We start from the raw sequence: 230,686 nt of genomic DNA on the forward strand, positions 1-230,686 counted from the left end.
GGTCGACGAGCGCGCAGACCAGATGCAGGCGCTCGTCAATTACGAACCGGAGGCGGTTGAACTCCGCGAGGTTGAAGTACCCGACGTCGGCGAAGCCGGGGCGCTGATTCGCGTCGAGGCGGTGGGAATCTGCGGGAGCGACATCCACCAGTGGCACGGCAGTCACAGCTGGGGGGTCAACTATCCGGTCACACTCGGCCACGAGTTCGGCGGCGTCGTGGAGGAGATAGACGGCGACGGAGAGTTCGAACCCGGCGACCGGGTCGTCTGCGAGACGGCCGCCGTCATCGACGAAAAATCGCCGCTCAGCCGACAAGGAAAGTATAATCTCGACCCCGACCGCCTCGGCTTCGGCTACGGCGATGACGGTGCGATGGCACGCTACGTCGCGGTTCCCGAACGGTGTCTTCATCACGTCCCAGACGGACTATCGTTCGAACGGGCCGCGCTGACCGAACCGTGTAGCGTCGCCTACAACGCTGTCTGCCAGAACGCCGAAATCGATCCCGGCGATAGCGTCCTCGTCCTCGGTCCGGGGACGATCGGTCTGCTCTGCGTCCAGATGGCGTCGCTCTCCGGTGCGAGCAACGTCATCGCCAACGGCCTCCCGGTCGATGAAGACCGTCTCGAGGTCGCCGAAGAACTCGGCGCGACGGACACCGCGATCGACGATCCGTCTGATCTGATAGACAGCATCGGCGACGGTCTCGGCGTCGATACCGTAATCGACGCCTCGGGTCACTCCGCAACGTTCGAAATGGCGATGGATGCGGTTCGTCCCGACGGCCATATTACGAAGGTCGGTTGGGGTCCCCAACCCATGGAGTATAGTATGGATCCGGTGGTTCAGAAGGGAGTCACAGTACAAGGAAGCTTCTCACATACATGGCCGACGTGGGAGAAGGTGCTCACGCTGCTCAGTACGGGCCAGCTCGATGTCGAACCGATCGTCGATCGCGTCGCTCCGTTAGAGGAGTGGCGCGAGTGCTTCGAAGGGATGCATGATCGGAAATATATCAAGTGCGTCCTGACCCCGAACGCATGAGTTGGGCCCCATCACTAATTGGTTCGACGGAGGTGACTGCCTGACATGCCGCTTGCTGCGTTTCCGAAGTGCTACCTCGGTCAATTGATGGATGGAGAGATGAATCTCGAGGAATGGTTCGACGTCGCCGCCGACATCGACGTCGACGGAGTCGAGTTCTACTGGGGCATCACACCGGCGGACGACCTCGGAGAACTGGATCGCCTCAGATCGGCTGCGACCGACCGAGGGCTTTCGATTCCGATGATGTGCTATTCGCCGGACTTCACACACCCCGACCCGGAGGTGCGACGAGAGGAGGTCGAACAGGAGAAACGAGCCATCGAAGCGACCGCTCGACTCGGTGGAGGTTATTGTCGCGTCCTCTCAGGGCAGCGACGACCTGATGTCTCTCGGGAGGAAGGGCTGACGTGGGTGAGCAACTGCATCGACGAACTGCTTCTGCACGCTGCCGACTACGAGGTGACGCTTATCCTCGAAAATCACTACAAGGACGATTACTGGAACCACCCCGAGTTCGCCCAGCAGATGGACGTGTTCCTCGAGTTGCTCGACCGCATCGACGAGAGTCCGTGGTTCGGCGTTAACTACGACCCTTCGAACGCCATCATCGCCGGTGATGACCCGATCGAATTACTCGATGCCGTCAAAGAACGTGTCGTCACAATGCACGCCAGCGACCGATACCTCGAAGGCGGAACGGTCGAGGATCTTCGCGAGATAGAAGCCGAAGGCGGGGAGGGATACGCCGACATCCTCCAACACGGCGTCGTCGGCGAAGGGATGATCGACTACGACGCCGTCTTCTCGCTCCTCGACGAGGCGGAATTCGACGGTTGGATCTCCATCGAAGATGGGTACGACGCCGAGAAAGGGAAAGAGCATCTCGACCGTTCAGCGCGATTCCTCCGTGAGAAGATGGCCGAACACGGTCTGTCGTAGTTCCCGCAGATGGTCGCTCCGCGGCGAAAAGTGCGTGCCGATTCCGACTTCCGGTCGGCCCGTCCAAAGCGCCTCGGTTCGACCACTCCAACTCGGCAACCGCCACGTCCCGCGGTTCGGTCGGCGGCGTTCCACGAGCTCTTCCGACCGCCGTCTTAGTCGTTCGAAGTACCTTCGCTACTCTCCACCAGTTCGAACATGCAGCCCTGCTCGACGTGATGAACCGGCGTACCGGGGAACGTATCGTCGAGGCGTTCGGCGAGCAATTCGATGCTCCGCACCTCACCGGTCGCGTGATTGACGACGACGACCGGCACGCCCGCGTCGACCGCGACGTGCCCGTCCCGCCAGTAGGTGAACCCGTCGTCGGAGCAGACGACCATGTCCGGGTCGTACGCGTCGAACATGTGTCGGAAGGGCGTGATAGCACCTGTGCCGACGACGATTCGAGAGACGGGAGTTTCCCCGTCGCCGAGCAGTTCCACCGCACTCTGACCGACGTCCCGAACCGAACTGGCGATTCCGCGGGCCGCCTCTCGGGCGGTTTGCTCGTCGACTTCGTAAACGCGGTAATAGTCGCCGCTCCCGAACGCCGCGGGCGGCACCGGCATCTCTCCCGCGGTCGCTTCTTCGGCTTCCGCGAAGCCGAGATGGCGTCCCCACGCATCCGGAACGCCGATCTTCGGGTATTGATCCCAGAGGTCGTGGCACCGGAGGATCACGAGGTCGTGTTCCTCGATGAACGCCTGCTTCTCGTCGATCAACTCGACGACGCTCGGCGGATGGTTCTCTCGAATCGGCTCCGCTTCGTGGTCGTAATACGTGCCCTCGTGGGTGACGAAGACGTTGCAGCCGAGTTCGACGGCGCGTTCGAGCGCCCACGCGTAACTCATCCAGCCGACCGCGACGCCCTCGACCTCCGCGTTCGGGTCGCCCGCCTTGAACGTATCAACCGTGTCGTCCCAGTCCACCCATCCCCCGTCGAGCGACCGCAGGTAGTCGCGAATCTCGCTCGCCTTCATGTTCGCCCCCCAAAGGAGAGACGAACGACGCGCAGCGTCCGCGGGTCGATATCGACTACGACGCAGTCGTCGTCCACGTCGAGTGCCGGACCGTCCATCTCTTCGCCTAGCACCCCCACTGCTCGCGCGCCCGTAATTTCGAGCACGCCGGAGGCCACCGTCGCGGTTCGGGCGTCGTCGCTCGCGTTCAGTAGACCGACCTCAACCTGGCCATCGAGGGTGGTCTCGTCGGCGACCGCGTCCGGGTCGAGGAAGGCGTCCGCCCTCCCCGCCGGTCGGACGAAGAGCACCAGCACGGGCGGATCGGGAAGGTCGAACCACCGGCCGGAACGAGGGAACCGCGGCGACGCTCCCCCCTCCGCGAGCGGCTGGGCAAGCACGCCCCAGTGGTCTGCCTCCGCGCCCGCACGGTGGGCACGCGCCTCGTCGAAGCTACCCTCGTGAGGCCGGAGGTGGTACCGCGCCCTGACGACGCCCGGTTGGTGTGCGCGGAAGTTCGTGTTGTAGTAGTTCGTCGCAACCCACCCGAGCACCAGCGCCCGGTCGAGCGCGAACTCCTCTCGATTCTCCCCGAAGTGGAAGTCACCGAACTGGACGAGGGGATTCAGCGGACAACCGACCGTCATCCCTCGCTCATCGTTCGAGAGTTCCGTCCAGCGCTGGACGGTGTAGAAATCGCGGTTACACCCCGAAAGTTGGTCTCGCCCGGGTCGCATCGCCTGCCCGCCGACGTCGACGTGCGCTTCCGGGTCGGAGAGTGAGAGAGGAAATGCGAGGTACGTCGAGGATGGATGCGTGCTCCGACCCTCCACCCACGTCGCCTCGACCACGACGTTGCGACCCTCGTCGGGAACGAACACCCGGAGGTCGACGGCGCTGTCGAGGCCGGATACCGTCAACGACTGTCTGACGTCGTACCCCAGCGGCGTCCGGTAGACGTGGTGGGCGGTGACGCGCTCCGGGCCGTACCGCTCCGCTCGCCAGTCGGGTTGGTAGCCCAATCGAGGGGACTCCCACGATTCCGACTCCCGGTCCTCCACGAGTCCCGGAGCCGCGTTCCAGAGACCGTTTGGATTGGCGTCCCCGGCCTCCGGAGCGCGAAATAGCCGATCACGAGGTGCTTCGTGGTTCTCGTCCGCCAGGCGCTCTCGGACGACGCCGGCCAACGGGTACTCGGCCGTCTCGTCGACCCACTCGCAGCCGAGGTGTTTGTCCCACCATCCGGCGATACCGCCGCGCTCCCGGTCGAATGTGATTCGGAACGCGTCGGTCTCGACGGTTCGCCGTTCGTCGGACGGCCACCCTTCGTTCGACAGTAATTCGCCGACGGGGACGACGGTGTATCCGTTCCCCGGAACTTCCGTTCGGGGAAGCAGGTACGTGTCGTCGTTGAATGCCCGGTCTTGCCAGTGTCGGGCGGAGAGTTCGTCGTCGGGCCGCCCCCGGGCGTTGACGGCGTACTTCGAGACGGGGCCGGAGATCGTCCGATCCCACGGAAGCGGGTTCGCGACGAGAACCCCTGAGTAGTCGGTCATTCGCCCACCTCCTCGGCCACGTGCCGTGTAAGTTCGGCGAGGGCGTCGCGCCGCAGCAGGAGACTCCCGCTTCGCGCGTCGTAGGCCTGCTTCGCTTTGTGAGCCCACTGACTGCGCGTGTCGTCCGACTCGGCATGTTCGACCGAGACGTCCGCGCCCCACGTGTGCTCGTCGTACATCGCCATGCTCCACCATGCTTGTTCGCGTTGTCCCGGGGCACTCCGCCGGACGGGAGACCGTTCGCCTTTGCCACGACCGGCCGCGGTCAGTGCGGACTCCAGGGCGTCCGCGGTACCCAGTCGGCGTCGACTCTCGCGGTTAATCGCCGTCTCGCGCGCGCTGGTGATCGAACCGAAGTTCCAGTAGTCGGTCCAGTCGCCGCGGTGAACTGGGAGCGTCGCGTCGCAGTCGTCGACGGCGTCCCACCACTTGCTCGGTGTCGCTAGTCGCAACGACGGGAGGTCGCCGTCCGCGACAGCGGGGTCGTCGTTCCACTTGGCGACGAACGACGGGAGGGTGTCGAACGGCGGGTTGTTGTCGAAGAACGGATGGGTGGTTTGGATCATGAGGATCGGCAGGTCGTAGTCGATGCGATCCAAGTGGTCGTCGAGTCGCGGCAGCCAGCGGGAGCGAAGGTCGTCTGCATCTCGACCGATACCCATGTTGTAGCCGCCGCCGTATTGGAATCCGTTGTAGGTTCGTAACGTACGACCGCTCGGGCCTTCCCAGCGGAACGCGAGCGGTCGCTCCAACGGGGCACCGCCCCAATGGCGGTTCACGGCCATGGAGAACCCGTCGATGCCCGCGTCCAGCAGGCGGTCGACCAGCGGCCAGTTGTGGCCGTTAACGTCGCCGTTCATCCCGGTGCTGATCTCGAATCCGTACTCCTCGCGCAGGTAACGCAATGGGCGGAGTGATTCGAGAAGTTCCGACTGGTCGTACAGTGGCGTGAGGTTGCCGAACATCCCCGTCACCTCGATTCGGTCGTGCTCCTCCAACGCACGAAATCGCGCGACGTCCTCGTCGGACGCTGCTCGAAGCCAGCGCAATAGCGGTGCCGTCGTCTCGACCGTCCATTGAAACGCTTCGGATTGCGGTCGGTCGATATCCCGCTCCGCCAAATCGATCGCCTTGTCGATAAATCGTCGCTGAAGATCCCAGACGACGGGCTGGTCGTGCGTGTATCCGATATCGGTGTGACTGTGGTGGACGACGTATATCTCGTCGATAGTATTCATCTGAACGGTTCGTGTTATTTAGGGGCAAGGGCTTTATAGATTCTCTCTCATCGCCGTTGAGTCGGGCAGGCACCTCTTCGATTCTCTCCGCCACCGTCGACGTTCCGTCTCTCACCTGCTCCGTTCATCCCCTCTCGGTTGCGGTGCTTGGAAAAGCGAGAAAACACTCCGTCGGAATCTTAATTCCTACCCCGCAAGAGCAATTACTGTGTTCGAACTGAACATAACGCTTGCAATACTCTTTCCGGACAGCGACGTCGAAGAGACCGCCGCTGCACATACTGAGACGGGTGTAGCTGCTGTCGAATACTTCGACTGGCAGACGGAGCTGGCGGATGCCGCGGTCGAGACGTTCTGCGATGGGGGTCTCGACGTCGCCGCGACGGGGTTTCCGATGGCAAACCCAGCACCGACCGACCCCGACCACCGAAATCCTGCCGTCGACGCCCTCGAGCGCTCCGTCGACGGGACGGTGGAAGTTCGAGGTTCGAAAGATCCTGGAAAGTAAGCTAACGTCCGCCGGAGTGGTGACCGGGTCCACCTGTTTTCGGTGTTGAGAGGCGTGCGAAATTGATTCGAGGAGAAGGTTTATACGCTCATCCAGGCTGCGAGTTAATGTCACATGGTATCGTACGACGTTACAGTCATCGGTGCGACGCCTGGCGGCGTAATGGCAGCTGTTCACGCCGCCCGCGCCGGTCGGGAGACGTGTCTCGTGGCGCTCAACGACCACCTCGGCGGTATGATGGCCAGCGGGCTAGGCGTAACCGACACGCTGCTCAGTCCGCGGAAAGCACGGGCTCCGCTATTGGACGAGTTCTTCGAGCGTGTTCGAATTCATTACCGGGAAACCTACGGTGACGCGTCGGAACAGTACCGAAACTGCAATGCGGGACTGTTCTTCGAACCCCACGTCGCCGAAGGGGTCTTCGAGGAGATGGTCGACGTGCCGGAACTCACGGTTCGGCGACAACGGTATCCGGCGAGCGCCGAACGAGAGGGCTCGCGCGTCCGGTGTGTCACCCTCGAATCATTCGCCGACGAGCCGTCCGTGCGGGTCGATGCGTCGGTGTTCATCGATGCGACCTACGAGGGAGATCTCGCCGCCATCGCTGGCGTTCCCTACCGGGTGGGTCGGGAGTCCCGCGAGGAGTACGGTGAACGCTTCGCCGGACGGGTCTTCGTCGACGCCGAAAACGACGCCTCGCTGCGACCGGGAACCACCGGCGAGGGCGATGACGCAGTTCAATCATACAACTACCGGTTGTGCCTATGTAGCGACCCTGATAACCGGCGCTATCCCGAGAAGCCAGACGGTTACGACCGACGGGAGTACCTCTGGATCGTAAAATCGTGGGATGAGATGGCGGCGTATCTCGACGAACAAGGCATCGAGGACGGAATGGCGGCGGGCCTCCGCTCCCGGACGTCGGACGCCCTGGCAGACGCCATGACTCAGTGGATGGAAGACGATGGGCCGCCGGACGTCGGTGACGAGAACCGATGGACGCGGCTGGAAGACGATCCCTACCGTCCCGTCGACCCCATCGAGACCGAACCGCTGCCCTGTCCCGCCCAAACGTCGCTACTAGAGCGTTCGGGGATGGAACTACTGGGGCTGTTTCAGGGCGGCGACTTCGAATGGGGGAAGCTTCCGAACGACAAACACGACCTGAACACCTGCGACCTCGTGGGCGAATCCGACGCCTACCCCGAGGCCGATTGGGACGGTCGCGAGGAAATTGAGAAGCGCCACCGTGACTACGTCCTCGGGTTCCTCTACTTCCTCCAGAACGACGACGCGGTTCCCCCGCGATTGCAGGAACGGGTCCGCAAGTGGGGGCTGGCGGCAGACGAGTTCGAGGACAACGACAACGTTCCGTTCCAGCTCTACGTTCGCGAGGCGCGCCGGATCGAGGGGCGGAAAACTTTCACAGAGCGTGACGCCCTCCTGGCGGAGGGGCTTGATCGCGCGCCGATCAATGAGACCGCGGTCGCCATCGCCGAGTATCCGCTCGACGCTCACGATGTTCGACCGATGCGTCGAACCGGTACGACCGCAGACGGTCGATTCTTCCTGACCGAGCTGACGGTTCCTTCCCAGATTCCCTACGAATGCATCGTCCCCGAAGACGCCGACAACCTCCTCGTCCCTATGGCGATGTCCGCGAGCCACGTCGGCTTTCAGACGATTCGGCTGGAGCCGACGTGGATCCAACTCGGAGAGGCGGCAGGCATCGCCGCGGCCGAGTCGCTCGAACGCGGTACCGTCCCGGGCACGCTCGATCCGACCGACTTACAGCGTCGGCTCGCGGAGGTCGGGAACACGCTCGCGTTCTTTACCGACTTCGACGCGAAAACCGACGAACCGTGGGTGCCGGCCGTCCAGTTCCTCGCCACGAAAGGGTTCTTCCGTGGATACGAAGCCCGACCGGAGGCCCCACTGGACGAGAACACGGCCGAAGTATGGGCACGTTCGACCGCTACGCTTCTCGCGAACGCCCCGGACGACTCCGCTCGAGATGCGACCGAACGTGCACGCGTTCTCCCTCTGACGCCCAGTAATAACGTCGTGAGCGCCCGAGAATTTATCGACGACGTTCGACAAGCGTGTAAGGGAAGAGGAATGCGGATTGTTTCCGAGGACTGCTCGCCTCGCGCCGCGGCGGACGATTGTGGTCTGACTGGTGCGGACGAGCTCTCACGGGGTGACGCCTGCCGAATCGTCTACCGCCTCTTAGCCGGTTTGGATACCGCGTGATCCCGTGGAAACGTCGACGACCGACCGCATCCTCGTCGAGCGTTTTGTTCAGGCGTTCCGTTCGTACTCGTACGCCACGTCGAGGAGCGTCCCATCGTCGTGCCAAGCGCCCACGAGTTGCATCCCGACGGGGAGGTTTTCTACTTCCCCACAGGGGACGCTCAGTGCCGGATGACCGGTTACGTTTGCGGGCGCGAGCGAGCCGTTCGGCGAGGGCATATTCTCGTTACCGAACGCCCCCAGTTCGAGCGCCGTCGTCGGCGTCGAGGGCGCGACCAGCACGTCCACCTCCGCCAGCGCCTCGTCGACGACCTCGGTGAGGGCGGTTCGAAGGTTCTGCGCTCGGGTGTAGTGGCGCGCGCCGTGGTTGTACAGCAGGTGCGCACCGAGGAGGATGACCTCCTTCGGAACCGTCCCGATGTCGGCGCTCGACCCGCGACGAACCCGCTCGAACCCGGCGGTCAGGCTCTCGATGCTGGCGCGGCGTCGCCAGAGTCCGACGTCGTTGGTCAGGTACGCGGCGGCGAACTCCACGGGGCCGATACCCCACCACGCTGCCCCAACATGTTGGAGTTCGGGAATCTCGATCGACGTCACGCTAGCGCCGAGCAATTCGAGGTCCGCGACCGCGTCGCGCACCGTCGTGGCGACGGCGTCGGTCGCAAACCCATCGAAGTAGTTCTCGAGGACGCCCACGGTCACGTTGTCGAGATCGGTTCCGATATCGGTCGCAAACGACCGATTCCCCTCGTTCGTTATCCGTTTACCGCCTGGAGCATCAGCGATGACGTCCATCGCCTTCGCCGCCGTCTCGACGTCCACGGCCATCGGGCCGATGTCTTCAAGCGAGTCGCCCTGCGTAAAGAAGCCGCGCTTCGGGACGCGTCCATGTGTGGGTTTCAAGCCAACGACGCCGCAGTAACTTGCCGGGATACGGATACTGCCGCCGGTGTCGGAGCCGAGGGCGAAATCCACATCGCCCGCAGCGACGGCGGCTCCGCTTCCGCCCGACGAGCCGCCTGCCACGTGATTCGGATCGACGGGGTTGGTCGACGGACCGTACGCGCTGCTCTCCGAGGTCGGTCCCATCGCCATCTCGTCGAGGTTCGTCTTTCCCCGCAGACGCGCCCCCGCCTCGAGGAGTCGGTCGACGACCGTCGCGTGTTCACCGGGGACGATTCCTTCGAACCCGTGCGAGGCGTTCGTCGTCTCGACGCCGCGGACGGCGATGTTATCTTTCACTCCGACGCGAACGCCGGCGAGGACTCCGCTCGCATCGTCGCGCTCCAGTTCGAACCTCGTTATCCAAGCGTTGTACGGGTTATCGTCGGTCGGCGGGCGGTACGGTGATGTGATGAACGTGTCACCGTCTCCACCCCGGTCTCTGAGCGAATCTATCGGGGTCGTTTCCAGCGTCTCGTAGATATCCACGTCCGAGTATCCGGCGGCGGACTTCGCCTCGCCCTCGGTGAGTTCCATCCCGATACGCTCGGCGAGCACCTCCGCCTCCGCTTCGGAGAAGTGTCTGTACTTGCTCATCGTCTTCCAGTGTCAGTAGTCAAGGTCAACATCAACCCGTTCGCCGGACCAGGCGGACTCGTAGGCCGCTTCGGTCACCGCCGTCGACAGCAGGCCATCGTGAACGGTGGCCGGCGGTTCGCTGTCGGTTTCGATAGCTTCGATGAAGGCGTCGGCTTTCGGGAGTTCCGAACCGAGATTGATGTTCGGCGTGTGGATGTCGCCGTCGGTATCGACCGTGCGGAACCTCCGCGGGTTCCACTCGTGACCGTCGATGAGCGTCGCGCCGTCATCACCCCAGAACCGGTACGTCTCGCTCACGCGTGGCGCGTCCCCCGAGACGGCGATGGACGCGACGCTATCGTTCTCGAACCGGACGGTAAGCCCCGCTTGGATATCGACCCGTTCCTCGTCGTCGTGGAACGTCATCTGTGCGGTTACCGAAGACGGCGCCTCGTCCATCACCCACAGCACCGCGTCGACGACGTGACTCCCCGAATCGTACAACTGCCCGCCGCCGCTCAAGTCCGGGTTGGCCTTCCAGGACCCGCCGACGGCATTGATCCAGTCTTGGGTGATTTCGGCGGTGACGAACTCGGGACTCGTATCGCGCTCGTTCCAGTATTCGCGGGCTGTCCGGAAGGAAGTGTCGAGGTGTCGTTGATAACCGAGCATCACGGTTTGATCCGACTGTTCGACCCGACGGGCGAGATCCTTCGCGTCGTCGAGCGACGTACACAGCGGCTTCTCACAGAGGACGTGGAGGTCGCGTTCCAATCCGGCGACGATCTGTTCGTGGTGGAGGGCGTGTGGCGTCGTTATCACCAACCCGTCGATATCCTCGTCCTCTAACATTCGCTCGTAGTCCTCGTACTGCGATCCTTCGGAAACGTCGAGTTCGTCCCCCGCCTCGGCAAGGATATCCGGATTTAGCTCGGCGATTGCACCGACCGTCGCCCGGTCGTGGCGGAGGAACTCCCGTCCCATCGCCTTTCCGAGAAAGCCGGTTCCGATGATTCCTGCACGAAACGGTACGTCGGCAGAGTACGTGCTCTCCATGCTACAGTTCACCAATATCGTACGGTGTGTTAAACGTTTTTACTCAGTAGCAAAGGGTCGACTAACTCTCCTTATTTGGTCCGAACGACGACAGAACCGTCGAAGTTGAGGATGATCGACTGTGCGTCATCGCCGAAGATTGCCTTCCCAGTTGGTGACCGCTTCTGGCCGGTGATGAATATGAAGTCGCAACCATGGTCGTTCGCCACTGAGAGAATTTCATCGCGCCTCTCACCGAGTGCACCGGCCGGCGTGACATCCACGTTAAGGTCACCAAGCAGCTCGATACTCTGATCATGCGCGTATTGCTTGGCGCCTTCCTGTGCCTTCTCGACGCTGTACATCGTTGTGTCCGACGCCAGCGAATCATTAAGTTGTTCTTGGTTGTCGTGGAACTCCTCCTCGCTCGTTACGTGAAGCACGACAAGTTCAGCCCCGATGGCGGCGGCGATTTCTCCAGCCTCACGTACCATCTCCTTAGACCGATCGTTGTATTCAATTACCGAGAGTACTCGTTCCATAGTAAATTGTTCATCTGTGGTGCTCAAAAATCTTATTATACAATAGTTCGGTAGACGACCACTGTCGATAAGAAGGTTCCTTGCATGGCAATAGGTACCTTTTTACAGACGGCCGCGACGCGTTAACGTGCAATGGTTCAAGTCACCGTATGGAATGAACATCGAAGCGAGACGAAACACGAACGCGGACGCGAACTCTACCCGGACGGGATTCACGCCGAACTCGCCGCGCTCCTCGAAGACGAGGGTCACGACGTGCGCACGGCGACGCTCGACGAACCCGAACACGGATTGACGGACGAGGTTCTCGAAACGACGGAAGTCATGCTGTGGTGGGGCCACGAGGCCCACGACGAGGTCGACGACGCCATCGTCGAGAAAGTGAAGGAGCGAGTGCTCGACGGGATGGGTCTCCTGGTGCTGCACTCGGGCCATTACGCGAAGATATTCAAGGAACTCATGGGGACGACCGGCTCACTGAAGTGGCGCGACACGAGCCTGACGGACGGTGAGCGCGAACGCGTCTGGTTCGTCGAGCCGGGGCATCCCATCGTCGACGGGCTCGACGAGGAGTACATCGAGATTCCACAGGCGGAGATGTACGGGGAGCGCTTCGACATCCCGGCGCCCGACACGCTCGTCACCATCAGTTGGTTCGAAGGCGGCGAGGTGTTCCGCTCGGGATGCTGCTACCAACGCGGCGAAGGTCGAGTGTTCTACTTCCGGCCGGGCCATGAGACGTATCCGGTGTACAAACAGGACGACGTCCGCACGGTTATCGCCAACGCGGTCGATTGGGCGGATTCCAGCAACGGTCCGAAGCCGGAGTTTGCCGATCAGCGCGAACCGCTCGAGGATATCGAGGACGGACTTCCGCCCGAACACCGGTAGGAACGTTGCGACGGCGCGCAGTTCTGCTCCAGATTCGTCCTCGAAGATATCTTGGTCTCGCTTCGAGAAGCCGAGCTTTCAGACTAAGAGAGCTGTTTCACCGACTGAGGAAGTCGTCCAACTGCTCGGCACCGGTGCGGAGCGAGTCGACCGGTTCGGCGGGCTCGTCGTGCTCGTAGATAAACCACTCCGTCCCCGCCTCGACGGCGGCGTCGATGCACGCGGTGAGATCTACGTCACCATCGCCAATCTCCGCGGGTCGCCCGTCGTCGAGGTGGACGTCCTTGACGTGGACGAGTGGACATCGACCCTCGAGCGTCGACAGGAGGTCGACGGGGTCGCGTCCGCCCTCGCGGGCCCAGCCGACATCGAGTTCGTAATTGACGGACGAGGGCGTACGCTCGACCAGACGGTCGAACGCGGTTCGACCGTCGACATCGACGAATTCGTGAGCGTGGTTGTGGTAGAACAGTCGACAGTCGTCGGCCCTAAGTCGGGCGGCGATCTCTGCGAGATACGACGCTGTCGACTCGACCGCGTCGACGGACTCGAAGTGGGCGTCGTCGAGATACGGAATGACGACCGACTTACAGCCAAGGCTCTCGACCGCGTCGACCACCGCGTTAACGTCCTCATCGAGGCGCTCGTGGCCGACGTGGACGCCGGCACAATCGATCCCATAATCGTCGAGCACGTCCGCAAACGCGGCGGGGTCGTTGGGGAGTCCGGCGAGTTCGACACCGTCGTAACCCGCATCGGCGACGCGTTCGGCGAGTTCGGGGAACGGTTCGTCTACGTTTCGTACGGTGAACAACTGGATAGCAGTGTGCATCTCAGTCCTGTGAGAGCGACTCTTCGACCGCGATATCGTTCGAATCGAACCGGACAGGCCGACCGCCGTGCTCGCTTGACCGATAGATACCCTCGATGACGCGTTGGACTGTGAGCGCCTCTTCGATGGTGCTGATGCTCGGCGGAGTGCCTGACGCCACGGCACCGAGAAAGTACTCGGTCTGTGCTTCCTTGCGATTCTGGTCAGGGACGGTCACCGTCGAGTCGACGTGCTGTTCGACGCCGACGCTCCGCGTCTCGTGAAGCGTCAGAGCGTTCTCCGGCTTGTCGAGTTCGGCACCTGCGTCGGTGCCGCGTAACGCGATGGTCTCTTCTTCGTTACCGTTCGTCGCCCACGCGATGTCGAAGGTGATCGTTTGACCCTCGGCCGTTTGAACCATCGCCGTTGCCGAGTCCTCGACGTCGAAACTCGAAGTGTCATCAGTATCTTCGCCCCACATCTCGAGGTACTGGTAGTCGTCGCGATGGCCGAACTCCCGTCGCGTGACGCCGGAGACTTGCGTCACCTCCGGGTCGCCGAGGACGTAGAGCGTCAGGTCGATGATGTGGACACCGATGTCGATGAGCGCTCCCCCGCCTGCGACTTTCTTCGATGTGAACCACGACCCGCGACCCGGAACGCCGCGTCGGCGGATGTAGTTCGTCTCGACGCTAGTCACGTCGCCCAAATCGCCGCGTTCGACGTACGCCCGGAGCGCGGTAGCAGCGTTCATGAACCGGTTATGGAATCCGACCATCCCGAAGGCGTTGGACGATTCGGCCGCCTCCGCGATGCGCTCGGCGCTCTCCAACGAATGCGCGAGCGGTTTCTCCAGTAGTAAGTTGATGTCCGCCTCGAACGCGGCCACGGCGGCCGGTTCGTGGAACTTGTTCGGAGTTGATACGATGACGGCATCGAGATCTTCGGTCTCGAACAGTGCCTCGTGCGAACCGTGAGTGTCGATACCCCACTTCTCCTCGTAATGCTCCCGTGCGTCCTGCGACACGTCGGCACCCGCGACGACTTCGTAACCGGCGTTCTGGACGAGCTCCGTGTGCCAGTGGCCCATCGAACCGAGTCCTACGATACCGACGTCGACTAGCTTGGTACAGTCTCCCATTTCAACATCCGACGATTTGAACACACGCACGTATATGTTGTGATATCGGTGATAGAGGGTACGACCGCCGCCGCTTCTCCCGTATCGGATGATTTTTGACCGTCCTTTGCCAACCTGCAGTACGACTCGAGTAAATATGCCTCATAGCACGCCCAGCAGTCGTGATCGCGGAGCGAGAACTGTACGGACGCGACTCCACCGAGGACGCGGCAGGGGACGCTGATTTGATGCGCGTCGAGAGTCTCGACGGGTCGGTCGTGACCGAGTTCCGATTGACCGACGAAGGACGACCATCGCTCGTCGTTTGCTCGGTCGGAACGACCGTGGTCGAGCGGTCGCCGCTCGGTCTCCGGACGTTCGAGGAATCGTTTGTCGACAGTCTTTCGATCAAGCACCAGGAGCGGCGGACGGTGGAGACGAAGTACGAGACGCCCACGGGCAAGCGGCGAATGCACCGATCGCTGGCGAACGAGGCGACCTTAACGCTCGTCAACACCGACGACGCGGTCGTCCGCGTCGATCTCCGAGTTTCCACCGACGGGGTGGCCTACCGGTATCGCCTTCCCGGCCGTAGCTCCGTTCTGGTGACCGGCGAGGAGAGCGCTTTTCGCCTTCCCGAGGGTGCGAGGGGTTGGCTGATGCCGTTCGAGAAGAAACACGAAGACGTATGGCGATCCACCGCGCCGACGGAGGCGGACGGTCAGTACAGTTTCCCGTCGCTATTCGAAGTCGACGACCGGTGGGTGCTCCTGACCGAGGCGGGCGTCGACGGACGATACGTCGCGTCCCGGTTCGAGACGAAGACGGAAGAATCGCTGTTTCGTGTTCGCTTCCCGGATTCGGAAAACCACCGAATGACGACCGAGACGCAGGACGTGAGCACGACTCGACCACTCGCGACGCCGTGGCGCGTCGCGATCGTAGGCAATCTCGCGACAGTCGTGGAATCGGATCTCGTAACTGACGTCATCGACGCGCCGTCCTACGGGAACGACCCGTGCCGAATCGCGGACACGTCGTGGATCGAACCGGGGCGCGTCGCGTGGTCGTGGTGGTCTGACGGCGGCAGTCCGGGTGACCGCGAGACCCAACGCGAGTACGTCGACTACGCGAGCGAACGCGGCTGGGAGTACGTTCTCGTCGACGAGGGATGGGAACGAGAATGGTTGTCTGGTCTCGTCGAGTACGCGAACGAACGAGATGTCGACGTACTGGTCTGGTCGCGGTGGTCCGACCTCGACACCCCGGCCAAGCGCGACGTGCGTCTTTCGAGGTGGAAGTCCTGGGGCGTCGCCGGCGTCAAGGTGGACTTCATGAACTCCGACACGCAGGAGATGATGCGGTTCTACGACGACCTGGCCGCGGCGACCGCCGATCACGAGCTACTCTTGAACGTCCACGGCTCCATCACCCCGAAGGGACTGCGCCGACGGTGGCCGCATTTGCTCACCTACGAAGGAGTCTTCGGCGCGGAGAATTATCACCCGGTACCCAAGACGGTGCCGCCGGAGCACAACGTCATCCTTCCGTTCACTCGAAACGTGCTCGGCCCGATGGATTACACGCCCGTCACGTTCTCCGCGGAGACGCGAACCACGACGGTCGGCCACGAACTCGCGCTTTCGACCGTCTTCGAAACCGGTCTCCAGCACTTCGCCGACAGCGTGGAGAGTTACGCGGCCCGACCACTAGCCGAGGAGTTCCTCGAAGCCGTTCCCGTCGCGTGGGATGAGACTCGGTTCGTGGGAGGCTATCCCGGTACCGAAGCCACCGTCGCGCGACGGCGCGGCGACAGCTGGTTCCTCGGAAACATCACGGCCGGTGAACCATCCACCGTCGACGTCGTGTGCGACTTCCTCGACGAGAACGGGACGTACCGCGTCGAAGTGTTCCGGGACGACGACACCGGGGAATCGCTCGCCTACGACGAGCGCGAGCTATCGCACGAGGACGTGTTCTCGATCGACGTCCCGGAGAACGGTGGATTCGCCGCCATCTTCCGGTTACAGGGGTGAGTCTCGCGTGACCCCTCCCCATAGTTCGACCGAGGCACATAGGTTTAATTCGATCCAGCACAAACGAGTATGACAGAGATGGACACAGGAAACGAACCGACTCGTTCCGGGATCGGTGACAACGTCCGGACGTACGTCGACAATCACCGTCTGCTAACCTACTTCGTCGTGATCGAGGCGCTTCTCGTGTTCGGCGCGTGGTATCTCGACACGTGGGTGTCGTTCGTTCTGACCAAGAGCGGCGACGACATCTCCGACATCGCGGCGGGCCTGCTTGGCGGATGGGCGGTGATATTCGCCCTCATCGGGCTCGTCGGCGTCTGCCTGTTCGTCGCGTCGCGTCTCTGGTTGCGAGTCGGTCGGAGTATCGGCAGAGGATCGGCCTGAGGTTCGACGGAACGTTCTGAAGGACGCCCCATTTCTGCGTAAACGAGTGAGTGACGGGAGCCGTTTTGGAAACGACACCGCTAACCCGGACGGAGCGATGAACGCCACCGCGTTAGTCGAGGGCCACCGTCACGGAAGCGGTTCGACGTCGGCTGAAAATCGATCCTCGTCGAACGACCGATGTTCGTTCCTCGTTCACTATCCGAAAATTCGGATGTAAACCCGAGTTCCGCGCGGAGAGGGGCAAGAGTCGTTCCTCAGACCGTTCTCATAATTTTCCTAACGATGGTCGACGTTATCTTGCGTTCAGACTAAATGAACATCACCTCGTCGTCACCATCGAGAGTTTCCGTACGTGACGATATTTCGTACCGATGATAGCGACCGTCGACGGATCCGATTACTGTCCTGTATCTGTAATAGCTTCGCGATCTCGATCCCGCGGCAAGTTAGCGTTTGGCACGGATTCGCTCTACGTGGGCGATTAGAAGACCAAATAGATGGGCATTACAAATATAGAACTGTAATCTTCATGGGAGCTGAGCTCCCCGAGCAATCAGACAGCCGTAACAGCCGTTCACCTAGTCTGAACAGTAGTGAGCACGCATCGCATTGTTCTTATCGACCGTTTGGCGAGGAAATAACTCATCAGTAATCTAATTACGCCGTAAAACTGATTTTTTAGTACAATTTCTGAAAGAAGAACTCATTCGTGGAATTCAGTAAGGGGAAGTCAGAGACGGGAAACGTTCCGAGCAGACGGCGACCGGGGCGGAAAGCAAACTCCCTTACCGCGAATCGACTCGCCGAGTGCGCACGGAGCGGGATGTAGGGCGGTAGCACCGTCATCGTAGGTGCGGTCGTACGGGGTTACAACCGCACCACGTCGCTCGTTTGCACACATTGATTGTGGATGCCGAGAAACGGAGTGACATGGCACGGTACGTGGAGTATTGTCGCACCAACGTGAGCGAAGACCTCCGAGAGTCGCTCGCACGTCTCGATGAGACGGTCGTCGAGAAGTGCTGCCTGCGTCGGTGCGGTGTCTGTCGTGCGAAATCGTTCTTGGTAGTCGACGGTGAACCGCGGTGCGGTGAGAGCCACGCTACCCTCATCGAGAACCTACCGGAGGAGAGCGAATGAAGCTCCTGTTCATCTCTGTCGATAGCCTCCGCAGGGATTTCCTCGACACGTACGACCCGGCTACCCACGCGGACGTGAAGACGCCGAACCTTGACCGATTCGCGGAGCGTGCGGCGGTCTTCGAGAACCACTATGCGGGAAGTCTCCCGTGCATGCCCGCGCGCCGCGAATGGCTGACGGGCACACAGGAGTTCCTCTGGCGTCCGTGGGGGCCCATCGAACCGTTCGACACGACGATTCCGCGAGCGCTCCGAGACGAGGGGGTGATCACGGAGCTAATCACGGACCACTACCACTATTTCCAACACGGGAGCGGCGGCTACTACGAGGATTTCAACGGGTTTGAGTTCGTTCGCGGCCACGAGTACGACGCTTGGAAGACGGCACCGAGAGTCCCTCGGAGCCACGTCAGTACTCAACTCGGCTTTTCGGTCCCGGACGACCCGCTCGGGTTCAGCTACCTGAATCCGGTGCAGTATCCCAGGAACGTCGACGGTTTCGAGAGCGAAGAAAACTTCTTCGCGCCGAAGGTGTTCTCACGGACGGAAGAATGGCTGGTCCGTAACCAGGAGTGGGACGAGTGGTTCTGCTACGTCGACAGCTTCGACGTCCACGAACCGTTTCACGTGCCGGAGCCGTACGCTTCGATGTACACCGACGAAGATGCCCGCGACCAGGAGCTCACTTTCTGGCCCCCATACGGCCGGGTCGACCGCGGTGAAAGCGAACTCTCCGAATCCGAACTGGAGTTCGTCCGCTCGCAGTTCGCCGGCAAGCTCACGATGACCGACCGGTGGTTCGGGCAAGTCTTGGACGCTCTCGACGACGGCGATTTGTGGGACGAGACGATGGTCGTCGTGACGTCGGACCACGGCTACTACCTCGGTGATCACGGTTGGAGCGGGAAACCGTTCGAGGCTCCACTGTACGACGTGCTCGCGCACACGCCCCTATTCGTTTGGCACCCCGACGCGGAACGAACCGGCGACCGAATCAAGGCGCTGACAGCCGCTGTCGATCTCAACACGACGCTCCTCGATGCGTTCGGCGTCGTCGATGCCGCCGGCCCACATGGTCGGAGCTTCATACCGCTTCTTCGAGGCGAGTGCGATGTGCACCGCGACTGGGCCATCTACGGTTACTGGGGATCTAGTATCAACGTCACCGACGGTCGGTACACGTACCTCCATCCTTGCGCCGACGAGGTGGACAGTCGATGCCACTCGACCGAGATGATGAACCCACACTCCTGGTTTACCCCACCAAAACCCCGACGTGACGCCGAGTCAGGCGAGTTTCTTCCGTACACAGAGACACCTGTTTGGCGCTACGACGCCCCCTCGTACTCGCGCCACGACGACCCGCTCCTTTTCGACACTACAGCGGATCCACGGCAGAAGAACGACATCTCCGCCGAGTCGGACGACGTCCACCGGATGCGCAGGCTGTTGGTAACGGCTCTCGAAGAACTGGACGCACCTCGCCATCAGTACAACCGTCTTGACCTGTCCGTCGACGGCGCAGAGTAACAGAGAAACTCAATCCCGTCCTCGACGGTCGATCTACATCGACGCTTTCCATACGACGATAGGCAGTTAGCGGATTATTTGAGACCGGTTTTCGTCGACGAAATAGATCGATAAGTTGCCCTGACGGGGAGTCGCTTGGTAAATACGTGTTCGTCACTCTCCGAGGACGTTCAAGGTTGACAATCATCGCTTCCATAGGATATCACAGCAAATCGTTGTCGTAAGCATCGGTACGTTCTCAATGTTGGTGAACATACAATAACTTTTTCACAGTGTATTTCTATTGTGGGAGAGAATGCGAGACGATAGTCAACAGAGTGGGCAGTTCAAGGATTACTGGGCGTCTCGTCGGCGGTTCATTCAAGCCGCCGGCGGCGCTGCTGGCATCACCGGACTTGCCGGCTGTCAAGGCGATACAAGCGATACGAAGAATAATGATGGAAGCACTACAACATCGGGGAATGGGCAGTCGTCCGGCCAACCCGTCGACCCCGAGCTCACGCTCGATTCCCTTGGAGTGCCCGCGAGCGACGTCCAATGGAATGAGTTCAACTTCTCGAACTACAAGTGGATGGTTCAGGCACACGTTATGGATCCATTTGCAGTCTGGGATCCAGTCAACACCAAGTTCGTGGGGCTACTCGCGAAGGATTGGACAATCGACACGGAGAACCAGAAACTTCGGGTTAAACTTGACGAAAACTACAAGTGGCACGACGGCAAGAAAGTCGTTCGCCCAGTCACCGCCAAGGACGTATACACCCATTTCCAACTGGAACAGTTCATGGGGTGGTCCTCGTCTGAATACACCAATGAAATTAAGGAGATCGACAAGCACACCGTCGAATTTACATTAAAAGGTGGCTACAAGAACAAGGATTTCATCACGTTCAACCTTCTAACAAATGTATTGTCGCACGGTCTTCCGCAGTATCGGGACTGGGTTCAGAAGTTCAAGGATGCTGGAAGTCAGAGTGAAAAAGACAATATTTCGGCAGAACTCGGCGAGTTCAGCATCTCAAGCGAGGAGATGTATTCGTATGGTCCGTTCGCGGTACAAGGAGCCTCACGGCAGGAACTCACCTCTGTTAAGAACCCTGGTCACCCAGCTTCTGACAAGATTAACTTCCCGAAGCTCGTCTTCCGCTATGTCGGGAGTGAGCAAAAGCTCTGGCAGTCGCTAGCGAACGGCCAACTCGATGGCCACGTGCGGATAAACGTTCCCAAGGACGTGCAGACCAGTTTTCCGAACCATGTTGAAAATACTACATCAACCAGCCTCGGTGGCATGGCGCTCGCGTTTAAGTGGAACGACGACGTCCTAGGCGATCCGCGAGTACGTCGCGCTATTGGTTATGTTATCGATAAGAAAGCCGTCGCGCAAAATGCTGGTGCGGACACACACCAGCCAGTCACTTTAAACACTGGACTGGCGCTGAACTACAACTCCGACTACCTCGATACAAACAAGTACATTAAGTACGATAAAAACCACCAGAAGGCCACACAGCTCCTCAAGGATGCTGGCTTCACGAAGAATGGTAAACAATGGTTAACACCCGACGGAAAGAAGTTCAGTCCCGACATCAAGACCGGAACGACCGGTGGCCCTGCACTGCTTGCTCTTCAGACCATCACTAGCCATCTCAAACAGTTCGGTATCGACGCACGACTTCGAACGATGGAGGAAACGTCATTCGTGGAGAGAATCTGGGACCAAGGTGATTTCCGAATTGCATCCGGCACATGGGGCGCAGATTACCCGCAACCATACGCGTGGTACAACAACACGTTTGTCGAGAATCGTGAGAAGATGGGGATGCCGGACGAGATCTCTGTTCCTCCGATCGGCAAACCAAATGGTTCGCAGGATGCTCTGCAGATGAACCTCGACACTGCCGTCAACAACTTGACGAAGCTCCAAGGCCAGAAACTCAAGGAGCAAGTTCGCAAACTCGCCTGGGCATGGAATTATATGGCACCACAAATCCAGATATACGAGGAGCGCTCACAGACATGGTTCACGAATGATAACTGGAATTACCCACCGCTCGACAGCGATATCATGCAGCGGACGTTCTACACGCCGTTCCACTACATCCTGAAGACGGGCAAATTCACCGCGAAGACGAAGTAGGGACTCGTCCCATCTCCGGATCTCTTCTCGCCACATATCGTTGGCCGATTTTTTTCATACTCGTCGTGCGTCTCAGAGTAACGAGATCTGACTGCGTTCATCTACAACTTCTCAACCACCTAAAAACAAATATCACCGTAGGGTTTACAACCTCGGACTACAACCAACAAGGTATGCGATGGTTTGCCAAGAGAATTGGGCAGGCAATTTTTACCCTCTGGGCAGTAGTGACGATCTCATTCGCGCTCATCCGGTTTCTCCCTGGGGGACCACTCGTCTACCTCAAGGTTCAGTTGAAAAAACAAGGTATTCCTGAGTCGACGATCGACAACTACGTTGAGAACTACGTCAGCTTCCAATCGGACGACCCTTTATGGATCCAGTACATCGACTACATGACTTCAGTTCTGCAGGGTGACTTAGGTCAGGCGTTGTTCCAGGATGGAGCGGTGTTCGACATCCTCGCGCAGGCACTGCCGTGGACTATCTTCCTCGCAGGCATTGCGACGTTCGTGACGACGGTGATTGGCATCGCCATCGGCGGGTTCATGGCGTACACGGAGGGGAGCAAATTCGACTCGGGTATAACCCTCTTCTCAACCATTGCGGGTGGTATCCCATATTATGTACTGGCCCTCGCGCTCGTCTACCTATTCGGTTATCGCTGGCAGATGTTTCCAACAGGTGGTCAAGTTGATCCTAGCCTTACAGCAGGTTTTACTTGGCCGTATGTCAAGAGCGTGCTCTATCATGCCGTACTCCCACTCCTATCGACGACGCTTGTCGGGTGGGGTGGAGTGGCGCTCTCGATGCGCGGCAACAGTATCAGTATCCTCGGCGAGGATTACATTCGCGTCGCCCGCCTGCGTGGTCTCTCCCGGCAGCGGATCGCGCTCCGATACGTCTCACGGAACGCGATGTTGCCGATGTACACCGGCATTCTGTTATCGATTGCGTTCATGCTCGGCGGGTCGGTGGTCTTGGAGCAGATCTTCACGTACCCGGGCGTCGGGTTCTATCTGTTCAAGGCGGTCGTCTCGAGCGACTACCCGCTGATGATGGGCGGACTCATCATGATATCGACCGCAGTGATACTCGGCGTTCTAGTCGCCGATCTCACGTATAGCAAGATCGATCCCCGCACGTCGGGTGAGGGACAGCGCGAGTCCTACTAACCAACTCCGAATAACATATACCATGGCATCACAACAATCGGATGGCGAAACGGTGGCGGACGAACTTCCGTTTAAGACGACTGCGGACACGACAATATCACGTCAGGAGCAAATCCGGCAAGTTGCCGATAGGACAGTGATCGCTCCGTTTCGCGTCATGTGGAGCGACTGGCGCGCCAAGGTCGGTTTCGTCATCGTCGTGCTTTATATTCTGATGGGTACTATTGGAGTGTTGGTTAATCCTACTCCATATACGGGGATGGGTGAAAGGTACCTCCAACCGTTCCATGACGGCTGGTTCTCGCTCCAACCAGTGTCAGTAGGTGGTATTACGCTTCCACTTGATCCACGGTTCCACCTCATTTTGGGGACTGATGCAATGGGACAGGGTATCTGGTCGCAGATCGTCCACGCGACCCCGGCCATGCTCAAAATGATCCTCGCAGGCGCAGTGTTCTCCACGATCGTCGCGACGATCCTTGGCACGCTTGCAGGCTACAAAGGTGGCCTCACCGACCGAGCCATCATGACACTGTCCGATATCACGATGACAATCCCTGGCCTCCCACTCGTGATGATCATCGCCGCCGCACTTGACCCGAAGAATCCGTACTTGATTGGTTTAATCCTCGGTATCAACAACTGGGCCGGACTCAGTCGTGCCATCCGCTCGCAGGTGCTCAGCGTCCGAGAACGGAGCTTCGTAGAGGCCTCCCGTGCAATGGGGCTGTCGACGCCACGGATTCTAATCGACGACATCATTCCGGATCTCATGGCGTACATCTCAATCCACTTCGTGCAGGCAGCGCGCGGGATTATCTTTGAGTCCGTCGCACTGTACTACCTTGGTGTCCTTCCATTCACGACGCTTAACTGGGGAGTGATGATGAATCTCTCATACACGACGTCTGGTGCGCTGTACACTTGGCAGTCAGCTCATTGGATATTTACCCCCATGATCACTATCGCACTGTTCTCTGTAGGTCTGATCCTGTTCTCGCAGGGGATGGATCAGATCTTCAACCCACGTATACGGGCCCGACACGTAAAATCCGTATCCAGCGCCGACACCGATGAGGAGGACGAAGCGCCGAATCCAATGACCGACGTGCCGACCAACTGAGTTCCAAAGCACATGACTACACGCAATACACCGATCGAAACGACCACCCGACCGACTGACAAAGATGTGATCCTGGAGGTACGTGACGCAAGCGTCACCTTCGACATGGAACGAGGCGAGTCTCGAGTAATGGACAGTGTCTCATTCGATATCTATCGCGACGAAATCCTAGGTGTCGTCGGGGAGTCAGGATCGGGCAAGTCGATGTTCGCCTCGGCGCTCCTTGATGCAGTGGTACGACCGGGGCAACTCACTGGCGATATTACCTACTATCCAAGGGATGGCGAAGCGGTCGACCTCCTCAATCTTAGCGAGCGTGAACTCAAGCGCTTACGCTGGGAGGAAATATCGATGGTATTCCAGGGGGCAATGAGTTCATTCAACCCCACGATGAAGATACGCAAGCACTTCGAAGAGACGCTTGACGCCCATGGTCAGGATCGCGAGACTGGACTCGTCCACGCTCGCGAACTTCTCACTGACCTTTACTTGGAACCGGAGCGTGTACTCAACTCGTACCCTCACGAACTGTCCGGTGGAATGCAACAGCGTGCGCTCATCGCTCTCTCACTCGTACTCAAGCCGAATGTCTTGGTGATGGACGAACCGACGGCGGCGCTTGACCTCCTCATGCAGCGGTCGATTCTCACCCTGCTAGAGAACCTGCAAGAGAAGTACAACTTGACTGTGGTGTTCATCACGCACGATCTGCCGCTCGTGGCCGGCCTCGCCGACCGTCTCGCCGTCATGTACGCCTTCGAATTCGTCGAGATCGGACCGAGCGAAGAAATCATCCGTAACGCGGCCCACCCATACACTCGGGCGCTCTTAAAGGCAGTGCCGAACCTCGACGCGCCGATAGATGAGATGCGTCCAATAGAGGGGTCGGCGCCGGATCCAGTGAACGTACCGGCTGGCTGTTCGTACCACCCTCGGTGTCCGCTCGCCACAGAGAAGTGCATTCAGGTCGATCCAGGGTACTATGACGTGACCGCCGACCATCAAGCTGCTTGTCACCACTGGGAACAATCGATCGAGGCAATCTCTTACTCGGTGAGCAGTTCCGACAACCGGAACACGGAGGTGAAGTCAGAATGAGTGGCTCCAACGCACCGCTACTCCAGTTGGAGGACGTCCAAGTACACTTCGAGCAAAATCAAGGCCTCCTCGACCGGTTCGTCGGGAAACGCAGCGAAAATGCAGTCAAGGCCGTCGACGGAGTGTCACTCAACCTTGAGAAGAACGACGTGGTTGCCCTCGTGGGCGAGTCAGGGTGTGGTAAAACTACCCTCGGCAAGACGGCGGTCGGCCTACAGCGGCCAACAGGCGGATCCGTGAAGTACCGGGGACAGGACATCTGGAAGGCAAAGGATAAAAAAGGCGACGTCGATATCCCGTACAAGGATATCCGCCGGTCGCTACAGATCATTCATCAGGATCCTGGTAGTTCACTTAACCCGAATAAGACGATTATGAAAAGCCTGCAAGCGCCACTGAAAAAATGGCAGCCAGGTCTGAGTGCGGAGGATCGGCGGACACGTATTCTTGGCATGCTTGAACACGTCGGCATGGCGCCCCCTGACGACTACGCGAACCGCTTCCCCCATCAGTTAAGCGGCGGGGAGAAACAGCGGACTGCACTGGTGCGCGCTTTGCTAATGAACCCGGACGTTATTTTGGCCGACGAGGCGGTGTCAGCACTCGACGTCTCACTGCGGGTGGATACGATGGATCTCCTACTCAACCTGCAAGACGAGTTCGACACATCATTCATCTTCGTCTCTCACAATCTCTCGAACGCACGGTATCTCGCCCAGAGGGCCGGCGGTCGCATCGGTGTGATGTACCTCGGACGCCTGGTTGAAATCGGACCGGCCGAGGAGTTGCTTCAGAACCCACGTCACCCTTATACGCAAGTGTTACGGTGGGCGACGGCCGACCTCGATCCAGACAAGGCGAAGGCAAGCAAGCCTCCCGTCCGGGCCGTCGACATCCCCGACCCGTCGAACCCCCCATCCGGCTGTCGGTTCCACACCCGCTGTCCGAAGGCGCACGAGGTTTGCGTCCACGAGAACCCAAACCTCGTCAGCCGTCCCGACGACTCGGATGTTCATTCTGCCTCCTGCTTCCGGCAGTTTCCAGAGAGGGAGCACGAATACTGGAATAGTCCTCCACTGGAAGGCGTCGAAGACGCCGACACCACGCTTCCGGACGACAGCCACGCGAACGGCGATTAGTGTCGCGCCTCCGACGGATTGCGATTATCTCGGTTCTCGCGGATTCAATCCCTGCCAGTCGACGTACAACAGTGAGCTGACAATCAGGAGCGTAATTAGTATCACGCCAAGGCTCAACACCGCGATGACATACGCGCCCGTCCCTGGTTGGATAGCGGTGAATGCAATTGCCAACAATACGAGCAGCACCATATTCATGCCGAAGATAATACGGAAAAGATTGCGCATGGGTCGCCTTCACACTAGACGATAAAGAACGTACCGTCGTATGGTCGACATTCTATTACTACTGATATAGTGCTGAATGAGAGGAACAGCATGGTTATTTTCACAGGTACATTCATGCATATCTCCACGCAGAGTAGCTGTATACGTTTGATGATGGCGACATTCTGTCAGTTCGTAGCCGCGGCGTCATGGCGATGCTCTGACTCAAACTTGCCACGTACGAGGTTATTTCGATCGGGAATCCCGTCGCCACCATGACGGGCGACGGAGACGACACTCGGTAGATACTTGTCGTCCCGACTGAACCGCAGTAGCATGGAGCGTGGAGCGAGTTACTTCGGTGTGAGGGACCTCCGTCACGTCGAGAACGACCTAGATAGATTCGCGGACGAGGGATTGAACGCGATACTGCATACTTATAGCGAACGCGACCAGACGTTTTACGAGGAGACGATGGCGAACATCGTCGCCGCGAGCAACGACCGCGGGTTCACGACGTACGTCAATCCGTGGGGTGTCGGGAAGGTGTTCGGCGGCGAAGCGTTCTCCCAGTTCATCGCGAAACATCCGGAGACCCGCCAGCGTATAGTCGGCGGTTCCAAGGAACACGCTGCCTGCTTCAATAATCCTAAATTCCGGACGTTCATGCGTGAATGGACGAAATCTGCCGTCGACCTGAATCCGGATGTTATCTTCTGGGATGAACCGCACTGGATCATTCCGGACTGGTTCGACGACGATCAACCGGACGATGCATGGGTCTGCCGGTGTGCGCATTGTCGCGAGCGCTACCTCCAAGAACAAGGCCGGCCGATGCCCGTCTCCGAGGACGACACTGTCCGCCGGTTTCGTGAAGATTCTCTGCTCGACTTTCTCGACGAGCAGATGGCGATCGTCGACGAAGCTGGTGTAGACAACGCGGTGTGTCTCGTCCCCATCTCCGACGCTGATCACGGCATCGCCAACTGGGAGCGCCTCGCGGCGAACGAGCACATCGACCTTATCTCGACCGACCCGTACTGGGGTCTATTCACCGACGCCGATGTTGAGGACTTCGTCCACGAATCCGTAATACGAGTGACCGATCTGGCCGACGCAAACGACCTCCGCAGCCAAATCTGGATTCAGGGGTTCGGCCTCGACGACGAGGAGCAAACATATGAGCACATTCATACGGCGACTAGATGTGCGATCGAAGGCAATGTGGACAGCGTGTTCATGTGGGGGTATGATGGCTGCCGATCCATTTCGTCGATCGCCTCTGAAAACCCCGACCGAGTTTGGGAGACGTACCTCGAAACGTTGCAAACGACGGGTCGGTGACGATCGCCCCCATAACGGACGCGTCCGACCGAGCGGTCAGTGACGGATATTCGCGTGATCGTCCGGGAGAGACAACCCCTTGACGCCGCGCGACTCAATCCATCTCCACAAGGCAATTCCGTTAGCGCTCTCGGTCGGGAGCGTCCGCAGATCGTCGCCGTCGAATGCCGGAGCGACCATCCTGCACGATAACACCGACATTTATTATCTTTGGTTGTGAGTACCATTCATGGATGTCGGAGTCCTCACTGCACCTTTAGTCGATGAGTCGTTCGAAGATGCGGCCGAGTACCTCTCAGGACTCAGCGTCGGAGCGGTCGAAATCGGTTGCGGTGGCCTCCACGGCGGTGAGCACCTCTCACGGGAGCAGTGCTTAGACGACGAAGACGCGCAGGCTGCGTTCCGTGACATACTCGACGAATACGATCTCCGCGTAAGCGCGCTGGCGGCGCACGGCAATCCGCTCCACCCAGACGATGAGCACGCAAGCGAGGCTGATCACGACCTCCGCGAGGTTATCCGTCTCGCCTCCCAACTCAATGTGGACGCAGTCACCTGCTTTTCGGGATTGCCGGCCGGCGGTCCGGACGACAAAGTCCCGAACTGGATCACGGCCCCGTGGCCGAGCGAACACGCCGATGCACTCGATTACCAGTGGGATATGGCAGTCGACTACTGGTCGGATCTGGCGGGTCACGCCGCCGACCACAACGTCAATGTCGCCATCGAGATGCACCCCAACATGCTCGTTTCCGAACCGACCGGGATGGTTCGTCTTCGCGAGGAGACAAACGAATACATTGGCGCGAACTTCGACCCCTCGCACCTCTACTGGCAAGGGATTGATGTGCCCGAAGCCATCCGCTTCCTCGGCGAACACGACGCCATCCACCACTTCCACGCGAAGGACACGAAAGTGTACGACCACAACGTCCGCCTGAAGGGCGTCAACGACACCGCACCGTATACGGACGAAGTGGATCGTTCGTGGCTATTCAGATCGGTTGGTTACGGACATGGCGAGGAGCATTGGAAGGATGTAGTGAGCACGCTTCGGATGGTTGGCTACGATGGCGCGCTTTCGATTGAACACGAGGACTCGCTCACCTCCTCGCGGGAAGGGCTCGAAAAGGCAATCGACGTGCTCCAGCGCGCTGTATTCGAGACGACGCCCGGCGAAGCTTACTGGGCGGAATAACGGGTCGCTTCTCCGTCGCTCGTTGCAGATGGGGCCTTTTGCAAACAGGTAACACCGGACGAGACTACAAGAGGCGGTAGATCCCCGCCTCGTACGGCTCAAGATCGGTGCCTGCCAATGATGATGGGTCGTCGCGGACGCCGTTGTGACTCAGCACCTCGCTTTCCTCGTACTCGACGGCGTCGGGAACACGGAATGTCGCCGTTTCGGCGGAGAAGTTGAGTACCACGAGTATTCGCTCATCGTCGAGCGTCCGGAGGTAGCTGAAGATCTGTGGATGATCAGGGAGGAGGAGGCGGAACTTCCCGTAGACGAGGACGGAGTGCTGGTCGCGGAGGGCGATCAGGTCGCGGTAGTGCGCCCAGATCGAGTTGGGGTGGTCGCGTTCGGACGTGACGTTCACATCCTTATAGTCGTCGTTCACTTTGATCCACGGGTCGCCATTGGTAAAGCCCCCGTTCGACGCGTCCGACCACTGCATCGGTGTCCGGGCGTTGTCGCGCGTTCGGGCATTAATCAGATCCTTGACCTCCTCGAAGTCGGAGATGGCACTGGTCTCGACGGCGTGTTCGACACTTCGAATCGTCGCAATATCACGAATCTCGTCGAACGATTCGAATCGGGGATTGGTCATCCCGATCTCCTCACCTTGGTATAACAGCGGTGTCCCGCGTAGCGTGAAGATCATCGTCGCCAGCATCGTCGCGGATTCACGGCGGTACGTTTCATCGTCGCCGAGACGGGACACCGCGCGAGGTTGATCGTGATTATTGAAATAGATCCCCTGCCAACCTTCTCCCTCGAGGCCACGCTGCCATCGGTTGACGACCTCCTTCAGTTCCGGGAGCGTCCAGTCGCGTGCGGCCCATCGCGCCCCAGTTCCTCGGTCGAGTTCTACATGCTCAAAGTTAAGTAGCATGCTGAGGTTCTCATCGTCATCACCGACGTATCGCCGTGCCTCCTCGACCGATAGTTCGGGCATTTCGCCGATCGTGACTGCGTCGTGTTTCCCGGTTGTCCGACGGCAGAACTCCTGGAGGTGCTCGGCTACCTGTGGGCCGTTTGCAACAACGTTCAATCCTGTTAGTCCTTCCTTGAGATCGGCGTCTGGGAGACCGTCGGGCTTCGAGATGAGGTTGATAGAATCGAGACGAAAGCCATCGATGCCCTTGTCCAGCCACCAATTGGCAATATCGAACAGATCCTCCCTGACGTCGGGGTTGTCCCAATCGAGGTCGGCCTGTTTCTCGTGGAATAGGTGGAGATAGTGCTCGCCGGTTGCTTCGTCGTGTGTCCACGCCGAGCCACCCCAGAGCGACCGCCAGTTGTTCGGCGGCATGTCGTCGTTACCAGGTCGCCAGAAGTAGTACTCCCGGTACTCGCTTTCGATCGACTGTCGGGCATCGACAAACCACTCGTGTTCATCGGAGGTGTGGTTTATTACCAGATCCATAATTAGTTTGATTCCCCGGTTATGGAGTCTGTCTAGCAGGCGGTCAAAGTCCGCCATAGTACCGTACTCCTCAGCGATCTCCCGGTAGTTGCTTACATCATACCCGTTGTCAACGTCCGGCGACCCGTAGACCGGACTGAGCCAGACCGCATCGATCCCCAGCTCATCGAGATAATCGAGTTTTTTCACAATACCCGGGATATCGCCGACGCCGTCGCCGTTGCTGTCGTTGAAGCTCCGGGGGTAGATCTGATAGATCGTCGCCTCCTTCCACCATGGGGTACGCTCACTCATTTAAAGTCACTCCCACTCGTCCACGCCGTCCCGGGCACGGACGAAATAATCGGTGCCACCAAGCTGGCCTCCCTTTAGTGCGATTTCGATGCCGTCGAATCGCCCGGTCCGCGAGTGGGCAGTGCAGAGCGGACTCCCGGGTGCGAGCGGAAACCGCGTCTGCAGGGCGTACACGTCGAGCACCGGCGTCACGTGGCCGCAGGTATCTCCACCGGCGACGCAGACGCGGTCGATTTCGGTTCGATCGAGTAACCGGCGCAGGAGAGCGCCTTGCTCACGTCCGATGAACTCGCTGACGTCATCCGGTGCGCCTACGGTCTCCTGTGCGCGGCGTTTCGTCTCCTCGATCGCCGCATCGTTCGGGCCGTGCGCTGTGTACAAGACGACGCTGTCGCCGCAATCAAGCGCCTCTCTTGCCTCTTCGAACGCTCGCTCGCGCGCCGCGTCAACGGTCTCAGGATCGACCAGATTTACGGTGTCGATGCGAACGCCAGTGAATCCCGCATCGAGCGCCGCGTCGATTTGGGCCGCCGTGAGCGGCGATGCGCTGCCGGACATCACGAGCAGTTGGTCGACGGGGGCGAGCGCGTCGAACTCGGGCGTTCGGTCGACGATGCCCGCCGCCCGCCAGTAATCGGCGAGGGCGTACTGGAATCCAGAAGAGCCCACGACGAACGAGGGTGCGTCGCGGTCGTCCCCGTACGTCTCCCAGATCACGCCACCGGTCGTTCTCAGATGGTTGTCGTCGAGGCCGTCAAGGAACACGATTTCCGCGCCCTCGCGGACCGTCTCTACGAGTTCGTGTCTCGTTTCGTCCAGTCCTTCGTCGACGGTGAGCACGTCGACGAGACCCATCGACCGATCCGTTTGCTTCGAGAGGTGGCGGCGCAGGTCGCTCTCGTCCATCGGCGTCATCGGGTGATTGCGCATCGTCGGGTGGCGGTCGAGGCGGTACACGTCGTCGATGTCCTCCGCGAACATGTTGCCGAAGACGACGTACCGATCGAGCGGAGGAGCCGCCGCGTGGACGGGCACCGCGTCGTTTTCGAAGGTATCGGCGGCGATGTCGATAGCTCGACCGATGTTGCCGATATCGGGCGCGGAGTCGAACGTCGAGCAGATCTTGTAGTGGACGAGCGGTGCATCAAGGGCGGCGAGCGATTCGAAGACGGGCGGTAGCGCATCTTTCATCGTCGCGGGCGTCATCGACCGACTGGTGCCGGCAACGCCGACGGCGTCAGCCGCGGGAAACTCCCGCTCGATCGCCTCCGAGTCCGGCGGATCGAGGAAGAGGACGGTCTCGATCCCCGACCGGGCGAACGCGTCCATAGCGTCGGTCGATCCGGTCATGTCGTCGCCGTAAAACGCGAGAAGCAGGTCGTCCATCGGTCACCGTCCCCGCAGGGTCGACGGTCGATCCTCGAACACGGTCGCCGGAGTGCCCCCCGCGCTCCGCCGACCACGGAAGTTTGAAGCTACGCGCATCGGATTCGTCATTTCGCCATGAGATATTAAAAAGCCCGGTCGAGGCCATAAATACTTATACTGTCAACGCACGCAATCGGTGTACGCGAACCTATGACTGATTCAACGTCACTCGGAGACGAGCGAGCGAAGGTGGGAGAACTCGGGCGGGAGATGCTTGCGCAGGAATTGACCAAGGGCACCGGCGGGAACGTGAGCGTCAGATCGGACGACCGTTTCGCCATTAGTCCGTCGGGCGTGCCGTACGAGGACGTCACGGCCGAGTCGGTTCCGGTCGTCGACCTCGACGGCGAGCGACTCGAGGGTGACCTGAAGCCGTCGAACGAGACGCCGATGCACGCGGTCATCTACCGGGAACGAGACGACGTCGGGGCGATCATCCACACCCACTCGCCCTACGCGAGTACGTTTGCTAGTCTGAACGAACCGATCCCCGCCTCCCATTACCTGATCGCCTACGCCGGAACCGAGATTCCGGTCGCGGGCTACGAGCCGCCGGGAACGACGGCGCTCGGCGAACTCGCAATGAACACGATGGGCGACAATCACGACGCCGTCTTGTTGAAGAATCACGGCGTCATAACCGTCGGTACGACGGGGGCGGACGCACTCGACGTCGCGCTCATGGTCGAGTACTGCGCTCGTATTCACTATCAGGCGATCAACGTCGGCGAGCCTGCGATACTCCCCGACGAGGCGGTAGAAGACCTCCGGAAGATGTTCAAGACCGACTACGGCCAACAGTAGGGACCCCCGACGGTTAAAAACGCCGGCGACGATGACAAACCCTTAGTGATTGGCCACGATATACCATACCGAGTCACTCAGTATGTACACGAAAGTCTGTTTCTTCCATACAGTCGCAAGTCTCGCCAGGCGGTTCGACGATTTAGCGGCGGAGTACGTCCCCGACGTAGATCACTTCCACATCGTCGACGAGAGCGTCCTGAATGACGCGTTGGAAGCAGGCGAACTCACTCCTGCCGTCAACAGGCGCATCTGCTCGCAGCTCTCGCTCGCCGAAGACGCTGGGGCGGATTTGATCCTCGACACGTGTTCGAGTACGTCTCCGGCCGTGGACGTTGCCCGTGAGATGGTCGGCGTTCCGATCCTCAAAATCGACGATCCGATGACCGAGGCGGCGGTAGAACACGGCGAAGACATCACGATCCTCGCGACAGCGGAGTCGACGCTCGGGCCGAGTGCGGAACTCGTCCAGCGGAAAGCCGACCAACGGGCAAAAGAGATCAACCTCCGGACGGAACTTGTCGACGACGCGCTCAACGCCCTCCAGAGCGGTGAGAAAAACCGCCACGACCAACTGGTAATCGACCACGCGGTCGAATTGGCCGGCCCGACGGACGTCATCGTACTCGCACAAGCGTCAATGAGCCACCTGGCTCCCGACCTTTCCGATCGCGTCTCCGCTCCGGTTTTTTCCAGTCCGGACATGGCCATGGAAACCGTTGCCGAAGAAGTTAGAAACTCTTCGTAACGCCTCGTCGCGCTATCTGCGGTCGACGGAACCGCCCTCCGACTCCGTAGAGCAAGCGAACGAATCGAGCCTTTCGCTTCGAATCGCAAGATTCTCCGTCATCCTCGCGAATTCAAGAGTCATGACGAAAATCAACGCACTCGTGATCGGGGAGAACACCTTTCCGTTTCACAAACTCGCCGAGATGGCACCGCACATCGACGCAGCGCTGAGTGATGTCGCTGAAACAGAATTAACAACTAACCGGAGGAAACTCGAAGACCTTTCGGGCTACGATATCGTCGTCGACTACCTGACGGATAGCACGCTCACCGACGAGCAGTACGCGAGTCTTCGGTCGTTCGTCGCAGACGGCGGCGGCTATCTCGGCATCCACTGCGCGGCAGATCTGACCAGTACGTCCGACGGTACCGGCGGTATCAAGACGCGGGAAGAACCGATTCCGGAGTTGCGCGAACTTCTCCGCGGACACTTCGTGGATCATCCCGAACAATCGACGTTCGGCGTCGATCTCTACGACGGTGACCATCCGGTTACTGCGAACGTCGCCGATTTCGAAGTGTTCGACGAGCCATACCAAGTGGACTTCGACGACGACGAGGTTCGTGTCCTCGCCTGGATGGATCATCCTGGCTTCGAACGGAATCCGGTCGTCTGGGTACGTGAACACGGTGACGGCCGCGTTTGCTACTCCTCGCTCGGCCACACCGTCGACGCGTTCGAACACGAGCAGCATCGGCGTCTCCTCCAGAATGCCGTTCGATGGACCGCCGATGCCCGAAACGGGCGGAACGCTGACACTCCGTGAGCACCGTTCGCCGATCGTCGGTCATAGTATTGTGATTACCGATGGCTATCCGATATGCTCCTCGACCAACGCGACCGGTAGCGATGAAGAATCCGGATGCCAATTCGGGTTGGATCGATCAGAATCGGGACGCTATCACTCCACTACTCCTTCCGGGAAAGTTCGTGGGAGGGGTGCCGGCCGTTCGCAGTCGGGGTCGAGGGTGACGTGTTGGCTTCGATCGGAGGATTCCCGGATACCAGATAGAACGTCGAAAACATGGCGGGCGAGTTCGCCGCTGGTTCGTTGGGTCCAGTCGGTTCGAAGCGCGTACGCCATATCGGCCACGCCGGCACCTCGCCCACCCGTATAACTGTGGGTGAGCGGAACCATTTCGAATTCGTCACTGTTTCCATCCCGTACGCTAACGGGCCCCTCGAAGTGGTTCGGATCAGGGAGACTCAGGGTCCCCTCCGTCCCGTAAATCTCGAAGGCCGGTGACGGGAACGTCGAACTTTGCACGTCGAAGCTGAATAAAAGGTTGGCCACGGCACCACTCTCGAAGTCGACAACGCCGGCCTCGTGAGTCGGAACCTCGACATCGATACGTTCGCCGCGTCGAGGTTTGCTCGTGATCGTACGCTCCTCGAATCCCCGAGCAACGGATCCGGTGATCCTGCTCACAGGGCCGAGGAGAGATACGAGGGCTGCCACGTAGTACGGCCCGATATCGAACAGGGGACCGCCACCGCGCTGGTAAAAGAAGTCGGGATTCGGATGCCAACTTTCGTGACCGGGGGATGTCCAAACGGCCGTCGCTCCTATCGGTTCACCGATCCGGCCATCGTCGATGAGCGAGCGACAGGTTTGCAAGCCCGCTCCGAGGAACGTGTCCGGTGCCGATCCGACGAGCAGGTCCTCAGCGGTGGCCGTCCGGAGTATCTCCTCGACCTCCTCGACGGTCGTAGCCAGCGGTTTCTCGACGTAGACGTGTTTGTCCGCGTCGAGTATCTGCCGGCAGGTTTCGGCGTGAGCTCCGGGTGGAGTCAGGTTGACCACGAGTTCGACGTCCGGATCGTCGAGTAACTCCTGTACGTCGTACGCGGTAACGTCGTACTCGTTGGCTTTCATCTTCGCCCGCTCCGTATCGATATCCGCGCACGCGGTTACGTCGAACGCGTCGAACGTATCACCGGTAGAGAAATATTCGTCGCTGATGGTGCCACAACCGAGGAGGCCTACGTTAACACTCTCCATACGAAACCATCTCGAAGAAGGGTAATGAAAATACTGGTACGACGAGCCATTCAGGCTTCGCTCCGGCACTCTCCGAACTCTCCGGGCGAGTGTAGCATCGACGTCGGGCCAACGTTCGCGAGGAACGGATTCACAGGGGGTGGATTCGTCAGGCTCAATTTTCGTCTCGACAAGAATCCACGCGAGAGACCTGCGCGATCTACTCCGGGGTCGCATCCGCAGGTACACGCTCGAAGTTCCGTCGAAAACGACCGTCGGCTTCCACCCTGTGGGTCTGTCTTGGGGTCACTTCTCTACGTGCATGGTTTCTCGTCTGCGTCCTGCCCGGTAGAGGGCTTCCATCGTACGCATATCCGTAAGCCCGTGCTGCCCATCAGGAGTCAGCGGTTCGGATCGGGCGAATCGATCGGCGAAATAATCAAACTCCTCGCGCATTTCGTCAACCTGCTCGAGGGAGAGCTGTACGGTAGTTCCCGAGCGGGTGAGTTCTAGTGAACACTTACCGGCGAATACCGGATCGAGGTTGATCTGACCTTCCGTTCCGGTTATTTTGAGCTGTGAGTCCCCGTAGGCGTTCTGACTCGCGGTGCAGACGGCGTGAGTCCCGTTTTCGAACACTATGGTGTAGGCGGAGCGCTCGTCAGGGACGTCGTCGAACGCCTCGTGAAACGATCCGACTTGAGCGGTCACGGTGACCGGATCGCTCCTCAGAAGGAACCGGAGCGTATTGATCGGGTATATTCCCAAATCCATGACGGAGGTGCCGTACCCGGTAAGTTCGGAATCGAGCCGCCATTGGTTAGGGTCCGAGAACATATCGAGAAGTATCTGAGAGTTGGCACCGTACGCCTGAACCGCATCGCCGATAAAGCCGTCGTCGATTAACGCCCGAGCTTGACGAATCGCCGGTTGCGTCTGCATTCTGTAGGCAACCATGAGCGGAACGTCTTTCGAGTCACAAACGTCGACGAGCCGTTCAGCACGTTCGATGGTCGCTTCCATCGGTTTCTCACAAAGAACTCCCTTTCCGAGTTCCGCGGCCGTCTCGGCGTATTCGAGATGAAGCGCGTTCGGGGTTGCGATATAGACAGCGTCGTACGCTTCCTCGGCTGCGCCATCATGGAACTCCTCATAGGTTATCGCGTGGTCAATCGTGTCTGCGTGCCCGGCTATCCGTTCGGCCTTCTCTTTCGAACTGCTAACGACGGTCGTCGTAACACAGAGTTCCGAATTCTTCACAGCCGGAATTACGGCGTCGACGGTCCACCAGCCCAACCCGATTAGTGCGAACCTGACCGTCTTATCGGAGGTTTTCTGCCAATCTCGGCGAGTAACGCTATCTATCCACTCTGTGACGTCCATGTTCGTTCGTAGGGCCGTCTTTGTTTTAAATCCAGGCACTAACGCGTTTCCTTCGAACTATAGTCTCCTCCGTGACACAATTTAAGATTTTGAAATAATTTTACGATAACTTGGTTAGGTTCGTTCCAGACCGATCACCGAAACGGGTTGCGGCACTCCGGTGGAGTTTGCGGAGTGTCTCGAGAGCTAGTGAGTTTGACAATTTCGGCACTGTCTAGCCAAAGAGTGAATAGTTCTTGGAGACGGATGCTAAGGCCGCCCAAGAACCGTTCATCGTCTCTCTGGAACCGAATCCACTTGAGTGCTGGGATGACGAGAGCACCGCGAGCGCTCTGAGGGCGCTCGCGGTGCGGCTTCACTCGATGGGAATCTCGCTTTGTGAGTCGGCCGCCGCGCTGGAGCAGTTCGGCGTGACTCGGTCGCACCAGGCGGTGTTCCAGTGGGTTCACCGCACTGCGGAGACCGCACCAGACCCGCCGACGACTTCGCCGTCGCGGGTCACGGTCGACGAAACAGCGGTGAAGATCGGCACTGAGCAGCACTGGCTGTACGTCGCGATCAACGTCGAGACAAAATTGCTACTCGGTGCGGTTGTTTCTGAGCGGCGTGGGACGGACCCAGCCGCCGCGTTTCTCGGCCGGCTGGCCGAGAAACACGACTTCTCTGAGACGACGTTTCTCGTCGACGACATGGGCTATTTGACTGCGCTCGCGCGGTGCGGTTTGCGCGGTCACCTCGACTACATCGATCGGAATCTGATTGAAAAGTGGTTCTAGACGCTCGCCATGTGGATCGACCGATTTCATCAGACGTGGATGGGCGGCAGAGCCAGCGCTGTGCGCTGGCTCTGCCGCCTTCGCCTACTACTATGATTTCCAGAGACCAAATCAGGCGCTCGACAATCGCACGCCTGTCGAGGAGATGCAGAATCATTGACTAGACAGTGCCATTATTAGCCATTTTTACTTCTCGTTATGATATGATCGCTCTATCGCGATTGTCTCGGTTTCTATTATACCAGTGCCACTCGCCTGTGATAGCGATTCGATTTCCTTGGTTAGGTAGCTTGGACGGTATCGGCAACCGACTAGTCTGTACGGCACGTCCCGCTTATTGGGATGGTGCAGGTATCGTGCCGGAAGTGTTCGGCAGTACTCCCAAGTTCGTGCGGCGCTTAAACGAGTACGAACAATATGAAGCGACATATTAATTTGACAGCGATTACGATTGATGTGCATGGCCTCGTTCGTCGTTCGAACCTCGAAGAATCGAGCGATACGCCAGCACGTTTGGGTGCATATCCGGTCGCTAACGAACGACGTGTTCCTCACGTAAAGTATGCCAGCCTAGTTGGCTCTTTCCTGCAAGCAGCCGGTTCGCGCTTTGGAGTACCCTCGTATCGGGGTACGATCGGCACTAAACCCGGCGAGCCGATGACGACACGGGATTGGAACCCCTCAGAATGATACAACTGAACGCTCTCTCTGGGGAACTCGTCGTTATTTTGTTTTCGCTGTCGGCGATCCTCGGTGGATTGATGGCTGGATTCTTTTTCGCCTACTCCGTGAGTGTGGTGCTGGCACTAGAGACGCTGTCGGCGTCAGCATACACGACGGTGATACAGGATATCAACGAAAAAGTTCTCAACGTCGTGTTCGGCGCCACGTTTTTCGGTGCTATCGTCGTTCCAGTTGGTACCGCTGCTATCGTGCTGCTCCAAGGAGATTGGGCGACATGGTACAGTCGGTTGTTTCTCGTTGGGGTCGTCGTCTACCTAATTGGGACGTTTGCCGTGACGATGCGCATCCACATCCCGATGAACGAGGAGATCGCGACGTGGTCGCCAGCGTCGCCGCCAGACGAGTGGGCCGCGGTTCGTGCACGCTGGGCGCGATGGAACCACATTCGAACGATAGCAGCGATCGTCTCGTTCGTACTGTATCTCTCGGCGATCGTGTCGCTCAGTATGTAGATCGCTACGACGTCTGGCTATTCCATCACTTCTCCGTTATTGGCCGAAAGGTAAGGAAAATGACGCCTGTACTGAACGTCTTCGAATCCACTGATTTCAAGGCTTCCTGTTTGCCTCCACCCTCGAAGAGACGTTTCCCGCTTCCCAAAATCACGAAATGAACCCTGAGCTGAAGTTCGTCGAGGAGCCCGTCGTCCGATAGCGATCGAACGAGGGCGTCGCTGCCAATGGCCGTGATATCCTTACCGGCTGTCGCTTCAGTTCGGTGATTTACCCCGGTGACTGGCGATGATGTTTCTTCGACCATGCTGTCCGCTACGCACTACTACCGACGAAGGCCAAGCCCCAACGCCGCTCTTCACTAGGTAAACCTACAACAGCCTGTGAAATCCTATTCTATCTCTGGATCCCTCTGAGTCACCCGGAGTGATTTTGGTCATTCACTCCATCCGGATTAATCAAATGTTTCAAAATAAGTTACCCGCTCGTTGGAAGAAATCGGTGCGCCACGGTGTGCGCGAGTGTTCCACATCGAACTGCTCTTCTGAAAGCCACGGAACCGATGCTGTATCCCATCTCTCAGCGTCGTATCCAGCGTTCTCGGGTTACTATTTCAACGGTTTTTGGACTACGGTTCGTTCTTCGTAACCGAATTTCGGTGGTTGACCAGAACGAAACACATCGCTGGCTGCTTTTCGAATCCTCTTCAAACCGCTAGAGCAAGCTGGACGATTTTCCGGGAGAGACTGTACCACTCAGCCACGTCCATCCGCGAAATATCTGTTCGTATGCGATTGAGACCACGATCCCTCGAACACCGTTCACGTCGTCAGGTGCAATTCCGGAGTTCGTCGAGGTGTTCTTCAAGTGTTAACTCACGAAGTATGACGAGGTATACGTAAATACTTTTGTAACAATAATTAAAAAAGCCTCCGATTTGAAGGACTCGATGCCGAACATATCTGAACAGGACTTTGGTTTGCATCAAACTATTATTCGATCCATGTGGCCGATCATATTCAATTTTTGAACACTTTCGAGGCGGAGTTGGACTACTCTCGATAGTTGACGAACTCGACGAACTTCTGTCACCGCTTGAGCTCAAATTTCCGCTTTCGTTACACCGGTGGTCCTGTAATACTCTACCAGTGGATAGTAGACAAGGTATATTCTGAGTTATTCCGTTTAGTGAATCTTTCGAGAGCATTCACCCATTCAGCTATGGAAGCCATTCGAAATCATTGCGACGGAACCATCAGTCGAACTCTCTCGATGGATTACAAACATAGTTTTGTAAAGGAAGATGGGGAAGGTGATCGAGGCCAAGGAAGAAATCATAGTACAGTCGGTGCAACGACGATGGGAATCGAATTCTCGTAAGCGGACGGTCGTTCGGCGATTACAAACGAAATGAGCCGGATTTAGGAGAACTTCGCGTTAATTTCAATGACGTTCGCCGAGCGCTTCACGTTGTTCGGGAGTTCCTCCTCAAATCGCTTGCCATCCATTCGGCTCGATGGCCCGGAGATGCTTACTGCACCGAGTACGCCACCGTCGGTGCCCTTTACCGGTGCGGCGATGCACCGGAGACCTTCGATCTTCTCCTCGTTGTCGACAGCGTATCCTTGCTCTCGAATCCGCTCTAAATCGGCGAAGAGCTTTTCATGGTCGGTGATAGTCGCTGCCGTGTACGCCGGGAGGCCGTGGCGGTCGATGATCTCTTCGACCTGTGATCGTGGCATGTGAGCAAGCATCGCCTTGCCGAGCGAAATACAGTGGAGGTTCTCGCGCTTGCCGACCGTCGACGCGGTTTGAACTGCTTTCTCACCGTGGGCCTTGTAAATGTATACTGCGCGTCCGTGCTCTTCGGTCGCGAACTGTGCGAGTTCGCCGGTCTCCGCCGCGAGATCATCGAGCTCGTCCTGAACCACGTCGTAGATGCCGAGGCGTTCCTGAACGAACTGCCCGAAATCCATATATCGGAGGCTCAACCGATACGCCTCGCCGTCCTTCACGACGTACTCGTTTTTAAGCAACGTCGCAAGGTGGCTGTGAACCGTGCCCTTCGAGCGGTGGAGGTCATCGGCGATGTCGGTTATCTTTCCTCCTTCGTTTTCTCGGAGGTACTCCACGATGTCGAGGGTCGTCTGAACCGCCTTGACCGTTCGGCCTGTTTCGCGCGACATGGATGGATGTGCTAGCCAATCACACATAATTGTTTGCAATCGCCGAACGAGTATGTTAGTCTGGCCTGACTGATCACGTCCACCGGACGAATAAAAGGGGGTAGCGTCGGACGGCGAAGGGCAAGTATTCCGGCAGAGTATCAAGACGAACATCCTTCCGCGTTCGTAATCGCCGAACGACCGCAGTTCGACGCCGGATCGTAGTTCGAGCGTAACACCTTTGTCCGCCTGCGCAGAGATACTACGTATATGGCTAGCAAACAGGAGCAGTCAATAGACGCTGGCTCTCTCCCCGATGCGATCAGGAACTACGTCGGCGGCGAGTGGATCGAGTCCAGGGGAGACGAATCGCATTCCGTCGTTAATCCGGCCACGAACGACGAACTTGGGCAGGTACCGTTCTCGACGGCCGAGGACGTCGATCTGGCCGTCCAGACCGCCGTCGAAGCGTTCGATAACTGGCGTCGAACCCCACCCGTCGACCGTGTCCAATACCTCTTCGACCTGAAGTACGAACTGGAGGGCAGGCAGGAAGACATCGCGCAAGCGCTTACTCGTGAACACGGCAAGACGCTCGCCGAGGCACGCGGTGAAATCAGACGCGGCATCGAGAACGTCGAGGTGGCGGCGGGCATCCCGAACATGCTCCGCGAGCAATCCGGCCTCGTAGAAGACGTTGCGCGGGACATGGACGAGTACGCAGTCCGACAGCCGTTGGGAGTGTTCGGCGCGATCACTCCGTTTAACTTCCCGGCGATGATACCGCTTTGGTTCCTTCCGTACGCCGTCGCCACTGGCAACACCTTCATCCTCAAACCCAGCGAGAAGGTTCCGCTGAGTTCGCAAATCATCTACGAAGCCATCGACGCCGTCGACTTCCCCGACGGTGTCGTCAATCTCGTCAACGGCTCTGCCGAGACCGTCAACGCGCTCCTCGAGCATCCGGACGTCGAGGGCATCTCGTTCGTCGGTAGTTCGCACGTCGCCAAGTACGTCTACGAGACGGCCTCCCAGCACGGTAAACGCGTACAGGCTCAGGGCGGGGCGAAGAACTACGCTGTCGTGACCGAGAGCGCAGAATTGGAAAGCATCATCCCCAACATTGTCGGCTCGGTGTACGGCAACGCCGGACAGCGTTGTCTTGCGAACGACGTGATCATCGGCGTCGAGGGAGTCTACGACAACCTAAAAGCGGAACTCGTCGAGGCCACCGAGGATCTCGCGGTCGGCAGTGGACTCGATGAGATGACCGATGTCGGGCCGGTCATCACGCCGGACTCCCGTGAGCGTATCCTAGACGTCATCGACGAAGCGGTCGACGAGGGCGCAGAGGTGGTCGTCGATGGCCGGGACTACGAGCATCCGGAGCTCGACGGTATCTTCGTCGGCCCCACGCTCCTCGAAGGAGTGACGAGCGACATGGACATCGCGCAGAACGAGATATTCGGTCCGGTTCTCTGTCTTGCGAAGGTCACCGACTTAGACGAGGCCATCGAGATGGTCAATTCGACGCGGTACGGCAACGCCTCCTCTATCTACACCGAGCACGGCTCTGAGGCTCGCAAATACCGTTACGAGGTCGACGCGGGCAACATCGGCGTCAACGTCGGTGTCTGTGCGCCCATGGGCTTTTTCCACTTCGGCGGGCGTAAAGAGTCGTTCTTCGGCGACCTCCACGCGCAGGGCGAGGACGCCGTGAACTTCTATACCGACAAGACGATCCAGATAGAACGCTGGTACAGCTAAACATCGTCGCGGAGTCGTTCGGAGTCGCCGAACGCCGGGGTGTCACTGCTCGTCACGGTCGTCTCCGGTCGGAATTCGGTCGAACTCACTCGTTTCCGACGGGCTGGTCGACGGACCCAGTCAACGCCTCGTCGTACAACGCTATCGCGTCGCGTGTGGCGGATGCTAGGGATGCGGTGTCCTTGCCGACGATGAGGTAGTCGAACCCTTGCCCGACTCGCATTTCTACATCGGTGGGGTCGACGACGAGCGTCCCGACGGGCGTGTCGGTGGTTTGGCCAGCTGAAATCACCTGGTTGATGGCGGAGGAGAGTTGCTCAGACTCCCACTCCGCGAAGACGCCAAGTGATCCCGAGAGGTCGGCAGGGCCGACGAACAGGGCGTCAACGCCGTCGACAGACGCGATATTTTCGACGTTCTCGAGCCCTCGTTTCGTCTCTATTTGGACGATAGTGAGGACGGAGCCGTTCGCACTTTTGACGTACTCCTCGAAGTTCAGTCCGTAGTTCGCGGCTCGGCCCCCGGCGATACCGCGACTGCCTTGCGGTGGGTATCGCGTTGAATTGACCAACGTTCGCGCTTCCTCGGCCGTCTCTATCATCGGTACCATAACGCCTTGGACGCCAAGGTCGAGGACGCGTTTCAACCGCACGGGGTCGTTCCACGGCACTCGAACTACTGTTTCGGTTCTACCGTCAGTCGCGTCGACCGCACGCACCATGTTTTCGACCGTCTCCAAGTGCATCGACGTATGTTCCGTATCGATGAGGACGAACTCGAGGTCGAGTGATGCGCATACTTCGGCCACGGCAGGGTGGCCGATGGAGAGCCAGGTTCCGGTCGGGTCAGTTCGTTCTTCGAGTGAGCGTTTAAAATAACTTGACATGTTTATTACAGTGGGGAAGCAAAGGTACGGCAGAGAGTTAATTCCGTTGCCCTATCAGAGGTGGTCGAACATCGTCTCTCCACATCGCTGGTCGCAGTCGGTTCTGCGCTCATTGTACGAACGTTCGTGGTAAAGGCGCACCGCTATAAAAATTTGAGGGTCGGGCGCTATCCGGAAATATCAGACCACCGCGTCAGTGGCGTTCGACGGTGTCCGTTGCTGTGATGACCGTCTCCATCTAACAACTGTGAGCACCGGAAACTATAACAGTCCATGCTAAAGTTGGTTTTTGTGATGCGATTCGCCATCGTGGGATGTGGCACCATCGCCCAGGTGATGCACATCCCGTATGTGACAGAACTCCCCGGGATAGAACTCTACGCGCTGAGTGACCCTGCCGAGGATCGTGTCGAGATACTCGCCGACCGGTACAACGTCGAACACGGGTTCGCATCCGTCGAAGAACTCCTCGACAGTGTCGGCGCGGAGTTGGACGCCATCATCGTGTTAACGCCGCCGCACACCCATGCGGACATCGTCGAGTTGACGCTCGGCGCGGAGATTCACACGCTCGTCGAAAAACCGCTTGCTGTCTCCCCGACGGACGCGGATCGGATGGTCGAGGCCGCCGAGGCATCGGATGCGACGTCGATGGTTGCGTACATGAAGCGGTACGACCCTTCGTACGAACGAGCGCAGGAGGAACTTGCAGAGATCGAAGCCATCGACCTCGTGACGGCGTACGATGTCGACCCCGACCACGTCCGCATCCTCGACGAAGTGTACGACATCGTCGGCGGTACCCTCCCCGAAGAGTTCATCGAAGAGAGCGCAGCCAAGCGTCATGCGGACGCCCTTACGGCGATCGCCACGGACGACGACGTGCTCGCCGACGACTTCGACTGGCACCTCGAACATGTTTGTCACGACGTGAACGCACTGCGAGGTCTGTTAGGTGACGTCGAGCGAATCGAACACGTCGACGTGTTCGCGGACGGCCGCTATGCCACCGCTCACCTCGTCTACGAGGGCGGGGTTCGCTGCGTCCTCGACTCTGGCCTCTCGGAGCGCAAGTGGTTCGAGCAGTTCATTCGCGTCGATGCGCCCGACCGGATGGTGAACCTCGAGTTCTCCAACCCGTTTATCAAGAACACTCCCACGGAGCTGACTGTTAAGCAAGGTATCGAGGAGCTGAAGGAGCGAAAGCACGTTACCTCGTACGACGAGGCGTTCAAGCGCGAGGTGAAACACTTCGTCCGCTGCGTGCGAGGCGAAGCCGAAGTGCGCACGCCGTTCGCGGAAGCGCGCGACGACGTCCACCTCATCGCCGACCTGTTCCGAACCTACGAAGACGCCCTCACGTTGGGCTCCTACTGACCCCTGACACTCAAGACCCCACGCCAAGAAAGATCGTACATGTACGAAGACTTCGCATCCAACCTCGCAGTAACGATGTGGGCGGACTTCGACGAGACACCCGCCCGCGATAGCTCGACTCCCGAAATCGCAGACATCGACACGGTCGTAATCGACGGAAACTTTCCGTGGACCATCGTCACCATCGAAGCCGCAGATGGTACCGTCGGCGTCGGCGAAGCGTATCCGTCGCCGGGCGTCCACGAAATCGTCACCGACTACCTACGCCCCGTCCTCGTCGGTGAAACGCCGACCGACGTCGAGAGACTCTATTACCTGATGCGCGAGAGCCTCTCCGGGCGCGGGTCACAGTGGGGTGTCGGTACGATCGCCATCAGTGGCGTCGAAATCGCCCTCTGGGATCTCACCGGCAAACTACTCGACCAGCCGATATGGCAATTGCTGGGCGGGAAGATGCGCGACTCGGTACGGGTGTACGCCGACTGCCACGCCGGCGAAGCGATGGTCTCCTCCGCCGAGGAGGGACAGGAGGAGTCGACGTACGAACCGGCGGCGTACGCGGAGGCGGCTCGCATGGCCGTCGACGACGGCTTCGATGCGGTGAAATTCGACCTCGACGTCCCGTCGGGGCGGGATCTGAACCGCAAGTCACGCCACTTCGACTCGCCCGAAATCGAGCACAAGCGACGGATCGTCGAGGCGGTCACCGATGAGGTAGGCGACGACGCGGAGGTCGCCGTCGATCTCCACTGGAACTTCAATCCCGAGACGGCCGAGCGACTCTGTCGTGCCATCGAACCGTGCGATTTGGCGTGGGTCGAGGATCCACTCCCGCCGGAGAACACCGACGCGATGCGCGAACTGAAGCGGCGAGTCGACGCGACGCTGTTGACCGGCGAGAACCGTTACGGTCGCCACGGCTTTCGTGACCTCATCGAGGAACAAGCCGTCGACTTCCTCGCGCCCGACGTGCCCAAGGTCGGCGGTATCGCCGAAACCAAAAAAATCGCCGATATGGCCGAGACGTACTACCAGGCGATCGTTCCCCACAATATCGGCAGTCCGGTCGCAACCGTCGCCACCGCCCATATCGGTGCAACGGTGCCGAACTTCGTCGCTTTGGAGTACCACGCACGGGAAGTACCGTGGTGGGAGGATCTCGTGAAGGGCGACGACCTCATCGTGGACGGCCACATCGAGGTGCCTGACGGCCCCGGTCTCGGCATCGAACTCGACTGGGATGCGGTCGAGACGCACGAGAAGACCGACTAACGCTCATCCTCATTTCTACCTGTCTGTTGAGAGGTAGTGTTATATCCGTCGACCAAGGTTTGTTTATTCGAACAATGCAAGCAGTGGCACTCTTCCCAGACGAAGGAACGGTTCGCGTTATCGACCGACCGGTTCCCGACCCGGCATCGGGCGAAGCACTCGTTCGAACCCTCAGGGTCGGTATCGATGGAAGTGACCGGCGCATCGTACGTGGTGAAATTGGCGACCCACCAACGGGCGAGAACTACCTCGTCCTCGGTCATGAGGCAGTTGGCGTCGTGGAGGATCCAAACAACACCGATCTCGATGTTGGCCAGGTCGTTGTCCCCACGGTTCGCAGACCGACCGAAAAGAGCGCACATTTCGAGCGAGGTGAACCCGACATGGCGGTTGACGGTGAGTACGTCGAGCGAGGTATCGTCGGCGCGCACGGCTTTATGGCGGAGTACTTTACCAGTCCCGTTGAAACTCTCGTACCGATCCCGGATGAGCAAGTAGAGTACGGTTTTCTCGTCGAACCAATGAGTATCTGCGAGAAGGCCCTCGATGTCGCGTTTGCCAGTCGATCGGCATTTACGTGGCACCCCGAGTCGGCACTCGTGTTGGGCAACGGCAGCCTTGGGTTGCTCGGCCTCATTCGCCTCGCGTTCGGCGAGGAGTTCGATCGAACTTACTGTCTAGGTAGGCGGGATCGACCGAATCCATCCATCGCGTTCATAGAACGCGTCGGCGCTACGTACGTCGATGCGCGCGAGACGACCGTCCCCCAAGTGGCCGACGTCCACGAACCAATGGACTTCATCTACGAGGCGACGGGACACGCCCCACACGCTCTCGAAACGGTCGCGTCGCTCGCGCCCAACGGCGTCGGCGCGTTACAAGGGATACCCAGTTCGAAGTCGTTCTCGATGGACGGGGGAAGGTTTCACCGCGACATGGTCGTGCATAATAAGGCGCTGGTTGGTAACGTGAACTCGCGAGCAAGTCACTTCGAGGCCGCGGCAGAGACGCTTGGGTCGCTCCCGGAGTGGGTATTCGATGATCTAGTTACCGGTGTCTACAGGCCGGACGATACGGCGAAGTCGCTTGCGGACGACGACGAACAGCTCAAGACGGCGGTCGAGTTTGACCGCTGAGCGCGTCGAACCGGTCGTTCGACGCGCCGGTCGCGCCGCGGTTGACCGGTTCGACTAGGGTTGGCGCGACCCCGTCACGCTCTGCCCGTGATGTCCCGCCAGAAGTCGATGTTCTCTTTCGCGTGCACCAGCGGCTTCTCAGTTCGGTTCTCTATCTCGATGGTGTAGTGGCCGTCGTACCCCGCGGCTTCGAGGGCATCGTACACTCCTTCGAAGTCGAGGATGCCCCGTCCGAGATCGGTGAACGAACGGAAGTAGTTGATGACGTTGTCGAGGTGGAAGGTTCCGCTAGAGAGCGCTTCTCGGTGTTCGGTGAACCCCGCGGGCGGTGCCACATCTTTGAGGTGGACATACGCAATATCGTCGGCGAATCGTTCGACGCCGTCGGTGACGTCGCCGTCGGGGTAGTGCTCGCCGTACGGATACTGGTGGGCGGTGTCCCACACCAGTTGTACGTTGTCCGGGGTGCGGTCTAACCACGCCTCGATTTCGTTCGGCCGCTCGACGTGGGTCGCGCCGTGGTGGTGGATAAGCGGCATCACGCCCGCGTCCGCAGCGGCGTCCGCGATGATCTCGAACCACTGCTCAACCGTTTCGTCGTCCTGCCGGCCGCGTTGGGGCGGCAACATGCCGAGGAACTCAGCACCGAGATCCGATACCATCTGCGCATCATCGGCAACTCGTTCGACGGCGTCCTCGGTTTCCAGCCACTCGCTCATCACGAGGTACAGATCGAGGTCGTACTCATCGAGCCACGATGCAAGCCGATTTTCGCCGACGTGTCTGACCTTCTCCAGGCCGATCTCCACCCCGTCGTATTGGCAGGCAGCAACATCGCTGACGCCGGTTTCGAGCGATTCCGCGTCGTACATGATCGTCGTGTAACCGACTCCCATAGTTCGAGTGAGCGTCATCCGGGATGAAATAGGTTCTGAAACAAGGCGTGGTTTCGAGGCAGACAGTGTGCGGCTCATGAGATTGACCCCATAATTTATTATTCCGTAGAAATACCATCCGACTATGCCAACTGGTGGCAAGACCGAGCATTCGGAGCAGCGTACCGACTCAGTCGGGAGCGGCGGTGATGGCGGTCGCTCCCGGAGACGCTTCCTCGCGGGCGCCGCAGGCGGAGCCGCTTCCCTCGCCGGTTGTACCGGCTTTGGTGGTGGTGGTGGTGGCAGCAACCCGAAGAACGTCAAACCCGCGAAGAGTATCAAAGTTGCCGCCGTGTCGGGCGAAGGTGACCTGTTCCAGCGCCTCGTGAAGGACTACGTCGAGGAGGACACCGGCGTCACTGTGAACATATCCAAGTTCCCGTATGCAAACCTCTTCGAAAAGACCAATAGCGTTCTGGGCACGAAAGGCAAAGCATACGACATCCTCTTCATGGACGACCCGTGGTTCCCGCAGTTCGCAAGTCACTGTGAACCGATTGAAAAGTGGATGCCTCAATCCCTTCCGAAGGATCAAATCATCAAGACCTGTATCGACATCGGAACGTGGCCCGCACCTAAGGGGCCGAAGGTTCCGTCCGCTCAGGGAATGGATCAGACGATTCGCGGACAGGTCGTCGTCGGAAACACGCAATTGTTCGTCTACAACAAGAAGTATTACGAACAGGTCGGTGCGAAAACGCCGCCCAAGACGTGGGACGACGTCCTCGCCGCAGGGAAGAAAATCTCGCAACAGGTCGACGGTGCTGACGGGTACATCATCCGCGGCAAGCGTGGAAATCCCATCAACTCTAACTTCTTCAGCCTCGGCATGTCGAAAGCAGGAGACATGTTCAATAAGAACTGGAAGTACAAGTGGGACAAGCAGAAGGGCGTCGACGCGTTGAACTTTTACGTCAACGACTTGAAATCCATCAGCCCCGATGGCGTCACCGCGTTCGACTCCGATCAGGTTCTAACCAGCGTCGGCAACGGCTCCGCCGCCCAATCACCGGCGTGGCCGGCGGCCTCGTCGCTCCTGCTAGACCCAAAGAAGGCGAAAGAAGCGAAGGACCTGGAGTTCACGATGATACCCGAGGGAACCCGCCGCGCACCACAGCAGGGTAACTGGATCGCCGGCATCAACCGGTACGTCAGCGACGAGAAGAAGAAGGCAGCGGGCAAGGTCATCAATTCATTCATCTCGAAGAAGGCACAGGACAAGTACGTTAAACTGGGCGGTGTCCCGTTCCGTCACGATACATTCAAGAACAACATGGACGCTCAGCCGTGGTTCGACGCACTGTACAAGAGCCTTCAGAATGCGGTGTGGCGCCCGCGCACACCGCTATGGACTGAGATTGAAATCACGCAGGGGAAATATCTTAACAGTGCGTTGACCGGGAGCATCACGCCGAAGAAGGCGCTTACTAACGTTAACAACGAGGTGGAGAAACTGCTCAAGGAGTCCGGCTACTACGAGGGTTGAATTGACCGACGAACATCAGAGCGATACACAAAACCCACAATGGGAACTGAGACTACCGAAGACGTAACGCACGGGGAAAGCCCCAAGTACGTAACCGGCACCGATGATACCAGGGAGCGCGTCTTGCTCTGGGTCGACGACCACCTCAAGTGGCTGTTGACGCTTCCAGCGGTCATCATTCTGTTCGCGCTCACGTTCTACCCGCTACTGCGTGCCGTCGAGATGTCGATGTACAACTACCTCCCGGCGGGACTGGGACGGAACTATGTCGGAATCGGGAATTTCACCGACCTATTGAGCAACCAGGCGTTCCACCACTCGCTGTGGGTGACGGCAAAGTTTGTCACCACAGCTGTCATCGTCGAATTTCTTCTGGGATTCGGTATTGCGCTCCTGCTCAACAAGAAGATCAAACTTCGCGGGCTCTGGCAGACGCTCATCCTGATTCCGATGATTCTCTCGCCGACGGTGATCGGGCTCATGTGGCGCTTGCTGTACGCGCCAAACGGATTGCTTGACTTCATGGCACAACCGGTAATCGGGCACAACGTTGGCTGGATTTCAGAGCCGAACATCGCGCTATACTCCGTCATCATCGCCGACGTCTGGCAATGGACGCCACTCGTCGTGCTTGTGATGTTCGCGGGTCTACAGTCAATCCCCGACCATGTCAAGGAGGCGTCGGTCATGGACGGCGCTTCGCGCCGACAGCGCTTCGTGGATATCACGCTTCCATATCTGAAGTCGCTCATCGTATTGGTGCTCATCATTCGGTTGGTGGACGCCCTACGCGTGTTCGCGAAGGTGTACATCCTAACGCGCGGCGGCCCTGCTAGCTCGACGAACGTGGTCAGCATGGAATTGTACCGCGTCGCATTCCGGTTCAGCAACTACGGCGAGGCCTCGGCGATGGCGCTGACGCTCCTCTTGTTCGTACTGATACTGGCGATGACGTTCGTCAAAGTCGCGAAGGTGGAGTTCTGAATCATGGCAACTGAAACACACACCACACAACCGTACGAGGAACAGTCCCGAACGGAGCAAATTTACGAGCGCGTCCGGGAGACCGGTCTAGCAACCGCGTTCGTCTACATCAGCATCGGCGTGTTCCTCGTCTGGTCGCTGTTCCCGGTGTACTGGCTGGTGACCGCGTCGCTGAAGACGAGACAGACGCTACTGTCGTTCCCACCTCACTGGGTTCCGTGGGAGATGCAGCTCTCCAACTACGCCGCGCTGTTCGCTCAGCGGCCGGAGTTCGTGACATTCATCATGAACAGCGTCATCATCACCGTCGTCACGACGGTCGTAGCAACGTTCGTCGGCGCGTGTGCGGCGTACGGATTCACGAGATTCGACTTCCCGTACAACCTCGACTTCCACCTGCCGTTCTACATCCTGTCGACGAGGTTCATGCCGCCCATCGTCACCATTATTCCTCTATTCGTCATCTTCCGAGATTTCCAGTTGGTGAACACGCTACGCGGGCTCATCCTCGTGTACGTGATGTTCAACATCCCCTTCTCCGTGTGGATGATGAAGGGGTTCTTCGAGGAAGTACCCGACAGCCTCATAGAGTCGGCGATGATCGATGGGCACACGCACGTCGGCGCGTTCTTCAAGATAGCGCTCCCATTGGTGAAACCCGGCCTCATCGCGGCGGCCATCTTCACGATGATCGTCACCTGGAACGAGTTGCTGTTCGCCATCATCCTCGCCCAGAGCACCACTGCGATGACCGTCCCGGTCGGACTCGCGTCGTTCATCACGAAGTACTCGGTTCAGTGGGTGAACATGAGCGTCGCAGGCACTATCGCGCTACTGCCGGTGCTCGTGTTCGCGTTCGTCGCGCGCGACCAACTCGTCCGCGGGTTTAGCATGGGCGGGGTCGAGAAGTGACCTCGTCCCGGTAGCGGAACGGCGCACCCCTCCGGTATTTTTATCCTTTTGTCGTGTGTGGTCACACGACATGGTGGACACGGTAGAGTACTGTCTGTCCAACGTATCGACAGAAACCCGGGAGCGACTCAGCGACTGCGAGTTCGAGACGATAGAAGAGCGATGTCTCCAGCGGTGCGGCGACTGCTTCAGCTCGTCGTTCCTCGTAGTCGACGGAATCCTCGTTCGGGGGAACCACGAGCAGACGCTGCGCCGCCTTGCGGAGGCGACTCGGTGATCCGATGAACGTTCTGTTCGTCTCCATCGACAGCCTGCGACGGGATGTCCTCTCGACGTACGATCGGTCGATGGATCTGGACGTGGCGACGCCGAACTTAGATCGGTTCGCCGAACGGTCGCTGGTGTTCGACACCCACTACGCGGGCAGTCTTCCCTGTATGCCGGCGCGGCGCGAGTGGATGACCGGTGTTCAGGAGTTCCTCTGGCGTCCGTGGGGTCCCATCGAACCCTTCGACACGACGCTGCCGCTGGCAGCGCGGGAGAACGGGGTGCTCAGTCAGTTGATCACGGATCACTTTCACTACTTCCAGCACGGGAGCGACGGGTACTACGAGGACTACAATGGCTTCGACTACGTCCGCGGTCACGAGGTGGATGCGTGGCGAACCCACCCCCCGGAGCCGGAGGGGTGGCTCCTCTCCCAGGTGCTCGACGGGACACCGAAAGAGGCGGACGACGTCGCCATCAACGAACTGTCCGCGGGGAACTCGTCGACCGACCTACGGTTTCAGAATCGCGCGCAGTACGCCAGGAACGCCGCAGAATTCGAGGAAGAAGAGGACTTCTTCGCTCCACGCGTGTTCTCACGCGTCGAGTCGTGGCTGGAGGACAATGTCGCGTGGGACGAGTGGTTCTGCTACGTCGACAGCTTCGACGTCCACGAACCGTTCCACAACCCCGAACCATACGCGTCGATGTATACGGATCAAGATCCTCGCGACCCCTCACACACGGTCTGGCCGTTCTACGGCCGCACCGACGCCGGACAAAGCGAGTTGAGCGACGACGAACTCGCGTTCGTCCGGTCGCAGTTCGCAGGGAAGGTGACGATGGTCGACCGATGGTTCGGAAAGGTACTCAACACGCTGGACGACCAAGAACTGTGGGACGAGACGATGGTAGTCGTCACCTCGGATCACGGATTCTTCCTCGGGGAACACGGGTGGGTCGGCAAGCCGGGTCGGTCGCCCATGTACGACACGCTCGTCCACACGCCGTTGATGGTGTGGCACCCCGATTCCCCGCGAACGGGCGGTCGGACGTCGGCGCTTACGTCGGCGGTCGACCTCCACGCGACCGTTCTCGACGCGTTCGGGGTCGACGACCCGAACCGGAACCACAGTCGCAGTTTGCTTCCTCTCGTCCTCGATAAAACGGATCACGTCAGGGATTGGGCGCTCTACGGCTACTGGGGGTCGTCGGTCAACGTCACCGACGGCGAACGAACCTACCTGCGGTCGTGTCGACCGGAGAATCCGTCCGCGGTGTACTCGACGACTATGATGAACGCGTACGGGTGGTTTACGCCGAAGACGCCGAAGGAGGACGCGAAGGCCGGACGCTACCTCCCGTACACCGACGCGCCCGTATGGCGGTACGAGGCGCCCTCCGTTAAACGACACGAGAAACCGTTACTATTCGACGTGAGCGACGACCCCGATCAAACCACCGACATCGCTGCAGACCTCCCCGAAGTGCACGACGAGATGCGCAACCTGCTCGTGGATGCGCTGGACGAACTCCGAGCGCCGGACGAGCAGTACGAGCGCCTTGGACTGGAGGAGGTGGCGTAACCCGGTTGCTCATCGGCGTTCGTCACGAGAATTGGTACCAGTCCTGTAGATATAAGTAGCTGCGTGACGGTGTTTGCGACAACCACACCTGAGTGTTACAAATGGCTCGCGTAGATTACGACTCCATCGTAAAACAGTATGGTGACACCATCGCCGTCGAAGACGTCGACATCACCGTCGAGGACGGCGAGTTCGCAGTTCTGCTAGGGCCGTCCGGATGCGGCAAAACGACGACTCTGCGATGTCTAGCAGGGCTAACCGAACCAACGTCCGGAACGATCACGCTCGACGACTACGACGTGACCGACGTTCACCCCAAGAATCGAAACATCGCAATGGTGTTCCAGCAGTTCGCGCTTTACCCGCACATGAATGTGCGTGAGAACATCGGGTACCCACTGAAGGTGGCCGGAGAGGACAAGCAGACGCGCCACGAGCGGGTCGAAGAGACAGCCAAGATGCTCGAAATCGAAGAGCTACTCGACCGAGAAATTGGACACCTCTCCGGCGGCCAGCGACAGCGCGTCGCGCTCGGACGGGCTATCATTCGGCGACCGGCGGTGTTCCTGATGGACGAGCCGCTGGCGAGCCTCGACGCGAAGCTTAAGATCAGTATGCGCAGTCGAATCAAGGTGCTCCAGAAGGATCTCGGCATCACAACCCTGTACGTCACGCACGACCAGGAGGAGGCGATGACGTTGGGCGACAAACTCATCGTCATGAACAACGCCAACGTCCAGCAGGTCGGTTCGCCCGACGAGGTGTACCACGAACCGGCGAATCGCTTCGTCGCCGGTTTCATCGGGTCACCCAGCATGAACTTCGTCACCGCCACCATCGACGACGACGGCCGTATCCGCGAGGCGTCAAGCATTGAAGGGTTCAATGTCAAACTAACTGACCACGTCGCTCAGCGCTATCGTGGGCACGACCGGTTCGAACTCGGCGTGCGACCGTCGTACTTCGTGGCCCACACGTCGCGCACCGAGAACGCCATCGAGGGCACCGTCCAAGTGACCGAACCACTCGGTGACGAACAGATTCTCGACGTGGTCGTCGGTGACGAGGACGGCGACCACGTCGAACTGACGGTGAAGGTGCCGAACACGATGGACTTCGAGCGTAAGGACGACATCTGGTTGACGTTACAGGACGAACTCGTCCACGGGTTCGATGTTCAGACAGGCGACCGCATCGGCGACGCCGACCGCGTCCAGCGAATGCAGGGGTCACCCGAGACGGAGCGGACGCCCCAGTAGTCGCCGTTCAGTTGCGAGGTTCCAGTTACTGTCACGGCGTAATCAGTTGGGCTTGTATCCGTGGCAGGGAAATATGTATGAGGCTGCCCCGAGACTGTGTTCGTACCGATGGTGAGCGTTGACTACATGGCCCACCAAGAGCAGTACAGCCCCAGCGAACTACTGGACTATGCCGAACTGGCCGCCGACGCGAGCTTCGACCTCGTGTGGACGTCAGATCACTTCCACCCGTGGTTTCACACGGACGCCGAGGCCGGATTCGCGTGGTCGTGGATGGGCGCCGCCGGCGAGCGAGTGGACGTTCCGCTCGGCACGTGCGTGACGCCAGCGACGGGCCACTACCACCCGGGCGTCATCGCACAAGCGTTCGCCACGTTACAGGAGATGAACAACGAACGAGTGATACTCGGCCTCAGCACGGGCGAAGCGATGAACGAAACCCCCCTCGGGTTCGATTGGCCGGAGTATCCCGAACGCCGCGACAGATTGGAGGAGTCGCTGGAGATAATCACGGAACTCTGGGACGAGGACGATTTCGTCGACTACGACGGTGACCGCTACCAACTGACCGACGCGCGCCTCTACACGAAACCCGAGGCGCGCCCCGAGATTCACGTCGCCGCGAACGGTCCCAGCACGGCTCGGCTCGCCGCCCGGTACGCCGACGGGTTCATCACCGTCATCAAGGACGAGGAGTTCACCGACCGACTCTACCCGGCGGTGCGCCGATATGCGGAGGAAGAGGGCAACGATCCCGACGCCATCGAGACCACGCTGCTCGTCATCGCCTCCTACGCCGACAACTACGAGGACGCCTACGAGGCGACTCGACCGTGGTGGGCGACCACCCAGAACGTCTTCGACCGGGCGATGGCCAACCCCCGCGACATCGAACGCGAGGGCGAGAAGGCGACGCGCGAGCAGGTCGAGTCGAAGTTCCTGATCGCGGACTCCCCGGAGGACATCGCCGCGAAGATCGAAGAGTGGTCCGAGATGGGGTTCGACCGGGTGGCGCTGGGCAACACCAGTCCCGACCCGGAACGATTCTTCGAGGTGATGGGTGACGAAGTCCTGCCGTCGCTGTGAGGGCCGAACGGCACGACGACCGTATTCGCGGGACGTCCGCGTCGGGTGCCCACTCTTCAGATAGGTCGACCGGCACGCGCTCGCACGTCAGCAGCATCGACCGTCGGTGCCACCGACCGATGCCGAATGTTTATGCCACAGCGTGACAATGCTCGTAACGAGATATGCCGAGACTCAACGGTGGCGAGATCATCGCCAGATACCTCGAGAGCGAAGGCGTCGAGTATCTAGTCGGAATTCCCGGCCACGGAAGTACGAACCTACTCGATGCGTTCAACGACTCCGATGTAGAAGTGATCCAACCCCGGCACGAACAGGGCGCGGCCCACCTCGCAGACGGATACGCACGCGCTTGCGGGAAGCCGCTTGCCGTGTTCACGTCCATCGGTCCGGGCGCGACGAACACGGTCACGGGCGCGGCCACGGCGTACGTCGACTCCATTCCGATGGTCATCTTCACGGGCGCACCCCAGACTCACGAGTACGGGCAGGGCATCTTACAGGAGATAGACCGCCAGAAGCCCGGGGACTTCCCGAGCGTGATGGAACCGGTGACGAAGCGGTCGTTCGTCGTCGACGACGTCGAGCTCCTGCCGCGGATTCTCCGCCGGGCGTTCCAGATAGCGATGGAAGGTCGCCCCGGACCCGTCCACGTCGACGTACCGATGGACGTCCAAGGTGCGGCGGCCGACGTCGAGATTCCCGACCCCGCGTCGTGGCGGTCGCACAGTCGCCCCGGCGGTGACCCCGAAAAGGTCGCGGAAGCCGCGGAGTTGCTCGCCGAGGCCGACCGACCGGTGCTCGTTCCCGGAGGAGGCACGATGCTCGCGGAGGCGTGGGACGAGGTGCAGGCGCTCGCCGAGCATCTGCAGGCACCCGTCATACCGACGTTTCAGGCGAAGGGCATCATCCCCGAGGATCACGACCTGTTCGTCGGCTACGCGGGCTGGATCGGTTCCACCGCGGGCAACGAACTCGCGAGCAACGCCGACGTGGTGCTGGCGGTCGGCTGTCGGTTCTCCGACCTTCACACCTCCTCGTTCGAACCGGGGGTGAGCTTCGAGATTCCGCCGTCGAAGCTGATTCACGTCGACATAGACCCCGAGGAAATCGGGAAGAACTACCCCGTCGAGGTAGGAATCCAGGGCGACGCGAAGGTGACTACGCGCCAGCTGTACGAGGCTGTCGAAGACCGCATCGACCCCGTCTCGCCCGAGGATAACGAGTACTACGCCGAGATTAGAGCACTCTGGGCGGAGTGGCAGGAGATGGTCGAGGAGCGTCACACCGACGACGTGCCGATGAGCATCTCGCGCGTGGTTGCGGGCCTGCGCGAGGTGCTCCCGCGCGAGGGCATCGTCGTCTCCAGCGCCGGCCAGCCCCAAGAGACGACGAATCCCGAGTTCCCCGTCTACGAGCCGCGCAGCAACATCTCCTGCGGCGGCTTCTCGACGATGGGATTCGGCGTCTCGGCGGCCATCGGTGCGAAACTAGCACAACCCGACCGACCGGTCGTCGACATCGAGGGGGACGGTTCGTTCCTCATGAACAACCAGGAGGTAGCATGCGCCGTCCAACACGACGTGGACGTAACCTACCTTATCCTCAACAACCACGGCTGGAAGTCCATCCGGAACCTGCAGGTGGACAAGTACGGCTGGGATCGGGTACTCGACACTCCGTTCGACGAGGAGACGGACGTCGACTACATGACGTTCGCGGACGCGTTCAACGTCGGCTACGCGGAGCGCGTGATTAAACCAGAGAACCTCCCAGAGACGCTGGAGGAGGCCATCGGATACGACGGGCCGGCCATCGTCGAGGCCGTCGTCGAACCGGACAACCCCGACTCCGGCGCTATCATCACCGGCGAGTGGGATCTCGCCGACCTGGAGGAGACGTAGATTCAGCTGGGGCTTACTCGATGCCGCCTTCGAGTAAGACCTGTACCACTGAAATCCCGAGCCTCTTTGACCCCTCGATTCGATCATTCCGCCATGACGCACACACCGATTTCGAGTCCCGGCTTTGGTACGTACGACCTACACGGAGAGTCCGGCGTTACGGCGGTTCGCACGGCGCTTGACGTCGGCTACCGCCACGTGGACACGGCTCGGATGTACGAAAACGAGGCGGTCGTCGGCGAAGCGCTTGCCCGGTCGGACGTACCGCGCGAGGAGGTGTTCGTGGCCACGAAAGTCGGCCACTTCACGGAACCGAACCTCTCGCCCGAATATATCCGCGAGAGCGTCGTCGAGAGCCGCGAGAACCTCGGCATCGAGACGATCGACCTACTGTACGTCCACTGGCCGTACAGCTACGAGGCCGAAGCGCACCTCCCAACGTTGAATGAACTCGTCCGTGACGGTTGGGTGCGTCACCTCGGCGTCTCGAACTTCACGCCGCCGATGCTCGACGAGACGCGCGCCCTCTCAGACGACCCGGTGTTCGCCCTCCAGGTGGAAATGCACCCACTCCTCCAGCAGGAGGAACTGGTCGCTTACGCTGACGAACACGACCTGACGCTCGTCGCGTACTCGCCGCTGGCTCAGGGCGAGGTGTTCAATCTTCCCCAACTGTGCGACATCGCCGAGAAACACGACGTCTCTCCCGCACAGGTGAGTCTCGCGTGGCTTTCGACGAAGGACGTCGTCCCTATCCCGAAAGCGAGCAGCGAGGCGCACGTCCGCGATAATTTCGCGGCGACCGACCTCGAACTCGACGACGAAGATATCGCACGAATCGACGCCATCGACCGGGAGAAGCGGCTCGAAGACGAGGAATTTGTGGATTGGTAGTTCGATGTGAATCGGGCGTACTCGCCCTACCGCGGCTCGTTCACCGCGTTCTCCGGCTGATCAACGCGTAGTACCCGTTGTACGTCCGCCGCCGCCGCCGTTTTCCTCCGCCGTTCGTCGGCCTCGACGGAGTACCACGCGACGTGCGGTGTCGATAGCACGTCGTCTCGCTTGCGGAGCGGGTTGTCGAACGTCGCAGGACCGTCGTGATCGGCCGGTTCCTCGGCGAACACGTCCAATCCCCCACCCGCGATCTCCCCTGATTCGAGCGCCGCAAGCAAGTCCTCCTCGACGAACAGACCCCCGCGTGCGACGTTCACGACGTACGCCGTCGGCTTCATCGACGCGAACGCCTCGGCGTCGAGCAGCCCTTCCGTCTCGTCGGTTAGCGGAGTATGAACCGAGACGATGTCCGCAACGGCGAAAATCCCGTCGAGCGGACGCTTCTCGACGCTGGCCTTTGCCATCTCGTCGGCGTCGACGTAGGGATCTGACGCGACGACGTCCATGCCGAAGGCCAGCGCCTTCTCGGCGATGAGGCGGGCAATAGTGCCGAAGCCGACAAGACCGAGCGTCTGCCCGCGAAGTCGGTTGATATCGGTGCTAAGACGGCGGTTCCACTCACCCGAACGCATCGCGTCGTGGTAGTCGAACGTATCACGCTGGAGGGCGAGCACCAGTGCGAACGCGTGCTCGGACACCTCGTACTCGCAGTAGGAGGGGACGTTGGCGACGTGGACGCCGGCCCGGTCGGCGGCTTTCAGGTCGAACCCGTCGACGCCGATTCCACAGCGCACGATCACGCGACAGCCACCGTCGGCGAGCGATTCCAGCACGTCCTCGGTGTACGGCGCGACGAATAGGCGGTCGACGACGGCGTCGACGCCCGAGAGTGCGGCGAGGTCGTCGCGGGTCGCGACGTCCACGGGACGCAACTCCGCATCCATCTCAGCGAACGCCTCGCGCTCGACGGAGCAATCGAACTGACTGGCGGCCGTCAGGGCGACGGCAGGCACTCTTCGGTCTTGGCTCATTCTTCACGTTTTCACTACGACGACTGTTAACTATATTCCCGTCAGCTCGGAGTGGAACCGCCGAAACGTACAGGGGGCTCCCGATGCGTATCTCGCCGTCCGCGAACGTTGGCATCGTCGCGGTACCGGCGCGCCGGCGGGAAACGGTCCGCAGACGACATCCAGACCGACCGACGGCTCAGACCTCAATCAGAACCTTCCCATCGACGCGCTCTCGCGCCCGGTCGAACGCCGCTTCCGCATCGGAAAGGTCGAATGTCGACGTAATCAGTGAGAGGTTGTCGAGCTGACCTGCCGCCATCAGACGGACGACTCGAGGGAACACCTGCTGACCGGTGTGACCTTCCGAACCGTATATCTGGGCCGCGTTACCCTGATACTTGCGCAGGGCGACCGACGGATCCGACCCTGCGTTACTGATGTGAACGACGTTCGCTCGCTCAGCGAGGGTGTCCTCGATGACGGGGTACGTCGCCGTGACGGCGCCCGACGTCTCGACGTGGACGTCCGCGCCGTCACCGCCGGTCGCGTCTCGGACGGCTTCGACGGGGTCGCAGTCGAGGGGATCGTACATGTGCTCGAAGCCGAGGTCACGGGCGATAGTCCGGCGTTCGTCGGACGGTTCGAACGCCACGACCATCCCGGCGCCCGCAGCACGGGCGACATTCATTCCGGTTAGCCCGATAGGGCCGGCGCCGTGAAAGACGTAGTAATCGCCAGGAACGACGCCCTCGGCGCGACCGTACATACCGTAGTAACAAATGGTGCTGGGTTCGACCGTCGCCGCCGCGCGCAGGACTTCGTCCCTCGTGTCGTACGCGCACGAGAGCGAGGAGACGTCCCACAGTATCTTCTCTGGAACTGCGACGTACTCGGCCATCGCACCCGAAATCGTGAAACCCACTTGTTCGAAGTTCTCACAGTGACCGTGAAACCCCTGCCGGCACATTCGACACCGACAGCAGTAGTCGGTCACCTCGCCGGTAACCAGGTCGCCCGCTTCGAACAAGTGGGCGTCGGCGCCAGTTTCGACCACTTCGCCGGAGAACTCGTGGCCGACGACGTTCGGGAGGTTCACGTACGCCGAGTAGTGCATATAACCGTCCTCGTCCGTGGCGGTCATCGACAGGTCGCTCCCACAAATGCCGACATAACGGACGCGGACGAGCACTTCGTCGGCAGCCGGTTCCGGCCGACTGCGCTCTTCGACGTGCATTTCGGGGTGTTTCCAGACCGACGATCCGTCCATCGCCGTGCCGGTTCGGCGCTCTCGCTCCGAGACGTCGTAGCTGTCAGATGGGCTCCACGTGCCGTCGAGTACGAGGGCTTGCATCGTCGTGTTGTTTGTGACGTTGCGATAAATCAGTGTGGGTGGTCAGAACGTTTGCCAGCCACCGTCGACGTACAGCAACTCCCCCGTCACATAGTCCGCATCGTCGCAGGCGAGGTACAGCACGGCACCGGCGATATCGTCGGGATATCCCGGCCGGTCGAGCGGTATCGGTTTTGCCAACTCGTCCGCGGCGACGGACTCCTCTTTCTGCTCGGCGCCGGATCCGAACTCGGTCGCGATGTGCCCGGGCGCCACGGCGTTCACGCGGATGCCGTGATCCGCCAGTTCCAGCGCGGCCCCTCGCGTCACCATCTTGATGGCGCCCTTCGTTGAATCGTACGGAATCTGTTCGGCCTGTGCATGGGTCGAACTGATGGATGCCGTGTTCACGATACAACCCTCGGTTCCTCGCCGTATCATGTCCTGAGCCGCGGATTTACAGCCGAAGAAGACGCCGTTCGTGTTGACACCGTGGATGCGGTTGAACGTCTCCTCATCGACGTCTAGCATCGGTCTCCGCGTGAACCACCCCGCGTTGTTCACCATCACGTTGACGCCGCCGAACTCGCGGGCGGCGTCAACGGCGGTCTCGATCGCCGACGCGTCAGAAACATCCGTCTCCACGAATGTGGCCTCGCCGCCTCGCTCTCGAATCACCTCGTGGGTCGACGTCTCCTCGCCGACGTCCTTGGGTTTCTTCCTGACGTCGGCGTTTACCACCGCTGCACCCGCTTTGCCGAATCTGAGGGCAACGGCGCGACCGATCCCGGAACTACCTCCCGTCACGACGACCGTCTCGTCGCTGAAGTCATAGCTAACATTACCCATACATAGCGTAGAAGTCGGGCGCGTTATCAACCCTCCGACCGAGTTAGGGTCGACCGCCTGCCAGCGGACAGCCATATTACTGGTATCACCATGACGCTGCTAAAAGGAGACGGGGATCGGATAACTGCGATGCAACCGCCAGCCGGATGGTGGGTTCCAAGAACGAATGATACGAATCGACCGTTTTGGCTCTCTGGCGGCAGTTCGGTCTTGAGATACCCGAAATCGCAATCAACGCGGGTCAAATCACGACCTATCACCACTGACTTCTCTCGTGGTTCTTAACTGTCCCAATGGATCGTGACTCCGATTAGAACACCGTGGATGACCGAATTTCGCGGGGTAGAGCGCGTTCCAACCGGTGTTGCTACCCGTTCCAGACTGAAAATATAGCGGAAAAGAGAAACACAGCAATCAGGGCGCCTACCGCCTGTCCTACCCGTCTTGGATATCTCACCTCCCTCCTCTACTGTAAACGTGAAGGGTCCCGCGAGAATGTCCATTAATAATATTGATGGTTTGTTCTATACATCTGTTGTCTGAGAGTATGAGAGCGAGTACCCATCAGACGAGTACGGAAAAGCAGATGGCTGTCACGCACATGTAACTCAGCGATATTTCACCCCCAGAGCACCTCATAAACTGCCTCGGGGTCACGTCACGAGGCACTTGACATGTTCAGCCGATAGAAGAGCGTACGGGACCAAGACTCGGCGTGCTTACAGATGGTGGTTTGAAGATTGACGCTCACAATCGAGCATCGATAGGGCTGAACTTGTGCAGCTTTGTCGTCAAGCACCTCGTGCATCTGGCAGTTACCAACAACTTGGCAATAGTAAAAATATTACTAGAGTCGCAACATCGCCGTCACGTGTTATTTCAAATTCATGAAGTGTGTACGAGCAGACTCTACACGCATTGTGGAATGGCTATTGTAGTTAGTCTGGTTGAAGTAGCTATTGCAGTTCAGCCACCCATTCTTACTAGAAACCCACTCTCAATGTCTCAGCAGCTGATTGATATCGAGTGGTCTTTTCGAATTGACACAGTCCGAATACGATAGCTACAATAGGTAGCTTACCTACCTTAGCTATTGCACCTATTCTACTATTCTTTCTCGGCTATATATTTCTGCTCCAGTAGGTGGCTTTCATACTAGCTCTTAGATTCTTCACTTTTACCTCTGCTGGCTGCAATAGGTGGCTCAAGTGCAGTAGCTAAGGTAGCTAAGCCACCTATTGTAGCTCAACCATCTACTTGCGGCACATTTATGCCTAATTAACGAGACGGTTATCTCAACCGCCGAGATGAGCGAATACGACACAATAGGTGGCTGTTGCAAACGAGGCACCTATTGCAAAACAGGCGCTGCGGCGGTCAGGTCAAACAATGGTAACAAACGTAGACACTCCACGTGCCGTGAGCGTGGTAATTTTGAAAGGCGGCGTCGGCAAATCAACAATTTCGGTGAATCTTGCACGACAACTCACCGAACGTGGCCGAGTCTTGTTTGCAGACCTTGATCCAAACGGTCACGCAACCAACGGCCTTGGATTCGGTGACGTTTACAGAGGCGATAAGAACCTTGGTGATGTCATTCTTGACCAGGGAGACGCGACGGCTGCTGATTTGATTCAAGAGACCGAATTCGAGTTCAACCTCCTTCCATCATCGAACACGCTCGAAGATGTCGAAAAAGACCTTGCAGGTGCGCTTCAGGGGTCTGCACGGGTGAAAACAAAAATCGTCGACCCGCTCCTTGGGGATCGATACGATTACATCGTGTTTGACTGCCCAGCCTACCCTGGAATGCTCAACAACAACGCGTTGGTTGCGTCTGGCAACGTCCTGATCCCCCTTGAGCCTGGTTCCAGCTCTATTGGTGGCTATAAACGAACGATGGAGCGGCTCATCACGCCCTCACAAGAATACATCGATATCGACGTGCTCGCACTCATCCCAAACAAACTTCGCGAGCGGATCGACCAACAAACCGAAGACCGCGAACTTCTCGAAAATCTGAACACGGCAGGCACGACAGAAGGAAAAATCCCGAATTTTGCACGAATCACGGCAGAACAGTTCAATGCAATCGACAACGGAGAGCTGCAACCACCGAAACCCGGTATCCGATACAGTGCAGCACTGTCAAAATCGCTGAAAGAACACCAACCACTGCTGGACTATGATCCTGAAAATAGCCAGCTCGAGAACTTCGAGGAACTGGCGTCGATCGTCGCAAACGGTGGTGTTGAGTGATGACTGACGCGAATCCATTCGACGATTTGAGCGACGTCGAAAACGACGATGCAGGGCAGGGGACATCCGAGGCCGCACATGAACCCTCCTCGAAACCGGCAGCTAATTCGACACAATCAGAGGAAACATCGCCAAGTGAGACAATACCGTCACCGGAATCGTCCCAAACCAAGTCAACCACGGGCATATCTGGCCCACCGTTCGAATATTCGGAGGTACGTCAACGTCCATTATACGCTCGGGGAGACACCTGGGACGAATTTGAAGATGCAGTTGGGATTTCAGTTGTCCCAGAACTGCGGCGGCAAGGCATCCGAGACGAAGAAAAGCGTGAAATTCACGATGCTGTCCTCACGCTTGCGGTAGAAGAACCTGAGCGCCTCGTCGAGATTATTGCTGAGCGACGGCAATAACCGTGCCAATCTTGCTGTTTACGGTGAGCGTGGTTACCCCTGAGTAGTTCCATAAAACGTCCGCAGTAGGGTCTCGCTGGCGCAGACGACAAAATCTCCGTTCCCGACAGCACCGACCCGACCTATTCCACTACCCATTGACTTAACAGAAGCAGACTAGCTACCACTTCCAGTGTAAATCCTCCGTTTAGAGGTTTTATGTGTTTGATGACAGAATCCACGGTTTCATAAACCGTATCATGTTATATTCAATTCGAAATCTAACGTGCCGCGTAGTTCGGAGGATATATTCTGCGTCGGCTGGTTCATACGATCTCCAGATGACAATTTTCCACCTCTTGGCGTCGTTCTTGCTGGCAGCTGCAGCGTACGCGATGCGTGTATCATCAGCGTGGATACTCTCGGAGGTGGCGACGACGGCCGAAACCCCACAGATTCCCGAACCTATGGCGAGCAGCGACCCCGTCTCTTCGTGAATCGAGAAGACAAAATATGAAAGAAATTCGGCAATAATAATAGTTGATACGACGGTGATTATGACAAGGAGGAGTATCGTCGGCCCGGCAGCGACCACACAATAGAACACCACGCTTGCACCCATGAGAACGATTCCAGTCTCGAGTCAGAATTTGTGAGTTTCGACACCTGGACAAGCCCAGTCCGGAACCCCGTACGTATTGCCGATAGCGAAACCGAGAGTAATTGTGACGATAAGGTAGTTCACAGTTGGGATAGTTGATGCGGTGAGACGCGCAACAAGTCCGATCATGAGAAGAAAGAGAAGCCCAGGGATGAGCGTTCGATTCATCGTTTACCAAGGAATAGGGACACCGAAGAGGACGATGAGAAGCAGGAAAAAGCTAAGGTAAATAGCTTTCCAGCCATTTTCAAGGTTCATCCACATCTGAAATACGTATTCCAGTATGTGAGCGTTGTCCAGCATTGTAGTAGTTAGTCAGAAGGGGAACAACATACGGATTTAGTTGCCGTACGACAATATAGTCTACGACGACTGATATCGCCTTTCTGTAAGCGACAGTTAGTCAGTCTTACTAGCTAGGGAATAAAAGATGAGAAGGGCGACACGGGAGCGTCATCTGCAAGTAACGGTTTTATTTGAGCGATCCACTTTGGAAACAAGCGCTTTGGATCTGCTGAGGCAAGTTCGCAAGCGGAATGGTCGCACGTACCCTCACTACTGGTCTGAGTTAGTGGTTACCTACGATAGGGCTCTGGAAGTAGTAACGGTCAAGAGACCTCATTCTTAAACGGGGAAGGTATTTTATACTACGATTGCAATTTAGTAACTCATGGTGATGCAGGCGAATAACCCTGTCAAAGCCCTCTATACAATGGAAGAGATAATTGAAACGCTCGAAGAACACAAAGCTGTCGGGGTCACAGAACTCGCAGAAATTGTTGAGCGGCCACAAAGCGTAGTTCACAACCACCTTGCGACGCTCCGGGAACTTGAGTACGTCATCAAGGAGGAATCGAAGTACAAGCTTGGGCTTAAGTTCCTGCAACGAGGGGAGATCGTCCGTAAGCGTTTGCCACTTTACGCAAAGGGGGCACCAGCTGTCAGAAAGCTGGCAAAAGAGACCAAAGAGTTGATAACACTCATCGTGGAGGAGCACGGAAGGGGTGTCTACCTCGATGTCGCTCAGGACAACGCGGATATTCAATATCCAGCGATTCCGGGAACACGAATTAGGCTGCATTGTTCGGCGACCGGCAAGGCGATTATGGCGTATATGTCCGAAGATAAGGTCGAGGAGATTATCAACCGACATGGATTGCCGGCCCAGACTGATAAAACCATAACAACAAGGGATGAATTATACGAGGAACTCGACGCAATTCGTGAACGAGGTTACGCTTACGACCGTCAGGAGTTTCGCGAGGGAATGCGCTCCATCGGTGCACCAATTCTCGACGAGAGCAACAACATCCTCGGTGGACTGAGCATCGCCGGGCCGACACACCGGTTCGCGGGCGACCGACTTGAAACCGAGCTCCCAAAGAAACTTTTGCAATCGGTGAACGTCATCGAACTCAACTACAACGAACCGAATATCCAGTGAAATCATGGCGTAGGGATCTCTTCGCTGCTCACGCGCGAGCTTCCGCACGTCACAATGGGAGATATCAGCAGATATACCAGCTGACAGAGACCGATGACAGAAGAGCCGTTAGAAAGGAATCAAAGCTGTTTGGCCAGCCGTTCTAGACCGATGGCGAGTGCAGCAGGCACTACTAAGAGCATGGCCACGACAATGAGTAACGTCGAAACGACGCTGATGGTTGGGTCGAGCTCGTTCCTGAGACCGATCCACGCCAACACCGGAATGGTACGGGTGTCCTGTCCTGACAGGAACAGCGCCATGACGAATTCCTGGAGGCTAATGATAAATGCGATGAGTGCCGATGCAAAGATTCCGTTTTTCACATTCGGGAGAATGACCTCAGCGAATGACCGAATGGGACCGGCACCAAGATCGTTGGCTGCGTCCTTCAGTTGCCAGTCGAACTGGGCGAGCACTGCCTGCATAATGAAGAACACCAGCGGGGTCGCCCACAGCGAGTGTGCAATGATGATTGCAAAGTACGAGCGATGGAGACCAAATTCGCTGAGGTAAGTCAGGAGGATGACTGCGATAACTACTGCTGGCAGGAGGAGCGGAAGTAAGGCGATGGGGACGAAGTATTGCAGCGACTTCGATTCGACGCCTTTCAGACCAAATGCAGCAGTTACGCCCAAGAACGTCGACAGCACCGCCGTTCCCGAGGATGTAATTAGGCTGTTCACGACTGCTCCCTTCCACGACGGGTTTGAGAGAAACTGGTTGTACCAAACCAACGAGAATCCACGCGGCGGGAAGACCAGCTGTCCCGTTGAGCCAAACGAGGTGCCGATAACCACTAATAACGGAAGCACCATCAGGAACGCGAGCAGTCCGTATGCAGCACGGAATGCGAATATTTCTATGCGTTCGCGTACGTATGCATTAAACATGCATTTCGTCACCTCCCCAGTGATTTAGGGCTGTGAACATGAGTAGGACTGATATCAAGACGAAAATAAGTAGAATTATCGAAAGTGCACTGGCGACCGGCCAGTTGAACTGCTGAAGCATCAGTCGTTCGACCTCAATGGCGAATGTTGTCTCACTGGCCGACCCCAGGAGAGCAGGCGAAGCATACGCGCCAACGCCCCAGGCAAAGGTTACTACCGTGGCTACAGAGATCCCCGGCAGTGTCTGTGGCAGCACCACCTCGAAGAACGAGCGTGGTCGGCTCGCCCCAAGGTCGCGGGCCGCCTGAACCGTCTGCCACTCAATGGTCGACATTACACTGTAGATGGCCAACGTCGCGTAGGGGAGCGCAGTGTAAACTTGGCCGACGACCGTCCCCAAGAAATTATTCATAAGTATCATTGTTTGCTCGATGACGCCAGTCCTCATCAGGAGGCTGTTGAACGGTCCAATAGGGGACAATAACAGTAACCACGCATAGAGCTTGACGACGAGCGTCGTCAACAGGGGCAGGATGACCGTGAACAGCAGGACGGTCTTTAACATCCCATTAGCTCTCCAGACAGCATAGGATAGCAACACCGCAAGCATGAGCGTTACGACGGTCACCACGACGGTGAACTTCACCGTGAATATTAATAGTCCGATGGTAAGATCCGAGGTAAGTACTTGAACGTAACTACGGATAGACCATGTCCCCGCAGCGTATGCACCAGCACCAGTAGGTGAGTAGAGACTGATACGGAAAAGGTAAAGCAATGGTACAATGAAAAAGATTATCTCGAAAACAATGAGTGGAACCATCAGTAACTTTGCCCGTGAGGAGCCACGCTGGAGCCACTTTCCAAGTTGACTGAGGAGAGAACCTTGTTGGAATTTCATGCTCATACTTACTTCTCGAAGGCAGTAAACTGGGTTTCCTCACCGTCGAAGGCAACTAACCGTTCGGGATCCCATTGGATAACAACGTCCTGCTGTTCTTCAATTTCGTTGTCTGGATCGTACTGTTGCTCGATAAACATCTTCCGCGAACCGGTGTCGATGTACAGCCGCGTCATTGAACCACGGTAGATTACATTATCGACCTGCCCACCTACTGCACATCGTGCATCACCGCCGTCGGCCTTGATATCATGGATTTTGGATTGCCGGATCTGCATGTTTTCTGGCCGCAAGGAGATGGACACCGATTCACCTCTGCCTGGGGCTGCCTTTCGGTTCTTGACGGGGATGTCTACGTGGCATCCAAGATCCGTCTCGGCGACGACCCCATCTGAGGTCGTCTCGACGACTTTTCCCTCAAGAAAGTTAGTGTCGCCGAGGAACTCCTCAACGAACTGGTTTTTAGGATTATTGTACACATCCGGCGGTGCCCCTACTTGAATAAGTTCACCGTTGTTCATGATGCAGATACGATCAGCTAGCGTGAACGCCTCGCTCTGGTCGTGAGTGACGTGAACCATCGTCTGATCCAGTTCCTTGTGAATTTCTTTAAGCTCGATCTGCATCTCCTCTTTTAACCGCTTGTCCAGATTCGATAGCGGTTCGTCGAGTAGCAGTACGTGGGGTTCAATTATGAGTGAACGCGCCAGTGCAACTCGCTGTTGTTGGCCGCCACTGAGTTTCTTAGGTTTCTGATCCTCATACCCATCGAGTTGGACCATTTCGAGAGTCTCCCGCGCGCGTTCCTTTCGCTCGGTTTTATCAATACCATCCATCTTCAGCCCAAATGCGACGTTTTCTAGTATCGTCTTGTGAGGAAACAACGCCCAATCCTGAAAGACGATGGAGCAGTCGCGCTCGTAGGGTGGCTGCTGCGTGACCTCTTGGCCCGCAATGTGAATGTCACCCTCTGTCGGTCGCTCGAGACCACCGATTATTCGCATAGTCGTCGATTTTCCACATCCGCTTGGGCCGAGCACACACAGTAATTCTCCCTCCTTCACCTCAAGGGACAAATCGTCGACAGCATTGAATCTCCCGTACCTTTTCGTTACGTCTTCGAGTTCGATTGCACTCATGGCGAATCAACCACCCAACGTGAGCAACGCATCTGTACAGTCGGACAGGTCTGTGAGTGTGTGAAAACCACACATAGAACAATATGATTCATCTAACATTATATAAATTTCCATAATATTCTTGAAAAGTCTGCGGAAACATCTTCCGACTACGACAACGAGGGGTCAAAATATATTGTCTTATATTTTGACTGCACTAGTTGAGTGCAGATTCAATGAGATCGATAAATACCGTCGATGAAAGTTGATAGATTGTGTTCCCAGAGTTCGTCCGTCGGCGGGCGGTCGTCTCAACGCACCTACCATCGACATGGATCTCCCACTGAGAAGGGTAGCGTGGCTGTTTTGACCGGAATGTGATGGAACACCCATGTTTATCCTCCAGCTGCTTTACGACGTTATGTGTGAAAACGCCGTCGGAGAACTTGGGCGGTTTGTAACCCGGCAATCCCATCTCTTCACGAAGTCGCTCATTTTTCTCCCACCACTCAGGTCGCTCAGTCGACTGGGGTGTAGTCTCTTCGGACACCACACTCCAAATACCGGTTTTAATGTACTTATCTATGACGCTGTGGCTACACCCAGAAAAAGCGCCTGTCCGAGGCGAAAAGTCAAGAGAAATTAGGATAGAAAGGGTCAGTGTGAGTAGTGCGGACAGAATATGAAAGTGAGTAGTCGCCTAACGCCAACAGTATTGAGGGGGGAGGGAAGAAGCTTTCTCGGTAACTTACCGTTTAACCTCTACAGAGTAGGCATCGAACCTCAAATAGACAATTTAATTACAGAAAAATCCACGTGATCACGGTCAGTGCGTTGGGTTCTCAAGATTCATATAGACGCTCTTAGTTTGTAAATAATGGTTAAGGGATTCTTCGCCGAGATCATTGCCAATACCTGACTCATTGAAGCCGCCATAGGGTGCCTCGGGGAGGATAGGACCATAGTCGTTAACATAGACAATCCCGGCTTCAAGATCTGCGGCTGCGCGGTGGGCGAGCGAGATATCTTCGGTTCCGATACCGGCCGATAGACCGAATCTAGTATCGTTTGCTAGGTCGATACCTTCTTCGTAGCTACCAAACGTCTGGATAGTCTGAACTGGACCAAATATCTCCTCACAAGCGATACGCATGTCATTATCCACGTCGGTGAACACGGTCGGTTCGATATACCATCCGTGTTCAAGTGATTCAGCGGGCGTCCCACCACCATAAACAAGGTTCGAACCCTCTTGCTTTCCAAGAGAAATGTACTTCTGGACGGACTCGTACTGGTCGGCAGTGGTCAACGGCCCCATTGTCGTGTCCTCGTCAAGAGGGTCTCCACAAGTATACTCCTCGGCGGCCGCGAGGAAAGCGTCGAGAAACTCCTCGTAGATGTCCTTGTGGACGATGGTTCTTGAGAATGCATCGCAAATTTCCCCTGAACTGTAGTAGATACCGTCGGCAATGGCCTGTCCGACTTTCGAGAGATTGGCGTCGGGAAAGACCAAGAATGGTGACTTACTACCGAGTTCCAAGGTTACTGGTGCAATGTGATTCGCGGCACTTTGCATGACAAGTTCGCCGACCTTGCGACTGCCAGTGAACGATACCTTCTGAACGCCTCCGTGGCCGGTTAGCGCATTCCCTACATCACTTCCTATCCCAGGAACGACGTTGACGACTCCATCTGGGAAGATATCTGTCGACAGTTGCGCGGCGCGGATCGCTGTCAGCGGTGCATCCTGCGCTGGCTTCAGAACCGATGTGTTACCGGCTGCAAGAGCAGGCCCGAGCTTCCAGGTCAACGACCAAATAGGAAAGTTCCATGGGATTATCTGCCCAACCACGCCGAACGGTTCTTTGCGAGTATAGGCATGGAGATCCTCACCGGCGGCGATTTGATCGCCTTTGATGGTTCGACAGAGCGAGGCATAGTAGTCCAGGGTATCGAACGCTGCCTGAACTTCTCCGCGAGCCTGTTTGATGGGTTTGCCGGTGTCAAGGCACTCTAGTCGGGTTAGTTCGTCTTCGTGATCTCGTAACTCGTTAACCCACTTACGAAGCATCGTCACCCGCTCAGCGGGCAGAGTCGCCGCCCACTCACGGTCGTAGGCGTCCCTGGCCGCCTTGACCGCAGCATCGACGTCATCACTGTCACAGACGGGAATCGCCGTGATTGGACGAGTCACCGCCGGGTCAATGGTCTCGATAGTCACGTCCTGGTCAGGGAAATACTGCTCCCCGTCTATCCAAGGAGTGAACTTTGTATCGGTCGTTACCTCCGTAATTGCGTCTTCATGCGCGGTTAGGATGTCTGAATTATCCATGTATCTATTGGTTTGAGGGGAAATCAGCTGACTGTGGCGATACCGTCATGATCGTTTGAGCTTTTCGAATTTTCTACTAAACGTATCGGAGTAATCCGAGAGGTATTCATAGTCAGGGAAGTGGAAATCTTTGTACTCCTGGTTGGTTGAGGGGAAGCCAGCCTCCTGTGCGGCCTGAGAGTGCTCGGCGTTCTTATTAGCGAGTAGCTGATGGCTAGTCTTGCCCCACTTGTTCTGAACGTCCGTCCGGAGCATGAAGTTGAGGAAGTGTTCGGCCATCTCGCGTTTATCTGTGCCACGAACGACGCCATAATGGTCGTAGTATCCCGTTGTCGTCTCCGGGAGCGTAACCGATATCCAGTCGTTATCGGCCTTACGTCCCATCGAGACGCCAAAATATGTCTGGGCAGCGTTGGCGATGCGCAGTTGCATCTGCTGCCATCGTTCAGCACCCGTGCTGTAGAATGAGGTTGTGTTAAAATCTTTTACCCTTTTGAACGGCACCTTGTGGTGCTGTTTATTGTAAATCTCTTCAACCCCTGGCATTTGGTCGGCGACGATAGCAGCGATGTGTATCGTGTACGCGTAGAAGCCGCCGTCCATTGTCAAGCGTGTGTCATTGTCAATGAGGGTTTGCCAGTCGTTAATGTCGTAGTTGATTTTCTGGTTGTTATACATTACAGCGACGGGAGCACCGTCGAACGGGGCTCCATACTTCGTCGACCGAAGATTCTTGATGTAGGGATACACCTTTTTCAGATTCGGTATGTTTTCCTTTCGAATTTTGAGGAAGAGGTCCTCTGCTTGCGCCTGATTATACATCTGTCCCTCTGTGACTGCGATGTCGTAAGGCGGATCGTCCTCAGGAGCGCTTTTGATTTTTGAAATAATCGCACTCCACCCGGGCACGAGCTTAACAGTCGTACCAGTTTCCTCCTCGTACATCCGTTTGATAGTATTCTTGAAATAGGTATGGTATTGGCCACTCCAGACAGCCACCTTAAGTGACTGGTCAGTCGTTGTGCCAGAACTACCACCGCTACTGCCACCTCCATCGCCACTGGATTCGCCTGAACAGCCAGCGAGTAGCGAAGCGGACGCTCCTGCCATCGAAAGCAGGAATGTCCGCCGCTTTTGGATGTTGTGCTCCCTATCATCGGAGCCCGAGGATGTCGTCTCGCCGTCGGACTCACTCTGTGAGGTATGTCCACTCATACCGTAACTGTATATGAATCAATATTCTCATATAAGTCTTTTGCGGCATAGGATACAACTAAGAATTTCGCCATCTCTTACCGACATTCTAGCTATCCGTCTGTCTAGTCAGTACATCGATTCAATAAGCGTCATCATCAGGGATCCTGTAATGTTGATCACATAAAGTGTTTCCACATAGAACAACGAGTACCGGCTGTACCCTTAGAATGTAAATTAACTTACCACCAGTGGATGGAAGTCATTCAATAGTGGAGGGAAAACAATTTTTCCAAATTCGTCCTCGTGAGTAGATGACTGTTAGCCAGGGTAAAGATGAGAAGACGCCGTCAACTTCGACGATGGCCCAATCTCGGTATTACGACTTTGCTATCCTCTTTTACTTGATGAGAGTTATAATGTTCTCGTTGAAGGAGTAGGAGCGTCAGACCTCTTTGGAGTTGAATTGATTGGGACAGTCTTAAATACCCAGTTTTAAGAAACAATTAGGCCGTAAATTGCGTTGGTGATGACGCTCACAGACCTTTATAGCAAGTACTTCATACCGAATCTCGAAGAGTGGTTAGGCCATATTCAGTGGTTAGACCACTAGTCGTAAGTCAGACACTAACAACGATGTCCTCACCGTCGACTCGAACTGGATGAGAGGGAAGTTGTGCATTCGAAGTTAATGATTCACCGTTTGTGACGTTATACTCCCACCCGTGCCAAGGACAGCTCAGAATCTTGTCTTCACTACACCACTCCATGCATACTTTGAGATTTTCCTGGTCGTATTCGGCGGTCCAGGTACCGGTCAAGGTACCTTCACAGACCGGGCCAGCTTGGTGGGCACACCAATTCGTGTATGCCTTGTACTCACCGTCGACGTTGAAAACAGCGATTTCGCGTCCTTCGATTTCGACCAGCATTCGCTCACCTTTGTTCAGTTCGTCTGCTCGTGCGACCACATGTTCTTTCATGGTTCACTCTAGTAGTTGCTTCATCCTCACGTGAGTAGGTCGTCTGTCCGTTTCACAAGTCAAGTTGGAAGGCCTCTACAGGGGTATCATATAGAACTTTCCGACGATCCTCCTCTGTGAAATAGTGTTGTAAGTACTTGTCGAGCTCATCGAGTGCATCGAAGTCCCAATGAGGGTAGTCGGTGGCGAACATGATGTTGTCTGTACCCATGATTTCGAGCATCCTCGCCATGTCTTCAGAGTCGTTCGGTTCACCGAGAGGCTGGTTGGCGAAGTAGAACGACTCACGGATGTACTCCTCTGGTGTCTGCTGCAGCAATGGCACCTCGCTCCGACGCATGTGATATATCTTATTCATCCGGTGCATCATGTAAGGAACCCAGCCGAGGCCTGCTTCGAGAAAGACCCAATTGAGATCCGGGAACTTCTCCGGCGCACCTTCAGCAATAATACTCGTCAGTGTCATCATTTGCTGCCAGGTATGGGCGACGCTATGAACCTCGAAGAATTTGTTGAAACCCCGGTTCTGCATCGGGAAGTCAAACATGAACTCCTCGGCGTTACCGTGGAACGCAATTGGAAGGCCGTTGTCCTCAGCAGCCTGGTAGATAGGATCGTACTTTGAATCCCCTAGAGGTGGATGCTCACCGCTTGACCCGACATACAGGCCAACGACTTGATCTTCTTGACCCATCTTATCGATTTCCTCTGCAGCTTCATGGGGCTTCTGAGTTGCGACGGCAGCCAGACCTAGAAAATCGTGATCGTCTATGTACTTGTCCAACAGAAGCCGATTATACGCCCGCATAAGCTCCATTGCCAGGTCCGGCTGAGAGAACTTCCCTAGTGGTTCGAAGGTATTGATGATCGGATAGTCGATGTCGAATTCTCGCTGAAACTGGGAGATATCCTCAGCGTCAGTAAATTTTGAGAAGTTGTCCTTGATCTTGCCGCCCATCCGCTGATCCCAACTACTCGATGGGAAAATAGGGTGTGGAGAGTCAGTGATACTGGAAGCATACGGTTCGTCCATGTACTGTGCAACCTCCTCTTCGGGCACGGTCATATGGACATCGGTATCCACTACGGTCGTCTCTGCCAGAGTCGAATTGGTGGCTTTTTGTGCCATACACTTCCTCACTTCTGGGTCGTTCATAATAAACCTTGTTCGTAATTGCCCACTATCATGCCCGGTGTTTCTCGATTTCGGTTCTTTATCGCGGAATTCCTATTCTTAACACCGAATGCAATACAAAGCCGCTCTTTCGAGAGATTAACAAGGAAGAGAGGGAAAATGATTCTGCCATTTCAGGCGGCCGTGTATTCACTATTACGAAATAACTGTTGAAATCGTTGATTGGGAACTACAGACGCCTAGCTGCTTGTATTAGGCTCTTTAACCGCAATCCATCTCATCTCAATCGGCAAAGTGATCAAAACAAGGAGTGTGACTGTCTCTCAACCGATTTCACTCTGTTTCCATTTTCTCCTGATATTCTATAATTCGGAATCGCTCCTTTGATGTCCCCCCTCTTTCCATTACACTCATAGAGATGTAATCGAACGTCTGAACCAATTATGAAACCGAGGAGGCCGATGGTGAACGCATACAGCGGAATGAGGTAGCGCCAGACCTGACCTAGCGTCTAACTGCTATGCCTCCCTACCGATCTTGACTGGTTCGATGTCGTCAAGTGTGGCTTCGAGTTCCGCAATGTTCTGTTCGTTGTTAGTGACCCCCGTTCTCGATAGTGAGTCTCTCTTTCGACCCCATCGTCGTCCCTCTCCCTAGAACGCTGGAAGGTACATTGCTTAGACGATACGCAATAGCATGACTGTTACGAACGTCTTGAAATAGTCGATGAGCGTGGCAATCCGGTTGAAATCAATCACTTCGAACGAATCGAGTAGGATAAACGGTACTTTTTTATGGACATCGTAGATGAGATAACCGGCAAGTGCGAAGATAAGACTGGTAACTTCCCGCTCACTCTTACTGAGATGGTCGATCGTATCCTCGTAGGTTGCCCTCGATTCAGCGCTACGGACAACGTGCAAGTTGAAGATGGTTTTCGTAACTTTCCATCGTCCCTCCCGGACGTCTGTTTTTCGACCTCTGTTCCACACGTCCAATAAACGACTACCTCCGTGTCATCGACGAGTTGGTCGGTGATAGAATCACTCGACGATGATGCCACTTCGTCTGCCTAGAGTGCCTCACGCAGTTCCGGGCTCGTTCCCTCCAGCATCTCGTCGTTGAACTGGATGATCGTCTGGAGTTCGGACATCGTCGATTCTAACCATTGTTTTCGCTCATGGCGCTGCTGGATTTGTTCTTCAAGGGCGCCTTTTCCTCGTCCGGTGTAGCAGGTGGGTCGGTATCCTTCGCTTCGAGTTCGGTCGCTTCGTGTTCGAGTGCCTCGATACTCTCTTCTTCTGTCGAAATCCTAAAACGGATATCTTCGAGGCGAGAGCGAGTGTCGCTTAGTTCGTCGAGTTTCGTCTCAAATTCGGCCTTTTCCGACTTCGTCTCACCGATATCGGCATCCGCGTCTTCAAATTCAGCTTCTTTCTCCGCCAGTTCAGCCTGCTTCTCCTCGATATCGGTTTCTAACCGCGTCCGTTCTTCTTCGAGGCCGAGCAGTTGCTGTTTGATCGAGTTGAACTCGGCGAGTTCGTCGTCAAGCTGGCGCTTCTCGGTTTCTAACTGCTCAATCTCGGCCTGAATCGCGTCCGTATCGACAGGCAGCATGATGAGGTCGCGGAGATCGTCGCCACGGGCGACTGCACGACGGGCTTCGTTCGATTCGAGCAGGAACGCGAAGAGATCCGCGAGTTCGGGATCGGCGAGACACGGATCGCCACTCATCGTGACAGCTTCATTCTGGCGTGTGAGCGTTCGTGTGTAGGTATTGTCACCCATCATCAGTTCGACCATCCCTTCGTCGGCAGAACCTTTCAGCGATGACTAGTCGCTGCCAAGCGCCACCATAATCGCTTGGAGGAGGGACGTTCGATTTGTCGCGTTGCGACCGGTGAGAGCTGTCACTCCCGGGGAAAGGGTGGCTTTCGTCTCGTCGTTGCCACCGATGTTCCGGGCGGTCAGGTCAACCTCAGCCAAGTCTTTCTATGCTAATTCCATACGCAATCGTTGTCCTCCTCCAGTATAAAAGGTTCATCTTCAGGGATGTGCCATTACAGGCCCATCTCTGTAATAGATGGCGAAAATTTCGAAGCTAAAATGGTGACACAGACCGTTGAGTTAGCTCACAATGGGAGGAAAGTCACAATCACCGTTTTGAAGGAGTCCATCAATAGCGGAGGAGTGGCCGCGCGTATTCCATACAATGCGGACATCGACAATCAGTTGAAAGCAAGCCAAGGTGAACTTGGTTCCGACTATATTGAATTCGAACTTGCAGATTATTACGAGCTATATTTCCGCTGAGCCAGTCGAGCGTTACAATCCTGTGAGTGTTATGGTCACGAACAAACCGTCGACGTCCGTTTCAATAATAATGGACTATCTAGCGCCGATGGTGAGGGTTTCCAAGTGTCAATGGCTTCTCACCCATGAAAAGGACTAAATACTATCCTGCTCGATTTGCCGCCATCGATGGCAGCCCAAAAAGTCCTAGTGACGGGTCCGTTCGGCGAGGCAGGAGAAGCGATCCTCAACTACTTAGCCGACAAGGAACAGTACAACTTCACGTATCTCAACCGGAGCGATCATCCGGACTATGAGACGCACGTTGCAGATATCGCTGATTACGAAGCAATGCGACCGGCTTTTGAGGGGCAGGACGCTGTAATCCATCTTGCCGCACAGTCGGATGCAGGCGCGGATTTCGAAGATATCATCGAACCGAACATCGTAGGGACGTACAATGTCCTTAAAGCAATGAAAGAAGCCGGCGTTGAGAAACTCATATACGCGTCCTCGCAGCGTGTAATGGGACTGTACGAGGAGGAACAGGCGCCAGAGCTCTACGGGGAGGACTATCCAAGCGAGTATGACCCGCTCCGGCTTACTCATGAGACACTTCCGAAGCCCGACGGCTACTATGGTGCGTCGAAGATGTTCGGCGAGCATATCTGCCGGGTACACGCCCGTCGTGACGGTGCCCCTGAGCAGGTGTACTCCCTCCGGATTTCGAGTGTTAGAACCGAGAAGTACGACCATCCCTACGGTGACGCTGAACGCGGCGTTGACCGGGGCGAGGAATATAAAGTGGATGATGATGAGGTCTGGGATCAGTCTCAGACAGGCTCATGGGAGCGCGGCAGTGAGGAGTACGAGGAGATGGTAAGTCGGCTCAAGGCGTCGTGGACATCCCAGCGCGATTTCGCGCATCTGCTAGAATGCTGTCTAGAGGATCAGGACGTTACCTATGATACGTTCTATGCGGTCAGCGGAAACGACGCCCGATGGTTCGGCATTGAGCACACGAAGGCCATGCTCGGTTATAAACCGCAAGACAACGGCTCCGAGTGGGACAGCCCTCCAAAGTGACCGCCAAGTGCCAGGCAAGGGCTACCATGCTTAATTGTCTCGGTTACCCATACTGCCTAATTTTCAGCTCGATAATGTTCTTTCTATTGAGGAGTGACGGCGCGAGTTCCTCTTCAATGCGCTCGGGCGTAATCCGACTGAGTGGGCCGCTGATGCTTATTGCGCCGATCGCTCCGTCAGGTTCAGAGATGATCGCCGTGCCGATGGCGCAGACACCCGGAAAGTGTTCTCCCTGATTGATTGAGTAGCCGCGTTCACGGATTGTCTCTAACTCCTCGTGGAGGATATCCTCGTCGGTGATTGTATCGTCGGTCAGCGCTGGGAGCCCCCATCGGTTAATAATTTCTGTGACACGCTCCTCTGAGAACTCTGCGAGCATCGCCTTGCCTGTCGCGGTTAAGTGGAGGTAGAAATGATCCCCGAGCGATGCATCATCGTCGATCGACTTCGGACTCTCGGATTTGTACAGCTGAACTGCGTATCCATGTTCTTCGACGGTGACGTTGGTGTGTTCTCCGGTTTCCGCTTGCAACTCGTCGAGTTCGGACTTAGCTGCATTATAGAGCGCCATCTCGTCCCGTCGCTCACCCCCTGTCTGTAGAAATTTGAAACTACATCGGTACTCGTCGCCGTCTCTGACAATGTACCCCGTATCGGTGAGTGTCGAGAGGTGGATGTGGGCCGTACTCACCGCTAAATCTAAATCATCGGCCGTCTCTGAGAGTGTCGCCCCGTCAGATTCACGAAGATATTCAATGACGTCGAAAGCTTTTTTGATGCTCTTTAGCCCGCGTGCGTCCGAGTCGTTCGACCTGGTCATACTTGCTACTTGATCTAGGGTCTCTTAAGCCCTGCGAGGAATTACAACATTATCGAATCGTCTCTCGAATCGACCTTTCGTGGACGGTAGATGGCAGCTATCGAGGGAAGACTACTGTGAAAAACACCTGAAAACAAGCCGTGTCTACCGATTATTGGATCGAGTCTTCAGGGCCGACGACTTCCATATTTTCGAATAGTTCGTCATAGCCGTTAATCTCGAAAAGGTACGCTCCATCGAGAACCTCCTCGCGGACATTGTCTTCGGCGCGGATTTTCTCTTGGGCGAGTTCAAGAACTTGTGCCGCACCGTCACCGGGGATGACCGCCAGTCCATCATCGTCACCGATTACGATGTCACCTGGGTCAACGCTCACACCGGCACATGAGACCGTAACGTTAATCGAACCAGGATCCTGCTTGAGTGGCCCCTGTGGATTCACGCCGCGACCGTAAACGGGGAACCCCATCTCGGTGATCTCCCGTTTATCGCGGTACGCACCGTCAATGACGAGGCCAGCGAGGTCGTTCGCTTGGCAGGAGTTACACATTAGTTCACCAATGTGTCCCGTGTCGGTGTAGCCGTTACAGTCGATGACCAGTACATCGCCGGGTTCGGCCATCGTAATCGCCTTGTGGATGATCAGATTATCGCCGGGCGCAGCCTTTACCGTGATTGCAGTACCAGCCATTTCGATTCCGTCGTAGGCGGGTCTGATCCCTGCGTCCATCGTTAGTCCGATATTTCCGGTCACGTCCGAGACGATCGTGCTTGGAACTTCCTCAAAGGCCTCGACAATTTCACGATCTGGTCGCTCTACATGGTCGTCGATTGTGTGCATACGTTTGAGTGGGAGACATCATTAATCAACCTATCGGTGGAGTTACGACGTAGCATTCCAAATAAATTGTTTAATCGGTTCTACGTCGGTGTCAGGATAATTCGGATATATTATATAGCATTCCGGTATGCCGCAATAAGTCACAAACAACCGGTCGAAACTGTACTACGGTAACTTGATTTGGTTCGTCACTGTTTCTTGATACCGAGCTTATTAACGAGCTTCCCGTAGTACTTGTACTGCTCATTGAGGAACTTTTTGAGTTCCTTGGGGCCTCGTTTTACGCGGATGAAGTTATTTTTCTTCATGAATTTCTTGAACTGATCACTTTCATAGACGGAACTATACGTATCAGCGATTTTCTGTTGGCGCTTTTTGGGCAGTTTCGGCGGTGCGAAGTGAGCCAGCCAAGAGCCGATACGAATATCAAGACCTTGGCTTGCTAGCGTAGGAGTATTCGGGAGCGACTTGACCTGTTTATCGAATGCGACACCCAGAGCGGATAGCTTGCCGTCCTTGACCTGTGGTGCTACTTCTGCGGCACCCACTGCAGTACAGTCGACCTCGCCATTCGCAACGGCCGTCATCGCTGGTGCTGCACCATCATAGGAGATATGTTTGACCTTCACACCCGCCTCGTCTGCAATCGCCGCCGCGGCCATGTGCCACGATGAACCGAATCCTGAGTTCGCCATCTGAATCTTATTTTTCTGGCCATAGGAAATCCAGTCGTTGAGCGATTTGAATTGTGAATTTTTACGGACAACGAGCGCTGCCGGGAACTCGGTATACTGCATAATTGGTGTGATGTCGTCGGGACTGAGTTTGGCAATTCCGAGGTGCTCAAACAGTGCGATCTCGGGAGCCGTACAACCAAGTGTGTGACCATCGGGTTCGGCGTTCGCGGCCGCGTTCATCCCGACGGAACCTGAGCCGCCAGTCTGATTCTTGACGTTCCAGGAGACATCAGTGAAGTTTTCGGCCGCGTTGGCGACGGCGCGGCTGGTTCGATCTGATCCGCCACCAGCCGCCCATGGCGCGATGATTTCCACGGGACGTGCTGGCCATGCTTTCGGTCCAGAAAGCTTGTCTAGACAGCCTGCTGTCGCCACAACGCCAGTGCCCCCAATGGCCTTGAGATAGTTTCGTCGGTTCAGTACACTTTCGCCACTGGCATCTCCGCTGGCATCTCCTGCCATACTAGTTCTCAATATAATACCGTATATATTAATGTTTCGCTCATGGGTAGCAGGTGTCATAGCAACCCTTGGCGGAAACTCCACTTTTGCCCCCGCTGATAATGGATTATCTCTCTACAGGGATATGGACGCGGCTCAGCGAATCTTATCCAATTAAGGATTCCAAAGACATCATGGATTATATAGAAAAGTAATAAAAAATCTATGCCTTGGTTCATTGTTCTTCTAATTCCGATGTTTCTCTCAGAAATGGTTTGGACGTGCCATCTCCACTCGTTCTTTAGACGGCACCTCCTGCCCCGACCCGAAACATTCTAATGCATGACCCTTAATTCTCACATATGCGCGGGCTAGCCAAGACCAGGCGTGAGTCTGGGAGTATGAAGCTTATTGATGTCGAAATCCCCGAGCCAGCGTCGGACGAGGTGTTAATCGAGGTAGAATACGCTGGGCTCTGTGGGAGTGACGCCGGGATATACGAGTTCAAGCCAGCATTTGAACGAATGAATCCCCCGACGATTATCGGTCACGAGTACACGGGGCAGATCGTCGAGATTGGGGATGATGTCACGCGGTTTTCTCCTAGCGAGCGCGTCGTCGAACGTCCCATTCACGGCTGCGGTGAGTGTTATCAGTGCAAAATCGGAATGGAAAATATTTGTCAGAATACTGAACTCACTGGCATTGATCACGATGGCGCGTACGCAGGCTATATTACTGCTCCTGAGGGATCGCTTCAGACGGTTCCCAACGACGTTGATCCACGACATGCCGCACTCACAGAACCCACTGCAGTTTGTACCCGCGCAGTCATGGAGAATTCCCGAGTTAGCGCAGGCGATCGAGTTCTTGTCGCCGGCCCCGGTCCAATTGGACTCCTCACCGCACAAGTCGCCGACGCTCAAGGTGCGGAGGTCACCGTCGCTGGCGTCAGCCCAGACACGACCTACCGACTGCCGCTCGCAAAGAAACTTGGCTTCCCGACGATTAACATCGAAGAAACGGATTTAGAGGCATACCGTGAGGAGTTTACGGATGGGATTGGCTACGACGTTGTCTTCGATACGACCGGCCATCCCTCAGGCCTGTCGATGGCCGCTGAGGAGGTTCGAAAGGGGGGACAGATTGTTCTAGTTGGGCAGACTGGCGAGACGACGATGTCCTACACACCGCTAGTTCGAGCAGAAGTCGACCTACAATGTTCCTACAGTGCGATGTATCGGGACTTCGAGAGCGCGTTTCGGCTGATCGCCTCGGGAGACGTCGACCATGAGACGTTCCTTGATGATCGATTTAGTCTACTCAACTCTGAGGACGCTTTCAAGTCGTTCTTGGCCGGCGAGACCTGCAAACCCCTCTTTGATATCTCGGTTCTGCGTGAGTAACGTTACAAGTTTCATTGCTTGTCGCTGTATGCTACAATTCAGTAACCGTCTATCCGGCCAGTCAAATCGCGATTCATCGCTTGTCGCTCGCCACCGTGAACGAAGGATTGCATCAAGTGTCGAACTCGACGTAGGATAATCTCGAATTTAACTACGACAGATACTGCAAGCTAGATGGTTGAGTAGTTCGTCTACCGAAACTAGAGCTCTGAAAGGAGGCAGCTCCTCGTTCGTACTGCATGCGTCCAATATAGGCTGTGGTTTCGTTTGTCTGAGACTTGTGACGGCAATGCCGTCGACGGGTTCATTGGCTATTATCGATCAGTCAGTCCGCGGATCCCACTCGTTCCACTCACGTTCCACGAGGTAGTCATTGAGTTTTTCCTTGGGGTTCTCGAAGACGTGTGAACCGTGGAACACAAGCAACGTATCGAAATCATATTCTAGTAAATTGTAGAGATTAAGCTCCGCATCCTCATGGTTATCGTTAAATAGTGCCGGTGGCGGAAGCAGGTAGCCCGCCGGTAATCCGCCACGGTCGGCACCGTCCAGCGAATCGCCGGAGATGAGGATATTTCGATCCTCCAGGAGTAGGGCGGATGTCCCCTCCGTATGTCCTGGTACTTGGATAACCCGAATGTTCCCCTCAAGTAGGTCTCCATCCTCGAAAGCGACGTCGGGCTCGATGTCGAGACCCTCCTCCTCAAGATGGGTATAAAGTTTTGTCTCGTCCGATGGCATCGCGAGCGTAGGTGAGAACGCCTCCACTACATGGGCGAGACCGCCATGATGACCGTGGTCACCGTGGGTAAGGATTACGCGTTCAACGGTTCCGTATTCCGACCGCAGCGTTTCGACGAGCTCCTCGCCGTTTTCGTCGAACGCGGTATCTACCAGTGTAATCTGCCCCTCCTCCGGCAAATCCTCTAATACGAACACGCGTACGTTTTCGAACTGTATCTGGTCGATTCCCTCAAGTACATTACTGGCGCCCATATACAACTCCCAGTTTGAAATTCCACTAGTTAAAACCGTCGATAGTGTTATCATTTGCAGTGTAATTGTGTCTGAGGTCGTAATCGGTGGTGCAACTCGCTTGAGTTAGTCGCAGTATTAGAGTTCGATTGTGATAGCACTAACCGGCTGAACCAGTACATTTATACAACCGTCTTTCGTCATCGCCCAATACGAGTGTGAGACACACATGATCAAACAGTGGCTAGGTGACGTGGTTGAACAAGATTCCACAAACAAACTTTCGTCAAGTCCCCTTTCTGTGGTATTTATTCTGTTCTCACTCGTGGTCATCTACACCGCTAGTAAGTTTCCTAAGAGGGGACTACTTGGGCCTGGGTTCTTTCCCATTCTCATCTCAGCAGGCATCATTGTGTTTGCGACTGCCGACATCTTGAGCGGGACGAAGACCGAACTCGAGATGACCGGACTTGACTTTAAACTGCCGGCTGTCGTGCTAATCCTCCTCGTAGCGTACGTCCTCTTAATGCCGATTTTAGGGTTTTTAGTCGGTTCGATATTGTTCCTGTTTGTGTTATTCCATTATTCGAATATCCGCTCTAAGCCGATTCTTATCACCCTTTCGATCGGTGTCCCAATCCTGTTATTCTACGTCTTTGGCCGCATCTTTTTGGTGCGGCTGCCTGAAGGAATTATCCCTATTTCGAGACTCCTCCCGCAACTCCCACTAGTGGTGATGCTCTGATGGTGCTTGAATATATCATACAAGGATTCGCGAACGTGATGAATCCGTTCGTTATTGGATTAATGCTCGTAGGGATCTCACTGGGGATTCTTATGGGGTCGATCCCTGGCATGACGGCAACGATGACGATCGCTGTGTTGCTGTCATTTACGTTCACGATGGAACCGGCGCACGGAATGATGCTACTGTTGGGCATTTACGGCGGTGCGGTTTACGCGGGATCGATTCCGGCGATCCTAATTCGCACGCCCGGTACGCCCTCCGCAGCAGCGACAATCTTCGACGGATATCCGCTGTCACAGAAAGGTGAGGCAGGACGGGCAATCAAGGTAAGTACGATTGCTTCCTTCGTCGGCGGCGTGATAAGTGTTCTTGTGCTGATGTTTTTCTCACCCGTAATCGCGAACGCCGCACTACGCTTTCGATCACCGGAATTCTTCGCACTCGCTGTATTCGGGCTGACCATCATCGCCAACGTGAGCGGGGATTCGCTCACCAAGGGAATGATTGCTGGTCTTCTCGGAATGTTAGTCGCGTCTGTGGGTATTGATCCGATCTCAGGGTATCATCGGTTCACGTTCGACATCCCCGTGCTCCTAACCGGCGTTGAGTTCATTGCGGTAATGATCGGACTGTTTGGTATCGCCGAAGGACTTCGAAAGTATGCCCAAGGAATTGATGAGGATCAAGAAGAAGTAGACCAAGAGATAACTGGGGTGTTACCGTCGCTTTCGGATCTACGAGCGATTGCACCGATAAGTACCGGGTCAGGTGTTCTCGGTGCATTTATCGGAGCGATTCCCGGTGCTGGTGGCGACATCGCGGCATTCATTACGTACAACGAGGCGACACGTTGGCTTAAGAATGCAACCCCATCGTTCGGTGATGGCAACATTCGAGGCGTCGCTGCCGCCGAATCTGGCAACAATGGAAGCACCGGCGGCGCGTTGATTCCGACGCTGACACTGGGTATTCCCGGTGACTCCGTCTCTGCAATTCTCATTGGTGCCCTATTAGTTCATGACGTGAATCCCGGACCGGGGCTGTATCAAGAGCAACCGGTGCTCTTGTACACTATTTTCGTCGGATTCCTACTCATCTACGTTTTCATCCTACTTTTCGGCCTCCTCGGAGCCAACTACTGGGCACAACTAATCAATATCCCGAAGCAGTTCCTTTGGCCAATCATCTTGTTACTCTGTGTGATCGGCGCAATCGCACTCCGCGGAAATCTCTTCGACGCATGGGTAATGCTTGGTTCAGGAGTACTTGGGTACGCGATGCGACTCCGGGGGTACCCACTTGCGCCGATGGTTCTCGGGTTGATTCTTGGGCCAATCGCAGAAGAAAACCTGCGTCGTTCGCTTACTCTTTCGAGTGGCTCAGCCGATATCTTCCTCGCCAGTCCCATCGCACTAGTTATCCTTCTGTTGAGCGCGGCAACAGTACTTCTGCCGATAGTACGGACGCTTCGCAATTAGAACAGTCAGGCTATTTTGATTTGAAACGGTCGTTCCCTGTAGTTCTCATTCGGATTTTCACTAATTGTGAATCTCTACCCTCAGATTACACAACATGATTGTTCGCACTTTATACCACAGAGGCTACTCCAGCTGTTCTTGGTCTTTTCCAAATTTATCAATGAAATTTATCCTCTCGCAATTGACGTCGGGTTGTAATCCAGGATGACCAAATAGAGGGTGAACTTCAGGATACCGTTCCAACATCCATCTCCGTCACTAGATTACGCAAGCCCCCTTTCCGACGATCGGCCTTGAACTATGTTCTATCGAGCTAGCGTACTATTTAGAATCACCTGTAACCTCGTGATGTTCTCAACCGCTCGAGTCTACTCTGTTTCATCGACCCATCACCACGTGAATTTCTTAGATTGAGTGGCTTCAACAACATTGAAACCAAACTATCGAGGTTTGCCCGACAAGCAAAGGAATTACAGATATAGGGATGTAATCAATTTCGATGTTTGTCACTTGCTTTTTCAACAACGGTGAAAAGGCCGGTATGGCACTATGTCAGGACTGCTTTATTCAAAGCGAACAAATTCTGTGATTAAGTGGGTATAGAAACCGTGACGCTGTAGATAGAACGGAAGTAAAACTATTTAAATCACGACAGAGAATCCACAAGTATGGTGATTATTGCAGCAGTCGACCGATCTGTGAGATCATCGCGCGTTGTCAACGAAGCAGTAAAGCTGGCAAAGGCTTTCGACGATAAAATCCACGTTGTTCATTCGTTGACTCGTTCGGAGTTCCTCGATTTAAGTATTACTAGCGCGCAGGCCGAGGACTCAAAAGACATAGAACAAATCCGATCAGCGGCCGCTGAGATGGCAGAGAAAGCAGTGTCTGGCGTAGACGTTCCCTATGAGACGGTTGGCCTTTTCGGAAACCCAGCAGATGAGATCGTTCGCTATGCTGAGGATCAGAATGCCAGATATATTGTCGTCAGTCCCCGAAAGCGCTCACGTACCGGGAAAGTACTGTTTGGAAGCGTTGCACAATCAATTCTATTGAACGCCAGCTGTCCAGTCGTTTCTAGCATTGACCAAAATCATAGTGGATAAATTGAAGGTGCAATGCTATTCGGACAGGAATCTCATTGCCATGGGCTGGTAGGTTTATGTTTCTTTCATCCTGTTTTGTACTATGGAAACGTTCGAGGATCTCTCTCAACAGACCCGCGACAATATCGAGAAAAAACTTTCCAAAGCAAGAGACACACCTGTCTCAGTAAAACATGTTGAAACTTCAATTGCAGAGAATAACATCATACTTTCAATTGAAGGAGACCTCCTGGAACTGTTTCCAGAATTAGACGATGATGGACACTACAAGGAGGCATCAATAAGAGAAATAAAAATATCAGTCACCCCTTCTCGAGAATTCGCCGATATACAAAATGCTGAATTCCCCAATTGCTAACAAAGCATCAACGATTCTAAGTATCCGGACAAAACAACCTATGTATTCAATAAGGCTGGTATCTCAACTGTCGCTGAACTGATTGCCCACTGTTTTCTAAAAATAGGTGCAGTATGACTGTCATTCAGTATTCACTTTGAAAATGATAACTCGCCAATCTTGGGGCCGAGTATTACTATTCGTACTGTACTACTCTCCAGGAGAAAGAGTTTCTATAATACGGAGATCTTTTTCTGCAGCAATTGACCGAACAACATTCATTGTTTCTTCAGTTTCACCAGCCGCTATTGCTAGTTTGAGCCGGGCGCTAGAAACATCCTTAGTTCCTTCAGGTGCAGACACAGAAATGTCAATAATGGATGTATTGCTTTCTTCACGGATTCGCTGAAGTGTGTCTGAAATACCTGTGTCGACAAGATGGCCAGAGAGGATAATTGTGATTGAAGTGCTATATCGCTCAGTGCCAGCTTGAACGACATTTATCCCAGAATCACGTAATGAAGCGATGATATCGTCGTAGCGTTCAGGTGGTGCTTCGAGGTCTACTTCGACAGGAATATGGCCACGAGGGGTAATATTGCCTCGTTCATGAAATATTGATAGTAGATTTCCGCCATTTTCAGCAATCGGTTGAAGAGCCTGAAGCAGTTTCCCCGGTTCGTCCCCAAGCTCAAGTCGAATTGTATGAGTATGTACTTCGTCTTTGGTCTCGTTCATTGTCTATCCCTTATACGTGGATGGATGTGTAATCACTGGTCGGAGCACAAACTGCCGTTAATATTAATCTCTCCCCCCGCGCCGATGGCACACGCAGAAACTAGCAATACACTCTTTGGTTGAGGAAAAGCAAAGTTTAGAGGCATTTTGTGGATAATGTTCATTTATCCCCATTTCAAAGCCTTTCTCTACAACACCCAAAGAATCAACAATATATGCAGTAAAACTCATCATATAGGAGGAATATCTATCACAAAGCGTAAAAATTCACACTTCATCAGTCGGAACTATTTGTGGATTTCTTGGATTTTGTACACCTGTAGAGGTCAGATGATTTGATGGTAATTGCCGCTACTCCATCCTCGCCCGTCTTTGAGCCTGTACGAAGTCTTCGGCTGCACTAGGTGTTTTCGCTAGCTCTTCGTCCGTGGCGTTGAGTGTACTGATCATCGACGCAAGCGTATGGATGGATATTTGCCCTGGTGCGTATTCATTCGTATCTGACCCCAAGGGTGCGTACCCAAGTTTGGAGCCATAGAGCGGTGCGACGACCCGAGTATGACTTCCAATCTCGCCCATCGAAATACCAGCGACCCGCATTCCGTCCTTTGTCGCGGTATTCACGGCCTCCAACATGCGAAGCGAATCGGAGTAGTCCTCCGCATACGTTGCAACCTTTGCGATATCACCGAACCGAGCGCACTGTTCGAAGATTGCATTCAACGTGTCTAAATCGGGCGTGTCCTCGAAGGCATGAAAGGAGATAATTTTCTCGACATCATTTTTACGAAAATCATCGAGAACCCAATCGCTCCCCCGAGCCGTTTCCAGCTCAATGTCGACCATCTCCACCGCGTCGAACTTCGATGCGGCGAAGAGTTTATCCAAACGCCCGGTATCATGTGCCTGTCCGCCAAACCATTGGGCTCTATTGGTAGCGAGAATCGATAGTTCCCCGTCGTAGTTAGAAAGTTGCCGAATCGGATCCTCCGCTTTGTCCATTCGGAACTCAATTATGTCCGCTACGTCTCTCACGTGCTCCTCCTGTGTGAGGTCGTTTGTTGTTGCAGCGAGGGCGAACCGGTTCGGTTTCATGGTGACAATTATTCACTGGGGATATAAAAATGTTCGACGTTGACTGTGGAGTCGTCATCAAGGTATATAATACCGATTAAAGAAGTAAGCTCTGTATTGGAACAACTCGTCAGTAAGCTACCACGCCCTGAAGGGCGTGGCATTCAGCGTGGACTCCCGTTCTAACCGCTGAGAGCGGTAGGCGAATACCCGCCGTTCACATTCACCATCCTGCTGTTCAAGCGCACGCCTACGGGTGCGCCTCTACGCCCAGACTTTTGCTGGTCGCGGAGATACTTCAGACCGATATTCTTCGCCGCGTTGTAATCCGCATGAACGTCGTAGCCGCACTTCAGACACTCGAACTCATCCTGACCGTTCGTGTTCGGCCTATTCTCCTCGTGGGTAAATCCGCATTTCGAGCATCGCTGACTCGTGTACGCCAGGTTAATCTGCTCCACTTCAAGCCCCTCTGCTTCGGCCTTGTACTCGGTGCACTCGTACAAGCGGTGGATTCGTCTTCGGGGACAGAGCGACCCACGACCACCTTTGTCGCCAGATAACTCGGAAAGCGGCTGTGCGGTATTGTCTGTCGCCTACCAGCTCGCTCCAGAGCATCCGTTTCTGGCCGCGGTTGAAGACGCCTATGCGCAATAGAGTGGGCGGCCGCTAACCCGATGCAATTACCTCGACTGGTGAGTTGGCCATCGCTGGTGATAGCGCGGGTGGCACCCTCGCGGCGGTGACGTCGCTTATGGCCGCCGAGCAGGACAGCCCTGACATCGCGTATCAAGTGATTTAGCATCCCACCGTTGGTGTTGAGGCGGGCCAGTCGTCGATGGAGAAGCTCGAAGGAGAGCTGATCGGCCTGTTTGTGTTTCTGTGCCGTCTCGGAAGAATCACGAAATTTAGGTATTTGGGAGGCTAGTTCTAATAGGATTGGTACGAGCATGTCTGATCAATAGTTCACAGGAAACTGTGTACCACTTTTAGGATACTACCCTCACCTATTTGCACACCAACTGCCTCTACTCAACTAGACCAACAGGAGCCAAACGAATGGAGACAACACGCATAGGGAACGAAGATTCCCAGGCAACGGCGGGGAAGTATTCCACCTGCTCTCGGAGATACTCGATACAAGCAATATTGCGATCAACTATTACGAGGTACCACCTGGCGAGACCATCGGAGACTGCTATCACCGCCACCATGAACAGGAAGAGGTGTTCTACGTCATTGCAGGGACTGCGACATTTGAAACCGAAGATGGCGATGTAGTAGTTGATGAAGGCAAATTAATACGATTTGCACCAGGTGAATGGCAGCAGGGGATGAATCACGAGGATCCTCGGCTCAAAGTGCTTGCACTGGGTGCACCGCGTGAAGAAGGACCGACGGATCTCCGTCGTGAGTGTCCAGTCTGTGGCGAACGGACGCCGGTAGAGCCCGAGGCAACGGCTAATGAGCTGGTCTATTATTGTGGTGTCTGTGGAGCAGAGACCGGTCGCTATTCATTCTAAGGCGTTCACCAGAAAACGCATCGTACTGAATATTCCATCAACCAGCTTTCAGGTAGGTTCAAACAACGGATAGTGAACTGACGGCTACGATGACAGACGAGAGAGAGTGCGATACTCGGGTCAGTATACAGAGGAGATGACTGACGACGATATTCTTAAGGTGATACGCGAGTCGGAGTTTCTCGCGGTGACTGCTCGGTAGGTAGAGGATACACTTGGGATTGAGCGGCCGTCCGCTCATCGGCGGCTTGAAGCGTTGCATGAGGATGAGAGAGTAAAACGTGGAAAATTGAGTCCGCGGGTTGTTATCTGGTGAATCCTCGAAAAATAGGTGCAATAGGTACGTGCGAGGCTACGCTTCCCGCGTCTGTTGGGAAAGCGCGGTATCCTCGTAGTTGGTGAACCGCGTGAGTTTCCCATCCTGCACGTCACACACGTGGGCGAACGGGAGTTTGAACGGTGTCCCCGCTTTGGATGTGCCCGTGAACATTCCTTCCACGACGACGGTGTCACCGCCGTCGATGAAGCGCTCCGGGGTGACTGTGAAGTCGTCGTACTCCTCGATCGCTGGGAGGAACACGTGCGTTCGCACATCGTCGGGTGTGCGGTAGGTGCCGCCAAAGAGTGGATCCCCCTCAGGTTCGACCCAAATCACATCGTCGGCCATCCCGGTCAGAACAGTGTCGAGATCACCCTGATTGAATGCGTCGTAGATTCCCCGGACGAGTTCGACGTTGTCGGTTGCTGTGGCTGCCATATTAAGTCCCCATAGTACCTGACGCTCCGAAATACGATAACAGTTCAGTAATACAACCAGACACGAGGGGGATAAGGGCAACACACGATGGGTGGGTTTGGCACTCTGAGTAGAAGCGGAATCGCGGATAAACCCAATCAAAATACTCCACCAAGTTGATGCACCGATTCAAGCACTTGCCTCTCTGTCCGTTTGCGGTCGATGTGCCGACTCTCATTGCCATCTAAACTAGTAGTCTCTATCGGCGTTCGCGTGATTGAGTTCATTAATCGGTCATACGTGTATACTGCCGTTGCGACCTCAGTCAGGCCGATTATCAGCCACTTGTCTCCGTCATTGTCGAGCATTCGCGTTGCAAGCCGATCAGCGTCGATATCGTCGTTTCGTGTTTCCTCCAGGATGATTGAATCTCGCTGTGGGCGTATCGAATAAGGGCATACACCGTCGCTACTGAGCAAAGCGTCATAGATAATCGCCAGCCAGAGGGTAAAACGGAAATACAGAGGTTAGTATGATCTACTAGCTCACTACAGGCTCAAAGTCCAAAGCAGGAGCGACAATAGAGCCTCAAGAAGAACACAGCAGTCCGCGAAAATCTTCTTCGTACTTACCCACTGTCGCGAGAACTACTTAAACGAAGTTCGGTCAGTGACCGTTGCCTTCCTCGACACGAAGTGATCCACCACACTCACTACAACGGTACTGTTCCGGCTTGCGAACCGTCTTTGAGTGTTGATATCGAGGAGTGCGACCGCCGCAGTTCTCGCAGACGAGCCACCGCTTTGGTGTAGTGAAGCGTTCGCAGTGTTGCGAGGTATCGAAGGTGTCGGTCCGTTGGGTGAATGTCGCTCCGTGATTAGCTTCGCCGAACTCGTGATACTGCCAGGCGTGAATGAGTTCATGGCGGACGGTCGCATTGAATTGCTCCTAGCCGTGGTGCTCAAACGCGTCCCATTTCAGTCGGGAAGTGCTCAGCCGCGACGTCGGCTGCGTGCTGTTATACTCGACTGGGTAGGGTCCGCTTGGTTGTCGGTGTGTCGTCTTTCTCGTTTGCTGCATCCGCACACTCGGTGAGCGTTCGCTGAGCAGCCGCATCGGAAAGTTTCATTTGGCGTAGCGAAAATGTGAAAAGAGAGCCGGGATTAGGCTGGCAGTTCCTTCCGACCTGCACACACACGGCCAGCACGGGAAGCCGTCGAGGCCGTCACAACCGCACTCTGCCGTCTCAGTCTCTTCGTACGTCTCGTCGTCCGATGAGAACGCCGTCAGCGTGCTGTCGTCCGTCAAGGTTTCGACCGCAGTCATGTGCTTGTAGAAGGCGTTCCGGAGGATGTGGTGCGGGCACATGCAGGCCATCAGCTCGCCGGCCATGTCGTTGATGGAGACCACGTATTGGTGGTCTGCGGGATTCTCGTGACGCTCGTTGGTGACGTCGACGAGTCTAGGGATATCGCGTCGAAGGAGAACTGTTCCAGTATACGCGTTTTGGTGCCCTCTCGGCAGTCTCAGGGTCTGCGGTTAGATCAGTCTCCATACGGGCCTTTGTCGCCACCGAAGCCCGTTTCCATCATTTCACATTCGCCATTTGAATTGATGAGGAGCCTCCCCTGATACCCACAGGTGCCATTATTATTGTACTTACACCGCGTGCATCGACATTCCAGCGATTTCGCCGAGTCTCGGTGTGCCATGTAAACTGTTACCAGTCCTATTCGTTTGACCTTTGTCCCTCCTCAGCGGGTGAGAGAGATACGGTCGATTGCAGTCATGCAAGATAAAGAGCGTGCATCCGTCACTCACAAGACGTGATAAACAGGCTTCCGAGCGTTAAGGAAGAATAGCCTGCAATGCGTTCATTGCGGGATACTTATCCAGTGGAAACGGCCATCTCATGGATGCGGCAGCGTATGTGTTCTGTCGCACTCGCCCTATGGAGACGACAGTATCGACCGACATTCGACGCGGTCGACTGTGAGAGTCGCAGTGGGGGTGTCCGGGCATGGACTCACAACAACACCCGTGATTGGGGAATTGGCAGCGGTTCTTGTGACTGATAGTGAGGCACCGACAGAGATGTCTTCGTTTGGTTTCGCTCGATTCGGTGCACTCTCTAAGCCGCGCTCGGACGGTCGGTTATTCCTCAAGTGGCTCGACGAGCTCCACGACATGGCCATCGGGATCTTTGATGAACGCTGTGCGCGCTCCCGCCGCGGGTTGATCCTGTGGTTCTTGGACGATGCCATAGTGATCGATGCGTTCGAATTCATCGTCGACGCTCTCGACCGAAAGCGCCAGATGATCCCATGCGGAGCCGACGTTCACTTCGTCGACACCGTTGGAATCCGAAAGTTGTAGTTCGACACCGTTGTCGTCGGCGACGTACCGATTTACAGTGTCGCCGCTCTCAAATGACCATGACTCCTCGAAACCGAGTTGTTCCGTGTAAAACTGTACCGACTCTTCGGCGTCCGTTACGTTGAGACAGATGTGTATTAGGCTCATATGTTCCGCTATTTTTCTGAGTTTATAAAGGTATTTCTCGGGGCTATTCGATCCATGTCACGATTACCATTTCGGCGATGGAAACAACGTACTGTGGTCTGCAGGGTTCTCGTAGCTCTTATTGGTCACTTTGACCATTCTGGGGGCATCGCGTCGAAGGCGAACTGCTCCCCACTGTGCGCGTTTCTGTGCCGTCTCGTCAGCGTCACGGGCTGCGGACGGTTTCGTACTTATGGTCTCGTCCGTTTCTGGGTCGTATTTCGTTGCGCCCGCTTGGCGTTGTACTCGATGTGAGACCTCCCAATCGACAGCTTCGACCGGAAAATTAAGGAAGTACTCAGTGGGCCCGTTCTCTACGCGCTCATCAAGCATTCGAAGCTCTAACTGCCGTGTTTAGTATACCCTTTTGTTTGTTGTACCGATCCAGGATAAATAAGCTGTTAGACGTGGGTGTGCGCCTCAATCGTCGACTTGAGACGTCGCCGGATTATGTCGAGATTGGTCGTGTCGAATGTGATGCTGACCTCCTGTTTGTCGTAGTCCTGGTCGGTCAGGTGCTCGGCGGACTCACACTCGTCGATCTCCATAAAAACGCGAAGATCCTCGCCACGCAGAACTGGCATGACGGTCACACCGTCGAGATCCGGCCACTGATCACCGTCGGGTGTGAACTCGAATTTCTGGAGGAATTGCCGGCGGTCGAGCCAAGGCGTCTCCTCGATTCCAATATGGCTAGTGGTGAACCCCAGCTTATTGAGGGCATCCAAGAGAGCGTTGAGGTACGCATCAGGGACGATCTCGATCGTGTCCTTGTCGGTCGGGTCAACGGCCCACTTGACATCGAGCCCCGTCTTGAGCCAGACCTGCTGGCCGTCCTGCGTCAGCGGCGTTGATCGAGGGACGGTAATGTCAGTCGTGGTCGTGCGGGATTCTCCAGTGGCGAGCGTAAACGATTCATTGAGCTGGAACTGGTCGAGTACGACGTCGTCGTCGTCAACCTGTGTCAGTAACGCGAAGTATATCGCCGTGATCTCTTGGTCGGAATCGCCGCCTTCGAGTTCGACAGTCACTTCGACGGTTTCACCTGGTTTCAGTTGTGTCTTCGGGAGGATCGTGTCAACCGTTGCTGCACCGATACCGATACTCGAGAGCACGCGTTTCATGCTTGAGAGTTCGAGATCAGCCCGTATATGCTTTCGTCCTTAGATTACCACCAACTAACCAGAGCCAACGACGACCTGTCTGTCAGCGGTCGGGGCGGTCAATGACGGTGTCTCCGGGCTCACTGGGACTGACTCTTAACGTTCTTGGGCGTGGCGATCTTCCCCTCGTATTACCGACGAATGACTGTAGATCTTCTATCCACTTCGTCGCGACGGCCGAATTCCTAAGCTATCTCGAGAATAATTCCTGAGAGGTCAAGTGGCCTTGTAATAAGCAGGACTACGTCGAGACTTGCGCGAAAGCCACTGAGTCCGTTACAGTCGAACTCCTTTGGCTTAGCGTCGTCACTCTCGCCCTTCCCTTGGGGAACACGTCGAGCATGCCGTCATCGGTCACCTATTCGGCAGCGACCATCACTGAACCAGATTACGGCAGCGTAATCTCTCCGACATCGACCACAGCCCGACTACTATTCGTGGACCCGTCCTCTAATGTTGTCCGTTTTGGACGTGAGACACTACCGTGTCGAGTGGGTCAAGTGGCAAGGATAATGTGTCGAGTGCGACAAGCGGATGGAACGAATCTGTGTTTACCGTCTGAGTAGACGGGCGAGCAGGCCACGTGAGTCGCTGTCTATGGCTTCGACAGGTTGGAGTTCCGCTTGCTCTCAAGCTTTGTTCGCATGAGCCTGTGAGTACTGTGTTGAGTCGAGTTCACCGTAAATGACAATTCCGGTAATACCAAGCCAGAGGACAAACAGGCCGATAGCACTCACGTACACTGCAGGATGTAACCACGAACGTGCTCACGGGCAAATTGATCAACGAGTATGTTCTCTAGTCCTCATGGACGCCGAACACATAGCACGCTGGCGGATGCACAACCAACGCCTCTCCGGACGACCTTTTACGAGCGCAGAAGAGACTGTTCACTGGTTGGGCGCCGTCCAGTCCCAGGACTTCGGTCCTGCCAAGTGGTCCATCGGCGTTCGAACGGATGACATCACGGACGCCGACCTCGATCGTGCGTATGCCGACGGAACGATCCTTCGGACGCACCTCTTGCGGCCGACGTGGCACTTCGTGCTCCCCGAGGACATTGAATGGATACTCAAGCTCACCGCACCGCGCATCCACGTCCATAACGGCCACCGCTACCGTCGCCTCCGGCTGACCGAAGACGTACGAATGCGCTCTAGGCGACTGATCAAGCGAGCAGTAGAAGGCGGAGATCACCTCACACGAGCGGAACTTGAGGACGTCCTCCGACACGGCGGGATCGATACGACGGGCCAGCGACTGCCATACCTTCTGATGGACGCCGAAGTCGCCGGTATCGTCTGCAGCGGCCGTCCCGACGGGAAGAAACATACTTATGCCCTCCTCGACGATCGGGCACCCAGTGCAAGGACGCTCTCTCGAGACGACGCACTCGCCAATCTGGTATCCCGGTTCTTCACGAGCCACGGGCCCGCGACGGAAAAGGATCTCCAATCCTGGTCGAGTCTCACGCTGGCCGAGATCCGCAGAGGGATCGCGATGGTCGAGTCCGAACTAGAGCGCGACGTCATCGGGGAACGATCGTACTGGTACGTCGGCCGGCGACCCGATCACGAACTCACTACGCCGATAGCCCACTTCCTCCAGGGGTACGACGAGTACTTCATGGGCTACAGCCAGAGCCGAGACGTGGTCGACGCATCCGGGATCGCACAGGCCTCCGCGGAAGAAGTTTCGTTCAAAGGCGAAGTCATTCTCGATGGTCAGCGGACCGGCCACTGGCGGCGCGCGGTACGTAATGAGACGGTTACCTTCGACGTGGTCGTCTACCGGCCGCTCGAGCGGGAGCAGCGAGCGGCCGTAAAAGCTGCCGCGGATCGATTCGGTGCATTCCTGGGACGGGACGCCATAGTCGAACTTACGACTCTTTAATTTGGATACTCGGATATTCTGAGTATTTCTGATTCAAAGTGGGCAATGGTCTCAAAGACAGTATTGCGTGCTGAATCGAATAATATCGATCCGATGGAGTTCAATATCCGCGATACATCGTCCTCACCGCCAGGAAGCCCCGATTAAGATCTGGATGATACTCACCTCCTACCTCGGCGCAGGTGGGGTTGGTTCGGCTGAAATACCTCGGTAAGACCGGGCTCAACGGTACGTTCATGCCCTGTTGCCCCCTATGTGTATGTATGGAACGATACGTCGATGGATTCGTCCTCCCAGTCCCGAACGAGAAGCTCGATACGTACCGCGAAATGGCCGCCGAGGGCGGAAAGATGTGGATCGAACACGGTGCCCTCGAGTACTTCGAAGGGATCGGAGACGACATGGAGCCAGACATGGACGGCATGCCGATACAAACCTTCCCACAACTCGCCGAAACCAGGGACGACGAATCGGTTGTGTTCGCGTTTGTCGTGTTCGAGTCTCGGGAGCACCGCGACGAGGTGAACGCGAAGGTGATGGATAATCCCGCGATGGACCCGGACAGCTTCGACGAGGAGATGCCCTTCGACTCGGAACGCATGGCTTACGGCGGCTTCCGCTCCATCGTCAGTCGCGAGAATTGAGGAGCGAAACGAAAAGGACAGATCGGCCTGTGCCTTGATGCTAATACCGAAGCGGTTCTCACTATCGCTTGTTCCAGCGACTTCGATGTTATCTAAAGAACAGATCTATACCGTTTAAAGATATTTTGCGCAGAAGTTAGGACTGGCGCTCTCAATGTAGATTGTCCGAATTCATCGCTCAATACTAGAGCTGTATGAGGTTCCCATAACTACTATACCATTTGCGAGATGACTTCTCATCTTCTCCAATGACGCAGGAATTAGGTTCCCTTGCTCGAACGGTGGCGGTGCCGTATTATGAAGCTGCCCTCCCAGCACACGATCGGTTCCATGCCAAACGAGTCCGTGATCTGGCGCTTCGGTTAGCAAATGAGCGTGAGAATACTGTTGATAGAGACGTTCTTGCTGCAGCAGCCTGGTTACACGACATCGGTCGACCACGAGAACGAGTGGGGGAGATTGACGATCACAATGACTGGGGCGCAGCAAAATCGGCGGAGCTTCTCACGACCGAATCGGTGACAACTGACCAAATAAACGCTGTCAAACACTGTATTCGAACCCACAGTATTCGGTCGAGTTCCCCTGAGCCAGAGACGCTCGAGGCGAAACTCCTCTTTGACGCTGATAAGTTGGAGGCTGCTGGTGCACGTGGTCTCATTCGTTTAGCCTGTATTGTCGGTGAGCGATCGGGGCGAGCAGGCAAACAATACGCAGTCATTGATGATTCGTCGATTTTTGGAATGGAGACATCGGATCTTCCAGATATCACGCTCCTTCGGGAGTGGGCAAAGGAGCGTCTGAATCTGTTGTATACGGCTCCTGCACGTCGGCTTGGAGAGTCCCGATGGCGTTTCATGGAGGAGTTCTTTACACAGTTTGAGAGGGAAATAGGGGTTGAAGGGGAGAGATAGATCTGTGTGACAGCGAACCGTATCTGCTTGTGAGAGGTGTGCAGAAACCGTTTTTCGTGTGCAGATCCTACAAAAAATATGCCAGTCTCATCTCGTCGACCACGCGGACTCGCTCTTCTGATTGGAGCGTGGTTGCTCGCTCTTGCTGGCGTCGGCGTCCTCTTTGGCATTCACGTGATCAGTACATTCCTCATGAATACAGATCTCCCGTTACTGTTTCTCTTTACGAGTGTGATTGCGCTCAGTTTCAGCTACGTGAGCTATCGAATGAGTACCAAGCGTCTCCTCGTGGGCCTCAATACAACTCCTCTCTCGGAAGCCCAGGCTCCGAGAGTCCACGCGAGCATTGAACGGTTGAGTCGCAGAATGAGTATCGACCGACCGGATGTCTACATTGCACGGCTTGGCCAGCCCAACGCGTTCGCACTCGGGAGTCGGTCACTCGTGATCGACCACTCGCTCGTCCGCTTGCTGACACCTGCAGAACTCGAAGGGGTTCTCGCTCACGAACTCGCCCATCTCGAAAGCTACGATAGTCTCCTACAGACCCTGGCTATGAGTCTCCTACGTATGGTGACCACTCTCGTGCTCATGATGGTTATCCCGTTCATGGTCGTAGTCTCAGTGGGTTGCTGGGGGCTTTCGCTGCTCATTAGTCGACCGGTGCGAGGGCCAACCAGTGTTGGAAGCGGCTTGCGGCGTGGGCTGACCAGATTCGTGATCGGTCTGCTCGTCGCTCCAACGCTGGCGCTCCAAGCCTACTCTCGCCGCCGCGAATATGCAGCTGACCAGCGAGCTGTGGCGGTTCTCGATGAGCCGTTGGCGTTTGCTCATGCACTCAAAAAGATCCAGCGTGCGAACGAGCCTGGCTGGGGGCTGTTTTCGTGGATGTTTTCGACTCCTGATCGAAGGATGGAACAAACACCGTTAGAACGAGCGTTCGCAAGTCACCCACCGACTGATGAGCGCGTACGACGTGTTCGCGAGGCCGCAAAGGGTGCTGGGTTGGATCGTGAAGCGAGTCAGTGGTACCATGTCGACATCAACTAATCTCATCTTCTGGGTGCGTGTAGCCGTTGCGGCTAGCGTTCCCAATGCATAAACGACGCAGAATAAGATTTGTAAAGTTTACTGGTCAGGAAGATCTGAGTGGTAGGTGGTGATGAGTTTCTTCGAAATGTTGCTCGAAGAACAATGTTGATGCTCGGCTTTGTTTTCAGAAGTGTTATCTACGTATTTTAGTGTTCTCGCCATACTTGTTTTCAACTCTTCTTTACCAGCTTTGACGCGTGCACGGTTGCCGGTTTGACTCTCCCGCCGTCGATGATAGACAAAAAGCGGATCTGAGATATGATATCCAGTAAGGCCAGCGTTGAGATATTGCTGGAGGAGGTCATACTCTGCAAAGATCATCTCCGGGTCATAGAGATTGAATCGCCGGTGGTAGTCGGCTCGGTGCATCATGCCGACCTTGACCGTCTTTATAATATCATCGCCAGTCCGAACGATCTCCCAACTTCCATCTGGGAATTGCTCGTAGTAGTCGGGGTAGACGAAATCGATGTCGTTGTGAGCAGCAAGAATATCAGCTTCCCGCTCTACCAATGACGGGAGAAATTCATCATCAGAATCGAGTATAACTATGTAATCACCTTGTGCCTGCTCAATGCCTTAATTGGAGGAGACTGTTCCATCCCCACTATTTTGCTCGTTTTTGATGAGACGAACATATTAAGCTTCAAATGACTCGACAATTTCTGTCGTTCCGTCAGTGGAGCCATCGTCAACTACAATATGTTTGACACGAGATTTGCCGATCGTCTGCCGCTGAACGCTCTCAAGTGTTCGTTTGATGTAGTCCGCGGAGTAATACGCTACAGTAACGATTGAAACGGTTGGTCCAGTCATTCTGTATTTTCACAATATAAAGAATCGAAAAATAAAAATTTGATCCTTCCCCTGCAGGCCAAGCAGAAGTTGAGACTGACGCTCTCTACGCATACTGGGTCAGCCCTAACGGAATCTAAACAGTACTAGGGGGCACATTTTCGTGGAGGAATCTAAGGAGGGCTTGGTTGAAAATCTCCGGGTTATCTTGGTTGGCATTGTGTCCTGCCTCGGGGATTACTTCGTAGCGACAGTTCGGTTCGCGTGCAGCCCAGTCAGGAGCCGTCTTCGCAATAATGCCCGTTTCATCGTATTCGCCATGAGTTAGGAGAAACGGTTGTTGGATGCGATAGTCAGTTTCTTCGTGGAGGCAGGTAGCGACTGCCTTCCAGACAGTGACGAACTCCTGCTTAGATAATCGGCGAGTTGCCTTGGCGGCGTACTGTTGTACTTCCGGAGTCACCGCTGTGTTCTCTGCGATGAGCTTTCGAAGATGTCTATCGGGCCAGATTTTGAAGATATACGGTGAGAGTTTGAGCCCTATACCTTCGAGTCGAGACGGGAGTGTCGTGATATCCGTTGCACCGATTACGACTATTGCGTTTACGCGCTCCGGATAGCGGAACGTAAGTTCTTGGGAGACATAGCCACCGAACGATTGCCCAATTAATATCGCTCTCTCATGGCCGAGGTGGTCGATGAGGGCTCTCAGGTCTTCTGTCACCGTTGATACCGTGAATTCTTCCCCGATGGGCTTGGACTGCCCATGCCCGCAAATGTCCCAAGTAAGTACTCGGTACCCTCCGGCAACGAGGGGTGGGACTTGCGGGTCGAACATTCGATGATCCATTGACGCACCATGAGTACAGGCGACGAGTGGGCCGTCGTCCGGCCCTGCGATCCAATAATGAATGTCAGAACCTGACCGCTGAAGGCGCTCGCCCTCAGTCGGAAATTCACCGTGTTGTCCGTTCATGACTTATTAATCGATAGTCAACAGCAACGAAGACACTTCTTACTGTGAATCAGCTTCTTCGTAATACTCGATGATCTCCTTCATACACCACTGGTTGAGTCCCTGTGATACAAGCGGGAACACCACTGTCGAGATTGGCTTCCGCTTGTACGCAGCATAGAGACCATAGAGTCCGACTGGAATGCTCACCGTGTTGAGAATCTGTGGGTAGCCGAGACCGATGAGACAGTTTCCGTCGTTTGTCCAGCGTTCTTCGGCTCGTACGACCTTGTACATCCAATCGTCCGATTCTTCGGTGGGTTCGCGGAACAATACCGGGTTGAGTATTAGGAACAGCACGGTGAGCCCTAACACACTCCATTTCCGATGGTAGAGTGCACCCACGATCACGAACCCTGCGGCCATCCGACTCCACCCACTCTTCGGATTGGAATGTCTGGCCCAGATTTCCTCCTCCTTCATTAAGTCCTTAATCATATTGGTTATTTGATGAGGGTACATATCTTACTATCGTGTATACCCATATAGATTAAGGGGGAGTTACTAGTCATCAAGTGCGTCGTCCATAACGTGGAATGGCCCTCACTATTTCACACGAGGAGCATGAATGTCCGCAATGATGAGAGGAACGGGATGCTGAAGATAGAGGATGTATGCAGCAGCGCGGTATCCACAAGCTAGGTAGACATCAGAGCCATCTTCCGACCGATTTGATCGAATGTCTATAGTAAAATCTCAGGCAGTATCCAGCACAACCGTCCAACCAGCCTCTCCGGAGGCCCGCGCAAATACATACCACCCAGATAGGAGAACCAGTATGAGAGATCTCGTTGAAACCCTCGGGCTCATGCCGCAGTCGGCATCGGGTGGTTGGTTTGGTTTACCACGTCCATCTCACTGCTGGGTGATCTGTATGAGGTTCCCGCACGTATCGTTGAAGACAGCCATCGTGACGCCCCCGGCGGTCATCGGCTCCTGGGTGAACTCGACGCCTTGCTCGCTCAGGCGTTCATATTCGGCCTCTACGTCCTCGCACCCGAACATGGTCCAGGGGATGCCGTTGGTGACGAGCGTGTCGCGGTACGCCTCAAGCTCCTCGTCAAATGTTGGGTTCTCTGTGGGTTCCAGGAGCAGCTCGACGCCGTCGGGCGAGTTTGGTCCGACCACGGTCAACCAGCTCGCCTCGCCTACTGGTTCGTCGGTCTTCTTCTCGAAGCCAAGGACGTTCGTGTAGAGGTAGATTGGCTAAAATCATGCATTCTGGCTACGCTATAGCCGCTGTAGTCTCAACTTCTGTTCAGAAGTTGAAACTGGGTCGCACAATGCATATGGAAGTAGCGCTTGTCTCGTCACTTCGTTTCAACAGGTCCTCACTGAAATAGCTGATACAGAGAAATGCTTATTGACCGGATCATTCAATCGGGATAGTCTGCAACAAAGCTGAGGCTGCTACATACAACATTTATTGCTTTCAACAGAGGAGATACTCTATGTTCCCTGAACGCATCGAGACGGATCGGCTCATCCTTGAACGAATTTCGCACGATTCCGTCGATATATTCGTCCTTCACGAACTCTACTCCGATGGCGACGATACGGAGGAGATGTTCGAGTATTGGGATTCGACGCCCCACAAGACGATGAAAGAGACATATGATTATGTAAACAAGGCTGAACGACTGTGGAACGATGCCGAGGGTGCGAAATACGTTATTCGACCGAAGGACGGGGAAGATGGGGCAGGGGCCATCGCCGGAACGACAGGGCTGTATCCAGATTGGGAAAAGCGGCTTGGCAACCTTGGCATTCTTCTCGACAAGCAATTTTGGGGTCGCGGATATTCCGGTGAGCGAGCCGATGCTCTCTTTTCCGTGGCGTTCGACCGGCTCGATCTCGAACTCGTCGTTGCCGCCCATATCGATGGGAACGAGAAGTCTCGACAGGCGATCAACAAATACGTCGAACGGTATGGCGGCCAGTACGAGGGTCTTCTCCGTAATTGGCTTCCGCTGTCGGAAACCGTTGCTGATGTTCACAGATATACGATTTCCCGTGAAGAGTATCTTGAGGCGACTGAATGCTAAATAATTCCTCTGAACTGATCAGTATAGATAGGCTCTTGCGCTCGAATCAGAAGCATCCGACCAATGGATTCGACGCCGACTTCGCAACGTGCTGTCTTTCGAACGATTGCATCGAATTCGTACCGAAAGTGGCCAGCGTACGACACGACATCGCTGTATGACCGAAGTTCGCTTGATGCTCTCGAAGAGGATGTTCGGACCATTGCTAAGGTCTGGTTCGAGCACGGTGCTCATGAGTCAGTCGAGGGTTTCGTTTCTGACTTTCCGCTAGCATATTTCGAGTTTCAACCCCATGATCGATATACCGGATCAACACGGTACGAAATGGTCTTGTTGATCCGGCTATTTCTCCTTAAAGAACTCCATGGATGGGAGCACGAGACAGCTCTGATCGAGCATCTTCAGCAGCGTTCATCGCTGTGTCATCATCTCAATCTTGAAATGATACCCGACCAAGCAACGCTGTGGCGAAGCTGGAAGTATCGATTCACTACGGAGCTCAAAGACACGGTTGAGACAGCCGCAGAGACGATTTTGCTCAAAGCAGATCGAGCAGGCCTTTCAGTCCCCCGAGAGCCACCGGACACGCATTTACACGACCTCAATGAGGAAGCGGAAGCTGACGAACAATCCGTCCTAGATTATGCCGAGAAAGTCACAAACCACGTTTCTCGAATCGTTTATCCGGGCTTTTCGCTTGATCGTGGTAGTGGCTGTGAGATACACGAAAACGCCTTCCGGGATCTCCAGACGTATCTCGGACTTCGTGAACACTTGGCTGTAAATGAGGGTGCACAGAGTTTCACGCTTGAGTCACAACGCGAGCGGACGCCACTGGGACATACCCATCGAACGCATCTTCGTGACCTTTCTATCGACGAAATCCGCGAAATGTATCGTGAGGCAATCGGCCGGTTGTTGGATCGTATTGCGGAGACTGATACGTTCCATCGGGCTGGTATCGTCGCGATCGATACGACTGAAGATGATCCCTTTACTGGTGATCGTACGAGACATGAAGCCGAGATTATCGGAACGAAAGATGGTGAGTACGCCTACCAGTGGGCAACGATCCTGCTCGTCGGCAATGCAGTACCCATCGTCTTGGACGCTCGGCCGGTTCGGAAAGGAGATTCTCGGGTGGAGATCGTCCGAGATCTCTTAGATTCTGCTCAAGAGCAAGTTATTGTCGATAACGTCCTGATGGACCGAGAGTTCGATAGCCAACATATCTTGGAAGAAATCGGCCAGCGTGGACTTCGATATGTTGTCCCAAAGCGGATGCAGACAAGCGAGAAAGCCCAAGCACAGCGGTTGCTCAAGTGGGACCAGGATCGGTATGTGACTGATCGGAACCTCCGCTTGGATAATGACGAGCGGCATGAGACGACACTAGTGTACCGACGGATGGCTGATTCAGATCGGACGGACTATCGCCAGTATTCTGTGTTTATGACGAATGGGGATCCGAAGCTGTTGCGCGAGTATTCGTATCGCTGGGAGATTGAGAGTGGGTATAAGAGCGTCAAACGGTTCATGGCCGCAACGACGTCGAAGAACTTTGTCTTGCGATTCTTCTACTTCGCATTCGCGTGCTTGCTGTATTCGATGTGGCGTGCTGTTGATTTGCTGGTGCAGATCGACGTGACCGGCGAGTACAAGCGGTCACCAGTTTTGACCGCAAACACGGTTCTCACGCTGCTGAAGCAGACAGGAATCGGCTAAAGCCGACGGGTAGTATAATAAACGCCCGTTGATGAGCGACAGCATTGGCTCAAGCAGCGCGCAAATCGTGAGAATGTTAGAATATTAACTAGAATTGACTCTTAGATTCCTGTTTGAAATGGTTGTAGATCGATGTATCCGTCGAAATCGTGCATCCTGGGTACTCTGTTGCCGGTGTAGTTTCATCTTCGCCTACGCGAATTTCATATAGCGGTATATGGTTCATGAAAGCGCCATTGTCAGGTACAGGCCCCTACTCGCCAGAATACTGCACTCCCCTCGTTTTCACCTTCTACTTCCGCATAGATCTATAAGCGGAAGTGGACACCCCCCGGGAGTGCCATCTGAAAATATGCCTGAGGGTTACTCGTCTCATCGAGGTGGCTATGCGCCGCTGTTCACCTGATCACATCTACCTATGCAGACGTGGTGACTGTGCCTTTGCCAAAACAGGCACACATCATCCTCATCAACCATGAGTTACCATAACTTGCTCAGCACAGGGTGCTTGAGTACGGTTATTGAAATCAAATTATAGTTGATCGAGATGGACATGGGATCGCTATCGCTCTCAATAGCGCGTCCCTAGAATCAGTCAGAGAGCTTAACCGTCTCGGCACAGTCTATATAACCCTGCTAATGATACGCCCGACTCGTCGGCAAAAACGCGACAATGAGATGGAAGGCAAGACTGATGAACACGAGGGCGTCCAAGGCTGCCCTGAGTGCGACGCAAAAACTCTTCTCACGAGTGCAGACGGAAATGAGATCGTGTGTGAGGACTGTGGTTTAATTATCGAGGAAGAGCCTGTCGACCGTGGGCCTGAGTGGCGAGCATTCAATCATCAAGAGCGACAAAACAAGTCTCGAGTTGGTGCGCCGATAACTCAGACGATGCATGATAAAGGTCTTACCACGAATATTGATTGGAAAGATAGGGATGCGTCTGGTCGCTCGCTCTCCGCTGAAAAACGTAGTCAGATGCATCGGCTGCGCAAATGGCAGGAGCGCATCCGAACAAAGGATGCCGGCGAGCGGAACCTCAAGTTCGCGCTCAGCGAGATCGACCGGATGGCGAGTGCACTCGGCATCCCGCGCTCGGTTCGCGAAGTTGCTTGTGTGATATACCGCCGTGCACTCGGCAAAGATCTGATTCAAGGCCGATCGATCGAAGGGATTGCAACAAGTTGCCTCTATGCAGCGTGTCGCAGCGAGAATATCCCTCGCAGTCTCGAAGAGGTTGCAGATGTGTCGCGTGTTGCTCGAACAGAAATCGGACGGACCTATATTTATATCGGACGGGAACTCGGTCTTGAGATACAACCGGTTGACCCGAAGCAGTACGTTCCTCGGTTCTGTTCAGCACTCGGAAGCAGTGACGCGGTCAAAGCCAAAACCAACGAAATTCTCGATATCACGACATCACAGGGCCTGCTCTCAGGAAAATCGCCCACTGGTTACGCTGCTGCAGCGATTTACGCCGCTTCACTGCTCTGTGATGAGCAACAAACACAGCGCGAGATCGCTGCGGTTGCACAGGTCACCGAAGTCACCATCCGCAATCGCTATCAAGAACAGATTGATGCGCTGGATCTCTATTAACGACATAGTTTACCGTTATGCTCCGTAGTTCGCCGTTCAACCCCTTTGCCGTGGTTCTTCCCGACGCAACAGAACTATTTCTACCGCTCGCTACTAGATGAAATGCACTTTCCATCTATCTAGATCAAGGTGGCTCAAATTCAGCCTCGACCGGGTGGTCGCACACAATACAGGTTACGTACTACCGTTCGTCTGGGCATCCAACGGTGATTTTGAGACGCTGACCGCGCACTCGAAGACCACCCTAGTGTCGGGAATGTCGAGGTTCTCACCGAACTTGAGGACGAACGGCTCTACCGGATGGGATGAGTTAACAAGACGCAGATCATCGCGTATATGCTACTTGAACAGGGCGCGACCGTGCAGCGGGCAACCGCGCACGACGATCAGTAGGATCTTCGTGTACTCTTCCCCGAGCAGAACAAGATTTCGGCAGTAAGTCAATTTGCGCACGAGCACGGATTCTCACTTGACGTCTTCCGTATCTATGATGGCGATAGCGCCCAACGTGTTCGGTTCGATCTTACCGTCGGCCAACAAGAAGCCCTTGCCATTGCTACCGAACACGGCTACTATGACGTCCCACGGGAAATCGACTAATCTGAATTGGTCGAGAAACTCGGCGTCTCACACCAAACACTTTCCGAGCGGCTCCGGTGGGGTACTAAGGGAATCCTCAAAAAGGTCATCTCGGACATCCCCAGCGATGAGGATACAGGTCATAACCGCTAACGGAGAGCGACGAGGTACCGGGGTTTGTCCCCGAACTCATCGGTGGCCACATAGCGACTAAGGGCGGGACAAAAAGCATGTGCTCCGGTTCAATACTGCTCACTGCTACTTTTGCTTTGCTAGGGATAGAGAGAAAGACTACTTTATGAGAGGAGTTCCGATAAATATGTTGTCTTCTTTGATAAAGAGGATAATTCTATCGAATACTACTTTTCCCTGATAGAATTCAGAATGATATTTATATGGTTTGTATTGAGAGGTGCCAAGAGTCTTATTCCTATGGTAGTCCTTGAATTGGCATGAGCGTCGTTGCAGACGTGACGGTTCCCGCTGACTCATTCACACTCCAACATGCACTCACGACCGAACCAGAGATGATCGTCGAAGCAGACCGACTCGCGTCACACAGTGCCGAGGAAGTTATGCCGTTACTCTGGGCTTCCGGTGGGGATTTTGAAGTGTTCCAGAAGGCAATGCAGGACGATCCGACGGTTAACAACGTAACTGTTATCGAAGAATCTGCGGATAGAGTTCTGTATCAGGTCATCTGGCATGATGAGTTCGTTGATCTCATTAATGAGATGATAGACCAACATGCGAGCATTGTTGAAGCAAAAGCGCACGGCGAGAAGTGGCGACTCCAACTGCGGTTCATCGAAGAAGACCAAGTGTCTACTTTTCGTGACCACTTCACGGAACGCGGCTATTCATTTCAAGCCAACAAAATATCGTTCTCGACTGCTCCACGACAGCGCACTTACGGATTGACCACGGAACAGCGTGATACGTTAGTAACAGCATTTCAACGCGGTTATTTTAACGTTCCTCGTGACTTCTCACTCGAAGATCTGGCAGAAGTCTTCGACATTTCTTCAAATGCTGTTTCCCAGCGGATCCGGCGTGGGTCAGCTAATCTCATTGAACATGCACTGATAATTGGGACTGACACGGCTCGCGACGATGAGTAGTCTAGATAATCGTGATGGCATACATCTTCTCGTAGATTTAAATGCCGTTAATCTCGAGCCTCTGATCTCTTGCTTGAGAATGAGTAACGCAGTGTAATGACGAATGACGCAAACGATTCAACTGACGGTTGCTCATCTTCTACCAAACCTCCTCTCTCGTCGTCTACCATTAGTTCTATTAAAAATAGTCTGACGACGCCAGCTGCACCCTGTCTGGAGGCGGATACACGGCTGATCAGTGGTTTTACTCGTGGTGCTGCTCACCGGACGTGCTGACTGGACTCACCTCTACGCCGCTCATACTGTGAACAACAACCTCGTAGCCGGCATACGCAAACCTCACTCGACCGTCTGATCGCGTGTCTCCCTCATAGGTTGGTGTGAAGAGGCGATTCAGCGCATCGGGATCGATGACCTCGTAGAGCGGCGGAAGTTCACGATGCGAGGTGTCGGCTGCATCGGCGATCGCCGCGACAATCTGCTCAGTTACTGACTGCTGTGATGCGTCGTGGCGACGAGTGCTTGCTGGTGTGGTGGTAGGCGCAGTCATGGCGAATGTTCCAGTATCACGACTAAGACTTTGACGCCCTTAAATCCTGTGTGAGAAAGTGGGTAACAGTACAATTCTCAGTGGTTGACAGCTGTTTTGAAAAATAGTAAACTAACCCACATCCATAATGAAATAATGAGCCAGAGGAACTATTACCAGTAAGCACAGTAGCTGATAGCGACTGTGGGAGAAGACTACACAAATGGGATTAGAAGACTTCTCACGAGACGACAACGGCTCACAACCCGCGTGGCACACTGAACCATCACCGTCGACGACAATCGTTGAGAGGATCGCTGCGCGGGCGGAGGGCTCCAGTGACGATCTCGAGCCCCTGTATGAGGCTATCGATCCCGATGCACTCGATGCATTGTTTGCGCCGCGCCCTACTGGGAGTGACCGACCCGGTGGCCAGGTCACGTTCACGTATGCTGGCTATACTGTGACAGTCACCAGCGATCGCCCTGGCTTCAGCATCAACATTGATCCGCTCGACGAACACCGAGAGTAGGTGGCAGGTTCGCACACGTTATTCGTCGGCCATCGCGGGATCGTCAGCCGGTTGCAATCCGGACGCCATCAAGCGCCGAGCAATCACCACAATCCCATTGTCGAAGCCTCGACCAAACACTGCTTTCTCGGTGTCAATTGCACCAGTCTCCGTCTCATGCACCGAACTGACCAGAATTGTATTCTGATCAATCAGCAATAATCGACTAATTGTTGTTTCGTCAGCACGAGCGCTTGGTGACCCATTCAGCCACTCCAACCCCGAAACGAAGACCTCGGCATCAGGCAGTGCCGCTGCAATGTGCTCGCGTAACTGGTCAGTCGCTGTGCCAATGAGGACGCGAAGGCCTGTCTCCTGCGCTGCTTGGAGTTGATCAAGCAACTCCTCTGTGATGACTTCGTCCCGCCCGACGATGAGCACGATCTCCTGGCCGGCGGCATCAATAAGTTGCCCTGTCCGATTGCGAATCGGCGTGACGCCCGAGAGCGCCCACACTTCGTGGGTGATCTCCTCATCACTGTCCGGCACTGTTGGTTCGATGTTCTCCATTGCCTCGACGAGTGTGTCCGTTCGCGACTCATACTCCTGACGCAGTGTTTCGGCAGCCTCTTCGATCGGCACGGCCCGGAACTGCTGTGGATTCGAGTGTTGGATTTCGACAAGGCCCTTGGTTTCGAGCACTCTGATCGCATCGTAGACGCGCGTTCGTGGTACGTCGGAGGTTTCGCTGATTTCTTTGGCGGTGCCTTTCGGGAGGCGTGACAGTGCGACTAAGCACTTCGCCTCATACTCTTTTAATCCGAGTTGCTGGAGCAATTCGACTGCTTGCTGGTGATTAGATACGTTGTTCATGGGTCCCAACCTTGTGACCGGGGGTTCCGGTGTTATCTCTGGTGTTATGGCGCCGCTCACAAGTGAGTTCCTGCCCAGCTGATTGAGATCCGCTGTCAGGACTCCTGTCCATAGGTGCTCGAAGTGTCTCAGCCACCATGAAGCACACTCATACGATTTCCATCACCTTGCTGATTCGCGTCCTATCTGGCTCCAAATTCGGGAAATCGCAGTTCAAATGTCCGGAAAACGTAGAATATGAGTCTTAAACTTTGGATTTAACATCATGCGACCGTACAGGCTACTCCGACTGTGAAGCATGAGAAGCGTGGCTGAAGCCGATGCGTCACAGTCCCAGGTGACCACGTGTCACTGGGTTACTCTGGGAGTCACTCAAATCTTCACCCAGATAATCACAGTAGAGCTATGTCGTGGTGGCTCGAAGCCTTAGGCGGCACGGAGCTCGAAAGGGTCCCAACCAATCGCCGCTCCGTGCTGAAACTGCCACATTCGTGGCAGTTTTCGACCACGATCGATTAGTCAGGGACAATCCCATCAGGAAGCGCTTCTTGATTCTCAACCAGGACAGTGAGGAGTGGCTGGATGTCGTCGAACTGCGGGCCCTTCGTCACGCGTTGTGCCTCTTGGTCCCAGGAGATATACCTGTGATCTTCTAACAGAGGGAGGTGCACGTGCTGCATGACGATCGTCTGATCTCGTTCTCCGCCGTCTGTCTCTACAGTATGTGACGTATCTATCCTGTCGGGGTAGGGAGACCGTTCTGCCAGGGCGAAGAGAACACGTCGTCTGTGGGTATTTGATAGCACATCTAACTGTTTACTAAGCATAATTGTAATCAATAATAACATCTACTCATCCATAACTTCCCCTCAATTTCATGGAAACTAGTAGCGTGAGGAAGTGAGTGACGCCCTTTGCAAACCATATGTTGAAGAGATACGTCGACCGTCTCGACCAACGGGGGACTGCAGACGACTATCTGTCGTTCCACACGGGCGAGAACGGCTGGAAAAGTCTTCCGTGGGGATATAGTCAACTAGCCAGACTCATAGTCACCCGTATGAGCCGTCCGCTTGAGAATGTGGATCGCGGTATCCTCTATCTTCTTCAGCAAGATGCGCGAAACACGACTGCCCAAGAAATCGGTGAGACCGTTGGAGTCTCACCCAGTACCGTTCGCAACCGCATCGAGCAGCTCGAACCCGACGACATTATTCAGGGCTACCATCCCGAAATTGATTATGAGGCAGCGAACCTCCCACTCTGCGTGTTGTTCGTGTGTACCGCCCCGGCAGTTGAACGGACTGAATTCGTCGAAAAAACACTTGGCGTCCATGGAGTCGTCGATGTGCGCGAGATGCTCACCGGCCGTCGGAATCTCCATGTGGAAGTTGTGGGGACGAGCACGGAAGATATCACGCGGATCACGGACGCACTGCACGAACTCGGGTTGACGATCGACAGTTCAGAGATCATGCGTCAGCGGCGCGCCCAACCGTTCAATCACTTCTTTTTCACGGGTGCGCTTGACGACGGCGCCGAGCGTGAAGACTGACCACCACTCGATTTTATTGTGGAAATCACAGTTTTAACTGCATTAATTAGGCATCTCACACCGTATCCCTCAACTATACACAATCCTTCCGCGCTGAGCTGCGCTTCCCACAATGTCTAGGAATAGACATAAACAATCGTTATAGATTTGGGGGTCAAAACATAGCTATGGAAGACCAGTTCGAGAAGATACCACCTCAAGATGCCACCGCCGAGCAGACGAATCGCCTTTTCAATCTTCTTGCGGATCGACGGCGACGATATGTATTGCAACGCCTTCAAACGGCAGATCAACCGATCTCTCTTGAGGAGTTAGTAGCCGACATTAGTGCCTGGGAAGACACGCCACCCCCTGAAACCGCTCTGACGGACAAAGTGGACGAAGTCACCGTCTCACTTCAGCACTGCCATCTCCCGAAACTTGCCGATGCAGGGCTCATCGAATATGATCGAGCTGCTGAAAACGTGGCGTATACTGATCATCCGCAGGTTGAGGCCCTGGTTGATCGTTTCCCCGAACTCTTTCCAGGTGAGGATGAATGAAAGAAGTTGATTGAAAGTAATGTAATGATATGAGAAGCAATGATTTCCGCAGAGAGGTGGGCTTTTGGAGTACCTTCCACGTTAAGTTGTCTATATTCGACTTGCATGCGACCGATTGTTACCGTAGATTTTTGTAGTATTATACCGTCTAAACGCCTGTATAGCCGATTTAATTGTCAAAGCCGCAGTGAAAAAGCAGATCGAAGACAAAAACGTTTCGAGTGACTTCTATGATGCACTCGACGACGAAGTTGCGACCGTCCTCGACAATGCCGCACGACGAGCCGAGGAAAACGACCGCAAAACAGTCCAACCTCGCGATCTCTAGACACTCATAGCCTGCTGGTTTTAGCATACTGATCACCCACACGAATGTACACAGTAGATTTACGTAGGTCGCCGTATGCTACCAGCAACCGGCTACCGGCAACGAGCGATGTATGAGACTGTCTTCTCGCCGATCAAGCGCACGCTCTACGACGCCGTGCGTTCGCGAACTTGGTACGGTGAATTTCGTGAGCTCGTCCTACTGTGTGCGGTTCACAACATCAAGCAGGCTGTCAAACAGTGAAATCAAACTCAGTCTGGCGATTCACCACGGCCGGAGAGATCATTACTGATTTTAATAGGTGGGTGTATGGTAACGCTACCTCGGAACAGCATCATGATAACAATGGGAGAGCGAGTGATAGCTGGGATATGCGGTGGAATAGTTGTGACTGCAGGATGATCATGAGCTCGAATAGAGCAGTATTCGCTCCGACGAGCGAATAGCAAGCTCACTATACAATGCATAGATCTAAACTCTCCCAGGAGCAGGTATTTGATCTTCTCAAGAATTCTCGACGACGATACGCACTCTACTGTCTTCGACGGCAAGGCGACCCCGTCACACTAGCTGATCTAACTGACCAAGTGGCGGCATGGGAACACGGCATGGCACCAGCTGAGCTAACGAGCGCGCAGCGAAAGACCGTCTATATTTCACTGTATCAGACGCACGTCCCGAAACTCGACGATGTTGGTCTCATCAACTATGATCGCGAAACCGGAGAGATTGACCTTTCGCGTTGTGCTCGGGCACTTGATACCTATCTCGTTGATAAACCCGGCCTGATGATCAGGTGGAACCGCTACTATCTCGTACTTTCGCTCATGAGTATCATGCTTCTTGGTGGCGTTTGGTTCAAGGTCGACCCTTCGGCGTTACTTTCGAGTCTTATGGCTACAATGATAATTGTGACCGCGTACAGTCTCTTGGCGATTCTGCAGTATCTCATCTACCGCCGACGTATTGTGCCGGCAACACCGCCAGAACTGCGGCGTATCGAAGGCCAGTAACTACCGTCAGTGTCCACTGATACAGATTCCGTCACTCACATGAGGAAGAAAGATCCGGCTAGCAACAGGTAATAGTTCCAACTCTGAATGAAACTGCCAAACTATCACTCGGCAGGTGGTTTTTGTTGAAAGAATGATTGTCTTATCTTGATCATAGGAAATAATAGTCTATTCCATCGATTCTATTTGCCACTTCCCAAACAACCATGTCACACCATAACATGCTCTTTACTGTCGGGTATCAGTGAGAACAATGGACTGTGCCACTGACGCTCGATGAACGTGGGCTACACGGTGCCTAACACCCACTTCTCTCTCACGTTTCAAAGAATGCCATTTAGTCAAAACTATATTATTTGCACGCTTATGCAACCAGAGTCATTAAGTCATCATCGTTCATGATGGTATCGCCACCACCAGCGTAGACCGCGATTATAGAGGTAGTGTCTATGTTCGGTAGAGTCCGGAGCTTTATAACTAATACACTTACTATGTTCATTGGTAACATGGCAGCAAGCCAACGAACGTTGTACCTCCGTCTGGTGTTGATGATTCAGTTACTTTTTTGGGTCGGACTCCTTCTACTCGTCTGGATGGCTGCAAGTAGTGTGTTCTAACCTAGCTCAATGTCTTTTTCTTCACCACCCCAAGAGTGCCGCTGTAATCGATGCGCGTCGGTCGGGGAATCTGTCCGCCACCCGTACAGGGAACTCCCGACACCGTCCCCTATATTTAAATGACAACGTGAAAATTAGTGTGTGGAACCTGTAGAGAAACATAGATTCGAAAATCTGGATGTTAGTATTGAGTTCGATGAGGATGGGAACCGAAATGTGATGCTATACTTCTCAACTGGCGAAGGAGAAAGCATTCCCAAGAATCCAGAAGAATTGGGCGTCATGGTAGAACACCTCTGTTAGGCCGAAACTTAACCTACAAACCCAGTGATTAACCCACCAGTGTTGGTTAATATCGTCAGTCAACCGCTAGCTCATCAATTGGCTTTGTCGTTGATGCACCGAGGGGTTCACCATCGAACACCACTGGTTCGACAAAGACGTTCTCGTGGGCAAGCACAGGGCGTTTTGCCCGACCCTCCTGTTCGTATTCGACGATGCCCGCTTCGTACAAGATATCTAGATCGCGTTTGACGATGCTGATGTCGCGGTCGACCCGGCGTCCAAGGCCACGCATTGAGCGAACGTCGGTCGTCGCGAGTTCGGTGAGCAATTCCATCCGTTTGGGCGTCAGTACTCGTTCGGCCGTCTCACGCAAAAGCATGAGAACGTCGCTAAAGCCAGCTTCCGCTAGCCGCCGAATGTAATCACTGTTCTTTGTAACCGTCTCCGCATAACAGGCTATGTAAAAGATGGTTTACAGTGAGAAGAGAGACCTTATGCAGTTAGTTGCAGATTGTGATAATTGATTCACAGCGAGCAGGTGTATCTTACTCGGTTAGTATCTCACACATAACAATTAAGTAATCCCTATCATTTTGGCGTGTCACCATGCAATTATCCGGCTTCGGCCTATCAGATTATAGGCGACTATTGAAAACAGCACTCGATCACGATTACGAGTTCTACACCGTGGCCGAGTACTTCAATACGAGTTCCCCGGAGACCCCGTCGATCATTCTCCGACACGATGTTGACCGTCGAGTCAGCAACGCGATATCGATGGCCGAGATCGAAACCGATCTGGGAATCGATGCAACGTACTACTTCCGGACAAGTACGTTCGACCCGGCCATCGCCAGTACAATGGAAGCACAGGGTCACGAGGTCGGTTATCACTATGAAGACCTTGCGAAAATGCGCGGCGACGTTGAGGCAGCCCACAGGCGATTCGCAACCAACCTCGAGTCGTTCCGTGAGCACGTTACCATCGATACCGTCTGCTCCCACGGCAGCCCGCTCTCTCCCCATCTGAACACGGACATGTGGGAAGACGCCCGGACACCGGCGGATTACGACCTCATCGACAGAGCGTACAACGTGCCGGCCGATGACGGAACCAGCGACCGGGTGTATTTCTCCGATACGGGCCGCGACTGGAACGTGACCGTTCCCGGCTTTGGTGACGTCCATTCAACCGACGACGTGGTACGCACTCTCAAATCAGGACAGTGCCAGGATCTGTATATTCTCGCACATCCTAGTCGATGGGCGACGAGTCGTTTCCAGACCGTTGAACGACCGGCCTGGGATTTCGCCGCCGAGACAGGAAAAGCGTTCGCGAGTGGTGCCCATTCTCTCCAACGAACGAGTGGACGGCTCGCCAAACAAACACGCGTCGTGCAAGCGATCCGTACACTATCCAGCGCCTCTCCTCGGAGGGAACGATAGTGAGCGACAACACCCTATCGACGACACGACGAGGCGTTCTCCGAAGCGGTGTGGCTATCGCCGGAACCACGATGGTCGCTGGAATACCGGCCACTGCCGCCGATTCAAACGGCAAGTTGGTGTTTACGTACGATGATGGCCCCGTCAAGGATTTTACCCATACGTATCAAAAAGCACACCGCAAGGGAGGTGTGCCCGGTTGTTCAGCCGTGCCGGCGGCCAGTGTCGGAAATAGCGATAATCTCAGCGCGAAACAACTTCGCACACTTGCGGACGAGGGCTGGGAGATCATGTCTCACTCCGTCCAGCACCGCTCGCTGGGCGACATCGAGATCACGCGCGACATCAACCCGGATGATCAGAAGATCTACGTAGAGACAAACCACCACGGGAAGATTCCGGGCGATACGCTCGTCGTTAACGATGGGTCTCGGTCGACGATTGTCACGGTGGCCGGGAAAGGCTCCGACGGACGAGGCGAATTCGTGGAACTTGAATCACCGATCGGGCAGGCGTTCACCGCCAGCGACGGCGTTACCGAACGCTACACGGACGACATACTCCGTACTGCACTCGGCGGGTCGAAAAAGCAACTCGAACAGTACGGGGTAACCGTCACGAACATCGTCATGCCGTACGGAGGCTACGGGGAGCGAACCCAGGAACTCGCCGGCGAGTACTTTACCGCTGTTGCGAACGGCGGCCTCGCGATCGGCGGGCGAGCGCAGATTCACCGTGCTGGCGAGATACAGCTTCCTCACCTCTCGAGAGCGATGTTCCGTCGTGGGAAGATGACGAAAGCTGAACTCGGAACGTTCCTTGACAAGGTCGCCGCTGCCGACACGCTCGGCATTCTGGGCGGCCACAGCTGGTGGCAGGAACGGCTCCCCCCAGCACGAATTCGGATGGCGATACAGATGGCGAAAGACCGGAACATCGACATCGTCACGCTCCATGATGCACTTACCGACCTCAAGGTCACCGATTCATCGACATCGAGGACAACAACTACCAAGACGTCGCAGACGAACACCGAGGGTGGGGCCCCCAAAACAACCCAGTCGAGTGAGAAGTTCCCGGCTGGTAAAAACAACGAGACAACTAACCGACCCACGACGGAAACAAATCAACCTGGATTTGGCTCGTTAGCGGCACTCGTCAGTATCGGATGTGGAGTCGCTCTCAAGCGATATAGGAACAAGTGAACTACCCCCCATCCTGCTAGGTTTTGTACCCCGACTCGTCAGCGCGTTATTCCTGGGATTTTCACTCGACGCATGGTGTCTGACAGTACTTCCTCATTAAATCGCAAACGGAAGTGGAATTACCTTAGTCGTCGCTCTCTGGGGAGTACGAAACTGCCTCTGAGTCAGCGTAGGCTATCTGCACCTGAGAAACCAAGAATTCAACGTCGGCTGTGAGAATTTCTAGCATCCGAATCTATTTTTGGTCTGTGTTAGTCTCGACGTGCTCGCTGCTTCCATTCACGCTCTTGGTGTCGTTCAAAGACATGTCGGCAGTTCTCACCGACTGTTGCATGGACCGTTTCTCCAAAGGCCACGAGATCAGTCATAAATGTCTCCTGGAAATTCTCAAGAATCTCGTAGGACCACCGGCCAGCGGTCACGTCATCAGAATCGTTAGGTGCGACGACACCTCGTGGGAGGTACTCATCGCGAAGCGCATCCGCGAGATCTTGATGGTCGCACTCATGGAGGAGATCCTCTGCCGCTGCTAAGTGATTCATTGCTCTTCCTGTATTGTGATGAAACGCTACGAGGTGTCCGTGTGCTCGATGAAGCCGTTCGATGCCCAATTCGACTTCGTGGAGCGCCTCTCTTTCAGTTTCACTTATCTCCTCGATCTGTTGCTCCTTACCTGCCATGTATTGTGTTACCATTCCTCCTACTATAGAGGTTCTGTTGCCAGCGCACGACCTATACAAACAGAACTTCCCCAAATCGATTTCTGAACGTGCCGTTCTGCGTCTCTGCGTGTTGTCGCTGGCACGAACACGCTCTCTAATCGGATGAGACGGATTTTCTGCTCCATAACCTCATACGCGGCAGTGGATACACCTCGAGGGTGCCGCTGTAATCGATGCGCCAATTCTCCCTTCCTCTCCCCATTCATAACTACACCACTCTCCTGCGAGTCACGAGAGTATTTGGTATTTGATGACGTAGTAAAACGGCCCGACTACGAGAGTGGCAATCAGTAGTGCTATTGTGATAGCTAATAATAGAGGAAGGTCTATCTGGAAGAGGAAGTAAAAAGAAGCGACCAGTGCAGCGATGAGAACGATGGAACTGACGAGAAAGATGACTGGTTGTGTTAATGCTTTTGTAGGTTCTTCCCGACTCATAATAATGCATCTGGCTCACAGGATAATAAACAGATATGGGGTCACTGTATCCACCGAGGAAAACAAGAATAGGTTAGTATGGAATACTAATGAGATATATGCGCTTCATCTGAGGCCACCTTGAACTCGCCCTCGAAGAAGTACGAAACCCGCCAGCGGAGACCAGGAGGAAGTAGCGTTTGTATTTTTCAACGTTCAGGCCACCAAAGAACTAATACGGCTCTCCATGTTTATTGGTAACATGGGTGCAAGCCAGTCAGCACTGTACATCCGAATATTTCTGTTGAGCCAATTACTTCTCTGGATCAGTCTCCTCCTACTCGCCTGGTGGATCGGAAGTCTTGTGCTCTAAGTCAGTTCGACCTTGTTTTCCTCACCTCCCGGGAATGCCGGCGTAATTGATGCGCGAATCGTTGGAGTAGTCTGTCTTAACCAACAAACGTGGTAGTTAACTCACCAGCGTTGGTTAAAGTTCTTACCAGCTTGAGGTTGAGATCTCTGAGTGCTTGTCGAAGTTGGTCAGGGTTGCGAACCGGCTGTTACTCTACTTGGGTCGCCGCCCTCGGGGAAACATATTTCGCCCGCTTGAACCATTCACCACACTCGATCTGTGCCATCTAATTCGTGTCGTTGACATCCTTTAATCACCAGCCTGCTGCATCTTTGTCTCAGCCTCACCGACAGGCGTCTCCCAAAAATCGATGTTACGGTCTATCGAGATGAGCGTCGCAAGTAACCCGAACAGATGGATCAGCGGCTGAACGCTTATATTCGCAGAAAGTATAGATCAAGATATGTTTCGTGGTCTCCTGACCCGGCTCACCGCCCGCTTCAAGGGCGATAGGGCTGCCGATGACGAAGAGACGGAAGATAGTCGATTCATCCCCTCAGTCCTTGATTCTTCCGTGCGGTACTCACACGGAGGAAGCAATTCTGAGGGGGATCGTGAGATAGCCCACATCGAAGAAGAAGCTCAGCGGCTTTCAGAACACCAACGCAAGAAGTGAAGAAGAATTCCTCTTGCTACCGGTAGAGTCTCCTTGTCTTGCAGGGTACGCCTGTCAGTAGACACTAGGTCGCTGACAGTGTGGTCGAAGTTGGTCGAATTTCACGTTTCTATGTAAGCACGCAACACGGATCAACGTCGCCCGTTCTATCCTGTAAACAGGGGGAGTGCTTCATTACAGGGGTAACTGCTCAGCTGAGTTTCCGGTTTACTTTTGCTCTGCTACGGAGAGCTATATCACGCTCACAACCGTTCTGAGAAACATGGCACGACAATTCGTTCTCGTCCCCGGAGCATGGCTCGGCGGCTGGTGCTGGAGGTATCTCACCCCGCTGCTCCGCGATGAGGGACATGACGTATATACACCGACACTCACTGGACTTGGTGAACGAAAACACCTCATGCGGTCTGAGATTGGCCTAGAAACACACATCACGGACATTGTGAATGTGCTCGAATACAACGAGTTCACGGACGTTGTTCTCCTCGGGCATAGCTATGCAGGGCTTGTAGTGACGGGCGTGGCAGAACGAGTCCCAGAGCGGCTCGCACACGTCGTTTATTTGGATGCACTGGTTCCGATGGATGACGAGCCGGTTTCGGCATCTGAGTTCTATCCACCGGACGAGTGGGACGCGATGGAAGCGGCGGCAAAAGACCATGCTGGCGGCTGGCCGTTCCCAGATGACCATCCGGGCTGGGTGGGTATTTCAGACGAGGACACACGGTGGATGCGGGAAAAAGCTGTCCCGCATCCACTGAACACGTTCAAACAGCCGGTGAACGTCAGGAATCCGGCAGCAGCAGCGTTACCCACCAGCTACATCCTCTGCACCCAGAACGGGATGGACGACTCCATCCTCGATACGATTCGGCAACTGTGTGAACAGCGGGAGTGGGAACTCCGCGAACTAGACACGGGTCACTGGCCAATGGTGTCGATGCCTCGGAAACTGGCTCACCAGCTTCTTGAAGTCCCGTGTAAGGAGTAAGCGGAATTCTACGCTGTAATCTATCGATTCTCGTCCGGCGCTCACTATCTTCACTCGTGCCGCATGGCCACACCGGGGAGGTGACGAGGGCTGGCAGAATAAACATGAACCGCGCCGCGACCACACCGATCACGCCAGCCCGCGCACCCGCTGCGAACTGGCGAATACACCACTGTCCGAATTGCACGATTTTATAGAAACGTGCAACCAAAAACACCGACAAGCCGCGAGACTACCAAAATCAGCCGATTCAGATTTCTGAGAGCGCCGTCCCTGATCTTTATATTACATAAATTTCATGACTAACACGCAATAAGGACAGAACGGAACAAAGACGGGACCCATACTGTCTGGTTCAGTCGGGAGGAATATCGTGCGATCCCCCGCGCCGCCGACTCGTTCGAACACGAGATTGCCATTCGGTTGATGGGTGACTGTGACTTGCGCGTCACCGAAATTCTCGGCGTCACACCCTCGGACATCTCGCGCATGGACGATGGTCGCCATTACGAACTCGAAATCACGAATGGCAAAGACACGACCGGGAATTACGACGGTGGGAAGCAACGCGAGACGTGGTTGCCGGTCGAGGTTGAGGCGACGATCAATCGCTACGTTCGGGAGGCGGGTCTTGAGGACGATAACCCCCTGATTCAGCGGTCGAAACGTACCGTCCAGTACTGGGTTGAGAACGCTGCCGACCGCGCCGTCGAGGAGACAGGCAATGACGACTATCGGCGCGTCTCGACGCACGACTTGCGCCGCTGCTGGGCGAATCACCTCCTTGTCGAAGAGAACGTGTCACCGCGAATCATGATGGCGCTCGGTGGCTGGTTGAGCTATGACGCGATTGAGCCGTATCTCGCTGCGCCCATCGAAGCGAATATCATCGAGTCGATGAGCGCTGTTGAACTATGAGCGGCCAATCAAGGGCCGAGAATCACTACTCCTGAATTCAATAAGTGGAAGTAGAACACCCCCGTTACCACCGAATTAATCTGTGCGCAGTTTGTGGTGCATATCTCTCAGAGGGTGTTGGATTCGAAGATTCACTGCTGCCGACACACTTTCCGATTACAAACGCGTACATCTTGTCTAACGATGGGCCTCCTCACCCCCTGCTCTACGGCGTCGGTACGGTTCTTCCGCTCATGGCCGGTGCCGCAATCGGCTCCCTCCGGCGACCGCCACAGATGGTCATCGCTGCGGCCCCCGCATTCGCGAGCGGTTCTCTCATCATTGGTTTGGCGTTTGAGTTGTTGGAGCCAGCGTTCTGAACCGCAGGTTTCGGGTTCACCACGGCGAGCCTCCTCGTCGGAACCGGATTCTACGTCGATCGCCGTGAACGAAGGGAATCGTGGGTTGCGGCAAGATGTGATGACCATCGGCCGCTCCTGAATAAGCAGTGTAACATTATGCAGAAGTAGATAAAACAGCGCGGTATCCCGTTGCATTGAAATTGCTACCAAAATCTGCTTCAGCAAACCTTTATCATGATCATTAGCTTTGCACCACAGGGATACACAGATGAGTACCTACGAACTACCAGACTTACCGTACGACTACGCTGCGCTCGAACCAGCGATCGACCAGCGCATCATGGAACTGCACCACGACAAGCACCATCAAGGCTACGTCGACGGTGCGAACGCCGCTCTCGACACGCTCGAACAAATGCGTGAGAACGGCGATTACGGCGACATCAAGGGCGTCGAGCGCAATCTCGCATTCAATCTTTCAGGGCACGTCAATCACACCGTCTTCTGGGAGAACATGTCCCCCGATGGCGGCGGTGAACCCGGGGGTGAACTTGCTGACGCGCTCGACGAACACTTCGGCGGCTTCGATCAGTTCAAATCCCACTTCTCGGCGGCTGCTAAAGGTGTCGAGGGCTCCGGCTGGGGCTTCCTCGTCTACGACCACGTTGCCGACAAACCACTTGTGACCGTGGCTGAAAACCACCAAAATCAAACGCCGCAAGGTGTGACGCCACTCCTAGTACTCGACGTCTGGGAGCATGCGTACTATCTCCAGTACGAGAACGGGCGTGGTGAGTACGTCGACAGTTTCTGGGACGTCGTTAATTGGGACGACGTTGCCCAGCGCTACGACCAGGCGAAGAACGCGGACGTGCTCGGCCAGCACTCCCACTAACTCATACCGCCTCCAATTACTCCTACACGTTTGTTCCTCATTGCTTCCTCCTCGGCGAGTGCCGGCTATTGCTCGCCAACGTCAACCGGTACGTCGAAGTCGTGGAAGTGCTCGCTCTTTTCCTTAGTGAGGATATTGAGTGCTGCCGCAGCGCCATCGCCTGCGGAGATGATAGCTTGCCACTCCTCAGCCCGAACCATCGCACCCGTCGCATACGCATCCTCAACACTGGTCTCCATCGTCACACCCACGTCGACAACGTCCTTGTCAGTGGATATACACCCAAGTTCCTCGGCGAGGTCGCGCTTCGCGCCGGTCGCCAGGATGACATAGTCTGCCTCGTGTTCGTCTTCGTCGGTAGAGACGGTGAATCCATTGTCGCGGAGGTAGGCGAGATGACGGCCAGAGCTACAGCCGACTTCGAGGATCGCGGCATCCTCATCGCGTAATACTCAACCACAGTGGTGAGGGTCTCACTTACCTCGTTTGTCCCGATCTGGGCGTAGTACGCGGGTGAATACTCTTCTGAGCGTTCGGCCCAGACGCGGTGATTATCAGCCTATCTGAGTGGCTACTTCGAGCTGCCCCGTGGATTAGCCGCTTTATCTGAATTGCAGACGCAAAACTTCAAAGAGGAAGGAGTCACCGTCCATCTGCTTCGTCGAAGGGGAGACGATACGGCCACCCCGGGAACTGCTTGGCATCAGCAGCGGTCGGGTCAGTATTCTGCGGCCAACACTCGATATAAAACACCTCTTCGTCGTGGTTTACATGGACGATTCCGTAGCCTTCACTCTTTAACTGCCGATCGAACACATGTCGTGACCCGTGCTCATTCCCCGCCTTTCTGAACGGGAGTTTTGGATTCATTACCGCAAGCGCCCGGAATTTATTATTGTGACCATCTACAAACTTCCCCGTGTTTGCATCCGCCCCTTCGGTTGTGCTATCCTTCTCAGGGACGAACCACCGTTGATACAGAGTGCTGCCTGCCGTGCCTGTAAACTGGACGACACCATCTGTATGGTCGTCAATGCCGTGGCGCACGAGTGACGGAAAGTGCTGATCGCCCGCCAGCATGAGCTCCCCAGCTTTCCGAAGTGACTTGAGGGCGCGGTCACGCGCCCTCGGGGGATACGCATTCGTATCGTATCCCCCGACTGGGTTCCTCCTTGACGTTGTCAGTACATCCGAGAAAATCGTCTGCGTCAAACAAATCTTGGGCAATTCACGGTCTTGATCCACCCACGACTCTAAAAATCGCTGCTGGCGCTCTCCCGGTAGCACTCGGTTATCGGGATCACGTTTCTTGTTTACCTTCGGCCTGTGTTTGAATGCCCGACTTTGGAGCAGCGCAAAACTCGTCCCGCCGTAGGTGAACGCGCCGTAATAGACCGAAATTCCGCGTTTGATCGGCGTCGGATCATATGGATCGGGAACTGCAGGTGGAGAACGGCCAGGCTCTGAATAATTCAACTTCACCGATTATCCATTAAGCAGATGGTAGATCGATTACGAGCGGCCAGTACAAATTAATTGCATGAAGATGCAACTACAGTAATAAACCGATTCCTCGTTGGAATAGGAGACTATGATGAAAGAAAAGATCCTCTGCTGCACCGAATATCGATGGATAGTCAGTACCAAAGATAAGCCACCTGACGAGGTAAATCGGTGTGCTATCCAGCATTTTCGGGAAACAGGCCATCAAATCAAAAGTCCTCGGTGGTAGCTGTCTCTATGATAATTGCTAGTGGGGTCTGCCTAACCATGGAAAAAGCGGATTACACGGCTATTTTTTCTCCCTTTCATCAGCACCGCGACCGAGGAGCAGGGTATTTTTGACTAAATCCTTGTGACTACGCCGTAAGCGTTCTGAAGGCTGTGGCGGCTGTGCGGTAGCAGAAATTGGCCCCTGACGTTCGAATGCCGACGCGGTCTGCGAATCATCGATCTCGTCGGCCTGTATGTTCCGTAAGCGACTCAGTGTGCGTCATCGATACATTCTGCATCTGTCCAGATCTGCTCGAATAACCGTCTTCCCCAGGTGCGCGCTCGATCTGATTCTGCAATGAACTCTGTTTGCATATCGTATATTCCATCGAAGAACGGGAGTGAGAGTAATAGACTGTCATCAGTCACTGCCAACTCGAACGACACGTCGGCGACTCGTACGTCGAGACCGTCACTGGGATCGGAGACTGGGCTCTCGTCACCAAGGAGGGCGGAAAGCACACTCTCTGGCACTACGAGTCGACACCGCTCACAGTCATTGAGGAGTGCAGTCAAATACCGCTCATCATACACTGGTGCCACGACGCATGCAGCGGTTGTCGCTTCTAATCGGTTTTCAAGCTCACGTACTGCGAGCGATGGCTGGGTCTCGCTCGCTCGAATCACCCAACCAGTGACGAGTTCTGCGAGGTCAACCTGGAACGAACGGGGAAGGACAGTAACGTCGTGAGACTGCCAGAACTCTGGATCGGTCTGAATAAGCTCGTTCGTTTTCTGCTGGCGACGGAGGAAGATGCCGACGATCGAACCGGTGCCAGATAGTCGCCACTCATTCGCCTCTGAATTGTAAATCAATCCCCGGTTCTCCAGCGTCGAAAGGGCATTGTATATCGCTGATTCACTTGCAGATCCTTGCTCTAATAGTGCTTGGACTGAGCGTTGTCCGTTCGCGATTGACAGGAGGACCTCAGTACGCACTTGTGATCGAAGCACATACGTGATGAGGTCCTTTGATTTCTCCTTCATACTTAACGACTGAGTTTACCACATTATAACCGAACTAGAGTATGAAGATAATTTGAACGCAAGGGGGTTAATCAACATAGTTCTATTTCGATGACGATGATCGTTGCGATGGTTTGTGCGATTGACTAGCAGTCCCAATCTATCATACTCAATGGAAAACGTGCGCTTTCTGTGCGAATCAATAGATCTCATACCACAGAACCCTTCATCCGTGTTCACTCACGCTAGTGAGGGATCGTGGATCGATCATCGCTTCACCGTACGACCATGGAAGAATTCCAAATTCTGAAAGTCGAGGTAGATGTTCGTGTTCAAGACTAATCCTCATTTGTTCTTGTTCGGCAGGAGTAACTTCGTCGAGCTGTCGGTTCTTCACACGACTGAAAAGCTCTATTGCTATCCGTGAAAGTGGAACAGCAGTGTCCTGCTCAATCAGGTAGTGAATCAAATACCGTCGGTGTTCATTTGCGAGAAGACTATAAACTTCGTTTGGATTCGACTCCAGGACTTTAGAATCGATCGGTTCCAGTAGTTGACGTAGTTCGTCAGTAATCTCTCTTTCGTCTTTGTCTGTCATTGTCTGTCTTACTCTGGGGGTGAATATGAATTGATGGGTTTCTATTCAAGTGTGTCTGATCCTCTAGTTACAGTTTAAGTTATAAAAATAATCCTTCTTTCTATCACAGTATAGTGCTCATATCAAGAACTCACAGGTGATGAGACAAGTTATAGTTGCAATCCATCTATTCGTTCCCAGCTCCCTGAGTTCAATAAAAGATACGTGGAGTGGTATGTTGATTCGAGTTTTTATTCTCTTCACCTCATTAGAATACGTTAAATTGTATTTTTTGCCAACGATCCCATGGATTTTTGATTGTACGACGCTAGTGACACAGAGGATTATGAGAGTGGAGAGAGAACCAGACGCTATCCCCTTCATATGTGGTGTCAACACACCACTTGAATTCAAGTACAACCGGGAACAGGATCTCTCATTGGGTTCCACTATTATCCAACATATGATCGAAGCAGCAGGTGTGGACCCAACAGACGTTCCCAACCCGCTATATGCGAGCGTGGATCCAGATGCCTTAGAAGCGGTGTTTCAACCACAGGGGGATGGGACCCCACCGACGGCCAGTACAGTATCATTTACGTTTGCAGGTCACTATATCACCGTCCAAGGAGACGGGCACGTTCGAGTTGAGTCCGAACTCGGCCGCTTGAGACGGACCGGTGGCAACATTCTGGTCACGGGTTGCGTGCCTGAGGATCTTCTCGACCAACTGAGCGTTCAACTTCTGGGTGAACATTCACTTAGTCGCTCGCTTTTCTTTACCCAGTATGGAAAATCAGCCGAGGGCGCACAAAGGCGACTCTCGCAGATCGGGACACCAGCAGAGAACGCCCATATCCTAACGTATGAAGCAGGTGCAGGTACACGTTCAGCTGCGCAATCGTACGTTAATCAGCCGCATCAGGCAAGTGTTTCATCCGTGATTGGGACCCTTGAGGAGTTCCAAGTTGCAATTCAAGAGAAGATAGTCGATCTACAGGAACAGCGGAACGGATTTGATCCAGGAGAGCTACGATTCAGTTTCGACTCGCTTCGATTGCTTCTCGAAGAAGAGGACACTGGAGCTGCCAGACAATTCATTTCAACAGTCACCAAAACAGTCGAAGACGCGAATGGACTCGGTCATTATCTTTTCCCGGATACATACTATTCAGACACTGTGCAAGCAGTCAAATCCGAATTTAATATCGTCATCGAACTACGGTTGAGTTTTAACGGGTTAGAACAACAGTTGCACCTACACGATACCGATCATACGACAAAGTGGTTCCCGATATAATAGGAATCGAACGAGGGATCAATTCGCGTTCGAATAGTGGTAGCTCTTCTCCAGTGAACCAAATCCTTTGGGGAGTACCTGCCAAAAATCACTTGGAGGGATCTGTATGAACCCAACGTTCCATGCTTCTGGCGATGCAACTCTTACAATTATTGATCCGATTCAGCGGCGCCAGTATCCACTCCAATTATCCACCAATCCACATCCTGACCCAGCTGATACTAGCCAGTTCTATTTTCCAGTCGATAACGCCGTATCAGTAACGACAGAGAACATTGAGTTGCCATATGTTGTAGGCGTCTACGTTCGAAACCTGTCGGGCGATGTCCTCGTTAAAACGGAAGAGTTTGCCTACGAGGAGCTACCAGAACGCGAGTACCTAATCGAACTTAATGGACCGATTAAAGTATATCTCCGTGTCACCAGTGCACTCACGGTTGCATCGTCAACAGATCGGATGGAGCTTGATTTTGGAACAGCGACACGAGTCCAGATTGGAGCACGTTCATATCATGAACGACCAGGAAAGACGATAACGACGACGAAAGAACCGTCTGACATGATGAAAGCGATCTCCATATTTGGTTCAGCATTAAAGACAACGAGCTGTGAGCGCTCACTTCCTTCGCTTCGCGGTCATCCTCCACAGATCAAACTCGGTGATGAAATGCAGATTCCGGACGAACTATCTGTACCTGCGTCCGGTGTCCGTATCGAAGTACCGCCGAAATTACAAACGATCTACCCAGTGAGTTCCCTTGCATACTATCTTGGAGCAAACGTTGTTCCTGGTCCCCGTCCTCGGTTACTCACAGACCGCGGATTTTGTCAGGATCTTCGCCGTTCGTCCGGGGACTTTGAAAGCGAAGTTGAGGGAGTGCTTAGACAGGTTTTCTTTTTCGATTGTATTACGCGGACTGAGGGATATTATCAAGTTGATCTTCATGAGCGGCAAGCGATCGAGGAGCATCTCGACTTGGCGTTCGATGAATTGTATGAGAAATCACTCGCTGAGCAGCTCGAAGCGTATCTCGAAGTTCCGTACCAGTCAATCCAAGATCATCTTCCCACTTGGCCCTTAACAACGTTTGTGACTGAGGAATTCCAGAATATTGAATCGCTTCCATTCCTTGTTAATAACTTATCGCTCATTAGGACGGTCGAGAGTAACCGAGACCACGCTACTACACTCGAGTTACCCGACTCGGTTAACGGGTTCGTGCGAAGTACTGGGACTGATCACAGAGGGGAATTCAACAACAGGTTTAATTCCTACGTAGCACTTCCTAAGACGGATTCTCTAGAACGAGCCTGGCTAGGAACCGGGAACCCTGTCGGCGTGAATAAAATCATCAAAAAAGCCTTTGAGAATAAGCTCTGTAGGAGAGCTTCTACCGAAGGGATCAAAATTACTGTAGTTTGTAATGATCCGGATATGAGCTCTGAATACGATGTCGGTGATAGTCTCTATGGCGAACGCGACGAATTGGAATTCAACATCGACGTTCACCGAAATCTCACCGTTGGCGAATTGCATGCGGTGTTTGCAACTGAAACGGATTTTCTCCACTATATTGGACACATTACAAATGATGAATTTGTTTGTCGGGATGGTGGCTTAGACGTTAGGAATATTGGGGATGTAGCAGTTGACACATTTCTCCTGAACGGATGTCGATCATACGAACAAGGCAAGCGATTAATTGAGGCAGGAAGCATTGGTGGTGTCGTAACTTACAGTCACGTCGGAAACAAGAGTGCAACGAGAATAGGACGCCTTATCGCTCGTCTACTAAATCGAGGATTTTCACTTCGATCTGCCCTCACTCTCGCCCAAGAACACCAAATTGTCAGAAATCAATATGTGGTTGTCGGCGACGGAAGTGTAGAAATCGCGCAGTGTGAGAACGGGACTCCGATGGTGTGTCAGATTGATCCCGATCAGAAGAATCTATACGATGTAAAATTAACAACCTTCCCCACAATCGAACAGGGAATTGGCTCCTTCTATTGGCCCTACATTGATGAGATTCAAACCTACTTTTTGATTAGCGGCGACCTCCCATCATTTACTCTCTCTAGGGATTCTCTTACTCAATTCTTACGTTTAGAACAAATCCCGGTCTTATTTGAAAACAAACTACGTTGGTCGACTGAGATCGATTTGGGTGATCTCTGAACTAGGAAATGGTAGTACCGTTCGCTGCTGCTACGTTCCCTGTTTGTGTGAGGAGGAAGCAGATGGTGAACAGGACACCAAGCATTCGGGGATTCTCTGCGAGGTAGGCCGTTACCGTGTCATTACTTGTAGTCATGCATAAATTGCTAAGATGCCACTCATATTATCTTTTGCTAAATAGTGTGAACAGAAGATGAGTTGATGATTTTACATCGATCCATGTTTTAACTGTTTCTTTTATGATTAGTCCAAACCGGCCGCGATTCCAAGAGAGAAAGTGCGTGGAAATGGGGGCGATCTACGTTCCAAGTGAGCAGTGAAGGTTACGGATACTCAGTCACTGAGTACAGATACAATAAAACCGACAAAGAGAGAGGACGAACCGCTTCAAATCGCGCGCTTGAAGCAGTGTTTATGACACAATGTAATGGGTTCGTCCGTAGGGATGGTTACGATCATTCTCGCTATTTCGTGAATTCGTCTAACTGATCACCTGCATACCAGATCCGCCCTTCTGGATAATCTCGTTCAAGCCAGCTACTTTCTTCTAGTTGGTTGAATACTTGTCGAATCGTGCTATTTGACGGTAAGTTCTCTGGAATGTTCAGGCACTCTTTGAGATCGGGAAGACGAAATGCTCCTTCTTCGGTCGCTACTTCAAGGGCTGCCAGGACGATTTTCGTCGATCGATGTGTGCCATCAAGAACTCCTCAACTCGCTGTTCGTTCTGAGCGACCCTGGAAAGTCGTCGACACGTCCTGCATCCGCCCAGACCTGTTCGAACAGGTTCGTTCCCCACGTACGCGCCCGCTCTGTCTCTGCGATGAACACGGTCTGGACATCATATGATCCGTCGAGGAGTGGGAGCGAGAGCAGCAAGCAGTCGTCAGTTACGGCCAATTCGAACGTCACGTCGGCGACTCGTATGCCAAGATCCTCGATAGAACCGGAGATCGGACCCCCGTCATTCCGGAGGGCAGAAAGCACAGCCTCTGCTATTACGAGTCGACAACTCTCGCACCTATCGAGCAGCGCGCTCCACTGCCGTTGGTCGTAGGTTGGTGCAACAACATCTGCAGAGGTCGTCGCTTCAAAACGATTCTCAACCTCGTGCACTGCTCGCGAGGGCTGTGTATCAGTCGCTCGAATGATCGATCCCGAAACCAGTTCCGAGAGATCAAATTGAAACGAATGTGGGAGGACAGTGACATCATGAGACTGCCAATATGTTTGATCCGTCTTGATGAGCTCTTCCATCCTTTGCTGTCGATGGAGGAAGTTGACAACAAGTGAACCGGATCCAGTTAGGTACCACTGCTTCGACTGTGAATTATAAACCAGCCCATGATTCTCTAGGTTCGAGAGAGCATTATACACTGCGGACTTGCTTGCACTCCCGTGCTCCAATAATGCTTTGACTGAACGCTGTCCATTAGAGATCGCTCGGAGGACGGTAGTACGTGTCTGCGATCGAAGCACGTACCTGACGAAAGACTCTGATTTCTCTCTCATACTTTACTACTAGATTTTTTTGTGTCCGAATCGTTCGATGCCCGATGTCGTTCTTTCACCTGAATCGACCGGCAGGATGGTTTTTCGCTAACGACTAGGGAAATCACACAGCGACTCATAACAACACACCCTGCTTACGATAGCACCCCATTTTGTTATTTAGCTCATTCTCGGTGTTCCAGCCATACGTCCTGACAAATATACGAAAAAACGCAACTATTCTGTTAACACGCCGATTATTTTTATCGTTGCTCTCAATGCGAAATTAACAGCGACCGTTGGTGAGTACCAAAGATGTGATATAGAGTACAGTAACCATGTAATTATCCAGTTCTCGTCCAGAATATACGGAGAAAACGAAAAGTTCTGGAAAATTCTACTAACAGTAGAAAAGGGGGACTTGGATTGTCTTTCGAACTTTTCTCCGAGAAACCTTGAATTACGACATGTTTATCAAATCTATATTAACCACTTATAACAACTATTTTCTCTTGGCGCTCGTTCGAAGGATGGGTACAACGTTTGCGATATAGTGTCCGGAGGTATAGGTCAACTACTCCGGCGTGAACGCCGGGGCTTGTCGTTGAACTCCCGTTCAGGCCGAAACTTCGACGGGTGAATGATCGCCGCTCACGCTCAGCGTTCCCAACTTCAGGGCGAGTTGACGGTTCGCCCGTCCACGCGGAGACTTTTGCCCCGCGCAGATGTGTTTCAGGCCGATGTTCTTCGACGCGTTGTAGTCTGCGTGTAGTTCGTAGCCGCACTTCTGACAGCAAAAGCGTTAGCGTACTCCGACGAGTTGTGAAGGGGGACTGGTTTAGGCCAACGGACTGTCTTCCGTGAATCAACAGCAGGACTGTCACTGGCAGTGGGCTAATAGGACTATCTGTAAGAGGAAGGAGAAGGCGTCTTCCGGTAGTGTACAGCTGATTTACTCCGGAAATATGGTGTGGTAATAGTGGACTATCAGTCTGGTTGCTGCAGACTGTCTGAACTGCTGGGATTCACTTGAAAGACGGGGTGTTTGACGTCAGAGTAGGCACCCGATTTCTGCCGACTGATTGTCCACTGCGTGGGATGGTTTGTGAGCGGTGATATGCTAATGGATTTATGGTCGGCGTGGGCGGGGCGGTTATTGGGAGGGCGAGATACTCGAGTCGTCGAGACTGTCCAAGTATGATAGCGATTTGACGAAGTACTACAAGTGCAATGATACGGTGAGTAGGGGTAATGTGGGGTTAATAGATGAGCGGAGGACAGGAGCCACTACCCTGTCCACCGAATGCCTCACAGATGTACCTGATACTCCATGTCGATATAATTATTCACAGGAAAATAAATTGATAATACAGTGATGATATTGTTTGTCGTAGATAAATACTAGTGAGAGAATGCATACCACAGTACCGCTGATCGTCTACGCAAGCGAGGAAACCATGGACAAGAAGGTAGAAGTATGAGTTAATTCGTCAGCTCTTTGCGGCCCGTTCTCACACACGACCAGCATGGGAAGCCGTCGAGGCCATCACAGTCGCAGTCCTCTGGCTCGAAATCGTTTTCGTCGTCCTCTGAGGGGAATGCGTTGAGCGTTCCGCTGTCAGTTGCAGCTCTCAGATGTCCTCATTGACGAACTTCGACAGTTGTGTCTGCCATCAACCACTGCTGATCACTGTCCTCTGGATTCCGTATCTCAACCCAGCCAGTCTCACAAAATAGCATCTCGAAAGTTACTCCGTCAGACATTATGTGCTGCCTCCGACGAGAGACGCGGTGGTTCGCGAATGTTCCCGGAGTCAATGATGGCGATTCTTACGCTAGTCATCAGGGTTTCTTAAGAATAATTATTGCTCTAATCTCACTTTGTTATGAATTCAATACTAGAAGGATAAAGAGTTCCTACCGAGAAAAACAGTGGTGGCCGGGGGTGAATCTTAACCAGCACTGGATCGGAAATGACCACTAAAAGCGAATTGTGTGCAAGTGGAAGGTAATAGGAGACCATCACAGTCGCAGTCGTTCGGCTCAGCATCGTCTTTGTCATCCTTCGAGGGGAAGGTGGTGAGCGTCTTGTATACGGTCGCGTTGTCGACAGCGGCCATGTGTTTGCAGAACTCGTTGCGGTGGATATGGTGAGGACACGTGCAGGCCATCAGGTCGCCAGTCACATCGCCGATAGAGACGATGTATTGGTGACCTGCGGGAGTCTCGTAGCTCTCATTGATGACTTCGTTGAGTCCGGGGCTTCAATGTCAAAGGAGAATTGTTTGAATTAGAAGAAGGATATTAAATAGTGGTGATGATATAAAAAGGGCTGGCAGAGAAAAGAGTATCCCCACCGGTTTGTTGTCCCTCGCTTGATTTTATTCAGGCACCTCGTAACAAAGGCAGATGTGGGTGTGAAGCTTTAGTAGAGCATGCCCAAAGAGCTTCGTGACATCAGTCGTCGTCGATTCGTAAAGGCGGCTATAACTTCGACTGCCATGCTTGGCGGTGTTTCTTCAGTAGATGCCCGCCAGCCCACCAATTCTTCCCAGTACTCCATTATACAAGGTGGGAAATGCATTCCCATCGAGCCGCTCACGATGTCGGGGCTCCCCGTCAAACAGTTCTACGACTATCGCACGCCCGGCACAAAACCACGCTCGTATAAGTACGCCTCGTTCGGAACGGAAAATCTTCAGCGGTCGGAAACTAGCATTCTCTTTCTCTACAAAGGACCGCAAGGACTGAGTCTTGTCGCAATTCATGATAAGATTGACGCGGGCAGCGGTGGCGCAGTCACATTTAGAATCACCAATCTCCCTGCTAATGGAAAATTCATCGTCAAAGATGATAGTTACAATGGTTCGACAAACGTTGATACATGGGACTATTCGACACACCGGCGTTCGAATGGAAAAAAGACTGCGACCGCCAGCATCAGTTGGGCGTATTCGGCAGGACGCTCGGACGGCATGGTCTATCGCGGTCTCGGGAACGATTTCGAGGTCACAATCCATCCCCAATTCAACCAGCAGGCCATCCTATCGGATCAAAACCAAGGGAAGATTAAACTGTGGCAAATTCTGTCCGGAAACGTAAATAACCCCACGCGCACCAAACTGGATATGAGCAAACCGGTTACAATCTCGTCTAAACCTTGCCAGTCAAAGACAACGACACAACAGACGACGCAGACAAGCCGGAATAAAAGCGATAGCAAAGCCACGACGGCCCAACAACAGTCAACTAAGAACACGAATACAGAACCGTCGTTCTTCGATCAACTTTGGAACGACTTCGCCTCCTTTTTTAACCATACCTTCTAGATATATTTATTATACCACTGCAGAAGAGCGTTGGGCGTTCGTCCGGGAACAAGTGGCACTGTCCAGAGGAATCTGGGCTCTCGGTTGGCTGCGGGATTCTCGTGATTCTCTTTGGTCACTTCGACCATTTCGGGGACTTCGACGTCGACGGAGAACTGTTCGGTCTGTGCGCGTTGCTGTGCCGTCTCGTCAGCTTCAAGGCCTGCAGATGGGTATATAATTCTGGTAGCATTTTAGAAGTTCAATGCTGGGTGCTTGAACTCCCGGCGTGTTTTATCCCGCTCAAGAGTATCGCTTTTCCCGAGCGGTAGAGATCATTGCATCGACCACAGGGGATAGTCTTTCAGTAATCATCAAAATGCCATAATACAAGGCACCGATGTATCGGAGACCGTAATCTTCTCGGCATTAATCTGAATATAAACAAGTAGAGAATGGCTGCTGATGAAAATATTTCCGTTGATGGGTGGCCGACTGAGCGTGAAGCACTCACTTATAAAGAAGCCCGTAACGTTATTGATGCCCAACGCGAACCACTCAGCGATATCGATAATAAGGCACTTCGGACGGTTCGTTTGACTGCGGTTCTCCTTGGACTGTTTGTTGCTGCTGGCCACATTGGTGGACCAGAACTGTTTAACCATGAGCTATCCGCTGTTGGCATTATACTATTATTTGGATCGATTGTCTGCGGCATCGCCACAAACAGCGAGTCAGATATCTTTCTCGGCCCAAATCGCCCATACGTTAAGCAACTTACTACTGATTCATTCGTTGGGACAAGCTGGCATTCAGACTATCTCATGACGGCAGCCTACTGAATCGGTGAAAATGCCGAGGATATTCGCTGGAACGGTCAGTTGCTTACGCTGACCCAAGGATTGCTTGTTCTTGGACTTGGGATACTGACGCTCGTAGTAGCTTTTTAAGCATGAATACCGTAGTTACACCTAATGAGTAAAACCGCCGAACCGCAGTCTCCAGAGGAGTAAGGACAACGTAGCGGCAAAGGCCCAGCTTGGCTCTCGCGATTGCTCGGTCGTCGCAACAACGGGTAGTATTGATACAGATCAACGATTTTCTGTGGGAGTTTGACGATGAAATAGCCACTGCTGTACTGCCCTCACGAATCATGTCGAAATACGTAGTGGCAGACAGGACACTTTCGTTCGAGTTCAGCGATTACGTAATCACTTGTACTACCGGTCCATCTACAGTCCGGACATTGAGTGAGGCCAGTACCCATTTCATTTCACAATAACCTCCTGCATTAATTAATTTGGAAATGAGTTCCTTGAGCCCATCCTCAATCTTGTATACTTAATTCCATCATATATCTTCTTTGTAGTTATCTTTGCACACTACAAACAGATTCAATCGTGTGAGGGTTTATAGTACCGGTCTACGAATCGCGAACCGACATGTCGCAGACAACAGTATCCTACAAGGATGAACACATCTACGAATTCACACCGGACCTCGAACCAGTATACACCGCAGAGAATGGTGAGTCGCTCACTATCGAAACGATTGACAGCCTTGACGGGACGATACAAGAGAACACAGACATCCTTGATGCCATTCCTGAGGAGGTGAATGCTGCAACAGGTCCGATTGCAATTGAGGGCGCCAAACCTGGTGATGTTCTAAAAGTCACAATCGAGGACGTCCGTGTCAACGAAAATCGAGGACGAGTCGTCACTGCCCCTGGGTTTGGTCTCCTCCAAGATCACGACGATATAGAACATCCGTTGACGCGAATCACACCAGTGCAAAACGACTCCATCGAGTTTGAGGGGCTCAATGTAGAAATCAAACCTGTTATTGGGACTATCGGTGTTGCACCCGCCACAGAATCGTATACAACACTCGTCCCCCACGACCATGGTGGAAACCTCGACACGACAGACATGACGGGCGGGACAACAGCCTACTTCCCAATCTTTCAAGAAGGGGCAATGTTAGCCATGGGAGATTCGAAGGCGGCGATGTCCGACGGTGAGATGTGTGGGACTGGATCGGAAATCGGCACAGATATTGATGTTACCCTTGAGGTGGTGAACGATCCCCCTGTTTCGCTCGAACGACCACTGGTCGAGACAGAAAACGAGTGGAAGACCATCGCAAGTGCCGAAACAATGGAAACTGCTGTGGAACTGGCCAATCGCGACATGGTGGAACTGCTCAAACGTGAGCACGATTTCGAGGCGACCGAGGCCTACATGTTTTCGAGCCTCGTTGGCGGCCTTGAAATCAGCCAGGTTGTCGATCCCCTAGTGACAGCACGGGATGCAGTTCCGAAAGAGTACCTCTCGAATCCATTTTGATTGGATACACACATCGTCAGGCCGTGCCTCGACGACGACAGCATGTAAATATGGTTTTGCTACTGACTGCTATGAGGCCTTCTGATTAGTATAATATATTAACCTACGAAATCGATTTCTCCATAAAATCATAAGCGGAAGTGGAATGCCTCCGAGACCCTGGAATCAATCTGTGCGGAGTTCGTAGTGTAGTTTACTCAAATCTATTTTGACTTTACAGAAAAGATTTACCATGTCCTGCATACCCGTTTGGTATGTATTGAACATGTCTCTTCCCGGGCATCGGTACTTTTGGTATCGTTAGCGGTAGTGTCTTAATCTGGTACACATTCAAGCGGCAGATGTGCTTAATGGTACTAGGCCCTGGGAATCACTGTTCGCCAAATATTGTGTATTTAATCCCCGGAATTAGTCATTCTCATCGGAATCAGCCACTTCGTGATTCAACCTGACATAATCCACCTACCGATCCGCCAGAACCTGGGGCATGAGAGATATTCATTCTCTATTCAGCATGAAGCTGATTTTCTGTCTCAGAAATCCGTAATAAGAAGTAATCCCCGGCACCTCCGTGCCCTCGACAAAGCGGAAAACATAGAACCGCCGAGCCAAGGTCTTTTGAGACCGATTTCCCAAGCCAAAACGTAGGATTTCGCGTTATCGAAAGGGTGTCTAAGAGAGTTCATGTACTCGGTTAGGTTCTCTCTCGTACCGTGCACCGACGACTCCATCTCTCGTGTCGCTCCAATGTTCCAGTACAGCTTGCGCTCCTCTTGCTCCATCGATTAATAGTAGTTCCACGCTCCGTCGGGGATATTCAGCGTAGCTCCACAGTAGGGCACGTCGCAGTCTGGACATCGGGTACTTTGAACCGTTCGCGACACTCTACGCACCTCCACTTGACGCACTCGTCGGTAGTCATCTTCTACATCCTTGTTCTCCACGAATTGTATGTTTGACACGTAGTGGATTAACTATCGAAATCCGAATCAGTGATCGTTCTGTCTCGCCGGTGTGCGCCACTTTAATCGAGCCGTTCACGTTGCACCGGCCCCTCGCAGTTCGATAATTCGGCCATAGATTCAACTTTCTTAACCAGGCAGATGCTGACACAGCGTCCCAGTCGGACGATTCTACTTCCGCTTTTGGATTTGTCGGGAGGAATCGATTGTTTCTCCGTGAAAACTCACAATTCGGCGCGAACAAAGGCAAGTCAGCGGACGTATTACCAATATATTCGTGCATAGAAGGGCAGTTTCTCCGCATTTGTACGGTGTACTAGTTATTGCTCTAATCTGTTCGAGAGCGATAAATATCCGCACAACCAAATCGCGCACATCATTCTTCTCCGAATTTGACTACACGTTCCAGAATAGATTACTTATCTCCCGTAAGTAGCCTGTATGCGCTCGTGCGCGAATACTTTACGTCGAACCGGTCTTCCAGAAGGCGTTGAACGAGCGACGAACTCCATTTTCCAGCGTCGTATCCGGCGTTCTCGGGTGACTTTTTCAGTAATTGGCGAACTTCGGTTCGTTCCTCTGGATCGAGTTTTGGCGGACGACCGGGACGATCTTTATCGCTGGCCGCGTTTCGGATTGAGTCCTCTTCGAATCGCTGAAGCCAGTTGTAAATAGTCTTTCTCGAGAGGCCGTACCAGTCGGCTAAGTCTGTCTGCGTGACGCCCTGCTTGTACGCAATCGCGACCATGAGCCGCTTCGTCGATCGAACGTCGTCCGTATCATCTAACGCATCTCGAAGGTCGTTCGTCGAGACGTTCTCCAAACAGGCCATTATGAGAGATATCGAAATCAATGAGTAAAAAGTTTTGTGTTCCCTTGAGAATCTCCCATCGCTGATCATTCAATACTCGCGACCGGGGACTCGGCCACTTAATATCGAAACATGCTCTAACGAGAGAACGTTACGGTATTAGTGTTGTAACGAATGCGCCAATTTTACTCGATGGGGTACCACCGAGGGGGAATGTTCTTAATCGGCGGTAAATGACATAGACCACCGAGTCGGTTCATCGTCAAGACGGAAGTGGCCTGCGGAAACTCACTTACCGGTTGACGAAACGCTCGAAATCACCGACTGTAATCCGATTTACCGGCTTGAAACTCGCACGTCCCAACTCCGGGGTTGTAGTTTTGTCGCCGCACGTCGTAAATTATCTTCGCCATCATTGTTTCCCAGAGGGAAACGGAGACCGATTACTCTCCAGTCAATCTTCCGTTTGACGTGGTTCAGGAACCTAACTCTACTTCGATACTTTTCGCTGCACTTACCACGAGACCAGTGATGTCCTCCTCTAATCGTTTCCCCGACAGACTCGCCGTAGAACCACACACTGTGAGCGCTCCAAGCGGGTAATCGTCCGTGTCTCGGATGGGTACGGCAACGCAGTTTTGGCCATCTTTTCTGGTGCTTCGTTCGATGGCGAGCCGATGGTCACGAATTGTTCGGAGTTCGGAGAGCAGCGACTCGTCCATCCACTCGGCGCTTGAGACGAGTGCGTCTCGTTCAGCCGTCGGTTTGTAGGCGAGAATCGCCTTCCCTGCAACGTCGGTGGCGAGGGGAGCGCGAGTACCTTGCTTGCCGTCGTCAGTCGACCCGGCACGAACGGAATAGAGATAGACGACCTCCCCCGACTCTTCGATCGCTAGCGACACCGTCTCGCCGGTTGTCATGGCGAGATTGTTCATAACGGGTTTGGCGATTTTGTAGAGTCTGTTTCCCTTCCTAACTTTGTTTCCCATTTCGAAAAACTTGAGCCCTAGTTGATACTCATCCTCCACTTTCAGGACGTAGCCGAGGCGACGGAGCGTATCGAGATGCTTGTAAATCGAACTTTTTGACAAATCTAAGTGATTTGCGAGTTCGGTGACACCGGCCGAGTGAAGCTCCATCAACCCATCTAGCACCTGAAATACCTTCGCCGTCGTCCGTATCGGATACTCCGTTTCCGTGCCCATCGTATCTTCACGGTTCTCGAAGAATCTACATAATTTTTCCTAATTAGAAATACCCTTGTAGGAACAGGATCTCAAGTCGAGTTCCCAACTTTAGAAAGGATCGACGTAGAGCGAAAGGAGCGATTAGAGAACGGCTACATGGCATCTTCCCACCCACATCATGGACAGTACGTTGTGTTCCGGGATCTCCCACGGCCGTTTCCTAACTGGAAACGTCCTCTTACCGGAACACATCAATCACCGATTTTGAATGCGAGTCTATACGAGAAGAGAACAGTGAGCGAAAACGAGTGGGAGGTCGGTAGTCGTTAACTGGATGTAGGAAGATACTCGGTTTGGCGCTCGAACACGCTTTCGTTTGTCTCCGCGTCGAAGAGATGAAAACTGGACTCGTCGAAGGAAATATTCACAGCGGTACCGGCGGATGGGCGAACCCCACTCGAAGTACGGAGAATACACTCGTACTCGCCGATATGAAGGTAAATATAATTATCACTTCCGACGGGTTCAACCACGTCGACGGTTGCGCGAATACCGCCGTCGCTCTCTCCTTCCTCAATAGCGATATGTTCAGGTCGAACCCCAAGTGTCAGAGTAGTGCCGTTTGCAGCGTCGAGATTATCGACGAACGCGGCGGAAAGTGGGTAGCGGAACTCGGATCCGACGAGAGCGCCGTCGCGGAGTTCGACGTCGAAGAAGTTCATCTAGGGACTCCCGATGAAGTCGGCGACGAACCGATTCGTCGGTTGATGGTACACTTCGTCCGGCGTTCCGACTTGTTGGAGTTTCCGTCGGCGAGAACGACGATGCGGTCGGACATCGACATTGCCTCTTCCTGGTCGTGCGTGACGTATATCGTCGTCGTGTTCAGCTCCTCCTGTATCCGCTGGAGTTCCGTACGCATGTGGATCTTCACTTCGCATCGAGATTTGATAGTGGCTCGTCCATCAGGAATGCTTCCGGATAGCGAACAATGGCGCGCCCAGTTGTGACGCGTTGCTGTTGACCGCCGGAGAGGCTCCCCGGTAGCTTATCAAGGAGCTCCTCAATGCCCATCATCTCGGCAGCTTCTTCGACGCGGCGGTTGATCTGGTCGTCGGAGAGATCGCTTGTGAGTTTCAGACCGTACGACATGTTCTTTCGAACGCTCATGTGCGGGTAGAGCGCGTAGTTCTGAAACACCATCGCTATCCCGCGGTCTTGGGGGGAACGTCGTTCACTATTCGGTCTCTGATTGATATTTCCCCATCGGATACGTCTTCGAGACCGGCGAGCATTCGAAGCAACATCGATTTGCCGGATCCCGACGGACCGACGGTGGAGACGAATTCCCCGTCCTCGATATCCATACTGAATCCGTCTACGGCCACAATGGAACTCTCGTACTCTTTCCGCACATCGTTGAATCTCACGGTGCTCATGAGACAGTATGTCACGTGAAGACCGTCGCATATAAAAATATGCGTTATTATTAGTTATCTACAGACAATAACAAAACCGGAAACAATGTGGTTCTTCACCGCGAACTGGTATTTGAGAGGTGGACATTCTTTTGGGCGTTCGCTCCCTCTGACTCGTTCTTGTACAAGAATCATGGGGAATGTTTATGTGACCGGACTAATTCTATCCCCGTGGGATGCTAGATAATAGCAATAGTAAACCCCGTTTCGATAGGCGAAGCTTCGTGACCGCGGCCGGGGCGGCCGGTATCACCGGACTGGCCGGTTGTCGCGGCGGTCTCGGCGGTGGCGGCGGTGGAGGCAGCGGCGGAAAGACGACCATCAAGTACTGGACGCTGTTTGGCGGTGGCGACGGGAAGACGATGGAGAAGATAGTCAATAAGTTCAATGAGAGTCACGACAAGAAATTCAGGGGACGAAGGGATGACGAGCGCCGAGTCCGACATCGAACGGCTTCGACTGGGTCTCTCCGAGACTGGACAGTTCGTCTATCGCCACATTACCACTCTCGTTGGCGTGAGCAGTGCGTGGTTCTTCGCTTCCGCTCCGCTCATCACCATCGGGCCGACGACGCTCGCCGCGTACGTGGCGATTCAGTCGTTACACGAGAATGGGCAAGTTGATCACGGAGTCCTCGCCGAGCGGTTGCGGACGAACGGTATCCATGCGATGCTACTCGGTGCGCTGCCGATACTTCCTGCACTCGCTTCCGGCTTGTACGTGGACGCCTACCTCGGGTCGGGGTCGACGGTGAGCGCCGTGCTCGCAATCGTCTGCGCCTACGCGACCCTGTACGTGGTACTTCTCCTCATCCCGGCGTTCGTCTCGCTCTCGGGCGGCGCTGGAGTCGTCGAAGCGCTTCGGACGGGGCGGAAACAGCTCACAGGACACCCGACGCTCTCGCTTACGATCGGTATACTGACCGCGGTCACGACGAGTGTGACCGCGGTGTTTACCGTCGGATTCGTTATCCTGTTCCCCGCGCTCGCTTTCTCGCTGCACCTGTTTCTCTTCGGCTTCGACGACGAGGAGACGAGGAATGAGCGCAAAACCATGGACCGAACTCGCCGTTTGAATCAATTTCCAACCGAAAGTTAACGCACTACATGAACGATATAGATAAACCAAAGATACAGACTGATTCACAGTCATACCGAACTCAGCAGTCGCTAAACGGAACGTGGAGGTTCGTGCTCGATCCCGACGATGAAGGGCGCGACGCCAGTTGGTTCGACCCCGATACCGACTGGCCGTCAGAGATGACGGTAGACGTTCCGCACGCGTGGCAGGAAGACGATGACTATCTGGACTACGCGGGCGTCGCGTGGTATCGGCGTCAGGTCGAAGTCCCCGAAACCGAGGCGGACGAACGTGTCGCCGTCTCGTTCGGTGCCGTCGACTACGAGGCGACAGTCTGGGTCAACGGCGACGAAGTAGGGAGTCATCGCGGCGGTTACCTCCCGTTCGAGTTCGACGTTACGAATGAATCGCACGCGGGCGAGAACACGGTAGTCGTTCGAGTCGAAGACCCGGAAGATATCGACGAAATCCCGCACGGCAAGCAGGGAGAACCGTGGTACACGCGAGTAAGCGGTATCTGGGGAGACGTCGAACTCCGCACGCGCCCGAAAACACGGACGACGAACGCGCGCGTCACCCCGAACCTCGATTCGGACACGGCGGAAGTCGAGTTGACGTTCAAAACCGCGAAGGAGTTACGCGACTTGACGGCCACCGTCGCCGCCGCTTCCGACGGCGAAACGGTCGCAGAAGCGGCGGTCGAACTCGACGCAGGCGACTCAGTGCGAGTCGAATTGGACATGGAGAATCCGAACTACTGGACGCCGGAGTCGCCGCATCTATACGATCTCACGGTTCGCCTCAGCGCGGACGGCGAAACCGTCGACCGCTACGAGGACTACTTCGGCATGCGAAGCTTCGAAGTTACCGAAGATCGATTTCTACTCAACGGCGAACCGCTGCGGCTCCGCGGTGCGCTCGATCAGGGGTACTACCCCGAGACGCTATATCGTCCCTTCGAGGAGGGGCTTTTCGAGCGCGAAATTCGAATCGCGAAGGAGCTCGGGTTCAACATGCTCCGCAAGCACATCAAGCCCGCCCATCCGGATTTCATCGATGCGGCCAACCGACTCGGCATCCTTGTCTGGGAGGAACCGGCGAATCCGTCGGTCTACACCGAGCGCTCGAAATGCGAGGTTCGCGAACAGTTGAAGGGGCTCATCGAGCGCGACTACAACTCCCCGAGCGTCGTAGTTTGGAGTCTCTACAACGAAGAGTGGGGTATCGGCGGCCACTACGAGGAGGGAGAAGAGTCGCTGTGGACCGACGAGGAAAAGCAGACGTACCTCGCGGAGCTGTACGAGACCGCCCGTGAGTGGGACTCGACGCGCCTCATATGTGACAACTCGGGGTGGGCGCACGTCGCCACGGATATCAACGACTACCACCGCTACTTCGTCAGCCCGGATCGCGCCGACGCGTGGGCCGACGACCTCGATCACATTGTCGCGCACCCCGCGGACAACTACGGATCCGCGGAGACCGACCCCGACGAGTCGCCGATCGTTATCTCGGAGTTCGGGACGTGGGGGTTCTCCGACGTGGACGCGTTTCGGAAGCGCTATGGCGGCGAACCGTCGTGGTTCGACCACGAATTCTTCGACGATCCCATCAAGTGCCCGGCCGGCGTGGACGAACGATTCGAGAAGTCGCCGCTCTCGTCCGCGTTCGACGGATTTGACGACCTTGCAACCGTCTGGCAGGAACGCGAGTTCGTCTCGATCGCAGATATCATCGGTCAGGTGCGCACTCGAGAAGACATCGCCGGGTACGTCATCACCGAGTTCTCCGACATCGAGTGGGAATTCAACGGACTGCTCGACTACTACCGAGAGGAGAAGACGTTCTGCGACGAGTTCGCATCGGTGAACGGCCCCGTGATGCTTCGACTCGAACCGCGCGTACGATCCACTTGGAGCGGCGACGACGTTTCCGTCGACGTCGTCGTCGTCAACGACACCACCGAAACGATAGATACCGACCTCTCGTGGGAGGCGTTCGACGACGCTGGAACCGTCGCCGTCACCGTCGACGGCGCGAGCGCGGTGCGCATCGACGATGCGTTCACCGTCAACACGTCCGACACGTCCGGCGTCTCCTCGGACGAGGTGACCGCGACGCTCGAAACGTCATCTGATACGGTCACGACGGCCGAGAGACTGTGGGTCTACGATGACGAGCCGACTGCGGACGACGGTGTAACAGCGTTCGTGCGTGGGGCGATAAGTCCCCGAATGGCGGCAGCGGACAACGGCATAATCACCCAACACGAACTCGACGAGGACGTCGACATCGCCGTAGTCACGGATTTAGATGATTCCATCCGCTCGTTCGCCGAAGCGGGGGGAGCGGTTATCCTCGTCCCCGGTTCCGACGGATCGATGTCGGACGAGACTCCCTTCGAGTTCCGCGAACTCCCGGCCACCGAGAGCTGGAACCTCGTTTCCTCGTTCTTCTACAGCGACTCGGAACCGATGTCCGACCTAGTCGTCGACCGACGTCTGGGATGGGCGTTCGACGGTCTCTACCCGTACGCGGTTGCGACGGATGTCGAGGAATCCGACGAAGTTCACGTCGGCTACGTCGAGGGATGGCTCGTCAACGAGGGGAGTCCGCTCTTAACACGTGAGTTCGGCGCGGGAACTGTCACGGCGTGTACGTTTCGTCTCTCCGATGCCTACGGCGAAAATCCGACAGGAACAACACTTATGAGCAACATCATCGAGAGGGTTACAGACGAATGAGAATTGTCGATTACGAGCTGTTCGAAGTACCGCCGCGGTGGCTCTTTCTAAAGGTCACCACGAGCGACGGTATCGTCGGCTGGGGCGAACCGGTCGTCGAAGGGCGTGCGAAGACGGTTCGCGCCGCCGTCGAAGAACTGATGGACGACTACTTGATGGGTGAAGATCCGCTACCCATCGAGAACCACTGGCAGACGATGTACCGTGGCGGTTTCTACCGCGGCGGGCCGATCCTCATGAGCGCCATCGCCGGTATCGATCAAGCGCTCTGGGATATCAAAGGCAAACATTACGGTGCGCCGGTGTACGAACTGCTCGGTGGAAAGGCGCGGAATCGTATCCGTGTTTATCAATGGATCGGTGGCGACCGCCCGGCCGACGTCGGCCAAGCCGCCGCCGAGAAGGTCGACGCCGGGTTTACCGCGTTGAAGATGAATGCGACGTCCGAGCTTCGGCGCGTGGATACGTCGGCGACCGTCCAGTCAGCGGTTGACCGAATCGCGCAGGTTCGCGAGGAAGTCGGCGACGAGGTGGATATCGGCGTCGACTTCCACGGTCGTGTGTCGAAGCCGATGGCCAAGCGGTTGGCCAAGGCGCTTGAACCGCACGAACCCTTCTTCATCGAAGAGCCGGTGCTCGCTGAACACAACGACGAACTCGGCGACATCGCCGCTCACACGACTATCCCCATCGCAACGGGCGAGCGCATGTACTCGCGGTGGGATTTTAAACAGGTGTTCGAGGACGGATCGGTCGACATCATTCAACCCGACCTCTCGCACGCCGGCGGTATCACCGAGGTGAAGAAGATTGCCGCGATGGCCGAAGCGTACGACGTGGCGATGGCACCGCACTGCCCGCTCGGCCCTATCGCACTCGCGTCGTGCATACAAGTCGACGCCTGTTCGTCTAATACGCTCATCCAAGAACAGAGCCTCGATATCCACTACAACGAGACAAGCGACGTTCTCGACTACCTCGCCGATCCCGACGTCTTCGAGTATCGACAGGGGTTCGTTGAGCTTCCGACGAAGCCGGGACTCAGTATCGAGATCGACGAATCGACAGTTCGGTCGAACGCCGAACATGAAGTCAACTGGCACAATCCGATCTGGCGGCACGACGACGGCTCTATCGCGGAGTGGTGACGGATAGGTATCCGACCGATTGGGGACGGTTCGAAGACCAGACCGTCGTCGTTACCGGTTCGACCCGGGGCATCGGCGCAAGCATCGCCGATCGGTTCGCCGCCGAAGGGGCGAACATCGTCCTCACCGGACGAACAGCGGCGGACGGAGATGCCATCGTCGACGACATCGGCGATGATGGCGGCGAGGCGACGTTCCTGCGCGCGGACATGCGCGATCCGGCGGATATCGAGGCGTTGTTCGAGGCTGCAGCCGATCGCTTCGGCGGCGTTGACGTGCTGGTGAACAACGCCGGCGTGGAGACGAACACGGCGGCAGACGAGGCGACGCTGGACGACTAGGAGTTCGTCCTCGAAACCGACTTCAGAGCGTATTGGCTCTGCGCAAAACACGCGGTCGCCCAGATGGACGCGGGAGCCATCATCAACGTCTCCTCGAACCACGCGTTCCTGACGATGCCCGAGATGTTCCCGTACAACGCGGTGGAGGCAGGAATCAACGGAATGACCCGTGGGATGGTACTCGATTTCGGCCCCGACATCCGCGTCAACACCGTTAACCCCGGTTGGGTCGCAATCGAAAGCATGACCGAGGATATGGACGAGGCGAACCGCGAACACCTCGAATCGATTCATCCGGTCGGACGGCTTGGCGCACCTGCGAACATCGCAGGTGCCGTCGCGTTTTTGGCTAGCGACGATGCAGCGTTCGTCACCGGAGTTAGCCTCCTCGTAGACGGCGGGCGCAGTGCGGTGATGCAGGACGATACGCTACCCGACTATCGCATGCGACGAGGTGGGTAGAAAGTCGTTCGGCGACTACGAGTCTCGTCGTTGTTCGTTCGTGCTAGGATGGGACACCTACTGTAGCCGAAAAAGAAGTAAGTGGTCAAGCGAATCTGCGGAAACAAGTCCATTCTCAAATTGATTTCACTAAACGACGCCCAATTTTCAGTGAAATTCCTCTAAAACTGCATCAACGGCGCAAATTTTATGATGGTAGTTTACCTGTATTTACGCGGAACGATGCAGAGACGTAAGTTACTTACAGGTATCGCAGCAGGGAGTATCGGATTAACCGCCGGACTGACGAGTATCAGTGCGAAACGAACCGGTAAGAAGAATGGCCAGTACCAAAATCCGGTGTTCGAACCGATCTTCGCCGATCCTTCCGCAATCCGAACCGACGATGGACAGTACTACGCGTATGCGACCATGGACAATTGGGGTTCAGACAGGGGTGGCTGGCACATCGTTCCGATTATCCGCTCGACTGATCTCGTGAACTGGGAATACGTCGGCGATGCCTTCGACTCCGTGCCGGACTGGTACGAAAACGGAACCGCCGAGTTCGTCTGGGCACCTGATATCGCGCAGTATGATGGTGAGTATCATCTATTTTACTCGTTGGTGGATTTTTCACCCGAATACAATTGGGAACACCAGAGCATCGGCGTCGCGACGGCGGACTCGCCCGCAGGCCCGTTCGAGGATCAGGGTGAAGTCTTACAGGGATCGGATGTCGGTGTTGGAAACTCCATCGATCCGATGTTCTTCGTGGACGAAGGGTCGCCGTACCTCATCTGGGGGAGCTTTGACGGGATCTATCTCGTCGAACTCGCTCGTGACGGCAATGGCTGGGAGTACGTCGGAACGCCGGTTCAGATCGCAAGCGATCGTTTCGAGGGACCGTACATCATCGAACGAAACGGATGGTACTACTTGTTCGTTTCGAGCGGGGGGTGTTGCGGCGGTCCCGACGATACGTACCAAGTCGAAGTCGGTCACTCTCGCTCCTTAGACGGGCCGTACGTGAACCAGAGGGGCGAAAAACTTACCGACGCACCGGGAACGCTAGTTATCGACGACGATGAACAGTTTGGAGCCCCGGGGCACAACGCCATCGTAGAAGATGACGCTGGACGGGATTGGATGTTGTATCACGCCTACGACCGCGATGAACCCGGCTTCGTTCACGGAGTACCGCGTCGCCCGCTCCTTATTGACCCGATACAGTGGAGAGATGGCTGGCCGCGGGTGACGACGAGGACGCCGAGCCTTTATCAGCGCCGACCGGTCGACAGCAGATAGCAGCCTCTCCCTGCGAGGAAAAGCGATCTTAGATAATCGGGACGATTATTTGATCACGGTGTAACCTGATATGATACCAGAAGTAACTATCGTTGGGGGTTATTCGCGGTAACGGATATTAACGTTTCCGTGTTTAATATGGTATTTGACGTCATCGCACACTTGCTGCTCTTGACCGATTATCGACTCTGGCCGACGGTAAGCTACCGGCGGCTGCTTATCATCCGGCGCTTATTTCTCGTTTCGCCGACTGCACGACTGTTTCTCCCCTACCGACATAGAAAACCAAACTGCAAGCGGCGGCGAAACTATCGCACCGATTCGTCGAACGGATTATCGAGAACCACGGTATCCTCGCGCCCCGGGCCGACACCGACGGCGTAGACCGGCGTGTCGAGTTCCTCCTGAATGTATTCGAGATAGGCGCGAGCGTTCTCCGGAATCGCCTCGTACCCATCACGGGCGACTGCACTCCAGTCGACATCGGGCCACCCGTCGAACCGCCGATAGTTGACCGTACAGCGACTCCACCCTTCGGTAGTCGGGGGAACGGTTTTCACTTCGTCGCCATCGAACTGGTAGCTGTGGCCGACCTCCACCTCGTCGAGTCCGGCCAGTACGTCGATGTGACCGACCACAATGCCCGTAAAGCCGCTTGCGCGGGTGGCGTGGCGGAGAATCGGCATATCGAGCCATCCGACGCGGCGCGGGCGACCGGTGACGGTTCCGTACTCGCCGCCCTCGTCGCGGATGTAGGTCGCTAGCTCTTCTTCCGCCTTGTCGGTGGTTCCGTCACCCTCCGCCTCACTCCTATCGTAGCCAGGCGTCTGTCCTTCGACTCCGCCCAATTCGGTCGGGAGCGGGCCGGTTCCAACTCGCGTGAGATAGGCTTTCACGACGCCGATCACGTCACCTTGGCCGACGACGGTGGGGCCCAGACCGCTCCCCACGCAGGCGGCACCCGCCGTCGGATTCGAGGAGGTGACGTAGGGATACGTACCGTGGTCGATGTCGATCAACGTTCCTTGCGCTCCTTCGAACATCACCTCGTCACCTTCGTCGATCCGCCGTTGGAGGTAGGTACCGCAGTCGACGGTCATTCCTTCCTCGGCGAGTCGTTCGCCATAGGCGCGGTACGTCTCGAAGAGCCGGTCGATGTCGAACTCGGGACCCGTCTCTGCGTCGAAAACGTCCTCGACGAGCGCTCGCTTCTGGGGGATGACGTACTCCAGCCGGGCGCGGAGAAGCTCGCGGTCGAGCAACTCGCCGACGCGGATTCCCCGCCGACCGGCTTTATCTTCGTAGGTCGGTCCAATACCGCGTCCAGTCGTACCCACGGTGAGGTCGCCTTTTTCATTCTTGTCGTCCTCCTCGATACCGTCGAGAATACGGTGATAGGGGAAGATGACGTGCGCCCGCTCGGCGACGCGAACGCTCGGGTCGAGTCCGCGCTCGCGGAGCGTATCGAGTTCGTCGAACAGCGTCTCGGGGTTGACGACGCACCCGTTGCCGATGATGCACTCTTTCCCCCGGACGACGCCCGATGGGAGGAGAGAGAGCTTGTACTCCTCGCCCTCGTGAACGACGGTGTGGCCGGCGTTGTCGCCGCCCTGATAGCGGACGACGATGTCGGCGGCCTCACCGTAGAGATCGACGGCACCACCCTTGCCTTCGTCCCCGAACTGCGATCCGACGATAGTGACAGTCATACCGCCACCTTGTTTATACCCGACCTACAAATGGATGACGGTTTGACGGGGTTTCTGGCTCGAGTTATGCACAATTCTGTCTAGGCAAGTGCAGAACACCCGATTAGAGTAACCGAGACAGGGTAACCGAAACAGAGTGACAAATCGGGGTAACGTCCAGCATCACGTGCGTCGGCGGCCAGCTCTTCGGCGGACTGGGCAACGACAAGAGGGTTCGAGTAAGAACCATCGGGTCGAGAAGATGCGTTGTCGGACACCCCGCGTTGCCGCTGTAAATGGAGAAGGGTCGTATCCGATACTTTCGCCAGAACACGTCAACCCCGTCAACCCCATCGAAGCTCCCTCGAAACTAGTCATTTCGCCAAAAAAGGTACATCGCTGGGTGATTACTTCGCCACCTTCATCAGTTAATTGCTCCAATCTGTAACTTAGTCTATCTTCACTAACGAAACTATTAAATGGATACGATTCGTATCATACCCCACCGGAGGCACACGTATCTGATACCGCGATGTGGTCGCGGTGTGCGACAACCGAACCGTACCTTCGTTGTTTTCACCATACATCGGTTGACACCCTGTCTTAGAGCGGCAACGCGGGGTGTGGCGAACGTCGTAGTCCGACGAGGGAGATTTCGACAGGAACGTCGGTTCGTATTTACAGCGGCAACGTGGGGTGTCCGCCAACGTCATCTTCTCAATTACGTTCATCTGCAAACAGATTACAGCGGCAACGCGGGGTGTTACAGCGGCAACGTGGAGTGTTACAGCGGCAACGCGGGGTGTTACAGCGGCAAACTACATCAAAGTTCGAAAGCGTAACCCGCTGAATGCGCTTAATTCGGGATTTAGGGCGGCAACTTGCCGCGTTACAGCGGCAATAAGCTCCTTCGGTTAAGTAAGCGTTATAATCCCGGCTACCGATACGTTCGTTCAAGAATGTCGAGTTCGCCAGATTACTTCGGGGAGGACACAGCGATCTTCGCCAACAAGGAACTCCTGCAGGTTTCCCATCTTCCGGACGGAGACCAGATCATCGGGCGTGAGGAAGAATTGAAGAACCTCGGTAGCGCCCTCCGTCCCGCTCTCAACGGAAATACGCCCAGTAACGTCTTCCTCTACGGTAAAACTGGAACGGGGAAATCTCTCTGCTCGAAGTTCATCAGTCGGCAGATGATGCAGCGTGCGTCTGACAACGGTATTCGAGCCGGCTTCGCGTACGTCGACTGCCTTCAGGACTCCACCGAAACGCAGGCGGTGCAATCAGCTGGCCACCAATTGAACGACCCGAATCGAACGAATGTTACCATTCCACAGTCCGGGTTGAGCACGGCAGCGTACTACAAGCGCCTCTGGGACATCATCGAGAATCACTACGACGTGGCGATCATCATCCTCGACGAGGTCGACAAACTCGAGAGCGACCACATCCTCATGCAGCTATCCCGCGCGGTCGAATCCGGGAAACTCGAGGAATCGAAACTCGGTGTGATCGGTATTTCGAACAAGATTCGATACAAGGACGATTTGAACGAACGGATCAAGAGCAGTCTCTGCGAGCGAGATTACGTTTTCCCCCCGTACGACGCCAACCAACTTCGTGAAATCCTCTACTCTCGCGACGACGCGTTCGTCGACGATGTCCTCGACCAACCGGTCATTCCGCACGTCGCCGCACTTGCGGCACAAGAGCACGGCGACGCCCGACAGGCGATCGATATCCTGCGGTACGCGGGTGAAATCGCCGAAGAACGCGGCGACGAAACCGTCCGAGAAGAGCACGTCTCGCTCGCCCAAGAGAAAGAAGAACAGAACCGAATCGCGGAGTTGATTTCGAAAGCACCGACGCACACGCGATACGTGTTGCTTGCGCTCGCGTTCCGCGTCCAACAGTCTACCGACGCAGACCCGGAGATTCCAAACAAGAACGTCTATGAGACGTATCAACACATCTGCGAGCAAGAGAATTCCGACCCGCTCAAGCAGCGACGGGTTCGAGATCTCCTGAGCGAACTCGAGTTTCTCGGAATCATCAAACAGGATCGTCGCGGTCGCGGTCGGGGGAAGGGCGGCTACACGGTCAATCACCTCGTCGACGAACCGGAACTCGTCTTACGCGCCTGTAAGGAAGACCCATCGACGACGTGAACGACCCATCCTCCAACGCGAATTTAGGGTGGGGACAGATACCACTGAACGAAGAAGAATTGATCCAATGGGCGGTTCGAGCTACGTTCGAGCTGATCGACCGGGCGGTCTACTGCTCCAGTTCGGCCAACCGTTCGAGCGAACATTGTTCGGTTTCGCGGTCGATATCGGCGCCCTCCAGCATCGAGCGCATGTACTCTATCGACCGGTCGTATCGCTCGCGCTTGACCGGGTGCGGCGTTCCGTCCTTGCCTCCGTGGGCGAAGGCGTACTTCGCCGGATCCTCCTGGGAACTTTCGGTGTCGTACACCAACTCCGCGATCAGTGCCAGCGCTCGGAGCGACCCCGGGCCGATTCCCTCTAGCTCTACGAGTTCCTCGTAATCGCCGGGCTGATACTCGTAGGCCCGCCGTAGCTGGTCGAGCGCCTTCTCGGAGAGATCCGCCTGACGGAGTCGGTGATGGTTGGGCATCGTCAGGTCGGGGTCGCCGGTCAGGTCGATTCGAGTGCTCCCGCCGTCACTCGCGTTTCCCGCCGCTTCGCCGGCCGACGCACCGGTGCCGAAATCGGCCAGCGAGCGCTGTCCTTGCAGTTCGCGCTTGAGGTGGGTCGGATCATCCTGCACTAGATCCACCGATACGGCGCGGGTCTCTCCGGACGATTCGGCAGTGAGATCGAGCGGGTCAGAGCGCCGTTCCTGCGCGCAGATGGCCGTCTGAGGTTCCTCGACGAAGCTCTGGACGTCGTCGGCCAGCCAGTGATATCGCCGCGCCGTCGAATCGCTCATCCCCTGCTGGACGACACACCACGTCCCCGTCTCCGAAATCGCCATGGTGTGGTGGTACAGCACGTGGGAATCTTGGACGCAGCCGTTATCCACTGCCGCACTCATCCGCGAGATTCGCTTCAGTTCATCCCGGGTTTCCACCGAGACGTCGAGCATACTCGCGTCGATCTCATCGGGCGTCTTTCGGGACGTCGCACCCTTCCCCCCGACCACGGCGATGCCGTGTTTTTGGGGGGAGAGCGCCGTTTTCAGCGCTCCCATCGTCGTCGTGGTAACGCCCGAGGAGTGCCAGTCGAATCCGAGGACGCACCCGAGCGCTTGGAACCAATACGGATCGGAAAGCCTCCTGACGAGTTCGTCTTGGCCGTACTCTTCGATAACCGCCCACGAGATGGCCTCGCCGAGGTCGACCATCCGGTCGAAGAGCCACCGCGGAGCGGAACCCGTATGCAGAGGTAGGTCGGCGCTGGCATGTCGAGCCATCGGTAGCCCTCGCTAGGGCGTGGAACGATAAGAGTAGGCGGCGTGGAGTGAAAGTGACGCGGGAAGACGATCGTTCCGAGAAAGCGTTTTGGAACTTCACGAACCGCGGTTTCGCCACCGTCCCCTCCAACTACTAAAAACGGTACTGGCGTACCGTCGTCAGACCGATTCCTTTTTGCGGATTCGCCACGCCAATCTGAGGCCCGCCGCCAACACGACCACGATGGCCACGTGGTACACGATGTCCAAGAGAGTACGGGGACCGACGCCGACGATGATCATCCAGATTCCGACGAGCGTACCGAGTAACGCGAACGACTGCACGCCTGCGGCGATGGCAAACAGCGAGCGCGGTCGAACCCACGTCATCGCCAAGCCGACGAGCAGAACGCTACCGAGTACGCTTTCGGCGATCATCGCCTCTCGATGTTCGTATCCCTGGATGAGTACACCTGCGTGAATCACGGCGGCGAGAAGGAATGAGACGCCCTCAACACCTAGCAACGCGTGCATCGTCTGCTTCGCGGGCTCTCCCTGCTTTATCGAACGGAGTGATGCTCCAATAGTATCGAAGACGAATGCAGCCGCATTGACCGTTTAGTCGAACATGTTCGACCGCGCCCTGGAATCGGCGGAGAGGACTCCACGAACTTGCTTCCTTGAACGACGACAGTGCATTCGAACTGCCGTACAAGGGCCTAGGTTCATCGGAGACCGGGGGTACTCCGGAGAACTCTTCGGTTTGTGGACTCTTCGGTCGACAAGCCGTTGACTCGCCTTGATGCTAACCCTTGGAGTACACGTTACACCACGCATCGGGGGCTATCTCCCCTTCGACGCGGCTGCACGTGCCTGCGCTATCGCCGTTCTCCGGCGGCTCGTAAAACCGGCAGTTCGAGCACCGTTGGTCGCCCTTCGGGTGGTCTTGATAGTTCACCTGCCCTTTCGATGCCTTGCCGGTGAGACTCGAACAACCCGCGAGGGAGAGGACGGTTCCGGTTCCGAGCAACTGAAGAAATCGACGGCGTGCGGTCTTCGTGGACGCTGCGTCGGAATCGGGGGCTGTCTGCGTCTCGTCTAACTCCACTGAGTCTCGTGCGTGTGAAGACTTCTGGACACCATCCCCATGCGCTGGCGCGTCGAATTGGTTCTCGATTGCGTTGGTATCGGACTGCTTCATGCCACAGAGGAAGTGGGAACTGACTGTAGTCGTTCGCTCGAACATGTTCGTAGGTACGTGGATAAGGTCGGCCGCCGACGATACAAGTATGCCCAGAGCACGAGTGAAGTTCAAACCGCCGGGAAAAGCGCTCGGCGGCCCGTTCCGATTATCGACCGAGTGCCCGAACGACGAGTTTCGAATCTTGAGCGCCTACCCGACCGAGCAAGGGTTACTCGTCGTGTTAGAGGCGACGATGACGAATCCGGCTGTCGTTTTCGATCTGTTCGAGGGTGCGCCGAAGTCGAGGGTTTCCTCCTACGAGGTGCTCCACGCCGACGAGGAGACGGTCTTGCTACAGTTCCAACTTCCGTTCGTCCCCCCGCCGTATCGCGCGCTCTTGTCCTCGGGCAATCTGCCGCAGTTTCCCTACACCCTCGAAGACGGCTGGATACTCTGCGAGCTCACCACCTCGCAGGAACGGCTGTCGCAGTTTAGAGACGAGTTAGAGGAGACGGGGTTCACGTTCGAGGTCGTCTGGGTCACCCAGTCGGTCGATCCGACCGAGCTTTTGACCGACCGCCAACGTCGTTTTCTGACCGAAGCAGTCGAACGCGGGTACTACGATACGCCGCGAGGGTGTTCGCTCACCGACCTCGCAACTGCGTTGGGAGTCAGTAAATCGACGGCGAGCGTCGTGCTCCACCGCGCCGAAGAGACGATAATCAAGGAGTTCTTCGCCGAGCCGGTGAAGTGAGAAAAGGACGGCGTTACTTCGCTCGGATGCGCCCCAAGATGTCCCCTCGCGCGAACTCACCTCCCTCGGGAACGAGCACGTCGACCACCTCGCCGGTCGCCGGCGCGAGAACGTCGACGCTCACCTTCTCGATTTGGATTTCGGCGATGGTGTTCCCTTCTTCCACACGGCCTCCCTCGCGGATGAACCAGTTGGAAACGACCGCTTCTTCGACGTCCTCAGCGTCCGCGGGCCACACGTCGGCGGAGTCGACGTCGACCGTCTCCCCGCTCATCCTTGTACGTCTCGAACCGCCTCGGCGATGTCGTCCACGCCGGGGTTGACTTCCCGTTCGAGCGGCCGGGCGTACGGGATCGGCACGTCGGGAGTGGTGACCCGCCGAACGCCTTCCAATTCGTTGAGGGCGCACTCGGTCGCTTGGGCGATGATCTCGCCGGAGACGCCGAACGAGCGGTAGTCCTCGTCGACGACGACCAGTCGCCCAGTTTTCTGCACCGACGCCTCGACGGTGTCGGTGTCGAGTGGCACGAGCGTCCGTAAGTCCACGACCTCCGCGTCGATTCCCTCCTCGGCCAGTTCCTCCGCGGCCGCGAGCGCCCGGTGGACGTGCAGGCCGAGCGTGACGATGGTAACGTCGTCACCCTCGCGTTTCAAGTCGGCGTCGCCGAACTCGACGGTGTAGTCGTCCTCGGGAACCGGCGTTTTCGGCCCCTCGGGTGCGGGCATCCAACCGATGCCCATCAGTCGCTTGTGGAACAGATAGACCACAGGGTCGTCGTCGCGGATGGCCGCGTGCATCAGTCCTTTGGCGTCGTAGGCGGTCGACGGGACGACCACCTTCATGCCCGGAAGGTGGGCGAAGGTTCCGTACAGCGTCTGCGAGTGCTGGGCGGCGTCGTTGTACGTGCCGCCGACGGCCGTCATGAGAACCATCGGGACGTTGACCGCGCCGCCGCTCATGTACGTGTTCTTCGCCATCTGGTTGTAGATCTGATCCATGCAGACGCCGAAGAAGTCGACGAACATGAGTTCGGCAATCGGACGCATTCCGGCCTGCGCGGCGCCGACGGCTGCGCCGATGAAACTCGTCTCGCTTATCGGCACGTCCATCACGCGGTCGCGGCTGAACTCCTCCAACAGGCCGTCGGTGCTGTCGAAGATGCCCCCGTAATCGGCGACGTCCTCGCCCATGACGAACACGTCGTCGCTCGCCTCCATCTCCGCCGCGATTGCCTCGACCATCGCCCGGCTCATCGTGAGTTCGCGCCCGGTCGCCTCCTGCGCTTGCGCCATCAGTCGTCACCCCCCGAGGGCGTCGTCGCTGATCTCCGCGGCCAGTTCTCCGGCGGATTCGCGAACACGTCCTCGTACGCCGCGTCGGGGTGGGGTTCGGGCTGTTCTTTGGCCCACTCGATGGCGTCGTCCACGCGTTCCTCGGCGCGCTCGCGGATTGCATCGAGGTCGTCCGCGACGTCCCGCTCCCGAAGGTCGTCCGCCAGACGCTCGATGGAATCGAGACGCTGAGCGCGTTCGGAGTCCTCCTCCGGACGGTAGCCCTCGGCGTCGCCCATGAAGTGACCCATCCGGCGGTGTACCTGCACTTCGAGCAGCGTCGGGCCGTTGCCGGTGCGGGCGCGTCCGACGGCGTCCGCCGCGGTCTCGTACACCGCAACGGCGTCGTCGTAGTCTACTCGCACGCCCGGAAGGTCGAACCCGTCGGCGCGTTGTGCACCGTTCTCGACGTCCGTCACCCGCTCTTTGGGCATGCTGATCGCCCAGTCGTTGTCTTCGACGACGAACACGACCGGTAGGTCGTGGACGCTCGCTAGGTTGAGCGATTCGAGAAATCCGCCCTGACTGACGGCACCCTCGCCGAGGAAGGCCACCGCCACGTCGTCGCTGGCGCGCTTTTTCGCCGCGAGCGCGGCTCCAACCGCTGGCGGACACCCTTCCGCGATGATGCCCGAACACGCGAAGTTCACGTCCGGGTCGAACAGGTGCATGTGACCGCCCTTTCCCTTGCAGAGTCCGGTCTCACGCCCGAAAATCTCGGCGGTCATGCGCTTTAGATCGACCCCTTTTGCGATGGCGACGTGATGCGGTCGGTGCGGCGCGGTGACGGTATCCTCATCTCGGAGATGGGCGCACACTCCCGCCGCAGACGCCTCCTGTCCGGCGGCGAGGTGGAGTTCGCCAGGTATCGGTCCGGCGGAGATGTCGAACGCGGGCTGTTTCCCTTCCAGATACTCCTCCTGTAAGCGTTCCTCGTAGTACCGCGCGGTCACCATCTGCTCGTACATTTCCTGTAATTGGTTAACACTGGGCATGCTCTCCCTCGCAATCGTGTACCACGACCGTACTCATAAACATGAACCCTCGTGAAAACGACGCCGAGCGAAAAAACGGACTCAAACCCGTATACGGTGGACTTGCGTTCTTCGTAATGTCGATGAGGAGAGTAGTACGCCAGCATGGAAAGGTAATTAAACAAACTTAATTTCCAACACAAAAGATTTAACAAATGATCTTGAAATCTATCTATGGTTCCTCGCCCTCTCACACGCCGCACCGCCCTCGCGCTCGCTGGAAGTACTCTCTTCACGGGGTGTCTGGCGTCGACACGGGAAAACACCCAGCCGACGTCGACGGACACCACGAAAAAACCCGCCTCCGAGACGTCGTGGCCGCAGATCGGTCGAAATCCGAATCACAGCGGAAACAACCCGGCGGTTCCGGCGACCCGCTCGGAGATGCGGTGGAAGGTCGAGAAAGAAGGGCCGTTCACCACGCCGACGGTCGTCAACGACCGCGTCTACGTAACTCGCGGAAAGCCGACCGATGGCGCGCCCATTGCGACGCTCGAAGCCTACGACCTCGAAAGTGGAAAACGAGCGTGGGCGATCTCGCTCGACACGACGTTCGTCTTCCACGCACCTCTCTCCGACCTTCGGCCGATCTACCACGAGGGAAATCTCTACTTTAACGTTAACGAGCGGTTCGTCGCCATCGACGCCGATACGCGGGAGCAGCTCTGGAAAACGTCGGAGTTCGGCGGCTTCATCAACGACCCGCCGGTGGTCACGAACGATGCGATCTACGGTGCCGGACGGGAGGGACTCGCCTGTTTCGATCACGACGGAAACGAGCGGTGGTCGTTCACCCCGAGCGGCCGAATGGGAGATGCGAGCCTTCCGGCGGTGCTCGACGACACCGTCTACACCACGGCGAACGAGAGTCTCATCGCACTCGACGCCGCGACCGGCGACGAGAAGTGGCGCAAACAGACTGGCGGGTACTTCTCGTCCGTGATAGCGACCGAGACCGAACTCGTACAGATGGGGCACGAACGGGTGCGCGCGTTCGAACCGGATGGAATGAACCGCTGGCAGGCACCCGGCGCGCCGAAAGGTGGTATCCGACCGGCGGTCGATGATAGCACCGTGTACGCCGCGGATTTACACGGAAACGTCGTGGCACTCGAACTGGACACCGGCGAAACTCGGTGGAAACGGGAGCTTCCGGAGCGGGAGTGGGCGCAGGGAACGATACCGACCGTGACCGACGGGGCGGTGAACCTCCTTCGATCGAACGCGGAGACCGTGACCGTGTATTCGCTGAATGCGAAGGACGGGAAGATGAAGTGGAGCGTCTCGAAGTCCGGGAATCGCGGTCGGGGCCCGATTCCGGCCAACGATACTGTCGTGTTCACCTCGGAGTACACCCCGCCGAGCCAACGCGAGTCGAAAACCGTCTCGGAAGGGTTGGACACGACGAGTCGACTCTGGGCGTTCGACGTCTGACCGAGAACACGAGGAGAGGACGACCGTCGTGTCTCGGCGGCGTCCTTCTCGTTGTACCCGTTTAATCAGCGACCGAGTTCCGACGGCGGGTGATGTGTTGCGGTCGCAGTTCCACGATTCGGAACGGACAGTTCGTAACGCCGACAACGTTATTCGCGACGACGTCCGACATTCAATGAGTGGAGGAGTTCGATGGGAATCATCGCTCAGGTCGAACTACCGGCAAAGGAGTTCGCACTGGGAGCAACCCTTGAAAAGGCATCGCACGTCGAATTCGATATTGAGCGGGTCGTCGCACACAGCTCCGACCACGTCTTCCCGCTCGTGTGGGCGATCGGGGACGACCTCGAACCGATAGAGAACTTGTTACGCGAGGATCCGGACGTCAACGACTTCGAACTCCTCGCCGAGCTCGAGGATCGAAGGTTGTACCAGATGGATTGGGTGGCACACATCCGACTTATCGTTCGCATCGTCGTCGAAGAAGAGGCGACGATACTCGATGTTCACGGGAAAGATGAACGATGGAAGCTTCGTATCCTGTTTTCGGATCACGACGCGCTTCCCCGTACTCGTGAATTCTGCGAACAAAACGGCATCCCGTTCGACATGAAGGCAGTGTACGGAGTAAGCCAAGGGCGGCAGCGACTGTTCGGTCTCACGCAAGAACAGTACGAGGCGCTCGTTGCGGCGACCGAACAAGGATACTACGATATTCCACGAGCAATCGATACTGATTCTCTCGCCGCCGAACTCGACATCACGTCTCAGGCGCTTTCGGAGCGCCTCCGCCGCGGTCAACGAAGCCTCAACATGAACGCGCTCGGGATCGAACGCGATGGGGCCACTAGCCGGGACGAGTGACCGGATCGACGGTACCGTTCGCGGATTTATCTGCTCCCGCTTGACGACAGCAAGGTGATGGAACGCGGTTTCGTTCTATTCAGGGTTGATCGTTCACCGCGTGCTTGGTACAGCAAGCAACTAACGTATCGTCCCGTAGGGGCAAGCGGCCGAGAACGGGACGAACCGCTCGGACGATCCCCCCGTCGGCCGCTCTACTGGCAGATTAGCGTCCGATTCGAACGCTCCCCATTTTGAGTTCCGTAATCTTCGACCGATTGCCCCCGCGAATCGCCGATGTGGATCGTCGATTCTTTGATACTGAAAGCCTTGGCCTGTTGACCCCTCGAGACGCATCCCCCGTATGAACCGAACGATCGACGGCAGTGTTGACGAGCGAGCCGAATCCGAACGACAACGAGTCGACCGAGATGACGCAGCCCCCGCGATACAGACAACACGGCTGTGCGAGCGACTGCTGTTGCCGCTGGCCGGTGAATCGGACGCCGAGAGAACCTGCAGAGCGTTGCAACCGCACATCGAGGAAAGAGATTCCCGGCTTTTTGCCGTTCACGTCATCGAGCAAACCGAAGGATATCCTGACAAAGCACCGTATGACATTCGGCGAGAACAAGCGGACGCGACCTTCGGCATCGTCCACGAGTACTTCGCTGGTACTACCCATCGCGTATCGACCGAAGTGCGGTACGGATCGAGCATCGTCGATGAAATCTTGGCTGCTGCCGATGCTGTCGACGCGACGGCAATCGGTTTCACGCCACGACCGGGACGGCGTTGGATGCGGCTCCTCGCCGGAGACCTTACGCACAAACTCGTAACGACCAGTCGTCGACCGGTCATCACGTTTCCACCCCCGAACAACCGAACGTAATCATGACCTCCGCTTCACCCCCTTCAGCGGTGACCATCCTCGTCCTCGGGGGCTCCTCCACAGGCGTGGCCGTCGTGGAGCGCGTTCTCCGAACCCACGATAACGTCCTGTTCTTCGACCCGACCCCCGACGCCGTCGAGGAAGCCGCCGATCTCGGCGCAACCGCCGAGGTCGTCGAGATAACAGATCCGAAAGCGTTGGAAGCGGCCTTCGCCGACGTGGGCGCGGTCGAACTCGCCCTTGTCGCCGTCGAGAGTGATCAAACGGCGCTCCTCGTCAGTCAACTCGCGAAGACGAAGGGCGATGCCAGAACGGTGATCGTCCTCATGCACGATCACCGACATCGGGAAGCGTTCGAGGCCGCGGAGATGATTCCCGTCTGTGCGACGACTGCGCTCGCAGACGCCGTCGCCGCAACATCCTCCCTCACCCTGCTGTGTAATCCCGACCTGACGGTTGAGCGAACCGAATCGACGGAGGCGGCCCCTCCCTCGCGGCCGCGGAGACGAGTATAACTATGACAGGTGAAGTAATTGAGCCGCTCGGCCATCACGAACTGCTGTTGGTATTCGTGCAGTTGTTTCTGTTGCTCGTCACGGCCCGCATACTCGGTGAACTGGCGATGCGTATCGACCTCCCGGCCGTCATCGGCGAACTTCTTGCTGGAATCCTCTTAGGGCCGTCGCTACTCGGTGCTGTCGCACCGGGGGTGTTCAGTGCCGTCTTTCCGACCGACCCAGCCCAGTTCCACTTGCTTGAGATAATCTCGTGGCTCGGGCTGACGATGCTGCTCATCCTGACCGGATTGGAGACCGACGTCCGTCTCATCGCTCGCGAGGCGCGAGCTGCGGCGTTGGTCTCCCTCACCGGTATCGCCGTACCGTTCGCGTTCGGATTCGGGATCGCGCTCGTGCTTCCCCAGACGTTCCTCGCGGGATCCGGTGACAGGCTCGTGTTCAGCCTCTTCGTCGCAACCGCGTTGAGCATCTCTGCACTTCCCGTTATCGCCAAGGTGTTGATGGATATGGACGTCATCCGCCGGGACATCAGCCAACTAACGCTCGCCGCAGGGATGATCAACGATACGCTGGGGTGGATACTTCTCGCAGTAGTCGCGGGACTGGCGCGAAGCGGCGTGCTCGATTTTGGCGTGGTCGCCGAGACGGTCGTCGCGTTACTCGCGGTGCTCGGGCTGGCGTTCACGGTCGGCCAGCGCGCTGCCGCGCGGTTGGTTCGATTCGTCGATACCGCCGTCGGTGGCGAAGCGGCGAAGTTGAGCGTCCTGATGGCGCTCGCGTTCGGCGTCGGTGCGGTGACGCACGCGCTCGGGCTGGAGGCGGTTCTCGGTGCGTTTCTCGTCGGCGTGCTGTTCAGCCGGATCAAGCGCTTCGACAGAGCGACCGAACACACGTTCGAAGTCGTCACACTCGGCGTGTTCGCGCCGATTTTCTTCGGCATCGCGGGCCTCCGCGTCGACCTCACGGCGATGCTCGACCCTGTCGTGGCGATAGCGGGCGCCGCCGTGCTCGCCGTCGCCGTCGCCGGAAAGTTCGTCGGCTCGTACGTCGGCGCCCGGTTGGCAGGTCTGTCGACGTGGGAGGGTGTTACCATGGGCGCCGGTCTCAACGCTCGCGGCGCGATGGAAATCATCGTCGCGACGATCGGACTCGGCGTGGGGGTACTCACAGTCGAGATGTACTCCATCATCGTGATGGTCGCGCTCGTCACGTCCATCATGGCACCGCCGCTGCTCCGATGGGCGTTCGACCACGTCGAAGTGAGCGACTCCGAACGCGAACGATTGGAGCGGGAGCAACGACAGGCACACAGTTTCGTCGAAAACATCCACCGGATTCTGCTCCCGACGCGGTGTTCCGTCGACACACAGTACGCGGCACAACTGCTCCGATATCTCATCCGAGATCGCGAGATCGAAGTCACGAATATGTACGTCGGCGACGATGAACACAGACGCTCGACCTCGACACTGGCGCGTCTTCGATACGGAGTTCGGGCGCGACTTACGTCCGACGGAAACGAAACGATCGCGGACGGGGGTTTGAGTGCGAAAACCGCGACTGACACCACGGTCGATGAGGACGCCAACCGATGCCTCGATCTGATTCGGTTCCACGAAAATCCGCCCCGTGACCGACGAGTACGGGACATCGTGCACCCGATCGAGGGGGGCGTCACGGGAACCGTCCTCTCCGAAGCCGAACGGGGATACGACCTCCTCGTCATCGGGACGGCCGACCGACCCCGTGGCACCGCCGCCGAGCCGTTGTTCTCGACCGATATCGACCATATCATCCAGGAAGCGTCCTGTCCGATCATGGTGGTCACCGCTGGCTTCGACGGCGAGTCTCAGACGACGGTCAGGGACGACCCCGAACTCGATCGCATTCTGCTGCCCACGGTCGGTACCGAGTACAGTCGTCACGCTGCGGAAATTGCATTCACGATCGCCCGAAATCGAAACGCGCTGGTCGAAATCGTCCACATCGTAGAACGCTCCGACGAACTCACCGCGGCGAACGATGACGGGACGATCGAAATCGGCGAAAAAATCGTCGATCGTGAGGCTGACTTAGGACGCGAGTTGGGCGCCCAAGTTCGCACCCGAGTGCTCGTCAGCGACCGTGCGCCAGAGACCGAGATCCTCTCCCTCGCGGCCGAGAACGACGACGATCTCATCATCCTCGGGAGCAATCTCCGGCCGCTTTCCGGTCGCGCCTTCTTCGGCCACCGGGTAGAACACATCGTCCAGCATGCCGACCGTCCGGTTGCAGTCCTGGTCTCGGCCTGAGTTCCCAGGCAGGTGGAGACTCGAACGCGTCGCCTCGTTCCTCCGGACGAGGTTGGGCGTCGTTCGGCGTCGTCCTCGTCGTGGCGGATTGAACCACCCGCCCGCGAGCGCGCCCGTGATCGCCCCGCTCGGAAGTGCACTCGCTGATATGCTCTACGCTGGGACCGTTGCCACGTACCTCCGACGAGTCGGTACAGAACGGTAGAATTTCGTCGGAAACGGGACGCCCCGTTCTCACTTCCCGGACGAGTATTCGATGGTGACCGTTTTGACTGCGTAGATGTCGTCCCAGTCGCTATCCCTGTCCATCAGCAACACCATGATTTCGACCTCGCCGTTCTCGACGTTCGCCTTCTCAAGCGCTTTGGGGTGAACGTCGATGGTGTACTCGCCGTTCTTCTTCTGGCTCACGTTCAACCGCTCGCCGAGTGTTCCGTTGGTGTAACTGAACCGCGACCCGTTGTCGAGCGAGCCGTCGATGTAGACGAGGAAATACGGCTCGCCCACCACGTCGCCGTGGTCCGCAGGATCGACGTTCTCCATCTGGGTGTCGGCGGTGACCTGCAGGTCGAAATCAGAATAACCGCCGCCGCTCGCTTCGGTCTTGTCCACGAACGAGATGCTCTTGATGCGGTCACGCTCCTCCGACTCCATCTTGTTCTGGAGTGGCGTGTTCGGAGGCGTCGGTTCCGACCACGACTCTGTCGCGGTGGTCGTCGTTCCGCCGGTCGTGGTGGCCATCGCGCTCGTGGTCGACGTACTCGTGGCCGCGGTCGTAGTCGTGCTGGCTGTCGTCGTCGTGGCTGTGGTCGACGTAGCTGTCGATGTAGTCGTGCTGGCTGTCGTCGTGGCTGTGGTCGACGTAGCTGTCGATGTAGTCGTGTGAGTCTGGCTAGTCGTTTGATTGGTGTCACCGCCGAGCGATGCACAACCCGACAACACCAAACAAACGACGAGCAGGATTGATAGGCTTGTTCTCGTCATTGAATTACAGACGACCTCAAACGAAAGTCTACGGACCGCACCAATAAATCCGCAGTATTCGTTGTTTTGTGGTCACTAATCAAAAGATAATACAAGAGTTCGGAAATAGAGATGGTTAGAATTTCAGGGATGTAACTTACTCACCAGCGACCCGGGTGTGATTAGCAACCGATTCCGCACGAGAAATATATTCGCCCCGGTCACAATCGCGTACTTGATGGATTACTCCCCGGGGGGTACGAGATTTTCTCACCGTCCGCATCGCCGTAACACGCAACATATTAATCAGAATGATTGTCGAACAAATAATACCGGCCATCGGTTTTAATTATTGGTTCAGTAAGTTATTACGGGATGCAGAGAGACAATAACAAGCATGGTATTGAATCGAATCTTCTCCCGCGGCGGGACTTTCTGGCGGCGGCCGGCGCGGCGACGGTGGGCATATCCCCGACGATCACCGAAGCGAACCGGACGCCGGTAGCCACCGCGACGACCGACGTCGAATCGACGCAGGGAATCACCTCGCCGAACGGGACGGTACGTGTGACGTTCGAATTGAGGGACGGTCAGCCGCGATACTCGCTGTCGTTCGAGGGAGCGACGCTGGTCGAACCGTCGCCGCTTGGATTCGAATTCCGCGACGCCGACTCGCTCGATGACGGCTTCGAGATAGCCGGCGTTCGACGTCGAGAGGAGAACACTACTTGGGAACCCGTTTGGGGTGAGACCGCAGAGGTGCGGAATCGGTACCGCGAACTCGTCGTCGGACTCGTTGAATCGGCATCGCCGTCTCGGTCGCTCACCCTCATCTTCAGGGCGTACGACGATGGTGCAGCCTTCCGGTACGTTCTGCCCGAGCAGGAGAATTTCGGGGACTTCATCATCACCGACGAGAAGACCGGCTTTCGATTTGCCGGGGACTACACGTCGTGGTGGACCCCCGACAATTGGGAGAACTACGAGTACCTGTACGAAGAAACGCCGCTGTCGGAGATATCGACCTCGTCCTCGGTCGGGCTGTCGGACGTCGACGCCGCGAACACCCCCGTCACGATGAAGGTCGACGACGAACGGTACATGTGTGTCCACGAGGCGGCGTTAACCGACTATGCCGCGATGACGCTCGCGCGAGACGGCGACCACGCGACCCGCTTCGAGAGCGCGCTCGTTCCGTGGCCCGACGGGGCGAAGGTAAAAGCCGAGACGCCCCACGCCTCGCCGTGGCGGACGTTCACGCTCGGGTCGACGCCGGGCGACCTCGTCGAGTCGAAGCTCGTCCTCAACCTCAACGAACCCAACGAGATAGAGGATACATCCTGGATCGACCCGGGCAAATACGTGGGCATCTGGTGGGAGATCCATATCGGCAAGTCGACGTGGGCGTCCGGCCCGGACGTGGGTGCGACGACCGCGAACGCCAAACGCTACATCGACTTCGCCAGCGAACACGGTATCGAGAGCCTCTTAGTCGAGGGGTGGAACGTCGGGTGGGATGGCGGCTTCGACGCGTGGAGTAACCCGCCGTACTTGTTCGATTTCACGGAGTCGATAGCGCAGTACGACCTCGAAGAGGTGGTCGAGTACGGCCGGAGCAAAGACCCGAGCGTCGGTATCACCATTCACAACGAGACCGGCGGTGGCGTCGGGAATTACATCGAGCAACTGGAGGAAGCGTATCAGTATTACGAGGAGCTCGGCATTCACTCGGCGAAACTCGGCTACGTGAGCGAGGATGGGCTGCTCATCGACGGGACGGTTTACCATCACCACGGCCAGCGAATGGTGAATCACTATCGGTGGGTGACGAAGAAGGCGGCCGAACACGAGATAATGCTCGACGTCCACGAACCGATCAAACCGACGGGCGTTCGCCGAACGTGGCCGAACTTGCTGACCCGCGAGGGTGCGAGCGGCCTCGAATACGAGAACTTCCGACCGCAGGGGAACCCGCCGTCACACACGCTCGTGCTCCCGTTCACGCGGTTGATCGGCGGGCCGTTCGATTACACCCCCGGCATCTTCGACGTCACCTACGAGGAGTACGGTGAGACGCGGGTTCACAGCACTCGCGCGCGACAGCTCGCGCTGTATCCCATCATCTTCTCGGGACTCCAGATGGTCGCCGACCTCCCAGAAAAGTACGACGACCTCACCGAGTTCGAGTTCATCGAGAACGTTCCGGCGACGTGGGACGAGACGACCGTCGTCCAGGGAAAGATCGGCCGGTATCTCACCATCGCCCGGCGCAAGGGCGAGGAGTGGTATGTCGGGAGCGGCACGGACGACCGGCCGCGGAGGCTCAACGTTCCGCTCGATTTCCTCGACGACGGTCGCCCGTACGTCGCCACCATCTACTCCGACGGCGAGGACGCCGACTTCGAAACGAACCCTACCTCGGTGGCGATAGACGAGGTTATCGTGACGTCCGAAGAGACGCTCGTCGCTTCGATGGTCGAAGGCGGCGGTCAGGCAATCCGGCTCAGACCGGCGAAGGGCGAACAACGAGCCATCCGACGGTACGAGCCCCCGACGTACTCCCACGACACGTTCACGATTCAAGACGAGGTGACGGCGAGCGATCCCGTCGTGGCGACCATCGAGGCGACGAACGAGGGCAACGTCGTCGGGGGCGAAGAACTCCACCTCTTCGTCGATGGAGAACCCGTCGAGACGCGTCTAGCTCGCGTCCCCGGCGGCGGTGAGGAGCAGATCGACTTCCCCGTCACCGTCACCGAAGTCGGCGAACACGAGGTGGCCGTCGGCCACGCGCCGGGCGACGTTATCGCCTCTGAGACGGTCGAGGTGACGCCGAAATCCGCCGAGTTCGGGTGGCTCGCCTTCGACGGCTTCGACGCTCCCGAAACCGCGACCACGGGAGAACCCATCGAAATCGCTGGAACGGTGACGAACACCGGAGGCGACGAGACGATACAGATACTCAAACTGACCGTCGACGGGCGGGTGGTTGCGACGAAGAAGGTCGACCTCGAACCCGACGAGGGTGCGACCGTAACGTTCGAACACGCGTTCGAAAGCGGCGGGACGTTCGAACTCGCCCTCGAAGGCCTCGGGCCCTGGTCGATCACGGTAACTCCCGGCAGCGAGGAGTTCGATTCCGAACTCGGGTGATCGTCGTCAGCGCATCTCCGTCCCGTTTCGCCGGTCCTGGGGAGCACCCTTGGTTTCGACGAGTGCAGTACCGACGTCCGGTGGATCCCTCGGTCACGTCTTTGCTGCAACGAGAACCGGGTTCGAGACGGTCGTGCCGTGCGACGGGCCGGGAACTTATTCCTCCCCGCCGAGTACACTGAGTGACGATGGTCAGTCCCAGGAGGCGACACCGGTGACGCAGAAACGAGTCCCGTCGTTGGTGGCTTCGTTATCGCTCGACGAGAAACTCCGACTGCTTCACGGCGCGACGAATCCCGACGGCTCGTCGGTCGGCTATGTCCCGCCGGTTCCGCGGGTCGGAGTCCCCGCACTCCGCATGGTGGACGGGCCGATGGGCATTCGTGCAATCGGAGGTTCGGCGACGGCGTTTCCGGCATCCGTCGCGCTCGCAGCGTCGTGGAATCCCCGACTCGCGCGCGAACAGGGCGCATCGATGGCCCGAGAAGCGCGGGCACACGGACAGAACGTCCTGCTCGGGCCGGGGATGAACATCATCCGCGTTCCGCACTGCGGGCGGAACTTCGAGTACTACAGCGAAGATCCGTACTTGTCCGCGCGGTTCGCCGCGGCGTCCGTCGACGGGATTCAATCCGAGGACGTCATCGCGACGGCCAAACACTACGTCGCCAACAATCAGGAAACGAACCGCTATCGGGTGAGCGCAGCCGTTACCGAGCGGGCGCTGCGGGAGATATACCTCCCGGCGTTCCGCGCCGCGGTCGAAGAAGCGGACGTTGGAGCCGTGATGACCGCGTACAACCGGGTCAACGGGACGCACATGAGCGACCACCGAACCCTCCTGCGCGACATGCTGAAAGACGAGTTCGGCTTCGACGGATTCGTCATGTCCGACTGGTGGGGAACCGAGAGTTCGGTCGGCGCTGCTCGCGCCGGTCTCGACGTGGAGATGCCGGGAATCCCGTTCGAAGAACGGGTTCTAGCCGAACGGCTTCCGGAGGAGGTAGACCCGTCGACGATCGACTTCCCCGATACGCTGCCGGACATGCACGAGGGCGGACTGTTCGGTGAACCGCTCCGCGAAGCCGTCGAGGCCGGCGCGGTCGACGAGGCCGTCATCGACGAGAAGGTTCGCCGAATCCTCGAAACGATGGCGCGATTCGAACTTCTCGATACCGACCCCGACGAAGAACGGCGGGGCGGCGAACTCGACACGCCCGAGCATCGTCAGCTTGCACGACGCATCGCTATCGAAGGGACTGTGTTGTTGAAAAACGAGGGCGTGCTTCCGCTGGACGAGACCGCCGCCATCGCAATCGTCGGTCCGAACGCCGACGCCACCAAACTCGGCGGTGGAGGTTCCTCGGAGGTCACACCGTTTCGCCGGACGACGCCCGTCGACGGACTGCGCGAGCGCGCGACCGAGTGTCGGTTCGAACGGGGAGTTCCGCCCATCACGGAATCCTCGCTGTTCGACGCGTTCGGCACCGAAGACCGGGTGGATGAATCGCCCGCCGACACCGTCGACACTGCCGACGCCGACGACGTGAGCCTCGATGCCGCCGTCGAAGCGGCCGACGGGGCTGACTGTGTGGTGGTCGTCGTGCAGGACGACACGACCGAAAGCGAAGACCGCGACGACCTCCGTCTCCCCGGTCAGCAGGACGAACTCGTCAGGGCGGTCGCCGACGCGGCCGAACGAAGCGTCGTCGTCCTTCGAACCGGGGGCCCGGTCGAACTCCCGTGGATCGACGACGTGGACGCGGTGCTCGAAACGTGGTACGCCGGACAGGCCGAAGGCGAGGCGCTCGCGGCGGTTCTCTACGGCGACGCCGACCCGGGCGGTCGGCTCCCGTTCACGTTCGGGCGTCGCGCGGACGATTACCCGACGACCGCTCCGGAACGGTTCCCCGGAACGAACGACGGGGTCGACTACGCCGAAGGCGTCTTCGTCGGCTACCGGTACTTCGACCGGGAGGACGCCGCTCCGCTGTTCCCCTTCGGCCACGGCCACTCGTACGCGTCGTTCGAGTACGGCGAGTCGGCCGTCGAACGCGACGGCGACGAGGTGACGGTGACCGTCCCCGTTCGCAACGTCGGGACTCGTCCCGGAAAGGAAGTCGTCCAAGTGTACGTCCACGACGAAGACCCTCCCGTCCCCCGTCCGCCGCGTGAACTGAAGGGCTTCGAGACGGTGCGTCTCGATCCCGAAGAACGACGACGCGTCTCGGTGACGCTCGACCGCGACGCGTTCGCGTACTACGACGAGGACGAGGGCTGGGTCGTTTCGGAGCGACGGTTCACGCTTCTCGTCGGTCGATCCGCACGGGAGATACGCGACCGGGTTTCGGTGACGATTGAGTGACCGAATCGTTCCGCTAGGTACGAGCCCTTTCGCAATTCCGGTCGTTGGACGAGACGATGTCCGGTGAACGTTGAATGTCGAATCGACTCGCGGTGAAATGATAGGGCCACTACGATTGCGTGCTAATTCTAACCACAGTTTTACAAGTAGTGAGTAAGAATAACGAATTGTCGGTCGATAGCAAGTCCGGCGTTCGGTCGCTCGGTGCCGAGTCGGACGTGTTGTCCAGCGTGGAGGCAAGACGTATGAATGCACCACGCTCGATTGCAATTACGACCGCTGGCCGCGTCGTGCCGTCATCGTGGGCCCTGACCGAGTGGCCCAGCTCGCTACCACCGACGCGGCCAGTTCTCGCCCGCAGTGTGGTTCCGTTTTCGTTGGCCTTCAAAAAGGGTGAGCAGCGCCTACACTCAGCTGTACTCCGCCGAACGGAGCGGTAGCGCGTCCCAAGTGATTTCGGCTGGCAGTCCCAACTCTCAACCATGGACGACGAGGACGAACCGACGCCGTCGGTCGACGAGTTCGTCGAGTACTGCCGGACGCAGGCTGGTCTCCTGTCGGGGAGCGTCGCGACGATGGCCACGGAAGCCGACGCACTGCTGGACGACATCGACGAGAAGACGACGGAGATTCGTCGACGTCTTGAAAACCACACGGACGGTGTCGAGGGAACCGCAACACCATCACTGGACGACCGAGACGAAACCGAGGTCGACGTCGCGGCGCTAGAGGAACTGGAGGCGGACCTCGAAGCGAAGCAGACGCTCGTCGAAGCCAAACAGACGCGGATATCCGCCTTTCAGGAGCTGGCCGCCGGTTACACCGACCTCGTCGAGGAGCTTCAGTCGGACGTGGACGACGGTCGAAAGGCGATGAAACGAGTCGTCGAATTCGAATCGCAGCACGACGCACCGGCCTACTTCGACGACCGCCAGACGGTGTACGAGGCCGCCGCCTCGTCGGATACCGACTCTCCGTAGTTGCCGTTTCGATTATCCCGCCAGTGGCGGTTTCGATAACGCTGTTCGAGATGGGTGCGGTAACAAAAATCGGACGAGCCCTCAGGTCGGGGGACGAATGCGAAAACCTTCCGGGTCCGAGAGGGGATAAATCGGGTCTCGCTGAACATCGACGGAGCAGGCCGATGAGTATAACTGGACAATATTACGAATCAGTCTGTCTCGTCAGTCATTCTCTCGGGACGGCGGCGCGCTGGGAACGTTTCGCGGTCGCCTATTCCGTTCTCGTCGCTTCCGCGAGATGGTGGCGGGCGGTTACGAGCGGTCGGTGACCGGAACCGGGTTAGAGCAACGGTCCGTCGGCGGGAGCGAAGATCCATGGGTGGTTCGAAGGTCGCTCGTAACCGCCACGAGAGTGGTTTCCGCGAAATGTGCCTAATAGTTTTGACCGACCTCTCAAAACCGAACGGAACCGTCCGCGGACGGAATCCTTTGCGTTACTACGGTGCCGGGTGACTCGGAATCGGTCGACAACGGACCGGCAATGCGATCGATGAGCCGCCGGACGCCGCTCTCTCTTGGACTACTCGTTGCCGACCAGCGACCGGAGATGCGCGCGGTTCTGTTCAAACTCTCGTATCTCGGTCGGTAATTCGTCGGGGCCGAACCACGCGATATCCGCGATCTCGCCGTGCGTTTCGAGTTCGTCTCCCGCGAGCTCGTCGCCGTCGGTTCGTCGGGCGGCGAAACCTATCACAGGAATCGGCAACGTCTCCGGCACGCCCAGCGAGAGTTCCATCACTTTGACGAACAGCGCTCCGGTGATGTCACACGTCACCCCGGTCTCCTCCAGCGTCTCCCGGCGGGCGTTTCGCCCGGTTCTCCCGCTCCCCCGTCGTCTCCCACTCGCCGCGAACCGAACTGGAGACGCACAGGAAGCGGCCAGCGTCGTCGGTAACGGTGGCACCGGCCGCGTAGGGATAGAACTCGTCGTAGAACTTCGTGGCGCTCTCCGGAAACGTCTCCGCCTGGTGCGGTAACGGTGAAACGGTAACCGGATCCAATCGAGTTACGTCTTCCCAGCGGCGCCCGACATCCAGAAGAATCTCCTCTGCACGCTCTCGAACGGCTGCACGCACCGCGACACGGCGTTCACTAGCCATACGATAATATTCACGACATATCGGTTGATGGTATCTCTTTTGATATCGGACTAGAATGTTCGGGGGTACCGCTGCGTTCTTACGCTAGCGGAGATTCGGCAGATCCGTAACTACCGACGAATCCGAAGCGAAGAGCGGTCTTCGCGGCACCGCAGACCGTCACGCGGTCACGACGAGTCCCGCGCCACCTCCAGCGACGCGAAGAAACCGAAGTACGCGACGACGCCGGCGAACAATGACAGGTGGTACGCCCACGTCGGCCCCTGTAACAGGTCGAAGAGGGCGGAAACGACCGCTACCCAGGCGACGGCGAACGCGAGGTCGACGACCATACCGGATCGATGCTCGCGGACGTGGTCGAGGAGGGTTCCGACGAGGGGCACGCTACTCGTCCTCCCGTTCGTCCACCACCGAGACCGACCGGTGGGTCGACCGTAGCACGCGCTCGGTGACGCTCCGGTCCGCCGGACCGAGGATCCGTTCGTACACGTTAGTCGTCCCCCGGCATCCGACCTCCGTCGGTCGAGACGACGTCCTCGGCGCTTTGTTGTTGCCCCATCGGTTCGGGGCTGTGACACTGCCGGACGATGCGCTTGATTCGCTCGGGCGGTTCGTCGGTCACCAGCGAGACGCCGATGGTGACGGCGAATACGATGGGCGTTCCGGCGAGTGCGGCCCCGACTGCGGGGAAGACCTCGGCGTAAGCCGGCACAAGCGGGCCGGCTTCGGTGGCGAGGATGAGTTCGTTGAGGACGGCGGCCGTCCAGATGACGAGTCCGGTCGTCATCCCGGCGAGGGCACCTTGACGGTTGGCGTTCTCCCACCAGAGACCGAGGAAGAACATCGGGAATAGCACGAGACCGGCCAGCGAGAAGGCGAGCGCGACCAGTTCGCCGACCAGCGCCGGCGGGTCGAGTGCGGTGACCGTCACGATAGCACCCAGCGCGATGATGGTGATGCGACCGACGACGAGCTGTTGACGTTGGGTAGCGTCGGGGTTGACGATGTTCGTGTAGATGTCGTGGGCGGCGGCCGACGAGGCGGCGATGAACAGTCCGGCCGTGGTTGCGATGGCCGCGGCGATACCGCCCGCCGCGACGAGGCCGACGAACCACGTCGGGAGGTTCGCGAGTTGCGCCGCGAGGACGACGATGACGTCGCCTTCCGCCCCGCTCATACCGTTGGCTCCATACACGGGCCCGACTTTGTTCGCGTAGAGGTCGGTTCCGAACGCCGCGAACGCGGGGGCGCTCAGGTACAACAGACAGATGAAAAACAGGCCCCAGACGGTCGACCAACGGGCGGTTCGCTCGCTCTTGACCGTGTAGAACCGCACCAGTACGTGCGGAAGCCCGCAGGTGCCGACGATGAGCGAGAACGCCGTCGCGATCCACAGGTAGTAGCTACTGCCTTGGAAGGGCGCGGTGAACTCCGAATCGAGCGAACTCAACAGTGCTCCGTACTCGATCTGCGGCAGGAACGTCGAGTAGCCTTGGGTGAAGCCGACGGCGTAGAGGCCCGCCAAGAACGCCACGATGAGGATGACGTACTGGACGGCCATGTTCTTCGTCGCGCCGAGCATTCCGGAGAGCGCCAGATAACCGACGGTGATACCCATCATGAGGATGACCATGGTGGCGTAGTCGCCGCCGAAGACGTACAGGCCGACCAGTCCCATCCCGCGGGCCTGTCCGACCGAGTAGACGAATCCGATGAGGATCGTCGTCAGCGCCCCGATAGCGCGCGCCGTGTCGGAGTTGAATCGGTCGCCGACGAAGTCGGGTGCGGTGTACTTTCCGAACCGTCGCATCTGCGCGGCCATGAAGATGAGCAGGACAAAATAACCCGTCGACCAGCCGACCACGAACGCCAGACCGTAGTAGCCCGACAGCGCGATGAGCGCGGCCATGCCGAGATACGACGCGGCCGACATCCAGTTCGACCCGATTGCCATCCCGTTCTCGACGTTTCCGATAGAACGACCGGCGACCCACAGTCCCTCCGTGTCCGCGACGCGGAACGCGTACCCGATTCCCAAGAACAACAGTAACATCCCCGAGATCATGATCGCCGGGATGATCTTGAACGAGGCGTTGAGCGCGTCCGGAAGAAGCTGCAGCGGTGTGAACGTCATCGCTCGACCCCTCCGTCGGTCGAGACCGTCTCGGCGTCGGGCGCCGATTGCTTGGTCGTATGATCGATACCGTACTTCTCGTCCAATTGGTCACGCTTGCGCGCGTAGACGAACGAGAGGACGAGTGCCCCCAGCGGAGAGCCGATCGCGGTCAGGAAGTAGTGCAGCGGGAAGTCGAGGATGGTGACGCTCGTCATGAAGTCGGTCGCGACGAACGTCGCCGTCACGGGGCCGAAGATGAGTATCGCCCACGCGATGAACATCGTCCAAACTATCTTGAGGTGATCCCGCATGAAGGGGGTCGTCGGTTTGAAGATGTTGATTCGAGCATCGAGGTAATCGACGGATTCTCGACCGGTTGCGACGCCGCCGTCCGTCTCGATGTCGGTGGTTGCCTCTTCGTCTCGCGTATCGTTGTTTGACATTGGTAATCGTTGATCTCCGTCCGTTTCGAGTCTGTTCAGTCGTCTCCCGACGTCGCTATTTCGCGGACGACGTCGGGGTTCCGAAGGGTCGAGGTGTCGCCCAGTTCTTCGCCGTTGGCGATGTCCTCCAGTAGCCGACGCATGATTTTCCCGGAGCGCGTCTTCGGCAGTTCGGGCGTGAAGATGACCTCCTCGGGGCGGGCGATGGGGCCGATCGCGTCCTCGACGCCCTCGACGATACGTGAACGGAGTTCTTCGTCGCCGTCGTAACCCTCCTCGGTGATGACGTAGGCGTAGACGGCTTCGCCTTTCACCTCGTGGCGACCGCCGACGACGGCGGCTTCAGCGACGCCCTCGACGCCGACGATGGCGGACTCTATCTCCATCGTGCCGAGGCGGTGACCTGAGACGTTGAGCACGTCGTCCACGCGCCCGAGAACGGTGATGTAGCCGTCGTCGTCTATCTTCGCACCATCTTCGGGGAAGTACACCCAGTCATCCGGGTCGTCGCTCTCGGTGTCCGAGTACTCGGCCCAGTATTCGGAGACGAAGCGGTCGTCGTTGTCGTAGAGCGTTCTCAGCATCCCCGGCCACGGCTTGTCGACCGTGAGATATCCGGCCTTTCCGCGGTCGACTTCGTTTCCGTTGGTGTCGACCACGCGGATATCGACTCCTGGGAGCGGCGGGCCAGCAGAGCCGGGTTTCATCGTTCCGATTCCCGGGAGGGTGGTGACCATCATGCCGCCGGTTTCGGTCTGCCACCACGTGTCCACGATAGGACAGGATTCGTCGCCGATATGTTTGTAGTACCACTTCCACGCTCGCGGGTTGATGGGTTCGCCCACGGTTCCGAGCAGGCGGAGCGAGGAGAGGTCGTGCTGTTCGGGGTGCTCGCTCCCCCACTTCATGAACGCGCGAATCGCCGTCGGTGCGGTGTAGAGTTGCTCGACGCCGTACTCTTCGACGATTTCCCAGAGGCGGTCTTTCTCGGGGTAGTCCGGCGTCCCCTCGTACATCACGCTGGTCGTTCCAAGCGCCAGAGGCCCGTAGACGATGTACGAGTGACCCGTGATCCAGCCGATGTCCGCCGAACACCAGTACGTGTCCTCCGGCTTGATATCCAAGACTGCCCGCGAAGTCCAGGACGCCCACGAGAGGTACCCCGCGGTAGTGTGTTTGACGCCTTTCGGCTCGCCGGTCGTTCCCGAGGTGTACATTAAAAAGAGCATATCCTCAGCGTCGCGTTCGACCGGGTCGACCTCCGCACCGTCCTGTTCGGCGACGAGGTCGGCGTAGTCGTGCTCGCCGTTCTCCATCGGGTGGTCGTACTCGTTGCCTAGTCGGTCGACGACCACGACGCCCTCCACGTCGTGGTCGACCTGCGAGAGACCCTCGTCGGCTTTCTCCTTGTGCTGGAGCGGGTCGCCGCGCCGGTAGTAGCCGTCGCAGGTGACGAGGTACTCCGAGGCGGCCGCGTTCATCCGAGTCGCCAACGCGTCCGCCGAAAACCCGGCGAAGACGACGCTGTGTGGAGCGCCGATTCGCGCGCAGGCGAGCATGGCGATGGGTAGCTCCGGCACCATCGGCATGTAGAGTGTGACGATGTCGTCCTCGCCGACGCCCAACTCGCGCAAGGACGCCGCGAACTCGTTTACCTCGCGGTGGAGTTCCTCGTAGGTGTACGTGCGGTTGTCCTCGTCAACCGGTTCGCCGACCCACTCGATGGCGGTTTCGTCGCCGCGCTCGTCCAAGTGGCGGTCGAGGCAGTTGTGCGAGGCGTTGAGCGATCCGTCCGTGAACCACTCGTAGAACGGTGGGTTCGAATCGTCGAGGATCGTTTCGTAATCGCTCTCCCAGTCGAGCAGGCGACCCGCTCGCTTCCAACACTCCGGCCAGTTCTCCTCGAACTCCTCGTAGATGTTTTCGTCCGTGACGTTTGCCTGCTCGACGAACGACTCGGGGGGTTCGAACCGCTCTCGATCCTCCAGACGCGCCTCGAGTTCGATGGTGTCTCCTTCGGTCATGCGCCAGGTTCACAACCCTCATTTTTCTATATAAGTGGTGGAGCTAACTATACTAAATGCCTCTATCCGCATCGTAGCGGCGTCAGAACTGAGGTTTTGTGATTCCGGCGGTGTCGGACGACGCTCTCCCGCCGCCACCTTCATCGGCGAGATTAAATAATTAGTGTCGACCGACATCCGACGACCGGTGGTCGATCTCCTCGAATACGGTGTCGAACACTTTCTGCTGCGCCTTTCGGAGATGGTTGTGGAGCGTCGGCGAGGAGACGCCCATCGAAGCCGCGAGTTCTTCGGCCGTACTCCCGCGAGGCCACTCGAAGTATCCCGCGAGATAGGCAGCCCGGAGAACCGTCTGCTGGCGATCCGTCAGCCGATCGTGTACTGTTTGCTGGACGCTGACCGCGCTCCGAGCGGGCTCTTGGATCTCTCCCTTCGACTGCAAGTTCGTCTCGGGGAACGCCTCCTCGACAGCCTCGACGACGCGGCGGACGTCGACGTGCTGTGAGAAGACCCCCGAAACGTCGAGGACGCCCGCCTCGACCGAGAGTTCGCGGACGGTTCCACCGCGTTCGGCGAGAACCGTCGCGAGCGACTGGCCGGAGACGACGAACTCGAAGAGAGCGTCGTCTCCGTAGTCGCGGACAAGACGAGCGTCCTCGACGGCGTCTGTCGCTGTCACCTTGTCGAGAACGTCCCCGACAGCGGCCTCGCTGGCCGTAACGAAGTAGAGTAGCGAGTGATCCTCGATTGGGACAACGCCTTGGAGGGTGAAGCGACAGCCGAGTTCGGCCGAGGCGCTCACGAGGAATACGCCGCTGTCGGTACTCCGCAACGAAAGCACCACGCCGGTGTCCGCCAAGAGCAAGCGCTTGCGCGCAATGGACGTGATGGTTCGACCGACGCGTCGACCGACGTCCGCGAGCAGCGTTCGATCCACCGACCGAAACGAGTCGTTGGCAATGCACAGTAGACCGTGGACGGTCTCGCTCGATCGGAGGGGCGTGATGGCGAACGAACACTGCGACAGCGACCCGTCGGACGGTTCTTCGATGATCGTCACGTCGGCCGTCTTGCCTTCCGTTAACGCGCCGGTTCCGCGGCGGACGGCGCTGGGAACGTCGCCGTCGATTCGCGCTGGCACGGCGCTCGTCCGAGGAGTGCCGCTCTCGTCGCAGATCCAAACGGCGCGGTACACGTCGGTGAGGTGCTCACAAGCGGCTCTTTCTACGTCTTCGCCCGTGGATGCCTCCTCGAACGCCTGCCCGAGCGCGTCCATGCACGCGAGAAGTTCGGTGCTACGAGAATCCTCACCGTTGTCGGGGCGGTCGTCGAGGCCGTCGTGGCCGTCGTGGCCGCGCCCACGACCTCGTGGCTGGTTTGCGAAGGCGTCAATGACTTCGGCCGTGGTCGGAGTATCGAGGTACGGAGCGAGGCTCTCGAGGCTCTTCCACCCGCCGACGGCCTGAACCGCTCGCGGGTCGATCTTCTCCTCGACGAGGTGCCGCCACGCGAAGTACTTACGCAGGTCGCGGCAGGTGACATCACGGAGGCCGTCGACCCGGTCTGCCACGTCGCCGACGAGCATCTGGACGCGCCGAGGTGAGACGGTGATGAACGGGTCGTGCCGGCCTACGTCGTTCGCGGTGGCGAACTTTCGGAGGTCGTGGGCGATCTCAGGCGGGACGTACGCTTCCCGCGTTTCGCCGTTTCCTTCAGGAACTGTGAGGAGATGGAAGCGCTCGTCGTCGTGCTCGTGTGCGCGGAGGTCGGCGGGGCGAATGCGCGTCAGTTCCGAGGGACGGAGTCCGACCCGCCCCGCCAGCGCCACAACGAGGTCTTCACGATACGTTTCAGTTCCGCGACGGAGGCGCTCGTACTCCGCCGTTGTCAGGTACTGGCCATCTCCCTCGCGGCGCATTACGTTTCGTCTTCTCTCAAAGAGACGAATAAATGTTCGGCAAACTCCGCAAATTTTGCGTCGAAATACTCGAACTACCGTCTGAATGCGTTCGACAGCCGAGTATCGGGGTTTCTCCTTGTTGAGGACGAGCGAATCGCTACTGGTCGAGGAGCGATTCGAGTTCGCCGACGACCTCCGGGTTCCGGAGCGCACTCGTATCGCCGAGATTCTCACCGTTTGCGATGGCTTCGAGGTAGCGACGGACGACCTTGCCCGACCGCGTCTTCGGCAACGACGGCGCGAACGTAACGGTATCGGGGGCCGCGATAGACCCGATAGCCGACTCGACGGCCGCCTGGACGCTCCCGCTGAGCGCCTCGTCGCCCGCGACGTTCGACTCGGGGCTGACGAACGCGTGGATCTTCGACCCTTTCACCGTGTCCACACTTCCGACGACGGCGGCTTCGGCGACGCCCTCGACGCCGACGATGGCGGACTCTATCTCCGTGGTGCTCAATCGGCGACCCGAGACGTTGAGCACGTCGTCAGCCCGTCCGAGGAGGTGAAGGTAGCCATCGTCGTCGCGGACGGCGTTGTCTCCTGTGTCGTACTGCCACTCGCCGTCGACGGTTCCCGTTCGACGGCCTCCCCAGTCGGTTCCCTCGCAGAGCGACCGTGCCATACCCGGCCAGGGTCGGGTGAGAACGAGACGTCCCGACTCCCCGGTGGCGACTCGCTCACCCGTCTCGTCGACGACCGCCGCGCCGATTCCGGGCAGGCCCCGGCCGACGGCACCGGGCCGCATTCGGTCGACGCCGGGTATCGTCGAGAGGACGATACCCCCCGTCTCGGTCTGCCACCACGTGTCGACGACCGGACACTCCCCCCCTCCCACGTGCTCGCGGTACCAGTGCCAGGTCGTTTCGTCGATCGATTCCCCGACCGTGCCGAGCAGGCGGAGCGAAGAGAGGTCGTGTCGCTCCGGATACCTGCCTCCCCACTTCATGAACGCCCGAATGGACGTCGGCGCCGTGTAGAAGACGTCGACCTCGTTGCGCTCGATGACCTCCCAGAGACGATCCTTCTCGGGATGATCCGGCGTTCCCTCGTATAGGATGGTGCTCGCCCCGAGCGCGAGCGGCCCGTAGACGGCGTAGGAGTGGCCGGTGATCCAGCCGACGTCGGCCGAACACCAGTGGGTGTCGTCCGGCCCGAGATCGAGCACCGCGTGGCTCGTCCAGGTCACGTGCGCGAGATAGCCCCCGGTCGTGTGCCCGACTAGCGTCGGCTCACCGGTCGTTCCCGAGGTGTAGATGAGAAAGAGCAGGTCGGCGGCGTTTCGCTCGATGGGGTCGACCTCGACGCCCGCGCGGTCGTCGACGAGGTCAGTGTAGGAGTGGTGGTCGCCGACGGAGCGGTCGTCGTCGAGACGGTCGACTATGATCTGTTCGACCGCTTGGTCGACGGTGTGGCAGGCGTTATCGGCCTTGCTCTTGAGATCTAGTGCGGTGCCGCGCCGGTAGTAGCCGTCGCAGGTGACGAGATACGCCGAGTTCGCGCCGGCCAGCCGCGTTGCCAGCGCGTCGGCGGAGAAGCCGGCGAACACCACCGAGTGGGGGGCACCGATTCGCGCGCACGCCAGCATGGCGATGGGTAGCTCCGGCACCATCGGCATGTAGAGCGTGACGACGTCGCCTTCGCCAACACCCAACTCGCGCAAGGATGCCGCGAACGCGTTCACTTCGTCGTAGAGTTCCCGATACGTGCGGGTTCTAGTTTCTCCGAGTTTTCCTTCCCAGGTGAGAGCCACCTCGTCGCCGCGGCCGTCCTCCACGTGACGGTCGACGCAATTGTACGAGGCGTTTAACCGTCCGCCGGGGAACCAGCGCGTCGTCTCGGCGTCATCGAGCACCGTATCGTACGGGCGCTCCCAGTCCAGCAGTTCGGCGGCAGCCTCCCAGCACGTCGGCCATCCGTCCTCGTGGAGCGCCTCGCGGTCGGCCGCCGTGATATTTGCCTCGTCGACGAACGACGATGGTGGCGTCACCCATTCGCGTTCGTCGGTCGTCTCTTTTCTACTGCCGTTGACCATTCATTTCGAGATTTGCCTAAAAAGACAAAAATCGTTCGTCTATCCGAGCGATTTGGGCGCGAGGCCAGAGGTGCGCCGATCGTCGATTTCGCGTGCGATTTCAGTCATAGAGCGAAAGACGGACTATTCGAGCGTTTACTTCGTCTTTCTGTACGGGAGCGAGTTCCTCCACATCTTCCTCAGCGGAACGATCATCACGACGTTGTTCTAATGAGGCCCACATGAACCGTGGCTGCCGAGGTTCGTTTGGTTTCTGATCAAGATTTAGGCGCTATTCATCTTCACCCAGTGGGTGCGCTCCGCAGGTTCCGCGCGTCCACATCGACCAACTCATCGAGATCGGTTGGAAAGGGCTGCTCGTCCCCTCGTTCTTCAACCTCGCGCTGACGGCGGTCATCATGGAAATAATGGGTACGTAGAAAAATCATCGCCGCAACGAACCTTCGTGTCGACTCAGGCACGAAGTCACCGAACGAGAGCGCCGAACACGCGCTCCTCGACTTTCCGTAGGTGTTCACCCGCAGTGGTTGGCGCGATTCCGACGACCTCCGCCACATCTTCGAGCGTCGACTGTCGGGGTGCGCTGTAGTATCCCGCCTCCACCGCCGCCTTGAGCACTTCCTGCTGACGGGTCGTTAACAGTCTCGCGAATGACGCTTCGTCCGGTTCGTAGTCACCTGTTTCTACCACCTCGAATGTGACGGCGTTCTCCTCGACGGCATGCCGGTATACTTCCTGAAAGGCGGCATCGCTTCCTATATACGTTATCCGAAACGATCCGTCGGAGTTGAACTGTATCGGCGTCTCGATGACTATATCGGACTCGCGTTGTAGTTCCAGCGCCCGGCGGGTCACGTCCGTCGGCTCAAACTGACTCACCGCCATCCATGGATCCCCCCGGAAACGAGAAAGTCGACGACGTACGGCGAGTCCCTCATTATCCCCTCGTATCGCTCCCGGTCACCGCTTCCCTCGGCGAACGATAGCACCGTCCCGTCGGCGAGGAGTTCGACGTGGTGGATCGCTTCTCGCGCGATCGTCGGCTCGTCCGCGAGTTTCTTTCCGAGCGGATGGAAAACGCGGCCCTCGGCGGGGTGAACGAGAACCGTGAGATATCGTATACGCGTACGATAAAACGGGGCCGTATTAAAGACACGTAGATGATTTGCAGTCGACGTTTGGCTGTCTATTTCGAACTGACGTATATGAGACGTAGACGAACCGGAGTACGCTTCCGACAGACCGCTGACGAAGAAACCTCGTTTCCGCATGATGTCCGGAGTACGGTAGCGGCGCCGGCTACTCGGAACGCGACCATCAGTTCGTCTCAGGGACGCCGATGACACGGGCGATACCGGACGTCGCAATCGTCGGCGGCGGCATCTGTGGGCTCACCACGGCACTTGCGCTCGAACGACGAGACGGGACGCCGACCGTCTACGAGGCCGCGTCCGAATATCGACCTATCGGTGCCGGACTCCTGTTGCAGACGAACGCACTACTCGTCTTGGATCGCCTCGGTATCGCTGACCGTGTCTTAACTGAAGGGGTTCCCCTCAGGGACACCGTGATCCGGTCTTCCGGCGGGCGGGTGTTGAAACGATTCGACTTGAATCGGGTCGAACGGAACCGCTTCGGCTACGGCTTCGTGGCGATACACCGCGCCGAACTGCAGCAGATACTTATCGACGAACTGAACGCCGAGGTCGAAACGGGAATGGTGTGCGAAGCGGTGTTGGACACCGATCCGCCGACCGTCCGGTTCGCCGACGGTACGCACGTTCACCCGGACGTTCTCGTCGGGGCGGATGGCATCAATTCGGCCGTCCGCGACGCCATCGCCCCCGACACCGAACTGCGAACGCTGGAAAGCGTCGTCTATCGCGCCGTCGCCACGGTGGACGTACCCGAGCAGCACCGTGCTCGAGGGGTCGAAGTGTGGGGCGACGGGACGTACACCGGCGGAGCACCCATCGGCGACGATCGGTTCTACTGGTTCGCGACGGCACCCGAAACCTTCGCGGGGGATTCGACCGATTCGCGGGAGGTGCTCTCGGCACTTCGTGAGCGGTATGACACGTTTCCCGAGCCGATTCCTTCGGTGGTCGAATCGCTCGACGCTGACGACGTCTTCGTCACCGGTCTGGAGGACGTGCCCCCGCTCGACCGATGGCATCGCGGGTCGGTCGTCATCGCCGGCGACGCGGCGCACGGGATGTTGCCGTTCGCCGGGCAGGGTGCAGCACAGGCCATCGAGGACGCGCTCACACTGGCCCACGCGATCGACACGTCCGACGACCCCTCGGCGGCCTTCGAGCGTTTCGAAGCCGAAAGAAAACCCAGAGCCGATCGGATTCGTTCCGAGTCGCGCCGGCTGGGAACCCTCGGTACGATGCAATCGAGCGTCGGGTCTCAGGCTCGAAACATCGCGGTTAAGCTGCTTCCGGATGCATTTTTCCGACGGTCTCGTCGGCGACGAGCGTCCCGCACTTCGCTCCCTGAGTCCGTCTCCGACCGCGGCCGCAGCGCGTGAGCCAGCCCGCCCGGAAACGTCGTCCCGGTCGCCCGATTCGGACGTCCGGGACGAAATCACCCCGCCGACTACGGGGCGATCGAACTCATCGTCGCTCGGTCCGTGGAGTCTCGATTAGCAGCACGACAGGGGCGCCTCGACGGCGCTTACTCCGCCTCTCTTCGGTCGCCGTCGTCGACGCCGCCGGTTGTACCGAACGGTCTCCGTCCCCGCAAGAACGAATCCTACGCGGCGAGCGAGTAATCGAGGTCGTTCAGCTCACCCGGAGCCGACGACCTCGACGTCGAACTTCCCACGCCAACGGTAGCGACGTCCACCCCAGACGAAGGTTCGGCGAGCTACCGCATACATCGTAAGCGGTACTTGCGCGAGCGTTGCGGGATACGCCAGTAAGAACGTCCATCGGCGGACTTCGAACGCGCTGTAGATGCCAAGCTGGAGCAGTGTCAAGAGCACCATCGCCGGCAGCGGGAAGAGGAGAGCACCGATCGCGGATAGGGCTGCGACGACACTCATTCCCGCGAAACCCACGGGGTCGTGCCGTTGGACGATCTGCGTGAACCGAACGTGGCGCTCGGCGGTCTCACGAACGGTTCCACCGATCGGAACGAGCCGCGTTCGCCGAAGCGGAGTCACGTCGAGGTATTCGGTAAGAATGCCGTCGTCGCTCACCGAGCGGCGGAGATCCCCGAGAAAGGCCGCTTCATCCAAGTCCGCGCGGTCGAACATCACGGCACCGGCCCAAGCGATGTTTCCCGCGTACGCCCCAAGCGTACCGCCGAAAGCGTATATCGGCTCTAGTAACAGCGAGAGTGGATCCCGTCCGACGAAGAACGGTATCTCGGTGACGGGGCCGTTCTGCTCGTAGTCGGCGTGTAGTTGCGCGAGCCAGTCTGGCGGATGGTGAAAGTCGTCGTCCGTCCACACGATTCGGTCGCGCTTTGCAGCGCACATTCCGGCGGCAATCGCGTTCGCCTTTCCCGAGCACCCCTCCGGGGCACCCGCAAAGACGAGCCTAACTCCGCTCGGGAGATCGTCGACTCGGTTTGCGATGGAATCGGAGTCGTCGTCACAAACCACGAGGAGTTCGTCCGATTGGCCCAGTTGGTCAGCGACCTCCTCACAGGCTGTCGTCCACGTTGTCGTGGGAAGGATGACGGTCGTCGGTGGGGACTCGCCCATGAAGAAATCTCATCCGCACCAACATATAAAACCGACACTTCCCCGGGCGGCACGGGGTCAACGGGAGGCTTCGCGGACTCGGAGTTTCAACGGAGTCTCTTCGACCCGAACGCTGACTCACCAGCTACCCTGTCCGCGTTTCGGTTCGCGACGATTCGTCGTGAACCATCAGAATCGTCCAGTAAAGGGTTCCGTCAAACCGGACGAGGTATGCCCCGTTTCGATCGCCCTCTCCGTCTTCGCTGAGCGCGGTCGGATGTTCGTGCTTCCGAAACCGACGCGCTAACGAAATCAGCGCAGGCGAAGGCGTTTGGTCCGAATCGACGAGATAGTGCGACTCTTCGATGGCTGTCGTAACGATCTCTCGCTGGGCGTCCGTCAGTTCCGAGAGTTCGAACGCGAACCGCTCGCGTATCCGCCGGCCGTACTCGGCGGCAGGGGCGACCCGTTCGGCGGTGTACCGGTAGGTGTTGACCGTCGTCGGGTTCGCTTCGTCGACGACCCACTCCACCCGCGAACCGTCTTTCCAAGTGATGACCGAATAGTCCGACTCGGGAACCAGCGCCGACCGGTTTCGTTCGGCGTTCGTGTAGAGAAACGTCGTCCCGATGCCGACGGTCTCACCGTCCGCGAATCCCCTTTCGGCGAACGTTTTGCGGTCGACCTTCGGCAGGTCGGAGAATCGAATCGTTTCGGATTCATCCACGGTTCCGTCGACGATGTCTACCTTAACGGAGTATCGCGTTGCCGGCGTCCGTTCTGTCACCCTGCGAGATAGCCGATAGACCGTGCCGTCGTAGAGGAGATGCCGATCCGCCGGAAGCGGTGGTCGAGTCCCATCGACAGTGGCGTCCCCGTCGAGGATTCGGTCGAGGAGTCGGGCCCGCTCGTTACGAACGTTGTTCGGTCGAACGACGTAGAGAACCCTAGCGGGAAGTTCGGCGGCGGTCGCGGCGGTCATCGAAAGCCGAGCGGCGGGAGCGGTGCCGACTAAGTTTGAGGAGCCAGCGGACGGGTTCAGTCCGAAGTCGGCGCAACCGGCCACGGTCGTAGCGAGGACGGTGGTTCCGGACGCGAGGAGGGCACGGCGACGCATACCGTATTCGAACTGCCAACGCTTGCATAAGTCTTGCCATGGCGCTGGTCGTACGCATCGTCTTTCTCAACCCAATCGTCCCGTTGGTATCGTCCCGTTGGTACCCTCTTCGAGCGCCCACTTTCGAAAGTTGTGAACCAGAAGCGCAGTCTAGCCGGTATGAACGCTAAAATCGTCGAAGTGATTGCTCCTACCGCTGACGCACTGTGTAACCCTCCTCGTCAAACCACCATCCACCCGTGGCTGCTATCCTCTTCGGGGAACCTTTGCACCTCGATCTGGAGATGGTCTCACGCGGCCTCCATCGTCTCTATGGTACACGTGTGGTCGGTATCGTCGATATGCGATTCCGCCCGTGATTCCGCTCCGATACGTGATGCATGGAAGCCAATCTGTCCACAGGTTTCACACAGTATCTTGTACATGGCGTGCAGTCGTCCCAACGAGTTTATCATTATTAATCCTTTCTAACCGCGCATTACTTGCAGCCCTGAATTTCCGTATCGAATCTCCCTTGAACAGTGACTGGGAAGAGATGTCCGTCACCGGAATGACCAGAAACGCGCCAGCACGCCGACCTGTCCGGTGCGAACGAACTTTTTCGGCCAGTTCTGGGTGAGTCGACTCGCCGAAACAGCACCGATACCCTCGGACGCGATCAATCAAATTTCGAATATTTAATAGATGTAATCTTAAATACGATAGTGACGCACGGTGGTACACCCCGGAATTGAGTAGTTCGGACGGTGGGCACGAGCGGACTGCCTCCGAGAGTGTATAGCCCCGACTTGACCGTTACCGGTATCGCCATTCGAAGACGCATCACTCTCTCATCCTCAAATGGCAAATAGAGACGAACACTGAGTATCGGACGAAGAATCGTACACCGATCTGAATACATTACGCGACCGTAGCGACGTCGAACGTGTAGAGGAGAGTTATTTCTGTCTGGGGGCGACGAAGGCATACGATTCACCGCCCCAGCGTCTTCTTCAGCGCATCGCTGGCAACCGATGAGCGGGAATCCATCGACGACCCCCGTGTCGCCGAAGACCTCGATCACTGGCTGTACGGCGATGGGGATGACGTCGAACTTGGGTGGTTCGAGGCAGTCCCCGATGACGAGCATCCAAACCACGTCGACCACATCCGGCTGTTCTTAGAATGACATCCACCCCGGCGTTCACGCCGAGGTTTCCTCTTGTCGTTTTAGCACAATAGTAGACGCTAAGCTCCCTTCCTCAAGAAGCGAGGGGAGACAGCGCCGTCTTTGGTTACTTTCACTGTCCGGCATCCCCTTACTACCTCGGTGGTCGAACGATGTAGTAAGACATTCACTCCAATACGTCCAGTGTTCAAACGCGACAAAAAGCGTGCACCGGTCGTGGTGGTTGAGTGTCCATCCGGTAGGAGTGGGACACTCCAAACCCCCCGTAAAGGAAAATCGCCTGCGGAGTCTGGAACCGTCCTCAGAACCGACGGTTCTGATGGGCCGCACAAGAGCGAAGCTCTTGTGGACGCTGTGGGACTGGTTCCTGCACGTTCCGACACAGAAACAGGAAGCTCCGTCCGCAACAAGTGAGGGCCGGGTAGCCCCGAACGCGGTATGGCGGAGTAGTTCACGCAGTTCCCTTAGTAGCTGTTGTCGTACAGCCTGAGACCCTTACAGCCTCGGTCGTCGATACCGTGGACGAGCGTATTCTTCTTGAGGTACACGCCCGAGCTGGTGATAAGGATGTGGTCTCCTCAACCAAGTACGGTTGTCCCCACGATTGCCAGCAACCTCAGCGATGCTGCACCGCTGGACGCGTGGCGGTGAACGCGACTCCACGTTCGTTTCTCATCCGTGAGGCGTCACCTCCGGCTGTGGTCACTCAAGCTGCGGTCGAGTGAGTTCTTCTGCGTGCTTCACGTCCGCCGGTTTTTCCACTTGGGCGTAGAGAGGCCGACGGATTTCGGGGTCGAAGATACCGTTTTTGTCGAACAGTTCGCCCGCCTGTTCCGTGATGTAATAAAATTTATACGGTCCTTCGTCCGGCCGCTGACCGTCGGGGAACGCGACGCTATCGACGACGTTGGCGTCCATGAGTTTTCGAAGATGCCCGAGAATCGTCGTGCGATCGACATCCGGATTCAGGTACTGGAGTTCTTTCATGCTCGGCATCCCTTTCGGGTGGCCGACGATGTCCGCGATGAGGTCTTTCCGAGTCTGCTGTGTGATGACGTCGAACACCTCGAAGACGTCGAAGTGGTTCGATTCGTCGTTCGGTTGCACGCCAGCACCCTGTGACATAGTATACGTGATAGCAGATTGGCCACCGAAATAATGATGTTGGTAGACGCCAACATCAGCGTATCGAAACTCGTGGCGATGGGTAAGCGCGATTCCGAGGATACAATTAGGGATCCGATGTAGTTTACGTAATGCCGGATAAGCGCGTCGAATTGGGGAGTGTCGTCGATGAGACGAAACGATATTCGGCGAAAGACGCACTCTCCCGCGAACAATATCGAAAGATAAACCGCGCTCTCGATAGCGATCTCGAGACATTCCTGCTGAGTGGTCGATCGTTTTTCGTGCTCGGAAGTTACGGAGAAAGCGAACGCGACCGGCTTACCGCCGTGAAAAACCGCCTCAACCAGGACGGACATGCATTCATCATGGGCGACGTGCCTGAGGCGTGGGAGTTCTGGACGACGAAATTCAAGGTGTTGGCGAACCGTGCTGACTACATCGTGGGAGTGTACGAACACGCCGACGGTGGTCACGAGTGGGAGGCTGGCTATCTCGACCACGAAGAGTACCGGGAGAAGATACGCGTGCTCAAGCGCAATTACGTTGATCTAGATGACCCGACAGCCGAACCGTTCCACGGAATGTTCTCACATTTCATCCAGCTTTTGAATCGGCTCGATCGCGTCTTCTTCTGGGAGGGGCCGACGGACGCTACCGGCGCTGAACTCACCGACGATTTGCTCGACGCAACCAAGGCGCTCCTCGACGAAATCAGCCGTCGGTGACCACGGATGCTGTGACGGTACTCGCAACGGCCGTGACCACGAACGTTGACCCCGATGGTGATGAGCGCTCGACAAAGGAAGCGTGCAATCGACCGTCTCACTCCAGCGGAGCGGCAAATGACAACCATTCACCCACTGCTGAAATTGGACACTTCCTGATATCTATAATACAAATTGCGGAATCGATGCAGTAAATGGATTTTCGCGAGCGTTCCTAAAGAGTATCAACCTGTAGCTATCCAACTAGATACGCTCGTTACTGGTATCAATGCACCATCGGTGTCAGGTAAATCGTCGGCGTTCGCATCGACGACGAGTTTTGGCGGACAAAGCGTCTCACGGCTATACTGACTTTCCGTCTCCGGAATCATTTACGACCGCCGTATCTCGCAAGTCAGTAGTCAGTCCCTGCCCTACGAACGGGTGTGATTCGGACTTGTGACGACCACGGATACATCGAGGGCGAATCGTGCCCGGTCTGTGGTGACGAGGGGCGACACGTACTTGACGGAAGTCGTCGTACCCGCCTATCGAAGTTTATGAGTGGCGCGCTGCGCCACTTCCCCGGCGATGCGGGGCTTTCACTAGACGACCGCGGGTGGACCGAGTACGAGACGCTCGTCGACGCCGTCACAGGTAAGTATCCGTGGGCCACGCCCGAGCACATCGAAGCGGTGATTGCCACTGATTCGAAGGGGCGATTTGAGCGACGTGGTGAGCAGGTTCGCGCGGCGTACGGCCACTCCGTCGACGTGAAACTCGAATCGACGGAGACCAAACTGCCGAACCGGCTCTATCACGGGACGGCGCCGCGGAATCTCGACGCTATCGCCGAGGAGGGACTCAAGTCGATGGGTCGCCAGCAAGTTCACCTCTCGAAAACGCCGGCGGAGGCCCGCGACGTCAGTGAGCGGCATACCGATGAGCCAGTTCTCCTCGTAATCGACGCCCGGTCGATGGAGCAGGCCGGGTTCGAAATCGACGAGCGCGGTGTTGAGACGTACACCGTCGACCACGTCCCGCCGGAGTACATCGCGCAGGTAGACGAGACGACGGTGCGAAATACCGAAACGCGGCGGCGCGACGAATCAGCGTCACGCGACCACTAAGCCGGACGAGCGCCGTTGGCGTCAAAAGACCGGACGACAGCTCTCGGGCTGGTTATCAAGCTTCTGTGCCTTCTGCCGCGGACTCCTCGAACAGTTTGAGTTGCTCTGCGTCGGTAAATGCGTACTGACCGACGAGCATGATGCTCGCCATGCTCGTGAGGCCGCCAGCGGCGAACAGCATCGCCATAATCACGAATTGGTATTCGGCGGCGTAAATCGGGTTCGCTCCCGCGAGGATCATTCCAGACATCATCCCTGGGATGTAGACGACGCCGAGGCTTTTTAGTGAGTCTACCATCGGGATGAGTGACGCGCGAACGCTCGTCGTCACATAGTCCGAAATCACCTTGCGGGGCGGTACCCCTAACGCGAGGACGGCTTCGATCTCTCTTCGGTTGGATTCCACCTCTCCCTTGAATCGATCGAGGGCAAGCGAGTTCGTCTTCATCGCGTTCGCAATGATCATCCCACCGACTGGAATGACGTTCTGAACGGTCGTCTCGATCGCGCCTGCAGCAATCATCGTGACGATGACGATGCCCGCACCAAACGCAACCCCGACGAGCGAGACCCGAAATACTGCCGGCACACCTGCTCCCCGATCCTTCGAAATCCACGCCGCAATTCCGATCATGGCAACTAGAACGAGTCCGCTCCACGCGAGACTCACTGAAAAGAGAACGCCGATTACGGCACCCATCGCGATCACTTGTACGAATCCGCGGACGAACGCTCGTCCAAGTTCCGTTTCGAGATCGAGATTCCGGACGTAGGAAATACCGAGGACGACCACCGCTAACAGTGATGCGACAGCAACTTGAGCGAGCCCCTTCACGACGGTCGGATCTCGAAATTGGTCGACGAACATTACGAAATCACCTCTGAGACCGACCCGATAGATGTGAGACGGCCCTCTTCGAGCTTTGCGACGCGATCCGCCAGTCGACGCGCTTGTGCCATGTCGTGGGTTACGAGGATGGCCGTCAATCCCGAATCGTGGATCGACTTCGTGAGCAGTGTTTCGACTCCTGATTCCGACGTTGCATCGAGACTTGACGTTGGTTCGTCGAGGAGGAGTATCTCCGGCTCGGTAATCAGCGTCCGTGCGATAGCGACTCGTTGTGCCTCCCCGCCGGACAGGTCCGTCACCTCTCGACTCCCGTATCCTGCGAGATCCATCTGGGCAAGCAACTCCTCAACTCGCTCCTCAGACACCGGTTCCTCTCGAAGTCGCGGGCCGATCGTGACGTTGTCGAAGACGGTGCCGTCACGGAGAGCGGGATCTTGAGGAATATACCCCACGCGGTGTCGCAGTTCCCGTGGTGGTAGCTCTCGATAATCCTCTCCATCCAAAAGGACGGTACCTTCGCTCGGTTCATCGAGGCGGTTGAGCAGTCGGAGGAGCGTCGATTTTCCCGCTCCGGACGGCCCGAGAATCGCAAGGACGTCACATTCGAAGACGCGAAAGGAGACGGAATCGACGATTCGATGCCCGTCAATGATCCGTGAGAGGGATCGCGCTTCCAGTTTTATACTCGTTTGGCTCATACTAGTGTCCTCCCGGCATCTGGTTCTCGTTTCGACGATTCGGCGGAACCGTCCTCTCTATCTTGGGCGTTGTACCTGAACCGGAGTAGGTGCTTCGCCTGCAATCGTGAACGATAGTGTTTTGGCAGCGTCATTATCTTCGGTTCGGTCGGCCGCGTTCGACCGAAATTCTCGATTTTGAAACCGATGCACGAGCCGTTAACCTAACTCGGGAGAACCGATTCATTCGGATTTTGACCGATTGTTAGCACGAATGTGGAGGACAGAACGCCGTAAATCAGTTGGAAATCCTCTGACGTGAATGGTTCTCTGCTCACGATTTACAGCAGGGGTCACCTGCCGTGAAGTCCAGTACACGAGTTGAGCACGACGTATGGATTACACCTCTGAGTGGCATCAGCAAAAGGCTGACTCCCTCTCGTATCTATCGCTGTAGGTGTGCGCTCGATTATTTGGCTCGAAGTCGGATGGTGATCCCGTCCGGGTCGGCGATTTGGAGACCGGTAGTGAGTTCTGTAACTGAGACATCGGCGTCCGCGAGGCGGCGGCGTACAGTCGCAAACGTCTCCTCGTCCGGCACGACAAATTCGAACCACGCTAGTCCGCGACCACCCGCCGGCTGTGACCGATTGTTCCACGTGTTCACACCGAGGTGGTGGTGGTAGTCTCCTGCTGCGAGGAACAACGCCGATGGTGCCTCCGTCTGCACACGCAGCCCTAACGTTTCGACGTAGAACGCTCGTGCGGCCGCGATCGAGGAGACTTCCAAGTGGACGTGTCCGACCGTCGTTCCGGAGGGAACTTCCGTTGTTCTATCCGACTGCGCAGCAACGTCATCGAGATCGAGCGGTATCGTCCCAATCTGCACCGTGCCGTCGTCTGCACGTGGCCACTCCTCCTGCGGTCGATCCCTGTAGATTTCGACGCCGTTGTCCTCGGGATCGGTGAGATACAGGGCTTCGCTCACGTAGTGATCGGATGCCCCATCCAACCCCCAGCGATCGTGAACCCGATCGAGTGCAGCACCTAAGGCGGCGCGCGAGGGCACCTTGAACGCGTTGTGAAACAGCCCCGCCTGCTCGCGGCCCCTGGGCGATGCGTTCTCGTCTCGCTCCAAGACGAGTAACGGCGTCTCGTTCGCACCGAGTGTTGCCGTCGACTCGTTTCGCGTTCGAACCGTGAGGCCGACGATATCTCGATAGAAATCGACCATCTCGTCGAGATTCGTCACGAGCAGTGCGGTGCGTCCGATTTGCGTCGTCTCCGGAATGATTGATGTACGTGTCATGGGTGTCGGTCTCTCCTGCGGAATCCACTCCATCCGTGCGGAGAGGCGGTTGGTCATCGGATTGCGTCCGGTGATGGGTCGGGAACCGATGTAATTCGTTGGGTCGGTATGCTTCTAGTGGTTCTCGCCTACGGCTATCTCATTCGATGGGGCGACGAACTGATCGAAAAGCGACTACTGCTCAGTCGATAGCGATTCATACCGTCGTTCGGTCGATCCTTTTCGTATCGTGCGTCGAACCCGGAACTTTTTATCGTCGCATTCTGTACGCCAAGCTATGGCGTCACAGGGCCAGAGTCGCGGTGATGCGGATCTGCTGCACTTTCTCACCGTTCACCGAGTAGCGGTCTATCTCGGCGGGCTGGTAGCCATCTTCTCGCCGACCCTCCTCGAAAAGTCCGGCGTCGTCGTGTCCTCGTCGATGCGAACCGTCATCGTCCTTGCGAGTCTCGTGATCATGGTCACGACGTACGTCGGCGAACGGCGGTTCGTGCACGGACGAACCGACGAGAACGCAGCAACGGTCGATTCGACTGAACACTTTGAACGCGTGGGACGAGAGCGCGGAGACGATGCGGAGATGAGTGGCGATGCAACGGATTCGGCCACTGCTTCGACGACGTACCCTCGTCGAACTCGACTCACCGTCGCGCTGGCGGTTGCGGGTCTCGCGGTCGGCTTCTACGTAGCCGTCGAGGTGAGTCCGGTCGCCGGTATCGCGTTCGTCGCCGGCGCGTACTTCTTCGGCTATTTCGCCTTCCGAGGTGAAGACGGTGGGAACTGAATCCGACGATTTCGCGCCTGATCCCGAGGAGTTCGAAAATCTTCCGAACACGAACGTCGAAGTCGAACTCCACGTCCACTTCGGGATGGCGGGGTCGTTCCCCCTGCGAATCGCGGAGCTGTTTTTCGCCGACGACGGCCTCTACATCGCCGAGTACGGCTACATCACGCCGATGTTCGGTCTCGGGACGAAAAAGCACCACCGCGAGGCCGACGCGATGGCTCGCGTGTTCGAGATTCACGGTCTCGACGAGGTACTCGTACAGGCGGACAAGGTTCTCTGGTACAACTACGACACCATCGAACGCGTCCGACTCGACGAAGGTGGGAGGTTCGGTCGCCCGAAACTGACGGTGTACGGTACCAACGAACGTTCAGAAGCCTACCGCCTCCACGACGCCGACCTCGACAAACTCCCGACGAACATCGACGACTGCCTCGCCGACCACGACGTCCAGTTCGACCATCGAACTGGACTCGGGTTCGACCCTGCAGAGAACGTCCGGCGGTTCTTCAGTTAACGTCGTTCGCGCGTTCGTCCGCCGTGATGACGGCGTGTCCCACGACGGCGACGGTCACGCCGAAGACGTACAGCGCCGTCAGTAGCAGGGAGAGCGCGAGTCGACCTGCGGGGGCGGCGGTTCGGCGGCGGCGCGCGAGGAACGCACACCACTCGACGAGCGTCCGAACGAGCCGCGCAGTTCGGGTTCCAGGGCGGCGTTCGAGCGTTGCCGCGACGGGCGGACTTACCGCATAGTAGGCTCGGACGAGCGCTCGACCCGGCAGCGTCGCGGTGAGGGCGTCGTCACGGAACTCTCGGAGGGCGTCGAGCGTCGCCCCATCACCGGCCACGGCCGTCGTGACGAAGCAATTGCTGTGGTGTTGATTGACCGTGACCGCCCGGAGTTCGTCCTTCGGGAACCGTTGTGTCGCCGACGGGTCGAACGCCGGATCGCTCGAAACGATGAAGGCGTCGTCGGCGTGACGGAAATAGGCATCTCCCTCCACCAGTCGCTTCCCGTCCTTCGTGACGACGGTAACGAATTTCTTCCGCCCGTCACCGACGCCTTCGAGAGTTTGGGGCTCGTCATCCTCGGGCATCTTGGACGAGTTTTATCGGGCGCTGTGTTATCGCTTTTGTTCGGAAAAAGGCAGTTCACGCGCTGCCTTGACGTTCTCCCCGCCCTGAAGGGCGAGGATTCCTCACGCTTAGCGTCGAATCTCGCTGATTCGGGCCAACGGAGGCAACTTCCTGTCCGGCGGTCGGACAGTACCGGGTTTGCACGCAATACGTCGGCCCTTCGCAGGGTGTGGCGTGTTGGATATCCGCTTGCACCGTGTGGGCCGTGCCATCGGCCTTCCTCGTCTGGAAGCCACGTGACGAAGCCCACTTGGGCAGGGTTGCTTTTTGGTGACGGAGACCCCAAGCCAACTCCAAGTTTCCCGAGTGAGTTACGTCAATAGATGACGCCAGACGGCATAAGTACGGTGTTCGTGAAAAAGACAGGACGGCGCGTATCCCCGCCCTCAAGGGCGAGGCTTTGCGCCTGTTTCTACGTAATGAAGCCACTAGTTATTCGATAGTTGATTGCTGAACAGGGTATGCCGTCCCAGGTCGAGGCGAACCAAACGAAACGATAGAGTGATCAACTTCAATCGACTTTGTCAATTGGAAAATTCCAACCCTCTTGAGGAAGCTTAGTCTAATACGTGTGTACTCGTCGACTTGAGTTAGACAAGCGTCAGACATACTTCAGTGAAATTCGAAAATGTACTTATTACTTTGGTCGGTATGGACAGAGGATGTCTCGCAGTGACCCTCCAACGAACTCGCTTGGCCAACCGATCTGTGGACGCATCGATCACGAAATAGACGACCCGTGCCAATGCGTCGTTCCGTTTCCTGGGAGAGCGTGTCCGCATCACCGAAGATAAGTAACCGTACTTGACGCTCTCCGACGACTGTAACCGTGAGCCCCCGCTAGTACTGGTCGTCTTTCTTCTTGTACGAGGCGACCTCACGACCGGAATCGGTAGACTACGCAGGGTCGGAGACGTGAATCCGGTCAGTGCCGTCCTCCCTACTCGTGACGGCTATCAAGGCGCCATCGGTAACGGTGAGACCACCGGCCGGGGTCCCGGCGAGGTCGTGGTGCCACCGCTTCTCCGGAGTTCCGGATAGAATCCCACCATCCTCGCCGAGGGGGGGATGCAGTGAGGTAGCCCCCGGACGACGTATCATCGAACGCTCTTCTATCGGCACTCGCACGAACGGGACGCTCCCCAGACGCGTCGTGAACGGATCGCAGGGATCCTCGCGGTCGGCAGTCTTGTGGCGACGGTAGCGAGTGCAATGCTCACCCCGCCAGACCCACTCACACAACTTCAGTTCATGCCGGCCGCCTTCGCCGTGACTGTGCTGGTGTTGTTTCTATTTAAGTACCGGATCAGGGTAACTGAATCGTGATACCAATCGAGCTTGTATCTCTCCGAGTATTTCAACAGAGCCGATTCTGGGAGAACCGGCAAAAAACGCGGAGTCATACCCCACAGCTATTCACCGACGACGTGCCTTGACTGTGGTTCCCGAAATTGATCTCTCGTCTCGAAAAGGACAGACGTTATGTCACTGCTCTCTGTTAGCAGAGAACAAATGACCCTGATTAGCACACCAGAAGAGCACTTCGACGACCTGCCGGAGTTCCCGTACGATCCACAGTACGTCGATGTCGACGACGCGAAAATGGCCTACGTTGAGGTCGACGCAAATGAGGGTACGGCTGCCGACGCAGACGAAACGTTCCTCTGTCTGCACGGCGAACCGACGTGGTCGTATCTATATCGCAAGATAATCCCGACGCTCTCGGAACGTGGGCGGGTAATCGCGCCCGACTTTATTGGGTTCGGCCGTTCCGACAAATACGACGAAATCGAGGCGTACAGCTTCAGTCGTCATTTCGACCAGTTGACAGCGTTTGTGGAAGCACTCAACCTGCAAAACGTCACCCTGGTCTGTCAGGACTGGGGTGGTCTGCTGGGACTGACAATGGCGATGAACGACTCTGAACGATTCACTCGATTGGTTCCGATGAACACTGGTCTCCCGGACGGCACCCAGAAGATGGCGGATGAGTGGCTGGCGTTCAGGGAATTCATCGAATCCACCGACGACCCGGACATCGGACGGATGGTTCAGAACGGCTGCGTGACCGAGTTAGACACAGCGACGAAAGATGCCTACCGCGCCCCGTTCCCCGACCAGCCATCGAAGGCTGGGGCACGGGCGTGGCCGCTGCTCGTCCCTACTCACCCCGAGACGGACGGTGCCGACGCGATGCGAGCTGCCGCGAAGCGACTTTCAGAGTGGGAGAAACCGGCATTCGTGCTGTTCGGCGACTCTGATCCCATCTTTCGTGGGGTTCGTGATTCACTGCGTGAGTCGATTCCGACAGCGACGGATCAACCGGACGTCTGGGTCGAGAACGCAGGCCATTTCCTACAAGAGGATGCGGGCGAACGAATTGCCGAACGTATCGTCAACTTCGTCGATCGAACATCGTGACGAAGACGACCAACCCGGTCTCAGTGGCGGCAGTCACTATCTTCGGAGAGGGGAAGTGTACTTGATTCTGCGGCGACAGGGCGCGGAACTGGGCGAATCAGGGACGACTGAGGACGTACTCTTCAGCGGTCGATTCAAGGCGACTGCCAGAGAGTAACTCACATTGTTATTTCACTCTACAATACCTATTTGCTCTATTCGACCGATTCACGGGCGTATGGTACAAAGACGATTTGTTGCCCCGATCGCAGTCGCCGCATTACTCGTGATGGCCGGATGTCTCGGCGGCGTCGCTTGACTCAGTGACGGGAATTCCACCGAGATGGAAACCGACGGAAGCACGGACGATACGAACTCGAAAATCAGCGTGAGCGCGACGGGCGAAGTGACCGCCGAACCGGATCGGGCAGTTCTAACCGTTGGCGTCGAAGCCACCGCTGCCAACCCGGAGACTGCCCGAAAGCGGGTCGCCGAAAAGGTCTCCACCATGCGAGCGGCGCTCGCCAGCGTCGGTCTCGGCGATGATCGAGTGATAGCCCGTCACTACACGATTCAAGAGGACTACGAGTCAAAGCGTGACCAAGCGACAGAGCCGAGATATCGCACGATTCACTCCTTCGAAATCGAAATCGAGGACGTCGACCGAGTCGGAACGGTGATCGAGACGGCAACGAACAACGGTGCGACGAACGTCGGACGAGTTCAGTTCACCCTCTCCGAGGAAACTCACTCGGAACTCCGCGAAAAGGAGCTTACGAACGCGATGGACAACGCTCGTGCCGACGCCGAGATACTCGCCACCAACGCGAATCTCACCATCTCCGACGTGGATTCCGTTGCCACCAGTGTCGGAAACGTCCGGCCGTATCACGCCGAAGCAAATATGGCTGCAAGCAGTGATGGAACGGACATCGAGTCCGGACCGGTGTCGGTTACGGCACACGTGCAGGTGACGTACAACGCGAAACGGTGACTGGTTTTCCCCATGCGTGGTAACCCTCGCCGTTAACGGTGTGAGAATGTCACTCTCGATTTCTATGATCCTCTGAGGAAATCATTTCGAGTTGTTCTGTCGTACAAACTCGAGATACGGCTTGGCCAACTCGATAGCGTCCATTCCCTCGACGGTTTTCAGTCCGGTATCGTACTCGATTATGCCGACATCGTCCATCAGTGGTAGGTGTACGTGTTGAAGCTTTAGAGCGGTGAACGTCCTCAGTTCGTTTTGTCGAACCTCGCCGTCCGGCTGAAACTCTCTCACGATACAGTCGATGAGTTCCTCGAGTAATGCAGGGTCGTTCTCTTGGAGTAAGTACGCGAGGATAATCCGACGATGCTCGTTGGAGAGGACGGTAATCAGTGTATCTATCGAGATATCGTTCGGCTCAAGGTGCTTGTCGTCCATCGTGCCCAAATGTACCGATGCGATGAGCAAAGTTTGGATGTCTAAAGAATTTACAACCGTCGATTCGTTATAGGGGACGAACTCTTCGACTGCCGAATTAAGCGGTTCGGACGCAAATACCTTCAAAACCGGCCGAATCAGGTCGAATTATTCGACGACAAGAGAAGTGATGAAACATCTCGGCGGAAATTGCGGCCATGTTTGCACCGACGCCACCCTACACATATTGGATTTCGATTATCGGAGGGTTCTGCTGTCACCTCCGGACGAAATTTTCGGAAGGAAGTCGGTTAAAGGGACAAATACCGCGTTTTACGGGGTTCGTATCGGCGGTGCCAGTGAGATCACCGAGTAAATCATGGGATGTGCTTCGGCGTGCTTGGGACTCCGAGTGATTTACGGCCTATAGAATTTGGTGTGCGTTCGGCGTACCTACCTGCTCAACCACCTCTGACCGACCCATCCAAATTTGTTAGGTACTAGTCTAAAAATCGTCAATTCGAACGCTCGATAAGTGGTCGACTCTCGCTGAGGAGTGGCTCACGAGAGCCGTCAATCGTGAACGGTGGTGTATCGAGCGAGGGTAATCCGAATCAGATTACAGACTATCAGCGTCATCGACGAGGATTTCGACCAGCTTCTGTACCCCGGTTCGAACGTGTTGGTGGAACGTAGCCGGTGCAATTCCGAGTGATTCTGCCATATCCTCACCCGAACTGTCACGCGGCCATTCGAAGAACCCAGCGTAGTACGCGGTCTCAAGTGTTGCGTACTGACGTTCCGTGAGAACCTCTTCGAGTGCCATTTGGAACTCTCGATTTGTTCGGACTGACCGCTCGCGCTCGCGTTTACCGACGAGTTCGGACTGGGCGAACGTCGATTGAACCGCTTCGACGGCGATCCTAACGTCGGCCCGTTGAGAGACGGCCGCTCCGACTGTCCCTCTTCCATCGGCGAACGTGGCCGAATGAACGGTTGCGCCGTATTCGGCGAGGATTGTGGCTGGTGATACCCCGGCGATGATGAACTCGATCAGAGCTGTATCCCTGTGGTCGCTGACGAGCCGCGCACGCTCGATGGAATCGTCACCGGCAGCATCTTCGAGCACGCGTTCTGGAGACCCATCGATCACGGTGAAGTACTGGAGGTACGAACCATCGGATTGCGATACGATGCCCTCCATTTCGAACGTGGCGCCGGTCTCGGCCGACTCAGTCACTAAGAACAAATCTTGGTCTGAAATTTCGAATTCTAACTCCACGACCGTGTCGGTGAGGAGTGCCTTCTTCCGTTCGACAGCGTTGATCGCCAACCCGATAGTCTTTCCTAACTCGTGGAGAACGGCTTGTTCTCGAACGCCGAACGCATTCGCCCGTGAGGAAAAGGCAACGAGCACATCATAGACCGTATTTTTATACACGAGCGGAATCGCCGCGGCGAACTGCCGACCGCTCACGAACCGACTCTGGTTAGTGGGCGCGTCGACGGCGACTCCGGTTGGAAGACTGTCGAAGTCGCGGATGATCTGAACTTCACCGGACTCGACCGTCATCGCGATCGGCGTTCCCTCTTCAGCGTCGAACGACGTGTCGAGGGTCCCTGCACCGACCCCAGTTCCGGTCTTCGGCTCGATTTTGCGAATGCCACCATCGACTTCGCCAATCCACGTAGCGTGATACAACTTCGAATCGGTCAACGTTTCACAAACCTGTGTTTCGATCTCTTCACGGGTTGTCGCCTGCACTAAGCCCTGATTCACCTGTCGAATGACCGTATTGATCTGATTGAGCGTCTCGAGTTCGTCACGCTGCCGGCCGAGTTCCAGTTGCTGCTCTTTCACTTCCGTAATATCGTCGATGACGCCGACGAACCGATAGACGTCGCCATCGTCGTTTTGCAGCGGAAACGCGAAGCTGTGGACCCACCGAGTCGAGCCATCGGGGCGGATGATACGGTACTTCTCTTGAAATCGAAGTGCCCCAGTTTCGTTTCCTGACGCCTGCGGTGCCTTTTTCATCGCATCTCCGACTCGTTGCTGGTCTTGTGGATGGACGGCGTCGAGGTGGTTCAACAAACTGTCGTAGACTGAATCCCGTGACCGCCCCGTGATGGTTTCGTACGCAGGATTGATGTATAGTATCTCGCTCATATCGGCGTCGGCCATCCAGATAGCACTGTTAATGTTTTCGGCGATCTGGCGGAGTCGAGCTTCGCTTTCGCGCATTCGCCGCTCCCGTTCCTTGCGATCGGAGATATCCGTTGCGATGACGACCGCTTTCTCGATGACTCCCGTCGGACTCTCGATTGGCGCGATGCTGATAGCAGCCCAGACACGATCACCATCGGGACGTTCGAGGGTGAATTCGGAGTTGAGCACCTGCTCACCGTCGTCGAACACTCGCCCTATTAAGTCTTCGGGTGGAACCCGTTGTCCTCCGGCACTGTAGAACTTCCGCTGGGAGACGTCGAGTGTCCGATTGGTGATCTCTTCCATGGTCAGCCCGAGGAGTTCTTCGGCTTGGTCATTGACCCGGGAGATGTCTCCATCGGGATTGATCACCCCGATGCCGACGGGACTCGTTTTGAGGACGTGCTCGATGACGTCTCGTTCTTCCCGGAGGGTCTCCTCCCGCTCCTTGCGGTCGGTGACGTCTTTTCCGATGATGACCGCTTTTTCGACGTCTCCCGCTTGGCTCTCGATGGGTGCGATGCTAATCGAGAGCCAGACACGGCTACCATCGGGTTGACCGAGTGCGAATTCGGTGTCGAGGACGCGATCACCATCGTCGAACACTCGCCCCAGTAAGTCTTCGGGAGAGATTTGTTGCCCTTCCGAATCGTAGAGTTTGCGTTGAGAGACGTCGAAGGTCTGGTTCGTAAGTTCGTAGTCGGTGAGGCCGAACAGTTCTTCGGCGCGATCGTTGACCCGCGAGATATCTCCATCGGGCGAGATTACGCCAATACCGACCGGACTGGTCTCGAGGACGTGTTCGATCAGCCCGCGCTCTTGTCGAAGCTCTTCGACCCGCTCCTTACGTTTTGAAACGTCACGAACGACACCGACCGTCCCTCGCATTACACCGTCTGATTCGAGAATAGCTATTTTCGCTTCGCAGGGTATCGTCTTCCCATCGGCGGTGTGGAATCCGAACTCGACGGTTCCGACCCGTTCATCCTCGACCCCGAGTAATTCCGAGATTACGTTTGTGCCTTGGGCGACCGTCTCTTCGTCGAGGAGCATCGATACGTGCTCGCCCAGCAATTCGTTGCGCGAGTACCCGGTTATCTCGACGATGGAATCGCTGACCATCTCGAAGTTCCCATCGCTGTCCAACTGATAAACTGCATCACCAGCCAACTCGGCGAGAATCTTGTAATGCCCGGTCGACTGTTCGAAGTTCTCGGGGTGTGTCCGGTTTCGAACGAATCCCGCGAACAACCGGTGATCATCCGGCGTGAGTTTTCGTACATCGATACTGATCTGAACCTCGTGGCCGTCCGCGTGTTGTGCACGTAGGTCGAGTCGCTCAATGGTTTCTTCGCTCAAACGATCAGCGACAGACGGTAGTTCCGTGTCGTGGTCATGGAGGAGGAACGACTCCAGCGGTTCTCCCACGAGTTCGCTTGGTGAGTAACCAAGAACGTTCGTTACCGCCGGGTTGGCGAACACGATTATCCCCTCCTTGTTGATGGCGATTGTCCCGTCGGGTACGAGCCCGACGAGTTGCTGGAAAATCGACTGATCCTCTAACTCCGTAGGGAGGGCAGCGCAAACATCGCTCTCGGATTTCTTCTCGGAGTATGGGTCGTCTTGTTCTCGATTCAACGTCATAGATTGGCATTCGTACGCACTACGACTCAATATAGCACACGGCCGTGAATCACCGTCCGCTTCTTTTTCACCAACCCAAAACCTCCGTAGTTCTGGTATTATCTGCGTTGTTCGTCGGGCGGCGATGTCAGGGTTGTCATGGGGCGCGTTTGACCACGTCACAGCCTTCTGCGGGAGAAAAAGAAAGGTTCGCCAGAGTGTCTCCAGTTCTATGAAGTGCGTGTTGAACCCTTGCAAGTGACGTATTGGCCGGAGTTTTCTGACGGAATTCCACGGGTTTTAGCCGGTGAGAGATCACTCCGTTTCGCCCTTCTCACTATCCTCGGTGATTGTCTCAGCAAGCTCTTCGACGATGAGGTACGGATTCTCGCGGGTGTTTCGGCGACTTCGGTCGACGGAGAAGCGGTCGCAGAACAGAACGTGACCGGCAGAATGTTCACGACCACTGATTTCCCCATCGTCAGGGTCGACCCGCCACACGGAGACCCCCGTTTTCTCGGGAACCGCTGATTTGACGACGAATGGGATAACGCGGTTGGCGTCCACCGCACTCGCCATATAGATGATGTCACACTCGGCGAGATCGGCCTGTTCGTTCGAGACGATTTGGTTGCGGAGTTGGAATAATCCGCCCTTTCCATCCCTCCACAACCACTCAGCGAGCACCGCGTCTGCGGCATCGTCAATTTTGTCGGTGTCGATGTGATCAGTCAGGACCGAGCGAATCGCTCGGACGAACGCATCGTGGAATTCATCGCTGTGGTAGAGTTCGTGTGCGGTCGCCGCGATGGTTTCGAAATCGGACTCGCTCTCCGCGAACTCGTCGCGACGGTCTAAGAGCACCATCGTCCCTCACCCTCCTCGGTGGGGTCGGCGAACTGAGCTTTGACGTAAGTCGGTCGGCGAGTCCGCTCAACGGTGACTTGCAGACCTGTATCGAGGAACGTCCACTGCGCAATTTCGCCCCGGCCAGTGATGAGGTCAAAGCTTACCGATGCGTCGGATGCGTTGGGGGTAGTTGAACTGCGGTTATAATCCAGAAGATTATCGGTGTCGCACTTCGATTCGCTGTCGTTATCTGGATTCGTTAGTTTGGTCAACATTGCTTTGGGTAGTCCGAAGCGCGGTCACGGTGCTGCAACACCGTGACCCGGTTTTCCGGCCATCCGCGCCTCTTACCGTAGTCTACGGGTGACTCCCTCTAATTGGTGACGACGTGATCGGCAGCGTTTCTGCTGAAAAATACCCGTATATATCTCAATTCTCTCGATAGCGTGATGGCAGAATGAGTGGTTCGCAATTGGTTGACCGAGGTGAATGAGACGATTTCACAATAGGAAGTCTGATACGGTAGAGTCGCCTTCGAATCTACCGACTTCACTAGCTGATCTCTTCGTCGCGTTTAGTCACTCGTTGGCGCGTCGAACGATGGCGAGCCATGCTTCGACGCTCTCGTCGTTCGACGGGTCGACTCCCTCCTGGTCAGCGTTGACTTCGAAACGAGCCGGCTCGATCGTCTCCACTGCCCATCCGTCGATAAACGCCGTCCGAAGCTCCGCTTCGCTGATTCGCCGTGGCCCCCATTCGCCCGGTTCCCGATCGCTAAAACAGAGGACGACAACGTGGCCGTTCGGCGTCACGACGTTGCCTAACGACGCGACGTAGGTTTGTCGGTTCTCGTCGTCGAAGACGTGAAACAGACCGCAGTCGAGGACGACGCCGAACTCTTCATCGAGCTCATCGAGCGAGAGCGCGTTCTGGATTCGGAAGCGCACACGCCCAGCTGCGTTACTCGTTTGCGCCTTCTCTCGCGCTTTCTCGATGGCTCGAGGGGACGCGTCGATTCCGAGAACCGAGTATCCCTGACTGGCGAGGAAGAGCGCGTTCTCGCCTGTCCCGCAGCCGATGTCGAGAATCGGCCCCTCGAACGATTGCGTCTCGAACAGCGAGCGAACGGCCGACTGGGGGCGGCCGATATCCCACGGCGGTGTTCCGGCGTACGCCTCGTCGAATCCGTCTTCGGGCGAACTCATCGTCGGAACCAAGGGACGGTACGCCATAGTCTTCTAGGTCGTTAGTTCGGACATCGAGCGCCGTACCCCTCTGACGAGAGCAGTTGTTCGAGTCATTTGAAGCTGATAACCGTGGAAGCAACGACTTGGTGTGTCTTTTAAGCCTATTAGCCAGTACTGCTATTACACCTGCAACAATAGTCCCCGCGTAAGGTGTGACAATGTGGGTAACAACTACGCCCAAAAAGTATTCCGATGGTGGGAAAACGCGAGTCCATCAAGTCGTCGTCGAAGCCCTCGAAGACCACGACGGTGTCGATTTGGATTCGGAAGATTGGGTACTCTACGATTACGTTGACCCCGATCCCCTTGACGACCTGTTCGACCATGATGGGAACACAGTTATGTCAGTTAAATTCGAGATAGAAGAGGCGACCGTCACAGTTTGGCACGATGGCGAGGTTCATGTGAAAGTAGAGTAGTTGCATCCTGTGCTAGGGTAATTCCCCCTCGAAGTGGAGCTTCGCCGAACGATATCTTCTCGTACCAATGCGAGCCAGATTCTTGTGAAGAAAGTATTTGCCGAACTGAGTAAGCCATCGAGTCAATCAGGCGAAAACCTCGTCCAGCACCTGAGAACAAAGGCTTCGACACGAGGGGGCGAGAATGTATCAGGCCACGACCTTCACCAAGGCTTCGATCGTATTTTGGATAACTGAGTCTAGGAGTATGAATTTGAGCGTATAATGCGGACCTCGCCGCGTTTGACGTGAGCTGACCCGGAGCTACGCCCTCTCATCTCCAACGATATCAGAGAAAATAGATAACCGATTCTATCGGGATGATGTTAGACGTATCCTCTAAAACCGTTCGGCTTACAGCGGGAGCATGGAGAAAGCCCACGACTTCAGTCGTGGGAGAAGTCACTATCGGTGATCGTCTCTGTGATTCCACGGTCACTACGGATGCCGTCATCGTTCCCGTTGTGACTTTTACTTGGGACGATTTTTCCGGGATTCAAAGTTCCTTTCGGGTCGAGTGCTCGCTTAATAGCTCGCATCGCACCGACTGCGGCAACGCCATGCTCCAGTTCCATGAACTTGCGCTTGCCCACGCCGATGCCGTGCTCGCCGGTTGCAGTGCCGTCGAGATCGATGGCACGCTCTACAAGTTCGGTGTACGCCTCACGAGCACGGGCTGACTCTTCTGGATCGTCGTAGTCAGCCAGTACGAAGTAGTGTAGATTTCCGTCACCGGCGTGGCCGAAGCAAGGAATAGAGAAACCGTACTCCTCGCCAACGTCCACGACCTCGGCGATCATTTTCGGATAACGACCGATGGGAACTGTTACATCGCCAGGTGGCCCGATGTCGAGATCTGGATCATACTCTTTGGCTGCATAAGTGATATCCTTGCGAGCCTGCCAGAGTCGCTCCATCTCCTCTCCAGCGGCGATCTCCATCTGCTCGAGGCCGTGCACCTCGAAGATACTTCGGCAGAAGTCGATCTCCTCGTCGATGCCGTGGTTGGCATGAAACTCAACGAATACCATCGGCTGTTCTGGCAAATCTGTATTGGAGTAATCGTTGGCCAATATCGCAGTTTGGTCGTCGATGAGTTCGATCTTGGCCACGTCCACCCCCGACGTGACCGCATCAGAGATCGCTTCAGTAGCGTTATTTAACGTCGGGAAGACGGCGCGGCCGCCCTTGACTTGTTCAGGACGACCGGCGAGTTCGAGTGTTGCTCGCGTGATAATACCCAACGTCCCCTCACTACCGATGAGTAGTTCCTTCAAGTTGTAGCCACTGGAGGTCTTGGCTGCTTTGCTTCCGGCTTCGATGACGGAGCCGTCAGGCAATACCGCTTCTAATTCGAGTACCCAATCGGCGACTTCACCGTATTTGACCGTCTGCTGGCCAGACGCATCGGTAGCGATCATCCCACCGATTGTGGAGATTGCCCCCGAAGATGGTAGTGGCGGGAAAAAGAGTCCGTACCGCTCGAGAGCCTCGTTGACGTCTTCGCCGATGACGCCCGCCTCGACGTCGATCTGGAGGTCGTCAGGGCGGATCTCTCGGATGACATCCATTCGCGTGGTGTCGAGGCTGATACCGCCCTCGACTGGTGTGGCGTTGCGCTCCAGTCCTGTTCCCGCAGCATAGGGCGTGACCGGAACTTCGTGGTGATTAGCCGCCGTAACGATCGCAGCGACGTCCGAGGTTGATTCGACAAAGACGACGATGTCTGGCTCGACTTCGTCCTCTTTACGGGTACCGAAGTCTCCAGCGTGATTCCCTCTGTCGAATTGGCTTTGCGAAAATTTTCCATCCAACGTAAGATCCTCAAGAAACGAACAGTCGTACGCCATAGAGTCCAGACGTAAGCACCAGACATAAATCCCCGACCAAGTGGGTATACGCGGGGAGAGTTCGAACCGCCTCGGAATCACGCCCCAAGGCACTCGACCTGCTTTATCCGTAGAGGAATAGATATCGACACCGTGATACGTAGGAATGGGGTCGACCTCCCCGCGATTTCGACAGAAGATCATGCTCACTGATGAACCAACGTTGTGAGGAGTCAGATCTCGGTGTCGAGGGTGAGTATCTGAAACCGCATGGAGCAAGCCATTATCTCGGTGACAAATTGTATCGGACAACCCCAACAGATGCTAACCGCTGGCGTCGGTACTGGGATAAGCAATTCAATGGGAGAGTTCCATCTTCGTCGAGAGGGTTCGGCGACTACTCATAAACCAGGCCAGTGAATTTGCTCCATTTGGATACGGATTTTAGGAGCGGGCAATGTCTAGTTTAGTGCCTCCTCGACCGGCATTCGTCCGTCTCGAAGTTCGGTGAAATCACTAGCTAGATCGCGACATCGATGTTGTCGTGTCTGGCGGAAGAATACGGGCATATGGTGTGCCCGCCGTTCTCTGATTAGCGGAGTGGTCTGAATCCCTCTTGGACCTCGGACGCCAACAGCTCTGGCACTTCCCAGGCCGCAAAGTGCCCGCCTTCGTCGAGCTCGTTGTAATAGATGAGGTCGTGATACGCCTGCTCTGTCCAACTCCGCGGGGCTGGATGGATCTCGTCAGGAAAGATGCTCACGGCAGCCGGGATGGAGACGTCGACAGCATCGTAGAAGCGGGCCTCTCCTTCGTGCAAAGTTTCCCAATAGAGACGAGCCGAAGAAACCCCCGTATTCGTCAACCAGTAGAGCGTGATGTTGTCGAGGATGTCGTCTCGTGTGATGTCACCGAACGGTTGTCCGGCAAAGAGGCCTGCGATTCGCTCGTAACTGCGGATGTCGTGGTCAAGCATCCACGCTGCCAAGTCGACGGGAGAATCCGCCAGTCCGTATAACGTTTGGGGACGCGTCCCCATCTCGATTGCATAGCCTATGTCCTTCGTAAAGAACTCGTTCAGCCGCTCGTACGCCCGAATTTCGTCGTCTGAGAGATCGGATGGTGCCGGATCGCCGCGCACAAGCGCCTTTGACACTCCGGGTGGAACAGTAGAAGGCATGTTGGAGTGAATGCCGAGCAATTCCGGAGGTTCCTGCATAGCCATCACGTCGCAGATACCCGCCCCCCAATCGCCGCCTTACGCCACAAACTCCGTATATCCCAGGCGCTTCATCAGCTCAACCCAGGCACGTCCGATGCGGCCAGGATCCCAGCCGGTCTCGGTCGGCTTGCCCGAATACCCGTAGCCCGGCATCGACGGAATCACCAGATGGAACGCATCGGATGCGTTGCCGCCATGCGCCGTGGGATCGGTAAGTGGCTCGATAATCTTCAGAAACTCGAGGATCGAGCCAGGCCATCCGTGTGTGACGATGAGCGGCAACGCCTCTTCATGGTCTGAACGAACGTGAATGAAATGGATGTCTAGCCCGTCGATCTCGGTTTTGAATTGCGGTAGGTCGTTCAGTTTCGCCTGGCACTTGCGCCAATCGTACTCTGACTCCCAGTAGCGCGCGAGTTCCTGAAGCGTAGCGAGCTGGACGCCTTGCGATTGATCACTGACGGTTTCCTCGTCGGGCAACCGCGTTTCCTCCAGGCGTCGGTGGAGGTCATCAAGTGCCTCTTCTGGAACGTCGATGCTGAAGGGTTCGATTTCGGTTTCGTTGGACATGTGGTTTCTCCTTGGATTGGTGGATATGGCGGCAGAAGGAGTGGATCGTGTCGGCTTTGGCCGAATGTTTACCTTTCCACCCACCGCCGCATCTCCGTAGCCCTCCTCGTCGAGGGGGGGCGACCCGTGGCCGGGTCGATGCCACCGCGGACCGGAAGGGTGGCCCTTGAGGCTTGGTACCGTAATTGACTGTTTTTATGCGCTGCTGTCAGTCGTTTATCTATCTGGCTTCCCCCTCCCCACGGAAGTAAGAACGACATGCGAGGTATTAGATATCGCTGAAAATTAGATTTCAACTAGGGATTTTTATATAGCCAATGATTTGTCACTGTCTAGTTGAGTGCTTCGAGGGGTGTTTGACGGTCTAATGCCTGATGCGGGCGATGCAGATTGTAATAGCGTTTTAACTGTTGGCACCGTTCTCTAACTGCTCGCCGACTGCCAGTCCAACTCGTATAGAAGCGGTCGGTGCGTTGTTTGAAGGTCTGAAACCCTTTCTCGATATGGTTTCGGTCGGCATAGTCGAGGTGACCGCTTAATCCGAGTCGCGAGAGGGCAGTCGTATAGCCAAAACCATCGACGGGAAACGTCGTTTCGAGACATCGTGTTTCTCCGTGAGGCGGTGGATGAATGCCGCCGCAGGGTCGGTTCCGCGACGACTGAACAACTCGACGTCAAGCAGAAGTATCGTCTCAAGATCAGTTGCGGCGTACAGCCAACACCACACATCACCGATTTGGACAGCGGTTTCGTCTACTCCGTCCCGCCGACTGCTTCGCCATCGCGGGTCGGGATCGGTGTCGGCCAGGCGATGAGTCCACTGGCGAACCGCACCGTTGGAGTGATCGACACTCAGCCAGTCCGAAACTGCTTGCGTCTCCCTGACCGACAACCCCATCGAATGGAGACGCACCCCAAACCGTCGGGCAGGTGTCGGTGTGCGCTCGTTCTCCCAAACGTCTTGCTGCCCCGTATCTAACGTCTCACCCAGGGTCGGCAAGTTGCATGCACACCAACTACTCCGACCTGCTCACTCCTCAACTAGACAGTGTTTAGGAGCGCTATTGTCACCGAACTCCGAGAAGATACCACCTTCAATACGCGTGAAACAGTTACGTGGCGCATGGTCGATTTGAAGAGCTCTCAACCGTGTTACCACATGCGTGTATACCGCGCTAACACGCATCTTCAGTCGGCGGCCATAGAATCAGTGGTTGCCTGTATCACTGCCATGTGGCGGTCAGCAGTTGCCGCGTCTACGCCGGCCGTGTGGAGGTCGCTGACGACTACCTCGTCGTCGGCTGCCCACGCGATTACGTCGAGATTGTTTCCATGAGCAAGATCGATGATATCCGTCTCGAGACATTGCTTCGAGTGGGGATGAAGCGAGTCGCACGCAAGGGCGAGCGCGGTTCGAATACCAGCAGTGACGCCCACCGTTTCGCCGAACAGGTACCCCCGCACCATGTTCGGGTCGTGTTCCTGCACCTCGGTCAGTGCGGATGGGAGAAATGAGGTAATGCGCGCATCCACACCGGCGTCGTTGATGTGCCGCAGTACGTCGGCCGCTATCCCCGATTGTTTGAGTTCTACTTGGACGCTCACTTCCGACGGAATTGCGTCAAGCGCCTCAGACAACAGTGGGATTCGCTCGCCGGAATCCAGAATTTCTAGTTTCCGCAGTTCGTTCCACTTCATTCTGGCGACCGAACCGTGTCCCTCGGTCAGGCGATCGACGGTTTCGTCATGGAAGACGACGAGTTCGCCCGATTGACAGCGTCGGACATCAATCTCAACGGCTGAAAAGGTAAGCGATGCTTGCTTGACTGCATAAACGCTATTCTCAGGATATTGATCCGCGCACCCTCGATGGGCGATGAGTTCCATTATTCGAATGGTGCACTGAACTCTCGAAGAATAAGCTTACCGTTTCGATCTAGGATCGGTGGACGCTGTCAAATGTCGGTTGCCGTGGAGAGGTAGTCGTTTACGCGCGTCCACGAGGTCGTTCGGACGATTGATTTCGAGATGGTTAGCTGATGGAATCACCAGCCGTTTTGTCGGCAATTCGGGGTAAATATGTGGATACCATTCTGTGCGGTTGCGGGCGAGGAACTCTATTGCCTCCATCCGATACTGACGACTGACGATCCCGACGCCGGCATGACGGTGGCCAGGAACCATCCCATAGTCGATGACGTTCCCCTCCTCGTCACACTGAATCGCGGTGTGTTCGTTTTGAATGCCCGGGAGACAGGCCACGATGTTGTATCGACCGTCCAGTGTCGTGTAATGCTGTAAAAGCCGGTCGATAATCGACGGTGTGACCACCACGTCGCCGTTCAACACGAGAACGTCATCGTCAATGCACTCGAGAGCACGCCGAAGTGACTCGGCATTTTCGTACTTTTCCCAGCGTTTTAGAACGATGACATCGACTGTGGTGAGGTCGTCGATGACGTTCTCGCACTTATATCCGAGCATGATCGTAATCCCATCGACGCGACCACTGAGTGCGGTGCGTTGATGGTCAAAAAGCGTCCGGCCGTTGACCTCGAGAAAGGCCTTTGGAACGTCTGTAGTCGAGTCCCCCATCCGACTTCCGCAACCAGCTGCGAGAATCACTGCCTGCATGCGATCACCTCCGCGGCGGCGCGTTCACCGGCCCGCCCGTCCATGGGAATACCGAGGTCTGCGCGACACGCCGCCTCACGCTCGGCGACCGATTCTGAGTAGCCCCGTTCGTAGAGGTCGTCGACAGACGAGATGTCGAAATCGGCAACACTCGTCACGTACCCAATTTCGGGGACGGCGGTATCCTCGACGGGGATATCGGTCAACTGGATGAGAGGCCGTCCTGTGTGGAGCCACTCGGCGATGATGCCGGAATAGTCGGAAATGAGCAAGTCGGCGACCAGCATGCTCGCATTCGGCGTCGGATTCTCATCGAAGATTACGTTTGGGAGTGCCGAGATTCGCTTCTTGCAGGCTTGCGTGAGCGACCGTCCCGGCTCCTCCGTTCGATCCATTGGATGCGGTCGGAAGAGCAGTTCGTACTCGGTATCGGCGAACGTGTCGAGAATTGCTTTCGCAGTGTGTAGGTACGACCCACCGCCGTAGTTGTGATTGGTCGGCGCGTACAGCACCCGTTTTTCACGAGGTGCGTCAGTGGCGACGAGGTCATCGGCCTCCGGAATCCCGACAACCGCGACGCGAACGTCGTCGGAAAACACCTCTCGGTATCGCCGCGCCCACCGCTCACCCGGCGCAAGTGCGGCGGCGACGGCGTGTCCGATCGTCTCGGTCGTTACGGTTCTCTCTCCACGTCCGACCGACGCACCGTGTCGGACGTGGACGAGGGGATACTCGTCGTGAAAATCAACGTCCTCGATTCGATACCGGTGGTTGTACACCACGACCGCCGGGTCAATCGTCCGTACGTTTCGATCGACGTCTGTCATGTCGTCGACATCTAGCTCCGGAATACTGTCGCTACACCCGCGGGCTTCCGGACGAACCGGGATGTACGCTGACGAGACATCGACGTGGTTATCGATCGATTCAAACGTCTTCCCCATAAATCTCCGTTCTATGATATACAGTATTTCGACCATGGATTCCCCCTGCTACCCCCGTGGAAGTGAGTACGTTACGCAACTACAGCGCGATATCAGCGCAACTGTTTCTCGTACACCCTGCTCCCTAGGAGATATTCATATTTAATAATGTCCCTCGGTACAGTTTATACGGTGACGGTGAACTACTACGTTCAACTACACACGAATGGCTGCGATGTTCACGACGAGTAACGCGATTCCCAACTCGAGTGAGACCTCCGACGAGCGGTGGGACGAGCACTGTCGGCTCTGCTTGGATACCACCGGGTGTAAACCGCTGACTAGCAACCCACAAAATCATGGCAAACTGATATTATAATTCGTTCTACTACTAACTCCTCGTTTCCGGCTCGCGCGCGGTTCGTCAGACAAATCTTCAACAGTCAATTGATGACGTTGGCATCTAGATTGCCTACCCGAAACATGACTTTTTAGCATCACACGTTGGCTGGAGTGGGATGCACTATGGAGGTGCTATATGAATATGCCCGGTGTATTGGGCGTAACTGGTTCCACCGGAGCCATACTACGAGGGACTAGACAGATGCGTGAAGCCATCCTCCATCTCAGCGACTCCCAGCTTGCAGCGGCCGGACTCAAGACCCTTATCGAGGCTGTGAGGAGGGCAGGGTTCCGCGATGCGACGGAACTCGTCTGCCACGGCCCAGGCGGCGTTATCTTACTTCAGGTCGATGACTCACTCTCAGAATCCGAACTGGACGGCTTCGAATCAGTCGTCTGGTGGGAACGACTGGCCTCATCATCGTCAGGCGTGACCTATTTGTGCAAAATCAGTGCGCCAGACCTCGCCGAGGACTTTCCCATTCACCAGCACGGCGTCACCCATGATGTCTCCAACATCTGCGAGGGCGGACTCGATTTCTCGGTCATCGGATCGCAGGATGAAATCGGGCAAACCGTTGCGCCAGCCAGCGACGCGGGCCTGAACGTCCTTCTCGAGCGGTTGACGGACTACCGAGGGCCGACCTCCCAACTCGATGTGCTCACCGACTGGCAGCAGGAAATCGTTCAGACGGCTTATGCAATGGGTTACTACGAGGCTCCACGTGAGGCGTCAACCGACGATACCGCAAGTGAAGTTGAACTGGATCCATCGGCTGTCGCGGAGCATCTCCAACGCGCAGAGCATAATCTGTTATCACAGCTGTTGCAGGGATCTGACCCCTCTGTGTGAGATGGAGGCGCTGGATACTGGGCTACAGTCGGGGATTGAAATCATCATCGCGTTGTCTCACCCCTGATGGGCAACATCCATCGGCATTGCCATGGTGATCACGTCAGTTTGTGTATTCCACTTACGATTGGCTCGCCGACACGTCGATGGCGACTCCGCAGGTTACCGCTGCAGTGGCACTGGTCAAAAGTGTCAATCCGGGATATACTGCGAATCAATCCGTTTCGTCGTTGAAACGTGCTGCTGACGTGCCTGAGGGCTGCGAGAATGCCTATTATGGCTCCAGGTATCTCAACCCACTTCTAGCCGTTACAAATTAGACTGCCGTTCTGCCCTCTATAGCCACGGTGATTTTACTTATTGAGACGGTATGCAACTGTGTATGGCGCATACGAAAGTCAACTATCAGGACGTCGAGGCAGTTGGTGACGGGCTACACTTCCTCCGGGAGCCGCTCGGATGTGAACAGTTCGGCATTTCAGTGCTCGAATGCGACCCCGGTTGGACAGGGAAAGAACACGCACACGTCGACCGAGAACACGAGGAGGTGTACCTCCTGATTGACGGGGAAGCGACGGTGACGGTAAACGGCGACGACGTAGCGATGGAGAGCGGTGATGCACTCCGAATCCCACCGGAAGCCACCCGCCAAATCCAAAATGGAGACACCGAGTCGCTGTTCGTCCTGACTGGTGCACCGTGAAATCGACTCTAATGCCTGAAAACAAGAAAACGTGATTACAAAGGGTTTGCAGTCGGGTCAGCCAGTTCCAAGGCGAGAAGTTCACCCATACCCTCATCCGGGGGGCAAACAACCCTGACGGTGGGGACGTTGGTGAACTCACGTTCGTCGAACCGATGATTACGACGGAATTCCTCGACGGAAAACCGGACAATGTACACACACCGATCAGTACCCCCCCGGTGTTCGCTGAGGTAGGCTATACCCGACCGAGTACGCGATTCGTTATCTCGACGTGCTCGATGTCTACCTAATCACCCTCGAAGCGTTCAAGTGGTTCCCCGCTGCGGAGTGACCGCTTTTCTCGGGAGCCACGAACAACCTTGCTACGGAATGTCCGGTGATATTTCAGGAAGCGGAAATCAGTTTAATTCGCTGAAGGATGCTGATAGACGGGTTGGCTCACTGTGCTTGACGATACTGACGGCCAACAAGCGGATCTGCGATAGAGCGCATAGTCCCCACGGAAGTCTACGGGCGTCAAACAGCGTATCTAGAGTAGGTGGAAATCTTGATGGCTTCACAGGTGAACAGTCTGTAGAGTAAAACATGAAATTCCAGCTCACAGAGCCCCAACAGACACTTCGCGAGGACGCCCGTGAATACGCACAAACACAGATTAAGCCACAAGCGATCGACCTCGATCAAAACGAGGAACACCCGAGCGCGATACTGAACGAACTGGGCGACCGTGGATATACGGGCATCACGCTTCCCGAGGAATATGGCGGGATGGGAGATGGACTGGTTGAACTCACACTCCTTATCGAAGAGTTGTCTGCTACGCTCATGTCCGTTGCAAGCACACTCGCCCTTCATTTAGGCGTTGCAACAGTCATCGAACGGTTCGGGACTGATCAACAGCGGAATCGGTATCTACCGGAGATGGCGTCATACGAAACGGTCGGTGCTCTCGGATTGAGCGAGGAGAACGCTGGGAGCAACAAACTGGAGATGGAAACGAGCGCGCAACAGGATGGAGATGCGTGGGTGTTGAACGGGCACAAGCAATGGATCACCAACTTTCTGCACTCCGATTATGTTCTTACGTACGCGAAAACCGGCCCTGACGATGAGGTGCCGCACAATATCAGCGCGTTTCTCGTTCCGAGCGATGAATTCGAGGTAGAAGAGGTCTGGGATACGCTCGGTGCGAAATCCGCTAAGTCACCGAAAGCAACGCTCTCTGATGTCCGCATTCCGAACCATCAGATGGTCGGCAATGAGGGTGAAGCGTACGTTCAACGGAGCGAAATCAAAACGAGCGTGAACGTCCCCGCTCGAGGTGTCGGCATTGCCCGCGCTGCGCTTGATGACACAGTCGAGTACACGAACCAACGCGAACAGTACGGCCAGACCATCGCTGATTTTCAAGGTGTGAAGTGGGACGTTGGGAAGATGGCAGAACGGGTCGATACGGCCCGACTGCTCACGCTCCGAGCAGCCGAGATGGCTGATCGAGGCCAAGAGACACCTCGAGAGTTGAGCATGGCGAAGGTGTATGCGACACAGGCCGCTGTTGACAATGCAAACGATGCAATGCAGCTCCACGGCGGCATTGGCTACACGAACAAAAAACATGTCGAACGATATCTTCGTGACGCTCGTCTTCTGACAATCGCCGGGGGGCCGAACGAAGGTCACAAGGACACACTCGCTGAGGCCGTCTACGAGGCCCATCCCAGTACATAGAGTACTCATCGGTGAGTATAACGTAGGGCACCAACGGTGGGCCTCCGGGCATTTCCCATGCTGTTATACTTATGAAGGGAAGAACGCCTGAGGATACAGGGACAGTGTATTGTCAATAAACGCCATCTCCCTGGGGTGGTGTGTAAGGGAATTATACGACTATGACTCGGAGACAGCGCTCCACGAATACTTGACGACCGTCCTCGCGCCACTCATCTCAAAATCGAAATTATCGGTGAAGAGCAATTCCCAGACCGATCGCAATGGGACTTCGCAATTTTACCTGATGATGAGAGCAGTTCGCTACAGTATTACGATATCGACCAGCTACGGTGAGCCCAATGGCGAATCTTGAGTCTAATCAGCCATCCAACTCAGCAAAAACCGAAAACGTAGTGAACCAATTGACGTACATAAACGCAATCAAACCCAACTCTCTCGCCCATGAGAGCAAAGTAAACTTGACCGTCTCATCGCCGTCAGTGAAAGTGTACGGACAGTCGCTCACCCGCTCGAAATCCAGGCTCTTGAGGGATGAAAAACCACTTTCACTGTGGTGATGGCTCGCGACTATGGCACTTGCAGTAGAGTAGAATATATGGCTCATTCATCGCCAGTAACTGTCGAAGCGCTTGACGACACGGTCACCTGCAAGTTTGATGGGTTCGTTACCGTGCTGCAGCCTGAATACGATGAAGAGAGTACCAACAATCAGGGCTGGACAGTGGGTGGGTAATTTATTATGTCGACTGAAACCGACGAGATAGCCCAACAACGTGCACATAGAACTGACGATGAAACGCCGGAAAACTGCGACTGTGACGACTTAGGCGGTTTCCCTTGTTGGGAATGCGTTCGAACAGGTCGGAAAGAACTGCCAAGCTAATCTTCATCTCCTTCCTAATTTCTACAGAAAACGCAGCGAGAGTGCCTCGGGGCTTGACTCCGAGGGTGAATCGCGTAAGCTTGATTCAGACATGCTCCGTGCGGTTGATGTACCTCTCCACAGTCCGACTGCTCATTTCCCTGGCCGTCCCCACATAGAACGAGCATTCCCAAAAGCCGCCGCCCCAAAACACTCTCGCCAATAACGATTCGTGCTGTTCCCACATCTCGTGCGGTGAAGCGCTTGATTGTTCGCACAATATCGCTCGGGGCGTGTTTGGGGTGAGCCGACAGGAACAGGTATACGTGGTCTGGAGCAATATGCAACGAGAGAACGTCGTATCCGTACCGTTCGGCCACCTCTCGGATACTCCGTTCCAACGACGGCTCAATCTTATCGAGGATGGCATGGCGGTACTTCGGACACCAAACGAAGTGATAGTTAATTGTATAGACAGTGTGGTTTCCCGTCGAACTTCCATACTCTTAGTACGTATTGGAAACGCTTAGGCAGTGTCAGTACGTACATGGAGTGTGTCACGGAAGTACACAGTAACGGTTCCAGACGACCTCGGCGAGTGGCTGGACGACCAACCACATCTCTCCCCAAGCGGATTGCTTCAAAAAGTCATCCGCGACCAGCAAGAAAAAGAGGCCGAATAGTCAATGGACCTCACGCTTCGATTTCGCGCGTATCCAGACGAGGAAACCGCCAGCGAAGCGTGGCGACATATCGAGATTCACCGACAGATACGGAATCACGCCGTCCGCGACTACTACCGTTCACCGCGGAACGACCGTCCAACCGCCTACGACCAACACTCGAAACTCACCAAGTGGAAACGACGATGGCCGACCTTTGCGGAAGTGTCGGCTCATGCCGCCCAACAGACGGTCTCACAGATACAAAAGAACCAGAAGGTGCTCAAAGAGCACCGAAAGAACGGTCGCAAGACAGGACGGCTCAAGTGGCAAGGTGCGGGAGAGTTCAGGTCGGTAGCGTACCAGTCCGAAGGCTTCAACGTCAATCACACGACGGGCCACGACTTTGGCACGCTCACCCTCTCGAAAATCGGCGAAATACCGATACGAGCACACCGCGACTTGCCCGACACGGAGAACGTCAAACGGACCGTTCTCAAGAAGGAACGGACGGGCGACTGGTTCGCCTGCTTCGTGGTCGAAGTTGAATCACCCGAGAAGCCCGACCCGGCGGACATCGACCGTTCCGATTGTATCGGCGTAGACCTCGGTATCCAGTCGTACATTCACACATCCGACGACCTTTCGGTCGAATGTTTGGACTTGGAATCAGAGTACGAACAGTACGCCCGCGAACAGCGCTCGCTCGACCGCAAGCAACACGGTTCGACCAACTGGGAGAACCAACGCCAGAAAGTTGCACGAGCGAAACGACGAATCCGCTGGAAAGTGCTCGACTTTCAGCACAAACTTTCGACGTGGCTGGTCAAAGAGTACGACGTAGTGGCGGTCGAAGACTTAGATGTGATGTCGATGCTCGAAACCAGTCAATCGGCGAAAAACAAGCAGGACGCTTCGTGGTCGCGGTTTCTCGACCTGCTGGAATATAAAGGCGAACTGTACGGAACCCACGTCGTTCGAGTAAACGCCCGAGGAACCACGAAAGAGTGCAACCAGTGCAGTGTGGAAACGTCGAAACCACTGTGGGTACGGGAACACTCGTGTCCGGCGTGCGGCCACACCGAAAACCGGGACTTAAACGCAGCAAAGAACATCCTCGACAGGGGACTCAACAAACTATCTCTTCATGTAGGGCCAGGACGGTCCGAATCACCGCCTGTGGAGACTGTGCTCCCTGCGTTCGCTCGTCACTCGGGACGGGTGGATGCAAAGCACGTCGTCGAAGCAGGAAGCCCCGCGGCTTGACCGCGGGGTACGTTCACAATCGGACGGACTCGTACGCAGATCGATTTCTGCTGACCAGCCCTCATGCCGGTGCGATGGTCCTGGTACTCGTCGGCGCACTGCTGATGGGCTGGATGCTCGTTGAAATTTCACTTCTCAATCCTTCTAACGGATTCAAGAGTCCGATCAAGCAGTGATCGTACCTCTCCTCGATAATGACGGGATCTGCCGTCGCCTTGAACGTCGGATTCCTACGTGTTGAGTAGCCCGTCGAGTGCCTTCCGAAGGTCGTCGCCGACGTGCCAACGTAAACAATCCTACAGAATGCTCATGAACAAACGCTAGTGAAGGCAAGCAATTATAGGAGTGGGCGGAATCAATCATAAATACGGGAATCTGCAGAGTATGCTACCAGAACAACGGAAACGAGAAATCGTGGAATACGTCTCGAAACAAGACGGTTGCTCTGTAGACGAACTCTCACGAAAAATGGGCTGTTCGAAGGCCACGATTCGGCGTGATTTGAACGATCTCGAAGAAAGAGAGCTGATCGAACGTTCTCACGGAGGTGCCGTCCCAGTTACCACTGTCGGCGGTGAAAAAGCCTTTCGAGAGAAAAAGGTACAAAGTCTCGAAAGCAAAATTGCCATCGCGGAACGCGCTGTTGAAGAGATTCATCACGGTACTGTGGTCTTCTTCGATTCCGGGACGACGACTATGGAAGTCGCGAAGAAAGCACCCGCAGAAGATTCGTTTATTGGTGTTACCAATTCCCCACTGATTGCACTTGAACTTCGAGAACAGGGGGGCGAAGTGCAACTCACCGGCGGGTCGCTTCGTCAACGGACATTAGCACTCGTCGGCCCGACGGCTGAACGGTTCATGGAATCGTCCAACTTCGACATCACATTCATTGGGACGAACGGTATCGACGAGGAGGGCTTTCTGACGACTCCGAATGCCGAGGAAGCGCAAATGAAGGAACTCATGATAGAGAATACGAAACGAACCATTCTCGTGTCTGACGGCGGGAAACTAGGGGAACGGAGCTTCAAGCGGTTCGGGACGCTCGACGACGTGAACGCCTTTGTCACCGATGAAAAGCTATCGGATAAACACCGCAAGTGGTTCGAAGACGCCGACGTTCGTGTCGTTGACGAAGCAACGAACTAGCGTTGTGAACTACCCCGACCACAAGGGTCGGGGCTTCCTGGTTCGGCGTCAGAACTTTCATCGTCATACTGGACGACAAAGCGGTTCCAGACTCCACAGGCGTTCTCCCGCGCTGGGACGATTCGGCCCATCCCCTGCCTATCGTGTTCGATGGGCGTTCCGGAACGCGTCGAATCGAACGCCGGGAGTTTGTGCAACTCCCGTGCTTACGTCCGACCGGGCCGCGCGGCCCATCTCGTCCAAAGAAACAGGCGGTCGGACGATAAAAGCTTACGTGATTCACCCTCGGGGTCAAGCCCCGAGGCACTCTCGCTGTATTCACTGTAGATAAAACGGTGTTTCGACTGGGTAGTGACTGATCCAGTGCACATCAGCTCCTATAAACCGCAACTTTGAACAAAAGCATCCACAGTCAAGACTCTATCGCGCATATCGGCGGGATGGCGGAGGACGAGCCTCCAATGGAAATGTTTCGATTCTCGACCAGTGCTTAAAAACGTTCGCTGGTCTTAGCTGAAGAGCCGTTTGAGTCGGGCGAACAACCCCTTTGAGGGATCACCACCAATTTGTTTCTGTTCTCGTTCAGACGTATCGTTCGCGGACGTATCGTCACTGTCACGCGACTGCAATTCGGTCTCGCCGACTGACTCGGATTCGGCGAGTTCAACGGCTTCACGGATCAGACCCTCGGCGTCATTGACGGCGTCTTTGACGGTGCCCTTCACGAGTGGTTTCTCCTCGAAACGGTCGCGACTCACGGCTGTGTCGGCTGCAATGATGACTGCGTCGGCCGCCTCGATCTCTGCGGCAGTGAGTTCGTCTTGGGCACCCATCGCTCCTTGAACTTCGATGGAGACATCGTGCCCCATCTTTTCGCCGTTCGTTTGCAGGTTCTCTGCAGCCATCTGACTGTGTGCGATTCCAGTTGGACAAGCTGTGACTCCGACTAATTTCATTGGTCTTTGATAATGTTTGCGACGTCGCTTCTTGTGTTCACGATTAGGGTACGCGCCGCGACGTCACGGGCGCGCGTCTGATCGGTAGTCGATACGTTTGCCTTCACTTCCGGGATAGTAACGGCGCTCATACTCAATTCGTCAAGTCCGAGGCCAACGAGTAGCTCGGTCAAATCGGGGTTGCCGGCCATTTCGCCACACATACCGATCCACGCATCGTTGTCGTGCGCAGCCTCGATACTCCGATTGATTGACCAGAGAATCGGCGGGTGTAGTGGGTCGTGTAAGTGTGCTACATGCTCATTTTCGCGAGCAGCCGCCATGACGTACTGTGCGAGGTCGTTCGTCCCGATACTGAGGAAATCGATACGTGCAGCAAATTCGTCGGCATTAAAAACTGCGCTAGGTGTCTCAATCATCACCCCTAGTTCAGGGACGGCAAAATCGACCCCTTCGGCTTCCAATGACTTGCGAACTGCGTCGACACGGTCGAGTGCTGTATCAAGTTCGTTGACCGTCGAGACGAGCGGAAACATCACGCATAGAGTTCCACCGTCGGCGTCTGCCGCCGCTCGCAGGAGCGCTCGTAACTGCGTTTCAAAGAGTTCCGAGTCCGAACCGAGCGATCGTCGAATCCCCCGCTCTCCAAGGAATGGGTTCGCCTCCGATGGGAGGTCGAGATACGGAATCTGCTTATCGCCACCGATATCGAGCGTTCGAACGACAACGCGACCGTCTGGGAAGGTCTCCAGCGCTTCGACATACGTCTTATACTGTTCTCGTTCGCTCGGTGGAGCCTCCCGATCGAGGAAGAGGAACTCCGTCCGATAGAGACCAACTCCGTCAGCACCCTGCTCAACGGCTGCCGATAGCTCTGCGGGGCGACCGATGTTTGCGGCAATTTCGATCTCAGTGCCGTCGGTCGTCGCGACACCGTCGTGTATCGCCTCGATGTCCGTTTCGGTTTCGACAGCGGCGACCCGCTCATCACTCGGCTCAGCGATGATCTCGCCCGCCTCTCCATCGACGATGACGCTCGCACCGTCGTCGACGGTTGCAAGTTCTGAGCCGATTCCGACGACTGCTGGTAGTGCGAGCGACCGGGCGAAGATGGCCGCGTGCGAGGTTCGTCCACCAGTGATAGTGGCGAATCCAGCAACCCTGTTGGGATCCAGTTGGGCGGTATCACTGGGAGTGAGGCGCTCAGCGAGAACGACTGTTCCTCGCGGCAGTTCAGCCAGGTTCAAGCGCTTGCCACCGGTGAGGAGGCGAACAAGTCGGTCACGGACGTCCCGAAGGTCGTCTGCACGCTCGGCCATTCGACCGTCCATTTCCTCGAACTGCGCAATTGGATCTGTAAACGCCTCCTGGACAGCGTGTTCGGCTGGTATTCCCTCGTCAATTTCGGTGTGAACACTGTCGTCGATCTGGGGGTCGTGTAGGAACTGGATGTGTGCGTCGAAGACGGAGGCCTCTTCCTCTCCGACACGCTCAACCGTTCGGTCACGTTCGGTCTCGAGTTCGTTCTGTGCCTGCTCTTGCGCCGTCTCGAAACGGTCGTGTTCGGCCGATCGGTCGGAGGATGGGACTGTTTCGATTTCGTTCCCGTTGGCGAGAGCAGCATCCGGTCGGTACCAGATGACGGTTCCAGTCCCTTTCCGGGGCGTCGCCCCCGTTCCCGCAAACGTTCGTTCGTTCATGTGTCGGCCAGTTCGCCCTCTGGAGTGGTCAACACGCGTTCGAGCGCATCGAGCGTCGCTTCAGCGTCGTGACCATCAGCGACGAGGCGGACTCTCTCACCACATTCTGCTCCGAGACTCGTGATGGCGATCATACTCCCAGCGGACACAAGATCGTCAGAGTCGACGCGACAGATTTGCACGGTAGCGTCGTACTCATTGACTTTTTCCACGAACTTTGAAGCAGGTCGTGCGTGTAACCCCGCCTCCGGGACTATTTCGACGATTCGCTCGTTCATGCGACCGCCTCCTGAAGTGCGTTTTGAACATCCTCGGGCATCTCCGCAGTGTAAAGATCGTCGCGCACCTCCTCGTGCATGAGTGCCCGCGAGAGTGAGCTAAGAATCGTGAGGTGGTCTTCGGCACCCGATTCGGGAACGAGAATCATGAACAGCAGTTTCGCGGGTTCATCGTCCATTGCTCCGAAATCGATGCCATCGGTCGAGCGGGTGAACGCAACTGATGGCCGTGTGACGGCATCCGTCTTCGCGTGCGGAATTCCGATACCCATGCCGACTCCGGTGGTTGTCTCCGCCTCACGAGCAAACAACGCTTCGAGCGCCGCATCGCGATCGCTCACTCGGCCCGAGTCCACGATGAGATCCAATAGATACTCGATACAAGCCTCTTTCTCGTTCGGTGGCTCGTCAAGCGAGATGTGCGATTCCGGGATCAGGTCGTCAATGTCGTCTTGTTCGATGGTCGTGTTCATTTGTTCAGTAGTCCTCTGTTGTGGTGATTAATCGTCTGTTTGTGTGGCGGTTGCAGCGTCTGTCGAGCCGACCGTCTCCTCAAAGTCGCTCTTGAGGAGGGTGGCAATCGTAGCGGTAACGATGGTACCGAGTGTGATACATCCGAGGAACAGAAGTGGCTGATTCGATAGCAGGAAGACGAAGATGCCACCGTGCGGTGCTGGCATGGTCACACCGAGTGCCATCGATGCAGCCCCACCGACGGCACTGCCAGCCATAATGCTCGGAATCACGCGAAGCGGGTCGGCAGCACCGTACGGAATCGCTCCCTCTGTGATGAACGCGAGGCCCAGCGGAACAGCGCTTTTCGCGTTTTCGTACATTTCGGCGGTGTATTTCTGGGGGGCGATGAAGTTCGACAGCGCCATTCCCAACGGTGGAATCATCCCCGCAACCATGACGGCAGCCATCGGTTGGTAGATCTGCTCGGTGATTAAGCCGACTGCGAACACGTACGCGACTTTGTTAATCGGCCCACCCATGTCGAATGCCATCATCGCACCGAGGATAGCACCGACAAGCAGCGCCTCACTTCCTTGCATGCTCTTCAGGAAGGCTGTCAGCTCCGCGTTCGCGATGGCGACAGGTACCCCAAGCACGAAAATGACGATGGGCGAGAGAACCGCCATCGTCAATACCGGGATGATGAGGACGGGCATCATCGGCTGGATCATGTTCGGAACGTCTCGTTGCTTGATCCAGCGAGCGACGTACCCAGCCGCGAGTCCGGCAACGAGTGCGCCGAGGTAGCCCGCACCAGCAGAGCCACCCTGAAGGCCGATTACGCCACCGGCCGCTTTTAGGATATTCCCCTGTTGGATGATGTATGACAGTAAGAAACCAGGCGCCAAGCCTGGGCGATCAGCGATTGCATACGCGATATAGGCACCTAAGATAGGCACCATGAACGTCAGTCCCGCTATTCCAATCTGCGCAAGGAACCAGTCTGGTCGACCAGTCGCGTCGAAAATCGTCTTGGTTGCTTCTGTTCCACCGAGGAACGTCGAGAGCGCGTACCCTAGTGCGAGAAAGATTCCGCCGATGGTAACGAACGGAATCATAAACGATACCCCTGTCATTAGGTGTTCTTTGACCGAAGTGACGTGCGAACGGAGTGCCCCTTCAATCGCCTTGTTTGATGTCATTGGAGTATTCCATCACTATCATTCATAATACTGTTCAATAATATTTTTGGAATTGATTGTTTCATATCGTTTCGTGCGGATTTTTCACAGGTTTGAAAACCCTTCGTCGACGGGACGATACAAGACGGAAACGGCAGTCAGAAATCATGTGATTAATGTGCAATAACCGTCATCTCTTCGACGCTCGCACGTACGTTATCAAGCGTCGGAACGCTGGTTCCAGAGACACCGACGACACGCGATGCGACAGCAACACCAGTACGGAGTGCTGCCTCGTCAGTTCCATCGCGTTGTCGTTCGGCGAGGACGCCCGACAGAAGTGCATCTCCAGCCCCAACGGTATCGATGACCTCAACGTCGAGTGCCGGAGTGTAGAGGACGGTCTCTGGGGTTGCCATGATTGCTCCATCTCCACCAAGAGACGCAACGACACGCTCGAATCCCTGTTCTCGGAGGCTACTGGCAGCCGAGAACGCATCCTCAAGGGAGTCGATATTCTCACCGGTCGAGGTGGCTAATTCTGTCCGATTGGGCTTACATAGAGCGTACTCTGCTTCAAGATCACTCAGAACGTCGCCGGCGACGTCAACGACAGTTTCCCACGGGCCTGCCTTTGCGATATAGTCGATGGTCGCCGGGTCGACGTTAGGGGGGAGACTACCCGCGATAACGACCATCTGTGGGCTGTGTTGCTTAATCGTCTCGATGATTAGTTCGACAGCAGTATCATCGATGGTTGGCCCGTTTTGATTAATTTTGAACTCCGACTGGGGAGTCAGAATCGTCGTGTTTAGACGAGTACAGCCAGAAATACCGACAAAATCGTTCAAAATATCCTGGGTCGTTAGCCTCTCTTGCAAAAACCGTCCCAGAAAATCGCCGACGTAGCCGGTTGCCACTGTCTCGACCTCTAGTTCGACGAGGTACTTTGAGACATTAATTCCCTTGCCGCCGGGATCGAACTGTGCATCTTCAGTTCTTGCGACAGTGTCGGACGTAAGTTCGTCCTCGAGCTGGAGTGTGTGGTCGATCGCAGGGTTAAGTGTGACTGTCAGTATCATTGAGAACTCCCCGCGAATACACTCGGTAGACGTGTAACGATCCGTTTTGATCGTCTTACTCCACTCATTGTCGTAGTATCAGCCGAGCACCCCGTCTCCGGTAGCTCCTCCGAACACGGTGTTCTCATGCGCATCCAGATTGTCTTTGTCGTTGCATCCCAGTCGACTGTCGTTCATTGAGAACATCTGTTCGTACTATTGCGAGAATAGTCCCTAAACGATGCCGAATGAGTTCGTTACTATGCGTTACTCAGGAAATTATGTGCTTAGCGAAATTCGCTTTCCACGAATCTCTGAAAGATGTGTACTTCTGTTCTCGTTCTACGCCTCGTTGATCACATCCCTGACCTTGCTCGACTCGATTTGTGAAGAACTCTCGTTCGTAATCACAATCGACGAGTCTACGCTTTTCATGTCAGACATCATTTACGACGTGGTATCCAGGATGTGTAACCTCGGAAGAGTCGATTACTCCACCTATTTTCCAGTTCGACGGGCGCCCGTCAATGTGATCAAAGAGACCTGTTGTAACGCACCCCGTCTCCGTTTTATCGTTGTTCGTCATGATTGCTCTTCTGTGTAAGTACGATCATTTTAGTACAGGCGTACCAGTGACTGGTATTCGAATGGCACTTGACTGTACCACCACACCCTTCGCGCGTTTAGCGAGGGTTGGAATGAGCATGGAAACGTTGCCGATCCTTTCTGGTGGTTTTTAAGTAACGGTGTTCTCCTTCACCGAGTATGATAGCATGGAAAACGAAGGGGTACTTGTGAACTACCCCGCCCTGCTCGCGCTAGCGCGCTCGCTGAGGGCGGGGCTTCCTGCTTCTCCGTCGCGCTTTTTTACGTCAAACGGACGCACAGGGAGCGCAGACTCCACAGGCGTGGATTCGGAGTGAACCACTCCTATTGGCTCGATGGAGGAATTCCACGGGCTGACGCACGCTTCTTGTCGCGTTCGAACGACAGCCGTCCCTCCCACTCCCGCAAGGAGCGAATCGCCTCTAGAGGGGCGGTGAGCGAGTCAGGAGCGGAAGCACGGAACGTCCATCTTACTACCCTCTTCGCCCGCCGGGGTAGTAAGAGTCTTTCGTACAGTGAAAGTAAACGAAGACGGACGCTGTATCCCCTCCCCCCTCGCTCGCTTCGCTCGCTCGTTGAGGAAGGGGGCTTAGCGTCCTGCACCGCACAAGCTAATGGGGGATATGGTTTCACAGGGTACTGCGCCGTTAGTGCCAATGGGCACCTCAAGGGGAGAAATACGAGCGTAAAACCACCGTTGTTAGCCGCAGGAGGTGGGCAGTTTCGATACTTGTAGGTCAGGCCTTTGCCTTCTTTTCACCCATCTCACTCTTGCTTTGCTTGCCGTCGTTCTTGTTGACTGCAGTCGCTTCGGTGACCTGTACGTTCTCGTTGACCTGATAGTTAACCTGCTCTGCCGATGCGTTGCCGTCGTTTGCGGCGAACGCGATCGCACTATGTTGCTCGTTGACGTTCAACTGTTCGACGTATTGCGTCTGCGTGATATCGACGTTAGCAATCTGCTGGTTACCGCCAGTATCGTAGGAGACCGCCCACGATCCATCACCCTTAACGTCCGTGCCGTTCAACACCCCTACAGCTTTGCGAGAACCGTCTTCGATATTCACCGCGGTCGCCGACGCGACCTGAGCGTTGAAGTTCGCTTGGTAATTGGCCTGAGTAGCCGTCGACTGGCTATCATCGAGGGCAACAGCAACGGCCGCGTTCTGCATACTGAGGTTTTCTTGGCCGATGCTCTGGATCTGTTCGATGTTTGCCGACGCCGCCTGCTTGTTCGACTGCGTCGTGCAGTCCTGCTTTCGCGTCATATCCGCCTTCGAGAGGTCACCCTTTATTTTAGCGCTCGAAGTAATCTCTTCCATCGATTTCGGATCGAAGTTGATCGCCGTGGCGTCCGCAACTTGCTTGTTTCCGTTGAACTGACAGCTCACCTGCCACGCCTTCGCGACGCTTCCTTTCCCGACGGCGACCGCAACGGAAACGCCCTGCTCGTTGACGTTTAGCTGGTTGACTTTCTGAGACTGTTCGACTGACGAATCAGCGCTCTGACTGTCACCGTCACCGATGTTCACCGCGGTAGCGTCGGCGGCCTGGACGTTCTTGTTCTCCTGATAGCTCCGCTGATACGCACGGGCGTAGCTCTCATCCTCAGCAATCGCGACGGCTGTGTTTTGCCGACTGTAGTTGAACTGCTCAACTTCTTGCTCTTGGTCGATCGTCGCCTCGGCGGACTGCTCACTCTCGTAAGCATCGTCACTGACGACCCAGCCCGAGAACTCTCGGCAACTGGATTTCTCGGCGAAGACGACGTACACGTCCTTGACGTCCTTGAATTTCCGCCGTTTCTTCTCTTTTGTAGCGTTTATCGACTGCGCACTACCAGCTTGGGTGTTTTCGTTGTTCTGGTACGTCCGCTGAATCGCCTGTGCGTCACCGCCATTGATGGCGATTGCGACGGCGTTACCCTGCTGATTAACGTTGAGCTGGGAGACGTCTTGATACTGAATGACTTCCGACGAGGACTGCTGTGAACTTGCCTGAATATCTCCCTTGTTGTTTTCGACCCACGATTCGAGGTCGGACGAGGAAGGCTCCGCACCGAAGACCAGATACACGTTCTTTCCGTCCGCGTGCGTGACCTTGTTCGACCCTGCGTCCGAGTCCGTCACCGAACCTGAATCGAGCGCTGCACTCGTTTTGCTGGAGCCGTTGGTAAGAATACCGGCGCCGATTCCGATTGCGGTGATTCCTTTGATGTAGTTTCTGCGTTTTACCTTGTTGTCGCGACCGTTGTTTTCTCGCATAGTGCGACATAGGAGAAGATCGGTTCACACTTCGTTATGTGCCGACTGATTCCAATACTAATGCAGTAGACGGTAATTACTACATAAAACTTGGCTAAATACGGACTTTCATCGAGAAAGTTCTGTCCATTTCTAATGTTTTAACTATTCTTATTATTTTAATCTAATATGACAGTGACGGTGATAATGAGGGGTAGAAATGATATCTGCCCTCACTTGAAACCTCGAGGAACTCGTTGGTGTCGACACCGCTATTTCTCCGCTAGTACGACTTCGAGGAACGATGGGCGCTCGTACGCTTGACTTTTATCGAGGACGCGAAGCACCATCTTTCTAGTCGACGTCGGCCTAGGTCGTGCTATTCCGTCGATCACCCATTAAGTGCGAAAAATCACTGCATCGCGAGTATTTGCCATTGCGCGAAGAGGAAGGTCTAGCGTCGTGCTGATGTTCCCAATCGATATTCGCTACTCCCGATCCCTCTTTGATTGGTAGTAGTCCCACGCTTCGTCGGGAATCTTCAACATGATTCCACAGTGGGGGCACGTCGCGGTCTGTACGTCGGGTGCTTCGAATAGTTCACGACACTCAACACACCTCCACTCAACGCAGTCGTCGTCTCCCATCGTATGAAAACCTAGTTTCTCGTGAGTCGTATCGTTGGCGCGAGGTACGTTACCATTCGTCGATGGTGGGAGTATTAGGATTAGTTGGTTGTATCATCTCTTAGAGAGCCACTCTACGAATTCGAGCACTTTGGCAATGGGAAGTAGAACGGCGAAGTGAACTACTCTGCCCTACCGCGTTCGGGGCTACCCGCCCCTCACTTGTTGCGGACGGAGCTTCCTGTTTCTGTGTCGGAACGTGCAGGAACCGGTCCCACAGCGTCCACAAGAGCTTCGCTCTTGTGCGGCCCATCAGAACCGTCGGTTCTGAGGACGGTTCCAGACTCCGCAGGCGATGGCCCTTGACAGGCGGTTTGGAGTGTCCCACTCCTACCGGCTGGACACTCGACTGGCGCGACCAGTGCATGCGTGTTCTTGCATTCAAACACCGAACGTATTGCAGTGAGCGTCTTACTACCTCGGACGACAGCGACGGTAGTAAGGCTATGGCGTACAGTGGAAGTGACCAAAGACGGCGGGTGTATCCCCCCTACTTGCTCCCTTCGGTCGTTCCTTGAGGAAGGGGTCTTACCCGCCTGAAATTCAGATAAATCAACGAGAGGAAACCAAATACGAATAGTGCGAGGATTTCTTCGATGCGTGCTAGTAACTTCATAGGCATTATCTTCGAACAGCTATCCTGTTGCCTTCGTCGCTACTCGTCCGAAGAAGACGAATTTCATTCCGAGGGCAAGCGCAAGGTGGTCGGCAGTCCGCGGAAGTTTGAAGATTAGTATCGGGATGTGGACCATCGCCATCAGTAGGGCACTGACGAGCGAAAGGAGAATCTCGTCTTCCTGCGTTCTATACCGCGGTATTGGCAGCGGATTCTAGTCTAGGTATTGTTCGTCCGTCACTGTGCTAATCCTCGTATGACTCGTAGATTATCGTAAGCCTGCCGGGAGATTCGTGTTCAGCCATCGTCCGTATTTTCCTGAATTCGTCAAGCATTTCGTTTGGCTGTTTCTCTCCTTTATTGACGACCACAGATTCTTCTCGGAGCGAATTGTATATTTGCTCCATGATCAAACTCACAGCGTGGGCATCGGATTCCGAATCAATTTCAAAGGTGGCTTGGCGAGACTCCATGTGAGACCTTGTTTCCGCAGTACCAAATCCTCACTGCTGAATTGTTTCTCATCTTTATCGTTTGCTGAAGTCATGACTTCAGACGCGTAGCCGACCTCCACTCTCGAAACGGTACTCCCGACTTAGATAGTGGGATCGTCGAATTCGAGAAGATGTTCTTCGATCTCTTTGCGCTCATCCTCGAGCCAGTCTGGAAGCGTCAGGGTGCTGCCGAGTTCGGTGACGTTCTCGTCGATCGTGAAGCCAGGGCCCATCGTCGCGGCTTCAAAGAGGACACCACCGGGTTCGCGGGAGTAAATCGAGTGGAAGTACTTGCGGTCGATAACTTCGGTCACCCTGAGTCCGTGTTCGGCGAACACGCTGCGCCAACGCTTCTGTTCTTCGATGTCGGTCGCTTTGAATGCGACGTGATGAACTGTCCCAACCCCCATTCGACCGCGACCTGCGTCGGTCTCCACGAGATCGACAAT

At 56.3% G+C, this 230,686-nt stretch carries 199 protein-coding genes and 16 pseudogenes (2 of these 215 cut by a window edge); 107 read left to right on the forward strand and 108 right to left on the reverse strand.

Annotated features, from left to right (window positions below):
* Together LIW51_RS24470 and LIW51_RS24475 are read left to right on the forward strand one after the other, a co-directional pair.
* Positions 1-1,045 carry the 3' portion of a zinc-binding dehydrogenase gene (locus tag LIW51_RS24470; protein ID WP_227378749.1) on the forward strand. The gene continues 26 nt to the left of window position 1, outside the view, so the window shows 1,045 of its 1,071 coding nt (coding positions 27-1,071); its start codon lies off the left edge, out of view; it ends in the stop codon at positions 1,043-1,045.
* Positions 1,046-1,090: 45 nt separating this feature from the next.
* Positions 1,091-1,987 carry a sugar phosphate isomerase/epimerase family protein gene (locus LIW51_RS24475; protein ID WP_227378750.1) on the forward strand — a complete coding sequence of 299 codons (897 nt, stop codon included), beginning with the start codon at positions 1,091-1,093 and terminating at the stop codon, positions 1,985-1,987.
* 155 nt (positions 1,988-2,142) lie between these two features.
* Here LIW51_RS24475 and LIW51_RS24480 read toward each other — a convergent pair whose 3' ends face one another.
* From LIW51_RS24480 to LIW51_RS24490, 3 genes are read right to left on the reverse strand one after another with little or no spacing between them, the layout of a single operon-like run.
* Positions 2,143-3,009, reverse strand: a complete 867-nt coding sequence (locus LIW51_RS24480; protein WP_227378751.1) for a Nif3-like dinuclear metal center hexameric protein — start codon at positions 3,007-3,009, stop codon at positions 2,143-2,145.
* The gene (locus tag LIW51_RS24485; protein WP_227378752.1) at positions 3,006-4,544 is read right to left on the reverse strand and encodes an alpha-mannosidase; all 1,539 of its coding nucleotides are present in this window, start codon (positions 4,542-4,544) and stop codon (positions 3,006-3,008) included. The genes LIW51_RS24480 and LIW51_RS24485 overlap by 4 nt, the downstream gene beginning before the upstream one ends.
* Entirely contained in the window at positions 4,541-5,782 is a 1,242-nt protein-coding gene (locus tag LIW51_RS24490; protein WP_227378753.1) for a glycoside hydrolase family 38 N-terminal domain-containing protein, read from the reverse strand. The genes LIW51_RS24485 and LIW51_RS24490 overlap by 4 nt, the downstream gene beginning before the upstream one ends.
* A gap of 208 nt (positions 5,783-5,990) precedes the next feature.
* Here LIW51_RS24490 and LIW51_RS24495 point away from each other — a divergent pair, with 208 nt between their 5' ends.
* Together LIW51_RS24495 and LIW51_RS24500 are read left to right on the forward strand one after the other, a co-directional pair.
* Positions 5,991-6,290 (forward strand): hypothetical protein, encoded by a 300-nt coding sequence (locus LIW51_RS24495; protein ID WP_227378754.1) that lies wholly within the window; start codon positions 5,991-5,993, stop codon positions 6,288-6,290.
* A gap of 114 nt (positions 6,291-6,404) precedes the next feature.
* Positions 6,405-8,543, forward strand: coding sequence for an FAD-dependent oxidoreductase (locus LIW51_RS24500; protein WP_227378755.1), 2,139 nt, complete (start codon positions 6,405-6,407; stop codon positions 8,541-8,543).
* Positions 8,544-8,591: 48 nt separating this feature from the next.
* Here the strand turns inward: LIW51_RS24500 and LIW51_RS24505 are convergent, their stop codons facing one another.
* From LIW51_RS24505 to LIW51_RS24515, 3 genes are all read right to left on the reverse strand, one after another.
* Positions 8,592-10,082, reverse strand: coding sequence for an amidase (locus LIW51_RS24505; protein WP_227378756.1), 1,491 nt, complete (start codon positions 10,080-10,082; stop codon positions 8,592-8,594).
* Positions 10,083-10,094: 12 nt separating this feature from the next.
* On the reverse strand, positions 10,095-11,120 hold the full coding sequence (locus LIW51_RS24510; RefSeq protein ID WP_227378757.1) for a Gfo/Idh/MocA family protein: 1,026 nt from the start codon (positions 11,118-11,120) through the stop codon (positions 10,095-10,097).
* Between the two features lie 71 nt (positions 11,121-11,191).
* Positions 11,192-11,641: a universal stress protein gene (locus LIW51_RS24515; RefSeq protein WP_227378758.1), complete on the reverse strand. Its 450-nt coding sequence runs from the start codon at positions 11,639-11,641 to the stop codon at positions 11,192-11,194.
* A 132-nt stretch (positions 11,642-11,773) separates the two neighbouring features.
* Between LIW51_RS24515 and LIW51_RS24520 the strand changes: the two genes are divergently transcribed.
* Complete coding sequence (locus LIW51_RS24520; RefSeq protein ID WP_227378759.1) at positions 11,774-12,532, forward strand: ThuA domain-containing protein; 759 nt, start codon at positions 11,774-11,776, stop codon at positions 12,530-12,532.
* Positions 12,533-12,629: 97 nt separating this feature from the next.
* Here the strand turns inward: LIW51_RS24520 and LIW51_RS24525 are convergent, their stop codons facing one another.
* Both LIW51_RS24525 and LIW51_RS24530 read right to left on the reverse strand, forming a co-directional pair.
* Positions 12,630-13,364, reverse strand: a complete 735-nt coding sequence (locus LIW51_RS24525) for a sugar phosphate isomerase/epimerase family protein (protein ID WP_227378760.1) — start codon at positions 13,362-13,364, stop codon at positions 12,630-12,632.
* Between the two features lies 1 nt (position 13,365).
* Complete coding sequence (locus LIW51_RS24530) at positions 13,366-14,484, reverse strand: Gfo/Idh/MocA family protein (protein ID WP_227378761.1); 1,119 nt, start codon at positions 14,482-14,484, stop codon at positions 13,366-13,368.
* A gap of 161 nt (positions 14,485-14,645) precedes the next feature.
* On the opposite strand from LIW51_RS24530, the gene LIW51_RS24535 reads away from it, so the two are divergent.
* From LIW51_RS24535 to LIW51_RS24580, 10 genes are all read left to right on the forward strand, one after another.
* Positions 14,646-16,499 (forward strand): glycoside hydrolase family 97 protein, encoded by a 1,854-nt coding sequence (locus tag LIW51_RS24535; RefSeq protein ID WP_227378762.1) that lies wholly within the window; start codon positions 14,646-14,648, stop codon positions 16,497-16,499.
* Between the two features lie 78 nt (positions 16,500-16,577).
* Complete coding sequence (locus LIW51_RS24540; RefSeq protein WP_227378763.1) at positions 16,578-16,886, forward strand: hypothetical protein; 309 nt, start codon at positions 16,578-16,580, stop codon at positions 16,884-16,886.
* A gap of 46 nt (positions 16,887-16,932) precedes the next feature.
* Positions 16,933-17,106: a hypothetical protein gene (locus LIW51_RS24545; RefSeq protein WP_227378764.1), complete on the forward strand. Its 174-nt coding sequence runs from the start codon at positions 16,933-16,935 to the stop codon at positions 17,104-17,106.
* Positions 17,107-17,819: 713 nt separating this feature from the next.
* Positions 17,820-18,029, forward strand: coding sequence for a DUF1450 domain-containing protein (locus LIW51_RS24550; RefSeq protein ID WP_227378765.1), 210 nt, complete (start codon positions 17,820-17,822; stop codon positions 18,027-18,029).
* A complete protein-coding gene (locus LIW51_RS24555) occupies positions 18,026-19,558 on the forward strand; it encodes a sulfatase (RefSeq protein ID WP_227378766.1) in 1,533 nt (510 codons plus the stop codon). Before LIW51_RS24550 ends, LIW51_RS24555 begins: the two co-directional genes overlap by 4 nt.
* Before the next feature lie 295 nt (positions 19,559-19,853).
* Positions 19,854-21,695, forward strand: a complete 1,842-nt coding sequence (locus tag LIW51_RS24560) for an ABC transporter substrate-binding protein (RefSeq protein WP_227378767.1) — start codon at positions 19,854-19,856, stop codon at positions 21,693-21,695.
* Positions 21,696-21,868: 173 nt separating this feature from the next.
* Positions 21,869-22,870 carry an ABC transporter permease gene (locus LIW51_RS24565; protein ID WP_227378768.1) on the forward strand — a complete coding sequence of 334 codons (1,002 nt, stop codon included), beginning with the start codon at positions 21,869-21,871 and terminating at the stop codon, positions 22,868-22,870.
* Between the two features lie 22 nt (positions 22,871-22,892).
* Positions 22,893-23,993, forward strand: a complete 1,101-nt coding sequence (locus tag LIW51_RS24570) for an ABC transporter permease (protein ID WP_227378769.1) — start codon at positions 22,893-22,895, stop codon at positions 23,991-23,993.
* Between the two features lie 12 nt (positions 23,994-24,005).
* Positions 24,006-25,091, forward strand: a complete 1,086-nt coding sequence (locus LIW51_RS24575) for an ABC transporter ATP-binding protein (RefSeq protein ID WP_227378770.1) — start codon at positions 24,006-24,008, stop codon at positions 25,089-25,091.
* Positions 25,088-26,230 (forward strand): oligopeptide/dipeptide ABC transporter ATP-binding protein, encoded by a 1,143-nt coding sequence (locus tag LIW51_RS24580; RefSeq protein WP_227378771.1) that lies wholly within the window; start codon positions 25,088-25,090, stop codon positions 26,228-26,230. Before LIW51_RS24575 ends, LIW51_RS24580 begins: the two co-directional genes overlap by 4 nt.
* 24 nt (positions 26,231-26,254) lie before the next feature.
* On the opposite strand, the gene LIW51_RS24585 is transcribed toward LIW51_RS24580, so the two are convergent.
* On the reverse strand, positions 26,255-26,458 hold the full coding sequence (locus LIW51_RS24585; protein WP_227378772.1) for a hypothetical protein: 204 nt from the start codon (positions 26,456-26,458) through the stop codon (positions 26,255-26,257).
* Between the two features lie 342 nt (positions 26,459-26,800).
* Between LIW51_RS24585 and LIW51_RS24590 the strand changes: the two genes are divergently transcribed.
* Together LIW51_RS24590 and LIW51_RS24595 are read left to right on the forward strand one after the other, a co-directional pair.
* Entirely contained in the window at positions 26,801-27,781 is a 981-nt protein-coding gene (locus LIW51_RS24590; protein WP_368411864.1) for a glycoside hydrolase family 20 protein, read from the forward strand.
* A gap of 229 nt (positions 27,782-28,010) precedes the next feature.
* On the forward strand, positions 28,011-28,979 hold the full coding sequence (locus tag LIW51_RS24595; RefSeq protein WP_227378774.1) for a sugar phosphate isomerase/epimerase family protein: 969 nt from the start codon (positions 28,011-28,013) through the stop codon (positions 28,977-28,979).
* A 64-nt stretch (positions 28,980-29,043) separates the two neighbouring features.
* Here the strand turns inward: LIW51_RS24595 and LIW51_RS24600 are convergent, their stop codons facing one another.
* Positions 29,044-30,726 (reverse strand): glycoside hydrolase family 13 protein, encoded by a 1,683-nt coding sequence (locus LIW51_RS24600; RefSeq protein WP_227378775.1) that lies wholly within the window; start codon positions 30,724-30,726, stop codon positions 29,044-29,046.
* Positions 30,727-30,732: 6 nt separating this feature from the next.
* Positions 30,733-32,112, reverse strand: a complete 1,380-nt coding sequence (locus LIW51_RS24605; protein WP_227378776.1) for a four-carbon acid sugar kinase family protein — start codon at positions 32,110-32,112, stop codon at positions 30,733-30,735.
* Positions 32,113-32,304: 192 nt separating this feature from the next.
* Here LIW51_RS24605 and LIW51_RS24610 point away from each other — a divergent pair, with 192 nt between their 5' ends.
* The 3 genes from LIW51_RS24610 to LIW51_RS24620 all read left to right on the forward strand — a co-directional run bounded on the left by LIW51_RS24610 (position 32,305) and on the right by LIW51_RS24620 (position 34,514).
* Positions 32,305-32,958, forward strand: coding sequence for a class II aldolase/adducin family protein (locus tag LIW51_RS24610; RefSeq protein WP_227378777.1), 654 nt, complete (start codon positions 32,305-32,307; stop codon positions 32,956-32,958).
* An 82-nt stretch (positions 32,959-33,040) separates the two neighbouring features.
* The gene (locus LIW51_RS24615) at positions 33,041-33,706 is read left to right on the forward strand and encodes an aspartate/glutamate racemase family protein (protein WP_227378778.1); all 666 of its coding nucleotides are present in this window, start codon (positions 33,041-33,043) and stop codon (positions 33,704-33,706) included.
* A 121-nt stretch (positions 33,707-33,827) separates the two neighbouring features.
* Complete coding sequence (locus LIW51_RS24620; RefSeq protein WP_227378779.1) at positions 33,828-34,514, forward strand: ThuA domain-containing protein; 687 nt, start codon at positions 33,828-33,830, stop codon at positions 34,512-34,514.
* A gap of 135 nt (positions 34,515-34,649) precedes the next feature.
* Here LIW51_RS24620 and LIW51_RS24625 read toward each other — a convergent pair whose 3' ends face one another.
* On the reverse strand, positions 34,650-35,750 hold the full coding sequence (locus tag LIW51_RS24625) for a Gfo/Idh/MocA family protein (protein WP_227378780.1): 1,101 nt from the start codon (positions 35,748-35,750) through the stop codon (positions 34,650-34,652).
* A 285-nt stretch (positions 35,751-36,035) separates the two neighbouring features.
* Complete coding sequence (gfo6, locus tag LIW51_RS24630; RefSeq protein WP_227378781.1) at positions 36,036-37,112, reverse strand: D-xylose 1-dehydrogenase Gfo6; 1,077 nt, start codon at positions 37,110-37,112, stop codon at positions 36,036-36,038.
* A 272-nt stretch (positions 37,113-37,384) separates the two neighbouring features.
* Between gfo6 and LIW51_RS24635 the strand changes: the two are divergent.
* Together LIW51_RS24635 and LIW51_RS24640 are read left to right on the forward strand one after the other, a co-directional pair.
* Positions 37,385-38,048, forward strand: a pseudogene (locus tag LIW51_RS24635) (IS6 family transposase).
* 526 nt (positions 38,049-38,574) lie between these two features.
* Positions 38,575-39,084, forward strand: a complete 510-nt coding sequence (locus LIW51_RS24640) for an anthrone oxygenase family protein (protein WP_227378782.1) — start codon at positions 38,575-38,577, stop codon at positions 39,082-39,084.
* Positions 39,085-39,109: 25 nt separating this feature from the next.
* On the opposite strand, the gene LIW51_RS24645 is transcribed toward LIW51_RS24640, so the two are convergent.
* Both LIW51_RS24645 and LIW51_RS24650 read right to left on the reverse strand, forming a co-directional pair.
* On the reverse strand, positions 39,110-39,391 hold the full coding sequence (locus LIW51_RS24645; RefSeq protein ID WP_227378783.1) for a dihydrofolate reductase family protein: 282 nt from the start codon (positions 39,389-39,391) through the stop codon (positions 39,110-39,112).
* Between the two features lie 1,114 nt (positions 39,392-40,505).
* A complete protein-coding gene (locus tag LIW51_RS24650; RefSeq protein ID WP_227378784.1) occupies positions 40,506-41,270 on the reverse strand; it encodes an IclR family transcriptional regulator in 765 nt (254 codons plus the stop codon).
* A 249-nt stretch (positions 41,271-41,519) separates the two neighbouring features.
* Here LIW51_RS24650 and LIW51_RS24655 point away from each other — a divergent pair, with 249 nt between their 5' ends.
* Positions 41,520-43,016: a CoA-acylating methylmalonate-semialdehyde dehydrogenase gene (locus LIW51_RS24655; protein WP_227378785.1), complete on the forward strand. Its 1,497-nt coding sequence runs from the start codon at positions 41,520-41,522 to the stop codon at positions 43,014-43,016.
* Between the two features lie 85 nt (positions 43,017-43,101).
* On the opposite strand, the gene LIW51_RS24660 is transcribed toward LIW51_RS24655, so the two are convergent.
* Entirely contained in the window at positions 43,102-43,902 is an 801-nt protein-coding gene (locus LIW51_RS24660) for an HpcH/HpaI aldolase family protein (RefSeq protein WP_227378786.1), read from the reverse strand.
* Positions 43,903-44,196: 294 nt separating this feature from the next.
* On the opposite strand from LIW51_RS24660, the gene LIW51_RS24665 reads away from it, so the two are divergent.
* The 3 genes from LIW51_RS24665 to LIW51_RS24675 all read left to right on the forward strand — a co-directional run bounded on the left by LIW51_RS24665 (position 44,197) and on the right by LIW51_RS24675 (position 47,687).
* Positions 44,197-45,279, forward strand: a complete 1,083-nt coding sequence (locus LIW51_RS24665; protein WP_227378787.1) for a Gfo/Idh/MocA family protein — start codon at positions 44,197-44,199, stop codon at positions 45,277-45,279.
* 39 nt (positions 45,280-45,318) lie between these two features.
* On the forward strand, positions 45,319-46,551 hold the full coding sequence (locus LIW51_RS24670; protein WP_227378788.1) for a mandelate racemase/muconate lactonizing enzyme family protein: 1,233 nt from the start codon (positions 45,319-45,321) through the stop codon (positions 46,549-46,551).
* Between the two features lie 74 nt (positions 46,552-46,625).
* Positions 46,626-47,687, forward strand: coding sequence for a glucose 1-dehydrogenase (locus LIW51_RS24675; RefSeq protein WP_227378789.1), 1,062 nt, complete (start codon positions 46,626-46,628; stop codon positions 47,685-47,687).
* 74 nt (positions 47,688-47,761) lie between these two features.
* Here LIW51_RS24675 and LIW51_RS24680 read toward each other — a convergent pair whose 3' ends face one another.
* Entirely contained in the window at positions 47,762-48,583 is an 822-nt protein-coding gene (locus tag LIW51_RS24680) for a sugar phosphate isomerase/epimerase family protein (protein ID WP_227378790.1), read from the reverse strand.
* Positions 48,584-48,707: 124 nt separating this feature from the next.
* Here LIW51_RS24680 and LIW51_RS24685 point away from each other — a divergent pair, with 124 nt between their 5' ends.
* From LIW51_RS24685 to LIW51_RS24725, 9 genes are all read left to right on the forward strand, one after another.
* On the forward strand, positions 48,708-50,108 hold the full coding sequence (locus tag LIW51_RS24685) for an extracellular solute-binding protein (RefSeq protein ID WP_227378791.1): 1,401 nt from the start codon (positions 48,708-48,710) through the stop codon (positions 50,106-50,108).
* A 39-nt stretch (positions 50,109-50,147) separates the two neighbouring features.
* Positions 50,148-51,092, forward strand: coding sequence for a carbohydrate ABC transporter permease (locus tag LIW51_RS24690; RefSeq protein ID WP_227378792.1), 945 nt, complete (start codon positions 50,148-50,150; stop codon positions 51,090-51,092).
* A 3-nt stretch (positions 51,093-51,095) separates the two neighbouring features.
* Positions 51,096-52,004, forward strand: a complete 909-nt coding sequence (locus LIW51_RS24695; RefSeq protein WP_227378793.1) for a carbohydrate ABC transporter permease — start codon at positions 51,096-51,098, stop codon at positions 52,002-52,004.
* Positions 52,005-52,074: 70 nt separating this feature from the next.
* Positions 52,075-52,281: a DUF1450 domain-containing protein gene (locus LIW51_RS24700; RefSeq protein ID WP_227378794.1), complete on the forward strand. Its 207-nt coding sequence runs from the start codon at positions 52,075-52,077 to the stop codon at positions 52,279-52,281.
* A 4-nt stretch (positions 52,282-52,285) separates the two neighbouring features.
* Complete coding sequence (locus LIW51_RS24705) at positions 52,286-53,857, forward strand: sulfatase family protein (RefSeq protein WP_227378795.1); 1,572 nt, start codon at positions 52,286-52,288, stop codon at positions 53,855-53,857.
* A 101-nt stretch (positions 53,858-53,958) separates the two neighbouring features.
* Entirely contained in the window at positions 53,959-55,116 is a 1,158-nt protein-coding gene (locus LIW51_RS24710) for an ABC transporter ATP-binding protein (protein ID WP_227378796.1), read from the forward strand.
* Between the two features lie 108 nt (positions 55,117-55,224).
* Positions 55,225-56,202: a TIGR03557 family F420-dependent LLM class oxidoreductase gene (locus tag LIW51_RS24715; protein WP_227378797.1), complete on the forward strand. Its 978-nt coding sequence runs from the start codon at positions 55,225-55,227 to the stop codon at positions 56,200-56,202.
* A gap of 164 nt (positions 56,203-56,366) precedes the next feature.
* Positions 56,367-58,106 (forward strand): thiamine pyrophosphate-binding protein, encoded by a 1,740-nt coding sequence (locus LIW51_RS24720; RefSeq protein WP_227378798.1) that lies wholly within the window; start codon positions 56,367-56,369, stop codon positions 58,104-58,106.
* Positions 58,107-58,199: 93 nt separating this feature from the next.
* The gene (locus LIW51_RS24725; RefSeq protein WP_227378799.1) at positions 58,200-59,000 is read left to right on the forward strand and encodes an aldo/keto reductase; all 801 of its coding nucleotides are present in this window, start codon (positions 58,200-58,202) and stop codon (positions 58,998-59,000) included.
* A gap of 26 nt (positions 59,001-59,026) precedes the next feature.
* Here the strand turns inward: LIW51_RS24725 and LIW51_RS24730 are convergent, their stop codons facing one another.
* The 3 genes from LIW51_RS24730 to LIW51_RS24740 all read right to left on the reverse strand — a co-directional run bounded on the left by LIW51_RS24730 (position 59,027) and on the right by LIW51_RS24740 (position 62,195).
* Positions 59,027-60,034 carry a C-terminal binding protein gene (locus LIW51_RS24730; protein ID WP_227378800.1) on the reverse strand — a complete coding sequence of 336 codons (1,008 nt, stop codon included), beginning with the start codon at positions 60,032-60,034 and terminating at the stop codon, positions 59,027-59,029.
* A gap of 178 nt (positions 60,035-60,212) precedes the next feature.
* Positions 60,213-61,367: a scyllo-inosose 3-dehydrogenase gene (gene iolM / locus LIW51_RS24735; protein WP_227378801.1), complete on the reverse strand. Its 1,155-nt coding sequence runs from the start codon at positions 61,365-61,367 to the stop codon at positions 60,213-60,215.
* A 42-nt stretch (positions 61,368-61,409) separates the two neighbouring features.
* Positions 61,410-62,195, reverse strand: coding sequence for an SDR family NAD(P)-dependent oxidoreductase (locus LIW51_RS24740; RefSeq protein WP_227378802.1), 786 nt, complete (start codon positions 62,193-62,195; stop codon positions 61,410-61,412).
* A gap of 1,389 nt (positions 62,196-63,584) precedes the next feature.
* On the opposite strand from LIW51_RS24740, the gene LIW51_RS24745 reads away from it, so the two are divergent.
* Both LIW51_RS24745 and LIW51_RS24750 read left to right on the forward strand, forming a co-directional pair.
* Complete coding sequence (locus LIW51_RS24745) at positions 63,585-64,454, forward strand: ParA family protein (RefSeq protein WP_227378994.1); 870 nt, start codon at positions 63,585-63,587, stop codon at positions 64,452-64,454.
* Positions 64,454-64,867, forward strand: a complete 414-nt coding sequence (locus LIW51_RS24750; protein ID WP_227378803.1) for a DUF7970 domain-containing protein — start codon at positions 64,454-64,456, stop codon at positions 64,865-64,867. Before LIW51_RS24745 ends, LIW51_RS24750 begins: the two co-directional genes overlap by 1 nt.
* Positions 64,868-65,063: 196 nt before the next feature.
* Here LIW51_RS24750 and LIW51_RS24755 read toward each other — a convergent pair whose 3' ends face one another.
* Positions 65,064-65,468, reverse strand: coding sequence for a putative sulfate exporter family transporter (locus tag LIW51_RS24755; protein WP_227378804.1), 405 nt, complete (start codon positions 65,466-65,468; stop codon positions 65,064-65,066).
* Positions 65,469-66,177: 709 nt separating this feature from the next.
* Here LIW51_RS24755 and LIW51_RS24760 point away from each other — a divergent pair.
* The gene (locus LIW51_RS24760; RefSeq protein WP_227378805.1) at positions 66,178-66,951 is read left to right on the forward strand and encodes an IclR family transcriptional regulator; all 774 of its coding nucleotides are present in this window, start codon (positions 66,178-66,180) and stop codon (positions 66,949-66,951) included.
* A gap of 119 nt (positions 66,952-67,070) precedes the next feature.
* Here LIW51_RS24760 and LIW51_RS24765 read toward each other — a convergent pair whose 3' ends face one another.
* The 8 genes and pseudogenes from LIW51_RS24765 to LIW51_RS24800 all read right to left on the reverse strand — a co-directional run bounded on the left by LIW51_RS24765 (position 67,071) and on the right by LIW51_RS24800 (position 77,532).
* On the reverse strand, positions 67,071-67,883 hold the full coding sequence (locus LIW51_RS24765; RefSeq protein ID WP_227378806.1) for an ABC transporter permease: 813 nt from the start codon (positions 67,881-67,883) through the stop codon (positions 67,071-67,073).
* Positions 67,876-68,790 carry an ABC transporter permease gene (locus tag LIW51_RS24770; protein WP_227378807.1) on the reverse strand — a complete coding sequence of 305 codons (915 nt, stop codon included), beginning with the start codon at positions 68,788-68,790 and terminating at the stop codon, positions 67,876-67,878. Before LIW51_RS24770 ends, LIW51_RS24765 begins: the two co-directional genes overlap by 8 nt.
* A 2-nt stretch (positions 68,791-68,792) precedes the next feature.
* Positions 68,793-69,923, reverse strand: coding sequence for an ABC transporter ATP-binding protein (locus LIW51_RS24775; RefSeq protein ID WP_227378808.1), 1,131 nt, complete (start codon positions 69,921-69,923; stop codon positions 68,793-68,795).
* Positions 69,924-70,728: 805 nt separating this feature from the next.
* Positions 70,729-72,234, reverse strand: a complete 1,506-nt coding sequence (locus LIW51_RS24780; protein ID WP_227378809.1) for an aldehyde dehydrogenase family protein — start codon at positions 72,232-72,234, stop codon at positions 70,729-70,731.
* Positions 72,235-72,279: 45 nt separating this feature from the next.
* Positions 72,280-73,449: an ABC transporter substrate-binding protein gene (locus LIW51_RS24785; RefSeq protein ID WP_227378810.1), complete on the reverse strand. Its 1,170-nt coding sequence runs from the start codon at positions 73,447-73,449 to the stop codon at positions 72,280-72,282.
* 599 nt (positions 73,450-74,048) lie between these two features.
* On the reverse strand, positions 74,049-74,411 hold the full coding sequence (locus tag LIW51_RS24790; RefSeq protein ID WP_227378811.1) for a Rieske (2Fe-2S) protein: 363 nt from the start codon (positions 74,409-74,411) through the stop codon (positions 74,049-74,051).
* Positions 74,412-74,463: 52 nt separating this feature from the next.
* Complete coding sequence (locus LIW51_RS24795) at positions 74,464-75,540, reverse strand: amidohydrolase family protein (RefSeq protein WP_227378812.1); 1,077 nt, start codon at positions 75,538-75,540, stop codon at positions 74,464-74,466.
* A gap of 683 nt (positions 75,541-76,223) precedes the next feature.
* Positions 76,224-77,532, reverse strand: a pseudogene (locus LIW51_RS24800) (archaea-specific SMC-related protein).
* 120 nt (positions 77,533-77,652) lie between these two features.
* Between LIW51_RS24800 and LIW51_RS24805 the strand changes: the two are divergent.
* Together LIW51_RS24805 and LIW51_RS24810 are read left to right on the forward strand one after the other, a co-directional pair.
* Complete coding sequence (locus LIW51_RS24805; protein WP_227378813.1) at positions 77,653-77,859, forward strand: hypothetical protein; 207 nt, start codon at positions 77,653-77,655, stop codon at positions 77,857-77,859.
* A gap of 168 nt (positions 77,860-78,027) precedes the next feature.
* Positions 78,028-78,924 carry an NAD-dependent epimerase/dehydratase family protein gene (locus tag LIW51_RS24810; protein WP_227378814.1) on the forward strand — a complete coding sequence of 299 codons (897 nt, stop codon included), beginning with the start codon at positions 78,028-78,030 and terminating at the stop codon, positions 78,922-78,924.
* A gap of 43 nt (positions 78,925-78,967) precedes the next feature.
* Here the strand turns inward: LIW51_RS24810 and LIW51_RS24815 are convergent, their stop codons facing one another.
* The 3 genes from LIW51_RS24815 to LIW51_RS24825 all read right to left on the reverse strand — a co-directional run bounded on the left by LIW51_RS24815 (position 78,968) and on the right by LIW51_RS24825 (position 81,784).
* Complete coding sequence (locus LIW51_RS24815; RefSeq protein ID WP_227378815.1) at positions 78,968-79,744, reverse strand: IclR family transcriptional regulator; 777 nt, start codon at positions 79,742-79,744, stop codon at positions 78,968-78,970.
* A gap of 151 nt (positions 79,745-79,895) precedes the next feature.
* Positions 79,896-80,585, reverse strand: a complete 690-nt coding sequence (locus LIW51_RS24820) for a 4-carboxy-4-hydroxy-2-oxoadipate aldolase/oxaloacetate decarboxylase (RefSeq protein WP_227378816.1) — start codon at positions 80,583-80,585, stop codon at positions 79,896-79,898.
* Positions 80,586-80,773: 188 nt separating this feature from the next.
* Positions 80,774-81,784: a Bug family tripartite tricarboxylate transporter substrate binding protein gene (locus LIW51_RS24825; protein ID WP_227378817.1), complete on the reverse strand. Its 1,011-nt coding sequence runs from the start codon at positions 81,782-81,784 to the stop codon at positions 80,774-80,776.
* A gap of 341 nt (positions 81,785-82,125) precedes the next feature.
* Between LIW51_RS24825 and LIW51_RS24830 the strand changes: the two genes are divergently transcribed.
* On the forward strand, positions 82,126-83,169 hold the full coding sequence (locus tag LIW51_RS24830) for a zinc-dependent alcohol dehydrogenase (RefSeq protein WP_227378818.1): 1,044 nt from the start codon (positions 82,126-82,128) through the stop codon (positions 83,167-83,169).
* 321 nt (positions 83,170-83,490) lie between these two features.
* Here LIW51_RS24830 and LIW51_RS24835 read toward each other — a convergent pair whose 3' ends face one another.
* The gene (locus tag LIW51_RS24835; protein WP_227378819.1) at positions 83,491-84,165 is read right to left on the reverse strand and encodes an MBL fold metallo-hydrolase; all 675 of its coding nucleotides are present in this window, start codon (positions 84,163-84,165) and stop codon (positions 83,491-83,493) included.
* A gap of 208 nt (positions 84,166-84,373) precedes the next feature.
* Here LIW51_RS24835 and LIW51_RS24840 point away from each other — a divergent pair, with 208 nt between their 5' ends.
* The 4 genes from LIW51_RS24840 (at position 84,374) to LIW51_RS24855 (ending at position 87,834) form a co-directional block, all read left to right on the forward strand.
* A complete protein-coding gene (locus LIW51_RS24840) occupies positions 84,374-84,889 on the forward strand; it encodes a tripartite tricarboxylate transporter TctB family protein (protein ID WP_227378820.1) in 516 nt (171 codons plus the stop codon).
* Positions 84,889-86,370 carry a tripartite tricarboxylate transporter permease gene (locus tag LIW51_RS24845; RefSeq protein WP_227378821.1) on the forward strand — a complete coding sequence of 494 codons (1,482 nt, stop codon included), beginning with the start codon at positions 84,889-84,891 and terminating at the stop codon, positions 86,368-86,370. Before LIW51_RS24840 ends, LIW51_RS24845 begins: the two co-directional genes overlap by 1 nt.
* A gap of 668 nt (positions 86,371-87,038) precedes the next feature.
* Positions 87,039-87,476 (forward strand): universal stress protein, encoded by a 438-nt coding sequence (locus LIW51_RS24850; RefSeq protein WP_227378822.1) that lies wholly within the window; start codon positions 87,039-87,041, stop codon positions 87,474-87,476.
* Positions 87,477-87,558: 82 nt separating this feature from the next.
* Positions 87,559-87,834, forward strand: a complete 276-nt coding sequence (locus tag LIW51_RS24855) for a hypothetical protein (protein WP_227378823.1) — start codon at positions 87,559-87,561, stop codon at positions 87,832-87,834.
* A gap of 189 nt (positions 87,835-88,023) precedes the next feature.
* Here LIW51_RS24855 and LIW51_RS24860 read toward each other — a convergent pair whose 3' ends face one another.
* The 3 genes and pseudogenes from LIW51_RS24860 to LIW51_RS24870 form a co-directional block, all read right to left on the reverse strand.
* The gene (locus LIW51_RS24860; protein WP_227378824.1) at positions 88,024-88,551 is read right to left on the reverse strand and encodes an amino acid-binding protein; all 528 of its coding nucleotides are present in this window, start codon (positions 88,549-88,551) and stop codon (positions 88,024-88,026) included.
* Positions 88,552-88,902: 351 nt separating this feature from the next.
* Positions 88,903-89,553: a type I 3-dehydroquinate dehydratase gene (locus LIW51_RS24865; RefSeq protein WP_255767589.1), complete on the reverse strand. Its 651-nt coding sequence runs from the start codon at positions 89,551-89,553 to the stop codon at positions 88,903-88,905.
* A 254-nt stretch (positions 89,554-89,807) separates the two neighbouring features.
* Positions 89,808-90,137 (reverse strand): annotated as a pseudogene (locus LIW51_RS24870) (zinc ribbon domain-containing protein); the annotation flags it as partial.
* Here LIW51_RS24870 and LIW51_RS24875 point away from each other — a divergent pair.
* Positions 90,134-90,419 (forward strand): annotated as a pseudogene (locus tag LIW51_RS24875) (alpha/beta hydrolase fold domain-containing protein); the annotation flags it as partial. The pseudogenes LIW51_RS24870 and LIW51_RS24875 overlap by 4 nt on opposite strands.
* Before the next feature lie 393 nt (positions 90,420-90,812).
* Positions 90,813-91,148 (forward strand): cupin domain-containing protein, encoded by a 336-nt coding sequence (locus tag LIW51_RS24880; RefSeq protein ID WP_255767590.1) that lies wholly within the window; start codon positions 90,813-90,815, stop codon positions 91,146-91,148.
* Between the two features lie 352 nt (positions 91,149-91,500).
* Here LIW51_RS24880 and LIW51_RS24885 read toward each other — a convergent pair whose 3' ends face one another.
* From LIW51_RS24885 to LIW51_RS24905, 5 genes are all read right to left on the reverse strand, one after another.
* Positions 91,501-91,905: a nuclear transport factor 2 family protein gene (locus tag LIW51_RS24885; RefSeq protein WP_227378826.1), complete on the reverse strand. Its 405-nt coding sequence runs from the start codon at positions 91,903-91,905 to the stop codon at positions 91,501-91,503.
* Positions 91,906-93,009: 1,104 nt separating this feature from the next.
* A complete protein-coding gene (locus LIW51_RS24890; protein ID WP_227378827.1) occupies positions 93,010-93,294 on the reverse strand; it encodes an SWIM zinc finger family protein in 285 nt (94 codons plus the stop codon).
* A 744-nt stretch (positions 93,295-94,038) separates the two neighbouring features.
* Positions 94,039-94,407, reverse strand: a complete 369-nt coding sequence (locus LIW51_RS24895; protein WP_227378828.1) for a VOC family protein — start codon at positions 94,405-94,407, stop codon at positions 94,039-94,041.
* A gap of 63 nt (positions 94,408-94,470) precedes the next feature.
* On the reverse strand, positions 94,471-94,779 hold the full coding sequence (locus tag LIW51_RS24900; RefSeq protein ID WP_227378829.1) for a hypothetical protein: 309 nt from the start codon (positions 94,777-94,779) through the stop codon (positions 94,471-94,473).
* 68 nt (positions 94,780-94,847) lie between these two features.
* Positions 94,848-95,570: a sporulation protein gene (locus LIW51_RS24905; protein ID WP_227378830.1), complete on the reverse strand. Its 723-nt coding sequence runs from the start codon at positions 95,568-95,570 to the stop codon at positions 94,848-94,850.
* A gap of 846 nt (positions 95,571-96,416) precedes the next feature.
* Between LIW51_RS24905 and LIW51_RS24910 the strand changes: the two genes are divergently transcribed.
* The 4 genes from LIW51_RS24910 (at position 96,417) to LIW51_RS24925 (ending at position 100,110) form a co-directional block, all read left to right on the forward strand.
* Complete coding sequence (locus LIW51_RS24910) at positions 96,417-97,502, forward strand: winged helix DNA-binding domain-containing protein (protein ID WP_227378831.1); 1,086 nt, start codon at positions 96,417-96,419, stop codon at positions 97,500-97,502.
* Between the two features lie 263 nt (positions 97,503-97,765).
* Complete coding sequence (locus tag LIW51_RS24915; protein WP_227378832.1) at positions 97,766-98,146, forward strand: DUF1428 domain-containing protein; 381 nt, start codon at positions 97,766-97,768, stop codon at positions 98,144-98,146.
* Positions 98,147-98,394: 248 nt separating this feature from the next.
* Positions 98,395-99,060, forward strand: a complete 666-nt coding sequence (locus tag LIW51_RS24920) for an HD domain-containing protein (RefSeq protein WP_227378833.1) — start codon at positions 98,395-98,397, stop codon at positions 99,058-99,060.
* A gap of 78 nt (positions 99,061-99,138) precedes the next feature.
* The gene (locus LIW51_RS24925; RefSeq protein ID WP_227378834.1) at positions 99,139-100,110 is read left to right on the forward strand and encodes a M48 family metallopeptidase; all 972 of its coding nucleotides are present in this window, start codon (positions 99,139-99,141) and stop codon (positions 100,108-100,110) included.
* A 78-nt stretch (positions 100,111-100,188) separates the two neighbouring features.
* Here LIW51_RS24925 and LIW51_RS40065 read toward each other — a convergent pair whose 3' ends face one another.
* The 5 genes and pseudogenes from LIW51_RS40065 to LIW51_RS24945 all read right to left on the reverse strand — a co-directional run bounded on the left by LIW51_RS40065 (position 100,189) and on the right by LIW51_RS24945 (position 103,165).
* Entirely contained in the window at positions 100,189-100,665 is a 477-nt protein-coding gene (locus LIW51_RS40065) for a hypothetical protein (RefSeq protein WP_438267441.1), read from the reverse strand.
* Positions 100,666-100,968: pseudogene (locus LIW51_RS40070) on the reverse strand (glycosyltransferase family 2 protein); the annotation flags it as partial. It abuts the gene before it with no gap.
* Between the two features lie 115 nt (positions 100,969-101,083).
* Entirely contained in the window at positions 101,084-101,923 is an 840-nt protein-coding gene (locus LIW51_RS24935) for an alpha/beta fold hydrolase (protein ID WP_227378835.1), read from the reverse strand.
* Between the two features lie 39 nt (positions 101,924-101,962).
* The gene (locus tag LIW51_RS24940) at positions 101,963-102,424 is read right to left on the reverse strand and encodes a DUF6653 family protein (RefSeq protein WP_368411865.1); all 462 of its coding nucleotides are present in this window, start codon (positions 102,422-102,424) and stop codon (positions 101,963-101,965) included.
* 393 nt (positions 102,425-102,817) lie between these two features.
* On the reverse strand, positions 102,818-103,165 hold the full coding sequence (locus LIW51_RS24945) for a VOC family protein (RefSeq protein WP_227378996.1): 348 nt from the start codon (positions 103,163-103,165) through the stop codon (positions 102,818-102,820).
* A 248-nt stretch (positions 103,166-103,413) separates the two neighbouring features.
* On the opposite strand from LIW51_RS24945, the gene LIW51_RS24950 reads away from it, so the two are divergent.
* The 5 genes from LIW51_RS24950 to LIW51_RS24970 all read left to right on the forward strand — a co-directional run bounded on the left by LIW51_RS24950 (position 103,414) and on the right by LIW51_RS24970 (position 109,034).
* Positions 103,414-104,007: a GNAT family N-acetyltransferase gene (locus tag LIW51_RS24950; protein ID WP_227378837.1), complete on the forward strand. Its 594-nt coding sequence runs from the start codon at positions 103,414-103,416 to the stop codon at positions 104,005-104,007.
* Positions 104,008-104,070: 63 nt separating this feature from the next.
* A complete protein-coding gene (locus tag LIW51_RS24955) occupies positions 104,071-105,732 on the forward strand; it encodes a transposase (protein ID WP_227378838.1) in 1,662 nt (553 codons plus the stop codon).
* Positions 105,733-106,371: 639 nt separating this feature from the next.
* A complete protein-coding gene (locus tag LIW51_RS24960) occupies positions 106,372-107,334 on the forward strand; it encodes a transcription initiation factor IIB (protein WP_227378839.1) in 963 nt (320 codons plus the stop codon).
* 552 nt (positions 107,335-107,886) lie between these two features.
* On the forward strand, positions 107,887-107,934 hold the full coding sequence (locus tag LIW51_RS39480) for a hypothetical protein (protein ID WP_368411867.1): 48 nt from the start codon (positions 107,887-107,889) through the stop codon (positions 107,932-107,934).
* A 431-nt stretch (positions 107,935-108,365) separates the two neighbouring features.
* On the forward strand, positions 108,366-109,034 hold the full coding sequence (locus LIW51_RS24970; protein WP_227378840.1) for a helix-turn-helix domain-containing protein: 669 nt from the start codon (positions 108,366-108,368) through the stop codon (positions 109,032-109,034).
* Between the two features lie 244 nt (positions 109,035-109,278).
* Here LIW51_RS24970 and ddfA (LIW51_RS24975) read toward each other — a convergent pair whose 3' ends face one another.
* Positions 109,279-109,584 carry a DdfA family disk-determining factor gene (ddfA, locus tag LIW51_RS24975; RefSeq protein WP_227378841.1) on the reverse strand — a complete coding sequence of 102 codons (306 nt, stop codon included), beginning with the start codon at positions 109,582-109,584 and terminating at the stop codon, positions 109,279-109,281.
* A gap of 202 nt (positions 109,585-109,786) precedes the next feature.
* Here ddfA (LIW51_RS24975) and ddfA (LIW51_RS24980) point away from each other — a divergent pair, with 202 nt between their 5' ends.
* Positions 109,787-110,095: a DdfA family disk-determining factor gene (gene ddfA, locus LIW51_RS24980; protein WP_227378842.1), complete on the forward strand. Its 309-nt coding sequence runs from the start codon at positions 109,787-109,789 to the stop codon at positions 110,093-110,095.
* A gap of 18 nt (positions 110,096-110,113) precedes the next feature.
* Here ddfA (LIW51_RS24980) and LIW51_RS24985 read toward each other — a convergent pair whose 3' ends face one another.
* Positions 110,114-110,947, reverse strand: a complete 834-nt coding sequence (locus tag LIW51_RS24985) for a TrmB family transcriptional regulator (RefSeq protein ID WP_227378843.1) — start codon at positions 110,945-110,947, stop codon at positions 110,114-110,116.
* Positions 110,948-112,007: 1,060 nt separating this feature from the next.
* Here LIW51_RS24985 and LIW51_RS24990 point away from each other — a divergent pair.
* From LIW51_RS24990 to LIW51_RS25015, 6 genes and pseudogenes are all read left to right on the forward strand, one after another.
* Positions 112,008-112,502, forward strand: coding sequence for an Lrp/AsnC family transcriptional regulator (locus tag LIW51_RS24990; RefSeq protein ID WP_227378844.1), 495 nt, complete (start codon positions 112,008-112,010; stop codon positions 112,500-112,502).
* Between the two features lie 167 nt (positions 112,503-112,669).
* Complete coding sequence (locus LIW51_RS24995) at positions 112,670-113,044, forward strand: DUF7344 domain-containing protein (RefSeq protein WP_227378845.1); 375 nt, start codon at positions 112,670-112,672, stop codon at positions 113,042-113,044.
* A gap of 160 nt (positions 113,045-113,204) precedes the next feature.
* Complete coding sequence (locus LIW51_RS25000; protein ID WP_227378998.1) at positions 113,205-113,372, forward strand: DUF1931 domain-containing protein; 168 nt, start codon at positions 113,205-113,207, stop codon at positions 113,370-113,372.
* A gap of 93 nt (positions 113,373-113,465) precedes the next feature.
* Positions 113,466-113,615: pseudogene (locus LIW51_RS25005) on the forward strand (IS5/IS1182 family transposase); the annotation flags it as partial.
* Positions 113,616-113,833: 218 nt separating this feature from the next.
* On the forward strand, positions 113,834-114,385 hold the full coding sequence (locus LIW51_RS25010; RefSeq protein WP_438267430.1) for a DUF7344 domain-containing protein: 552 nt from the start codon (positions 113,834-113,836) through the stop codon (positions 114,383-114,385).
* Positions 114,386-115,143: 758 nt separating this feature from the next.
* On the forward strand, positions 115,144-115,305 hold the full coding sequence (locus LIW51_RS25015; RefSeq protein ID WP_227378847.1) for a hypothetical protein: 162 nt from the start codon (positions 115,144-115,146) through the stop codon (positions 115,303-115,305).
* 55 nt (positions 115,306-115,360) lie between these two features.
* On the opposite strand, the gene LIW51_RS25020 is transcribed toward LIW51_RS25015, so the two are convergent.
* Positions 115,361-115,666, reverse strand: coding sequence for an HVO_A0114 family putative DNA-binding protein (locus LIW51_RS25020; RefSeq protein WP_227378848.1), 306 nt, complete (start codon positions 115,664-115,666; stop codon positions 115,361-115,363).
* A 269-nt stretch (positions 115,667-115,935) separates the two neighbouring features.
* Here LIW51_RS25020 and LIW51_RS25025 point away from each other — a divergent pair, with 269 nt between their 5' ends.
* Both LIW51_RS25025 and LIW51_RS25030 read left to right on the forward strand, forming a co-directional pair.
* Entirely contained in the window at positions 115,936-116,733 is a 798-nt protein-coding gene (locus LIW51_RS25025; protein WP_227378849.1) for a polysaccharide deacetylase family protein, read from the forward strand.
* The gene (locus LIW51_RS25030; RefSeq protein WP_227378850.1) at positions 116,733-117,938 is read left to right on the forward strand and encodes a polysaccharide deacetylase family protein; all 1,206 of its coding nucleotides are present in this window, start codon (positions 116,733-116,735) and stop codon (positions 117,936-117,938) included. Before LIW51_RS25025 ends, LIW51_RS25030 begins: the two co-directional genes overlap by 1 nt.
* Before the next feature lie 251 nt (positions 117,939-118,189).
* Here LIW51_RS25030 and LIW51_RS25035 read toward each other — a convergent pair whose 3' ends face one another.
* Positions 118,190-118,618: a hypothetical protein gene (locus LIW51_RS25035; protein ID WP_227378851.1), complete on the reverse strand. Its 429-nt coding sequence runs from the start codon at positions 118,616-118,618 to the stop codon at positions 118,190-118,192.
* A gap of 1,274 nt (positions 118,619-119,892) precedes the next feature.
* On the opposite strand from LIW51_RS25035, the gene LIW51_RS25040 reads away from it, so the two are divergent.
* The 5 genes from LIW51_RS25040 (at position 119,893) to LIW51_RS25060 (ending at position 123,250) form a co-directional block, all read left to right on the forward strand.
* Entirely contained in the window at positions 119,893-120,105 is a 213-nt protein-coding gene (locus tag LIW51_RS25040; RefSeq protein WP_227378852.1) for a hypothetical protein, read from the forward strand.
* A gap of 262 nt (positions 120,106-120,367) precedes the next feature.
* Positions 120,368-121,096 (forward strand): alpha/beta fold hydrolase, encoded by a 729-nt coding sequence (locus tag LIW51_RS25045; RefSeq protein ID WP_227378853.1) that lies wholly within the window; start codon positions 120,368-120,370, stop codon positions 121,094-121,096.
* A gap of 312 nt (positions 121,097-121,408) precedes the next feature.
* On the forward strand, positions 121,409-122,014 hold the full coding sequence (locus tag LIW51_RS25050) for a tyrosine-type recombinase/integrase (protein ID WP_227378999.1): 606 nt from the start codon (positions 121,409-121,411) through the stop codon (positions 122,012-122,014).
* Between the two features lie 173 nt (positions 122,015-122,187).
* Complete coding sequence (locus tag LIW51_RS25055) at positions 122,188-122,373, forward strand: hypothetical protein (protein WP_227378854.1); 186 nt, start codon at positions 122,188-122,190, stop codon at positions 122,371-122,373.
* A gap of 250 nt (positions 122,374-122,623) precedes the next feature.
* Positions 122,624-123,250, forward strand: a complete 627-nt coding sequence (locus LIW51_RS25060) for a superoxide dismutase (protein ID WP_227378855.1) — start codon at positions 122,624-122,626, stop codon at positions 123,248-123,250.
* A gap of 65 nt (positions 123,251-123,315) precedes the next feature.
* Here the strand turns inward: LIW51_RS25060 and LIW51_RS25065 are convergent.
* From LIW51_RS25065 to LIW51_RS25080, 4 genes and pseudogenes are all read right to left on the reverse strand, one after another.
* Positions 123,316-123,630 (reverse strand): annotated as a pseudogene (locus tag LIW51_RS25065) (thioredoxin reductase); the annotation flags it as partial.
* Positions 123,631-123,892: 262 nt separating this feature from the next.
* Complete coding sequence (locus LIW51_RS25070) at positions 123,893-124,726, reverse strand: alkaline phosphatase D family protein (RefSeq protein WP_227378856.1); 834 nt, start codon at positions 124,724-124,726, stop codon at positions 123,893-123,895.
* Between the two features lie 507 nt (positions 124,727-125,233).
* Positions 125,234-126,010 carry a helix-turn-helix transcriptional regulator gene (locus LIW51_RS25075; protein WP_227378857.1) on the reverse strand — a complete coding sequence of 259 codons (777 nt, stop codon included), beginning with the start codon at positions 126,008-126,010 and terminating at the stop codon, positions 125,234-125,236.
* Positions 126,011-126,215: 205 nt separating this feature from the next.
* Positions 126,216-126,587, reverse strand: a complete 372-nt coding sequence (locus LIW51_RS25080) for a DUF7344 domain-containing protein (RefSeq protein WP_227378858.1) — start codon at positions 126,585-126,587, stop codon at positions 126,216-126,218.
* 442 nt (positions 126,588-127,029) lie between these two features.
* Here LIW51_RS25080 and LIW51_RS25085 point away from each other — a divergent pair, with 442 nt between their 5' ends.
* Together LIW51_RS25085 and LIW51_RS25090 are read left to right on the forward strand one after the other, a co-directional pair.
* Entirely contained in the window at positions 127,030-127,866 is an 837-nt protein-coding gene (locus LIW51_RS25085) for a DUF7504 family protein (RefSeq protein WP_255767575.1), read from the forward strand.
* A gap of 106 nt (positions 127,867-127,972) precedes the next feature.
* Positions 127,973-130,045 (forward strand): hypothetical protein, encoded by a 2,073-nt coding sequence (locus LIW51_RS25090; protein WP_227378859.1) that lies wholly within the window; start codon positions 127,973-127,975, stop codon positions 130,043-130,045.
* 1 nt (position 130,046) lies between these two features.
* On the opposite strand, the gene LIW51_RS38735 is transcribed toward LIW51_RS25090, so the two are convergent.
* From LIW51_RS38735 to LIW51_RS39485, 4 genes and pseudogenes are all read right to left on the reverse strand, one after another.
* Complete coding sequence (locus tag LIW51_RS38735) at positions 130,047-130,181, reverse strand: DUF7503 family protein (protein WP_255767576.1); 135 nt, start codon at positions 130,179-130,181, stop codon at positions 130,047-130,049.
* Positions 130,182-130,744: 563 nt separating this feature from the next.
* Complete coding sequence (locus tag LIW51_RS25095) at positions 130,745-131,302, reverse strand: transcriptional regulator FilR1 domain-containing protein (protein ID WP_227378860.1); 558 nt, start codon at positions 131,300-131,302, stop codon at positions 130,745-130,747.
* Between the two features lie 69 nt (positions 131,303-131,371).
* Positions 131,372-131,557 (reverse strand): annotated as a pseudogene (locus LIW51_RS40075) (ArsR family transcriptional regulator); the annotation flags it as partial.
* Positions 131,558-132,152: 595 nt separating this feature from the next.
* Positions 132,153-132,332, reverse strand: a pseudogene (locus LIW51_RS39485) (RNA-guided endonuclease TnpB family protein); the annotation flags it as partial.
* A 1,639-nt stretch (positions 132,333-133,971) separates the two neighbouring features.
* Here LIW51_RS39485 and LIW51_RS25100 point away from each other — a divergent pair.
* The 3 genes from LIW51_RS25100 to LIW51_RS25110 all read left to right on the forward strand — a co-directional run bounded on the left by LIW51_RS25100 (position 133,972) and on the right by LIW51_RS25110 (position 137,192).
* Positions 133,972-134,865 carry a hypothetical protein gene (locus tag LIW51_RS25100; protein ID WP_227378861.1) on the forward strand — a complete coding sequence of 298 codons (894 nt, stop codon included), beginning with the start codon at positions 133,972-133,974 and terminating at the stop codon, positions 134,863-134,865.
* A 434-nt stretch (positions 134,866-135,299) separates the two neighbouring features.
* Positions 135,300-135,686 (forward strand): hypothetical protein, encoded by a 387-nt coding sequence (locus LIW51_RS25105; RefSeq protein WP_227378862.1) that lies wholly within the window; start codon positions 135,300-135,302, stop codon positions 135,684-135,686.
* Positions 135,687-136,286: 600 nt separating this feature from the next.
* Positions 136,287-137,192 (forward strand): acetamidase/formamidase family protein, encoded by a 906-nt coding sequence (locus LIW51_RS25110; RefSeq protein WP_227378863.1) that lies wholly within the window; start codon positions 136,287-136,289, stop codon positions 137,190-137,192.
* A gap of 1,377 nt (positions 137,193-138,569) precedes the next feature.
* On the opposite strand, the gene LIW51_RS25115 is transcribed toward LIW51_RS25110, so the two are convergent.
* The 4 genes and pseudogenes from LIW51_RS25115 to LIW51_RS25130 all read right to left on the reverse strand — a co-directional run bounded on the left by LIW51_RS25115 (position 138,570) and on the right by LIW51_RS25130 (position 142,028).
* Positions 138,570-138,986, reverse strand: a complete 417-nt coding sequence (locus LIW51_RS25115) for a helix-turn-helix domain-containing protein (RefSeq protein ID WP_227378864.1) — start codon at positions 138,984-138,986, stop codon at positions 138,570-138,572.
* Positions 138,987-139,441: 455 nt separating this feature from the next.
* Positions 139,442-140,170 (reverse strand): IclR family transcriptional regulator, encoded by a 729-nt coding sequence (locus LIW51_RS25120; protein WP_227378865.1) that lies wholly within the window; start codon positions 140,168-140,170, stop codon positions 139,442-139,444.
* Between the two features lie 308 nt (positions 140,171-140,478).
* Positions 140,479-141,591, reverse strand: a pseudogene (locus LIW51_RS25125) (ABC transporter ATP-binding protein).
* Positions 141,592-141,809: 218 nt separating this feature from the next.
* Complete coding sequence (locus tag LIW51_RS25130; protein WP_227378866.1) at positions 141,810-142,028, reverse strand: hypothetical protein; 219 nt, start codon at positions 142,026-142,028, stop codon at positions 141,810-141,812.
* A gap of 25 nt (positions 142,029-142,053) precedes the next feature.
* Between LIW51_RS25130 and LIW51_RS25135 the strand changes: the two genes are divergently transcribed.
* From LIW51_RS25135 to LIW51_RS25155, 5 genes and pseudogenes are all read left to right on the forward strand, one after another.
* Positions 142,054-142,728 (forward strand): hypothetical protein, encoded by a 675-nt coding sequence (locus LIW51_RS25135; protein ID WP_227378867.1) that lies wholly within the window; start codon positions 142,054-142,056, stop codon positions 142,726-142,728.
* Between the two features lie 92 nt (positions 142,729-142,820).
* Entirely contained in the window at positions 142,821-145,454 is a 2,634-nt protein-coding gene (locus LIW51_RS25140) for a glycoside hydrolase family 2 protein (RefSeq protein ID WP_255767577.1), read from the forward strand.
* Positions 145,451-146,602 (forward strand): galactonate dehydratase, encoded by a 1,152-nt coding sequence (gene dgoD / locus LIW51_RS25145; RefSeq protein WP_227378869.1) that lies wholly within the window; start codon positions 145,451-145,453, stop codon positions 146,600-146,602. The genes LIW51_RS25140 and dgoD overlap by 4 nt, the downstream gene beginning before the upstream one ends.
* A pseudogene (locus LIW51_RS25150) lies at positions 146,596-147,405 on the forward strand (SDR family NAD(P)-dependent oxidoreductase). Before dgoD ends, LIW51_RS25150 begins: the two are co-directional and overlap by 7 nt.
* A 222-nt stretch (positions 147,406-147,627) precedes the next feature.
* Entirely contained in the window at positions 147,628-148,692 is a 1,065-nt protein-coding gene (locus tag LIW51_RS25155) for a family 43 glycosylhydrolase (protein ID WP_227378870.1), read from the forward strand.
* Between the two features lie 308 nt (positions 148,693-149,000).
* Here LIW51_RS25155 and LIW51_RS25160 read toward each other — a convergent pair whose 3' ends face one another.
* Positions 149,001-150,401 carry an adenylosuccinate synthase gene (locus LIW51_RS25160; protein ID WP_227378871.1) on the reverse strand — a complete coding sequence of 467 codons (1,401 nt, stop codon included), beginning with the start codon at positions 150,399-150,401 and terminating at the stop codon, positions 149,001-149,003.
* 938 nt (positions 150,402-151,339) lie between these two features.
* Here LIW51_RS25160 and LIW51_RS25165 point away from each other — a divergent pair.
* Positions 151,340-152,548, forward strand: coding sequence for a Cdc6/Cdc18 family protein (locus tag LIW51_RS25165; protein ID WP_227378872.1), 1,209 nt, complete (start codon positions 151,340-151,342; stop codon positions 152,546-152,548).
* 109 nt (positions 152,549-152,657) lie between these two features.
* Here LIW51_RS25165 and LIW51_RS25170 read toward each other — a convergent pair whose 3' ends face one another.
* The 3 genes from LIW51_RS25170 to LIW51_RS25180 form a co-directional block, all read right to left on the reverse strand.
* Positions 152,658-153,818, reverse strand: a complete 1,161-nt coding sequence (locus LIW51_RS25170; protein ID WP_227378873.1) for a DUF763 domain-containing protein — start codon at positions 153,816-153,818, stop codon at positions 152,658-152,660.
* Between the two features lie 159 nt (positions 153,819-153,977).
* Positions 153,978-154,331: a hypothetical protein gene (locus tag LIW51_RS25175; RefSeq protein ID WP_227378874.1), complete on the reverse strand. Its 354-nt coding sequence runs from the start codon at positions 154,329-154,331 to the stop codon at positions 153,978-153,980.
* 271 nt (positions 154,332-154,602) lie between these two features.
* The gene (locus tag LIW51_RS25180) at positions 154,603-154,998 is read right to left on the reverse strand and encodes a high-potential iron-sulfur protein (RefSeq protein ID WP_227378875.1); all 396 of its coding nucleotides are present in this window, start codon (positions 154,996-154,998) and stop codon (positions 154,603-154,605) included.
* Positions 154,999-155,086: 88 nt separating this feature from the next.
* On the opposite strand from LIW51_RS25180, the gene LIW51_RS38965 reads away from it, so the two are divergent.
* Positions 155,087-155,734, forward strand: a complete 648-nt coding sequence (locus tag LIW51_RS38965) for a helix-turn-helix domain-containing protein (RefSeq protein WP_303659920.1) — start codon at positions 155,087-155,089, stop codon at positions 155,732-155,734.
* 13 nt (positions 155,735-155,747) lie between these two features.
* On the opposite strand, the gene LIW51_RS25190 is transcribed toward LIW51_RS38965, so the two are convergent.
* The 3 genes from LIW51_RS25190 to LIW51_RS25200 are packed head-to-tail and all read right to left on the reverse strand — an operon-like array spanning position 155,748 to position 158,034.
* Complete coding sequence (locus tag LIW51_RS25190) at positions 155,748-156,008, reverse strand: biotin/lipoyl-containing protein (protein WP_227378876.1); 261 nt, start codon at positions 156,006-156,008, stop codon at positions 155,748-155,750.
* On the reverse strand, positions 156,005-157,027 hold the full coding sequence (locus LIW51_RS25195; RefSeq protein ID WP_227378877.1) for an alpha-ketoacid dehydrogenase subunit beta: 1,023 nt from the start codon (positions 157,025-157,027) through the stop codon (positions 156,005-156,007). Before LIW51_RS25195 ends, LIW51_RS25190 begins: the two co-directional genes overlap by 4 nt.
* Complete coding sequence (locus LIW51_RS25200) at positions 157,027-158,034, reverse strand: thiamine pyrophosphate-dependent dehydrogenase E1 component subunit alpha (protein ID WP_227379001.1); 1,008 nt, start codon at positions 158,032-158,034, stop codon at positions 157,027-157,029. The genes LIW51_RS25195 and LIW51_RS25200 overlap by 1 nt, the downstream gene beginning before the upstream one ends.
* Positions 158,035-158,274: 240 nt before the next feature.
* On the opposite strand from LIW51_RS25200, the gene LIW51_RS25205 reads away from it, so the two are divergent.
* The 5 genes from LIW51_RS25205 to LIW51_RS25225 all read left to right on the forward strand — a co-directional run bounded on the left by LIW51_RS25205 (position 158,275) and on the right by LIW51_RS25225 (position 164,078).
* On the forward strand, positions 158,275-159,534 hold the full coding sequence (locus tag LIW51_RS25205) for an outer membrane protein assembly factor BamB family protein (RefSeq protein WP_227378878.1): 1,260 nt from the start codon (positions 158,275-158,277) through the stop codon (positions 159,532-159,534).
* A gap of 192 nt (positions 159,535-159,726) precedes the next feature.
* Entirely contained in the window at positions 159,727-160,398 is a 672-nt protein-coding gene (locus LIW51_RS25210; protein ID WP_227378879.1) for a helix-turn-helix domain-containing protein, read from the forward strand.
* Between the two features lie 343 nt (positions 160,399-160,741).
* Positions 160,742-161,269 carry a universal stress protein gene (locus LIW51_RS25215; protein ID WP_227378880.1) on the forward strand — a complete coding sequence of 176 codons (528 nt, stop codon included), beginning with the start codon at positions 160,742-160,744 and terminating at the stop codon, positions 161,267-161,269.
* A gap of 2 nt (positions 161,270-161,271) precedes the next feature.
* The gene (locus tag LIW51_RS25220; protein WP_227378881.1) at positions 161,272-161,784 is read left to right on the forward strand and encodes an NAD-binding protein; all 513 of its coding nucleotides are present in this window, start codon (positions 161,272-161,274) and stop codon (positions 161,782-161,784) included.
* A gap of 2 nt (positions 161,785-161,786) precedes the next feature.
* Entirely contained in the window at positions 161,787-164,078 is a 2,292-nt protein-coding gene (locus tag LIW51_RS25225) for a cation:proton antiporter domain-containing protein (protein ID WP_227378882.1), read from the forward strand.
* A 234-nt stretch (positions 164,079-164,312) separates the two neighbouring features.
* On the opposite strand, the gene LIW51_RS25230 is transcribed toward LIW51_RS25225, so the two are convergent.
* Positions 164,313-164,819, reverse strand: coding sequence for a hypothetical protein (locus LIW51_RS25230; protein ID WP_227378883.1), 507 nt, complete (start codon positions 164,817-164,819; stop codon positions 164,313-164,315).
* Between LIW51_RS25230 and LIW51_RS25235 the strand changes: the two genes are divergently transcribed.
* The 4 genes from LIW51_RS25235 to LIW51_RS25250 all read left to right on the forward strand — a co-directional run bounded on the left by LIW51_RS25235 (position 164,812) and on the right by LIW51_RS25250 (position 171,539).
* A complete protein-coding gene (locus tag LIW51_RS25235; protein ID WP_227378884.1) occupies positions 164,812-164,964 on the forward strand; it encodes a hypothetical protein in 153 nt (50 codons plus the stop codon). The two genes, LIW51_RS25230 and LIW51_RS25235, sit on opposite strands and share 8 nt — an antisense overlap.
* Before the next feature lie 452 nt (positions 164,965-165,416).
* The gene (locus LIW51_RS25240; RefSeq protein ID WP_227378885.1) at positions 165,417-168,194 is read left to right on the forward strand and encodes a glycoside hydrolase family 97 N-terminal domain-containing protein; all 2,778 of its coding nucleotides are present in this window, start codon (positions 165,417-165,419) and stop codon (positions 168,192-168,194) included.
* 214 nt (positions 168,195-168,408) lie between these two features.
* Entirely contained in the window at positions 168,409-170,559 is a 2,151-nt protein-coding gene (locus LIW51_RS25245; RefSeq protein ID WP_227379002.1) for a beta-glucosidase, read from the forward strand.
* Positions 170,560-171,041: 482 nt separating this feature from the next.
* Positions 171,042-171,539 carry a hypothetical protein gene (locus LIW51_RS25250; protein ID WP_227378886.1) on the forward strand — a complete coding sequence of 166 codons (498 nt, stop codon included), beginning with the start codon at positions 171,042-171,044 and terminating at the stop codon, positions 171,537-171,539.
* Between the two features lie 562 nt (positions 171,540-172,101).
* Here the strand turns inward: LIW51_RS25250 and LIW51_RS25255 are convergent.
* The 8 genes from LIW51_RS25255 to acs (LIW51_RS25290) all read right to left on the reverse strand — a co-directional run bounded on the left by LIW51_RS25255 (position 172,102) and on the right by acs (LIW51_RS25290) (position 181,256).
* Complete coding sequence (locus tag LIW51_RS25255; RefSeq protein ID WP_255767578.1) at positions 172,102-172,356, reverse strand: hypothetical protein; 255 nt, start codon at positions 172,354-172,356, stop codon at positions 172,102-172,104.
* On the reverse strand, positions 172,346-172,681 hold the full coding sequence (locus tag LIW51_RS25260) for a hypothetical protein (RefSeq protein WP_227378887.1): 336 nt from the start codon (positions 172,679-172,681) through the stop codon (positions 172,346-172,348). The genes LIW51_RS25255 and LIW51_RS25260 overlap by 11 nt, the downstream gene beginning before the upstream one ends.
* Before the next feature lie 167 nt (positions 172,682-172,848).
* The gene (locus tag LIW51_RS25265) at positions 172,849-173,013 is read right to left on the reverse strand and encodes a DUF8119 family protein (protein ID WP_497007405.1); all 165 of its coding nucleotides are present in this window, start codon (positions 173,011-173,013) and stop codon (positions 172,849-172,851) included.
* A 158-nt stretch (positions 173,014-173,171) separates the two neighbouring features.
* Positions 173,172-174,815 (reverse strand): VC_2705 family sodium/solute symporter, encoded by a 1,644-nt coding sequence (locus LIW51_RS25270; protein ID WP_227378889.1) that lies wholly within the window; start codon positions 174,813-174,815, stop codon positions 173,172-173,174.
* Positions 174,812-175,240, reverse strand: a complete 429-nt coding sequence (locus LIW51_RS25275; protein ID WP_227378890.1) for a DUF4212 domain-containing protein — start codon at positions 175,238-175,240, stop codon at positions 174,812-174,814. Before LIW51_RS25275 ends, LIW51_RS25270 begins: the two co-directional genes overlap by 4 nt.
* 35 nt (positions 175,241-175,275) lie before the next feature.
* Entirely contained in the window at positions 175,276-177,264 is a 1,989-nt protein-coding gene (gene acs, locus LIW51_RS25280) for an acetate--CoA ligase (protein ID WP_227378891.1), read from the reverse strand.
* Between the two features lie 160 nt (positions 177,265-177,424).
* Entirely contained in the window at positions 177,425-179,182 is a 1,758-nt protein-coding gene (locus LIW51_RS25285; RefSeq protein WP_227378892.1) for a bacterio-opsin activator domain-containing protein, read from the reverse strand.
* A 139-nt stretch (positions 179,183-179,321) separates the two neighbouring features.
* Positions 179,322-181,256, reverse strand: coding sequence for an acetate--CoA ligase (gene acs, locus LIW51_RS25290; RefSeq protein WP_227378893.1), 1,935 nt, complete (start codon positions 181,254-181,256; stop codon positions 179,322-179,324).
* A gap of 115 nt (positions 181,257-181,371) precedes the next feature.
* On the opposite strand from acs (LIW51_RS25290), the pseudogene LIW51_RS25295 reads away from it, so the two are divergent.
* A pseudogene (locus LIW51_RS25295) lies at positions 181,372-181,675 on the forward strand (NADH-quinone oxidoreductase subunit H); the annotation flags it as partial.
* Between the two features lie 46 nt (positions 181,676-181,721).
* On the opposite strand, the pseudogene LIW51_RS25300 reads toward LIW51_RS25295, so the two are convergent.
* Positions 181,722-182,377: pseudogene (locus tag LIW51_RS25300) on the reverse strand (helix-turn-helix domain-containing protein).
* Positions 182,378-182,595: 218 nt separating this feature from the next.
* Between LIW51_RS25300 and LIW51_RS25305 the strand changes: the two are divergent.
* Positions 182,596-183,789 (forward strand): FAD-dependent oxidoreductase, encoded by a 1,194-nt coding sequence (locus LIW51_RS25305; RefSeq protein ID WP_227378894.1) that lies wholly within the window; start codon positions 182,596-182,598, stop codon positions 183,787-183,789.
* Between the two features lie 258 nt (positions 183,790-184,047).
* Here LIW51_RS25305 and LIW51_RS25310 read toward each other — a convergent pair whose 3' ends face one another.
* From LIW51_RS25310 to LIW51_RS25320, 3 genes are all read right to left on the reverse strand, one after another.
* The gene (locus LIW51_RS25310) at positions 184,048-184,971 is read right to left on the reverse strand and encodes a glycosyltransferase (RefSeq protein WP_227378895.1); all 924 of its coding nucleotides are present in this window, start codon (positions 184,969-184,971) and stop codon (positions 184,048-184,050) included.
* A gap of 124 nt (positions 184,972-185,095) precedes the next feature.
* Positions 185,096-186,067 carry a hypothetical protein gene (locus LIW51_RS25315; protein WP_227378896.1) on the reverse strand — a complete coding sequence of 324 codons (972 nt, stop codon included), beginning with the start codon at positions 186,065-186,067 and terminating at the stop codon, positions 185,096-185,098.
* Positions 186,068-187,937: 1,870 nt separating this feature from the next.
* The gene (locus LIW51_RS25320) at positions 187,938-188,360 is read right to left on the reverse strand and encodes a helix-turn-helix domain-containing protein (protein WP_227378897.1); all 423 of its coding nucleotides are present in this window, start codon (positions 188,358-188,360) and stop codon (positions 187,938-187,940) included.
* Positions 188,361-188,491: 131 nt separating this feature from the next.
* Here LIW51_RS25320 and LIW51_RS25325 point away from each other — a divergent pair, with 131 nt between their 5' ends.
* Together LIW51_RS25325 and LIW51_RS25330 are read left to right on the forward strand one after the other, a co-directional pair.
* The gene (locus LIW51_RS25325) at positions 188,492-189,088 is read left to right on the forward strand and encodes a DUF8170 family protein (RefSeq protein ID WP_227378898.1); all 597 of its coding nucleotides are present in this window, start codon (positions 188,492-188,494) and stop codon (positions 189,086-189,088) included.
* Between the two features lie 425 nt (positions 189,089-189,513).
* A complete protein-coding gene (locus tag LIW51_RS25330) occupies positions 189,514-190,197 on the forward strand; it encodes an RNA 2'-phosphotransferase (protein WP_227378899.1) in 684 nt (227 codons plus the stop codon).
* 55 nt (positions 190,198-190,252) lie between these two features.
* Here LIW51_RS25330 and LIW51_RS25335 read toward each other — a convergent pair whose 3' ends face one another.
* The 3 genes from LIW51_RS25335 to LIW51_RS25345 form a co-directional block, all read right to left on the reverse strand.
* Entirely contained in the window at positions 190,253-191,065 is an 813-nt protein-coding gene (locus tag LIW51_RS25335) for an ABC transporter permease (protein WP_227378900.1), read from the reverse strand.
* Positions 191,065-191,745, reverse strand: a complete 681-nt coding sequence (locus LIW51_RS25340) for an ABC transporter ATP-binding protein (RefSeq protein ID WP_227378901.1) — start codon at positions 191,743-191,745, stop codon at positions 191,065-191,067. The genes LIW51_RS25335 and LIW51_RS25340 overlap by 1 nt, the downstream gene beginning before the upstream one ends.
* A 448-nt stretch (positions 191,746-192,193) precedes the next feature.
* Positions 192,194-193,033, reverse strand: coding sequence for a VOC family protein (locus LIW51_RS25345; RefSeq protein ID WP_227378902.1), 840 nt, complete (start codon positions 193,031-193,033; stop codon positions 192,194-192,196).
* A 277-nt stretch (positions 193,034-193,310) separates the two neighbouring features.
* On the opposite strand from LIW51_RS25345, the gene LIW51_RS25350 reads away from it, so the two are divergent.
* Both LIW51_RS25350 and LIW51_RS25355 read left to right on the forward strand, forming a co-directional pair.
* Complete coding sequence (locus LIW51_RS25350) at positions 193,311-193,817, forward strand: hypothetical protein (RefSeq protein WP_227378903.1); 507 nt, start codon at positions 193,311-193,313, stop codon at positions 193,815-193,817.
* Positions 193,807-194,337, forward strand: a complete 531-nt coding sequence (locus LIW51_RS25355; RefSeq protein WP_227378904.1) for a hypothetical protein — start codon at positions 193,807-193,809, stop codon at positions 194,335-194,337. The genes LIW51_RS25350 and LIW51_RS25355 overlap by 11 nt, the downstream gene beginning before the upstream one ends.
* Here the strand turns inward: LIW51_RS25355 and LIW51_RS25360 are convergent.
* Both LIW51_RS25360 and LIW51_RS25365 read right to left on the reverse strand, forming a co-directional pair.
* Positions 194,330-194,917 (reverse strand): CFI-box-CTERM domain-containing protein, encoded by a 588-nt coding sequence (locus LIW51_RS25360; protein WP_227378905.1) that lies wholly within the window; start codon positions 194,915-194,917, stop codon positions 194,330-194,332. The genes LIW51_RS25355 and LIW51_RS25360 overlap by 8 nt on opposite strands.
* A gap of 937 nt (positions 194,918-195,854) precedes the next feature.
* Entirely contained in the window at positions 195,855-196,199 is a 345-nt protein-coding gene (locus LIW51_RS25365; protein ID WP_227378906.1) for a hypothetical protein, read from the reverse strand.
* A gap of 270 nt (positions 196,200-196,469) precedes the next feature.
* Between LIW51_RS25365 and LIW51_RS25370 the strand changes: the two genes are divergently transcribed.
* Both LIW51_RS25370 and LIW51_RS25375 read left to right on the forward strand, forming a co-directional pair.
* Positions 196,470-197,378, forward strand: coding sequence for a haloalkane dehalogenase (locus LIW51_RS25370; RefSeq protein ID WP_227378907.1), 909 nt, complete (start codon positions 196,470-196,472; stop codon positions 197,376-197,378).
* Between the two features lie 322 nt (positions 197,379-197,700).
* Entirely contained in the window at positions 197,701-198,351 is a 651-nt protein-coding gene (locus LIW51_RS25375; protein WP_227378908.1) for an SIMPL domain-containing protein, read from the forward strand.
* A gap of 81 nt (positions 198,352-198,432) precedes the next feature.
* Here LIW51_RS25375 and LIW51_RS25380 read toward each other — a convergent pair whose 3' ends face one another.
* The 4 genes from LIW51_RS25380 to LIW51_RS25395 all read right to left on the reverse strand — a co-directional run bounded on the left by LIW51_RS25380 (position 198,433) and on the right by LIW51_RS25395 (position 204,648).
* The gene (locus LIW51_RS25380) at positions 198,433-198,783 is read right to left on the reverse strand and encodes a DUF7344 domain-containing protein (RefSeq protein ID WP_227378909.1); all 351 of its coding nucleotides are present in this window, start codon (positions 198,781-198,783) and stop codon (positions 198,433-198,435) included.
* A gap of 598 nt (positions 198,784-199,381) precedes the next feature.
* Positions 199,382-202,615, reverse strand: coding sequence for a PAS domain S-box protein (locus LIW51_RS25385; RefSeq protein WP_227378910.1), 3,234 nt, complete (start codon positions 202,613-202,615; stop codon positions 199,382-199,384).
* A gap of 294 nt (positions 202,616-202,909) precedes the next feature.
* Complete coding sequence (locus LIW51_RS25390; RefSeq protein ID WP_227378911.1) at positions 202,910-203,461, reverse strand: hypothetical protein; 552 nt, start codon at positions 203,459-203,461, stop codon at positions 202,910-202,912.
* 560 nt (positions 203,462-204,021) lie between these two features.
* Positions 204,022-204,648, reverse strand: coding sequence for a class I SAM-dependent methyltransferase (locus LIW51_RS25395; protein WP_227378912.1), 627 nt, complete (start codon positions 204,646-204,648; stop codon positions 204,022-204,024).
* A 200-nt stretch (positions 204,649-204,848) separates the two neighbouring features.
* On the opposite strand from LIW51_RS25395, the gene LIW51_RS25400 reads away from it, so the two are divergent.
* Positions 204,849-205,109, forward strand: a complete 261-nt coding sequence (locus tag LIW51_RS25400) for a HalOD1 output domain-containing protein (RefSeq protein WP_227378913.1) — start codon at positions 204,849-204,851, stop codon at positions 205,107-205,109.
* 425 nt (positions 205,110-205,534) lie between these two features.
* Here the strand turns inward: LIW51_RS25400 and LIW51_RS25405 are convergent, their stop codons facing one another.
* From LIW51_RS25405 to LIW51_RS25430, 6 genes and pseudogenes are all read right to left on the reverse strand, one after another.
* A complete protein-coding gene (locus tag LIW51_RS25405; RefSeq protein ID WP_227378914.1) occupies positions 205,535-206,998 on the reverse strand; it encodes an FAD-binding oxidoreductase in 1,464 nt (487 codons plus the stop codon).
* Positions 206,999-207,569: 571 nt separating this feature from the next.
* A pseudogene (locus LIW51_RS25410) lies at positions 207,570-208,769 on the reverse strand (epoxide hydrolase family protein).
* Positions 208,770-209,101: 332 nt separating this feature from the next.
* A pseudogene (locus LIW51_RS25415) lies at positions 209,102-209,776 on the reverse strand (IS6 family transposase).
* Between the two features lie 181 nt (positions 209,777-209,957).
* On the reverse strand, positions 209,958-210,656 hold the full coding sequence (locus LIW51_RS25420) for a glycerophosphodiester phosphodiesterase (RefSeq protein ID WP_227378915.1): 699 nt from the start codon (positions 210,654-210,656) through the stop codon (positions 209,958-209,960).
* Between the two features lie 36 nt (positions 210,657-210,692).
* Positions 210,693-211,403: an NTP transferase domain-containing protein gene (locus LIW51_RS25425; protein ID WP_227378916.1), complete on the reverse strand. Its 711-nt coding sequence runs from the start codon at positions 211,401-211,403 to the stop codon at positions 210,693-210,695.
* A complete protein-coding gene (locus tag LIW51_RS25430) occupies positions 211,391-212,347 on the reverse strand; it encodes a CDP-glycerol glycerophosphotransferase family protein (RefSeq protein WP_227378917.1) in 957 nt (318 codons plus the stop codon). The genes LIW51_RS25425 and LIW51_RS25430 overlap by 13 nt, the downstream gene beginning before the upstream one ends.
* A gap of 583 nt (positions 212,348-212,930) precedes the next feature.
* Between LIW51_RS25430 and LIW51_RS25435 the strand changes: the two genes are divergently transcribed.
* From LIW51_RS25435 to LIW51_RS25450, 4 genes are all read left to right on the forward strand, one after another.
* A complete protein-coding gene (locus LIW51_RS25435; RefSeq protein ID WP_227378918.1) occupies positions 212,931-213,581 on the forward strand; it encodes a helix-turn-helix domain-containing protein in 651 nt (216 codons plus the stop codon).
* Positions 213,582-213,727: 146 nt separating this feature from the next.
* A complete protein-coding gene (locus tag LIW51_RS25440; protein ID WP_255767582.1) occupies positions 213,728-213,901 on the forward strand; it encodes a hypothetical protein in 174 nt (57 codons plus the stop codon).
* Between the two features lie 62 nt (positions 213,902-213,963).
* Entirely contained in the window at positions 213,964-214,284 is a 321-nt protein-coding gene (locus LIW51_RS25445) for a cupin domain-containing protein (protein WP_227378920.1), read from the forward strand.
* Between the two features lie 588 nt (positions 214,285-214,872).
* Positions 214,873-216,015, forward strand: a complete 1,143-nt coding sequence (locus LIW51_RS25450) for an acyl-CoA dehydrogenase family protein (RefSeq protein ID WP_227378921.1) — start codon at positions 214,873-214,875, stop codon at positions 216,013-216,015.
* A gap of 971 nt (positions 216,016-216,986) precedes the next feature.
* On the opposite strand, the pseudogene tnpA reads toward LIW51_RS25450, so the two are convergent.
* Positions 216,987-217,347: pseudogene (gene tnpA / locus LIW51_RS25455) on the reverse strand (IS200/IS605 family transposase).
* 87 nt (positions 217,348-217,434) lie between these two features.
* Here tnpA and LIW51_RS38740 point away from each other — a divergent pair.
* From LIW51_RS38740 to glpR, 3 genes are all read left to right on the forward strand, one after another.
* Positions 217,435-217,563 carry a hypothetical protein gene (locus LIW51_RS38740; RefSeq protein WP_255767583.1) on the forward strand — a complete coding sequence of 43 codons (129 nt, stop codon included), beginning with the start codon at positions 217,435-217,437 and terminating at the stop codon, positions 217,561-217,563.
* Positions 217,564-217,566: 3 nt separating this feature from the next.
* On the forward strand, positions 217,567-218,808 hold the full coding sequence (locus LIW51_RS25460) for an RNA-guided endonuclease InsQ/TnpB family protein (RefSeq protein WP_227378922.1): 1,242 nt from the start codon (positions 217,567-217,569) through the stop codon (positions 218,806-218,808).
* A gap of 384 nt (positions 218,809-219,192) precedes the next feature.
* A complete protein-coding gene (gene glpR / locus LIW51_RS25465; RefSeq protein ID WP_227378923.1) occupies positions 219,193-219,960 on the forward strand; it encodes an HTH-type transcriptional regulator GlpR in 768 nt (255 codons plus the stop codon).
* On the opposite strand, the gene LIW51_RS25470 is transcribed toward glpR, so the two are convergent.
* The 10 genes from LIW51_RS25470 to LIW51_RS25515 form a co-directional block, all read right to left on the reverse strand.
* The gene (locus LIW51_RS25470) at positions 219,957-220,157 is read right to left on the reverse strand and encodes a hypothetical protein (protein WP_227378924.1); all 201 of its coding nucleotides are present in this window, start codon (positions 220,155-220,157) and stop codon (positions 219,957-219,959) included. The genes glpR and LIW51_RS25470 overlap by 4 nt on opposite strands.
* A 312-nt stretch (positions 220,158-220,469) precedes the next feature.
* Positions 220,470-220,916 (reverse strand): PTS fructose transporter subunit IIB, encoded by a 447-nt coding sequence (locus tag LIW51_RS25475; protein WP_227378925.1) that lies wholly within the window; start codon positions 220,914-220,916, stop codon positions 220,470-220,472.
* Positions 220,913-222,616, reverse strand: a complete 1,704-nt coding sequence (gene ptsP, locus LIW51_RS25480) for a phosphoenolpyruvate--protein phosphotransferase (protein ID WP_227378926.1) — start codon at positions 222,614-222,616, stop codon at positions 220,913-220,915. The genes LIW51_RS25475 and ptsP overlap by 4 nt, the downstream gene beginning before the upstream one ends.
* The gene (locus LIW51_RS25485) at positions 222,613-222,894 is read right to left on the reverse strand and encodes an HPr family phosphocarrier protein (protein ID WP_227378927.1); all 282 of its coding nucleotides are present in this window, start codon (positions 222,892-222,894) and stop codon (positions 222,613-222,615) included. Before LIW51_RS25485 ends, ptsP begins: the two co-directional genes overlap by 4 nt.
* Positions 222,891-223,367, reverse strand: a complete 477-nt coding sequence (locus LIW51_RS25490) for a PTS sugar transporter subunit IIA (RefSeq protein ID WP_227378928.1) — start codon at positions 223,365-223,367, stop codon at positions 222,891-222,893. Before LIW51_RS25490 ends, LIW51_RS25485 begins: the two co-directional genes overlap by 4 nt.
* A gap of 27 nt (positions 223,368-223,394) precedes the next feature.
* Positions 223,395-224,552, reverse strand: coding sequence for a PTS fructose transporter subunit IIC (locus LIW51_RS25495; RefSeq protein WP_227378929.1), 1,158 nt, complete (start codon positions 224,550-224,552; stop codon positions 223,395-223,397).
* A gap of 152 nt (positions 224,553-224,704) precedes the next feature.
* Positions 224,705-225,613: a 1-phosphofructokinase gene (pfkB, locus tag LIW51_RS25500; protein WP_227378930.1), complete on the reverse strand. Its 909-nt coding sequence runs from the start codon at positions 225,611-225,613 to the stop codon at positions 224,705-224,707.
* Between the two features lie 1,322 nt (positions 225,614-226,935).
* A complete protein-coding gene (locus LIW51_RS25505) occupies positions 226,936-228,462 on the reverse strand; it encodes a hypothetical protein (protein ID WP_227378931.1) in 1,527 nt (508 codons plus the stop codon).
* A 467-nt stretch (positions 228,463-228,929) separates the two neighbouring features.
* On the reverse strand, positions 228,930-229,088 hold the full coding sequence (locus LIW51_RS25510) for a hypothetical protein (RefSeq protein WP_227378932.1): 159 nt from the start codon (positions 229,086-229,088) through the stop codon (positions 228,930-228,932).
* Between the two features lie 1,250 nt (positions 229,089-230,338).
* Positions 230,339-230,686: the end of a ring-cleaving dioxygenase gene (locus LIW51_RS25515; RefSeq protein WP_227378933.1), read on the reverse strand. The gene runs 600 nt beyond the window's last position; the window shows 348 of its 948 coding nt (coding positions 601-948); its start codon lies beyond the right edge, outside the window — the gene reads right to left on this strand; the stop codon is at positions 230,339-230,341.

Source organism: Haladaptatus halobius (assembly GCF_020618475.1).
In the GTDB taxonomy this organism is placed as follows: Archaea; Halobacteriota; Halobacteria; order Halobacteriales; family Haladaptataceae; genus Haladaptatus; species Haladaptatus halobius.

Coding starts and splice junctions, on each gene's coding strand:
- LIW51_RS25390 (WP_227378911.1), bottom strand. CDS start 203,461: ATGGTGCTCTTAGACCGTCGCGACGAGTTCGCGGAGAGCGAGTCCGAT.
- LIW51_RS38735 (WP_255767576.1), bottom strand. CDS start 130,181: ATGACTACAAGTAATGACACGGTAACGGCCTACCTCGCAGAGAATCCC.
- LIW51_RS25175 (WP_227378874.1), bottom strand. CDS start 154,331: ATGCACGCGTTGCTAGGTGTTGAGGGCGTCTCATTCCTTCTCGCCGCC.
- LIW51_RS25170 (WP_227378873.1), bottom strand. CDS start 153,818: ATGGCTCGACATGCCAGCGCCGACCTACCTCTGCATACGGGTTCCGCT.
- LIW51_RS25085 (WP_255767575.1), top strand. CDS start 127,030: ATGATCGAAGCAGCAGGTGTGGACCCAACAGACGTTCCCAACCCGCTA.
- LIW51_RS25080 (WP_227378858.1), bottom strand. CDS start 126,587: ATGACAGACAAAGACGAAAGAGAGATTACTGACGAACTACGTCAACTA.
- LIW51_RS24935 (WP_227378835.1), bottom strand. CDS start 101,923: ATGAACGGACAACACGGTGAATTTCCGACTGAGGGCGAGCGCCTTCAG.
- LIW51_RS25505 (WP_227378931.1), bottom strand. CDS start 228,462: ATGCGAGAAAACAACGGTCGCGACAACAAGGTAAAACGCAGAAACTAC.
- LIW51_RS25275 (WP_227378890.1), bottom strand. CDS start 175,240: ATGTCAAACAACGATACGCGAGACGAAGAGGCAACCACCGACATCGAG.
- LIW51_RS24600 (WP_227378775.1), bottom strand. CDS start 30,726: ATGAGTGAGCGTACCCCATGGTGGAAGGAGGCGACGATCTATCAGATC.
- LIW51_RS24685 (WP_227378791.1), top strand. CDS start 48,708: ATGCCAACTGGTGGCAAGACCGAGCATTCGGAGCAGCGTACCGACTCA.
- LIW51_RS24845 (WP_227378821.1), top strand. CDS start 84,889: ATGGTGCTTGAATATATCATACAAGGATTCGCGAACGTGATGAATCCG.
- LIW51_RS24475 (WP_227378750.1), top strand. CDS start 1,091: ATGCCGCTTGCTGCGTTTCCGAAGTGCTACCTCGGTCAATTGATGGAT.
- LIW51_RS24510 (WP_227378757.1), bottom strand. CDS start 11,120: ATGGAGAGCACGTACTCTGCCGACGTACCGTTTCGTGCAGGAATCATC.
- LIW51_RS24570 (WP_227378769.1), top strand. CDS start 22,893: ATGGCATCACAACAATCGGATGGCGAAACGGTGGCGGACGAACTTCCG.
- LIW51_RS24680 (WP_227378790.1), bottom strand. CDS start 48,583: ATGGGAGTCGGTTACACGACGATCATGTACGACGCGGAATCGCTCGAA.
- LIW51_RS24850 (WP_227378822.1), top strand. CDS start 87,039: ATGGTGATTATTGCAGCAGTCGACCGATCTGTGAGATCATCGCGCGTT.
- LIW51_RS25400 (WP_227378913.1), top strand. CDS start 204,849: ATGTGGGTAACAACTACGCCCAAAAAGTATTCCGATGGTGGGAAAACG.
- glpR (WP_227378923.1), top strand. CDS start 219,193: ATGCTACCAGAACAACGGAAACGAGAAATCGTGGAATACGTCTCGAAA.
- LIW51_RS25090 (WP_227378859.1), top strand. CDS start 127,973: ATGAACCCAACGTTCCATGCTTCTGGCGATGCAACTCTTACAATTATT.
- LIW51_RS24955 (WP_227378838.1), top strand. CDS start 104,071: ATGGATTCGACGCCGACTTCGCAACGTGCTGTCTTTCGAACGATTGCA.
- LIW51_RS24925 (WP_227378834.1), top strand. CDS start 99,139: ATGCCAGTCTCATCTCGTCGACCACGCGGACTCGCTCTTCTGATTGGA.
- LIW51_RS24620 (WP_227378779.1), top strand. CDS start 33,828: ATGACGAAAATCAACGCACTCGTGATCGGGGAGAACACCTTTCCGTTT.
- LIW51_RS24500 (WP_227378755.1), top strand. CDS start 6,405: ATGGTATCGTACGACGTTACAGTCATCGGTGCGACGCCTGGCGGCGTA.
- LIW51_RS24675 (WP_227378789.1), top strand. CDS start 46,626: ATGCAAGCAGTGGCACTCTTCCCAGACGAAGGAACGGTTCGCGTTATC.
- LIW51_RS25325 (WP_227378898.1), top strand. CDS start 188,492: ATGCCGGATAAGCGCGTCGAATTGGGGAGTGTCGTCGATGAGACGAAA.
- LIW51_RS25240 (WP_227378885.1), top strand. CDS start 165,417: ATGCAGAGAGACAATAACAAGCATGGTATTGAATCGAATCTTCTCCCG.
- LIW51_RS25040 (WP_227378852.1), top strand. CDS start 119,893: ATGTTTCGTGGTCTCCTGACCCGGCTCACCGCCCGCTTCAAGGGCGAT.
- LIW51_RS24610 (WP_227378777.1), top strand. CDS start 32,305: ATGACTGATTCAACGTCACTCGGAGACGAGCGAGCGAAGGTGGGAGAA.
- LIW51_RS25370 (WP_227378907.1), top strand. CDS start 196,470: ATGACCCTGATTAGCACACCAGAAGAGCACTTCGACGACCTGCCGGAG.
- LIW51_RS25270 (WP_227378889.1), bottom strand. CDS start 174,815: ATGACGTTCACACCGCTGCAGCTTCTTCCGGACGCGCTCAACGCCTCG.
- LIW51_RS24830 (WP_227378818.1), top strand. CDS start 82,126: ATGCGCGGGCTAGCCAAGACCAGGCGTGAGTCTGGGAGTATGAAGCTT.
- LIW51_RS24555 (WP_227378766.1), top strand. CDS start 18,026: ATGAAGCTCCTGTTCATCTCTGTCGATAGCCTCCGCAGGGATTTCCTC.
- LIW51_RS24855 (WP_227378823.1), top strand. CDS start 87,559: ATGGAAACGTTCGAGGATCTCTCTCAACAGACCCGCGACAATATCGAG.
- LIW51_RS25165 (WP_227378872.1), top strand. CDS start 151,340: ATGTCGAGTTCGCCAGATTACTTCGGGGAGGACACAGCGATCTTCGCC.
- LIW51_RS24625 (WP_227378780.1), bottom strand. CDS start 35,750: ATGGAGAGTGTTAACGTAGGCCTCCTCGGTTGTGGCACCATCAGCGAC.
- LIW51_RS25350 (WP_227378903.1), top strand. CDS start 193,311: ATGGCGTCACAGGGCCAGAGTCGCGGTGATGCGGATCTGCTGCACTTT.
- LIW51_RS25260 (WP_227378887.1), bottom strand. CDS start 172,681: ATGGCTAGTGAACGCCGTGTCGCGGTGCGTGCAGCCGTTCGAGAGCGT.
- LIW51_RS25135 (WP_227378867.1), top strand. CDS start 142,054: ATGACGAGCGCCGAGTCCGACATCGAACGGCTTCGACTGGGTCTCTCC.
- LIW51_RS24780 (WP_227378809.1), bottom strand. CDS start 72,234: ATGGATAATTCAGACATCCTAACCGCGCATGAAGACGCAATTACGGAG.
- LIW51_RS24550 (WP_227378765.1), top strand. CDS start 17,820: ATGGCACGGTACGTGGAGTATTGTCGCACCAACGTGAGCGAAGACCTC.
- LIW51_RS24920 (WP_227378833.1), top strand. CDS start 98,395: ATGACGCAGGAATTAGGTTCCCTTGCTCGAACGGTGGCGGTGCCGTAT.
- LIW51_RS24540 (WP_227378763.1), top strand. CDS start 16,578: ATGGACACAGGAAACGAACCGACTCGTTCCGGGATCGGTGACAACGTC.
- LIW51_RS25155 (WP_227378870.1), top strand. CDS start 147,628: ATGCAGAGACGTAAGTTACTTACAGGTATCGCAGCAGGGAGTATCGGA.
- LIW51_RS25305 (WP_227378894.1), top strand. CDS start 182,596: ATGACACGGGCGATACCGGACGTCGCAATCGTCGGCGGCGGCATCTGT.
- LIW51_RS24695 (WP_227378793.1), top strand. CDS start 51,096: ATGGCAACTGAAACACACACCACACAACCGTACGAGGAACAGTCCCGA.
- LIW51_RS25265 (WP_497007405.1), bottom strand. CDS start 173,013: ATGGTCGTCGACCTCGCGTTCGCCGTCGCCTGGGTAGCGGTCGTTTCC.
- LIW51_RS25345 (WP_227378902.1), bottom strand. CDS start 193,033: ATGACACGTACATCAATCATTCCGGAGACGACGCAAATCGGACGCACC.
- LIW51_RS24740 (WP_227378802.1), bottom strand. CDS start 62,195: ATGGGTAATGTTAGCTATGACTTCAGCGACGAGACGGTCGTCGTGACG.
- LIW51_RS24595 (WP_227378774.1), top strand. CDS start 28,011: ATGGATGTCGGAGTCCTCACTGCACCTTTAGTCGATGAGTCGTTCGAA.
- ddfA (WP_227378842.1), top strand. CDS start 109,787: ATGGGATTAGAAGACTTCTCACGAGACGACAACGGCTCACAACCCGCG.
- LIW51_RS24585 (WP_227378772.1), bottom strand. CDS start 26,458: ATGCGCAATCTTTTCCGTATTATCTTCGGCATGAATATGGTGCTGCTC.
- LIW51_RS24775 (WP_227378808.1), bottom strand. CDS start 69,923: ATGAGTGCAATCGAACTCGAAGACGTAACGAAAAGGTACGGGAGATTC.
- LIW51_RS24480 (WP_227378751.1), bottom strand. CDS start 3,009: ATGAAGGCGAGCGAGATTCGCGACTACCTGCGGTCGCTCGACGGGGGA.
- LIW51_RS25060 (WP_227378855.1), top strand. CDS start 122,624: ATGAGTACCTACGAACTACCAGACTTACCGTACGACTACGCTGCGCTC.
- LIW51_RS24485 (WP_227378752.1), bottom strand. CDS start 4,544: ATGACCGACTACTCAGGGGTTCTCGTCGCGAACCCGCTTCCGTGGGAT.
- LIW51_RS24705 (WP_227378795.1), top strand. CDS start 52,286: ATGAACGTTCTGTTCGTCTCCATCGACAGCCTGCGACGGGATGTCCTC.
- LIW51_RS25215 (WP_227378880.1), top strand. CDS start 160,742: ATGAACCGAACGATCGACGGCAGTGTTGACGAGCGAGCCGAATCCGAA.
- LIW51_RS24515 (WP_227378758.1), bottom strand. CDS start 11,641: ATGGAACGAGTACTCTCGGTAATTGAATACAACGATCGGTCTAAGGAG.
- LIW51_RS24860 (WP_227378824.1), bottom strand. CDS start 88,551: ATGAACGAGACCAAAGACGAAGTACATACTCATACAATTCGACTTGAG.
- acs (WP_227378893.1), bottom strand. CDS start 181,256: ATGGTCAACGGCAGTAGAAAAGAGACGACCGACGAACGCGAATGGGTG.
- LIW51_RS24640 (WP_227378782.1), top strand. CDS start 38,575: ATGATACAACTGAACGCTCTCTCTGGGGAACTCGTCGTTATTTTGTTT.
- LIW51_RS24885 (WP_227378826.1), bottom strand. CDS start 91,905: ATGGCAGCCACAGCAACCGACAACGTCGAACTCGTCCGGGGAATCTAC.
- LIW51_RS24655 (WP_227378785.1), top strand. CDS start 41,520: ATGGCTAGCAAACAGGAGCAGTCAATAGACGCTGGCTCTCTCCCCGAT.
- LIW51_RS24970 (WP_227378840.1), top strand. CDS start 108,366: ATGAGCGTCGTTGCAGACGTGACGGTTCCCGCTGACTCATTCACACTC.
- LIW51_RS25315 (WP_227378896.1), bottom strand. CDS start 186,067: ATGCGTCGCCGTGCCCTCCTCGCGTCCGGAACCACCGTCCTCGCTACG.
- LIW51_RS25230 (WP_227378883.1), bottom strand. CDS start 164,819: ATGGCCACCACGACCGGCGGAACGACGACCACCGCGACAGAGTCGTGG.
- LIW51_RS24790 (WP_227378811.1), bottom strand. CDS start 74,411: ATGAAAGAACATGTGGTCGCACGAGCAGACGAACTGAACAAAGGTGAG.
- LIW51_RS25440 (WP_255767582.1), top strand. CDS start 213,728: ATGGCGACTCCGCAGGTTACCGCTGCAGTGGCACTGGTCAAAAGTGTC.
- LIW51_RS24575 (WP_227378770.1), top strand. CDS start 24,006: ATGACTACACGCAATACACCGATCGAAACGACCACCCGACCGACTGAC.
- LIW51_RS24660 (WP_227378786.1), bottom strand. CDS start 43,902: ATGTCAAGTTATTTTAAACGCTCACTCGAAGAACGAACTGACCCGACC.
- LIW51_RS25225 (WP_227378882.1), top strand. CDS start 161,787: ATGACAGGTGAAGTAATTGAGCCGCTCGGCCATCACGAACTGCTGTTG.
- LIW51_RS24785 (WP_227378810.1), bottom strand. CDS start 73,449: ATGAGTGGACATACCTCACAGAGTGAGTCCGACGGCGAGACGACATCC.
- LIW51_RS25450 (WP_227378921.1), top strand. CDS start 214,873: ATGAAATTCCAGCTCACAGAGCCCCAACAGACACTTCGCGAGGACGCC.
- LIW51_RS24900 (WP_227378829.1), bottom strand. CDS start 94,779: ATGCTTGATGAGCGCGTAGAGAACGGGCCCACTGAGTACTTCCTTAAT.
- LIW51_RS24825 (WP_227378817.1), bottom strand. CDS start 81,784: ATGGCAGGAGATGCCAGCGGAGATGCCAGTGGCGAAAGTGTACTGAAC.
- ptsP (WP_227378926.1), bottom strand. CDS start 222,616: ATGAACGAACGAACGTTTGCGGGAACGGGGGCGACGCCCCGGAAAGGG.
- LIW51_RS24940 (WP_368411865.1), bottom strand. CDS start 102,424: ATGTACCCTCATCAAATAACCAATATGATTAAGGACTTAATGAAGGAG.
- LIW51_RS24505 (WP_227378756.1), bottom strand. CDS start 10,082: ATGAGCAAGTACAGACACTTCTCCGAAGCGGAGGCGGAGGTGCTCGCC.
- LIW51_RS24615 (WP_227378778.1), top strand. CDS start 33,041: ATGTACACGAAAGTCTGTTTCTTCCATACAGTCGCAAGTCTCGCCAGG.
- LIW51_RS24760 (WP_227378805.1), top strand. CDS start 66,178: ATGGTGATGCAGGCGAATAACCCTGTCAAAGCCCTCTATACAATGGAA.
- LIW51_RS25375 (WP_227378908.1), top strand. CDS start 197,701: ATGGAAACCGACGGAAGCACGGACGATACGAACTCGAAAATCAGCGTG.
- LIW51_RS25385 (WP_227378910.1), bottom strand. CDS start 202,615: ATGACGTTGAATCGAGAACAAGACGACCCATACTCCGAGAAGAAATCC.
- LIW51_RS24715 (WP_227378797.1), top strand. CDS start 55,225: ATGGTGAGCGTTGACTACATGGCCCACCAAGAGCAGTACAGCCCCAGC.
- LIW51_RS24525 (WP_227378760.1), bottom strand. CDS start 13,364: ATGCACACTGCTATCCAGTTGTTCACCGTACGAAACGTAGACGAACCG.
- acs (WP_227378891.1), bottom strand. CDS start 177,264: ATGACCGAAGGAGACACCATCGAACTCGAGGCGCGTCTGGAGGATCGA.
- LIW51_RS25195 (WP_227378877.1), bottom strand. CDS start 157,027: ATGGCGCAAGCGCAGGAGGCGACCGGGCGCGAACTCACGATGAGCCGG.
- LIW51_RS25460 (WP_227378922.1), top strand. CDS start 217,567: ATGGACCTCACGCTTCGATTTCGCGCGTATCCAGACGAGGAAACCGCC.
- LIW51_RS24745 (WP_227378994.1), top strand. CDS start 63,585: ATGGTAACAAACGTAGACACTCCACGTGCCGTGAGCGTGGTAATTTTG.
- LIW51_RS24810 (WP_227378814.1), top strand. CDS start 78,028: ATGGCAGCCCAAAAAGTCCTAGTGACGGGTCCGTTCGGCGAGGCAGGA.
- LIW51_RS24645 (WP_227378783.1), bottom strand. CDS start 39,391: ATGGTCGAAGAAACATCATCGCCAGTCACCGGGGTAAATCACCGAACT.
- LIW51_RS24665 (WP_227378787.1), top strand. CDS start 44,197: ATGCGATTCGCCATCGTGGGATGTGGCACCATCGCCCAGGTGATGCAC.
- LIW51_RS25495 (WP_227378929.1), bottom strand. CDS start 224,552: ATGACATCAAACAAGGCGATTGAAGGGGCACTCCGTTCGCACGTCACT.
- LIW51_RS25095 (WP_227378860.1), bottom strand. CDS start 131,302: ATGGAAGAGCTCATCAAGACGGATCAAACATATTGGCAGTCTCATGAT.
- LIW51_RS24840 (WP_227378820.1), top strand. CDS start 84,374: ATGATCAAACAGTGGCTAGGTGACGTGGTTGAACAAGATTCCACAAAC.
- LIW51_RS25425 (WP_227378916.1), bottom strand. CDS start 211,403: ATGCAGGCAGTGATTCTCGCAGCTGGTTGCGGAAGTCGGATGGGGGAC.
- LIW51_RS24520 (WP_227378759.1), top strand. CDS start 11,774: ATGGTTCAAGTCACCGTATGGAATGAACATCGAAGCGAGACGAAACAC.
- LIW51_RS25120 (WP_227378865.1), bottom strand. CDS start 140,170: ATGGGCACGGAAACGGAGTATCCGATACGGACGACGGCGAAGGTATTT.
- LIW51_RS25180 (WP_227378875.1), bottom strand. CDS start 154,998: ATGAAGCAGTCCGATACCAACGCAATCGAGAACCAATTCGACGCGCCA.
- LIW51_RS24530 (WP_227378761.1), bottom strand. CDS start 14,484: ATGGGAGACTGTACCAAGCTAGTCGACGTCGGTATCGTAGGACTCGGT.
- LIW51_RS25105 (WP_227378862.1), top strand. CDS start 135,300: ATGGCTGCTGATGAAAATATTTCCGTTGATGGGTGGCCGACTGAGCGT.
- LIW51_RS25205 (WP_227378878.1), top strand. CDS start 158,275: ATGGTTCCTCGCCCTCTCACACGCCGCACCGCCCTCGCGCTCGCTGGA.
- LIW51_RS24995 (WP_227378845.1), top strand. CDS start 112,670: ATGGAAGACCAGTTCGAGAAGATACCACCTCAAGATGCCACCGCCGAG.
- LIW51_RS24750 (WP_227378803.1), top strand. CDS start 64,454: ATGACTGACGCGAATCCATTCGACGATTTGAGCGACGTCGAAAACGAC.
- LIW51_RS24755 (WP_227378804.1), bottom strand. CDS start 65,468: ATGGGTGCAAGCGTGGTGTTCTATTGTGTGGTCGCTGCCGGGCCGACG.
- LIW51_RS24990 (WP_227378844.1), top strand. CDS start 112,008: ATGAGCCGTCCGCTTGAGAATGTGGATCGCGGTATCCTCTATCTTCTT.
- LIW51_RS25190 (WP_227378876.1), bottom strand. CDS start 156,008: ATGAGCGGGGAGACGGTCGACGTCGACTCCGCCGACGTGTGGCCCGCG.
- LIW51_RS24700 (WP_227378794.1), top strand. CDS start 52,075: ATGGTGGACACGGTAGAGTACTGTCTGTCCAACGTATCGACAGAAACC.
- LIW51_RS24720 (WP_227378798.1), top strand. CDS start 56,367: ATGCCGAGACTCAACGGTGGCGAGATCATCGCCAGATACCTCGAGAGC.
- LIW51_RS24805 (WP_227378813.1), top strand. CDS start 77,653: ATGGTGACACAGACCGTTGAGTTAGCTCACAATGGGAGGAAAGTCACA.
- LIW51_RS25250 (WP_227378886.1), top strand. CDS start 171,042: ATGGACGACGAGGACGAACCGACGCCGTCGGTCGACGAGTTCGTCGAG.
- LIW51_RS24730 (WP_227378800.1), bottom strand. CDS start 60,034: ATGAGCCAAGACCGAAGAGTGCCTGCCGTCGCCCTGACGGCCGCCAGT.
- LIW51_RS25220 (WP_227378881.1), top strand. CDS start 161,272: ATGACCTCCGCTTCACCCCCTTCAGCGGTGACCATCCTCGTCCTCGGG.
- LIW51_RS25490 (WP_227378928.1), bottom strand. CDS start 223,367: ATGAACACGACCATCGAACAAGACGACATTGACGACCTGATCCCGGAA.
- LIW51_RS24710 (WP_227378796.1), top strand. CDS start 53,959: ATGGCTCGCGTAGATTACGACTCCATCGTAAAACAGTATGGTGACACC.
- LIW51_RS24835 (WP_227378819.1), bottom strand. CDS start 84,165: ATGGGCGCCAGTAATGTACTTGAGGGAATCGACCAGATACAGTTCGAA.
- LIW51_RS25430 (WP_227378917.1), bottom strand. CDS start 212,347: ATGGGGAAGACGTTTGAATCGATCGATAACCACGTCGATGTCTCGTCA.
- LIW51_RS24765 (WP_227378806.1), bottom strand. CDS start 67,883: ATGTTTAATGCATACGTACGCGAACGCATAGAAATATTCGCATTCCGT.
- LIW51_RS24650 (WP_227378784.1), bottom strand. CDS start 41,270: ATGTCGCGCGAAACAGGCCGAACGGTCAAGGCGGTTCAGACGACCCTC.
- LIW51_RS24725 (WP_227378799.1), top strand. CDS start 58,200: ATGACGCACACACCGATTTCGAGTCCCGGCTTTGGTACGTACGACCTA.
- LIW51_RS25435 (WP_227378918.1), top strand. CDS start 212,931: ATGCGTGAAGCCATCCTCCATCTCAGCGACTCCCAGCTTGCAGCGGCC.
- LIW51_RS25405 (WP_227378914.1), bottom strand. CDS start 206,998: ATGGCGTACGACTGTTCGTTTCTTGAGGATCTTACGTTGGATGGAAAA.
- LIW51_RS25075 (WP_227378857.1), bottom strand. CDS start 126,010: ATGAAGGAGAAATCAAAGGACCTCATCACGTATGTGCTTCGATCACAA.
- LIW51_RS25115 (WP_227378864.1), bottom strand. CDS start 138,986: ATGGCCTGTTTGGAGAACGTCTCGACGAACGACCTTCGAGATGCGTTA.
- LIW51_RS24670 (WP_227378788.1), top strand. CDS start 45,319: ATGTACGAAGACTTCGCATCCAACCTCGCAGTAACGATGTGGGCGGAC.
- LIW51_RS25380 (WP_227378909.1), bottom strand. CDS start 198,783: ATGGACGACAAGCACCTTGAGCCGAACGATATCTCGATAGATACACTG.
- LIW51_RS24565 (WP_227378768.1), top strand. CDS start 21,869: ATGCGATGGTTTGCCAAGAGAATTGGGCAGGCAATTTTTACCCTCTGG.
- LIW51_RS25110 (WP_227378863.1), top strand. CDS start 136,287: ATGTCGCAGACAACAGTATCCTACAAGGATGAACACATCTACGAATTC.
- LIW51_RS25510 (WP_227378932.1), bottom strand. CDS start 229,088: ATGGGAGACGACGACTGCGTTGAGTGGAGGTGTGTTGAGTGTCGTGAA.
- LIW51_RS24770 (WP_227378807.1), bottom strand. CDS start 68,790: ATGAGCATGAAATTCCAACAAGGTTCTCTCCTCAGTCAACTTGGAAAG.
- LIW51_RS25445 (WP_227378920.1), top strand. CDS start 213,964: ATGGCGCATACGAAAGTCAACTATCAGGACGTCGAGGCAGTTGGTGAC.
- LIW51_RS24690 (WP_227378792.1), top strand. CDS start 50,148: ATGGGAACTGAGACTACCGAAGACGTAACGCACGGGGAAAGCCCCAAG.
- LIW51_RS25020 (WP_227378848.1), bottom strand. CDS start 115,666: ATGCTTTTGCGTGAGACGGCCGAACGAGTACTGACGCCCAAACGGATG.
- LIW51_RS25320 (WP_227378897.1), bottom strand. CDS start 188,360: ATGTCACAGGGTGCTGGCGTGCAACCGAACGACGAATCGAACCACTTC.
- LIW51_RS24905 (WP_227378830.1), bottom strand. CDS start 95,570: ATGAAACGCGTGCTCTCGAGTATCGGTATCGGTGCAGCAACGGTTGAC.
- LIW51_RS24815 (WP_227378815.1), bottom strand. CDS start 79,744: ATGACCAGGTCGAACGACTCGGACGCACGCGGGCTAAAGAGCATCAAA.
- LIW51_RS24605 (WP_227378776.1), bottom strand. CDS start 32,112: ATGGACGACCTGCTTCTCGCGTTTTACGGCGACGACATGACCGGATCG.
- LIW51_RS38965 (WP_303659920.1), top strand. CDS start 155,087: ATGCCCAGAGCACGAGTGAAGTTCAAACCGCCGGGAAAAGCGCTCGGC.
- LIW51_RS24950 (WP_227378837.1), top strand. CDS start 103,414: ATGTTCCCTGAACGCATCGAGACGGATCGGCTCATCCTTGAACGAATT.
- LIW51_RS24915 (WP_227378832.1), top strand. CDS start 97,766: ATGGAACGATACGTCGATGGATTCGTCCTCCCAGTCCCGAACGAGAAG.
- LIW51_RS25395 (WP_227378912.1), bottom strand. CDS start 204,648: ATGAGTTCGCCCGAAGACGGATTCGACGAGGCGTACGCCGGAACACCG.
- LIW51_RS25035 (WP_227378851.1), bottom strand. CDS start 118,618: ATGGCAGGTAAGGAGCAACAGATCGAGGAGATAAGTGAAACTGAAAGA.
- LIW51_RS24490 (WP_227378753.1), bottom strand. CDS start 5,782: ATGAATACTATCGACGAGATATACGTCGTCCACCACAGTCACACCGAT.
- pfkB (WP_227378930.1), bottom strand. CDS start 225,613: ATGATACTGACAGTCACACTTAACCCTGCGATCGACCACACACTCCAG.
- LIW51_RS24560 (WP_227378767.1), top strand. CDS start 19,854: ATGCGAGACGATAGTCAACAGAGTGGGCAGTTCAAGGATTACTGGGCG.
- iolM (WP_227378801.1), bottom strand. CDS start 61,367: ATGCAAGCCCTCGTACTCGACGGCACGTGGAGCCCATCTGACAGCTAC.
- LIW51_RS25475 (WP_227378925.1), bottom strand. CDS start 220,916: ATGAAATTAGTCGGAGTCACAGCTTGTCCAACTGGAATCGCACACAGT.
- LIW51_RS24910 (WP_227378831.1), top strand. CDS start 96,417: ATGGACGCCGAACACATAGCACGCTGGCGGATGCACAACCAACGCCTC.
- LIW51_RS24895 (WP_227378828.1), bottom strand. CDS start 94,407: ATGAGCCTAATACACATCTGTCTCAACGTAACGGACGCCGAAGAGTCG.
- ddfA (WP_227378841.1), bottom strand. CDS start 109,584: ATGACTGCGCCTACCACCACACCAGCAAGCACTCGTCGCCACGACGCA.
- LIW51_RS25045 (WP_227378853.1), top strand. CDS start 120,368: ATGGCACGACAATTCGTTCTCGTCCCCGGAGCATGGCTCGGCGGCTGG.
- gfo6 (WP_227378781.1), bottom strand. CDS start 37,112: ATGGACGTCACAGAGTGGATAGATAGCGTTACTCGCCGAGATTGGCAG.
- LIW51_RS25310 (WP_227378895.1), bottom strand. CDS start 184,971: ATGGGCGAGTCCCCACCGACGACCGTCATCCTTCCCACGACAACGTGG.
- LIW51_RS24795 (WP_227378812.1), bottom strand. CDS start 75,540: ATGGCACAAAAAGCCACCAATTCGACTCTGGCAGAGACGACCGTAGTG.
- LIW51_RS25340 (WP_227378901.1), bottom strand. CDS start 191,745: ATGAGCCAAACGAGTATAAAACTGGAAGCGCGATCCCTCTCACGGATC.
- LIW51_RS24985 (WP_227378843.1), bottom strand. CDS start 110,947: ATGAACAACGTATCTAATCACCAGCAAGCAGTCGAATTGCTCCAGCAA.
- LIW51_RS24960 (WP_227378839.1), top strand. CDS start 106,372: ATGATACGCCCGACTCGTCGGCAAAAACGCGACAATGAGATGGAAGGC.
- LIW51_RS25335 (WP_227378900.1), bottom strand. CDS start 191,065: ATGTTCGTCGACCAATTTCGAGATCCGACCGTCGTGAAGGGGCTCGCT.
- LIW51_RS25200 (WP_227379001.1), bottom strand. CDS start 158,034: ATGTACGAGCAGATGGTGACCGCGCGGTACTACGAGGAACGCTTACAG.
- LIW51_RS25285 (WP_227378892.1), bottom strand. CDS start 179,182: ATGCGCCGCGAGGGAGATGGCCAGTACCTGACAACGGCGGAGTACGAG.
- LIW51_RS24580 (WP_227378771.1), top strand. CDS start 25,088: ATGAGTGGCTCCAACGCACCGCTACTCCAGTTGGAGGACGTCCAAGTA.
- LIW51_RS25210 (WP_227378879.1), top strand. CDS start 159,727: ATGGGAATCATCGCTCAGGTCGAACTACCGGCAAAGGAGTTCGCACTG.
- LIW51_RS25360 (WP_227378905.1), bottom strand. CDS start 194,917: ATGCCCGAGGATGACGAGCCCCAAACTCTCGAAGGCGTCGGTGACGGG.
- LIW51_RS25485 (WP_227378927.1), bottom strand. CDS start 222,894: ATGAACGAGCGAATCGTCGAAATAGTCCCGGAGGCGGGGTTACACGCA.
- LIW51_RS24820 (WP_227378816.1), bottom strand. CDS start 80,585: ATGCACACAATCGACGACCATGTAGAGCGACCAGATCGTGAAATTGTC.
- LIW51_RS25010 (WP_438267430.1), top strand. CDS start 113,834: ATGCATAGATCTAAACTCTCCCAGGAGCAGGTATTTGATCTTCTCAAG.
- LIW51_RS25160 (WP_227378871.1), bottom strand. CDS start 150,401: ATGACTGTCACTATCGTCGGATCGCAGTTCGGGGACGAAGGCAAGGGT.
- LIW51_RS25420 (WP_227378915.1), bottom strand. CDS start 210,656: ATGGAACTCATCGCCCATCGAGGGTGCGCGGATCAATATCCTGAGAAT.
- LIW51_RS24865 (WP_255767589.1), bottom strand. CDS start 89,553: ATGGACAAAGCGGAGGATCCGATTCGGCAACTTTCTAACTACGACGGG.
- LIW51_RS25100 (WP_227378861.1), top strand. CDS start 133,972: ATGCCCAAAGAGCTTCGTGACATCAGTCGTCGTCGATTCGTAAAGGCG.
- dgoD (WP_227378869.1), top strand. CDS start 145,451: ATGAGAATTGTCGATTACGAGCTGTTCGAAGTACCGCCGCGGTGGCTC.